Annotated in this window: 182 protein-coding genes and 2 pseudogenes; 97 read left to right on the forward strand and 87 right to left on the reverse strand. The window is 66.9% G+C overall.

Going from position 1 to position 195,916, the window contains the following annotated elements:
• Positions 1-150 precede the first annotated feature (150 nt).
• The 7 genes from acnD (at position 151) to ABIC50_RS28450 (ending at position 7,601) form a co-directional block, all read left to right on the forward strand.
• Positions 151-2,745, forward strand: a complete 2,595-nt coding sequence (acnD, locus tag ABIC50_RS28420) for a Fe/S-dependent 2-methylisocitrate dehydratase AcnD (protein ID WP_354168386.1) — start codon at positions 151-153, stop codon at positions 2,743-2,745.
• A 26-nt stretch (positions 2,746-2,771) separates the two neighbouring features.
• Positions 2,772-3,962 (forward strand): 2-methylaconitate cis-trans isomerase PrpF, encoded by a 1,191-nt coding sequence (gene prpF / locus ABIC50_RS28425; protein WP_354168192.1) that lies wholly within the window; start codon positions 2,772-2,774, stop codon positions 3,960-3,962.
• Between the two features lie 311 nt (positions 3,963-4,273).
• Entirely contained in the window at positions 4,274-5,323 is a 1,050-nt protein-coding gene (locus ABIC50_RS28430; protein ID WP_354168194.1) for a CaiB/BaiF CoA transferase family protein, read from the forward strand.
• A 268-nt stretch (positions 5,324-5,591) separates the two neighbouring features.
• A complete protein-coding gene (locus tag ABIC50_RS28435) occupies positions 5,592-5,732 on the forward strand; it encodes a PAAR domain-containing protein (RefSeq protein WP_354168195.1) in 141 nt (46 codons plus the stop codon).
• The gene (locus tag ABIC50_RS28440; protein WP_354168197.1) at positions 5,729-6,289 is read left to right on the forward strand and encodes a PAAR domain-containing protein; all 561 of its coding nucleotides are present in this window, start codon (positions 5,729-5,731) and stop codon (positions 6,287-6,289) included. Before ABIC50_RS28435 ends, ABIC50_RS28440 begins: the two co-directional genes overlap by 4 nt.
• Complete coding sequence (locus tag ABIC50_RS28445; protein WP_354168199.1) at positions 6,286-6,900, forward strand: hypothetical protein; 615 nt, start codon at positions 6,286-6,288, stop codon at positions 6,898-6,900. Before ABIC50_RS28440 ends, ABIC50_RS28445 begins: the two co-directional genes overlap by 4 nt.
• Positions 6,897-7,601, forward strand: coding sequence for a hypothetical protein (locus tag ABIC50_RS28450; protein ID WP_354168201.1), 705 nt, complete (start codon positions 6,897-6,899; stop codon positions 7,599-7,601). Before ABIC50_RS28445 ends, ABIC50_RS28450 begins: the two co-directional genes overlap by 4 nt.
• Positions 7,602-7,632: 31 nt before the next feature.
• Here the strand turns inward: ABIC50_RS28450 and ABIC50_RS28455 are convergent, their stop codons facing one another.
• The gene (locus ABIC50_RS28455) at positions 7,633-8,076 is read right to left on the reverse strand and encodes a PaaI family thioesterase (protein WP_175740933.1); all 444 of its coding nucleotides are present in this window, start codon (positions 8,074-8,076) and stop codon (positions 7,633-7,635) included.
• A 259-nt stretch (positions 8,077-8,335) separates the two neighbouring features.
• Here ABIC50_RS28455 and ABIC50_RS28460 point away from each other — a divergent pair, with 259 nt between their 5' ends.
• Complete coding sequence (locus tag ABIC50_RS28460) at positions 8,336-9,970, forward strand: methyl-accepting chemotaxis protein (RefSeq protein ID WP_354168203.1); 1,635 nt, start codon at positions 8,336-8,338, stop codon at positions 9,968-9,970.
• On the opposite strand, the gene ABIC50_RS28465 is transcribed toward ABIC50_RS28460, so the two are convergent.
• Complete coding sequence (locus ABIC50_RS28465; protein ID WP_354168205.1) at positions 9,943-11,052, reverse strand: AGE family epimerase/isomerase; 1,110 nt, start codon at positions 11,050-11,052, stop codon at positions 9,943-9,945. The two genes, ABIC50_RS28460 and ABIC50_RS28465, sit on opposite strands and share 28 nt — an antisense overlap.
• Before the next feature lie 111 nt (positions 11,053-11,163).
• Between ABIC50_RS28465 and ABIC50_RS28470 the strand changes: the two genes are divergently transcribed.
• The 4 genes from ABIC50_RS28470 (at position 11,164) to ABIC50_RS28485 (ending at position 14,501) form a co-directional block, all read left to right on the forward strand.
• The gene (locus ABIC50_RS28470) at positions 11,164-11,862 is read left to right on the forward strand and encodes an MgtC/SapB family protein (RefSeq protein ID WP_126226210.1); all 699 of its coding nucleotides are present in this window, start codon (positions 11,164-11,166) and stop codon (positions 11,860-11,862) included.
• 103 nt (positions 11,863-11,965) lie between these two features.
• A complete protein-coding gene (locus ABIC50_RS28475; protein ID WP_354168207.1) occupies positions 11,966-13,522 on the forward strand; it encodes a flagellar hook-length control protein FliK in 1,557 nt (518 codons plus the stop codon).
• A 161-nt stretch (positions 13,523-13,683) separates the two neighbouring features.
• Complete coding sequence (locus tag ABIC50_RS28480) at positions 13,684-13,839, forward strand: hypothetical protein (protein WP_006761860.1); 156 nt, start codon at positions 13,684-13,686, stop codon at positions 13,837-13,839.
• A gap of 182 nt (positions 13,840-14,021) precedes the next feature.
• Positions 14,022-14,501 carry a GNAT family N-acetyltransferase gene (locus tag ABIC50_RS28485; protein WP_354168209.1) on the forward strand — a complete coding sequence of 160 codons (480 nt, stop codon included), beginning with the start codon at positions 14,022-14,024 and terminating at the stop codon, positions 14,499-14,501.
• 180 nt (positions 14,502-14,681) lie between these two features.
• On the opposite strand, the gene ABIC50_RS28490 is transcribed toward ABIC50_RS28485, so the two are convergent.
• Positions 14,682-17,549 (reverse strand): heavy metal translocating P-type ATPase, encoded by a 2,868-nt coding sequence (locus tag ABIC50_RS28490; RefSeq protein ID WP_354168211.1) that lies wholly within the window; start codon positions 17,547-17,549, stop codon positions 14,682-14,684.
• Between the two features lie 382 nt (positions 17,550-17,931).
• On the opposite strand from ABIC50_RS28490, the gene ABIC50_RS28495 reads away from it, so the two are divergent.
• Complete coding sequence (locus ABIC50_RS28495) at positions 17,932-19,371, forward strand: DUF1254 domain-containing protein (RefSeq protein WP_175697787.1); 1,440 nt, start codon at positions 17,932-17,934, stop codon at positions 19,369-19,371.
• 151 nt (positions 19,372-19,522) lie between these two features.
• Positions 19,523-23,326, forward strand: a complete 3,804-nt coding sequence (locus ABIC50_RS28500) for a DUF748 domain-containing protein (RefSeq protein ID WP_354168213.1) — start codon at positions 19,523-19,525, stop codon at positions 23,324-23,326.
• A gap of 68 nt (positions 23,327-23,394) precedes the next feature.
• On the opposite strand, the gene ABIC50_RS28505 is transcribed toward ABIC50_RS28500, so the two are convergent.
• Positions 23,395-23,616, reverse strand: coding sequence for a hypothetical protein (locus tag ABIC50_RS28505; RefSeq protein ID WP_006750658.1), 222 nt, complete (start codon positions 23,614-23,616; stop codon positions 23,395-23,397).
• 250 nt (positions 23,617-23,866) lie between these two features.
• Here ABIC50_RS28505 and ABIC50_RS28510 point away from each other — a divergent pair, with 250 nt between their 5' ends.
• From ABIC50_RS28510 to ABIC50_RS28525, 4 genes are all read left to right on the forward strand, one after another.
• Positions 23,867-25,543 (forward strand): alkaline phosphatase family protein, encoded by a 1,677-nt coding sequence (locus ABIC50_RS28510; protein WP_354168214.1) that lies wholly within the window; start codon positions 23,867-23,869, stop codon positions 25,541-25,543.
• A 157-nt stretch (positions 25,544-25,700) separates the two neighbouring features.
• Positions 25,701-25,895 (forward strand): YqaE/Pmp3 family membrane protein, encoded by a 195-nt coding sequence (locus tag ABIC50_RS28515; protein ID WP_011659768.1) that lies wholly within the window; start codon positions 25,701-25,703, stop codon positions 25,893-25,895.
• Between the two features lie 101 nt (positions 25,896-25,996).
• Complete coding sequence (locus ABIC50_RS28520) at positions 25,997-27,313, forward strand: type II toxin-antitoxin system HipA family toxin (RefSeq protein ID WP_354168216.1); 1,317 nt, start codon at positions 25,997-25,999, stop codon at positions 27,311-27,313.
• A gap of 15 nt (positions 27,314-27,328) precedes the next feature.
• On the forward strand, positions 27,329-27,616 hold the full coding sequence (locus ABIC50_RS28525) for a helix-turn-helix domain-containing protein (RefSeq protein ID WP_041491548.1): 288 nt from the start codon (positions 27,329-27,331) through the stop codon (positions 27,614-27,616).
• 91 nt (positions 27,617-27,707) lie between these two features.
• Here the strand turns inward: ABIC50_RS28525 and ABIC50_RS28530 are convergent, their stop codons facing one another.
• From ABIC50_RS28530 to ABIC50_RS28540, 3 genes are read right to left on the reverse strand one after another with little or no spacing between them, the layout of a single operon-like run.
• Complete coding sequence (locus ABIC50_RS28530; protein WP_105830581.1) at positions 27,708-27,899, reverse strand: hypothetical protein; 192 nt, start codon at positions 27,897-27,899, stop codon at positions 27,708-27,710.
• On the reverse strand, positions 27,871-28,878 hold the full coding sequence (gene cydB, locus ABIC50_RS28535; protein WP_105830580.1) for a cytochrome d ubiquinol oxidase subunit II: 1,008 nt from the start codon (positions 28,876-28,878) through the stop codon (positions 27,871-27,873). The genes ABIC50_RS28530 and cydB overlap by 29 nt, the downstream gene beginning before the upstream one ends.
• Positions 28,879-28,907: 29 nt before the next feature.
• Positions 28,908-30,329, reverse strand: a complete 1,422-nt coding sequence (locus ABIC50_RS28540; protein WP_011659764.1) for a cytochrome ubiquinol oxidase subunit I — start codon at positions 30,327-30,329, stop codon at positions 28,908-28,910.
• Between the two features lie 385 nt (positions 30,330-30,714).
• Between ABIC50_RS28540 and ltaE the strand changes: the two genes are divergently transcribed.
• Positions 30,715-31,728: a low-specificity L-threonine aldolase gene (ltaE, locus tag ABIC50_RS28545; protein WP_354168218.1), complete on the forward strand. Its 1,014-nt coding sequence runs from the start codon at positions 30,715-30,717 to the stop codon at positions 31,726-31,728.
• Positions 31,729-31,829: 101 nt separating this feature from the next.
• Here ltaE and ABIC50_RS28550 read toward each other — a convergent pair whose 3' ends face one another.
• Together ABIC50_RS28550 and ABIC50_RS28555 are read right to left on the reverse strand one after the other, a co-directional pair.
• On the reverse strand, positions 31,830-32,042 hold the full coding sequence (locus ABIC50_RS28550) for a DUF1059 domain-containing protein (RefSeq protein WP_006750651.1): 213 nt from the start codon (positions 32,040-32,042) through the stop codon (positions 31,830-31,832).
• A gap of 159 nt (positions 32,043-32,201) precedes the next feature.
• Positions 32,202-33,107: an HTH-type transcriptional regulator ArgP gene (locus ABIC50_RS28555; protein ID WP_175709543.1), complete on the reverse strand. Its 906-nt coding sequence runs from the start codon at positions 33,105-33,107 to the stop codon at positions 32,202-32,204.
• A 254-nt stretch (positions 33,108-33,361) separates the two neighbouring features.
• On the opposite strand from ABIC50_RS28555, the gene ABIC50_RS28560 reads away from it, so the two are divergent.
• Positions 33,362-34,432, forward strand: coding sequence for an MBL fold metallo-hydrolase (locus ABIC50_RS28560; protein WP_354168220.1), 1,071 nt, complete (start codon positions 33,362-33,364; stop codon positions 34,430-34,432).
• Positions 34,433-34,560: 128 nt separating this feature from the next.
• On the forward strand, positions 34,561-35,220 hold the full coding sequence (locus ABIC50_RS28565) for a glutathione S-transferase family protein (RefSeq protein WP_175791298.1): 660 nt from the start codon (positions 34,561-34,563) through the stop codon (positions 35,218-35,220).
• Positions 35,221-35,356: 136 nt separating this feature from the next.
• Here ABIC50_RS28565 and ABIC50_RS28570 read toward each other — a convergent pair whose 3' ends face one another.
• Positions 35,357-36,052 carry a phosphatase PAP2 family protein gene (locus ABIC50_RS28570; RefSeq protein WP_354168222.1) on the reverse strand — a complete coding sequence of 232 codons (696 nt, stop codon included), beginning with the start codon at positions 36,050-36,052 and terminating at the stop codon, positions 35,357-35,359.
• A gap of 428 nt (positions 36,053-36,480) precedes the next feature.
• A complete protein-coding gene (locus ABIC50_RS28575) occupies positions 36,481-37,713 on the reverse strand; it encodes an MFS transporter (RefSeq protein ID WP_354168224.1) in 1,233 nt (410 codons plus the stop codon).
• A gap of 100 nt (positions 37,714-37,813) precedes the next feature.
• Between ABIC50_RS28575 and ABIC50_RS28580 the strand changes: the two genes are divergently transcribed.
• Entirely contained in the window at positions 37,814-38,797 is a 984-nt protein-coding gene (locus ABIC50_RS28580; protein ID WP_126226197.1) for a LysR family transcriptional regulator, read from the forward strand.
• Positions 38,798-38,815: 18 nt separating this feature from the next.
• On the opposite strand, the gene ABIC50_RS28585 is transcribed toward ABIC50_RS28580, so the two are convergent.
• Positions 38,816-39,454 (reverse strand): 2-hydroxychromene-2-carboxylate isomerase, encoded by a 639-nt coding sequence (locus tag ABIC50_RS28585; protein WP_354168226.1) that lies wholly within the window; start codon positions 39,452-39,454, stop codon positions 38,816-38,818.
• Between the two features lie 164 nt (positions 39,455-39,618).
• Here ABIC50_RS28585 and ABIC50_RS28590 point away from each other — a divergent pair, with 164 nt between their 5' ends.
• On the forward strand, positions 39,619-39,801 hold the full coding sequence (locus ABIC50_RS28590) for a hypothetical protein (RefSeq protein ID WP_354168390.1): 183 nt from the start codon (positions 39,619-39,621) through the stop codon (positions 39,799-39,801).
• Positions 39,802-39,827: 26 nt separating this feature from the next.
• On the opposite strand, the gene ABIC50_RS28595 is transcribed toward ABIC50_RS28590, so the two are convergent.
• Both ABIC50_RS28595 and ABIC50_RS28600 read right to left on the reverse strand, forming a co-directional pair.
• The gene (locus ABIC50_RS28595; protein ID WP_011659750.1) at positions 39,828-40,304 is read right to left on the reverse strand and encodes an SRPBCC family protein; all 477 of its coding nucleotides are present in this window, start codon (positions 40,302-40,304) and stop codon (positions 39,828-39,830) included.
• Between the two features lie 121 nt (positions 40,305-40,425).
• Entirely contained in the window at positions 40,426-40,911 is a 486-nt protein-coding gene (locus tag ABIC50_RS28600) for an SRPBCC family protein (protein WP_354168228.1), read from the reverse strand.
• A 209-nt stretch (positions 40,912-41,120) separates the two neighbouring features.
• On the opposite strand from ABIC50_RS28600, the gene ABIC50_RS28605 reads away from it, so the two are divergent.
• A complete protein-coding gene (locus ABIC50_RS28605) occupies positions 41,121-41,651 on the forward strand; it encodes a GNAT family N-acetyltransferase (protein ID WP_354168230.1) in 531 nt (176 codons plus the stop codon).
• Between the two features lie 152 nt (positions 41,652-41,803).
• Positions 41,804-42,382, forward strand: coding sequence for a hypothetical protein (locus tag ABIC50_RS28610; protein WP_354168232.1), 579 nt, complete (start codon positions 41,804-41,806; stop codon positions 42,380-42,382).
• Between the two features lie 31 nt (positions 42,383-42,413).
• Here the strand turns inward: ABIC50_RS28610 and ABIC50_RS28615 are convergent, their stop codons facing one another.
• Positions 42,414-43,001, reverse strand: coding sequence for a TetR/AcrR family transcriptional regulator (locus tag ABIC50_RS28615; protein WP_175791286.1), 588 nt, complete (start codon positions 42,999-43,001; stop codon positions 42,414-42,416).
• A 300-nt stretch (positions 43,002-43,301) separates the two neighbouring features.
• Here ABIC50_RS28615 and ABIC50_RS28620 point away from each other — a divergent pair, with 300 nt between their 5' ends.
• A complete protein-coding gene (locus ABIC50_RS28620; protein ID WP_175714173.1) occupies positions 43,302-44,006 on the forward strand; it encodes an SDR family oxidoreductase in 705 nt (234 codons plus the stop codon).
• Positions 44,007-44,061: 55 nt separating this feature from the next.
• On the opposite strand, the gene fabV is transcribed toward ABIC50_RS28620, so the two are convergent.
• Positions 44,062-45,264 (reverse strand): enoyl-ACP reductase FabV, encoded by a 1,203-nt coding sequence (gene fabV, locus ABIC50_RS28625; RefSeq protein WP_354168234.1) that lies wholly within the window; start codon positions 45,262-45,264, stop codon positions 44,062-44,064.
• A gap of 205 nt (positions 45,265-45,469) precedes the next feature.
• Here fabV and ABIC50_RS28630 point away from each other — a divergent pair, with 205 nt between their 5' ends.
• The 4 genes from ABIC50_RS28630 to ABIC50_RS28645 all read left to right on the forward strand — a co-directional run bounded on the left by ABIC50_RS28630 (position 45,470) and on the right by ABIC50_RS28645 (position 48,630).
• A complete protein-coding gene (locus ABIC50_RS28630) occupies positions 45,470-46,003 on the forward strand; it encodes a GbsR/MarR family transcriptional regulator (RefSeq protein ID WP_006760784.1) in 534 nt (177 codons plus the stop codon).
• Between the two features lie 142 nt (positions 46,004-46,145).
• Complete coding sequence (locus tag ABIC50_RS28635; RefSeq protein ID WP_354168235.1) at positions 46,146-47,399, forward strand: SDR family oxidoreductase; 1,254 nt, start codon at positions 46,146-46,148, stop codon at positions 47,397-47,399.
• On the forward strand, positions 47,396-47,866 hold the full coding sequence (locus ABIC50_RS28640; RefSeq protein WP_006750625.1) for a DUF2269 family protein: 471 nt from the start codon (positions 47,396-47,398) through the stop codon (positions 47,864-47,866). Before ABIC50_RS28635 ends, ABIC50_RS28640 begins: the two co-directional genes overlap by 4 nt.
• A 140-nt stretch (positions 47,867-48,006) precedes the next feature.
• The gene (locus tag ABIC50_RS28645; protein ID WP_354168237.1) at positions 48,007-48,630 is read left to right on the forward strand and encodes a glutathione S-transferase family protein; all 624 of its coding nucleotides are present in this window, start codon (positions 48,007-48,009) and stop codon (positions 48,628-48,630) included.
• An 84-nt stretch (positions 48,631-48,714) separates the two neighbouring features.
• Here ABIC50_RS28645 and ABIC50_RS28650 read toward each other — a convergent pair whose 3' ends face one another.
• Positions 48,715-50,118 carry a serine hydrolase domain-containing protein gene (locus tag ABIC50_RS28650; RefSeq protein WP_354168239.1) on the reverse strand — a complete coding sequence of 468 codons (1,404 nt, stop codon included), beginning with the start codon at positions 50,116-50,118 and terminating at the stop codon, positions 48,715-48,717.
• Between the two features lie 255 nt (positions 50,119-50,373).
• Between ABIC50_RS28650 and ABIC50_RS28655 the strand changes: the two genes are divergently transcribed.
• The 5 genes from ABIC50_RS28655 to ABIC50_RS28675 all read left to right on the forward strand — a co-directional run bounded on the left by ABIC50_RS28655 (position 50,374) and on the right by ABIC50_RS28675 (position 54,333).
• Positions 50,374-50,793: an HIT family protein gene (locus ABIC50_RS28655; protein ID WP_006760790.1), complete on the forward strand. Its 420-nt coding sequence runs from the start codon at positions 50,374-50,376 to the stop codon at positions 50,791-50,793.
• Positions 50,794-51,026: 233 nt separating this feature from the next.
• Entirely contained in the window at positions 51,027-51,191 is a 165-nt protein-coding gene (locus ABIC50_RS28660; protein ID WP_164714766.1) for a hypothetical protein, read from the forward strand.
• A gap of 174 nt (positions 51,192-51,365) precedes the next feature.
• Entirely contained in the window at positions 51,366-52,025 is a 660-nt protein-coding gene (locus ABIC50_RS28665) for a methyltransferase family protein (protein WP_354168241.1), read from the forward strand.
• 368 nt (positions 52,026-52,393) lie between these two features.
• Positions 52,394-52,831, forward strand: a complete 438-nt coding sequence (locus tag ABIC50_RS28670; RefSeq protein WP_011659738.1) for a hypothetical protein — start codon at positions 52,394-52,396, stop codon at positions 52,829-52,831.
• Positions 52,832-53,496: 665 nt separating this feature from the next.
• The gene (locus ABIC50_RS28675) at positions 53,497-54,333 is read left to right on the forward strand and encodes a bifunctional allantoicase/(S)-ureidoglycine aminohydrolase (protein WP_175660039.1); all 837 of its coding nucleotides are present in this window, start codon (positions 53,497-53,499) and stop codon (positions 54,331-54,333) included.
• A 169-nt stretch (positions 54,334-54,502) separates the two neighbouring features.
• Here the strand turns inward: ABIC50_RS28675 and ABIC50_RS28680 are convergent, their stop codons facing one another.
• Together ABIC50_RS28680 and ABIC50_RS28685 are read right to left on the reverse strand one after the other, a co-directional pair.
• On the reverse strand, positions 54,503-55,114 hold the full coding sequence (locus ABIC50_RS28680) for a GTP pyrophosphokinase (RefSeq protein WP_354168243.1): 612 nt from the start codon (positions 55,112-55,114) through the stop codon (positions 54,503-54,505).
• Entirely contained in the window at positions 55,111-56,121 is a 1,011-nt protein-coding gene (locus tag ABIC50_RS28685) for a hypothetical protein (RefSeq protein WP_354168245.1), read from the reverse strand. The genes ABIC50_RS28680 and ABIC50_RS28685 overlap by 4 nt, the downstream gene beginning before the upstream one ends.
• Before the next feature lie 450 nt (positions 56,122-56,571).
• Between ABIC50_RS28685 and ABIC50_RS28690 the strand changes: the two genes are divergently transcribed.
• On the forward strand, positions 56,572-56,952 hold the full coding sequence (locus ABIC50_RS28690) for a hypothetical protein (RefSeq protein WP_354168247.1): 381 nt from the start codon (positions 56,572-56,574) through the stop codon (positions 56,950-56,952).
• A gap of 533 nt (positions 56,953-57,485) precedes the next feature.
• Here the strand turns inward: ABIC50_RS28690 and ABIC50_RS28695 are convergent.
• The 3 genes from ABIC50_RS28695 to ABIC50_RS28705 form a co-directional block, all read right to left on the reverse strand.
• Entirely contained in the window at positions 57,486-57,719 is a 234-nt protein-coding gene (locus ABIC50_RS28695; RefSeq protein ID WP_175707945.1) for a hypothetical protein, read from the reverse strand.
• Positions 57,720-57,838: 119 nt separating this feature from the next.
• Positions 57,839-58,480, reverse strand: a complete 642-nt coding sequence (locus ABIC50_RS28700) for a hypothetical protein (RefSeq protein ID WP_354168249.1) — start codon at positions 58,478-58,480, stop codon at positions 57,839-57,841.
• A 151-nt stretch (positions 58,481-58,631) separates the two neighbouring features.
• Positions 58,632-59,426, reverse strand: a complete 795-nt coding sequence (locus ABIC50_RS28705; protein ID WP_354168250.1) for an aminoglycoside phosphotransferase family protein — start codon at positions 59,424-59,426, stop codon at positions 58,632-58,634.
• 216 nt (positions 59,427-59,642) lie between these two features.
• Here ABIC50_RS28705 and ABIC50_RS28710 point away from each other — a divergent pair, with 216 nt between their 5' ends.
• Both ABIC50_RS28710 and ABIC50_RS28715 read left to right on the forward strand, forming a co-directional pair.
• On the forward strand, positions 59,643-61,769 hold the full coding sequence (locus ABIC50_RS28710) for a penicillin-binding protein 1A (RefSeq protein ID WP_354168252.1): 2,127 nt from the start codon (positions 59,643-59,645) through the stop codon (positions 61,767-61,769).
• Between the two features lie 8 nt (positions 61,770-61,777).
• A complete protein-coding gene (locus ABIC50_RS28715) occupies positions 61,778-62,389 on the forward strand; it encodes a trimeric intracellular cation channel family protein (RefSeq protein WP_354168254.1) in 612 nt (203 codons plus the stop codon).
• Between the two features lie 39 nt (positions 62,390-62,428).
• On the opposite strand, the gene ABIC50_RS28720 is transcribed toward ABIC50_RS28715, so the two are convergent.
• The 9 genes from ABIC50_RS28720 to ABIC50_RS28760 all read right to left on the reverse strand — a co-directional run bounded on the left by ABIC50_RS28720 (position 62,429) and on the right by ABIC50_RS28760 (position 71,398).
• A complete protein-coding gene (locus ABIC50_RS28720) occupies positions 62,429-63,259 on the reverse strand; it encodes a heme ABC transporter ATP-binding protein (RefSeq protein WP_354168255.1) in 831 nt (276 codons plus the stop codon).
• Between the two features lie 19 nt (positions 63,260-63,278).
• Positions 63,279-64,376, reverse strand: coding sequence for a FecCD family ABC transporter permease (locus ABIC50_RS28725; RefSeq protein WP_354168257.1), 1,098 nt, complete (start codon positions 64,374-64,376; stop codon positions 63,279-63,281).
• A 15-nt stretch (positions 64,377-64,391) separates the two neighbouring features.
• On the reverse strand, positions 64,392-65,300 hold the full coding sequence (locus ABIC50_RS28730) for a heme/hemin ABC transporter substrate-binding protein (protein ID WP_471685681.1): 909 nt from the start codon (positions 65,298-65,300) through the stop codon (positions 64,392-64,394).
• Complete coding sequence (locus tag ABIC50_RS28735) at positions 65,297-66,388, reverse strand: hemin-degrading factor (RefSeq protein WP_354168259.1); 1,092 nt, start codon at positions 66,386-66,388, stop codon at positions 65,297-65,299. The genes ABIC50_RS28730 and ABIC50_RS28735 overlap by 4 nt, the downstream gene beginning before the upstream one ends.
• Positions 66,389-66,437: 49 nt before the next feature.
• A complete protein-coding gene (locus ABIC50_RS28740; protein ID WP_354168261.1) occupies positions 66,438-68,747 on the reverse strand; it encodes a TonB-dependent hemoglobin/transferrin/lactoferrin family receptor in 2,310 nt (769 codons plus the stop codon).
• 234 nt (positions 68,748-68,981) lie between these two features.
• The gene (locus ABIC50_RS28745; RefSeq protein ID WP_006754285.1) at positions 68,982-69,209 is read right to left on the reverse strand and encodes a hypothetical protein; all 228 of its coding nucleotides are present in this window, start codon (positions 69,207-69,209) and stop codon (positions 68,982-68,984) included.
• Positions 69,210-69,280: 71 nt separating this feature from the next.
• Complete coding sequence (locus ABIC50_RS28750; protein WP_166721320.1) at positions 69,281-69,664, reverse strand: DUF6232 family protein; 384 nt, start codon at positions 69,662-69,664, stop codon at positions 69,281-69,283.
• Positions 69,665-69,775: 111 nt separating this feature from the next.
• Positions 69,776-70,036 (reverse strand): DUF2866 domain-containing protein, encoded by a 261-nt coding sequence (locus ABIC50_RS28755; RefSeq protein ID WP_006754283.1) that lies wholly within the window; start codon positions 70,034-70,036, stop codon positions 69,776-69,778.
• A gap of 207 nt (positions 70,037-70,243) precedes the next feature.
• Entirely contained in the window at positions 70,244-71,398 is a 1,155-nt protein-coding gene (locus ABIC50_RS28760) for a porin (RefSeq protein WP_175703228.1), read from the reverse strand.
• A 307-nt stretch (positions 71,399-71,705) separates the two neighbouring features.
• On the opposite strand from ABIC50_RS28760, the gene ABIC50_RS28765 reads away from it, so the two are divergent.
• Complete coding sequence (locus ABIC50_RS28765) at positions 71,706-72,512, forward strand: MetQ/NlpA family ABC transporter substrate-binding protein (RefSeq protein ID WP_011659720.1); 807 nt, start codon at positions 71,706-71,708, stop codon at positions 72,510-72,512.
• A gap of 156 nt (positions 72,513-72,668) precedes the next feature.
• Here the strand turns inward: ABIC50_RS28765 and ABIC50_RS28770 are convergent, their stop codons facing one another.
• From ABIC50_RS28770 to ABIC50_RS28785, 4 genes are all read right to left on the reverse strand, one after another.
• Positions 72,669-73,784 carry a succinylglutamate desuccinylase/aspartoacylase family protein gene (locus ABIC50_RS28770; RefSeq protein WP_175677717.1) on the reverse strand — a complete coding sequence of 372 codons (1,116 nt, stop codon included), beginning with the start codon at positions 73,782-73,784 and terminating at the stop codon, positions 72,669-72,671.
• Between the two features lie 258 nt (positions 73,785-74,042).
• On the reverse strand, positions 74,043-74,825 hold the full coding sequence (locus ABIC50_RS28775) for an ABC transporter substrate-binding protein (RefSeq protein ID WP_138849625.1): 783 nt from the start codon (positions 74,823-74,825) through the stop codon (positions 74,043-74,045).
• 226 nt (positions 74,826-75,051) lie between these two features.
• The gene (locus tag ABIC50_RS28780) at positions 75,052-75,972 is read right to left on the reverse strand and encodes a LysR substrate-binding domain-containing protein (RefSeq protein ID WP_354168263.1); all 921 of its coding nucleotides are present in this window, start codon (positions 75,970-75,972) and stop codon (positions 75,052-75,054) included.
• Positions 75,973-76,029: 57 nt separating this feature from the next.
• Complete coding sequence (locus tag ABIC50_RS28785) at positions 76,030-76,977, reverse strand: GlxA family transcriptional regulator (RefSeq protein ID WP_354168265.1); 948 nt, start codon at positions 76,975-76,977, stop codon at positions 76,030-76,032.
• Positions 76,978-77,085: 108 nt separating this feature from the next.
• On the opposite strand from ABIC50_RS28785, the gene ABIC50_RS28790 reads away from it, so the two are divergent.
• Together ABIC50_RS28790 and ABIC50_RS28795 are read left to right on the forward strand one after the other, a co-directional pair.
• On the forward strand, positions 77,086-77,394 hold the full coding sequence (locus tag ABIC50_RS28790; RefSeq protein WP_354168267.1) for a DUF3817 domain-containing protein: 309 nt from the start codon (positions 77,086-77,088) through the stop codon (positions 77,392-77,394).
• Positions 77,391-77,792 (forward strand): CopD family protein, encoded by a 402-nt coding sequence (locus ABIC50_RS28795; protein ID WP_126226162.1) that lies wholly within the window; start codon positions 77,391-77,393, stop codon positions 77,790-77,792. Before ABIC50_RS28790 ends, ABIC50_RS28795 begins: the two co-directional genes overlap by 4 nt.
• A 10-nt stretch (positions 77,793-77,802) precedes the next feature.
• Here ABIC50_RS28795 and ABIC50_RS28800 read toward each other — a convergent pair whose 3' ends face one another.
• The 3 genes from ABIC50_RS28800 to ABIC50_RS28810 all read right to left on the reverse strand — a co-directional run bounded on the left by ABIC50_RS28800 (position 77,803) and on the right by ABIC50_RS28810 (position 81,202).
• Entirely contained in the window at positions 77,803-78,396 is a 594-nt protein-coding gene (locus ABIC50_RS28800; RefSeq protein WP_212084982.1) for a hypothetical protein, read from the reverse strand.
• A gap of 236 nt (positions 78,397-78,632) precedes the next feature.
• The gene (locus tag ABIC50_RS28805) at positions 78,633-80,021 is read right to left on the reverse strand and encodes an NCS2 family permease (protein ID WP_354168269.1); all 1,389 of its coding nucleotides are present in this window, start codon (positions 80,019-80,021) and stop codon (positions 78,633-78,635) included.
• Positions 80,022-80,524: 503 nt separating this feature from the next.
• Positions 80,525-81,202, reverse strand: coding sequence for a TetR/AcrR family transcriptional regulator (locus tag ABIC50_RS28810; protein ID WP_471685684.1), 678 nt, complete (start codon positions 81,200-81,202; stop codon positions 80,525-80,527).
• 48 nt (positions 81,203-81,250) lie between these two features.
• Here ABIC50_RS28810 and ABIC50_RS28815 point away from each other — a divergent pair, with 48 nt between their 5' ends.
• A complete protein-coding gene (locus ABIC50_RS28815; RefSeq protein ID WP_354168273.1) occupies positions 81,251-81,916 on the forward strand; it encodes an O-methyltransferase in 666 nt (221 codons plus the stop codon).
• Positions 81,917-82,022: 106 nt separating this feature from the next.
• Here the strand turns inward: ABIC50_RS28815 and ABIC50_RS28820 are convergent, their stop codons facing one another.
• The 7 genes from ABIC50_RS28820 to ABIC50_RS28850 form a co-directional block, all read right to left on the reverse strand.
• Entirely contained in the window at positions 82,023-82,559 is a 537-nt protein-coding gene (locus ABIC50_RS28820; protein ID WP_354168274.1) for a DUF3455 domain-containing protein, read from the reverse strand.
• 189 nt (positions 82,560-82,748) lie between these two features.
• Positions 82,749-83,753, reverse strand: a complete 1,005-nt coding sequence (locus tag ABIC50_RS28825; RefSeq protein ID WP_354168276.1) for an aldo/keto reductase — start codon at positions 83,751-83,753, stop codon at positions 82,749-82,751.
• A gap of 31 nt (positions 83,754-83,784) precedes the next feature.
• Positions 83,785-84,900: an alkene reductase gene (locus ABIC50_RS28830; protein ID WP_354168278.1), complete on the reverse strand. Its 1,116-nt coding sequence runs from the start codon at positions 84,898-84,900 to the stop codon at positions 83,785-83,787.
• 65 nt (positions 84,901-84,965) lie between these two features.
• On the reverse strand, positions 84,966-85,772 hold the full coding sequence (dkgB, locus tag ABIC50_RS28835; protein WP_012366975.1) for a 2,5-didehydrogluconate reductase DkgB: 807 nt from the start codon (positions 85,770-85,772) through the stop codon (positions 84,966-84,968).
• Positions 85,773-85,923: 151 nt separating this feature from the next.
• The gene (locus ABIC50_RS28840; protein ID WP_354168280.1) at positions 85,924-86,874 is read right to left on the reverse strand and encodes an LLM class oxidoreductase; all 951 of its coding nucleotides are present in this window, start codon (positions 86,872-86,874) and stop codon (positions 85,924-85,926) included.
• 16 nt (positions 86,875-86,890) lie between these two features.
• Positions 86,891-87,214 carry a MoaF-related domain-containing protein gene (locus ABIC50_RS28845; RefSeq protein ID WP_175708480.1) on the reverse strand — a complete coding sequence of 108 codons (324 nt, stop codon included), beginning with the start codon at positions 87,212-87,214 and terminating at the stop codon, positions 86,891-86,893.
• Between the two features lie 29 nt (positions 87,215-87,243).
• Positions 87,244-88,446, reverse strand: coding sequence for an MFS transporter (locus ABIC50_RS28850; RefSeq protein WP_126226154.1), 1,203 nt, complete (start codon positions 88,444-88,446; stop codon positions 87,244-87,246).
• A 110-nt stretch (positions 88,447-88,556) separates the two neighbouring features.
• Between ABIC50_RS28850 and ABIC50_RS28855 the strand changes: the two genes are divergently transcribed.
• Positions 88,557-89,501, forward strand: a complete 945-nt coding sequence (locus ABIC50_RS28855) for a LysR family transcriptional regulator (RefSeq protein ID WP_229081282.1) — start codon at positions 88,557-88,559, stop codon at positions 89,499-89,501.
• A 121-nt stretch (positions 89,502-89,622) separates the two neighbouring features.
• Here ABIC50_RS28855 and zwf read toward each other — a convergent pair whose 3' ends face one another.
• Positions 89,623-91,098, reverse strand: coding sequence for a glucose-6-phosphate dehydrogenase (gene zwf / locus ABIC50_RS28860; RefSeq protein WP_011659703.1), 1,476 nt, complete (start codon positions 91,096-91,098; stop codon positions 89,623-89,625).
• A gap of 203 nt (positions 91,099-91,301) precedes the next feature.
• On the opposite strand from zwf, the gene ABIC50_RS28865 reads away from it, so the two are divergent.
• Positions 91,302-91,880, forward strand: coding sequence for a TetR/AcrR family transcriptional regulator (locus ABIC50_RS28865; protein WP_011659702.1), 579 nt, complete (start codon positions 91,302-91,304; stop codon positions 91,878-91,880).
• Between the two features lie 174 nt (positions 91,881-92,054).
• A complete protein-coding gene (locus tag ABIC50_RS28870; RefSeq protein WP_354168282.1) occupies positions 92,055-92,936 on the forward strand; it encodes an SDR family NAD(P)-dependent oxidoreductase in 882 nt (293 codons plus the stop codon).
• A gap of 123 nt (positions 92,937-93,059) precedes the next feature.
• On the opposite strand, the gene ABIC50_RS28875 is transcribed toward ABIC50_RS28870, so the two are convergent.
• From ABIC50_RS28875 to ABIC50_RS28900, 6 genes are all read right to left on the reverse strand, one after another.
• Complete coding sequence (locus ABIC50_RS28875; protein ID WP_175746563.1) at positions 93,060-93,638, reverse strand: peroxidase-related enzyme; 579 nt, start codon at positions 93,636-93,638, stop codon at positions 93,060-93,062.
• Positions 93,639-93,717: 79 nt separating this feature from the next.
• Positions 93,718-94,701: an acrylyl-CoA reductase (NADPH) gene (acuI, locus tag ABIC50_RS28880; protein WP_354168284.1), complete on the reverse strand. Its 984-nt coding sequence runs from the start codon at positions 94,699-94,701 to the stop codon at positions 93,718-93,720.
• 45 nt (positions 94,702-94,746) lie between these two features.
• The gene (gene acuR / locus ABIC50_RS28885; protein ID WP_175703216.1) at positions 94,747-95,385 is read right to left on the reverse strand and encodes an acrylate utilization transcriptional regulator AcuR; all 639 of its coding nucleotides are present in this window, start codon (positions 95,383-95,385) and stop codon (positions 94,747-94,749) included.
• Positions 95,386-95,627: 242 nt separating this feature from the next.
• Complete coding sequence (locus tag ABIC50_RS28890) at positions 95,628-96,464, reverse strand: alpha/beta fold hydrolase (protein WP_354168285.1); 837 nt, start codon at positions 96,462-96,464, stop codon at positions 95,628-95,630.
• A 362-nt stretch (positions 96,465-96,826) separates the two neighbouring features.
• Positions 96,827-97,909, reverse strand: a complete 1,083-nt coding sequence (locus tag ABIC50_RS28895) for an alkene reductase (protein ID WP_354168287.1) — start codon at positions 97,907-97,909, stop codon at positions 96,827-96,829.
• A 57-nt stretch (positions 97,910-97,966) separates the two neighbouring features.
• The gene (locus ABIC50_RS28900) at positions 97,967-98,704 is read right to left on the reverse strand and encodes an SDR family oxidoreductase (RefSeq protein WP_166721295.1); all 738 of its coding nucleotides are present in this window, start codon (positions 98,702-98,704) and stop codon (positions 97,967-97,969) included.
• Positions 98,705-98,814: 110 nt separating this feature from the next.
• Here ABIC50_RS28900 and ABIC50_RS28905 point away from each other — a divergent pair, with 110 nt between their 5' ends.
• A complete protein-coding gene (locus ABIC50_RS28905; protein WP_126226143.1) occupies positions 98,815-99,735 on the forward strand; it encodes a LysR family transcriptional regulator in 921 nt (306 codons plus the stop codon).
• A 78-nt stretch (positions 99,736-99,813) separates the two neighbouring features.
• Here ABIC50_RS28905 and ABIC50_RS28910 read toward each other — a convergent pair whose 3' ends face one another.
• Positions 99,814-100,443: a TetR/AcrR family transcriptional regulator gene (locus ABIC50_RS28910; RefSeq protein WP_354168289.1), complete on the reverse strand. Its 630-nt coding sequence runs from the start codon at positions 100,441-100,443 to the stop codon at positions 99,814-99,816.
• A gap of 132 nt (positions 100,444-100,575) precedes the next feature.
• Between ABIC50_RS28910 and ABIC50_RS28915 the strand changes: the two genes are divergently transcribed.
• From ABIC50_RS28915 to ABIC50_RS28945, 7 genes are all read left to right on the forward strand, one after another.
• Positions 100,576-101,658: an alkene reductase gene (locus tag ABIC50_RS28915; protein WP_354168291.1), complete on the forward strand. Its 1,083-nt coding sequence runs from the start codon at positions 100,576-100,578 to the stop codon at positions 101,656-101,658.
• Between the two features lie 57 nt (positions 101,659-101,715).
• Positions 101,716-102,504 (forward strand): SDR family NAD(P)-dependent oxidoreductase, encoded by a 789-nt coding sequence (locus tag ABIC50_RS28920; RefSeq protein ID WP_354168292.1) that lies wholly within the window; start codon positions 101,716-101,718, stop codon positions 102,502-102,504.
• A 40-nt stretch (positions 102,505-102,544) separates the two neighbouring features.
• Entirely contained in the window at positions 102,545-103,390 is an 846-nt protein-coding gene (locus ABIC50_RS28925) for an alpha/beta fold hydrolase (protein ID WP_354168294.1), read from the forward strand.
• A 54-nt stretch (positions 103,391-103,444) separates the two neighbouring features.
• The gene (locus ABIC50_RS28930) at positions 103,445-103,843 is read left to right on the forward strand and encodes a helicase (RefSeq protein WP_354168296.1); all 399 of its coding nucleotides are present in this window, start codon (positions 103,445-103,447) and stop codon (positions 103,841-103,843) included.
• A 6-nt stretch (positions 103,844-103,849) separates the two neighbouring features.
• Positions 103,850-105,100 (forward strand): NADH:flavin oxidoreductase/NADH oxidase family protein, encoded by a 1,251-nt coding sequence (locus tag ABIC50_RS28935; RefSeq protein WP_354168298.1) that lies wholly within the window; start codon positions 103,850-103,852, stop codon positions 105,098-105,100.
• A 247-nt stretch (positions 105,101-105,347) separates the two neighbouring features.
• On the forward strand, positions 105,348-106,211 hold the full coding sequence (locus ABIC50_RS28940; protein WP_354168300.1) for an alpha/beta fold hydrolase: 864 nt from the start codon (positions 105,348-105,350) through the stop codon (positions 106,209-106,211).
• 41 nt (positions 106,212-106,252) lie between these two features.
• The gene (locus ABIC50_RS28945; RefSeq protein WP_354168302.1) at positions 106,253-107,254 is read left to right on the forward strand and encodes an NADP-dependent oxidoreductase; all 1,002 of its coding nucleotides are present in this window, start codon (positions 106,253-106,255) and stop codon (positions 107,252-107,254) included.
• Between the two features lie 51 nt (positions 107,255-107,305).
• On the opposite strand, the gene prnD is transcribed toward ABIC50_RS28945, so the two are convergent.
• The 6 genes from prnD to ABIC50_RS28975 form a co-directional block, all read right to left on the reverse strand.
• Positions 107,306-108,418, reverse strand: a complete 1,113-nt coding sequence (gene prnD, locus ABIC50_RS28950; protein WP_354168304.1) for an aminopyrrolnitrin oxygenase PrnD — start codon at positions 108,416-108,418, stop codon at positions 107,306-107,308.
• Between the two features lie 25 nt (positions 108,419-108,443).
• Positions 108,444-110,144, reverse strand: coding sequence for a monodechloroaminopyrrolnitrin halogenase PrnC (prnC, locus tag ABIC50_RS28955; RefSeq protein ID WP_354168306.1), 1,701 nt, complete (start codon positions 110,142-110,144; stop codon positions 108,444-108,446).
• A 44-nt stretch (positions 110,145-110,188) separates the two neighbouring features.
• Positions 110,189-111,274, reverse strand: coding sequence for a monodechloroaminopyrrolnitrin synthase PrnB (prnB, locus tag ABIC50_RS28960; protein ID WP_354168308.1), 1,086 nt, complete (start codon positions 111,272-111,274; stop codon positions 110,189-110,191).
• The gene (prnA, locus tag ABIC50_RS28965) at positions 111,274-112,890 is read right to left on the reverse strand and encodes a tryptophan 7-halogenase PrnA (RefSeq protein WP_354168310.1); all 1,617 of its coding nucleotides are present in this window, start codon (positions 112,888-112,890) and stop codon (positions 111,274-111,276) included. The genes prnB and prnA overlap by 1 nt, the downstream gene beginning before the upstream one ends.
• Positions 112,887-113,066, reverse strand: a complete 180-nt coding sequence (locus ABIC50_RS28970) for a hypothetical protein (RefSeq protein ID WP_338329127.1) — start codon at positions 113,064-113,066, stop codon at positions 112,887-112,889. The genes prnA and ABIC50_RS28970 overlap by 4 nt, the downstream gene beginning before the upstream one ends.
• 528 nt (positions 113,067-113,594) lie before the next feature.
• Complete coding sequence (locus tag ABIC50_RS28975) at positions 113,595-114,476, reverse strand: LysR family transcriptional regulator (RefSeq protein ID WP_175746521.1); 882 nt, start codon at positions 114,474-114,476, stop codon at positions 113,595-113,597.
• A gap of 100 nt (positions 114,477-114,576) precedes the next feature.
• Here ABIC50_RS28975 and ABIC50_RS28980 point away from each other — a divergent pair, with 100 nt between their 5' ends.
• From ABIC50_RS28980 to ABIC50_RS29000, 5 genes and pseudogenes are all read left to right on the forward strand, one after another.
• Entirely contained in the window at positions 114,577-115,551 is a 975-nt protein-coding gene (locus ABIC50_RS28980; protein WP_354168312.1) for a pirin family protein, read from the forward strand.
• Positions 115,552-115,581: 30 nt separating this feature from the next.
• On the forward strand, positions 115,582-116,157 hold the full coding sequence (locus tag ABIC50_RS28985; RefSeq protein ID WP_354168314.1) for an isochorismatase family protein: 576 nt from the start codon (positions 115,582-115,584) through the stop codon (positions 116,155-116,157).
• 55 nt (positions 116,158-116,212) lie between these two features.
• Entirely contained in the window at positions 116,213-117,283 is a 1,071-nt protein-coding gene (locus ABIC50_RS28990; protein WP_165753882.1) for an alkene reductase, read from the forward strand.
• A gap of 375 nt (positions 117,284-117,658) precedes the next feature.
• A complete protein-coding gene (locus ABIC50_RS28995; protein ID WP_175714115.1) occupies positions 117,659-118,849 on the forward strand; it encodes a M20 aminoacylase family protein in 1,191 nt (396 codons plus the stop codon).
• Between the two features lie 60 nt (positions 118,850-118,909).
• A pseudogene (locus ABIC50_RS29000) lies at positions 118,910-120,240 on the forward strand (MFS transporter).
• 534 nt (positions 120,241-120,774) lie between these two features.
• Here ABIC50_RS29000 and ABIC50_RS29005 read toward each other — a convergent pair.
• A complete protein-coding gene (locus tag ABIC50_RS29005; RefSeq protein ID WP_165753879.1) occupies positions 120,775-121,563 on the reverse strand; it encodes an IclR family transcriptional regulator in 789 nt (262 codons plus the stop codon).
• Positions 121,564-121,790: 227 nt separating this feature from the next.
• On the opposite strand from ABIC50_RS29005, the gene pcaF reads away from it, so the two are divergent.
• Positions 121,791-122,993 (forward strand): 3-oxoadipyl-CoA thiolase, encoded by a 1,203-nt coding sequence (gene pcaF / locus ABIC50_RS29010; protein WP_354168315.1) that lies wholly within the window; start codon positions 121,791-121,793, stop codon positions 122,991-122,993.
• A 98-nt stretch (positions 122,994-123,091) separates the two neighbouring features.
• Here the strand turns inward: pcaF and ABIC50_RS29015 are convergent, their stop codons facing one another.
• Entirely contained in the window at positions 123,092-123,571 is a 480-nt protein-coding gene (locus ABIC50_RS29015; RefSeq protein WP_425102803.1) for a 2-thiouracil desulfurase family protein, read from the reverse strand.
• Between the two features lie 104 nt (positions 123,572-123,675).
• Between ABIC50_RS29015 and ABIC50_RS29020 the strand changes: the two genes are divergently transcribed.
• From ABIC50_RS29020 to ABIC50_RS29030, 3 genes are all read left to right on the forward strand, one after another.
• Positions 123,676-124,002 (forward strand): hypothetical protein, encoded by a 327-nt coding sequence (locus tag ABIC50_RS29020; RefSeq protein WP_354168316.1) that lies wholly within the window; start codon positions 123,676-123,678, stop codon positions 124,000-124,002.
• Entirely contained in the window at positions 123,992-125,536 is a 1,545-nt protein-coding gene (locus ABIC50_RS29025; RefSeq protein ID WP_175669331.1) for a methyl-accepting chemotaxis protein, read from the forward strand. Before ABIC50_RS29020 ends, ABIC50_RS29025 begins: the two co-directional genes overlap by 11 nt.
• 274 nt (positions 125,537-125,810) lie before the next feature.
• The gene (locus ABIC50_RS29030; RefSeq protein WP_354168318.1) at positions 125,811-127,355 is read left to right on the forward strand and encodes a methyl-accepting chemotaxis protein; all 1,545 of its coding nucleotides are present in this window, start codon (positions 125,811-125,813) and stop codon (positions 127,353-127,355) included.
• Between the two features lie 48 nt (positions 127,356-127,403).
• Here ABIC50_RS29030 and ABIC50_RS29035 read toward each other — a convergent pair whose 3' ends face one another.
• From ABIC50_RS29035 to ABIC50_RS29045, 3 genes are all read right to left on the reverse strand, one after another.
• A complete protein-coding gene (locus tag ABIC50_RS29035; RefSeq protein ID WP_175722705.1) occupies positions 127,404-128,336 on the reverse strand; it encodes an LAPAL motif-containing putative phage structural protein in 933 nt (310 codons plus the stop codon).
• 356 nt (positions 128,337-128,692) lie between these two features.
• Positions 128,693-130,162, reverse strand: a complete 1,470-nt coding sequence (gene gabD, locus ABIC50_RS29040; protein ID WP_354168320.1) for an NADP-dependent succinate-semialdehyde dehydrogenase — start codon at positions 130,160-130,162, stop codon at positions 128,693-128,695.
• A gap of 90 nt (positions 130,163-130,252) precedes the next feature.
• Positions 130,253-131,542 (reverse strand): 4-aminobutyrate--2-oxoglutarate transaminase, encoded by a 1,290-nt coding sequence (locus tag ABIC50_RS29045; protein ID WP_354168321.1) that lies wholly within the window; start codon positions 131,540-131,542, stop codon positions 130,253-130,255.
• Between the two features lie 119 nt (positions 131,543-131,661).
• Here ABIC50_RS29045 and pdxR point away from each other — a divergent pair, with 119 nt between their 5' ends.
• Positions 131,662-133,170, forward strand: coding sequence for a MocR-like pyridoxine biosynthesis transcription factor PdxR (pdxR, locus tag ABIC50_RS29050; protein ID WP_354168322.1), 1,509 nt, complete (start codon positions 131,662-131,664; stop codon positions 133,168-133,170).
• 87 nt (positions 133,171-133,257) lie between these two features.
• Here the strand turns inward: pdxR and ABIC50_RS29055 are convergent, their stop codons facing one another.
• Positions 133,258-134,094, reverse strand: coding sequence for an EamA family transporter (locus ABIC50_RS29055; protein WP_354168324.1), 837 nt, complete (start codon positions 134,092-134,094; stop codon positions 133,258-133,260).
• Positions 134,095-134,202: 108 nt separating this feature from the next.
• On the opposite strand from ABIC50_RS29055, the gene selD reads away from it, so the two are divergent.
• Both selD and ABIC50_RS29065 read left to right on the forward strand, forming a co-directional pair.
• Positions 134,203-135,267 (forward strand): selenide, water dikinase SelD, encoded by a 1,065-nt coding sequence (selD, locus tag ABIC50_RS29060; RefSeq protein WP_012366916.1) that lies wholly within the window; start codon positions 134,203-134,205, stop codon positions 135,265-135,267.
• A gap of 396 nt (positions 135,268-135,663) precedes the next feature.
• Positions 135,664-136,743: a purine-nucleoside phosphorylase gene (locus ABIC50_RS29065; RefSeq protein WP_011659661.1), complete on the forward strand. Its 1,080-nt coding sequence runs from the start codon at positions 135,664-135,666 to the stop codon at positions 136,741-136,743.
• 236 nt (positions 136,744-136,979) lie between these two features.
• On the opposite strand, the gene ABIC50_RS29070 is transcribed toward ABIC50_RS29065, so the two are convergent.
• Positions 136,980-137,276, reverse strand: a complete 297-nt coding sequence (locus tag ABIC50_RS29070) for a DUF4148 domain-containing protein (RefSeq protein ID WP_354168326.1) — start codon at positions 137,274-137,276, stop codon at positions 136,980-136,982.
• A gap of 320 nt (positions 137,277-137,596) precedes the next feature.
• Positions 137,597-138,283 carry a response regulator transcription factor gene (locus ABIC50_RS29075; protein WP_138849574.1) on the reverse strand — a complete coding sequence of 229 codons (687 nt, stop codon included), beginning with the start codon at positions 138,281-138,283 and terminating at the stop codon, positions 137,597-137,599.
• 252 nt (positions 138,284-138,535) lie between these two features.
• Here ABIC50_RS29075 and ABIC50_RS29080 point away from each other — a divergent pair, with 252 nt between their 5' ends.
• Together ABIC50_RS29080 and ABIC50_RS29085 are read left to right on the forward strand one after the other, a co-directional pair.
• Positions 138,536-138,853 carry an H-NS histone family protein gene (locus ABIC50_RS29080; RefSeq protein WP_011659658.1) on the forward strand — a complete coding sequence of 106 codons (318 nt, stop codon included), beginning with the start codon at positions 138,536-138,538 and terminating at the stop codon, positions 138,851-138,853.
• Between the two features lie 232 nt (positions 138,854-139,085).
• Positions 139,086-139,766, forward strand: a complete 681-nt coding sequence (locus ABIC50_RS29085) for a hypothetical protein (protein ID WP_354168328.1) — start codon at positions 139,086-139,088, stop codon at positions 139,764-139,766.
• Between the two features lie 53 nt (positions 139,767-139,819).
• On the opposite strand, the gene ceoR is transcribed toward ABIC50_RS29085, so the two are convergent.
• Positions 139,820-140,824 (reverse strand): putative multidrug efflux transcriptional regulator CeoR, encoded by a 1,005-nt coding sequence (gene ceoR, locus ABIC50_RS29090; RefSeq protein ID WP_354168330.1) that lies wholly within the window; start codon positions 140,822-140,824, stop codon positions 139,820-139,822.
• Positions 140,825-140,994: 170 nt separating this feature from the next.
• Here ceoR and ABIC50_RS29095 point away from each other — a divergent pair, with 170 nt between their 5' ends.
• Genes ABIC50_RS29095 through opcM form a run of 4 tightly spaced genes read left to right on the forward strand, consistent with a single transcriptional unit; the run spans position 140,995 to position 147,902 of the window.
• Positions 140,995-141,855: an alpha/beta hydrolase gene (locus tag ABIC50_RS29095; RefSeq protein ID WP_011659656.1), complete on the forward strand. Its 861-nt coding sequence runs from the start codon at positions 140,995-140,997 to the stop codon at positions 141,853-141,855.
• 31 nt (positions 141,856-141,886) lie between these two features.
• Positions 141,887-143,104: a multidrug efflux RND transporter periplasmic adaptor subunit CeoA gene (gene ceoA, locus ABIC50_RS29100; RefSeq protein WP_105830484.1), complete on the forward strand. Its 1,218-nt coding sequence runs from the start codon at positions 141,887-141,889 to the stop codon at positions 143,102-143,104.
• Between the two features lie 45 nt (positions 143,105-143,149).
• Positions 143,150-146,350 (forward strand): multidrug efflux RND transporter permease subunit CeoB, encoded by a 3,201-nt coding sequence (gene ceoB, locus ABIC50_RS29105; protein WP_354168332.1) that lies wholly within the window; start codon positions 143,150-143,152, stop codon positions 146,348-146,350.
• A 10-nt stretch (positions 146,351-146,360) separates the two neighbouring features.
• On the forward strand, positions 146,361-147,902 hold the full coding sequence (opcM, locus tag ABIC50_RS29110; protein ID WP_175714104.1) for a multidrug efflux transporter outer membrane subunit OpcM: 1,542 nt from the start codon (positions 146,361-146,363) through the stop codon (positions 147,900-147,902).
• Positions 147,903-148,084: 182 nt separating this feature from the next.
• On the opposite strand, the gene ABIC50_RS29115 is transcribed toward opcM, so the two are convergent.
• Complete coding sequence (locus ABIC50_RS29115) at positions 148,085-148,975, reverse strand: LysR family transcriptional regulator (RefSeq protein WP_354168334.1); 891 nt, start codon at positions 148,973-148,975, stop codon at positions 148,085-148,087.
• A gap of 98 nt (positions 148,976-149,073) precedes the next feature.
• On the opposite strand from ABIC50_RS29115, the gene ABIC50_RS29120 reads away from it, so the two are divergent.
• A complete protein-coding gene (locus ABIC50_RS29120; protein WP_354168336.1) occupies positions 149,074-149,514 on the forward strand; it encodes a PACE efflux transporter in 441 nt (146 codons plus the stop codon).
• Between the two features lie 92 nt (positions 149,515-149,606).
• Here ABIC50_RS29120 and ABIC50_RS29125 read toward each other — a convergent pair whose 3' ends face one another.
• From ABIC50_RS29125 to ABIC50_RS29145, 5 genes are all read right to left on the reverse strand, one after another.
• Positions 149,607-150,458: an alpha/beta fold hydrolase gene (locus ABIC50_RS29125; protein ID WP_138849567.1), complete on the reverse strand. Its 852-nt coding sequence runs from the start codon at positions 150,456-150,458 to the stop codon at positions 149,607-149,609.
• 268 nt (positions 150,459-150,726) lie between these two features.
• Complete coding sequence (locus tag ABIC50_RS29130; protein WP_354168338.1) at positions 150,727-151,068, reverse strand: DUF3579 domain-containing protein; 342 nt, start codon at positions 151,066-151,068, stop codon at positions 150,727-150,729.
• A gap of 25 nt (positions 151,069-151,093) precedes the next feature.
• Complete coding sequence (locus ABIC50_RS29135; protein WP_354168340.1) at positions 151,094-152,455, reverse strand: sigma-54-dependent transcriptional regulator; 1,362 nt, start codon at positions 152,453-152,455, stop codon at positions 151,094-151,096.
• On the reverse strand, positions 152,445-154,349 hold the full coding sequence (locus tag ABIC50_RS29140) for a sensor histidine kinase (protein ID WP_354168341.1): 1,905 nt from the start codon (positions 154,347-154,349) through the stop codon (positions 152,445-152,447). The genes ABIC50_RS29135 and ABIC50_RS29140 overlap by 11 nt, the downstream gene beginning before the upstream one ends.
• 159 nt (positions 154,350-154,508) lie before the next feature.
• Positions 154,509-155,873: a 2-hydroxycarboxylate transporter family protein gene (locus tag ABIC50_RS29145; RefSeq protein ID WP_105830479.1), complete on the reverse strand. Its 1,365-nt coding sequence runs from the start codon at positions 155,871-155,873 to the stop codon at positions 154,509-154,511.
• A gap of 419 nt (positions 155,874-156,292) precedes the next feature.
• Between ABIC50_RS29145 and ABIC50_RS29150 the strand changes: the two genes are divergently transcribed.
• The 6 genes from ABIC50_RS29150 to ABIC50_RS29175 are packed head-to-tail and all read left to right on the forward strand — an operon-like array spanning position 156,293 to position 162,547.
• Positions 156,293-157,153 carry a MetQ/NlpA family ABC transporter substrate-binding protein gene (locus ABIC50_RS29150; protein WP_175727493.1) on the forward strand — a complete coding sequence of 287 codons (861 nt, stop codon included), beginning with the start codon at positions 156,293-156,295 and terminating at the stop codon, positions 157,151-157,153.
• Positions 157,154-157,163: 10 nt separating this feature from the next.
• Positions 157,164-158,582 (forward strand): LLM class flavin-dependent oxidoreductase, encoded by a 1,419-nt coding sequence (locus tag ABIC50_RS29155; RefSeq protein ID WP_229063158.1) that lies wholly within the window; start codon positions 157,164-157,166, stop codon positions 158,580-158,582.
• A gap of 18 nt (positions 158,583-158,600) precedes the next feature.
• Positions 158,601-159,776: a methionine ABC transporter ATP-binding protein gene (locus tag ABIC50_RS29160; RefSeq protein WP_354168343.1), complete on the forward strand. Its 1,176-nt coding sequence runs from the start codon at positions 158,601-158,603 to the stop codon at positions 159,774-159,776.
• Positions 159,769-160,425: a methionine ABC transporter permease gene (locus tag ABIC50_RS29165; RefSeq protein ID WP_006752338.1), complete on the forward strand. Its 657-nt coding sequence runs from the start codon at positions 159,769-159,771 to the stop codon at positions 160,423-160,425. The genes ABIC50_RS29160 and ABIC50_RS29165 overlap by 8 nt, the downstream gene beginning before the upstream one ends.
• A 56-nt stretch (positions 160,426-160,481) precedes the next feature.
• Entirely contained in the window at positions 160,482-161,339 is an 858-nt protein-coding gene (locus tag ABIC50_RS29170; protein WP_354168345.1) for a hypothetical protein, read from the forward strand.
• Positions 161,336-162,547, forward strand: coding sequence for an acyl-CoA dehydrogenase family protein (locus ABIC50_RS29175; RefSeq protein ID WP_354168347.1), 1,212 nt, complete (start codon positions 161,336-161,338; stop codon positions 162,545-162,547). Before ABIC50_RS29170 ends, ABIC50_RS29175 begins: the two co-directional genes overlap by 4 nt.
• An 87-nt stretch (positions 162,548-162,634) precedes the next feature.
• Here the strand turns inward: ABIC50_RS29175 and ABIC50_RS29180 are convergent.
• From ABIC50_RS29180 to ABIC50_RS29190, 3 genes and pseudogenes are all read right to left on the reverse strand, one after another.
• Positions 162,635-162,856, reverse strand: a pseudogene (locus ABIC50_RS29180) (YadA C-terminal domain-containing protein); the annotation flags it as partial.
• Positions 162,857-162,889: 33 nt separating this feature from the next.
• Positions 162,890-163,990 (reverse strand): hypothetical protein, encoded by a 1,101-nt coding sequence (locus ABIC50_RS29185; protein ID WP_354168349.1) that lies wholly within the window; start codon positions 163,988-163,990, stop codon positions 162,890-162,892.
• A gap of 213 nt (positions 163,991-164,203) precedes the next feature.
• Positions 164,204-165,052 carry a helix-turn-helix domain-containing protein gene (locus tag ABIC50_RS29190; protein ID WP_354168351.1) on the reverse strand — a complete coding sequence of 283 codons (849 nt, stop codon included), beginning with the start codon at positions 165,050-165,052 and terminating at the stop codon, positions 164,204-164,206.
• Between the two features lie 256 nt (positions 165,053-165,308).
• Between ABIC50_RS29190 and ABIC50_RS29195 the strand changes: the two genes are divergently transcribed.
• Positions 165,309-166,262, forward strand: coding sequence for a DUF2167 domain-containing protein (locus tag ABIC50_RS29195; protein ID WP_354168353.1), 954 nt, complete (start codon positions 165,309-165,311; stop codon positions 166,260-166,262).
• Entirely contained in the window at positions 166,259-166,984 is a 726-nt protein-coding gene (locus ABIC50_RS29200) for a site-2 protease family protein (RefSeq protein WP_011659638.1), read from the forward strand. The genes ABIC50_RS29195 and ABIC50_RS29200 overlap by 4 nt, the downstream gene beginning before the upstream one ends.
• A gap of 61 nt (positions 166,985-167,045) precedes the next feature.
• Here ABIC50_RS29200 and ABIC50_RS29205 read toward each other — a convergent pair whose 3' ends face one another.
• The gene (locus ABIC50_RS29205; RefSeq protein ID WP_279607805.1) at positions 167,046-168,449 is read right to left on the reverse strand and encodes an MFS transporter; all 1,404 of its coding nucleotides are present in this window, start codon (positions 168,447-168,449) and stop codon (positions 167,046-167,048) included.
• Positions 168,450-168,697: 248 nt separating this feature from the next.
• Here ABIC50_RS29205 and ABIC50_RS29210 point away from each other — a divergent pair, with 248 nt between their 5' ends.
• The gene (locus ABIC50_RS29210; RefSeq protein ID WP_354168355.1) at positions 168,698-170,275 is read left to right on the forward strand and encodes an aldehyde dehydrogenase (NADP(+)); all 1,578 of its coding nucleotides are present in this window, start codon (positions 168,698-168,700) and stop codon (positions 170,273-170,275) included.
• A gap of 139 nt (positions 170,276-170,414) precedes the next feature.
• Here the strand turns inward: ABIC50_RS29210 and ABIC50_RS29215 are convergent, their stop codons facing one another.
• Together ABIC50_RS29215 and ABIC50_RS29220 are read right to left on the reverse strand one after the other, a co-directional pair.
• Positions 170,415-170,786, reverse strand: a complete 372-nt coding sequence (locus ABIC50_RS29215; protein ID WP_354168357.1) for a type II toxin-antitoxin system VapC family toxin — start codon at positions 170,784-170,786, stop codon at positions 170,415-170,417.
• Complete coding sequence (locus ABIC50_RS29220) at positions 170,783-170,980, reverse strand: type II toxin-antitoxin system VapB family antitoxin (RefSeq protein WP_006752328.1); 198 nt, start codon at positions 170,978-170,980, stop codon at positions 170,783-170,785. Before ABIC50_RS29220 ends, ABIC50_RS29215 begins: the two co-directional genes overlap by 4 nt.
• A 186-nt stretch (positions 170,981-171,166) precedes the next feature.
• Between ABIC50_RS29220 and ABIC50_RS29225 the strand changes: the two genes are divergently transcribed.
• Positions 171,167-171,718, forward strand: coding sequence for a hypothetical protein (locus tag ABIC50_RS29225; RefSeq protein WP_006752327.1), 552 nt, complete (start codon positions 171,167-171,169; stop codon positions 171,716-171,718).
• A 136-nt stretch (positions 171,719-171,854) separates the two neighbouring features.
• Here the strand turns inward: ABIC50_RS29225 and kdgD are convergent, their stop codons facing one another.
• A complete protein-coding gene (kdgD, locus tag ABIC50_RS29230) occupies positions 171,855-172,769 on the reverse strand; it encodes a 5-dehydro-4-deoxyglucarate dehydratase (protein WP_006752326.1) in 915 nt (304 codons plus the stop codon).
• 238 nt (positions 172,770-173,007) lie between these two features.
• On the opposite strand from kdgD, the gene garD reads away from it, so the two are divergent.
• Positions 173,008-174,561: a galactarate dehydratase gene (garD, locus tag ABIC50_RS29235; protein ID WP_354168359.1), complete on the forward strand. Its 1,554-nt coding sequence runs from the start codon at positions 173,008-173,010 to the stop codon at positions 174,559-174,561.
• Positions 174,562-174,629: 68 nt separating this feature from the next.
• Here garD and ABIC50_RS29240 read toward each other — a convergent pair whose 3' ends face one another.
• Complete coding sequence (locus tag ABIC50_RS29240) at positions 174,630-175,115, reverse strand: cysteine hydrolase family protein (protein ID WP_354168361.1); 486 nt, start codon at positions 175,113-175,115, stop codon at positions 174,630-174,632.
• Between the two features lie 172 nt (positions 175,116-175,287).
• Between ABIC50_RS29240 and ABIC50_RS29245 the strand changes: the two genes are divergently transcribed.
• The 3 genes from ABIC50_RS29245 (at position 175,288) to ABIC50_RS29255 (ending at position 176,877) form a co-directional block, all read left to right on the forward strand.
• Positions 175,288-175,680 (forward strand): nuclear transport factor 2 family protein, encoded by a 393-nt coding sequence (locus ABIC50_RS29245; protein WP_354168363.1) that lies wholly within the window; start codon positions 175,288-175,290, stop codon positions 175,678-175,680.
• 79 nt (positions 175,681-175,759) lie between these two features.
• On the forward strand, positions 175,760-176,215 hold the full coding sequence (locus ABIC50_RS29250; protein WP_006752322.1) for an RbsD/FucU family protein: 456 nt from the start codon (positions 175,760-175,762) through the stop codon (positions 176,213-176,215).
• Between the two features lie 224 nt (positions 176,216-176,439).
• Positions 176,440-176,877, forward strand: a complete 438-nt coding sequence (locus tag ABIC50_RS29255) for a DoxX family protein (RefSeq protein WP_011659629.1) — start codon at positions 176,440-176,442, stop codon at positions 176,875-176,877.
• A 120-nt stretch (positions 176,878-176,997) separates the two neighbouring features.
• On the opposite strand, the gene ABIC50_RS29260 is transcribed toward ABIC50_RS29255, so the two are convergent.
• Both ABIC50_RS29260 and ABIC50_RS29265 read right to left on the reverse strand, forming a co-directional pair.
• Positions 176,998-178,308 carry an MFS transporter gene (locus ABIC50_RS29260; RefSeq protein ID WP_354168365.1) on the reverse strand — a complete coding sequence of 437 codons (1,311 nt, stop codon included), beginning with the start codon at positions 178,306-178,308 and terminating at the stop codon, positions 176,998-177,000.
• A gap of 320 nt (positions 178,309-178,628) precedes the next feature.
• The gene (locus ABIC50_RS29265; protein ID WP_354168366.1) at positions 178,629-179,765 is read right to left on the reverse strand and encodes a branched-chain amino acid ABC transporter substrate-binding protein; all 1,137 of its coding nucleotides are present in this window, start codon (positions 179,763-179,765) and stop codon (positions 178,629-178,631) included.
• A gap of 662 nt (positions 179,766-180,427) precedes the next feature.
• On the opposite strand from ABIC50_RS29265, the gene ABIC50_RS29270 reads away from it, so the two are divergent.
• Positions 180,428-181,222: an AraC family transcriptional regulator gene (locus ABIC50_RS29270; protein WP_011659626.1), complete on the forward strand. Its 795-nt coding sequence runs from the start codon at positions 180,428-180,430 to the stop codon at positions 181,220-181,222.
• 70 nt (positions 181,223-181,292) lie between these two features.
• Here the strand turns inward: ABIC50_RS29270 and ABIC50_RS29275 are convergent, their stop codons facing one another.
• Both ABIC50_RS29275 and ABIC50_RS29280 read right to left on the reverse strand, forming a co-directional pair.
• Positions 181,293-181,556, reverse strand: coding sequence for a hypothetical protein (locus ABIC50_RS29275; RefSeq protein WP_354168368.1), 264 nt, complete (start codon positions 181,554-181,556; stop codon positions 181,293-181,295).
• A gap of 285 nt (positions 181,557-181,841) precedes the next feature.
• Entirely contained in the window at positions 181,842-183,734 is a 1,893-nt protein-coding gene (locus ABIC50_RS29280; protein ID WP_354168370.1) for a bifunctional sugar phosphate isomerase/epimerase/4-hydroxyphenylpyruvate dioxygenase family protein, read from the reverse strand.
• Positions 183,735-183,994: 260 nt separating this feature from the next.
• Here ABIC50_RS29280 and aroQ point away from each other — a divergent pair, with 260 nt between their 5' ends.
• Genes aroQ through ABIC50_RS29295 form a run of 3 tightly spaced genes read left to right on the forward strand, consistent with a single transcriptional unit; the run spans position 183,995 to position 186,685 of the window.
• On the forward strand, positions 183,995-184,450 hold the full coding sequence (gene aroQ / locus ABIC50_RS29285; RefSeq protein ID WP_006756352.1) for a type II 3-dehydroquinate dehydratase: 456 nt from the start codon (positions 183,995-183,997) through the stop codon (positions 184,448-184,450).
• On the forward strand, positions 184,447-185,301 hold the full coding sequence (locus ABIC50_RS29290) for a shikimate dehydrogenase (RefSeq protein WP_354168372.1): 855 nt from the start codon (positions 184,447-184,449) through the stop codon (positions 185,299-185,301). The genes aroQ and ABIC50_RS29290 overlap by 4 nt, the downstream gene beginning before the upstream one ends.
• A 34-nt stretch (positions 185,302-185,335) precedes the next feature.
• Positions 185,336-186,685, forward strand: a complete 1,350-nt coding sequence (locus ABIC50_RS29295; protein ID WP_354168374.1) for an MFS transporter — start codon at positions 185,336-185,338, stop codon at positions 186,683-186,685.
• A 102-nt stretch (positions 186,686-186,787) separates the two neighbouring features.
• On the opposite strand, the gene ABIC50_RS29300 is transcribed toward ABIC50_RS29295, so the two are convergent.
• Positions 186,788-187,897, reverse strand: coding sequence for a 2-aminoethylphosphonate--pyruvate transaminase (locus tag ABIC50_RS29300; RefSeq protein WP_354168376.1), 1,110 nt, complete (start codon positions 187,895-187,897; stop codon positions 186,788-186,790).
• A gap of 254 nt (positions 187,898-188,151) precedes the next feature.
• Here ABIC50_RS29300 and phnS point away from each other — a divergent pair, with 254 nt between their 5' ends.
• The 7 genes from phnS to ABIC50_RS29335 are packed head-to-tail and all read left to right on the forward strand — an operon-like array spanning position 188,152 to position 195,440.
• Positions 188,152-189,240 (forward strand): 2-aminoethylphosphonate ABC transporter substrate-binding protein, encoded by a 1,089-nt coding sequence (gene phnS, locus ABIC50_RS29305; RefSeq protein WP_006756348.1) that lies wholly within the window; start codon positions 188,152-188,154, stop codon positions 189,238-189,240.
• Between the two features lie 34 nt (positions 189,241-189,274).
• A complete protein-coding gene (gene phnT, locus ABIC50_RS29310; protein ID WP_354168378.1) occupies positions 189,275-190,378 on the forward strand; it encodes a 2-aminoethylphosphonate ABC transport system ATP-binding subunit PhnT in 1,104 nt (367 codons plus the stop codon).
• A complete protein-coding gene (gene phnU, locus ABIC50_RS29315; protein WP_175741159.1) occupies positions 190,356-191,276 on the forward strand; it encodes a 2-aminoethylphosphonate ABC transporter permease subunit in 921 nt (306 codons plus the stop codon). Before phnT ends, phnU begins: the two co-directional genes overlap by 23 nt.
• Entirely contained in the window at positions 191,266-192,126 is an 861-nt protein-coding gene (gene phnV / locus ABIC50_RS29320) for a 2-aminoethylphosphonate ABC transport system, membrane component PhnV (protein ID WP_105830456.1), read from the forward strand. Before phnU ends, phnV begins: the two co-directional genes overlap by 11 nt.
• Positions 192,123-193,433 (forward strand): phosphonoacetate hydrolase, encoded by a 1,311-nt coding sequence (gene phnA, locus ABIC50_RS29325; protein WP_354168380.1) that lies wholly within the window; start codon positions 192,123-192,125, stop codon positions 193,431-193,433. The genes phnV and phnA overlap by 4 nt, the downstream gene beginning before the upstream one ends.
• Positions 193,430-194,884, forward strand: coding sequence for a phosphonoacetaldehyde dehydrogenase (gene phnY / locus ABIC50_RS29330; protein ID WP_354168382.1), 1,455 nt, complete (start codon positions 193,430-193,432; stop codon positions 194,882-194,884). The genes phnA and phnY overlap by 4 nt, the downstream gene beginning before the upstream one ends.
• 4 nt (positions 194,885-194,888) lie before the next feature.
• Positions 194,889-195,440 carry a phosphonate degradation HD-domain oxygenase gene (locus ABIC50_RS29335; RefSeq protein WP_354168384.1) on the forward strand — a complete coding sequence of 184 codons (552 nt, stop codon included), beginning with the start codon at positions 194,889-194,891 and terminating at the stop codon, positions 195,438-195,440.
• Positions 195,441-195,916 lie beyond the last annotated feature (476 nt).

Here is a 195,916-nt window from a genome sequence, read left to right on the forward strand (position 1 = left end):
AGACCATCCGACCGCGCTCTAACTACTCGGGGCCGTATCCCCGGAGGTGGGGCCCCATCTAGATGCGTGAACCCCCCCGCCGCGCGCCGCCCCCGCGAGCCGGGCGCCGGCGCGCGCCGGACGTCATACCCCGATTTCCCGCCCCACATGATGAATACTGCCTACCGCAAACCCCTGCCCGGCACGTCGCTGGACTATTTCGACGCGCGTGCCGCGGTCGAAGCGATCGCGCCCGGCGCCTACGACACGCTGCCGTATACGTCGCGCGTGCTCGCCGAAAACCTCGTGCGCCGCTGCGATCCGGCGATCCTTGCCGATTCGCTGAAGCAGCTCATCGAGCGCAAGCGCGACCGCGATTTCCCGTGGTTCCCGGCGCGCGTGGTGTGTCACGACATCCTCGGGCAGACGGCGCTCGTCGATCTCGCCGGCCTGCGCGACGCGATCGCCGACGGCGGTGGCGACCCCGCGAAGGTGAACCCGGTCGTGCCCGTGCAGCTGATCGTCGACCACTCGCTCGCCGTCGAGTGCGGCGGCTTCGATCCGGACGCGTTCGCGAAGAACCGCGCGATCGAGGATCGCCGCAACGAGGATCGCTTCCACTTCATCGAGTGGACGAAGAAGGCGTTCGAGAACGTCGACGTGATCCCGCCGGGCAACGGCATCATGCACCAGATCAACCTCGAGAAGATGTCGCCGGTGATCCAGGCGCAGGACGGCGTAGCGTTCCCGGACACCTGCGTCGGCACCGACAGCCACACGCCGCACGTCGATGCGCTGGGCGTGATCGCGATCGGCGTCGGCGGCCTGGAGGCGGAGAACGTGATGCTCGGCCGCGCATCGTGGATGCGCCTGCCCGACATCGTCGGCGTCGAGCTGACCGGCAAGCGCCAGCCCGGCATCACCGCGACCGACGTCGTGCTCGCGCTGACCGAGTTCCTGCGCAAGGAAAAGGTGGTCGGCGCGTATCTGGAATTCCGTGGCGAAGGTGCCGCGAGCCTCACGCTCGGCGACCGCGCGACGATCTCGAACATGGCGCCCGAATATGGCGCGACAGCCGCGATGTTCTTCATCGACGGCCAGACGACCGACTACCTGCGCCTCACCGGCCGCAGCGACGAGCAGGTGAAGCTGGTCGAGACCTACGCGAAGGCGGCGGGCCTGTGGGCCGATACGCTGGGCAACGTGCAATACGAGCGCACGCTGACGTTCGACCTGTCGAGCGTGGTGCGCAACATGGCCGGCCCGTCGAACCCGCACAAGCGGCTGCCGACGTCCGATCTCGCCGCCCGCGGGATCGCCGGCCAGTGGGAAGAAAAGCCGGGCGAGATGCCCGACGGCGCGGTGATCATCGCCGCGATCACGAGCTGCACGAACACCAGCAACCCGCGCAACGTGATTGCCGCGGCGCTGCTCGCGCGCAACGCGAACGCGAAGGGCCTCACGCGCAAGCCGTGGGTGAAGAGCTCGCTCGCGCCGGGCTCGAAGGCGGTCGAGCTGTATCTGGAAGAAGCGAACCTGCTGCCGGAGCTGGAGAAGCTCGGCTTCGGCATCGTCGCGTTCGCGTGCACGACCTGCAATGGGATGTCGGGCGCGCTCGATCCGAAGATCCAGCAGGAAATCGTCGATCGCGACCTGTACGCGACCGCCGTGCTGTCCGGCAACCGCAACTTCGACGGCCGCATCCACCCGTACGCGAAGCAGGCGTTTCTTGCGTCGCCGCCGCTCGTCGTCGCGTATGCGATCGCCGGCACGATCCGCTTCGACATCGAGAAGGACGTGCTGGGCCACGACCAGGACGGCAAGCCCGTCACGCTGAAGGACATCTGGCCGACCGACGAGGAGATCGACGCGATCGTCGCGTCGAGCGTGAAACCCGAGCAGTTCCGCAAGGTCTACGAACCGATGTTCGCGCGCACGGCCGATGCGGGCGAGCGTGCGGCGCCGCTGTACGACTGGCGCGCGCAGAGCACGTATATCCGTCGCCCGCCGTACTGGGAAGGCGCGTTGGCCGGCGAACGCACGCTCAAGGGCATGCGTCCGCTCGCGGTGCTCGGCGACAACATCACGACCGACCACCTGTCGCCGTCGAACGCGATCCTGCTGGACAGCGCGGCTGGCGAATACCTCGCGAAGATGGGCCTGCCGGAAGAGGACTTCAACTCGTACGCGACGCACCGGGGAGACCACCTGACCGCGCAGCGCGCGACCTTCGCGAACCCGACGCTGATCAACGAGATGGCGGTCGTCGACGGCGCGGTGAAGAAGGGCTCGCTCGCGCGCGTCGAGCCGGAAGGCAAGGTCATGCGCATGTGGGAGGCGATCGAGACGTACATGAACCGCAAGCAGCCGCTGATCGTGATCGCCGGCGCCGACTACGGCCAGGGCTCGTCGCGCGACTGGGCCGCGAAGGGCGTGCGGCTCGCGGGCGTCGAGGTGATCGTCGCCGAAGGGTTCGAGCGGATCCACCGCACCAACCTGATCGGGATGGGCGTGCTGCCGCTCGAGTTCAAGCCGGGCACGAACCGGACCACGCTCGGCATCGACGGCACCGAGACCTTCGACGTGATCGGCAAGCGTACGCCGCGCGCCGATCTCACGCTCGTGATTCGCCGCAAGAACGGCGAGCGTGTCGAGGTGCCCGTGACGTGCCGGCTCGATACGGCCGAGGAAGTGTCGATCTATGACGCGGGCGGCGTGCTGCAGCGCTTCGCGCAGGACTTCCTCGAATCGTCGCAGGCGGCTTGACCGGATCACACAGGGATAACGCAAACATGGCTCACATTCCGCAAATCAGGATTCCGGCGACCTACATCCGCGGCGGCACCAGCAAGGGCGTGTTCTTCCGGCTGCAGGACCTGCCGGATGCCGCGCAGACGCCGGGCGCCGCGCGCGACGCGCTGCTGCTGCGCGTGATCGGCAGCCCCGATCCGTACGGCAAGCAGATCGACGGGATGGGCGGCGCGACGTCGTCCACCAGCAAGACGGTGATCGTGTCGAAGAGCACGCGGCCCGGTCACGACGTCGACTATCTGTTCGGGCAGGTCGCGATCGACAAGGCGTTCGTCGACTGGACCGGCAACTGCGGCAACCTGTCGGCGGCGGTCGGGCCGTTCGCGATCAGCGGCGGCCTCGTCGATGCATCGCGCGTGCCGCGCGACGGCGTCGCGACCGTGCGGATCTGGCAGGCGAACATCGGCAAGACGATCGTGGCGCACGTGCCGATCACGAACGGCGCGGTGCAGGAGACGGGCGACTTCGAGCTGGACGGCGTCACGTTCCCGGCTGCCGAAGTGCAGCTCGAGTTCATGAATCCGGCCGCCGAGGAAGAGGGCGCGGGCGGCTCGATGTTCCCGACCGGCAACCTCGTCGACGACCTGGCCGTGCCGGGCATCGGCACGCTGAAGGCGACGATGATCAACGCGGGGATTCCGACCATCTTCGTCGAGGCCGAGGCGATCGGCTATACGGGCACGGAGCTGCAGGACGCGATCAACGGCGATCCGAAGGCGCTCGAGAAGTGCGAGACGATTCGCGCGCACGGCGCGCTGCGCATGGGCCTGATCGACACGCTCGACGAGATCGCGACGCGCCAGCACACGCCGAAGGTCGCGTTCGTCGCGAAGCCGGCCGACTATGTCGCGTCGAGCGGCAAGCGCGTGAATGCGGGCGACGTCGACCTGCTGGTGCGGGCGATGTCGATGGGCAAGCTGCACCACGCGATGATGGGCACGGCGGCGGTCGCGATCGGCACCGCCGCGGCGATTCCCGGCACGCTGGTGAATCTCGCGGCGGGCGGCGGTGCGCGCAACGCGGTGCGCTTCGGGCATCCGTCGGGCACGCTGCGCGTCGGCGCGGAAGCGCAGCTCGAGAACGGCGAGTGGACCGTCACGAAGGCGATCATGAGCCGCAGCGCGCGCGTGCTGATGGAGGGGTGGGTGAGGGTGCCGGGTGACGCGTTCTGACGCATGATGGTTTTCACGTGCAAGCCTGCACGAGCGAACCTTGTCCCGATCCCTGCGAAGCGGAACCGCTGCGTGGGGATTTTTTCATTTGACGCATGTGATTCGGCGGGCGATGCGTCGCGTTGGGGTGCGGGTGGGCCGCTAATGGTGATTGACCGGGAAGCATGGGATGAGCATCGGCGCTAATGCGCTAACGCTGGCCGACCGCGAAGCATGGACCCGTAAGCGCCAAAGCGCTAACGATGGCCGGCCGTGAAGCATGGGACCATCGTAAGCGCTGAAACGCTAACGGGGGCCGACAGGAGAACCGTATGTCGCTTGATGCGCCGCTTTCCGGCGTCCATATCGTCGAATTCGAAGGTCTTGGCCCCGGCCCGCTCGCGGGCTGGATGCTCGCCGGAATGGGCGCGCGCATCACGCTGATCGCGCGTCCGGCCGGCCGCACGAGTGCGCCGGGCGCGTTGCAGGGCCGCGCCGGCGATTTGCTGCGCGAAGGCAAGACGGTCGTCGAGCTCGATCTGAAGACACTGGACGGTCGCGATGCGGCGCTCGCGCTGATCGCGCAGGCCGATGCGCTGATCGAGGGGCTGCGACCGGGCGTGATGGAGCGTCTCGGCCTCGGGCCCGACGCTTGTGCCCGCCGTAATCCGAAGCTCGTGTACGGACGGATGACGGGCTGGGGCCAGGACGGCCCGCTCGCGACGGCCGCTGGGCACGACCTGAACTACGTCGCGCTGACGGGGCTGCTGTCGCTGTCCGCGCCGCGCGACGGCCGCCCCGGCGTGCCGCCGACCGTCGTCGGCGATGCGGGCGGCGCGCTCGGGCTCGCATTCGGGATCGTCTGCGCGCTGTTCGACGTGCGCGGCGGCGGCCCGGGGCGCGTGGTCGACGGCGCGATCGTCGACATCGTATCGATGCTCGGCTCGCTCGCGCTGTGGGCACGCGCGAACGGGCAACTCGACGGCACGCAGCCCAGCCTTTTCCACGACGCGCCGTTCTACGACGTGTATCGCTGCGCGGACGGCGAATGCGTGACGATCGGCGCGCTCGAGCCGCCGTTCTTCGCGCTGCTGGTCGAGCGGCTCGGGCTGGCCGACGTCGATCCGGCGTCGCAGTACGACCGCGCATGCTGGCCGGCGCTGAAGGCGCGTTTTGCCGAGGTATTCGCGCAGCAGCCGTCCGCGCACTGGCGCGCGCTGCTCGAAGGCAGCGACGCGTGCTTTGCGCCGGTGCTGAGCGTGGCCGAAGCGGTGGAGCACCCGCACAATGCGGCGCGCGGGATTTATCGCGTCGACGGGGACGGCAACGTCCGGGCGCGCGTGGCGCCGCGATTTTTGCCGTTGAGGGGCGATGAAGTCTAAGCGCATCCCGAAGTCGGATGTGTCTCCGGAGCATGTGCGGTAGGCTTATCTCGAATCGGCGGCGCGCGGAACCAGACGCGCGCCCAAGCCCGAGCATGCCGTCGATGGACAAGATGACGGATGTCGGCCGAATCGCGATATAAAGACAGAGAAAACTAATTCTCACTATTGATAGTGATTTCGAATTCGTCTGATTGTTTTTCCTTTCTCGGCTACGCACATTATGTGCTGAGCAATCCTTATTCAATTGTCGAGATAGGAAATTCGGATGAAGAACGAGCAGAGCGAGCCGACTGATCTTTTCGCCACTATCGGCGCGCTCACCGAGCGCGGCGGTCGTGTGACCCAAGCGACCAGCGGTCTGGCCGTCGCCGACCTTGCTGTTGCCCGTGTTGGCGATGTCGCATGATCCGTTTTTTTCTTGCGAAGGGCGATCGGGGTGGTAGCGCGACGATCACGGAAGGATTGGAACACGTTACGTGTTCCAATCCTCCACCGCGCGTACATATCGCAACGCTCTACATGAAAACCTATTGCGAGACCTGTAAGCAGGAAGGGTTTATCGCGCCGCAAGGTCCGCGCTGGCCTGGTACCGGTCCGAATGGCAAACCTTGGGCGCTGAGCGGCGACATCAATGTCTGTGGTTGTAATCCGCCACCCGTTTTTTATGCGGAGCGCGGTATGAGCATGTCATTTACGGCGATGGAAGCGGCAACGCTCGTTGCGCCGTACGCTGACACGCGTGGTCCCGCCAATGTAGGTGTAGATGAGGATCTCGAGCGCTACTTCGAAATCTGTGATGCGGTGACCGGTTCTCCGGTCGAGGGCATGATATATACGCTGTCAAGCGACGAGCAATTTCTCGTCCACGGCGCGGCACTAAGAGGAGGGAAGACTCGCGCATTTTCGTTGAAGGAGCATCCGAATCTCGTCTTCGTGACATGGCGTGAGGGAGATATGCGATGAGTCGCGCGATCGATCGAGACATGCGATTGCTTGCCGCAATTGCCTATGGGGAGGCGTCCACGGCGAATGACTCGGAGGAAATCGGCGGGATTGCGTTTGCCGTTGCAAATCGATGCCGCGCGTGGGGGGGAAAGACGGTCTCCGAACTACGTACAGCAGATCCGAATTATTCGTATGCGTGGGACGGCTCCAACGCGAGATTCAACAAACTGATGCGCACCCCCGACAGTGAAATTGCATTGAACCCGGCGATGGTGCTTGCCGTTGACTGGGCCAGAAAAGCATTACTCGATGAGCGCCCCGATCCGTCAAACGGGGCATTCTGGTGGGATGGCCTGGACTTCAAAACCAATTACGGCAATCATCCCAAGGTTCGTGACGGGTTCAAATGGGGCTCTCAATCAGACAACATTTTCGGCGTGCCGGAGAAGCGGCGTGAGGTCATCGTTCGTTGGAGAATCCGTCATAAGAGCACCGGCAAAATCGTTGATGGTGGTGAACGAGGGCGCTACGACTCGGTATGGGTGTCGACGGCCGCGCACGGTAGCACGGTGTTTTGGCAGCACAATCCTGACTACCTGAAAGCGAGCGGGGGAAAGGCATACCGATGAAATCTGCAGTGATGTTGGTGGCAATCCTGACAGCCTTCGCAAGCAGCGCCCGTGGCTCGACCATCTACAGCAGCTATGACGAGTTTTATGCGGGGCAATCGAGCGCAGCCTTTGGCGACCCGATCGAGCACGACGCAAGCGCTCTATATTCCGACCGCGGCGGCGAAGTTTACGGGGATTTCGGCGTCGAGTTGGGTGGGAAGACGGTACACGTCGAAGTAGCGGGGAACCGCCTGACGATTGGCGGCAGAACCTATCGCTTTTCGAAAGCGACGACTTTCCCGGGTGAGCATCCGATTGAAATTTACCCTGGCAGCGCCCGCGTGTTTTTTGCCGAGCGAACGCACCATCAGCCGTCCGCGCTGTGCGTGGAAGGCGATGGCAGCGGGTCAGGCGAAGCCAATCGGCACCGGCAAATTTATCTGCTGATCGATCCGCTTGCGCCGAAAGGAGGCGCGACGTTTCTTCATTTGCCCAGCCTGCTTTCGTCCTGTCGGGCCGTATTGACGACACAGGACGGCAAGCTTGCATTTCCGAAGAACAGCTATCTGCTCGATGGCGCGCAGGCGTCTCGTATTGGTCTGTTAATGTCGTACTACGTGTTTGAAAAGGGACGTTTTGTCCCCGCGCTGAACGACATTCGGCTCCGATTCGTGCGTCCCGCCGTTCCTTTTCAATTTTCGGTTCAGGGCGCGGAATAGTCTTCCGACACAACCCGGCAGCGAACCGGATTCACGCCGTTTCCTCCGGCGAATCCGGCATCTTGCCGTCGCCGACGCGGTTGATCGTCCCTTGCGCGATCGCGACGAGCCGCTCGTGATCGCCGTCGATGACGAACACATGACACTGGCAGGTCGCCTGGTGCCGGCCCGCGTAGACAACCTTCGCGCGCGCGACGAGCGTGCCGTTCACGGCCGGCCGCAGGTAGTTGATCTTGTATTCGGCGGTGATCACACGCGGGCCGAGCACGAGCGCGCCGGCGAACGTCAGCGCGTTGTCGGCGAGATAGCTGATCACGCCGCCGTGCACGAAGCCGTGCTGCTGGCGCAGTTCGTCCCGCACGGGCAGGCACAGCGACACCTCGTTGTCGCCGATATGCATCAGCTCCGTGCGCAGCAGCATGCTGAACGGTTGCGCGCGCAATGCGCCGCGCGCGTGGTCCGTGATGTCCGTCATCGACTTCCTCGCAATCCGTGTCCGCTTGCGCTGAACTCTAGGAAGGGGGCTGCGGATAAGCAAGGAAATTCGTCCACGTTTCTTGCAATTACCGGCGCGATGCGCCGCGATTATTGCGTCGAACGCGCGAGTCATGCTCGTTTGCCGGCGATTCGGCGGGAATGACGGAGATCGCCGGGCCGGGAGCCTAAAGTCCGACGAAGAATTGCCGCTAATGCCGGGGCATTGCTCCATCGTCGGCTCTCCAGGAATCTCCCCCATGTTCGGAAAAATCAAGCTCGCGTCGGGTCTGCTCGGCGTGTTGACCGTGTTTTGCCTCTTTCTCGTCGCCATCGAGGCGCTCGGCTTCTGGGCGCTCGCGTCGACGCGCAGCGGCGTCGACGATCTGTCGAACGTCGCGATCGCGCAGGTCGGCGCGGCCAGTCAGGCGAGCGAGCGCCTGCTCGACGCGCGCGTGAACCTGTCGCGTGCCGGCACGCGAATGGTGCGCGGCGGCCCGAAACCCGACGAGATCATCCGCCATGCGAGCGCTTCGCTCGCGGAAGCGGACAAGGCGTTCGCCGCGCTGACGGCCGCGCAGGCCATCGACGCAACGAACCGCGCGCACGTTGCGGCGCTCGCCGAGCGCTATCGCGCGCTGCGCGGCGCGCTGGGCGAACTCGTGCAGTTCCTCGACGCCGACAACATCCAGGCGTTCCTCGACCAGCCGACGCAACGCTTCCAGGACGCGTATCTCGCCGAATTGCACCGCTTCGTCGACTACGGCGGCGCGTCGAGCCGCGCCGCGCTCGACACGATCGACAGCGGGATGCAATGGTTCAAGTGGGTCGGCATCGTATTGCTGGTGGCGATGCTCGCGGCGAGCGCGGCCATTTACGCGGGCGCGCGGCGCGCGGTGGTCGCTCCGCTGGACGAAGCCGGCCGCCATTTCGAGCGGATCGCGCAGGGCCGGCTCGACGAAGCCGTGCGGCCGGCGGGCGTGTTCGAGATCGACTGGATGCTGCGCGGCCTCGCCGCGATGCAGGCGAGCATCGCGGACACCGTGCGCACCGTGCGTCAAGCGTCCGACGCGATCCACCTCGGCGCGGGCGAGATCGCCGGCGGCAACGCGGACCTGTCCGCGCGCACGGGCACGCAGGCCGCGTCGCTCGAGGAAACCGCCGCGAGCATGGAGGAGCTGACCGCGACCGTCCGCCAGAACACCGACAGCGCGCGTGCGGCCAGCGCGCTGGCCGACGCGGCGCTCGACGCGACGCGCCACGGCGGCGGCGTGGTCGACAGCGTGATCGACCGGATGCGCGGCATCGCGCAGAGCTCGGGCCGGATCGCGGAGATCATTTCGGTGATCGACGGCATCGCGTTCCAGACCAACATCCTCGCGCTGAACGCGGCGGTCGAGGCCGCGCGTGCGGGCGAGCAGGGCCGCGGCTTCGCGGTGGTCGCGGGCGAAGTGCGCTCGCTCGCGCAGCGCAGCGCGCAATCGGCGAAGGAGATCAAGGCGCTGATCGAGGAGTCGGTCGCGCAGATCGACGGCGGCTCGGAACTCGTCGAGCGTGCCGGCGACGCGATGCGGACGGTATCGGCGTCGATCACGCGCGTCGTGCAGACGATGTCGGAGATCACGGCCGCGTCGGTCGAGCAGAGCGTCGGCATCGAGCAGGTGAACCAGGCCGTCACGCAGATGGACCAGTTGACGCAGCAAAACGCGGCACTGGTGGAGGAAGTCGCGGCGGCGGCCGCGTCGCTGAACGAGCAGACCGCGCACCTGATGCAGGCGGTGTCGGTGTTCGAGCTGGGCGACGCGCGCGCGACTCGCGGGGTTCGCGAGGTTCGCGAACAGCGCGCGCCGTCGTTTGCCGACGCTGGTTACGAAGCGGCGGGCAGCGCCGCGTAAGCGGTCGCGAGGTGGTAGGGCGTCGTCGACGGCATGTCGGCGCGCGACACCTGCCCGTCGGCCGTCTTGCACTCGAACCAGCCGCGCGGATGCAGGAAGCGCGCGGCGAAGCGCTCGATCTGCTGCGCGAGCGGCGCGGAGGCCGGCGTGCCGCCGTGCGTCGCGAGCGCGCGCAGGTATTCGGTCTGCGCCCAGATTCGCTGCGTGCCGTCGATGCACGCGCCTTGCGCGTCGACCGCCGCGCACACGGCGCCCGTCTGCGGATCGATTCCGTGCTGCTCGGCGAACGCGAACGCGCGCGCGAGTGCGTCGGGAAGCCCGGTCTGCGCGAGCCGAGCACCGGCCGCATCGACCAGATAGAACCATTCGAATTGGTGGCCGGGCTCGAAGCGGTTGTCGGGCGCCCCGAGCGGCAGCTCGGCGACGCAGCCGGTGGCCGGATCGACGAACGTGCGCTCGACGGCCTGCGCGGTGCGTGCGAGCGCATCGTCGAACGCAGCGTCGCCGAACGCATCGGCGGCCGCGAGCCATGCTTCGGTCAGGTGCATCAGCGGGTTTTGCAGCGCCCCGCCGCCCGACGACGAGAAATCGGCGTGGCGCGCGGCGTCGAGCAGCGCGTCGCCCGGCTGCGGCGCGAAGCGGTCCTGGATCAATGCGGCGGTGTCCTCGGCGACCGTGCGCGCCGCGGCGTCGCCCGACGCCGCATGCCATGCGGCGCACGCGAACACGACGAATGCGTGCGTATAGAGGTCCTTGGCCGTGTCGAGCGGCGCGCCTTGCGCGTCGACGCTGTAGAACCAGCCGCCGTGACGCGGGTCGCGGAAGCGGCTGCACAGCGAGTCGAACAGCGTGGCCGCGTGCGCGGTGTTGCCGGCCTGCGCGAACACGAACAGTTGCCGCGCGCATGCCATTGCGCGATAACGGGTGGCGGGCAGCGGCGCATGGGTGGCCGGATCGACGGCCTCGAACGGCAGCCGCAACGTGTGGTCGAACCCTGAACCCTGCCAGATCGGCAAGATGACGTGCGCAAAATGGTCGCGCAATCGGGCGGTCTGGGCGGAAGCGGAATCGGGAACGGACATGGCGGGATTGAGCGCTTGGATCGAATCGAGTCGGCGCGGCCCGGAGCGGCGCGGCCGGGCCCAAGGATAAACCATTCCGCGCGGCCGCCCCCAAAAAAGGAGATAAATCGGATGCTCGGCAACCTGGAACTCGTGATGCGGCTGGTTCTCGCGGCGGCGCTCGGCAGCGTCATCGGCTTCGAGCGTGAGCGCCTGTCGTGGGCGGCTGGCCTGCGCACGCACATGCTCGTCTGTGTCGGCTCGACGCTCATCATGATCGTGTCGGCGTTCGGTTTCGCCGATGTGCTTGGCACCAGCGACCACATCGTGCTCGACCCGTCGCGGATCGCCGCGCAGGTGGTGTCGGGCATCGGTTTCCTCGGCGCGGGCTCGATCCTGCTGCGCGGCGAGATCGTGCGCGGGCTGACGACGGCCGCGAGCCTGTGGTCGGTCGCCGCGATCGGCCTGGCGGTGGGCGGCGGCCTGTACGTCGCGTCGATCTCCGCGACGATCATCATCCTGATCATCCTGGCCGGCATCAAGCCGCTGGAGCGGCGCTACTTCACGGTGCGGCAGCGCCGCCAGTTCACGGTGACGGTCGTAAGCGGCGCGCTGACGTTCGATTCGCTGCACGCGGCGCTCGGCCCCGACAGCGCGCGCGTGAAGCAATTCATCGTGCAGCGTGCCGACGACACGGGCGAGCACGATGAGGTGCGCATCGCGCTCGGCCGCGTGTCGGATCTCGAATACCGCGCGATTTGCGACAAGCTGCGCGCGCTGTCGTGCGTGACGCGATTCGACGAAGGCAACGGGTTGTCGGGCGACGAATAGACGGCATCCGATCGGCCGGATCGGCGATGGGTCATGCGACAATGGCCGTCGCTGATTCCGTTCGACCTCCGATTCCGCGTTCGCGGGCTTGTAATCCGACTCCATGACCGAATCCGTTTCCCTGCCTCGCTCCCGTTCCCGCTCCGACCGCTCGTCGGCCCGTTCGCGCCCGCGCTCCGTCGCTGCCGCGGCAGACACCGCCGCCAAGGCCACCGCGCGGTCCGGTCACGCGGCGGGCAGCGATGCGCCGCGGGAGGATCGCACGCTCGACCTGTTCGGCGATCCGGTGCTCGAGCCGGCGGCGCGTGCGCCGGTCGCCGCGCGCGATGACGCGATGGCGGATGTCGACACGGACGCTGTTGCGGCCGGCGAGGACGCCGGTCGTCAGGCGATGCTGGACGGATTTGCCGCGCACGGTCACGCTGCGGATGCGGACGGCCACGCTGTCGATGCGGTGGAGCAGGCTGCCGATGTCGTGACGACGGCAGCGTCTGTGGCGACGCGTGGAAAGGGTGATGTGGCTGATGCTGATGCTGGTGCTGGTGCTGGTGCTGGTGCTGGTGCTGGTGCCGGTGCCGATGCCGATGCCGATGCCGATGCCGATGCCGATGCCGCGCGCGCGGCCGATGCCGACGCAACGAAGCGCGCCGATGCGTGGCATGCCGATGGCGTTGCGGTGGCCGCGGCCGGTGAGCCGGTAACCGGCGACGGCCATGTGAAGAAAGGTAGCGTGCCCAAAGCCGGCGACGCGGCCGGGACGAACGCGGATCATGCGACGTCGAATGCCGCGGCGGTAGGTGGTGCGCTCGACGCGATGCTCGCCGACCGTCCCGTGAAAGCGGACGGCGAGGCGGAAGGTGCCGCTGCGCCGGTCACGCACGATGAAGCAGCGCGGACGCCCGGCGAGATCACGAAGGGGCGCCGCGCATCCTCCGGCGGCAGGCGACGTTCGGCCGCCGGCAGACGCGACACTGCAGCGGTGCTCGGCGCGCGCGAAGCGGCGGCGGTCGGCGCGGAGCTGGAATCGATGCCGGCGCACGCCGAGCCTTCTGCTGCTGAACCGCAGGCGGCGGCCGAACTGGCCGAGCCCGCAGTTGCCGCAGTTGCCGCAGTTGCCGCAGTTGCCGCAGTTGCCGCGATTCCCGCGATTCCCGCGAGTCCCGCAAGTCCCCGCGACGCTGCGCGAGCAACCGCAGCGTCGGCCTCGCCGGCCGTACAGCCGGTGGCTTCCGCCGCGTCGTTCGTGACGAAGCCGTCGGCGGATCGTGCGCAACCGGGTGCGTCGGACTTCGATGCAGACACCCATCTGCGCCCGCTGTCGGACCGGCTTGCCACGCTGCAGGCCGAGACGGCCGGCTTGAAGCAGGCGGCTGATCGCGAGATGCGCCGCGTCAACCGGCTGCTGCTGGCGCTGGCGGTCGTCGTGCTTGCCGGGCTCGTCGCGCTGGTGCTGCAAACGCGGCAGATCGCGCACCTGAAGCAGGACCTGGAAGCCCGGCAACAGCGGATCGACCGGCTGGCTGCCGACCTGTCGACACAGCAGGCAACGCTGATGACACTTGCGGAACACCATGAAGCCATGCTGTCGCAGGTCGACCGGCTTCAGCGCAACGCGAACCGTGAGGCGGCGGCCGCGAAGCGGTTGCGTCGAACGCATTAAATCGTCAGACCCTACCTGCAACCCTTGGCCCCACGGGCCGGGGAGGGGAGCGCGTGGCGCGGGTGCGGCAAACTGATGCGGTGAGCTGGCAGAGTTCAGGGAAAACCCTTAGAATGGAGTCCATTTAAGGGAAAACCCTAGAGCTATCTCAGGAGTCTCACATGAGCTTCATTCTTGCCCTGCTGCAAAAGATCGACGATCTGTTCGTCTCCCCGCACCTCCCGCTCGACGCGGAATACTCGTACGCCGCGCGTAGCGCCGAAGCCGATCGCATGCGTCGTGCGAACTTCGCGCCGATCGTCGTGTACCGTCGCTGATTCGCTGATTCGCTGATTCGCTGATTCGCTGATTCGCTGATTCGCCGATCCGCCGATCCGCCGATCCGCCGATCCGCGCGGCGCTCGCCGCCATTGCCTGCCCGTTTTTCACCGCCGCATCGCGCGCCGGTGCGACCGTCCCGCTACACTGGAAGTTCGACTTCCTTCGCGACACTGGGGCCATGCTGCAGATGCGGCCGATGACGGCCGGCGAATTCCACGCATACCGCACGCGCGCCATCGACGGCTACGCGCGCGATCTCGTGTCCTCCGGGCAGAACGCGAGCGAAGACGCGGCGGGTCGCGCCCGCGCCTGCTTCGATACGCTGCTGCCCGACGGCCTGCTCACCTCCGGCCAGACACTCGTCCAGTTGATCGACGCCGCCAGCGGCGACACGGTCGGCGACCTCTGGTACGCGATCGTGCCCGAAGGGCCGAACCGCACGCTGTTCATCTACGACCTCGACATCGTCCCGTCCCGGCGCCGCCAGGGCTGGGCCACGCGCACGCTCGATGCACTCGAGGCCGAGGCACGCCGTCACGGCGTCACCGAAATCGGGCTGTCGGTGTTCAATCACAACGCGGCCGCACGCGCGCTCTATCGGGCGTGCGGTTTCGCGCCGATCACGACGACGCTGATCAAGCCGGTCGTCCCGGGCTAAATCGGTTGGTGTGCGTGCCGGTCACGCGCATTGCCGCTTCCACGGCCTTCTCGCGGTTATCCGCCTCGACGCAGGGCTCGCAACCTGCGGGCCCGCTCGGCAACCGCCGCAACCTTCCCCATTCCATATATGACGAGCGCCGGCCGCCCATCGGACGGCCGGCGCTCGTCGCGGCCCGCATCAGCGCGCCCGGCCTTTCCATCTGCGCAGCAGCAACGCGTTCGTCACGACGCTGACGCTGGAGAACGCCATCGCCGCCCCCGCGATCACCGGGTTCAACCAGCCGAGCGCCGCGAGCGGCACGCCGATCAGATTGTAGACGAACGCCCAGAACAGGTTCTGCTGGATCTTCCGGTACGTCCGCTTCGAGATGTCGATCGCATCGGCGACGAGCGCCGGATCGCCGCGCATCAGCGTGATGCCGGCCGTATGCATCGCGACGTCGGTGCCGGTCGCCATCGCGATGCCGACGTCGGCCGCGGCGAGCGCGGGCGCGTCGTTGATCCCGTCGCCGACCATCGCGACGACCCCGCCGTGCGTGCGCTTCAGTTCGGCCACCACACGCGCCTTGTCGTCGGGCAGCACCTGCGCATGCACTTCGTCGATCCCCAGCGATGCCGCGACGGCCGCCGCGCTGCCGCGGTTGTCGCCCGTCACGAGCACGCTCGCGACGCCGCGAGCCGACAGTGCCGCGATCGCGTCGCGCGCGCCGGGCTTCACGGTGTCGCCGAACGCGATCAGCGCGAGCAACGCGCGCGGCGCATCGGCGCGCATCAGCCACGAAATCGTGTTGCCCGCGCGTTCGAGCTCCGCGGCACGCGCGTCGAGTTCCGGCGGCACGACGATGCCGAGTTCATCGCGCCAGCGGGTGCTGCCGAGGGCGAGAAGCTGCCCGTCGACGTGCGCTTGAACGCCGCGTCCAGCCACCGCGCGCGCATCGGCCGCGACGATATTGGCCGAGCCTGCGTCGCCGCCGCGGGCCACGACGTCCGCGTCGTGCGCGGCGACCACGGCGCGCGCGAGCGGATGATCGCTTTGCCGCTGGACCGCGGCCGCGAGAGCGAGCGCTTGCTCACGCGGGATGCCGACGGCGTCGAACGCCGTCACGGACGGCTTGCCTTCGGTGAGCGTGCCGGTCTTGTCGAACGCGATCACGGTCGTGCGTTGCGCGAGTTCGAGCGCCTGCGCGTCCTTGATCAGCACGCCGTGGCGCGCCGCGACGCCGGTGCCGGCCATGATCGCCGCGGGCGTCGCGAGACCGAGCGCGCACGGGCACGCGATGACGAGCACCGCGACCGCGTTGAGGATCGCCGTTTCGGTGCCGGCGCCGGCGATCAGCCAGCCGATCAGCGTCAGCACGGCGATGCCGAGGATCGCCGGCACGAACACTTCGCTCACGCGATCGACGAGCCGCTGGATCGGCGCTTTTTCCGCCTGCGCGGATTCGACGAGGCGGATGATGCGCGCGAGGGTCGTCTCCGCGCCGATCGCGGTGGTTGCGACGACGAGCGCGCCTTCGCCGTTGATCGAGCCGGCCGTGACCGGATCGCCGTCGTCCTTCGGCACCGGCAGGCTTTCGCCGGTGATCAGCGATTCGTCGACGTGCGAGCGGCCCGACACGATGCGCCCGTCGACGGGCACGCGCTCGCCGGGACGGATGCTGACGGTCGTGCCGACGCGCACCTGCGCGAGCGGCACGTCGCGTTCGACGCCGTGCTCGACGACGCGCGCGCGGTCGGGGCGCAGCGCGTTCAGCGCACGGATCGCCTCGGTCGTCTGGCGTTTCGCGCGGGCTTCGAGCCATTTGCCGAAGCGCACCAGCGTGACGATGACGGCCGATGCCTCGAAATACAGGTGGCCCGGGTCGACGGGGTCGCGCACCAGCATCCACAGGCTCAGGCCGAACGCGGCCGATGTACCGAGCGCAACGAGCAGGTCCATGTTGCCGGTGCGCGCCTTCACCGCGTGCCAGGCGGCGCGGTAGAAGCGCGCGCCGAAGCCGAACTGGACGATCGACGCGAGCACGAGCTGCAGCCAGCCGGGCAGCATCGCGTCGATGCCGAACGGCGCGACGAGCATCGGCACGATGAGCGGTGCGCTCAGCACGGCCGAGCCGATCACCAGATTGCGTTCGCGGATCGATTCGCGGCGCTTGCGGGACTCGGGGGCTTGCGCCGCGTCGCTGGCGGGGACTTCGGCGTCAGCGCCGGCGCCGGCGTCCGGCGCGGCGGCGAGCGATGCGCGGTAGCCGGCCGTCGTGACCGCCGCGATCAGCGCGGCGGCGTCGAGCGCGCCGGCGCCATGCACCGATGCGCGCTCGGTCGCGAGATTGACCGACGCGCGCGCGACGCCCGGCACCGCGGCCAGCGCTTTTTCGACGCGGCCGGCGCAGGATGCGCAGGTCATGCCGCCGATGTCGAATTCGAGATCGAGATCTCGGGAAGCGGCCGGCGGCGGCGTCGCCACAACTGCTGTCGCGCCGTAGCCGGCCTGCTGCACGGCTTCGGCCAGTCGCGACGCGGAAACGTCCGGTGCCGCGTCGATGGTCGCGCGCTCAGTCGCGAGGTTGACCGACGCACGGGTGACGCCCGGCACCTTCGCCAGCGCCTTTTCGACGCGCGACACGCACGACGCGCAGGTCATGCCGTCGATCTCGAGTTCGATCGTGGCCCCGGCCCCGGCCCCGGCCCCGGCCCCACCCCCAGCCCCAGCCCCAGCCCCAGCCGCGGGCAGCGCCGCCGGCGTGGCGGGCAGCGCTTCGACACGTGGCGCGTGCTCCGCCTGCGCGGCAGCGACGGCTTCGAGCGCCGCTTCGCGCACGGTTGCGCGATAACCTGCCGCACTGACCGCATCGACGAGCTGCGCGGGCTCGACCGTATCCTGCGCGGTCACCGTCGCCGCGTGTGCGTCGAGATCGACCGCGGCGTCAACGACGCCCGGCACCGCGGCGAGTGCCCGCTCCACGCGGCCCGTGCAGCCGCCGCAATGCATGCCGTCGACGGCCAGTTCGATCGTTTGCAAGCCCGCGGACGCGAGTGGTTCAGTCATGTCGGATTCCCCAAAAGCGCGGTTCGTGCCGCGAATGACCCCAGTATCAACATTCCCATGATGGGAAGGTCAAGGGGGACGACGATGTAACGCACGGACGTATGTACCGGCCCGGGGCTGCTGATCTGTCACCCTTATATGCCGGAGCCCCGCGGCAGCCAATGCATCGCGTCCGGACGCCGCCTGGGGAATATCGACACCGCAACTACCGCTCCGCCCGTTATTCGGCATATTGGGGGATGCCCTTAGGCGCTATGATACCGGCCTGACATCAGCGCCCGCCTAGCGAAGCGGCGACCGGGCAGGCTGGGGTGCCTTGCTTTCGCCGATCGTGGGTCGAACAAGGCGTTGACTGACAAGAACGATATTCGGCCAGTACACAATGATTGAAAACCTACGAGAATCAATTTCGTTGCGGCGCGCGGCAGGCGCGTCGCTGGTCCTGGCGGCGCTGCTGGCGGGCTGCGCGTCGCAACCGGACGCGATCCAGCGGAAAACCGGCTGGATGCGCGCCGAAGTAGCCGATTCCTATATATATGCGTATCCGCTCGTGCTGATGGACGTCGCGAAGGAAGCCGCGACAGGCGGCGACGGTGCGCAGCCGGGCCAGGCGCCGCTCAACACGCTGCGGCACGCGCAGGCGCTGCCGCCCGTGGGCGCGCTCAACCCGCCGCTGCCGGGCGTCGACACGCTCGACTCGACCGGCTGGCTCGACGTCGGCGCCGAGCCGGTGATCGTCACGCTGCCCGATACCCGCGGCCGCTACTGGGATGCCCGCGCGCTCGACATGTGGACGAACGTGCTGTGGTCGTCGTCGAGCGTCGCGGCGCGGGGCGCGCGTGGCGCCGCGCGATCGCAAACGATTGCCTTTGCCGCGAAGGACTGGCAGGGCACGCTGCCGAAGGGCGCATTGCGTGTCGACGTGCCGTCGGCCAACGCATGGCTCGAAGTGCGGCTGCAGACGAGCGGCGGGCGCGACCTCACGAACGTGAAGAAACTGCAGCGGGCGATCCGCGTGGTGCCGCTGTCCGTCTATACGGGCAGCGCGCGCGGCGCGTCGGTCGCGGTCCATGCGGGCAGCGCGCCGTCGGAAGCGGCGAGCGGCGGCACGCCGGCCGAGCAGGTCGCCGCGCTCGACCCAAAGGCGTTCTTCACGCGTTTCGCGCAGGTGCTGCAGGACAACCCGGCACCCGCCGACGACGCGCACGCGCAGGAACTCCTGAACGACATCGGCGTGTCGGCCGGGTACCCGGTGCTGTGGACCGGCGACCGCCTGAGCGCGGCGACGGCCGGCGTCGCCGAAGCGCGCGCGCGGCTCGCGGCGCCGCCGCCGAACCTGCTGAACGCGAACGGCTGGAGTTGGATCGGTGACGCGGCCGGCAAGTACGGCCAGGACTACGCGCTGCGCGCATACGCGGCCTACACGCAGTTCGGCACCGCGACGCGCGACGACGAGACGCTCGCGCTCGTGCGCGTCGACAGCGACGGCCATCCGCTGAACGGCGCGAACCGCTACGTGCTGCACTTCGCGCCGGGCGCGCTGCCGCCGGTGCGTGGGTTCTGGACGCTGACACCGTACTCCACCAACGGCGCGCTGCCGGACGTCGGCTCGGCGCGCCGCTCGCTGGGCGACCGCGACCGGCTGCGCCGCAATCACGACGGCTCGATCGACGTGGTCGTGTCGGCGTCGTCGGGCGGCGCCCATGCGGCCAACTGGCTGCCGGCGCCGCGCACCGATTTCGCGCTCGCGTTGCGCCTCTACGCGCCGAAGCCGCAAGCGACCGACGGCTCGTGGATGCCGCCCGCCGTGGTCCGGAAATGAACGGATAGGCGCCGCCGCTGTCCGATCCGCGGGCGCGGCGCTCGCACCCGAACGCCGTCCCGTCACCACCTGAGCCTATACTTTCGGGATTGCGTGCGCGGCCGTGCCGGTTTTACGGTGCGGCCGGCATCCATTTCCGAGATATTCAAGCATGGCAAGCGCAGAGAAAGAAACCGTACCCTCGACCCTTCAAACCCTCGGCGGCGTTGCACGCTCGCGCCGGGCTCGGCGTATCGGCCTTGGCGTGCTGATCTTCATCGTTTTGTTCGGACTGCTCGGATTCTTCGCGGCGCCGCCGCTGATCCGCCACATCGCCGAACAGCAACTGAGCCAGCAGCTCGACCGGCCGTCCACGATCCAGCGCATCGCGCTGAACCCGTACACGCTGAATCTCGAAGCCGACGGCGTGCACGTCGGCGAGCGCGGCGGCCAGGGCGGCTTCATCGACATCGACAAGCTCGTCGTGCGGCCGTCGTGGTCGTCGCTGTTTCGCGGCGCGCCGATCGTCAACGAAGTGCGCGTCGACTCGCCGCGCTTCCATATCGTCCGCTACGACGCGCAGCGCTTCAACTTCACCGACCTGATCGAGAAGTTCTCGAAGCCGTCGCCCAAGCCGGAAAGCAAGCCGACGCAGTTCTCGGTGTCGAACATCCAGGTCAACGACGGTCGGATCGACTTCGACGACCGCCTGCTGAACGAAAAGCACGTGGTCGACAACTGGACGCTCGGCATTCCGTTCATCGCGACGCTGGCGTCGAAGACCGACATCTTCGTGCAGCCGAAGCTGCGCGCGCGGTTCGACGGCAGCCCGATCGCGATCGACGGCAAGACGAAGCCGTTCGCGCAGTCGCGCGAGTCGGAAGTCGCGCTGAAGTTCGACCGGCTCGACGTGCCGAAACTGATTACGTACGCGCCGGCGAAGCTGCCGGTGATCGTCACGAGCGGCCTGTTGAGCAGCGACCTCACGCTGAACTTCGTGATGAGCGGCGCCACGCCCACGCTGCGCGTGTCGGGCACCGTCGATCTGAACGACGCGAAGGTTACCGGCCTCGCGTCCGAGCCGCTGTTCGCCGCGCGCGGCGTGCATGTGGCGGCCGCCGGCCTCGAGCCGCTGCGCAACGTGCTGCATTTCGACGAGATCCGGCTCGACCAGCCGGTCGTCGATCTGGCGCGCGACAAGCAGGGCGTGCTGAACGTCGAGAAGCTCGCCGGCCAGCCGGCCGCCGCGCCGAAGACTGCCGCGGGCAAGCCGGCCGCGTCGGGCGCCGCCGAATCGACGGCCACCGCCACCGCCGCTGCAAGCGGCGCGAGCGGTGCGAAGACCGAAACCGCCGCGAAGGAAGCTCCGCCGCTCGACCTGACGATCCGTCATTTCGCGATCGACGGCGGCACGATCAACGTCGACGACCGCGTGCCCGCGACGCCGACCGCGATGTCGCTGACGAAGCTCGCCGCGACGCTCGACGGCTTCACGCTGCAGGGCAAGACGCCGGCGAAGTACACGCTGTCGACGTCACTGTCGCATGGCGGCGACGTGAAGGCCGAGGGCGCGTTCAGCGTCGCGGCGAAGCAGGCCGACACGAAGCTGACGGTCGACGCGCTCGCGCTGCCGGCGCTGCAGCCGTATCTCGGCGAGGCGACCCGTGCGCGCGTGCTCGACGGCACGCTCGGCGCGACCGTCAACGCGAAGGCCGACTGGGGCAAGACGCCGCTCGACGCGCAGATCGCCGACAGCACGGTGAGCCTGAAGTCGCTGAAGCTCGCGACGCCGGACGCGAAGGCGCCCGCGATCGTGCTGCCCGACGCGAGCGCGAAGATCGCGAAGGTCGATGTCGCCACGCGCACCGCGGAAATCGCGAGCGTCGACGCGACCGGGCTCGCGCTCGACGTGAAACGCCTGAAGGACGGCAAGATCGACCTCGCGGCGCTGGCCGAGCCCGCGCAGGCGGCGGTGCCCAAGCGCACGGTCGCGCGCAAGGCCGAGGCGGCCGCGCCGTCGTGGCATTACCGGATCGACGCGCTGAACGTGAAGGACTCTGCCGCGAACTTCACGGACCTGTCGACGCCGCGCCCGGTGAAGCTCGCGATCAAGCCGCTCGACCTGTCGGTGCAGAAGATCAGCGACGACATGACGAAGCCGCTGCCGGTGCAGCTGAAGGCGACGCTGAACCGCAAGGGCACGCTCAACGTGTCGGGCGACGTGACCGCGCAGCCGCTGAAGCTCGGCCTGAAGATCAACGGCAACCGTCTCGACGCCGCCGCGTTCGAGCCGTACTTCGGCAGCGCGCTGAACGCGACCATCGCGAGCGCGCTGCTCAACGCGCAAGGCAACCTGACGTTCGCGCAGGTGAAGGACACGCCGCGCGCGACCTATCGCGGCGATGCCGCGCTGGTCGACGTGCGGATGCTCGACAAGGCGACGTCCGATCCGTTCGCGGGCTGGCGCTCGCTCGCGTTGACGAACCTGAAGGTGAACCACGACGAGAAGGGCACCGACGTCGACGCCGCGCGCGTGACGTTCACGAACTTCTACGGTCGCGTGCTGCTCGATGCGCAGGGGCGGCTGAACCTGAAGGACGTCGTCGCGAAGGAGACGGGTCCCGCGCAGTCGCTCACGCGCGACGCGAGCAAGGGCGAGCCCGTGCCGCTGTCGCCGGGCGCGACGTCGCCGGCCGCCGCATCGGCCGCGGTCGCGCAGCAGGCGTCCGCGCCGGCCGCCGCATCGGCGACGGTCGTCGTGAAGGCCGCGCCGCCGCCGCAGAACCCGGTGCGAATGCATTTCGGCGAGCTGCTGCTGCAGAACGGCCGCGTCACGTACACGGACAACTTCATCAAGCCGAACTACACGGCGCACCTCGTCGCGATCAAGGGCACGGTCGGCGCGTTCGGCACGGATTCGACGACGTCCGCACCGGTCGACGTCGCCGCGAACCTCGAGGGCAACGGGCCGATCTCGATCAAGGGTTCGGTGAATCCGCTGATCGAGAAGCCGGCGCTGGACCTGACGGCGACCGCGCACGACATCGAGCTGACCAACCTGACGCCGTATTCCGCGAAGTACGCGGGCTATCCGATCACGAAGGGCAAGCTCAACGTCGATCTGCACTACCAGCTCGCGAACGACCAGCTGCAGGCGAACAACCACATCTTCATCGATCAGCTCACGTTCGGCGACCACGTCGACAACGACACGGCGACGAAGCTGCCGGTGAAGCTCGCGATCTCGCTGCTGAAGAACACGCGCGGCCAGATCGACGTGAACCTGCCGGTGTCGGGTTCGCTGTCGAATCCGGAATTCAGCGTCGGCGGGCTGATCTGGCGCGCGGTGCTGAACCTGATCGCGAAGGCCGTCACGTCGCCGTTCTCGCTGCTCGCGAATGCGTTCGGCGGCAGCGGCGAGGATCTCGGCTACGTCGAGTTCGCGCCGGGCTCGTACCAGCTGACCGACGCGCAGCAGAAGAAGCTCGACACCGTCGTGAAGATGCTGACCGAGAAGCCGTCGATCCGCCTCGACCTGATCGGCCGCGTCGATCCGGCGAAGGACACGCCGGGGCTGCGCGACGCGTACGTCGACCGGCTGGTGCGCCAGCAGAAGCTGAAGGACGTGATCGGCCAGGGCGAGAGCGTCGATCCGATGTCGGTGAGGGTCGATCAGACCGAGTACGAGAAGTACCTGACGCGTGCGTACAAGGCCGCCGACTTCAAGAAGCCGCGCAACCTGGTCGGCCTGCAGAAGACGCTGCCCGAGGCGGACATGAAGCAGGCGCTGGCCGATCATGCGCCGGCCGACGACAACGCGCTGCGTGCGCTCGCGCAGCAGCGCGCGCAGGCCGTGCGCCAGTATCTCGACGGCAAGATCGATTCGAGCCGGATGTTCGTCGTGGCGTCGAAGCTCGATGCGAAGGGCATCGAGGACAAGGGCGCGACGACGCGCGTCGACTTCGGCCTGCAGTAACCCGCGTTATTCCCTCATCCGCCGCCGCCGCGTCCGACCGGCAATCGGGCGCGGCGGCGCGCTTCCCGTCAGCGCGCGGCGATCGCCGGTTCGCGCTTGTCCAGTTCCTTCTTCGCGGCCAGCGGCAGGCGGGCATCGTCCCATTGCGTGAGCCATTCGATTTCCTTCGCGGTGAACACCTGTCCGTAGTTGCGCAGCGCGTACTGCAGCGCGTCGACGACGTGGTGGCGAATGATTTCGGGGGTACGTGCATCGTCCAGCACGAACCGGAGAGCTTCCAGGGTCGACATACGCGTGCTCCGGGCTAGGGGAAAACCCTTTATCGCACGCCAATAGTCGTGCGCCAACCGGGAAAAAAATACGGTCCACGCGGCCGCGCCGGGCACGCACCGCATTGCGACTGCGCGATGTCAATTGCGATTGGTTACGTTTGATAGAAAACAGAAAGCCCCGCTTCATGCGACCGCCGCACGACGCGCCGATATTTGGCGCGCTTGTTGGCAAGTCATGCGGTTCAACGTCAATCGATGAGGTGGGGTGATGATTTCCAGGTTCGCTAAACAACGAAACATGGCGGTGATGGTGGCGGGCGCGCTGGCGCTCGCAAGCGCGGGCGCCTACGCGGCGCAGCAGGACGGCAACAGCCAGGGCGAGAACGGCGGCCACGCGCGCCGGGTCGTGAAGCACGTGCTGCTGATCAGCGTCGACGGCCTGCACGAGCAGGATCTCGCGCGCTGCGTCGGCGCGAATACGTGCCCGAACATCGCGGTGCTCGCGCAAAGCGGCGTCACGTACACGAACGCGTATACGCCGGGCCTGTCGGACTCGTTCCCGGGTCTCGCAGCGCTCGTGACGGGCGGCTCGCCGAAGACGGCCGGCCTGTTCTACGACGTGTCGTACGACCGCAACCTGTACGCGCCGGGCGACACGACCTGCTCGGGCAAGCAGGGCTGGAACGTCGTGTTCGACGAGACGACCGGCATCGATGCATTCAACGGCGGCGCGCTCGTGCACCTCGACGGCGGCGGCGCGTTCAACCCGCAGGCGATCCCGAACGCGAAGGTCGACGGCAAGTGCGTGCCGGTGTACCCGCACAACTACGTGAAGACCAACACGGTGTTCGAAGCCGTGAAGGCCGGCGTGCCGAATGCGTACACCGCGTGGGCCGACAAGCATGCGTGGGGCTACGACTGGGTGAACGGCCCGTCGGGCAAGGGCGTCGACGACCTGATGCGCACCGAGATCAACTCGATCGATCCGGCGACGCAAACGGCCTATACGGACGTCTATTCGCATACCGCGCAATTCGACAACCTGCACGTGCAGGCGCTGATCAACCAGATCAACGGCCGTGACTCGACGGGCACGAAAAGCGCGCCGGTGCCGACGCTGTTCGGCGCCGACTTCCAGACGCTGAGCGTCGCGCAGAAGGCGCCGGTGACGAAGGGCGGCGGCTACCTCGATGCGAACTTCACGCCGAACGGGCAGGTCGCGAACGCGATCACGTACGTCGACAACTCGATCGGCCATATCGTCGCGGCGTTGAAGCAGGCCAACCTGTATTCGTCGACGGCGGTGATCGTCACGGCGAAGCACGGCCAGTCGCCGACCGATCACACGAAGCTCGTGAAGAACGGTGACACGCTGACGAAGCTGCTCGAAGCGAACGACTACCTCGACCCGAACGGTAACTTCGGCCAGAACAACACGACGACGGGCAACCCGAACGACGGTTCGGGCCTGGTCGGCACGGGGCTGGTGCAGACCGACGACGTCGGCCTGATCTGGTTGCGCGACCGCGGCCAGCGCACGGCCGTGGTGCAGACGCTGAAGGCGAACCTGGGCTGCAACGCGCCGGGGATCTGCGCCGACGGTGCCCAGGCGACCATCCTGTACGGCGCGGCGCTGGCCGACCGGTTCGGCGATCCGGCCAACGGCCGTACGCCGGACATCATCGTCCAGCCGAATCCGGGCGTGATCTACACGTCGAGCACGAAGAAGGACGAGGAGCATGGCGGCAACGCGCCGGACGACAGCCACCTCGGCCTGCTCGTGTCGTATCCGGGCCTCCATCGCGCGCGCATGGTGAGCGATCTGGTCGGCACGAAGCAGGTCGCGCCGACGATCCTCGGGCTGCTCGGCGCCGAACCGCGTCTGCTGAACGCGGTTGTGGCGGAGAACACGCACGTATTGCCGGGGCTGGGTATCGGGCGTTGATGCGGCATGCCGGATGCCGCCGGCGGGCGGCGTCCGGCGCTACACCGATCGCCCGCTGCGTCGGCAGGCGAGTGCCGCTTCGGACTTGAAATGGGGCGCGCGGCCCGTCATATTGTTTGCGCCTGAATTTTCAACGACGTCCCTCGGAGGATTCCCGATGCGCCTTTTGCTTGCCCTGCTGTTGCCGTGGTTCCAGTTCTTCACGATCGGCCGCCCGATCGCCGGGATCATCTGTCTGCTGCTGCAGATCACGATCATCGGCTGGCTGCCCGCCGCGATTTGGTCGGTGTATGCGTTGAGCCAGTACAAGACCGACCGCAAGATTGAGGCGGCGTTGGGCGGGCGGCGGTAGGCGACACACCACGCCAGCGGAGCAGCGCGGTTTTCATTTCAGCAGAAATCTATATAATTCATTATGAACTGGCATGATGTTTTGTCTAGATTTCTACTTAAATGACGGCTTCCTGCACGATCCAACTTCACGCCGACGGAGTCTGGCATGACGTCGGCGGCGTCACTTTGTTCGGCCAACCCGACGAAGGATGGCGCGGGCGCGCCTATACGGGCTATGACGTCGAATGGATCGTCCTTCATCAGTCCGCCCGCGACGCGCGCGCGATGTCGTGCACCTTTCCCGTCGACCTCGAGCCACGGGTAACTTCCCATTGGCCGGCTTTCCTGATCGATTTGCTGCCGCAAGGTTTCGGCCGCCAGGAACTGCTGCGTCGACTCGATCTCCCCGAAACGGCGGAGGAGCGTGCCGATTGGCCGTTGCTGCTCGCCGGCGCCGGCAACTCGATCGGTAACTTGCGGGTAAAGGAAGCCGCGCAGTGGCTTGCCGAGCGGGGAGGGCCGCAGCAAGGGTTTACTAACGAAGAGGTCGCCGCACGCGGCGACGCGTTCAGCGAATATCTCGCCGAACACGGGTTCTTCGTTGCAGGCTCGTCAGGCGTGCAGGGCGAATGGCCGAAGCTGTTGCTGACGCGCGCCGACGACGGGCTGCTCTATCTCGATCACACGCTGCCTGACGAGCGCGCGGTCGAGCATTACATCGTCAAGTTCGGGCGTGGCAGGAACGAACGTCTTGCCCAGATCCTGCGGCACGAGGCGCCATACATGGCATTGGCTCAGCGTCTGGGCTTGCGCGTGCATGCGTCACTGATGCTGCGGGATCGGTCGTTGTTCATCCCGCGGTTCGATCGCGCGCGCCGCGGCGGGAGCGTCATTCGGTTCGGGCAGGAAAGCATCGCTTCGTTGACCGGCAAGGCAGGCTTCGGCGTCGTGCCGAGTCACGATGAGGTATGCCATCATCTCGTGCGTCAATGCACGGATCCGCAGACCGAGGTGGCCGAGTATTTGTGTCGCGACGTTGCGAACCTTGCGCTTGGCAACAAGGACAATCATGCGCGAAACACGGCACTGCAACGAGATTTCGACGGATGCATCATGCTGACGCCGCTGTACGATTTTGCGCCGATGTATCTTCATCCGGACGGCATTGCGCGCCGCATTCGTTGGGAAGGAAATGACGATGGCCGGCCGGACTGGGCGCGAGTACTCGACGCTGTTGTCCGGTCAAGCGAACCGCAGGCGGGGGACACGCATGTTGCGCTGGACCGTGACGCGTTGCAGACGCGTCTGCGTGCAATGGCGCCGCATTTGCAGGAGATCGCCGATCACGGTGTCGATCTCGGTCTGGAACACGACGTGCACGCCTTTCTGAAACCGGGTCTCGTGCGGCTCGCTCGCGAGCTGGACATTCTGCGCTAGCGCGGACGCCACACCATGGACCAACGCTACAACGCGATGTCGCTTCCCGAACAGCTTGCGCTGCGGCGCCAGGCGATCGACGACGTCCTCGCGCATCCCGAATGGCCGTTGCGCGAATCGGTGCGTCATCTGAAGAAGACGATGCGGCTGACGAGCGCCGAAATGGCGAAGCTCGCCGGCGTATCGACGAAGACGATTCAGGATATCGAACAGGGTCGCAGCGACGGAACCGTCCAGACAATGAACCGCATATTCGGCATGCTGGGGTTGAAACTCGGCGTCGTGCGCCGCGCGCCGCAATAACCCGTACCGTGGCGGTGGGGTGGCGCATCCGTCGGGTAATCGACAGATGCGCGATGCGTCCGGAGGGTGGAATGCCGGTGAGCCGCCCGGCCTACTTCACCGCAAACAGCGTCAGGTTCATGAAGATCTTGAACGCATAGCCGAGCGTGACGGCGCCGATCACGCCGCCCGCCCACAGAACCACGAACCACATCCAGCCGCGCATCCGCGGACGCGGCGCGTCGGGCTGCCGCGCGGCGGAATCAGCGGCGGAATCAGTGGTGGTAGTAATGCTGGTCTTCATGGCGCACCTTGCCTCGGAATACCCAATAACCCATCGTCGTGTAGGCGATGATGATCGGGAGGATAACCGCTGCGCCGACCAACGTGAAGGTCTGGCTCGAACGCGGCGCCGCCGCTTCCCAGATCGTCATCGTCTGCGGAATCGCATACGGGAACATCGTGACGAGCAGGCCGACATAACCGAGCAGCACGAGCGCCAGCGCGAGCATGAACGGCGTCATGTCGTGCCGCGCGCGCACCGCGCGACGCATCCACACCGCGCACCCGGCGACCAGGAACGGCACCGGCAGCAGGCGCCAGAACAGGCCCGAATCGAACCAGCGCTGCGCGATGGCCGGATCCTGCAGCGGCGTCCACAGGCTGATGACGGCGATGAAGCCGAGCAGCACGACGGTCAGCGGCCACACGACGCGATGCAGGCGCCGTTGCAGATCGCCCTCCGTTTTCGCGACGAGCCAGCAGCAGCCGAGCAGCGCATACGTCACGATCAGGCCGAGGCCCGTCAGCAGGCTGAACGGCGTGAGCCAGTCGAACGCGTCGCCCGCGAACACGCCGTCCTTCACGTTGATGCCCTGCAGGAACGCGCCGAGCGCGATGCCCTGGAACAGCGTCGCGCCGGCCGAGCCGCCGATGAACGCGAGATCCCACAGCTGCTTCGTGCGCCGCGCCTTCGCGCGGATCTCGAACGACACGCCGCGGAAGATCAGGCACACCAGCATGAAGATCAGCGGCAGGTACAGCGCCGACAGCACCGTCGAATAGACGATCGGAAACACCGCGAACAGCCCGGCGCCGCCGAGCACGAGCCACGTCTCGTTGCCGTCCCATACGGGCGCGACGGTGTTCATCATCAGGTCGCGTTCCTTCTCGTCCGGGAAGAACGGGAAGACGATGCCGATGCCGAGGTCGAAGCCGTCGAGCACGACGTACATGAAGAGCCCCAACGCGATGATCGCGGCCCAGATTACGGTGACGTCCATAGGTTTTCTCGTTTGCGAAATGGGTGGGCTCAGACGGTCTCGATCAGCTCGTCGACGGCCGACATCGGGCGGCGTGCGGTGTGATCGAGGCGCGTGTCGGGCCTGTCGTGATCCGCGTCGTGCGGGGCGTCCGGGAGCGCGGGGCCGGCCTTCATCAGCTTCAGCATGTAGTACACGCCGGTGCCGAACACGAGGAAGTACACGATCACGAACGTCATCATCGACAGGCTGACCTGCTGCACCGACAGCGGCGACACGGCCTTCGCGGTGCGCATCACGCCATACACGACCCACGGCTGGCGGCCCGCTTCGGTCGTCACCCAGCCCGCGAGCAGCGACACGAAACCGGTCGGGCCCATCACGAGCGCGAAGCGCTGGAACCACTTCGATTCATACAGGGTGCCGCGGCGGCGCAGCAGCCACGCGAGCGCGGCGAGGCCGATCATCGCGAAGCCGAGGCCGACCATGATCCGGAAGCTCCAGAACACGACCGTCGAATTCGGGCGGTCTTCAGGCGGGAAATCCTTCAACCCGCGGATCTCGCCGTCCCAGCTGTGCGTGAGGATCAGGCTGCCGAGGTGCGGCACTTTCACCGCGTAGCGGGTCGTTTCGGCCTTCATGTCCGGAATGCCGAACAGGTTGAGCGCGGTGCCGCCCTTTTCGGTTTCCCACAGCCCTTCGATCGCGGCGATCTTCGCGGGCTGGTGCTTCAGCGTGTTGATGCCGTGCTGGTCGCCGATCACGGCCTGCAGCGGCGCGAGCACCAGCAGCAGCCACAGCGCCATCGAGAACATCTTCTTCACGCCCTTGTCGCGGCGGCCCTTCAGCAGGTGCCATGCGCCCGTCGCGGCGACAACCAATGCGGCGACGATGAACGCGGCGATCGCCATGTGGAACAGGCGGTACGGGAACGACGGGTTGAAGATGATCGCGAACCAGTCGGTCGGCACGACGCGGCCGTCGACGATCTCGAAGCCCTGCGGCGTCTGCATCCAGCTGTTCGACGCCAGGATCCAGAACGTCGAGATCAGCGTGCCGATCGCGACCATCAGCGTCGCGCCGAAGTGCGCGCGCGGGCTCACGCGATTCCAGCCGAACAGCATGATGCCGAGGAAGCCGGCTTCGAGGAAGAACGCGGTCATCACCTCGTACATCAGCAGCGGGCCGGTGACGGCGCCGGCGAAGCTCGAGAAGCCCGACCAGTTGGTGCCGAACTGATAGCTCATGACGACGCCGGAGACGACGCCCATCCCGAACGCGACCGCGAAGATCTTCGACCAGAACAGGCAGAGTGTCTTGTAGTACTGCTTGCCGGTCCTGAGCCAGCGATATTCGAGCACGGCGATGAAGCTGGCGAGGCCGATGCTCAGCGCCGGAAAGACGATGTGAAAGGAGACGGTGAACGCGAATTGCAGGCGGGCCAGATCGAGGGCCGAAAGAGCGGAGTCCATACCAGTTGACCGAGGCTGACGATACCCGCCGGCGGGTGCCGGCGGACCCCGGCCGAACCGGCGTCGGGGTTGGCTGGAGTATGGATCGCGATGTTGCGCCGCGAAATGCGCCAACTCGTCGCAGATGTCCAGCCCGCCGCGCGCGAATCCGGCATAAATCGTTGATTCGTATCAAGAAGGTCGTTCGCCCGGCGGGCGGCCGCGGCGTGGCGGTCTGCCGCACGTGCGTCAATATGGCGCGTCGCATCATCGGAACGACTGCATGCATGCAGGATCGCGGTGCGCTTGCCGTCGGCAGCCGCTGGGTGAATTGCGTACACTCTGAGTCTCGTTTCGGCAGGGCCGGGCGCATCGGTTCCGGTCCGCGTTCACTCAGGGCACGACAATGATCGATTTACGCAGCGATACCGTGACACGTCCGAGCCAGGCGATGCTGGCCGCGATGACTGCCGCCGAAGTGGGCGACGACGTATGGGGCGACGACCCGACCGTGCTGCGCCTGCAGGCGGTCACGGCCGAGCGGGCCGGCAAGGAAGCCGGCCTGTTCTTCCCGAGCGGCACGCAGAGCAACCTTGCCGCGCTGATGGCCCATTGCGAACGCGGCGACGAATACATCGTCGGCCAGCTCGCACACACCTACAAGTACGAAGGCGGCGGCGCGGCCGTGCTCGGCAGCATCCAGCCACAGCCGATCGAGAACGCACCGGACGGCACGCTGCCGCTCGCGAAGATCGCCGCGGCGATCAAGCCGATCGACAACCACTTCGCCCGCACGCGCCTGCTCGCTCTCGAAAACACGATCGGCGGCCTCGTGTTGCCGGAAGGCTATGTCCAGGAAGCCGTCGCGTTCGCGCGCAGCCGCGGGCTGGCCGCGCACCTCGACGGTGCGCGCGTGTGCAATGCCGCCGTCGCATCGGGTCGTCCGATCGCCGAACTGTGCGCACCGTTCGATACCGTGTCGATCTGCTTCTCGAAAGGGCTCGGCGCGCCGGTCGGTTCGGTGCTGGTCGGCAATCGCGCGCTGATCGAGCGCGCGCAGCGCTGGCGCAAGGTGCTGGGTGGCGGGATGCGGCAGTCGGGCATCCTCGCGGCGGCCTGCCTGTATGCGCTCGAGCACAACGTCGAACGGCTGGCCGACGATCACGCGAACGCCGCGCATCTCGCGGCGGGGCTCGCGCGCATCGAGCAAGTGAAGGTGCTGTCGCATGCGACGAACATGGTGTTCGCGCAATTTCCGGAAGCCGATTGCGCGCCGCTCGAGGCGTGGCTCAAGGCGCGAGGGATCCTCACGCAGATGCTGTACGCGTCGCGTTTCGTCACGCACTGCGATGTGTCGCGCGCGGACATCGACACCTTCATCGACGCGGTCGGCGCGTATTTCGCGCAGCGTCGCGCGTAAAGCGGAATGCGCCGGCCGGCGGGGAGCGCCGGCGCGATGTGGCGCGAAGCAGGGGGAGGGTGACGCTGCAACCCGTCTGTCGAATGTGTCGTGCCGGCGGATTACGCTTGCCGGGGCGCATCGACGGGCGGCGTGCCGTCGCGGAACAGCGCTTTCAACTGCGTGCGCAGTTCGGGGCTGTCGGCGTGCTGGTGCACCGAGACCGCATGTTGGACGGCGGCCTCCAGCAGTTCGTTGTCGGAGTCGGCGGAAATCGCGACCGAGCAGTTCATCGCGCTGGGAAAGTCGCGGCAATCGATATAGCGGCGGGACATGATGTTCTCCTCACGGGAAAGCGGGCGGCCGGATTGGCCTGACCGGCCGGGCGGCGCGTTCGCGAGGCCGATGCAAAAAGTATAGGCGGCGGCGCGCGGTTCCTCGCCGCCGTGTATACCGCACCACGTGCCGCGCCGACGGCGTCGATTACCCGCTCGTCACGGCAGCGGCGCGAGCAGCCGGCGCGCCGCTTCGACCACCCGTGCGGACAGCGACGCCATCGTCGGCGACTGCACCGTCCACGCGTGCCAGTACAGCGTCACGTCGGTCGGATGCATGGGCGCGAGATCGACGAGCCCCTGTGCATCGAGTGGTGCGCCGCCGAGCAGCGGCTCCGGCACCATCGCGTAGCCGAGCCCGTGCCGCACCGCCGCGAAATGCGCGTGCGTGCCCGGCACGTAATGGCACGGATACGCGCCTTCGGGCAACCCGAACTTCTCCTTCAGGAACGTGGACTGCAGCGTATCGCGCCGCGAATACGCGACGACCGGCGCATCGCGCGCGCTCGTGCGGTTCAGGCCGCGCGGAAACCACCGCCCCGCGAACGCGGCGGCTGCGAGCAGCCGGTAGCGCATCGTGCCGAGCGGCGTCGCGACGCAGCCGCGCATCGGTTTCGGCTCGGTCGTCACGCAGCCGACGGCCATCCCGCTTTCGAGCAGCGCGAACGTGTGGTCCTGGTCCTCGACGATCAGCTCGAACAGGATGCGCTCGCCCGCGAGCACCGAAGTCAGCGCGGGCAGGAACCAGGTGCCGAGGCTGTCGGAGTTCAGCGCGATCGTGACCGAGATCGGCGATTCGCGCTCGGCCGCGAGCGTGCTTTGCAGGTCGGCCTGCAGCAGCGCGACGCGGCGCAGGTGCTGCAGCACGCGCTGCCCGGCCACTGTCGGGCGGCACGGCCGCGTGCGCAGCACGAGCGGCGTGCCGAGACTCGCCTCCAGCGCGCGGACCCGCTGCGTGACGGCGGAAGCGGTCACGTGCAGGCGCACGGCGGCCTGCTCGAAGCTGCCGGTGTCGGCGACGGCGAGCAGCGCGGCGGCTTGCTTCGGATCGATCGTCAGAGACATATCGACGCAATTCCTGTGAACGTAAGACGAGAACAGGCGGTAGTGTAAGGCAGTGCCCGCGACGATCCGGGCGCGGCGTAAAGTCCCGCCGTGTGCAACGATGGCGGCGCCGCGTGCGTTTTGAACTACGCTGTAGAAACGCGCGCCCCGCGCGCCGGTGACCCATGCGAGCCGGCTTGCACCATCCGTACGATCCGCACCATCCAAGCCACCCGCACAACCGACACACCCCCAGCCGACGGAGCAACTTCCCAATGATCTTCCGGCAACTTTTCGACCCGCAATCGTCGACCTACACCTATCTGCTCGCCGATCCCGCGTCGCGCGAAGCGCTGCTGATCGATCCCGTGTTCGAGCAGGTGCGCCGCGACGCGGCGCTGCTCGACGAGCTCGGGTTGCGGCTCGTCGCGACCGTCGACACCCACGTGCACGCCGATCACGTGACGGGCGCGTGGCTCTTGAAGCAGCGCACCGGCAGCACGATCGCGATTTCGGCCGAGAGCGGCGCGCAGGGCGCCGACCGCTACCTGAACGACGGCGACCGCTGCGCATTCGGCACGCGCTACCTGACCGTGCGCGCGACGCCGGGCCATACGAGCGGCTGCATCAGCCTCGTGCTCGACGACGAATCGATGGCGTTCACCGGCGACTGCCTGCTGATTCGCGGCACCGGCCGCACCGACTTCCAGCAAGGCGACCCGCGCGCGCTGTATCGCGCAGTGCACGGCCGGCTCTTCACGCTGCCGGCCGCATGCCTGCTGTATCCCGCGCACGACTATCGCGGGCTGACGGTGACGAGTGTCGGCGAGGAGCGGCGCTTCAATCCGCGCCTCGGCGGCGATCTCAGCGAAGACGATTTCGCAGGCTACATGCGCAACCTCGGGCTCGCCCATCCGCGCCAGATCGACATCGCGGTGCCCGCGAACCTGCAATGCGGCGTCGCCGCGAACGCGCCCGATACGCATGCGGCACCCGACTGGGCGCCGCTCGTCTACACGTTCGCCGGTTTCTGGGAAATCGATCCGCAGTGGCTCGAGGATCACCTGCCGGCGGTGCAGGTCGTCGACGTGCGCGAGCCCGACGAATTCACCGGCCCGCTCGGCCACCTGCCCGGCGCGACACCGATCCCGCTTGGCGAACTGGCCGCGCGCACCGGCGAACTCGCGCGCGACCGGCCGATCGTGACCGTGTGCCGCGCGGGCGGCCGCTCCGCGCAGGCGACGGTGATTCTGTTGAAGGCCGGCTTCGACGCCGTCGCGAACCTCGGCGGCGGGATGCTGCGCTGGCGGGGCGAAGGCCGCGTCGTGATGGACGGCCGGTCGTAGCGGCGCGAAGCCGCGCAACGAAAAAAATGTTCGGGTCGATGTCGAATCGGCGTGGCGCCGTTCGTCGTCCAGTTATCCGATCCCGTGGCGCCGCATCACGCGGCGCCGACACCCTGAGAGACCCCGCGATGACACCGACGCTTTACGCCCATCCGTTTTCGTCCTACTGCCAGAAGGTGCTGACCGCGCTGTACGAGAACGGCACGCCGTTCGACTATCGCGTGCTCGCGCACGACGATCCGAAGCCGATGCAGGAACTGGCTGCGCTGTGGCCGCTGAAGCGGTTCCCCGTGCTCGTTGACGCGGGCCGCCCCGTGATCGAGGCGACGATCATCATCGAGTACCTCGACCTCTACCATCCGGGCCCCGTACGGCTGGTGCCCGACGACCGGCGCGCGGCGCTGGAAGTGCGGACGATGGATCGTTTCTTCGACAACTATGTATCGACGCCGCAGCAGAAGGTCGTGCACGATGCGCTGCGGCCGGAGCACGAGCGCGATGCGCGGGGTGTCGCCGATGCGCGTGCGATGCTCGACACGTCGTACGCGTGGCTGGATCGAACGATGGCCGATCGCGAATGGGCGGCCGGCGACCGCTTCAGCCTCGCCGACTGCGGCGCGGCGCCGTTCCTGTTCTACGCGGACTGGACGCACCGGATCGATCCGTCATTCGCGAACGTGATCGCGTATCGCAAGCGGCTGCTGGCGCGGCCGTCGTTCGCGCGTGCGGTCGACGAAGCGCGGCCGTACCGCGCGTTCTTCCCGCTCGGCGCGCCCGATCGCGACTGACGTTCGCGGCGGCGATCGCTGCGGCGAAGGCGATGCGGGCGACGGCATGCGCACGACGCGATGCCGCCGCGCAGGGCCGGCAACGTGTGCCCGGGCGTCGTGACGACAGCAGCGGATGCATCGCGGCGCCGTCCCGTTACATCGTCGTGTGCTTGACCGACTGCGCGAGCGTCAGCAGTTCGTCGAACTGCGTGATGAGCTCGAAGCACAGCAGGAACGCGAGCGTATAGGCCGGCGCGGGGAAGCGTCGGATCGCCTCCAGCACCTGCGGCGCGAAGCGCGATCGAATCGCATCGCGCGTCAGCAGCCACGCGATCGCGATGCCGATTGCCGCGCCGGCGAGCAGGTCGGTCGGGTAGTGAAAGCCGAGATACGCACGCGGCACGCAGATGAACACGACCGCATACAGCAGCGCGAGCACGCCGACGCGGCGCGCGATGATGAAGATCCCCGTCGCGATCGCCATCCACAGCATCGCGTGGTCGCTCGGAAACGAGCTCCATGCCTGCAGCGTGGCCGCGCGCAGTTCCTCGGACGGGAAGTGCAGGTGCAGGTCGGGGTTGTAGATCGGCCGCACGCGGAACGGCAGCGCTTTCGCGAGCAAGCGGCCGAACGCGAGTGCGGCGAGCCCGCTCGTGACGGTCGCGATGACCAGCTCGCGTTGCCGTTCGCGCTCGGGGCCCGGCTGGAACCATAGCCAGCACAGCACGGGGATGAGCACGAAGCCCTTGAACGTATAGAGGCCGGCGATCACGCGGATCGCGTGGTTCATCAGCGGTCCGAACGTAATGTGGGTGAGGAAGGTCTGGATCGTGGTGTCGAAATTGTTCATGTTCTGCGACCCCGGCGGACGCACGACACATGACGCGCGGCCAACAGGATCAGGAAGCGCGCTCGCACCGGAGCGCAACGGGGGGCAAGTATGTCATCGGTAATTTCGAAGAAAATGGGAAAAAATACCGGGAAGCCCCTGAGAAAACGCGAATTCCGCGTGGGGCCGGATTGGAGCGGGCCGTGCGGCGCGGTGATGCAGAATCATCTGACGGTTGCGCACGGATCGCTGCACACCGGGCGAAAAATAATCGGTTGAACTGGATAATTTGGTGAGCCGTCGCGGACCTTGCGCCGGATGACCGAAAGCGTTCCGCGTCCCGCACAGATCTGCCGCGCCGCGCCCGGCCGCGCAGCACCGAAAGAAAATAAAAGAAAAGGCGGGCAAGCCCTGTGGCCTGTCCGCCCCGCATTCGCGACGTTGGCGAATTACCGGCGCCACACCCGCACGGCCAGCGCAGCCAGCGACGTCGCCACGGCCAGCACGATCACCGCATTCCAGCCCAGTTGCGCGAGCAACGAACTGCCGAGCGCGGCACCGGTCGCCATCCCGATGAACATGCCGACGAACAGCACCGCGTTGAGACGGCTGCGCGACGCCGGGTCGATTCGGTAGACGATTGCCTGGTGCGCGATCAGCGTGGCCTGCACGCCGAGATCGAAGCCGATCGTCGCGGCGGCGAGCAGCGCGAGTTGCGCATCCGGCGTCATCAGCGGCGCGGCGGCCATCGCGGCGAACGACACGGTCGCGATCCCGATGCCGAGCCGCGTGACACGCTCGGGACCATGGTGATCGGCCAGGCGTCCGGCCACGGGCGCGGCCAGCGCGCCGGCGGCACCCGCGAGGCCGAATGCGCCGGCGGCTGCGCTGCCGAGATGGAACGGCGCGCCGTGCAGCATCACCGCGAGCGTCGACCAGAACGCGCTGAACCCGACGGCCAGCAGCCCTTGCGCGAGCGCGGCGCGGCGCAGCGCGGGATGACGGCGCCACAGTTCGCCGAGCGACCCGATCAGCGCGCGGTACGACAGCTGCGTGGTGGGCTCGAAGCGCGGCAGCCCGCGTGCGGCCACGATGCCGATGGCGGCGACGCTGGCGGCCGCGAGCGCGAACATCGCGCGCCAGCCGGCCGTTTCCGCGACGAAGCCGGCGACGACGCGCGACAGCAGGATGCCGAGCAGCAACCCGGTCATCACCGTGCCGACGATGCGGCCGCGATGCGCGTCGTGCGCGAGCGTCGCGGCGGCCGGCACGACGTCCTGCGCCATCGTCGCGGTCAGGCCGATCGCGAAGCTTGCGGCCAGCAGCAGCCCGAGCGACGGCGCGACTGCCGCGAGCAGCAGCGCGACGACCAGCGCGGCGGCTTTCGTGACGATCACGCGGCGGCGGTCGAATCGGTCGCCGAGCGGCGCGAGCAGCAGGATGCCGAGCGCATAGCCGAGCTGCGTGAGCGTCGGCACGAAGCCGATCGCGCGCGCCGACGCGCCGAGATCAGGCCCCAGCGCGGCGAGCATCGGCTGCGCATAGTAGAGCGGTGCGACGCCGAGACCGGCGGCCGCGGCCAGCAGCAGCACGAGCCGGCGATCGAGCATCGAGGAGGCGGCCGCGGGGGCCGGTGCATGCGCCGCGCGGGGCACGGCGTCGAGACGGGTCGGAGTGGACATCGCGTACATCCTTGTTCGGGTATCGAATGGACGCGAGTGTGCCGGCCGGCGGCCAGTCCCGGTAGTGCCGTCGCGCGCAGATTTGTTATACGCTTGACGAATGACCGAGAAAATCCCCGATTTGCCCGCCACAGGCGGGTCTGTGCGCGTTCAGGCCGTGCCTGTCGACGGCGCCGGCTATCGTTTCGAGCTGATGGAAACCTTCGTGCGCATAGTCGAGGCCGGCAGCCTGTCGGCCGCCGCCGCGCAGCTTCACACGACGCAGCCGACCATCAGTCGGCGGCTGCAGGCGCTCGAACGCTCGCTCGGGATGCGGCTGCTGCAGCGGACGACCCATGCGATGCGGCTGACCGTCGACGGCGAGCGCTGCTTCACGCGCGCGAAGGAGCTGCTGACGAACTGGGCGGCGTTCGAGGCCGACCTGCGCGGCGCGCAGGAGGAGCCCGACGGCCTGCTGCGGGTCGCGGTCCCGCATGCGTTCGGGCAGGAGCGCTTCGTCGAGCCGCTCGCGCGGTTCCTGCGTGACTACCCGCGCGTCTCGGTGGAATGGCTGCTGCAGGACGAGGTGCGCGATTTTGTCGGCAGCGGGATCGACTGCGCGATCCAGGTCGGCGAGCCGACCGATCCGTCCGTCGTCGCGATCCGGCTGAGCAAGGTGCCGCGCTTCGTGGTGGCGGCGCCGTCCGTGCTGAACGGCGCCGACGTGCCCGCGGATCCCGACGCGCTCGCCGCGTTGCCGTGGCTCGCGCTGCGCACGTATTACCGGACCGAGCTGACGCTGACGCACACCGTCACGGGCGACACGCGCCGCATCGCGATGCGCCCGCGCATCACGACCGCGAACCTCTACGCGCTACGCAGCGCGGCGCTGCTCGGTGTCGGCGCGTGCGTCGGTTCGTCCTGGATGCTGGCGGACCATCTCGCGCGCGGCGAGCTCGTGCATCTCGCGCCCGACTGGTACGCCGCGCCGTTGCCGGTCTACATGACCTATCCGCACGCGCAGTTCTATCCGTCGCGGCTCGTGCGCTTCGTCGCGATGATGCGCGAGGCCGTGCCGCTGCTCGTCGAAGGGCGCGACGGGTAGGCGCCGTCGCGCGTGCCGTCAGCCGCGCCGGATGCCTACGGGCAGCGCGCTGATGCGGCGCACTTCGGGCGAGTCGAGCCATGCGCGGGACGTCGCGCAGTCGACGAACATGTCGGTCGCATCCTCGCCCCAGAACAGGTCGCCGCCGAGTTCGAAGGTCGGCACGCCGAACACGCCATGTGCGATCGCTTGGTCGGTGTTCGCGCGCAGCGCGTCCTTCACCGGTTGCGCGTCGACGGCCGTCCCGCCTTCGGGAAAGCCGACCGCGTCGCACAGCGCGGCGAAGCCCTCCGGCGTCGACACGTCTTGGCCGTCGCGCCAGATGTGCCGGAAGATCCGCTGAATCGCATCGGGCGAGTTGCCCATCGCGATCGCGAGCCGCAGCGGCCGGATCGGGTTGAACGGATGCGCGGGCGGCATCCGGAACGGGATGCCGAGCTTGTCCGCGCGGTATTGCGCGTGGCGATAGGTGAAGATGCGCTTCGCCGCGATCTCGGCCGGCGCTTTCTGGCCCCAGTGCGCGAGCAGCGCGCCGAGCACGATCGGCTTCGGCTCGTATGCGGCGGCAGGCGGCAGTTGGTCGAACCGTTCCTGCTGCAGATACGCGAACGGCGAAACGAAATCGAAATACCAGGTGGCGGTGCGCGCGGCGTTCATGGCGGGGGCCCTTGTACGTGTCCGGACGGCGGTTGCGTGCATCGCGCCGACGGGCGACGCGGGGCATGCGTGGGCGGCCAGTGTCGCATGCGGCCGCCGTTTGCGCAGTCGCGGCGCCGCACGCGGGTGGCCCGCTACGGCTTCGGCTACGGCTGCGCGGTGTCGTGCGCCGCCGCCGCGAACCGCGCGAGACTGTCGCGCACGGACGCTTTCGCGGCGTTCGATACCTGGGCACATGGGATGCCGATCCGTCGTTCGCGTTCGAGCGCCTGACCGCGCACGCGAGCCCGACCGAGTGCGACGCGCTGTTCCGCGGGACCGTTTCGCACGTCTATCGGCTCGGCTGACGCGTATCGCGCGCGCCGCGTTGCGCTCAGCCCGTCTCGACCAGCGCCGCGAGCCGGGCGAGCGCCATGCGCCAGCCGGCTTCGTTGTCGGTGACCGGCACACCGGGCGGCACACCGTCGTGCACCGCCTCGACGCGCGTGCCGCCTGCCTCGTCGGACAGCGTGATCGTGATCGTCATGGCGCCGCGCAGCATCGGATCGTCGGTTTCGAACACATCGATTTCGACGATCCGCTCGTCGGGCACGAGCGTCACGAAGCGGCCGTGATAGGTGTCGGTGTGCGCGGTGGTCTTGCCGGGGCTGTCCGACGGTTCGTCGTAGCTCAGCGACACGCGCAGCGCGCCGCCTTCGCGTGCGTCATAGGCGTGGACGCGGCATGTCATGCCGTCGGGCACCTTCCATTGTTCGACCGCGTGCGGGTCGAGCAGCGCGCGGTAGACGCGCCCACGCGGTGCGTTCAGGTGCCGGCTGACCCGGGTCGAATGCGTGTGCATGTGCAGCATGTCGCCTCCCGCGGAATGCGCGCGACGGTGCACGCCGGATGCCGGCGTGTCGTCATGCTTCCTTCAGGAATCCTAGGCGCGCGCGCGACGGCATGCAATCGGACCGTACGCTCACCCGCATTCAGCGCAGCGCGGCCGCGAATTCGTCGAGCTGCGTGATGCAGATGTTCCAGCCTTCGAAGAACCCGAGTGCCTCGTGGCGCTCGCGCGTCGCCGCGTCGGGATGCATCACGCGCGCGTCGTAGCGGCAGCCGGCGTCGTCGTCGGCCATCGTGATGATGGCCGTGAAGCCCAGCCACGGCACCTGCGGCCTCCAGCCGCCGGCGAGCATCGACGTGAACGCGATCCGCGCTTGAGGCACGATTTCGAGGAAGCAGCCGGGGTTGTCGCTCGTGCCGCCGTCGGGGCCGCGCATGAACGTGTGGAAGGCGCCGCCCGGGTGCAGGTCGAACGCGCGCACTTCGGTGGTCCACGGCTTCGGGCACCACCATTCCTTCAGCAGTTCGGGGTCGGTCCACGCGCGCCAGAGCGCCTGGCGCGGCGCGCGCAGCGTGCGGGTGATGACGAGGTCATGGGTTTCGGCGGGGTCGACGGGGCTGGTTGACATGCGCTTGCTCCTCCTGGTGGCGGCTAAGCATAGGCGATGCAACGGGAATTTGCATCGCTTAGCATGATGGGGCGGTAACACGCGCCCACCCGCGCCGTGTTGCCGGGCACCGGCCGCCTTTGCACACGCATCGGGCGTATGCCGGCGTTCCTTTGGATCCGGGCGCAAGCCGCCGAATGCGTGCCGCGCGCCCGATTGCCGGAGAGGGTATGACCGAATCCGTTACCGTCCGCCGCGTCGATGCGAGCGAAGCGCGTGCCTGCGTCGACGCGCTCGCCGACGTGCTGATCGATTGCGTCGAAGGCGGCGCGTCCGTCAGCTTCATGTTGCCTATCGAGCGTGCGACGGCCGTCGCGTTCTGGACGCGCGTCGCCGACGGCGTCGCGAACGGCGAGCGCATCCTGCTCGTCGCCGAGGACGCCGCCGGCCGGATCATCGGCACCGTGCAGCTGGTGACCGCGCAGCCGGAGAACCAGCCGCATCGCGCGGACGTCGCGAAGATGCTGGTGTCTCCGCATGCACGCCGGCAGGGTATCGCCGCGCGGTTGATGGCGGCCGCCGACGAAGCCGCGCGCGACGCCGGCAAGACCGTGCTCGTGCTCGACACCGTGACGGGCGGCGATGCCGAGCGCTTGTACGAGCGGGCCGGCTGGCTGCGCGTCGGCGTCGTGCCGAACTATGCGCTGATGCCCCACGGCGCGTTGTGTGCAACGACGTATTTTCACAAGCAGCTCGTGTAACGGCGCGGGAGGCGATCGCGGCGAGGGTCGCGATCGACGCGCGACCATGGGCTGGACGCCGTGCGGAACGGAAAAGCCGCCCGGCGGCATCGCGGCTCCGATATATTCGTGCCGGAAACACCCAGCAGCACACCCAAGGAATCGTCGCCTCGATGAAACGCTCATACGTCGCCTTCACCCTCACGGGCCTGCTCGTCGCGCTGCCGATCGCCGCCTACGCGCTCGTCAAGCCGCTGCGCGTCGTCGCGCCCGCGCTGCTTCCCGGCGTGTCATGCCCGAGCGCGGACATCTGCACGGACGATGCCGCGCAATTCGACGCAGCGAAGCAGCTCTATCGCGACGGCTACGCGCGCGCGGCGGCGGCCGTGGGCCCGTTTCGCGACGCACCGCGCGTCGTGTTCTGCTCGACGCGCGAATGTGCGGACAAGTTCGGCCTCGGCGAACGCGCGGCGCTCACTCTTGGAGATTTCGGCGTGGTCATTGCGCCGCGCGGCTGGCAGACCTACTTTCTCGCGCACGAACTGATCCACCACCGCCAGGCCGAAGTGCTCGGCAACCTCGCGGTCGCGACCAAGCCGCGCTGGCTGATTGAAGGGATGGCGTATGCGCTCAGCGACGATCCGCGTCATCCGCTGACGGAGCCGTTCGAGTCGTGGCGCACGCGCTTCGCTGCGTGGCATGCGGCGCTCGGCCGGCAGCCGCTGTGGGACGCCGCAAGGGCCGTGGAATAGCGATCGCGCGCGGCTTGCGCCCGTCGTGCTGCTACGCGGCCGGCACGGCCGGATCGTCGGGCTGGCCGGCGAGCGCCCGCCGCCCCGCGTCGAGGATTTCATCGGCCAGCGCCGGATCGGTGCCGGCGACCGCGCGCGACAGCACGAGCGCGCCGACCATCTGGCTGAACACCGCGATCGCGTCGCGGCGCGTGTCCGCCGCAGCCGCGCCTTCGGCTGCCACCATCCGCTCCAGCCGGTCGAGATAGCCGGCGACGCCGTGCGCGTAGCAGGCGCGTGCCGCGTCGGTCAGGCGTGGCGCGTCGCCCGCGAAGCCGGACAGCGGGCAGCCGGCTTCGACGTTGTCGCGATGCGCGGTCGACAGGTACGACGTCACCTGTTGCGCGACGCTGCCGGCGCGCGGCGAATCCGCGCCGTCCTGCATGGCCTTTTCCATCACCGCGGCGACCAGCGCATCCTTCGATTTGAAGTGGTTGTAGAAGCCGCCCTGCGTGAAACCGGCTTCCTTCATCAGTTCCGTCAAGCCGACCGCGTCGACACCGCGCACCCGGAACAGCCGCTCGGCGGCCGCGACGATCGCGTTGCGGTTGTCGGCGGCCTGTTGTCTCGAGACGCCCATCGATCCCTCCCTCATTCCGGCCATTACGTCGATTGAAAAACACAATGGTGATCACCATTGACGCGGTCAATTCGCGCTGACACAATGCATCGCAAAGACAATGGTGATCGACATTGACATCCAGTGTAGCCGACTTCGCTCACGAAACGAAGCGACTCGCGCGGCACGGATGGAGGTCGGTCCGGGTCTGGGTGCAGCGGAGCGCGGGCAGCGGGACGAGCCTGCGATCCGGTACCGGCCGTGCAACGGCTCGGTACGCGATGGCGGCATGGTTTCATTCACACGATGAAAGGAAGGATCATGAAGATCGAAGGTGCAGTCGTTTTCGTCACGGGCGCGAACCGCGGGCTTGGGCTCGAATTCGCGAAGCAGGCGCTCGAACGCGGGGCGCGGAAGGTCTATGCGGGTGCGCGCGATCCGGCCAGCGTGACGCTGCCGGGCGTGGTGCCCGTGCAGCTCGACGTGACCGATCCGGCGGCGGTCGCCGCGGCAGCCGACGCCGCGCGCGACGTCACGCTGCTGATCAACAACGCGGGCATCGCGCGGCTCGGCAGCCTGACCGACGACGGCGCCGTCGACGCGCTGCGCGATCATCTCGAAACCAACGTGTTCGGGATGCTGGCGATGTCGCGCGCATTCGCGGCCACGCTCGCCGGCCACGGCGGCGGCGCGATCCTGAACGTGCTGTCCGTCGCGAGCTGGGTGAACCGGCCGATCCTGTCGGGCTACGGCGTGTCGAAGTCGGCCGCGTGGGCGCTGACCAACGGGCTGCGGCATTCGCTGCGCGAACAGCGCACGCAGGTGGTGGGGCTGCACGCCGGCTTCATCGATACGGACCTGACGCGCGGCCTCGACGTGCCGAAGGCGACGCCGGCCGACGTCGTGCGCCAGGCATACGACGCGATCGAATCCGGAGCGGAGGAGGTGGCCACCGACGACTTCACGCGGCAGGTGAAGGCCACGCTGTCGGCCGGCGTTTATCTGGACGAGGCGGCGCCGGTCTGACGTCGCCTGTAAAAGACAGCCCGCCGTGCGCCCATGCGCGCGGCGGGCGCGGTCGTCAGACCGTGGTGTCGATGATGCCGGGGATCTTCACGTCCGGGTTCACGTCCGCGTCGTAGTCGACGCCGGCGATCTCGAAGCCGAACAGACGCAGGAATTCGGTCTTGTAGCCGGCGAAGTCGGTCATCTCGTACAGGTTCTCGTTCGTGACCTTGTCCCACATCGCGACGACCTTGCCCTGCACTTGCGGATCGAGTTCCTTGTAGTCCGCGCGCAGACGGCCTTCTTCGTCGACGTGCGGCGTCGCGCCGTACAGGCTGTCCTTCAGGAGCCCGTACACCTGCTCGATGCAGCCTTCGTGCGTGCCCTGTTCCTTCATCACCTTGAACAGCAGCGACAGGTAGAGCGGCATCATCGGAATCGCCGAGCTCGCCTGGGTGACGACGGCCTTCAGCACCGACACGCGTGCATCGCCGCCGTGCGCGGCCAGCTTGTCGCGGATCGACAGCACCTTCTTGTCGAGATCCTTCTTCGCTTCGCCGATCGAGCCGTTCCAGTAGATGTCGTGCGTGATCTGTTCGCCGAGATACGTGAACGCGGTGGTCTTCGCGCCGTCGGCCAGCACGCCGGCCTCATCGAGCGCGTCGATCCACATCTGCCAGTCCTCGCCGCCCATCACGGCGACGGTGCCGTCGATCTCTTCCTGCGTCGCCGGCTCGAGCGAGACTTCGCGGATCACTTCCTTGTCGGTGTCGAGGCCGCGGAACGTGACCGCCTTGCCGACCGGCTTCAGCGTCGAGCTGATCGTTTCGCCCGTCTTCGGATGCGTGCGGCGCGGCGCCGCGAGGCTGTAGACGACCAGGTCGACCTTGCCGAGATCCTGCTTGATGGTGTCGATCGTGACCTGCTTCACCTTGTCGGAGAATGCGTCGCCGTTGATGCTGCGCGCATACAGCCCCTTTTCGGCGGCGAATTTCTCGAACGCGGCGCTGTTGTACCAGCCGGCGGTGCCCGGCTTCGCTTCGCTGCCGGCGCGCTCGAAGAACACGCCCAGCGTGTCCGCGCCCGAGCCGAATGCGGCCGAGATCCGGGCGGCGAGGCCGTAGCCGGTCGACGCGCCGATCACGAGCACCTTCTTCGGGCCGTTGGCGATCGGGCCATGCGAAGTCACGTAGTCGATCTGTTCCTTGACGTTGGCTTCGCAGCCGACCGGATGAGTCGTCACGCAGATGAAGCCACGCACGCGCGGTTTGATGATCATGGGAACCTCTAGTCAGAAAGGCGCGGACGGCCTGAAATCGGAAAAATCCCGCGCATTGTAATGGAAGCGGGCGGGCGCGGCGGGAAAGGCGGGCGGTGACCGCAGTCGCAATCGCCTAGCGGTCGACGCACCAGCATGGCGGCTCGCGTCGCCGACAGTTATTTCTCTCTTGACAGAAATAACTGAAAAAACTAAATTTCCCGACATGGAACTCACACCGATTGCCGAACGATTCATTCTCCACTGGGGCGAAATGGGCTCGCGATGGGGCGTCAACCGCACCGTTTCGCAGATTCACGCGCTGCTGTACCTGGCCGGGCGGCCGGTCGCCGCCGACGAGATCGCCGAGACGCTCAACGTCGCGCGCTCCAACGTCAGCACGAGCCTGAAGGAACTGCAGGCGTGGCGGCTCGCGAAGGTCGTGCACGTGCTGGGCGATCGCCGCGACCATTTCGAGACGTCGACCGACATCTGGGAACTGTTCAAGCTGATCGTCGAAGGGCGGCGGCAGCGCGAGATCGAACCGACGCTCACGGTGCTGCGCGATTGCCTGACGAGTCCCGAGATCGCCGATGAAAGCCGCGAGACCGAACAGCGCATCCGCGACACGCTGCAGTTCGTCGAGACGCTCACGACCTGGTCGGACGAGATGCTGCGGCTCAAGCCCGACACGCTGATGAAGGCGCTCGGGATCGGCGCGAAGATCAGCCAGACGGTCAGGCGCAAGTCGTCGAAGTAAGCGGAAATCGTAAGTGCGGGCGCGCAGCCCGCTTTTTTTGAAGTCTTTATTTCTGTCGTTACAGAAATAACAGTAAGTAGAGGATGAAAATGAACGAGGCCCTGCTGTCGATCCGCCGGCATGCCGCACCACGGAGTGCGACATGAACATCCTCGTCTGCGGCGCGAACGGGTTCATCGGGCGGGCGTTGTGCGCGCGGCTGGAAGCCGGCGGCCATCGCGTGCTGCGCGGCGTGCGGCATGCGGTCGGCCCGCGCGATGTCGCGATCGACTTCGCGACGGACGTCGACCCCGACGCGTGGCTGGCCCGGCTGGCGGGCGTGGACGTCGTGATCAATGCGGTCGGGATCCTCACCGACCGGCGCGGCGCGACGCTCGACACCGTGCATCGCGCGGCGCCCTGCGCGCTCTTCACGGCATGCAGCCGCGCCCGCGTGCGGCGCGTGATCCAGGTCTCGGCGTTGGGCGTGGAGCGCGGCGACACGCCGTATTTCGCCAGCAAGTACGCAGCGGACACCTTCCTGCAGACGCTGCCGCTCGATTACCGGATCGTGCGGCCCGCGCTCGTCTACGGCGCGGCCGGCACGTCGGCACGGTTCTTCCGGATGCTCGCGAGCCTGCCCGTGCACGCATTGCCGGCGGGCGGCCATCAACGGCTGCGCCCCGTGCACGTCGACGATCTCGCCGAACTCGTCGCGCGGCTCGTCGTTTCGCCGGCGGCCGGCCATTCGGTCATCGACGCGGTCGGCGCTGATGAAGTCGAGTACCGCGAGATGCTGAGCGGCTATCGCGCCGCGTTGGGCTTCCCGCCGGCAGCCCGCATTGCGCTGCCGGGCCCGCTGGTCGGTGCGGCGGCCGCGCTGGTCGGCACGCTGCCGGGCGCGATGCTGACCCGCGATACGTGGACGATGCTGCGCGGCGGCAACACCGGCGATCCCGCGGCATTGGCAGCCGTGCTCGGCCGGCCGCCGCGCGGCCTGCGCAGCTTCATCGGCGCGGACGCGCTCGCGCTGCGCCGCGATGCGCTCGCGATGTGGCGGCGGCCGCTGCTGCTCGGCGCGCTTGCGATCGTCTGGATCTGGACGGCCATCGTGAGCGCGTTCGTCCACCCGCAGAGCGACAGCCTTGCGATGCTCGCCCGCGCGCACCTCACCGGGCTGCCCGCGCTGATCGCCCTCTACGCCGCCTGCGCGCTGGACTTCGCGTTCGGGGTGGCGACCGTCGCTGCACCCACCCGCCGCCTGTGGATGGCGCAAGCCGCGCTGATCGTCGCGTATTCGGCCGTCATCGCGGTCACGATGCCCGGCCTGCTGGCCGAACCGTTCGGCCCGGTGATCAAGAACGTGCCGATTCTCGCGATCCTGTTGATCCTGTTTTCAGAAGAAGAACAGCCATGAATACCTATCTCGTCATCAAGGCGCTTCACATCCTGTCCTCCGTGCTGATGGTCGGCACGGGCTTCGGCACCGCGTTTTACCTGTTCTTCGCGAACCGCACGCGGTCGGTGCCCGCGATCGCCGCCGTGTCGCGGCTCGTGGTGCGCGCGGACTGGTGGTTCACGACACCGGCCGTGATCTTCCAGCCGGCGTCCGGGCTGTGGCTCGCGCATACGGCCGGCTGGCCGTGGCATACGCCGTGGCTCGTCGCGTCGATCGTGCTGTATGCGATCGCGGGCGCGTGCTGGCTGCCGGTCGTGTGGCTGCAGATCGAGCTGGCCGCGTTGGCGAACCTCGCGCATGCGAACGGCGAAGCCACGCTGCCGGCGCGCTACTGGCGCTATGCGAAGCGCTGGGAGCTGCTCGGCTACCCGGCGTTCTTCGCGATGCTGACGGTCTATTTCCTGATGGTGCTCAAGCCGATGTAAGCGGGGCGGCGGGCCGCGAACGCCGATTTCGCGTGCGGCCCTGTCGATTTACGCGCGCTCGTGTATAAATTCGACGGGAGCGCGTTCGGGCCGTTTCGGGCATCCCGAACGCTTTGCATTCGACCTCACAAGGAGCCTGCATGCTGCACATCCTCGGCAAGATTCCGTCCATCAACGTGCGCAAGGTGCTGTGGCTGTGCACCGAACTCAACCTGCCGTTCGAGCAGGAAGACTGGGGCGCGGGCTTTCGCACGACCAACGACCCGGCCTATCTCGCGCTGAATCCGAACGGCCTCGTCCCCGTCATCAAGGACGACGGCTTCGTGCTGTGGGAGTCGAACACGATCATCCGCTATCTCGCGAACCGCTACGGCGGCGACGCGCTCTATCCGGCCGAGCCGCAGGCGCGCGCGCGGGTCGATCAGTGGATCGACTGGCAGGGCTCGGACCTGAACCGTTCGTGGGTCGGCGCGTTCCTCGGCCTCGTGCGCAAGTCGCCCGATCACCAGGACCCGGCGGCGATCGCGCAGTCGATCGCGGGCTGGACGAAGCATATGCAGGTGCTGAACGCGCAGCTCGAAGCGACCGGCGCCTTCGTGGCCGGCGATCACTTCACGCTCGCGGACATTCCGATCGGCCTGTCGGTGAACCGCTGGTTCGGCACGCCGTTCGAGCACCCGGACTTCCCGGCGGCGACGCGCTACATCGAGCGTCTGGCGACGCGCGAAGGCTTCAAGCAGTACGCGGGCAGCGCGAACCCGTAACGCATCGCAAGTCGCGCGCGGGGCGGGCGGGGTGGTGCGACTGCCGCCGCCGCGGCACGGCACGTCACGTCACGTCACGTCACGTCACGTGCCGGATGCCGGTACGGCGTCGAGCACGCGCGCGAGAAACGCCTCGTGGTTCCACGCCGATTCCGGCCGCGACAACCCGAGCCGCACGACCACCAGCTCGCGGCTCGGCACCACGCTCACGAACTGGCCTTCATGACCGACCGCATGAAACGCGTCGGCGGGCATCGCGCTCGCATGCGGCTCGCGATCGTTGAACGGCTCCGGCACCTTCACCCAAAGATGCGCGCCGAATTCCTGGTGCGTCGATTGCGGCGTCGCGCGCGTCAGGTAGCGCACCCAGCCTTCCGGCAGCAGCCGCTGCCCGTTCCACACGCCGTCCTGCAGCAGAAACTGCCCGAAGCGCGCCCAGTCGTGCGCACTCGCATACAAATAAGACGGGCTGCCGAGCGTGCCGGCCGCATCGGGCTCGAACACGGCGCTGTGCATCCCGAGCGGCTCAAACAGCGCACGGCGCGGAAAGGCGAGGTAGTCGGCCTCGGTGCCGCCCAGCGCTTCGCGCATCACGCGCGCGACGATCGCGCTCGTGCCGCTCGAGTAGTACCACTGCGTGCCGGGCTGCGCGGCGAGCGGCTTGGCCGACGCGAAGCGCGCGGTGTCGGGCTGCGTGAACAGCATCACGGCGACGTCGGACAGCGGGTCGTCGTAGTCTTCGTTGAATTCCAGGCCGCTCGTCATCCGCAGCAGCTCGTCGAGCGTGATCGCCGCGCGCGCATCGCCGCTGCCGCGCCATTCGGGCAGCAGCGCCGACGCATCCGGCGACAGCTTGTGCTGCGCGACCAGCACGCCGGCCAGCGCGGCCGTCACGGTCTTCGTCATCGACCAGCCGGGCAGCGGCGTGTCGGCCGTGAAGCCGGGTGCATAGCGTTCGGCGATCACGTGGCCGCGCCACATCACGACGACCGCACGGGTGCGCCGCGGCCGCGCCGGATCGGGTTCGTCGAACGCGCGGTCGAGCGCGATGTGCAGCTTGCGTGCGTCGATGCCGGCGGGCGGTGCGGGCGGCGCCGCATCGTTCGCGGATGGTGGATCGGCGACGGGCGGCAGCGCGGCCGGCAGCACGCCGGGCGACGTCCCGAGCGCGAGCGTGCAGCCGAGCCCGGGCCGGAACTCCGCCTCGCGTCGCGCGAAACCGGCGAACGTCGCGACTGCGCGATGATGCTCGGGATCGAGCGACGGGTGCACCAGTTTCAGCAGCGGGTGCACGCCGGCCATGATGTCGACGTCGATCACCGACGCGGCCGGACGGCCTGACACGAACACGCCGGAACACAGCGCCTTCGCGGCATAGCCCGTCGCGATCGGGGCGAGCCGCGACAGCATGTAGCCGGTGTAGCCGAGCGCGGCGACGAGCGCGACCGCGACGCCGCGCAGGACCAGCGATTTGAAGGGGATCGTCATGCGCGAGCGTCCTCGGTGGCGTGCCGGCCGGCAACGATCCGGCAGTGTCGCAGGTTCGGGCAAGCGGTGGCAATCGCGGGGGAGTGACGACGCCGGGGGCGGCGTCGCTCGGGCGATATGCTGGCCGGCGTGTGCGAATCGCGTGTGTCGATCGCGCGGGTTCGTACCGGCAAGTTGAAATCCGACCGGCCGTCGGCCGATAATCGTCCGGCATCGTTCCCAGTCAAACCGCCCATCGAACAATCGGAAAACGCCATGTCCTACGACAACAACAACCCGTTCGCCAGAATCCTGCGCGGCGAACTGCCGTGCGTGAAGGTCGCCGAAGACGACGCAACCCTCGCGATCATGGATCTCATGCCGCAGGCCGACGGTCACGTGCTCGTGATCCCGAAGGAGCCGGCCGCGCAGATCTTCGAGCTGTCCGGCGATGCGGCCGCGGCCGGCATCCGGATGACGCAGCGCGTCGCGGCGGCCGTGCGCGCGGCGCTCGGGCCGGACGGCGTGTTCATCGGCCAGTTCAACGGCGCGGCGGCGGGCCAGACGGTCCCGCATGTGCATTTCCACGTGATCCCGCGCTGGGAAGGCGTCGAGCTGCGGCTGCACGCGCGCGACATCGCCGACGCGGCCGCGCTCGAATCGGTCGCGCAGCGCATCCGCGAACGTTTCGTGTAACGCGTGTCGGGCTCGTCATGCGGGGCGGCGCCAGTGCCCGTGGGCTATCGCGCCGCACGCACCTGTTTCAGCGGTCACGCGACGTAACACGTGTAACCGGTCGCGAAACTCGTTCCCCCGGCCCCGGCGCTAGACTCCCGCGCATTACCGCATCGAGCGACAGGAAGGCTGGACCGCCCCGTCGTGCCGGCCGTCGCGAGATGCAATGTGTCCTCTTCGCCGGGAATCGAGCCATGTACAAAGTTCTCATCACGTTTGCGCTGATCGCCGGCCTGTCCGGCTGCTACGTCGCGCCGCCTTACGGCTACGCACCCGCGCCGGTCTACTACGGCTATGCGCCCGCGTATTACGCACCGCCCGTCAGCGTCGGGATCGGCGGCCACTTCCGCATTCGCTGACCAGCCGACGGGCGCGGGCTGCCCCGCGCGTCGATCACGTCGATCGGCCGCGTCGGTCGACGCCGCGCCGCCGCTTCTCGCAACAACACTTCGCGCGCCGCATGACGGCGCGCGTGCGCATCGGCCGCCCGGGTTCCTATACTTCACAGGAAAACCCACCCCGGCGAGGCAGCCATGGCCGTTACGCGCAAGGTCGCAATCGTGTCGAGCGTGTCCGCGCTCGTCTACCTCGGGCTCGCCGTGCTCGGCATCGGCGGGTTCGCCGCCTTCTTTTCTCATCTGCAACTGACCGTCATCGCCGTCGCGACGCTCGCGCTGGCCGCCGCCGCGTTGTTGACCGAAGGCAACCTGAACGCCGGCGAACGCGAGGACCGCGACAACCGCTGGGTGCTTCCGGCCTTCGCGGCCAGCGGGTTCCTGCTCGCCTATCTGCCCGCGCTGACCGACCGGCTCGACGTATGGACCTTCGGCGGCGACACGGTGCGCTGGATCGGCGTCGTGCTGTATGTCGCCGGCGGCGTGCTGCGCATCTGGCCCGTGTTCGTGCTCGGCAAGCGCTTCAGCGGGCTGGTGGCGATCCAGCCGGGCCACACGCTGGTCACGGACGGCATCTATCGCAGGATCCGAAATCCGAGCTATCTCGGCCTGATCGTGAATGCGCTCGGCTGGGCATTCGCGTTCCGATCGGGCGTCGGGCTGCTGCTCGTCGCGCTGACCATGGTGCCGCTCGTCGCGCGCATCCGTTCCGAGGAAGCGCTGCTGCGCGCGCAATTCGGCGCCGAATACGATGCGTACTGCGCGCATACCTGGCGGCTGCTTCCGGGCGTGTATTGACCCTCGTTCACCATCGGAAAACCGACTGGCGCCCCGCGGCGCTCGCCGATGTGTTGCCACCTGTGTCCGAACGCGCGCCGTCGACGCTCCCCGTACCGTCCCCGCGACCGGTCGCCCGTTGCCGGAGCCTTTACCGGCGGGCCTTGGCGGTGATTTCGGCAAGCCTTTCCGAGTCCCGTTTCGGTAAACAACTTGTTACGAGAATGTCGACTGCAACGGGGCTCGACCGGTGCTATTCTTCGCCGCAAGCTCATTGAAATGAATTGGTCCGGGATTCGGCACAATGCTGGTCTCCACCTCGATCGATTCAGATCGTCGTATCGAGCGGACCTTCAATAACCAGATTGCGAACAAGGAAGAATACGGGAATGTGGAAGAAAATTGCCCCCACTCTCGTCGTCGCCGTGCTGACCGGCGCGACCGCATTGCCGGCAATGGCCGGTGACCTGAACAATGCCCTTGGCGGCGCGCTCGGCGGGGTTGCCGGCGCAGCGGTCGGCGGCGCGGTCGGTGGCAGCACCGGCTCCGTCATCGGCGGCGCGATCGGCGGCGGCGCAGGCGGCGCAGTGACGTCGAACCGTCGCGAGCGCACCGGCGCAATCATCGGCGGCGCCCTCGGCGGCGGCGCGGGTACCGCAGCCGGTAACGCAATGGGCGGCCGCACGGGCGGCCTGCTGGGCGCGGCCGTCGGCGGTGGCGCAGGCGCGGCGCTGGGCGGCAACATGTCGCGCAGCTCGTACGAGCGCGATCACGGCGATCGCGGCTATCGGCACCGCAAGCATCGCCACCACCGCGACTGGGACTGATCGCCGCGGGCGCGGCACGGTGCGCGACTTGCGCACCGGCACGCCCGACGCGTCGGCACTTGATCCGACAGCCGGCCCGGCGGCCTCAGCCGGGCCGCCGTCGCCGGCAAGACCGGCGGCTTCATTCCCTTCCGCAGTTCATGCCCGGCCCCGCTCGACGGGTTGGCACATTCCCTCCCGCTGTACCTTTCCCGCTGATAGACGACATCGCCAGTTGCATTGACATGCAATCGCTCGGGCTCGGCTCGTCCGTGATCAGGATTTCCCTGACGCACCGAACGCGCGCGACACGCGTGCACCGGCCCTCGCGGGCGCTACCGGGTAGTGCGAAATCGAATGGATGTCATCGCAACATTTAATTGGTCGATCGAAATCGACTTCGCTATCGTCAACGCTGCCCGCGTACGGAATCGAACCGTGCCGTCCCCCGTGCCCCGCCGCATGACCGCGAGTGTCCGAGGCCCGGCCGCCGGACCCACAAGCATGGGTCGCCCCGCCCGCTGAACCGGGCGGACCCGTCGCGAAGCCTGGCCGACCGAACGAAGGCGCCCGCGCTTTCAAGCCACCCCGGCAACGATGTCCCGCCGCCGCATGCGTGCCCCACGCGCGTGCCGCGCTTGGCCGTTGCGACCCGGGGCCGGACCAACCCATTGCCTGGATGCTTTATGTCTAAGACAACGTATTACGCGCCGCATGGCGGCCACCCGCCGCAGACCGATCTGCTGACCGATCGCGCGATGTTCACCGAGGCGTACGCTGTCATTCCGAAGGGAGTGATGCGCGACATCGTCACGAGCTGGCTGCCGTTCTGGACCAACACGCGCCTGTGGGTGATCGCGCGTCCGCTGTCGGGTTTCGCCGAAACCTTTTCGCAGTACATCGTCGAAGTGAACCCGGGCGGCGGCAGCGACAAGCCCGAGCAGGACAAGAACGCCGAAGCCGTGCTGTTCGTCGTCGAAGGCGAGGCGGAGCTGACGTTGCAGGGCACCAAGCACACGCTGAAGCCGGGCGGCTACGCGTTCATTCCGCCGGGCGCGGACTGGACGCTGCACAACGTCAGCGATGCCGCCGTGCGTTTCCACTGGGTGCGCAAGCACTACCAGGCCGTCGACGGCATCGCGCTGCCCGACGCGTTCGTGACCAACGAGCAGGACGTCGAGCCGATCCCGATGCCGGGCACCAACGGCGCATGGGTGACGACGCGCTTCGTCGACATGAGCGACATGCGTCACGACATGCATGTGAACATCGTGACGTTCGAGCCGGGCGGCGTGATTCCGTTCGCCGAGACGCACGTGATGGAGCACGGGCTGTACGTGCTCGAAGGGAAGGCCGTTTATCGCCTGAACCAGGACTGGGTGGAGGTGGAAGCGGGCGACTTCATGTGGCTGCGCGCGTTCTGCCCGCAGGCATGCTATTCGGGGGGGCCTGGGCGCTTCCGATATCTGCTGTACAAGGATGTGAACCGTCACATGAACCTGACGCTGAATCCGGCGCGCTGAAAGTCGCGCAAAGTCGGATAGGAAAGCCCGCCGGTGGAAGTCGGCGGGTTTTTTTCATTTCGGGTGTTCGTTGATTTCTGGAGAGGTGTGTCCGCCGAATGGCGGGTTGCAGATTACTGCAGTCGTCACCGTCTAGTTGGATCCCGGTCGTCACCGAAAGATAAAAGAGTTATCTAGCGGTTAGTTCTTTAGCGAGCTTGGCAAACATTTGATCTGCCCCCCAAGCCTGCGCTGCAGTGAACGCAATCTCCCGCGCTTGAAGTTCTGTTAGCGGCGACGTCGGTTTATAGGATAGGTCGTGCTCGGCTTCTCCCCAGGCATGTTGAAAAAGGGTCTTAATTTGCAACTCAAAGAAATCCGGGGCGCCGTGCTGCTCTTCGTCCTCGAATAGTTCTTCAGGAATCGCCAACACAAGGTGCCTACCTTCGTAGCCAAATTGCTTTGGCGAATCTGGTATGACTGAGTTTGCTTCGATGCGATTGAAGTATTTCATGATTGCTATCTCGACCACTTCGACGTCAGACAGATAGAAGACAGTGATACGAGCGGCGACTTGATCCTGTATTTCACTAAAAGGATCGGAATATTTGCGCTTCCCGCCATTTTCTTTGACTGCCTTTGCGAGGAACCGCGCAGGATCTTTGGCGCGTGTGCTGACTCGATCAATGTGTTTTATGCCGTCGAGACGCTGATTTAGGAAGGACATCAGGCCCGTAGCCAAGGGGGAAAGAATATTCGCATACCGGCGCGAATACTCAGCGAAAAGTTCTTCGTTGCTCATCGACTTGACCTCAGCTTTTCGTCCACAATCATCCCTTGAGTGGAATAGGCGTGGGCATCACCTATTTTCTCCGAATGGAAGACGTCCTCAAATCTATCTGTCGGCGCGGATAAAGTTGCACCGTTATCAAGTTCTATCTGTTTGTATGGGACATGCCTAATGAACTCGTCCGCATCGAACCGAAACGATTCAGTGATGAGACGCGCTGGCTTGACAGCGGCTTTTACTGCGTCTTTGGCCCTTTGGGACATCGCGAACTGATCGCAAAACTGTTCAATAGTCATGGCGTTCGATGTCAAATTGCCCGCGAGTCGCGCGGCTGCGACGATCTCTCCACGCACTTGAGGGTCGCTGGTAGACCTGCTTGCATCCTTCATGGCAATGGCGAGCCGGCGAGTCCCCTCCGCCGCGGTGGTTGTGAGTTCTGAGCACAGGAAGTCCACAATCCAATAATCGGCGATTGCTTTCGACCCGTGATTTAATTGCCGATCTGTGGCGATGCCTTTCCATGCGTCGCTTTTGCCCGCCTCGTGCCGATATGTCGCAGCTTTGTACGTGTGTGCGTTCTTTAAGAAAACTTGCTCAACAAACTCCACACTTAGCGCGCTGCCGTTCTTACTAGCTACAACTCCTTCGTCCGCAGCGAAGCGAGAAAGCACGATGCGCTTACCTGCCTTGCCCTCGTCAGCACCCAGACAGACGAAGAATAACCCCATACCTGCGGTGCCGGGCGTTGCGGCCTGCAATGACTGTGCCAACGGGAGCGCACTCGCTAGCCTCGGCTTCGTAAAGAAGGCAAGCAACTGCTCCCGGATCGGATTGATTTGATTGTCGGAAACGAAAGTGATCGGAACGTCGCGCCTGGACGTGGCACTATCAAATACTTCCGAAAGCATCTTGGAAAGCTTGCCCTTGTCTGGTTTGATGTGGATGCCATCGATGGCATCGGCAGCCCGCTTATGATTCTTTGGATAGGTCAGAAAACTGTAGATGCTTTCGATTGACATACTCAAATTCCCCCGACGCCTAGAGTAGATCGAACTCTGTCGACCTTTTTTCTTGGCGTATTGATTAGCGTAGCAGATCGGCTTCGATCGATGCTTCTTTCTTTGCGTATATAGGGGAAAGAACTAACGTGCGTTCTGATAATTTGGGGGCGAGTCAATTTGTCCTCAAGCGACGTGTTTTGGTCGAGCCAGTCTGATGACGAAAGTATGCCGTGGAGCAGCCCGCCCCCTGAATCTCAGGACACAGAGCACGCGAGGCGGAACCGACATTCGAACGTCCGAATGCAAGTATGGATTAGCGCCCGTAGATGGCCGAACGCGGCCGGCGGCCGGCCGCCGCCCTGCAACGTGCGACCGGCGCCGATCGACCCGGGGAGACCTTCGATCTTCACCGAAGCGGCCATTCGCAATGAGCTAAGCTACCGGTGGCCAGTCTGCTCAGAAAAGAACATGAACAAAGGACCGGTTGGTTTGTGCAATATCCCGGCGGAGGCGGCTACTACATTTGTACGGGAGGCAGACGTCGTGACAGGTGAACTGGTTCTATCTGCAAAGCGTGTTTGGTACTACTCGGAGTGTGATGAATCCGCATTCTTCGAGTGGCTCGATAAGCTGCCTTGTGTGAAGCGCTATGAAGGCGAGCTAGACGTATTGAGCATCTATGTCGATGAAACAAAGATCGATGAGAGTGCTTTGCGCGAGTTGCTCGCTCTGTTCCGGCGTTATGCGGTGGAAATGAAGCAGCTTCGTGTCTTTGACCGGAATGAATTCGCGCCCTGGTTCCGCGATCCACGGGCCTATTGGCATGTCGCGGTGTTTCAAACGCAGTGACGGGTCTCATCGCATCCGTGCGGTGCTGCGACTACGAGCGCATGCTGGCCCGCGACCAGATTTCAACATTATGCAGTATGGATGCTCCTAATACTGCTTATGACAGTAGCGACACTTAGAACCAACCCAAGGAGTCCATGTGCCGCATGGAGTACGGATGCCGAGCGATTTGCAGTGCGGGCAGACCAGAACAACCGACTTAGCCACACAAAAACAGAGTTCACACATGAAACCAGCTATGCCCGCCAAGGCTTTGGCTGACTCCAGTAAGGCCATCGACGATGCGCCGGCTCGCGCCTGCAACATGGCAAACACCTTCGGCAGATATCCTTGATACTCATCGCGTGCCGCCGGGCTGTGCGCAACCCCGATAGGGGCCCAGACGTAATACAAGACTTCATCCACCCTTCGGCACAGTTCCAGTTCGATTTTGGTCCACTTCCGCCCCATAGGTACCTCACGCGTTTCGCCATTGTTGTGGGTTGCGGATATAACGCTGCTGCTCGATGTCGGCAACAACATCGCGAACGGCATCAGTTGCCGTATTCTGCAATCAGGGCGTAGGCTAGATCTTCAAATCCTTCGACACTTTCATCGCCGCGAAAGCAGGAAACATTCATTTTCCCGTCATCAAAAACGTCGACCTCAACGCGCATCCCGACGAACGTCACCGATACCAGTATCGTGTCGCTTCGATGTCGCGAGAGGGAGTAGTACAGTTTCTTTTCGTCTAATTTTTCGAGAAGTTTGTAGAGCGGGTGGATCATAATTTTCTGGCGCTCCTAAATTTCGGTGTTCAGATGCCGCTCTGAAAGACCTCTTTTCGATCCAGCCGGTATAACTCTGGCTCGGCGTCGACCAGAATTCGCCTTATAGGTAGGTATCGTCATCTGGCTTTAACCGATTTGCGTGTGTACATTCGTGCTTGTGCCGCGCGAATGTATGCGTCCGTCTGCCACTCCTCATAACCGAGGAGGAAACCCTCCATGCGTTCAAGCGATTCGTTCCACCCGGTCACCTGTCCGGTATGCCAAAGAAGTATATAGGCATCAATTCGCCAAGCTTCGTAAGATCGTGCATACAAAACCCGCCTTGCACGGTGGCCCTCCAAAATTCTTGTTTCGACGTACTCTCTCTTTACGAATCGTCCTTCTGCCACATAACGGTCGAATAGTCGCTCTGGAATTGCACTATCATCTGTCGACAACGGATATTCTTCGCTGAAGGCAGCAAACGGTTTCGTTCCTTCTAGCATCAGCGCAAGCTCCCGATCTGTGTGGACCTGGTAAGGAAGATCGTCAACCCAATGACGAGGTCTCAGAATCGCCAAGGTCGATTCTCCAACCGAGAAACCGAAATACGCTGAGATTCTAGCCGTCTCGGACGCATCTAACTCATAGCAACAGTCTGCTTCAAATTTCTCGTCTCCCAACAAGGCGGAAATGACAGACGAATGCGGTACTTCAATCGAAAAGCGCGCACCGGGACAGGCCGTGTCCAAATCGATGATTTCGAAGATGAATTTCACGACCATATCGAAACCTCGAGGTTTGGTGCTTAAGATTGTCGTCAATCTAGCACCATCGGTCCAATGCCCCTTCCTGGCCGGGAGCCGCCAGTCTTCGCCGCGTTCGCCCGAAATTCCCGCCGAACCCATTCTCATGGCCGATGCGATATCGCTATCGATCGAGCACGCCCGCCGCCAGCCTCGCAACCTCCAGCCGCGTATCCGGCGGCAGTGCATCTTCCATCATCCAGACTGCCGACAACCCGGCCCATGCGAGTATCCATTGCAGCAGCCGGCGCCGGTCGATCCGCGTCACTTCAGCGACGAGCATGACGCGCCGCGCGAAGCGCGCCGGATCGACCGCAATGTCGTGCGTGGGATTGCAGAACAGGTTCGCGTAGTCGAACGCGCGGTCGCCGCGCAAACCCTTCGGGTCGATCGCGAGCCAGCCGCGATCGCCGAAGTGCAGCACGTTACCGTGATGGATGTCACCGTGCAGCACGACTTCGTCGGTGGATTGCACGGCCAGCAGCCGATGCGCGGTCGCGGCCGAACGGCGCAGCACGTCGTCGTCCGTGTCGTGCGACAGCAGCGCGTAGAACCAGTCGTGCAGCGGCACGACCGCGGGCGGCGCCGGTGCGCGATGCGCATGCAGCCGCGCGACGGCAGCACACGCGATCCGGATCGCATCGTCGTCGTGGCCCGCGGCGGACAAGCCGGCAAGCGTCGGCGCCGGCTGCGCGCGCTCGAGCAGCACCGCGTCGCTGTCGTGCAGCCACACGCGTGCGGCGCCGTCCCCGTTCCACCAGGTCATCAGCGCATTGCCGCGGCGCTCTTCGTCGCAGGTGGCGACTTTCAGCATCGCGGGCCGCGCGTGCCACACGACGGGCAGCACGCCGCCACTTGCGGTCAGGATCGGGCCGCCGTCGGGAACGAGGTCCCACAGGCGCAGGTACGTGTCGAACATGCAGATGATGGTACAAGCGAACCGGCTCGTGCGCAGCGCGGTTCGACTGGCGTCGCCGCGGGGCCACGAGCATCCTTTCCTGAATAAAATTTAGCCAGCCAAACTTTGGCTAAAGAATGTTCCGGTATTCCGGTATCCCTTCGACAATGCGCGCCTTCCGTGACCGACTGGCGCCACTCGAGCGCCCGCGGTCGCCGCATCGAAGAAGGAGCCCGCATGACCGACCACACCGCCAACCCTCCGCCGCCATCGGCGCAGCCTCCCGGATCGCCGCGCCGTCGTGCATGGCGCATCCTCGCAGGCGCGCTGCTCGGCCTGACGCTCGCGTGCGCGGGCATCGGCGCATGGACCATCGACCGCATCTGGACGCAACTGCCGTCCGTCGAACATCTGGCCGCCTATCGTCCCGCGCTGCCCCTGCGGATTTTCTCGCGTGACGGCGAGCTGCTGGCCGAGTACGGCGTCGAGCGCCGCGAGTTCGTGCCGCTCGAACGCATTCCGCCGCTGATGCGGCACGCGCTGCTCGCGGCCGAGGACGCGAAGTTCTATCAGCACGGCGCGATCGATGTCGGCGGCCTCGCGCGCGCGACCTTCGCGAACCTCGTGACGGGGCAGCCGGGGCAGGGCGGCAGCACGATCACGATGCAGGTCGCGCGCAACTTCTACCTGACACGCGACAAGGTGCTGAGCCGCAAGCTCGCCGAGATCCTGATGGCGATCAAGCTCGAGCGCGAATACGGCAAGGACAAGCTGCTCGAGCTGTACATGAACCAGATCTATCTCGGCGAGCGCGCGTACGGTTTCGCGGCGGCCGCGAACGTCTATTTCGGCAAGCCGCTCGACGCGCTGAGCGCGGGCGAGGCGGCCGTGCTCGCCGGGCTGCCGAAGGCGCCGTCCGCGTTCAATCCGGTCGTCAACCCGGCACGCGCGACCACGCGGCGCAACTACGTGCTCGGCCGCATGCATGCGCTCGGCGAACTCGACGATGCGGCGTATCGCGCGGCCATCGACGCGCCGATCGCGCTCGCGACCACGCCGCCGCCCGGCATCATCGCGGCGCCGTACGTCGCCGAGCGCGCGCGTCGGATGATGGTCGAGCGATTCCATGACGACGCCTACACGCTGGGCCTCGACGTGACGACGACGATTTCGATGCGCGACCAGCGCGCGGCCGAAGCCGCGCTCGACCGCACGCTGCGCCGGCAGCCACGCGCGAAGCGCGATGCGCGCAACGGGCTCGAAGGTGCGCTCGTGTCGCTCGATGCGGCCACCGGCGACATGCTGGCGCTCGTCGGCGGCGCGGATTTCAACGGCAACGTGTTCGACCACGCATTGCAGGCGTATCGGCAGCCGGGGTCGAGCTTCAAGCCGTTCGTCTATTCGGCGGCGCTGGAGAAGGGCTATTTCCCGGGCGTGCTGGTCGACGATACGCAGCGCACGCTCACGCATGCGGAAACCGGCGCGCGGCCGTGGCGTCCGCGCAATTACGGCAACCGGTACGAGGGTTTCATCCCGGTGCGGCGCGGGCTCGTGCGCTCGAAGAACCTCGTCGCGGTCAACCTGATGCAGGCCGCCGACGCGCGCTATGTGCAGCAGCACGCGGTGGGCTTCGGTTTCGACGCGCAGCGCAATCCGGCGTCGCTGCCGCTCGCGCTCGGCGCGGGCGCCGTGACGCCGCTCGAACTCGCGAGCGCGTACGGCGTGTTCGCGAACGGCGGGAGGCGGATGGTGCCGCGGCTGATCCTGTCGGTGAAGCCGCGTCACGGCGGCGCGCTGTACGACGCGCCGGCGCCGGACGGCACGCGCGTCGTGTCGGCGCGCAATGCGTTCGTGATGGACAGCATGCTGCGCGACGTCGTGCGGGCCGGCACCGCGCGCGGCGCGCTCGCGCTGCGCCGCGACGACGCGGCGGGCAAGACCGGCACGTCGAACGGCTCGAAGGACGTGTGGTTCGCGGGCTATTCGTCGGGCATCGTCGCGGTCGCGTGGCTCGGCTACGACACGCCGCGATCGATGGGGCGCGCGACCGGCGCGACGCTCGCGCTGCCGGTCTGGCTCGACTACATGAAGACGGCGGTTGCCGGACGTACGCCGGTCGACGCAACGCCGCCGCAGGACCTCGCGCTCGTCGACGGCGATTTCGTGTACGCCGAATACACGCGCGGCACCTGCACCGCCGACGTGCCGCCGTACATCCGCAGCCGCTTCGCGTGCGGCGGTGCGCCGGCATCCGATGGGCCGGACGCGCCGGACGCGCACGGCAAGCGCGACGAGCCGATGCCCGCGGCCGTCGATGCGCCCGAGCGCGAACGCGTGCTCGACCTGTTCCGTACCGAGGACTGAGGCGCGCGATGCATACGCTCTATCTGATTGCGATCGTCGCGGAAGCGATGTCGGGCGCGCTGATGGGAATGCGGCGCGGGATGGATCGCTTCGGGCTCGCGCTCGTCGGCGCGGTGACCGCGCTCGGCGGCGGCACCGTGCGCGACGTGCTGCTCGGCCACTATCCGCTCGGCTGGATCGCGCGTCCCGAGTACCTCGTGATCACGCTCGCCGCGGCGACCGTCGCGTCGTGGGCCGCGCGGCACGTCGCGCGCATGAAAGCGCTGTTCGTCACCGTCGATGCGATCGGCCTCGCGGCGTTCACGATCATCGGCTGCGACATCGGCGCGTCGACGGGCAACGCGCCGATCATCGTCGTGCTGGCCGGCGTGATCACCGGCGTGTGCGGCGGGATGCTGCGCGACCTGCTGTGCAACGAGATGCCGCTGATTTTGCGCGAGGAGCTGTATGCGAGCGTCGCGTTCTTCACGGGGACGCTGTATGTCGGGATGCAGTATTTCGGCATCGACGCCGGGTTCGCGACGGGGGGCGCGCTGGCGGCCGGATTCACGATGCGGATGCTTGCCGTGCGGCTCGGATGGAAGATGCGGACGTTCGGCGCGGCGGATGTCGGGCATTGAGCGACAGGACGGCCAGCGATCGCACGGCACGCAGCGGCTTTACGCCGGCACCATGACGGGCGGCGACCCGTCTCCGGTTTCCACCATCTTCACCGCGAAGCCGTAGCACCGCGCGATATGGGCGGGTGTCATCACGTCGCGCGGCGTGCCGTGCGCGACGATCGTGCCGTCCGCGAGCAGTGCGATCGAATCCGCGTGCCGCGCGGCGAGATTCGGATCGTGCACGATCGCGAGCACGCCGAGCTGCCATTCGCGCGCGACGGCGCGCACGGTATCGAGCAGCCGGTGCTGATGCGCGAGATCGAGCGCAGCGGTCGGTTCGTCGAGCAGCAGGTAGCGCGGGCCTTGTTCCATCGCATCGTCGTCCGGCCACAGCTGCGCGAGCACGCGGGCGAATTGCACGCGGGCAATCTCGCCTCCGGACAAGGTCGTCACGTCGCGACCGACGAGCGCATCGGCGCCCGCGCGTTCGAGCGCCTGCCACGCGATGTCGCGATCGCGGTGTGCGATCACATGCCGCGCACCGCCCCGCCGCGCATGCGGATACCGGCCGAGCAGCACGATCTCCTCGACGCTGAACGGAAACGCCGGCTGCGCGGCCTGCGGCAGCACCGCGCGCAGGCACGCGAGACGCGGTGTGTCGATGCGCGCAAGCGGTTCGCCGTTCAGCGTGATGTCGCCGGTCACGCGCACGCCGTTCGGCGCGACGCTGCCGGTCAGTTCGCCGGCGAAAGTTTTCAGCAGCGTGCTCTTGCCCGCGCCGTTGCGGCCGAGTAGCGCGGTCACGCGGCCTGGTTCGATCGACAGCGACAGGTCGCGCAGAATGACGTTGTGTCGGCGGGCGACGTCGAGGTGGTGGGCGGTCAGCATGATCGTCGTGAAGAAAGGATTACCCGCCGAGCGCACCGCGGTTCTTCCACAGCAGCACGAGGAAGAACGGCGCGCCGAGCAGCGCGGTCAGCACGCCGAGCGGAATTTCGGCGGGCGCGGCAATCGTGCGTGCGGCGAGATCGGCGGCGAGCGTCAGCAGTGCGCCGAGCAACGCGGCGCCGGGCAGCACGACGCGCTGGTCGGGGCCGCACGCGAGGCGCACGCAGTGCGGCGCGACGAGCCCAATGAAGCCGATGATGCCCGCGCACGACACGAGTGCGCCGACCGCGAGCGCGACCGCGACGAGCACGCGCCGCTTGAGCCGTTGCACGGGCACGCCGAGATGCAGCGCTTCGGTTTCGCCGAGCTGCAGCGCATTCAGTGCATCGCGTTCGCGCGCGAGCAGCACGCAGCCGATCGCGACGCACGGCGCGACGGCCGCCAGCGCGGACCATTGCGCGCCGCCGAGGCTGCCGAGGCTCCAGAACGTCAGCGAGCGCAACTGCGCATCGTCGGCGACGAACGTGAGCAGCCCGATCGCTGCGCCGACCAGCGCGTTGATCGCGATGCCCGCGAGCAGCAGCAGCGGCAGCGCAAGCCGGCCGCGCGACGCGGCGAGCCGGTAGACGAGCCCCGCGACGGCAAGCGCGCCCGCGAACGCGGCGACGGGCAGCACGGCGGCGCTCGCGTGCGCGGCGAACAGCGCGGGGCCCAGGACGATCATCGTCGTCGCGCCGAGTGCCGCGCCGCTCGACACGCCGACGAGGCCCGGATCGGCGAGCGGATTGCGGAACAGCGCCTGCATCGCGGCGCCGGCTGCACCGAAGCCGCCGCCGACCAGCAGCGCGAGCACGACGCGCGGCGCGCGGATGTCGAACAGCACCGCGCGCGCCTGCTGCGCGGCTGCATCGCCGGTCAGCGCGGCCCATGCTTGCGCGATCGGAATGCGATAGGCGCCGACGCACAGCGCGACGACGGACATCGCGCACACCAGACAAGCGAGCGCGGCCAGCGCGAACGGCGCGAAGCGGCGCGACGTGCCGACGCGCGCGGCGCCGGAACGTGAGGCGGACGATGCGCGCGACGGTGCGGGGAAGGGCGAAGCAGGAACGGGCATCGGGTCAATCCGGAATCAGGCGAGCGCATCCGACAGCCGTCGGTGCAGGGTCGTGACGGCGAGCGGCAGGCGCGGGCCGAAGCCGAGCAGGAACAGCGCATCGAGCGACACGACGCGCTGCGCGCGGCCGGCCGGCGTCGCGCCGAAGCCGGGCGCGGCAAGCAGCGCCGCGCGGCCGCCGACCGCCGCGAGCCCTTCGTCTGAGATCAGCACGACGTCGGGTGCGGCGGCGGCGAGCGCTTCGCTCGTCAGCGGCTTGTAGTGATCGAAGCCCTGCATCGCATTGCGCGCGCCCGCATAGCGGATCATTGCGTCGGCGGCGGTGCGCTGGCCGGCGGCGAGTGCCTGGTTGCCGGTATGGTTCAGCACGAACAGCACGCGCGGCGGCTGCGCGCCGCCGGGCACGCGCGCGGCGACTGCGTCGCGCGCGGCCTGCCAGTCGCGGTCGAAGCGTTGCAGCAGCGCGCTGCCGGCATCGCGCACGTCGAGCGCCCGCGCGACGCCGGTGATCTTCGCGCGTACCGAGTCGACGTCGTGGCGCTCGTCGAACGTCGTCACCGCGACGCCGGCGCTTTTCACCTGCGCGATCGCGGTGGGCGGGCCGGCTTCCGCCGACGCGAGCACGAGATCGGGGCGCAGCGACAGCAGCCCCTCGGCCGACAGCGCGCGCTGGTAGCCGACCTTCGGCAGGCGCTTCGCGGCGTCCGGGTACGTGCAGGTCGTGTCGGCGCCGACGAGCCGGTAGCCGCGCGCGTCGGCGCCGCCGAGCGCGAATGCGGTTTCCGCGAGCGCGCCGCCGATCACGACGACGCGCTTCTGCGCGGCCTGCGGCAGCGCGCGGCCGGGCAGCGCGCCCGCGAGCACGCCGGCAACCGCGCTCGCGAGCACGCCGCGACGTCGCGGCGAGAAGGCTCGCGCGCTCACCGCGCGTCCCCGTGCGCCGCCGACGGCAGCGTCGCGACGAGCGTGCGCCAGTCGCCGCGTTCGACCTTGCCGGGCTTGCGCTCGCCGAACAGCAGCGCGACGTGGTCGCCTTGTCGGTCGAACAGCTCAAGCGACGTGACGATGCCGTCGCTCGTCGGCTTCTTCACGACCCAGGCGGCGGCGATCAGCCGCTCGCGCACGTGCAGGTTGAAGCTTGGGTCGAGCACGTTGATCCATGCGCCGACCTCGCGCACGTTCGCGATGGGTCCTGTGTGGATCTGGATCATTCCCGCGTTGCCGACGAACACCATGATCGGCTGACCGCTCAGCGCGGCCCGTTCGAGCACGTGACGCAGCGCGCGCGCCGTTTCGACCGGATACGCATAGTGCGGATCGGCGAGACGCAGCGCCTGCATGCGGCTCACGCCGAAGCGCTGCGTGATGCCGAAGAACTGGTGCGTGTCGGTCATCGCGTCCCACGCCGCGCGAAAACCCGCGACGTCGATCTCGGTGTCGGCGCGCTCGGGCGTTTTCGGCGCGGCGGGCACGACCTCGAGCCCCGGCTCCTGCGTTGCCGCACGCCAGCGTTCGACGAACGCGTCGTACGCCGCGTGATCGCTGTGCGCGCGCAGGTAGACCTTGTGGATCGCATGACCTTGCGCGTCGAAGAACTGCAGGCTCTTCAGCGGACCGTGCGCGGTCTGGTCGCGCACCGCGAACGCCGACGCCCAGTGTCGGTAGAAGATGCGCAGGTCGATGTCGCCGAGCGCGAGTCCGACCGGGCCGTCGTGGCTCATCTGCGCATATTCGCCGTCCTTCTCGTGGACGGCCGTGTCGTTGCGCGTGAGCGCCATCACGCGACCGAGGCGCGGCATTTCCTCGAACATCGCCGGAAAGCGTGCGTCGAGCCGCACCACGTGCTCGCCGACGAACGCGGCGAGCGCCTCGCCTTCGCTGATGCCGAGCGCCTGTGCGACGTCGCGGTTGCGCAGTTGGCGCTCGGTCTTGAGCTTGATGAACGCGTCGCGCAATGCGGCGACCGCGCGGGCCGGCGTGGCCGGTTGACCGGGAAGGGCGGAATGCATCATGTCGGACTCCTTCAAGTAACGGTTGGGCAGGAACGCGCGGTGGCGCGCTTCAAAAATCCACCTTCATGCTGACGGCGACGGTGCGCCCGGACGACGTGTACGCGTCGAGCACCTGCGAATCGGCCGCGAGGCCGCGCACGTCCGACCAGTTCCAGTACTTGCGGTCGAACAGGTTGCGGATGCCGATCGTCGCGCTCACGTGCTTGTTGAAGCGGTAGCCGCCGCGCAGGTCGACGACGAACGACGACGGCGGCGCGAAGCATGACGTTCTGGCTCCCGGGCACGCATCTGCCGGGATGTCCTTGTCGCGCTTCGCGGCCTGGAACAGCAGGTCGGTCTGCACGAACCAGCGCTCGCCCGGTTCGTAGCGCACACCGAACACGGCCGAGAACGGGCTGACCGTATCGAGCGGCTGACTGGCCGCGCCGTTGTTCTGCGTCGAGCCCTTCGTGAACGCCATCGCCGTCTTCAGCGTGAGGCCGTTGGGCATCACCCATTCGGCGCGGCCCTCGAAGCCGTGGATGCGCGCGTCGGCGAAGTTCACGTACTGGAACACGAACGGGTCGACCGGCCGGCCGCTGCCCGCGATCGTCGTGCGCGAGATGAAGTCGCGGTAGTGGCCGGTGAACGCGGCCGCGCTGTAGCGCACGATGCCGTAACCGGTGCCGGCCTTGCCGCGCAGGCCCGCTTCGAACGTGTCGCTGGTCTCCGGCTTCAGGTTCGGATTGCCGATCGACGTGTAGCCGTACACCGGGTTCGAGAAGCTGCTGTTCACCTGGTCGGGTGTCGGCGCGCGGAAGCCGTGCGCGTATTGCGCATACGGAATCAGCGCGGGCGTGATCTCGTAGAGCACCGCGACGCGTGGCGACACTTCGTTCGCGCTCGTCGACACCGCGGTGCCGGTGAACAACGGATCGTTCTGCGACGCGCTCAGCCGGTACGTATCGAAGCGCAGCCCCGGCGTGACGAGCAGGCGGCCGTAACCGATCTGGTCCTGCACGAACGCGCCGAACAGCGTGTAGTCGGTGTCGGGAAACGCCTTGTTCGGGAACGCCTCGCCGACGCCCGGCACCGTGCCGTCGCGCAGGTTCGTCACGCGCGACAGGCTGCCGTCGACGCCGTACAGCAGCTTGTGCGCGAGCGGGCCGGTCGCGAAGCCGCTTTCGGCGAACGCGGAGCCGCCGAACGTGCGCTCCTGGTACTCGTTGTCGCGGGAGCGCGAAGGCTGCTTGCCGCGCGTCTCGAATGCGTATTGGTCCTGCTTCGCGTCCTGGTAGTAGAACTGCACGTGCGCGGTCTGGAACCAGCGCAATGCATCGTCGCGGAAGTCGTAATCGACGCTGAAGCGGTTGCGCTCGAGCCGGTCGTGGGTCGTGAGGCCGAGCGTGGTCGGCGGGTTGATCGCGGACAGCACGTCGGTGCTCACGCGCCGCTGCACGGTTTCGGCTGTGAACTTGATCGTGTCGCGCGTGGTGGGCGTCAGCGTCAGCTTGCCGAGCAGCGATTCCGAATAGACGTCCTGCGGGTTCGACGTCGTGCGCAGCGTGTTCGCCGAATTGTTGCTGCCGCGCGTGTCGACTTCGTGGCCGCGCCGGCCGTCGGCGATGATCATCCCCTGCACGCGGTCGTTGCCGCCCGCGGCCGATACCGTCGCGCCGACGCTGCGGTCGGCCGAGTCGTAGCTCGGCCGGAACGAGAAATACGTGGGCTTGCCATAGATCGACAGCAGGTCGCGCGGATCCTTCGTGATGAAGTTCACCGCGCCGGTCAGCCCGTCGCTGCCGTACAGCGCCGATGCCGGGCCGCGCAGGATCTCGATGCGCTTGAGCGTGTCGAGATCGGAGTAGTCGCCGCGCCCGGCTTCGAGCGGCCCGAACGAGAACGCGTTCGGCAGGCGGATGCCGTCTTCCATCAGCAGCACGCGATTGCCTTCGAGGCCGCGGATGTTGATGCTCGAATCGCCGTCGCGGCCGCCGCCGAGCGCGGCGCTGCCGGGGCGATACGCGGTGCGGCGCACCGTGACGCCCGGCTCGTAGCGCAGCGCGTCCTTGATGTTGGTGGCCTGCTGTTCCTCGAGATCGTCGTCGGTGATCACCGACACGGACGCGGCCGTGCGGCTCGCAGCGGTGGCGGTACGGGTTGCCGTGACGGTGACGGGGTCGAGCAGCGCCGCATCGCCGCGCGTGGATGCGGCAACGAGGACGGCAGACGGCGGGTTGGCGCCTTTCGACGACGAATCGACATAAGTGGCGTCAGCGGCGTTAGCGGTGGAATCGGCGTAAGCGGGGGCGGCGGACAGGCCGAACACGCCGAACAGCGCGGCACAGATCGGCCGCCGCGCCAGCGAATAGCAATGCACAGGTGGTCTCCCATTGACGATAACGAGCCCGAAGGCTGGCTGGGTGACGGGTTCACCTGGCTGGCCCGTTCGCGCGCGACAGGCGGCGAACGGCGAATTGAAAGGAAACTAATGGTTCTTCAAGTGTAAATGAGAATCATTATCAGTACAAGAACGGAAAACGGCGAGTGCGGACACGCGCCGTCGGCGCGGGTCGGGCGAGCCGCGCGGGGATGAATTCGGGAAAGACGGGCGCTAGGCCAGCGCTTCGATGCGAATCAGCAGGTTGCGCGCATGCGCAATGAACGCATCGTGTGTCGCGCGATCGCCGTGGCCTTCGAAGCCGGTTTGTTCGGCGAACGCGAGCTGTTCGGCGTAGAGATCGACGAGCGCGCGGCGTGTGTCGGGCGGCAGCGTGCGAATCATCGAGACGAGCAGCAGTTCCTGCGCGCGCAGCATGCCGGACAGCGATTGGGGGTTCATGCCCACCTCCTCGAACGATGCGGCGGCGTGCCGCTCATTTCATAGTAGGTGGTGGGCGCGCGCAGCGGAAATCAGCCGGCGGCCGTCGCGGCGCGTGCATCGCGCACGATCTGCGCGACGCGCTCGACGAATTCGGCGTCGACGCTCGACAGCGCTTCGCGCTTGCCGTCGGGCATCTCGACCATCAGCCGGTACGTGATGTCCTGCGTGGTCCAGGCGAGATAGCCGACGACGGCGAGCATCACGCCGACGACCAGCGCGCCGCTCGATCCGCCGATGCCGCCGGCAATGGCGGCGGCCACGCCGATCAGCGAGATCAGCCACGGCACGAGGCGATTCTTCGGGATCTTGACGACGTCGACGTTGCGGATGTCACGCAGCGGAAAGACTTGGCCCGCCGCCGACAGGCCGTTGCGCGTGATTGTCACGCCGCGTTCGTTGAATGCGTTTTCCATCGTGTGTTGCGTGGACGAAAACGCGCAGCGTAGCAGACTTCGTTGCCGCGTCAAACGAGACCGAGTGCCGCACGATGCGTGCGGGCCGGTGGCGACGCGCTCAGGAGGGAATCAGAACTGCAGCCGGCCGTCGCCGTACAGGCGGCCCGGCACGTGCGACGCGACGACCTCGGCGATCTCTTCGTCGGTCGATTCGGCCGGCACGATCTGGCGCCGCGCGGGGGCGTCGAGATGCATCGTCCATTCGACGAGCCGGTACGGGCGGCCCCACGGGCGCTGCATTTCCACCGACACGCGGCAGCTCTGGACCGGTAGCGAATGCTGGCGCGTCAGAAGCGCGTGCAGATGGCTGTAAACGGTATCTTCGATCATCTTGGCCTCCGATCCTGTCTTGTGGGCAGTTGATGGCGGTGCCGTAGCGGTTCTCAAAAAAAAAGCCGCCGATGCTCAGGCGGCCAACAGGGGGGGTGGAAGCATCCTCTCAGCCCAGAATTAAGCGAAACTTAAAAGCCCATAAAAAAGCGCCCCGCCGGAGCGGGGCGCTTCTTGCCGTCGTGATCCGCGAGTTAAGCGGATGCTTTAGAACTTGTGACGGATACCGACGCGAGCGGCCAGCTGGTTCGACGAACCCGTGCCCGACGTGTTGAAGTAGCTCGTGCTCGAGCCGATCTGCGCTTGCACGTTGTTGCCCGACGCCTTCTGGTAGACGACCAGGCCGTACACGTCCGTACGCTTGCTGAGCGCGTAGTCCAGACCCAGGTTGCCCTGGTTCCAGTGTGCCGAGCCGCCGTTTTGCGTGGCGTTCGTGTACGTGTAGCCCGCCGCTGCCGACAGGGCCGGCGTGAACGCGTACTTCAGGCCAGCTTCGTATGCGTTGTAGAACGTGCCCGATGCGCCGGCTGCGACCGGGGTGAACTGCGTGCGCGTCCACAGGGCCCATGCCGTTGCCGGGCCGAAGATGTAGCGGCCGCCGACGCCGTACGTGCGCAGGTCGCGGATGTTGCCCGTGCTGATGTTCGCGATCGTCGTCGAGAATGCCGGCGACGACTGGCTCGGGAAGCGGATGTCCGTGTAGGCCGCGCCGAGGGCGAACGGGCCGTTCGCGTAGTTCACGCCGAAGCTGTATGCACGCGACGAGCCGCCCGTGTTCGTGGTGCCCGTGCCCGCTGCGCCGGCGAAGTCGGTCGAGTTCGAGAAGCCGTACAACGCGCCGAACGTGAAGCCGGCGTAGTTCGCGCTCTGGAACTTCACCGAGTTGTTGATGCGGCTCGACGTGAGCTGGTCGACGTCGTTCACGTGGTACGCGTAGTTGCCCGCGACCGTGTTGCCGCCCGTCGAGTAGTTCGAACCGAGGATGTCGGTCGAGAACGAGTACTGACGGCCGAGCGTGACCGTACCGAATTGCGACTGGCTCAGGCCAACGTAAGCCTGGCGGCCGAAGATCGCGCCGCCCTGGCCGATCGTGCCGTTGCCGCTGTTGAAGCCGTTTTCGAGCACGAAGATCGCCTTCAGGCCGCCACCGAGGTCTTCGGTGCCGCGCAGGCCCCAACGGCTGCCCTGGGCCACGCCGTCGTCGTACTTGAACAACTTGCCGCTGCCGCCGTTTGCGGTCTTGCTGTGGTTCACGTAGCTGATACCGGCGTCGATCACGCCGTACAGGGTCACGCTGCTTTGCGCGTGTGCCGTGCCGGCCGTTGCTGCGAGGATGGCGATGGTCAACAGTTTCTTGTTCAAAGGATTCTCCGAGCGAATGAATGGCGTGTCCAGTTGCGGTTCCGGCGCTCTCTGCGGGCGCTTTCACGGACCGGCGGCAACTTTATCGGCGGGCCACGTAATGAATATGACAGCGACTGTCATATGACCAATGTGTGGTGCCGATGCGACACTGGATTCTGCCCGGTTGTACAGCAGGGAGTTATACCGATTCCGCCTGAGATTCCATCGGGATCCGGAATATGCACATGAAATAAGCTTGGTTGGTGCTGTTCCGGCCCCGTGCCACGATGCGCGCTTGAACAACCACACGGGACAAGAGGACACCATGCGACGTTCGATCCTGACCGGCCTCGGCGCGCTTGCCGCGGCGCTGGCCTTTGCCGCGCCCGGCGCGCACGCCGACCCGCAAACGCTGAAGATCGGCACGATGAGCGGCCCCGACGCGCAGATCTGGACCGAGGTGACGAAAGTCGCCGCACGCGAGGGCCTCGCGATCAAGGTCATCGAATTCAACGATTACGTGCAGCCGAACGCGGCGCTCGACGCGGGCGACCTCGATGCGAACGGCTTCCAGCACCAGCCGTTTCTCGACAGCCAGATCAAGCAGCGCGGCTACCGGATCGTCAATGTCGGGCTGACCTACACGGCGCCGATGGGCTTCTATTCGAAGAAGCTCAAGTCGCTGAAGGACTTGCCGGCCGGCGCGAAGGTCGGGATCCAGAACGATCCGTCGAACGGCAACCGCGCGCTGCTGCTGCTGCAGAAATACGGGGTGATCAAGCTGAAGGCGGGCGCCGGTACGAACGGCGTGAACGCGACGCCGCTCGACGTCGCGGAGAATCCGAAGAAGATCAGGATCGTCGAGCTCGACGCCGCGCAACTGCCGCGCGCGCTGCCCGACCTCGACGCCGCGTCGATCAACACCGACTACGCGGTGAAGGCCGGGCTCACGCCGGCGAAGGATGCGATCGCGATCGAGGATCTGCGCGGGCCGTACGCGAACCTGATCGCGGTGCGCGCGCAGGACAAGGACAAGCCGTGGGTGAAGAAGCTCGTCGCGGCCTACGAGTCGGACGACGTGCGCAAGTTCATCGACCAGAAGTTCGGCGGCGCGATCGTGCCGGCGTTCTGAACGCCGACGCGAGCAAGCCACGGCCCGGCTGCCGCGCCGGGCCTCCCGCCCACGCCCAAAAAGCACATCGCCCGCGCAAGCGGGCGATGTCGTTGGCGCGTACTGCGAGGCGGCGCGCGGGCTCGCGGCCCAGGCCGCCTAGGCTGTTCAGGACGCTCAGGCCGACAGCAGCGACCCGGTGCGGATCGGCGTCGCGCCGGCGATGCGCGCGACTTCCATCCCGGCCGTCGCGAAGCGCACGATCTGGCGCGCGTACAGCACGCCCGACACGCTGCTCTTCAGCGTGACCACGCGATCGGTCAGCGGATCGACGATGTCGGCCACTTCCTGGCCGGCCTCGATCCATGCGCCCACCGGCGTGCGGAACACGATCACGCCCGACACCGGCGCCACGAGCGGATCGGTGCCCGCGAGCGGCGTGGCCGGGTGCGACAGCGGCGGCAGCGGCGCGGGCGTGCCGTCGATGACGCCGCGTTCCGTCAGGTATTCGACGATCGCCTGCGCGTCCTTCTCGGCGAATTCGTACGACACGTCGCGCTCGCTGCGCAGTTCGACCGTGACGGAAATCGCGCCGTTCGGAATCGGGAAACGATCGCCGAAACGGTTGCGCAGATCCGACCAGCAGAAGCTGTGGATCTCGTCGAACGGATTGCCGACCGAATTCAGCGCGAGCAGCGACGCCTGCGCATCCAGGTAGCGCGCCAGCGGCTCGACGTCTTCCCACAGATCGGGGTTCGTGTAGAGGTGCAGCACCGCGTCGCTGTCGCAATGCAGGTCGAGCACGATGTCGGCGTCGAACGACAGCTTCTGCAGCGCGAGGCGCTGCGAGTCCAGCTCGGTGCGCGGCTTCTGCTCGTCGAGCGCCTCGCGCATCGCGGCGCGTACCGCGGCGAGGTTGCGCTGCGCGTCGTTCGTCAGACGGCCTTCGATGCGCGGCAGCACGAGCGCCGCGAGATCGTAGAAATTGCGGTTGAAGTTCTGCATCGAGCCGAGCTCGAAGCGGCCGAGGTGATCGCCGAACACGTGCTGCGACAGGCCGATCGGGTTCGGCACCGGGACGATGACCACTTCGCCGCGCAGCTTGCCGGCCGTCTCGAGCGCGGCGATCTTGCGGCGCAGCAGCGCGGCGACCAGCATGCCGGGCAGTTCGTCCGCGTGCAGCGACGACTGGATGTAGACCTTCTTGCCGCCGCGCGGGCCGTAGTGGAAGCTCGTGATCTGGCGTTCGGTGCCGACGGCGGGGGAAATGAGCGGATGGGTCTGCGTTTGCATGATGAGGGGAGGGCGGCGCAGCCGCGAGTGATCCGTATGCGTGGAAGATCGATTGTACGTTGCCTTCCGCGAACCTATCAAACCACGCGAGCGGCGCGTCGTTTCCCTTTGCGAATCATCGGGTTGGCGCGTAAAAAATAACGGTCCGGCGGGCCTGCGCGCATGCGTCGTCCGCAGCGTTTGGTCGCACGCGCGCAAAAAAAACGGGCTCCTTGCGGAGCCCGTCTGCGCGGATGAGAAGCGCGCTGTTACGCGGTATTACTTGCCGTACACGTCGAAATCGAAGTACTTCTTCGCGATCTTCTGGTACGTGCCGTCCTTGCGCATGCCCGTGATCGCGCTGTCGATCTTCGCCTTCAGGTCGGTGTCTTCCTTGCGCAGGCCGATGCCCGCGCCGTTGCCGAGCGTCTTCGGATCGTCGATGTCCTTGCCGGCGAAATCGAAGTTCGCGCCGCGCGGCGTCTTCAGGAAGCCGATCTCGGCCTGCACCGCATCCTGCAGCGCGCCGTCCAGACGGCCCGCGATCAGGTCGGCGTAGACCTGGTCCTGGTTCTGGTAAGGCACGACCTTCACGCCCTTCGCGGCCCAGTACGTCTTCGCATAGGTTTCCTGGATCGTGCCCTGCTCGACACCGACCGACTTGCCCTTCAGCGATTCGGCGGTCGGCATCAGGCCCGAGCCCTTCTTCGCGACGAGGCGCGTCGGCGTGTTGAACAGCTTCTCGGAGAACGCGATCTGTTCCTGGCGCGCCGGCGTCATCGACATCGACGACAGGACGCCGTCGAACTTGCGTGCCTTCAGTGCCGGGATCATCCCGTCGAAGTCGTTTTCGATCCACACGCACTTCGCGTTCATGCGGCGGCAGATCTCGTTGCCGAGATCGACGTCGAAACCGACCACCTTGCCGCTCGCGTCTTTCGATTCGAAAGGCGGGTAGCTTGCGTCGACGCCGAAGCGCACGGTCGTCCAGTCCTTCGCGTACGCGGTGCCGGCCGAAACGGCGAGCACGGCCACGGTCACAGCCGCAAGAATCTTTTTCACTCGGTCACTCCTCGTTTTGTTCGATGGGTGCGCGGTTGTGCCGCGCCGTAAGCCTTCGGTCCGGCGCGGTTTCGCATCGGACTGTCCGTTTCGCCTGCCCGATGCGGGCGCGCGACGTGCGCAAGATTATCAAGACAAAATACCCGGAGGGCGCCTAGGACAAGCCCCGATACCGGACCCGACGCCCGCGCATGCGGCGCGCGACCGTTTCAGACCTAGGAACGGTTCAGCCGAGCGTTTCGTTGACCGCGCGCTGCAGGCAACTGACGAATTCCGAGACGGCGGGCGTCGGCAGCAGGTCGCGGCGCGCGATGATCGACAGGTCGAAGCGCGGCATGCTTTCGTCGAGTTCGGCCGTGCGGATGCCGAGCGGCGCCACCATCGCGGCCAGCGGGCGCGTGAAACAGCCGATCACGTCGGAGCGCGCGACCAGCCCGAGCGTCACCGCGAACGACATCGGCGAGCGCAGCAGGCGCTTGGGCAGCGGCAGCCCGCGCGCATCGAACATCGCGCTCATCACGCTGTGCGGGAGCTGCTCGGCGCCGACCGTGACGATCCACTCGGCGTCGAGCAATTCCTCTAACCCGCGCGCGTGCGCGAGCGGGTGGCCTTCGCGCATCACGACGGTGAATTCGGTCGACAGCAGCGGCACCTGCGTGAAATCCCGGTCGAGCGCGGGCACATGGTGCATCGCAGCGATATCGAGCGTGCCGTTGCGCAGTTGCGCGAGCGCGTCGGGCACCGTCACTTCCTCGAGATGCAGGCTGACGTTCGGCATCGACCGGCGGAACGCGGTGACCGCGTGCGGCAGCGCGGTCAGCGCGATCGACGGCATCGTGCCGACCGCCACGCGCCCGGACATTTCTCCTTTCACCTGCTCGACGGCTTCGACGGTGCGGCGCATGTCGCCGAGCAATTGCTCGGCGCGCGGCAGCAGCGCATGGCCGCACGCGGTCAGCTCGACGCCGCGCACGCTGCGCACGAGCAGTTCCGCGTTCAGCGCCGTTTCGAGTTCGCGGATCGTATGGGTGATCGCGGGCTGCGTGACGCCGAGCTCGCGCGCGGCGGCGCGCAGGCTCTTGTGATGCGCGGCGGAGACGAACGCGTGGAGCTGCGCGGTGTTCAGGTGGTTGCGGATGCGGGTCATCGAGCGGGTCCGGTTGGCGCGAAAGGGGGCGGCGTCAGGTCGCGATCCTGATCAACGTCACGCGCCGGCGCGCGCGCGGAACGCCTGCCGATAGCGCTGCGGCGACGTGCCGACGATGCGGGCGAAGCGCTCGCGAAACGCGGTGACCGAACCGAACCCGGCTTCCGTCGCCACATGCTCGATCGACAGCTCCGTCATCTCCAGCAACTGCTGCGCATGCCTGACGCGGGCGGTCTGCAGCCATTGCCGCGGCGACGTGCCCGTGTGCGCCTGAAAGCGCCGCGTCAGCGTGCGCACGCTCGTCGATGCGTGGCGGGCCATCGCGTCGAGCGTCAGCGGCTTGCGCAGGTTCGCCTGCAGCCAGTCCATCAGGCTCTGCAGCCCGTCGCTGCCGGCCGGCCATTCGGGCGCGATGAACTGCGCCTGCCCGCCTTCGCGCACGCGCGGCGCCACCGCGCAGCGCGCGGCATCGACGGCGACCGCCGCGCCGTAGTCGGCCTGGATCATGTGCAGGCACAGATCGAGGCCGGCCGCGGCGCCTGCCGACGTCAGGATCTGCCCGTTGTCGACGAACAGCACGTTCGGGTCGACCTCGACATTCGGGTAGCGGCGCGCGAGTTCGGCGGCCGCGAGCCAGTGCGTCGTCGCGCGCAGGCCGTCGAGCAGCCCGGCTTCCGCGAGCACGAACGCGCCGCTGCAGATCGACGCGATCCGGCAACCGCGCGCGGCGGCCGCGCGCAGTGCCGCGATCGCGCGGCGCGACGTGGGCGCGAGCGGCACGGACGTGCCGGGGACGACGATCGTGTCGGCATCGGCAAGCGCGTCGAGACGAAACGGCGGGCGCAGTTCGAACAGATCGCCCGCGACGCGCGGATGCTCGCTGCACACGCGCACGCGGTATGCCTGCGCGACGTCGGGCGAGCGCACGCGCGCGAACGTGTCGCACGCCACGCCCAGATCGAACGGGACGACATCGGGCAAAGCGAGCACGGCGAGCGTATGCATGGCGTTCGCGGCCCGTGGCCAGAATCCGTTGAAAGATGTCATTCTAGCCAATGGCTCGAACCCGCGCCACGCGCGACAATCGCGGCGGACCCACCTGGAGGCCTGTCCATGAAACAAGACGATCGCAACGCGTTGCGCAACCTGCAATACCTGTCGTTGCTGGAAGCGACCACGCTCGTCGTGCTGGTGTGCGTGGCCGTGCCGCTCAAGCATCTGGCCGGGTATCCGGTCGCGGTATCGGTCATGGGCCCGGTTCACGGCATCGCGTTCGCGATGTACGTGTGGGCGGTCGTCGGCACCGCGTCGAGCGGGCTGTGGAGCAAGGGCGAGGTCACGCGGCTCGTGCTGTCGGCCGTCGTGCCGTTTGCGGGGCTGGCGAGCGCCGGATGGATCGCGCGCAGGCGGCATGCGCAATGATCTACCTGGTGCTGAAGGCCGTACATGTCGCCGCCGTCGTCACGTTCGTCGGCGGGCTGCTGATGCTGTCCGTCGGCGTTCGTATCGCCAACCTGGCCGTGCATCGTGCGGTGCGGCGCTGGGATCGTACGGTGACGGCGCCCGCGCTCGCGCTCGTCTGGATCACGGGGATCGCGATCGCGCTGAACGGTCACTGGTTCGGCGCCGCGTGGCTGTCGGTGAAACTGGTCGTCGTCACCGCGCTGTCGGCGCTGCACGGGATTCTGGCCGGCACGCTGCGGCGCATGGAGCGCGACGATCTCGTCGTCGTGCCCGCGCGATGGCTCGGGCAGGCGGCGGGCGCGGTCGTGGCGGCCGCCGGGATCGTCGTCGGGCTGGTCGTGATCAAGCCGTTCTGACGCGGCGGGTCTACGCGAGCGCCGTCTCGACCGCTGCCAGCGTGCGCCGCCGGATCCAGCCGCTCCCCAGCCGGATCGCGAGCCAGTACGGCAGGAACAGCAGCCGCGTGCGCGCGCTCGGACAATGCACGAAGGTTTCGGTGCGCAGCAGGCGCATGCCGGAGCGCAGTCCGATCACCTCGAAGCGCAGCACCAGCTTCGCGTCGTGCGGATCGTCGTGTCGCACGAAGGCCGCGGCGTCGGCGATCGTCCGCACGTCGGGCGTCGGGTGCCAGAAGCGCCCGACGAGGCCGAGCGACAGCGACGTGTCGTCGCGATGCAGCACTGTGAAGGTGTCGAAGCCGAAGCGCTCGCGCGCGGCTTGGGGCGGACGATTGCGCAGCACGCGGGCGACGGCCGCCGGGGTTTCGCGCACGGCCAGCAGCGCGTCGATGACCGGATCCGCACGCATGTCGAGCGTGGCCACGGCGTCGATGATGCGCGACGGCGGCGCGTCGATCGGCCGCGATTCATGAACCTCGACGAAGCCGAACGACGGGATGAACGGCGGCTTGTGCGCCGCGGTCCGCGTGTCTGATTCGGAGACGATGCCGAACGGATTCATGCCGGTTCCGGAGGACAAAGCGCGATCGTAGCACCGCGTGCGGATTCGTGAACGGACACGACGCATGCCGCTCCGTGCCGGCCGAGCGAGGCGCCGGAGCTCCGTGGCGCACCCGCAAAAAAAGCCCGGAAACTTGCGCTTCCAGGCAGGGAGACCATCAACGACGATGGTGGGAGGAGACGGTGTCGTTCCGCTGCGCCGCCGTTTTCGCAAGCGACGTCGCGCATGAGCCGCGCTCAGATCGCCCAGCCGCCGAGGTAGAACGTGACGAGCACGGCCGCGATGAGCACGGTGCCGACGTTGAGCTTGCGGAATTCGCCGCTGGCGATGCGGCCGATCACGAGCGTCGAGAAGCCGAGCATGATGCCCGTCACGATGTTCGCGGTCAGCACGATGAACACCGCGCACACGAGGCCCGACATCGCGTCGACCATGTCGTCCATGTGCAGCTTGCTCACGCTGCCGAGCATCAGCAGGCCGACGTACATCAGCGCGGGTGCGGTGGCGTACGACGGCACGAGGCCCGCGAGCGGCGAGAAGAACATCACGACCAGGAACAGCAGGCCGACCACCGCGGCCGCGAGGCCCGTCTTCGCGCCGGCGGCCACGCCGACGCTCGACTCGATGTAGGCCGCGGCCGGCGCACCGCCGAGGAAGCCCGAGAAGATCGAGCTGACCGAATCGGCGGTCAGCGCGCGGCCGCCGTTGATGATGCGGCCGTTCTCGTCGAGCTGGCCCGCCTGCCCGGCGACCGCGCGGATCGTGCCGGTCGCGTCGAACACGGCGGTCATCACCAGCGCCAGCACGCTCGGCAGCACGGCCATCGACAGCGCGCCCTTGATGTCCATCGCGCCGATCAGCGATGCGTGGCCCGGCGCGCTCAGCGACGGCAGCGCGAAGATGCCGCGGTATTTCACGGCCGGGTCGAACATGAGGCCGATCAGCGAGATCGCGACCACGACGAGCAGGATGCCGCCCGGCACGCGGCGCTTCTCGAGCCCGAAGATCGCGGCGAGGCCGACGACCGACATGATGACCGGGAACGCGGTGATCTGGCCGAGGGAGACCGGCAGGCCGGCGCCCGGGTTCTTGATCACGAGGCCGACGTCGTTCGACGCGATCAGCAGCAGGAACAGGCCGATGCCGATCCCGGTGCCGTGCGCGACGCCCGCGGGCAGGTTGCGCAGGATCCACGAACGCACGCCGGTGACCGAGATGCCGGTGAACACGAGGCCCATCAGGAACACGGCGCCGAGCGCGACGGTGGGGGGCAGGCCCTTGCCGAGCACGAGACCGAACGCGGTGAACGCCGTCAGCGAAATCGCGCAGCCGATCGCGATCGGCAGCTTTGCCCACAGGCCCATCAGCAGCGAACCGAAGGCGGTGGTGAGACAGACCGCGACGAATACCGCGCTCGTGTCGAAGCCGGCATTGCCGAACATCCCGGGCACGACGAACACGGAATAGACCATCGCGAGGAAGGTGGTCACGCCCGCGACGATTTCGCGACGCTGCGTGCTGCCGCGCGACGAAATGTCGAAGTACCGGTCGATGGCTCCCTTGGTGCCGAAGTCGGGTTGTTCCGCACCGACGCCGACCGTCGGCTGCACCGGGGTATCACTCATGAGCTTGCTCCTTTATCAGCATGCTGAAACGGCCTGTAGCGGACCGTCGTCAGGGTGTCTCGTATCTGGTTGAAATTGTCGGCAACGTCGTGGGGACGCATGACGCATGACGCGTGAGCCGTGTCGTCGTTCGCGCTTCGAAGCGGGCGCGAGTGGGTCGCGTCGTACGACGCGTGGTGGGGTCGCCCCCGTCACGTGCGCTTTGCCGTAGCGAAGGTTAGGCGAACGGCCCATCACGTCCCATTGGGGGAAGAGCATGCAGCGCATGTCGCAGCGCTTATATCGGCGTGCAACGGGGCTTCGTCGTCGCGGAACGCGTGTATACGCCTAGTTCGAATCCGTTAAGGCGATTATTTGAAGGCGGGGGCGGCGGGCAGGGTGATGCGTCGAGGCTTACGGATGTCTTTCGTCGAGGCCGGGAAGGCGCTTAAAAGCGGCCACGCGCAACCCAAATCCGGATGATATCGGCGCCGCGCTGGCGGGTGGTCCCGGCTCCTTGTCCGTCAACGCTGCGCGAGATGCGCGAGGTACACGCAGAACATGTCGGCCATCGCATTCGAATAGGCGTCGATTTCCGCGGGCGTGCGCGCGGTTTCGGAGAACGCCTTGCCGCCCGTCGTGAGCGTCGTCATGACCAGCTCGCAGGCGAGCGCATGCGTGGCGTCGGGCACGTCGGGCAGCATTTCGCGCATGAACGCGCTGAAGACGCGGTTGCACTCGGCCTTCACTTCCCGCGCCTCGGGGGCGTCGCGATAGAGGGGCGCGGCGTCGTCGAGTGCGATGCGCATCGACGCCTCGTCGCATTCCGAACGGATGAACGCGTGGACGGCAGTGCGCAGCCGCTCGGGCGGCGTCTTGCGCGTGTCCTGCAGCATCCCGCACAGCATCTCGGACGTCTGCCGCCATTCGTCGTGCTGGAGCCGGAACAGCACGGCCGCCTTGTTCGGGAAGTACTGGTACAGCGAGCCGACACTCACGCCGGCGCGCTCGGCCACGCGCGCCATCGTGAAGCGCTGCGCGCCTTCAGTCGCCAAAACCTGAATAGCGGCCTGCAGCACGTCGTCGACGAGACGGGTCGAGCGGGCCTGCTTAGGCTGCTTGCGCGAGGCGATCGGGGCGTTGCGGCGGTCGGTCATGACGGGTCTGCCAATGCGAATAGTAAAACCTGAATGATTCGTCATATTCTAGTCGGGCGTACTGACGCACTCAACCTGACTTCGGAGATTTGCATGACCACCCTGATTCACGACCCGTTGGCGTCGCTGCTCGCGCGCCTGTTCGACGAAGCCGAAGCCTCGTCTCCCGCATCGAACCCGGATTTCGCCAACGTGTCGCACGACGAGCAAATGCGGCTGCTGCGCAGCAAGACCGATTACGCCGATTTCTATGCACGCCTGAAGGACTATCCGCTCGCGGTGTCGCGCGAGACGGGCACGCTGCTGTACATGCTCGCGCGCGGCTGTGGCGCACGTTCGATCGTCGAGTTCGGCACGTCGTTCGGCATCTCGACGCTGCACCTCGCGGCCGCGCTGCGCGACAACGGCGGCGGCTGGGTGATCACGAGCGAGTTCGAAGCGTCGAAGATCGCGCGGGCGCGTGCCAATCTGGCGGCGGCCGGGCTGGACGATCTGGTGGAAATTCGGGAAGGCGATGCGTTGCGCACGCTCGCCAGCGATCTGCCGGATACGGTCGACCTGCTGCTGCTCGACGGCGCGAAGGCGTTGTATCCGGAGATTCTCGAACGGGTCGAGCCGCGGCTGCGGGCCGGCGCATTCGTCGTCGCGGACAATGCCGAATACAGCCCCGACTATCTCGGCTACGTGCGTGCGCCGCAGAATGGCTATCTGTCGGTGCCGTTCGGCGGCGATGTCGAACTGTCGATGCGGATTCGCTGAGGCTGAGTCATCGCGTGGCAGCCGCAGCGATAGCGTAAAAATGCAGGATAACTGATCAAGTGGATGTAGCGGCGGCGCCCCGGCTTCGGGCGGCCGCCGTCGTGCGTTACTTCAGGAACACGTAGCGCGCGAAATACGGAAAGCGGCCGATCGCATGCTCGGTCGAACACGCGGGCTCCGGCGGCGTGCCGCCCGCGGTGTCGAGCCGCTGCACGAAGCGCACTCCGGCGAGCGTGCCGGTCGCGGCCTTCGCGTCCGTTGCGGCCGGCGTCGCGGCGAGCAGCAATTGAGGAACGCTGCCGGCGCGCGCGCTCGGCGCTTCCGCGAGCTTCTTGCCGGTAATGCGGCTGCCATCGAGCGCTTCCCACGACGGCCCCGCGCCGTGCCGCACGACGAGCGTGCCGCCGGCATCGAACAGCACCGCTTCCGGGCGCTGGAATGCCCACGCGAGCCGGTGGTCGGCATCGTATTCGCATGTGTAGATCTGCACGCCGGTCGCGGTCGTCGACAGCACGGGCGTCGTGGGGCCGGGCGGCGCGAGGCCGGCGGCATCGTCGGCGTAGGCCGGCGCGGCGCAGGCTGCGAATGAAAGACCGGCCGCGAAGGCCAGCAACATGTCGCGTGTCGGGGAGGGGCTCGGCATGGCGGCGCGTCCTTTCAGGTCGGGTGACGATCGTGCGGAGTCGAACCCGTAAACGCTAGACGCCGATTGCGCAGGCCGCAATTCGGAAATGGCAATCGCGACGATAGCCGCCGCGAGTGCCGGCGCGCGACCGCCACGGCCGCACGCCGCAGCGGCCGCGTCCGCCGCTTCAGACCGCTTCAGTCCGCTTCAGTCCGCGCCGGCCGGCGTCGGTGCGTGCTCGGCGATCAGGTGCTCGGCCTTCAGCGCCGCCCACAGTGCGGCCGGGATCGGCGCCGCCGCGAGACGCAGGTTCTCGTCAATGCGCTCGGGCCGGCTCGCCCCGGGGATCGCTGCCGCGACGGCCGGATGGGCGAGCGAGAACTGCAGCGCCACCGCGCGAACGTCGACACCGAACCGCTCGCAGAGCCCGCGGATCCGCGCGACGCGATCGAGCATCGCCTGCGTGGCCGGCTGGTACTCGAAATGCGTGCCGCCCGCCAGTACACCCGAGTTGTACGGGCCGCCGACGATGATCCCGAGCCCGCGCGCGGCGCTTTCCGGCATCAGCCGTTCGAGCGCGCCCGCATGATCGAGCAGCGTATAGCGTCCGGCGAGCAGGAAGCCGTCCGGATCCGAACGCTCGAGTGCGAGTTCGCACGGCTCGACGCGGTTCACGCCGAGCCCCCAGCCCTTGATGACCTTCTCGTCGCGCAGCCGCGTGAGCGCCTTCGCCGCGCCCGACATCGCGACGTCGAACACGTCGCGCCACGCGTCGCCGTGAAAATCGACGGCCGGATCGTGAATCCACACGGTGTCGAGCCGGTCGGTGCGCAGCCGTGCGAGGCTGGCTTCGATCGAGCGCAGCGTGCCGTCGGCGGTGTAGTCGTAGACGATCCGGTTCGGCAGGCCGTGACGGAACAGCCCGCCTTTTTCGCCGAGATCGCGTTGCGACGCGTCCTCGTGTTCGTCGAGGACGAGCCGGCCGACCTTGGTGCCGAGCGAATACTCGTCGCGCGGACGTCCGGCGAGCGCTTCACCGAGACGCAGCTCGGCGAGGCCGGCGCCATACAGCGGTGCGGCGTCGAAGTAGCGGATGCCGCCACGCCACGCCGCATCGACGGTGGCCAGCGCTTCTTCGTGCGGGATGTCCCGGTACATGTTGCCCAGCGGCGCGGTGCCGAAACCCAGGCGGGAAGGGAGCGTGATTCTCATGAGCGGTCTCGGAGTCGTTGCGCCCGCCCGCTCAGGCCGCGGCCTGCGCGAGCGTCGGATAATCGGTCAGGCCTTTCGCCCCGCCGCCGAACAGCGTGTTGCGATCGTGCTGCGCGAGCGCGGCGCCGGTGCGCAGGCGCTCGGGCAGGTCGGGGTTCGCGACGAACGGGCGGCCGAATGCGATCAGGTCGGCCCAGCCGGCGGCGATCGCTTCGCGCGCGCGTTCGGCCGTGTATGCGCCGGCGTAGATCAGCACGCCCGGGAACGCCGCGCGCAGTTGGCGCTTGAATTCGACCGGCATCAGCGGCGCGTCGTCCCAGTCGGCTTCCGCGATGTGCAGGTAGCCGATGCCGAGTTCGCCGAGCAGCTTCGCGGCGGCGAGGTAGGTCGTTTCCGGATCGTCGTCGACGCAGCCGTTCAGCGTGGTCAGCGGCGCGAGGCGGACGCCGACGCGCGACGCGTCGCCGGTGCCTTCGATCAGCGCCTGCACGACTTCGCGCAGGAAGCGCAGCCGGTTTTCCAGCGAGCCGCCGTACGCGTCGGTGCGCGTGTTCGCGTTCGAGTCGATGAACTGGTTTACGAGATAGCCGTTTGCGCCGTGCAGCTCGACGCCGTCGAAGCCGGCCTCGATCGCGTTGCGGGCGGCGGCGCGGTATTGATCGACGATCTCGCGGATCTCGTCGACGGACAGCGCGCGCGGCTCGGACGCCTGCACGAAGCCCGGCGTGCTGCCGTCCTCGCCGGCGATGAACACGTTCACGCCTTTCGCCTGGATCGGCGACGACGACACCGGTTGCGCGCCACCGAGCAGGCTCGTGTGGCTCAACCGGCCGACGTGCCACAGCTGCGCGAAGATGCGGCCGTGCGCGGCGTGCACGGCGTCCGTCACCCGGCGCCAGCCGGCGACCTGCGACGGCGTGTGGATGCCGGGCGTCCACGCGTAGCCCTTGCCGAGCGGCGCGATGTAGGTGCCTTCGCTGACGATCAGGCCGGCGCTTGCGCGCTGCGCGTAATACGCGGCCATCAGTTCGTTGGCTTCGTCGCCGGGCTGGCTGGCGCGCGAACGCGTCATCGGCGGCATCACGATACGGTTCGGAAGCGTCAGCGCGCCGAATTGCAGCGGTTGAAAAAGCGGGTCGTGGGTCATGGTGAGGTCCTGTCGGGTGCCGCGGCCGGCTGGCCGCGAACGAATCGATTACGGGGGCGGCGCGTTCAGTCCCACTTCGGCGCGAGGCCGGCCGGGTCGACTTCGCGGCCGTTGCGCTCGAGCGCGGCGATCTGCGCCATGTCTTCGTCGGTCAGGCGCAGCGTCTGCGCGAGCAGGTTGCTCGCGAGGTTCTCGCGCTTCGTCGACGACGGAATCACCGAGTAGCCGAGCTGCAGCGCCCACGCGAGCGCGACTTGCGCCGGCGTCGCGTCGTGACGTTGCGCGATCGCGCCGATCACCGGGTCGCCGAGCACCTTGCCGTAGGCGAGCGTCATGTACGACGTCACGTGGATGCCTTCGCCGTTCAGGAACTCGACCAGCTTGCGGTTCTGCAGGTACGGGCTCAGTTCGATCTGGTTCGTCGCGATCGCATCCTTGCCGACGGCCGCGATCGCTTCCTTCGTCAGTTCGATGTTGAAGTTCGAGATGCCGATCTGGCGCGTGAGGCCCTTTGCCTTCGCGTCGGCGAGCGCGGTCATGAACGCCTGGATCGACACGCCGTTGCCCGGCGCCGGCCAGTGGATCAGCGTCAGGTCGACGATGTCGGTGCGCAGCTTGCGCAGGCTTTCCTCGAGGCTGGCCGCCAGTTTTTCCGGCGCGTAGTTGTCGACCCAGATCTTGGTCGTGAGGAACAGGTCCTCGCGGCGCACGCCCGATGCGGCGATCGCTTCGCCGATTTCGGCTTCGTTGCCGTAGATCTGCGCGGTGTCGATCGCGCGGTAGCCGACGTCGAGGCCATTGCGGACCGAGTCGATGACGACCTGGCCCTGCAGGCGGAAGGTGCCGAGGCCGAATGCGGGAACGTTGCTCATCGTGGGCTCCTGGGAAAGTGGAACGGGTTCGGTATGGAAGTCATTCTGGCGTTCGGGACTGATGAGATAAACGCCTTCAGAGGTCAAAAATATTTGATTCAAATTCAAGGATCGGTTGCCCGCCGTGGCGCGCGGCGGGCCGTGGCCGGCCTCATGCGACGCACGTGTGCGGGTTGCTAGCCGGATGGAACGCCGGCAGCACGTCCGCGGCAATCTCGGCCATCGTCTCGTCGAGCGGCCGGCGATTGCGGCGCAAATGCAGGCCGATGTGCTGCACGCCCGCGTCGCGCATCGCCGCGAGCTCTTCCGTCAGCGCGACGCGCCCGGCGCGCGCGCCGAAGCGGTGTCGCTGAAGCGGTTCGTGCGGATCTTCCGCGAGGTCGAGGTGGATGAAGCTCACGTACGGCTTGTCGCCGGCCACCGCGCGCCAGTTCGCGGCGCGCTGCAGGTGATCGTCCGGCGTGCCCGGATAGGCGAGGCAGCCGTCCATGTGTTCGCCGATCCATGCGGGCGTCTGCTGCGCGAGGCCCGCGACGAGCAGCGGCACCGGCGAACGCGCGGCCGGCAACACGTCCAGGCCCGGCGGCAGGTGCCCGCGCGCGCTGTCGCGCAGCAGCGCGATCTGGTCGCGGAAATTCGCGCCGCGTGACGCGAAGTCGCGGCCGAACAGCGGATATTCGACCGGCCGGTCGCCGCTCGCGACGCCGAGCAGCAGGCGTCCGTCGCTCAGCTCCTGGATCGTCGCGGCCGATTTCAACGTCAGCAGCGGTTCGCGCAGCGGCAGCACGACGGCTGCCGTGCCGAGCAGGATGTCGCGGGTGATGCCGGCGAGGTAGCCGAGATACGAGAAGGTCTCGAACACTTGCGCGGCATCGCCGAACGACGGGTCGTACACCGGCACGTCGCGCACCCAGAGCGCGCGGAAGCCGAGCGTGTCGGCCAGTCGCGCGAGCGTCGCATGAAGTGTCAGGTCGGGCACGCCGGGACGGCGGCCGTCGTGCTGGCGCTTCGCGGCGCCAGCCAGCGACCAGTCGTTGTCGAGCGGCAGTTCGATGCCGATGCTGAAGCCGCCGCGGGCGAGCTTGTCGAGTGAAGTGGACATGGTCGGGTTGCTCCGTTCAGCGCGCGCGCAGGCTGCCTTCGAGCCGGTGGAAATCGAGCGAAGCCGCGGTGAAGAACGCGCGCGACGTGCCGGCGGCGAAATCGTCGAGGTGCACGACGGTTGCGCGGTCGGCTTCCTGCCACGAGATCGCGTAGGTCTCGCCGGCGACGTGCCGCCACGTGTACGCGACTTCGCCCTTCGCGCCGGCGTACGGGCCTTCGGTGATCTCGTAGCGCATGTGGAGGCCGTCCTCGTCATACGCGTTCAGCGCTGTGAGGCCGTCGTAACGGACTTCGAAAGTCCTGCCGGCGAACGGCGGACGTTGGGTCGATGCGTTCATGCTGATGCGCTCCTGCGGGAAAGTGACGTTCAATGGGCGAGTTCGACGGGTTCGGCCGTGCGCTCGGGCAGGCCCTGGCCGCGGTCGAGGCGGCCGCTCAACGCGGTCAGTGCGAAGGCGCCGAGCGTGACGGCGGCGGCGATCCACGGCGTGTGGCCGAGGCCGACGTTCGCGACGATCAGGCCGCCGAGCGACGAGCCGCCCGCGACGCCGAGGTTGAACGCGGCGATGTTGAAGCCCGACGCGACGTCGGTGGCGTCCGGCGCGAAGTGGCGCGCCTGCTTGACGACGTACACCTGCAGGCCCGGCACGTTGCCGAATGCGACGGCGCCCCATGCGAGCATCGTCAGCACCGCCAGCCACTTCACGTGCACCGTGAAGGTCAGCGCGAGCAGCACGATCGCGAGCAACAGGAAGATCCGCTTGAGCGCCTTGACCGGGCCGACGGCGTCCGCGAGCTTGCCGCCCCACACGTTGCCGAACGCGACCGACACGCCATAGCCGACCAGCACGAGACTGACCTGCGACGGCGTGAAGCCGGCGATCTGTTCGAGCAGCGGCGCCATGTAGGTGAACGCGATCAGCGAGCCGCCGTAGCCGACCGCCGTCATCGCATAGACGAGCAGCAGGCGCGGCTGGGCGAGCACGCGGAACTGGCGGGCGAGCGGCGCCGGCGGCGTGCGCGGCAGGCCGCGCGGCACGAACGCGACCGCGCCGACGAACGCGACGAGGCCGAACAGCGCGACGACCAGGAACGTCGCGCGCCAGCCGAAGTGCTGACCGATGAAGGTGCCGAGCGGAATGCCGGCGACGAACGCGACGGTCATCCCGCTGAACATCGTGGCGATCGCGCTGGCGGCCTTGTCCTTCGGCACGAGCGTGGTCGCGATGATCGAGCCGACCGAGAAGAACACGCCGTGGGCGAGGCCGGTGAGCACGCGTGCGACGATCAGCGATTCGTAGCCGGGCGCCTGCCAGGCCACGAGGTTGCCGACGGTGAACAGCGCCATCAGCGCGGCGAGCAGCGTCTTGCGCGGCACGCGGCCGGTGAGCGCGGTGAGGAGCGGCGCGCCGATCGCGACGCTCAGCGCATAGAGGCTGACGAGCAGGCCGGCCGACGGCAGGCTGACGCCGAGGTCGGCGCCGATCGTCGGGATCAGCCCGACGATCACGAATTCGGTGGTGCCGATGGCAAATGCGCTGATGGTCAGCGCAAGCAGGGCAAGTGGCATGACGGGGCTCCAGGGTCCGGTGACAATGGAGCGCAGTGTGCCGTCTTTACTTTTGCGGAAAAATGGGTCTATAAACCAAATTGTTTTGATTTTGAATCAAGAATCCAGCAATGAAGATCACGCTCGACGAACTCCAGGCCTTTGCCGCCGTGGTCGACTCCGGTTCGATCACCGCTGCCGCGCAGCAGCTCGACCTCACCGTGTCGGCCACGAGCCGCACGCTCGCGCGGCTCGAGGAGAAGCTCAAGACCACGCTGCTGCGCCGGACCACGCGCCGGCTCGAATTGACCGAGGAAGGGCGCGCGTTCCTGCAGGATGCGCGGGCAATCATCGAATCGGTCGAGAACGCCGAGGAGCAGATGCTCGCGCGGCGCGAGATGCCGTCGGGGCGATTGCGCGTCGATGCCGCGACGCCGTTCATGCTGCACGTGATCGTGCCGCTCGTGCACGGCTACCGCGAACGGTTCCCGAAGGTCGAACTGGAGCTGAACAGCAACGAGGGGATCATCGACCTACTGGAGCGGCGCACCGACGTCGCGATCCGCATCGGCCGGCTCAAGGATTCGACGCTGCACAGCCGGCGCATCGGCAACAGCCGGCTGCGCATCCTCGCGAGCCCCGCATACATCGAAGCGCATGGCCAGCCGCGCAAGGTCGAGGATCTCGCCAGGCACACGCTGCTCGGTTTCACGCAGCCCGAATCGCTGAACGTCTGGCCGATCCTCGGCGCGGACGGCGAGCCGTGCCGCATCGAGCCCGGCATCTGGTCGTCGAGCGGCGAGACGCTGCGGCAGCTCGCGCTGGAGGGTGCGGGCGTCGTGTGCCTGTCGGATTTCATGACCGCGCAGGATCGCGAGGCCGGCCGGCTCGTGCAGGTGCTCGCGCGGCAGACGCTCGACGTCGAACAGCCGATCAACGCGGTGTATTACCGGAACACCGCGATTTCGTCGCGGATCGCGTCGTTCGTCGATTACATGATCGAGGTGCTGGGCGGCGGCAGCGGCGGCAGCGGGGCGCCGGCGCGGCGCAAGGCTGCGTGGCTGGAGCCGCTGTAACGGCGGCGCGCTGGCAGGGTGGAAGGCGGCGGGGGCTGGGGGCGGGCACCCGATCGGGCGCCCGGTGTGATCCGGCATGCCGCACGGCGCTTTGCGCCGCGGGCCTGCCGTCATGCCATGGTCAGGCTTCCTCGGACCACGACATGTTGTCGCGCGCGAGCAGCGCCGACGATGCCGCCGGCCCGAACGTGCCTGCCGTGTAGAGGCGCGGACGGTCGCCCAGCTGCTTCCAGCCGTTGAGGATCGGCTCGACCCACGACCACGCGGCCTCGAGCTCGTCGCGGCGCATGAAGTGCGTGAGACGCCCGCGGATCACGTCGATCAGCAGCCGCTCGTAGGCTTCCGCGCGCCGTTCCGGAATCGCCTGCTGCAGGTCGAGGTTCAGGCTCACGGGCACCATCTTCATCCCGCTGCCCGGCTCCTTCGCGAGCATCTGCAGCTGGATCGATTCTTCCGGCTGCAGCTGGATCACGAGACGGTTGCTGTAGTGGCGCGGGCCGGTCGGGATGATCGAGAACGGCATGTCCGCGAACTCGATCACGATTTCCGACTGGCGGCGCTGCAGCCGCTTGCCGGTGCGCAGGAAGAACGGCACGTTCGCCCAGCGCCAGTTGTTGATGTGTGCGCGCAGCGCGACGAAGGTTTCCGCGTGGCTGTCCGCCGGCACGTTGTCTTCCTCGAGATAGCCCTTGACCGGCTGGCCGTCGACCGCGCCGGCCGTGTATTGGCCGCGCACCGTATCGCGCGCGACATCCGACAGCGCCATCGGCCGCAGCGAGCGCAGCACCTTCAGCTTCTCGTCGCGCACCGCGTCCGGGTCGAGCGACACCGGCGGCTCCATCGCGACGATGCACAGCAGTTGCAGCAGGTGGTTCTGCACCATGTCGCGCAGCGCGCCGGTATGGTCGTAGAAGCCCGCGCGGCTGCCGACGCCGACCGTCTCCGCGACCGTGATCTGCACGCTGCGGATGCTCGGCGCCTGCCACAGCGGCCCGAAGATCGGGTTGCCGAAGCGCAGCACCATCAGGTTCTGCACGGTTTCCTTGCCGAGGTAATGGTCGATCCGGTAGATCTGCGATTCCGCGAAATGCCTGCCGACCGCATCGTTGATCGCCTGCGCCGACGCGAGATCGTGGCCGAGCGGCTTTTCGAGCACGACGCGCGAGCGCGCATCGACGAGGTGCGCGGCCGACAGGTTGTCGCAGATCGTCGTGAACAGCTCCGGCGACGTCGACAGATAGAACACGTGGATCGCGTCGGGGCGCGCCGCTTCGGCGAGCCGCGCGTAGTCTTCCGGCGCGTTCACGTCGATCAGCACGTACTTGAACAGGTCGAGGAAACGGGCCCACGCGTCGGCGTCGAACGCCTTCTCGTCGATGAACGGGCGCGACTGCTCGTCCATGAACTTGCGGTAGCCGTCGATGCCCCAGTCGCGCCGGCCGACCGCGATGATGCGCGTCTGCGGCGGCAGGTTGCAGTGCAGGTGCGCCATGTAGAGCGCGGGCAACAGCTTGCGGGCGGCCAGGTCGCCGCCGCCGCCGAAGATGATCATGTCGACGGGCTGGTCGGCTTCGGTCTGGTTGGGCTGATTCGTCATGAGTGGATCGCGGTCTGAAACGGGTGAGCGTGGAACGAACATCGAAGCGCCGGCCGCCGGTGCGTTGGCGCGCCAGTACGTGGAAACGCTAATAGTGCACGCTTTTGACCGATTGCGGATGGGTTCCCCCGTATGTAACAGGGCTTGCCGTCCCGTGGTCGGCGCGATTATGATTGAGCGCTCACTCATTAAAGGAATCGAACGTGGCCCGACCGCGGAGTCCCGACAAGCACGACGCCATCCTCGCCGCGGCTGCCCGCGCGCTGGCGGAGGACGGCGCGAGTGCGACCACCGCGCGCATCGCGCGGCTCGCCGGCGTCGCGGAAGGCACGGTGTTCACCTATTTCGAGACCAAGGATGCGCTGCTGAACGCGCTGTACCTGAGCCTGAAGGCCGACCTGCGCGACGCGATGATCACCGGGTTTCCGGAGCACGCGCCGGCCGAGCAGGCCATGCGGCATGTGTGGAACAGCTATGTGTCGTGGGGCGTCGCGGATCCGCACGGGCAGCGCGCGCTGCGGCAGCTCGACGTGAGCGGCCGCATCGACGACGCGCATCGCGCGGCCGGCACCGAAGGCTTCGGCGCGATCACCGCGCTGCTGCGCGCGCAGAGTGCCGCCGCGGGCGGGCTCGATGCCGACAACGCGCATGCGTTCTGCACGGCGCTGTTCACGTCGATCGCGGAAACGGCGATGGAGTCGATCGCACGCGATCCCGCGCGGGCCGATGCGTACCGGGAAGCCGGGTTTCGCGCGCTGTGGGCCGTGTTGCACGCGGTGTGATAGCGGCAAGTTGTAGAGAGAGAAGCGGCGGCGCGTTTGGTTCGGGCGTCGCCGCGACGAGGGAAGGCGGTTTCAGGCAGGGCGATGCACGGTCAAAACGACCGTTTCAGCGCCCATATTAATGAGTGAGTAATCATTCATTTTTTGTGGTTTCAACTTTACGGAGAAATGGAAATGTCGAAAGTCTGGCTGGTGACAGGGGCCGCACGCGGCCTGGGGCGTGCAATCTCGGAAGCGGTGCTGGCGGCGGGCGACCGGCTGGTGGCCGGTGCGCGCGATCCGGCGCGGCTCGCGGATCTGGAAGCGCGGTACGGCGACCGGCTGCTGCCGATCGAGCTCGACGTGACCGACGCAGCGGCGGCCGCGCATGCGGTGGCCGCCGCCCGCGACGCGTTCGGACGCATCGACGTGCTGGTGAACAACGCGGGCTACGGTCATACGGCGCCGTTCGAGCAGATGGGCGCCGACGACTTCCGCGACCAGATCGAAACGAACCTGTTCGGCGTGGTCAACCTGACGCGTGCGGTGCTGCCGACGATGCGGGCGCAGCGCGCGGGCCACATCTTCCAGGTGTCGTCGGTCGGCGGGCGCACGGCGACGGCCGGGCTGTCCGCGTATCAGGCCGCGAAGTGGGCGGTCGGCGGGTTCAGCGACGTGGTGTCGAAGGAAGTCGCGCCGTTCGGCGTGCGCGTGTGCACGCTCGAGCCGGGCGGGATGCGCACCGAATGGGCCGCGCAGGCGAAGCGCCACGTCGACGGCCTGCTGCCCGACTATCAGCCGTCGGTCGGGAAGATTCTCGAACTGCTCGGTTCGTATGGCGGCCACGAGGTCGGCGATCCGGCACGGATCGCGGCGCTGATCGTCGAGCTGTCGCGTCGCGACGACGTGCCGATGCGGCTGCTGCTCGGCAGCGATGCGCTGTTCGTGTGCGAGCAGGCGGAAACGCAGCGCGCGGAGGAGGCGGCACGGTGGCGGGACGCGACGCTGTCGACGGTGTTCCCGGACGCGACGCTGCCGGCGGGGTTGGAGGCGTTGAAGGAGTGGAGCGAGCGCTGACGCGCTCTCGCTCCTGCTTGCCGTGAGCCGGCACGTCGGAACCGCGACATCCGTCTCCGTGTCGCGCTGTTCCAGCGTCCGGCTCGCCGAATCGTGCTGCGCTGATTGAGCCGCGCCGCGCGCTCAGCGCCCCAGCGCGTAAAACTCCGCGTTGGGCCGCATGTTCGTCACGTTCGCGATGCGATTCGACATGCCGAAGAACGCCGAGATCGCCGCGATGTCCCAGACATCCTCGTCGGTAAAGCCATGCGACTTCAGCGTGTCGAAGTCCGCTTCTCCTACCAGGTGCGCGGTCTGCGACACCTTCATCGCGAAGTCGAGCATCGCCTTCTGCCGGACGGTGATGTCGGCCTTGCGGTAGTTGGTCGCGACCTGGTCGGCGATCAGCGGATCCTTCGCGCGAATGCGCAGGATCGCGCCGTGCGCGATGACGCAGTACTGGCACTGGTTCACGGCGCTGGTGGCCACGACGATCATTTCCCGTTCGGCCTTGGTGAGGTTGCCCGGCTTGTCCATCAGCGCGTCGTGGTACGCCATGAACGCGCGAAACTCGTCCGGGCGATGCGCGAGCGTGAGGAATACGTTCGGGATGAAGCCCGACTTTTCCTGGACGGCAGCGATCCGTGCGCGAATGTCGTCGGGCAGGTCGTCGAGCGCCGGCACCGGAAAGCGGCTGACGGGCGCGGGGTTGGCAGCGGTCATGAGGTCTCCTGGATAAAGTGGCACGGGCGAACGCGACGCGCGAGCCGCCGGCCGGACATGAAACGACGGGTTGCCGGCGTCATGCGTTGACGTCCACGACGATGCGGCCGCGTATCTTGCCGGCGATCAGTTCCTCGGCAAGCGCTATGACATTGCCCAGGCCGACCTGATGACCGATCGCGCCCAGCTTCTCGACATCGAGATCGGACGCGAGCCGGCGCCATGCCTCCAGCCGCTCGGCGCGCGGGCACATCACGCTGTCGATGCCGACGAGCGTCACGCCGCGCAGGATGAACGGCGCGACGGTGGCGGGAAAGTCCATGCCGGCGGCGAGGCCGCAGGCCGTCACCACGCCACGATAGCGCGTGGTCGCGCACACGTTGGCGAGCACGTGACTGCCCGCGACGTCGACCGCGCCGGCCCAGCGTTCCTTGCCGAGCGGCTTGCCCGGTGCGCCGAATTGCGACCGGTCGACGATCTCCGCCGCGCCGAGCTGCCGCAGGTAGTCGGCATCGGCCGGGCGGCCGGTCACGGCGACGACGCGATAGCCGAGCCGCGCGAGCAGGGCGATGGCGACGCTGCCGACGCCACCTGCCGCGCCGGTCACCACGATCTCGCCGTCGTCCGGGCGCACGCCATGCCGTTCCAGCGCCATCACGCACAGCATCGCGGTGTAGCCCGCCGTGCCGATGGCCATCGCCTGTTGCGGCGAAAACGCGGACGGCAGCGGCACCAGCCAGTCGCCGTCGACGCGTGCCTTCTGCGCCAGGCCGCCCCAGTGTGTTTCGCCGACGCCCCAGCCGTTGAGCACGACGCGGTCTCCCGCGCGGTAATCCGGATGCGTGCTGTGCTCGACCTCGCCGACCAGATCGATGCCCGGCACCATCGGGAACTTGCGGACCACCGGGCTCTTGCCGGTGATCGCCAGCCCGTCCTTGTAGTTCAACGTCGAATAACCGACCCGGATCGTCACGTTGCCCGCGGGCAACTGCGCGTCGTCCAGCGTCTGCAGCCGCGCGTGCTGGCCGGTGTCGTCCTTGTCTATCACGATGCCCTGGAACATCCGTCCTCCTTTTTAGACCGATCGTCTAGTTAATGGCAAAAAAATTCAGCGGCGAGGTAATCCATTGAAGAAAAACTGCGCGAACAGCGCAAGCGGCACGTCGCTGCGTTCGAGCTTCGCGCGCAGCACGGCGCCTTCCCAGCCGATCCAGAAGCATGCGGCCAGCTCGGCGGGGTCTGCCGACTCGGCGAGCTCGCCGGCTTGCTGGGCGGCGGTGAGGCACGCGGCCAGCCGGCGTTGCCAGTCCTCGAACGTCGCGCGCAGACGCGCACGGAAACTCTCCGGCAGTGCGCCCATTTCCTGGCCGAGGTTGCCGATCAGGCAGCCGCGGTTGTATTCATGGCGCGCCATGCCGTCGCGTGCATCGTCGACGAACGCGCGCACGCGTGCCAGCGGCGATGGCTCGGGCTGGCTGAAATGACGGTCCAGCTTGCGGGCGAAGAAGTCCGCGTAGCGATCGATCAGTTCGAGGCCGAACGCCTCCTTGCTGTCGAAGTAGTGATAGAACGAGCCCTTGGGCACGCCGGCGCGCCCGAGGATCTCGTCGAGCCCGGTGGCCGAAAAGCCCTTCTCGGTGAGCACTTCCAGCCCGGTGCGCAACAGCATGTCGCGCGTCGCGACGAGGTCTTCGTGCTGCTTCGGTGGCCTGCCGCGGCGGCGAGGCGGATCAGTTCGAACGTCCATGGGCGAATAATAGACCGTTCGTCTCAAAAATCAATAGCTCGGTCGACGACACGGCCGACGACGTGCTGGATCGTCGATGGGATGTCACCAGGCCAGGGCCGTCCCACTAGCCGACCGCTTTCACGAACGCGTGGCTGTCGGTGATCGTTGACCGGGAAGCGACCCGTCATCGCGAATGCGCTTCCCCCGCCTCGTCACGATCGTCACGTAAAACATCGGATAACGAATCGATACGAAAATCTTCAAGCCTTCACGAAGGTCAGGAGATCCGCATTGAGCACATCGGCATTGACCGTCAGCATGCCGTGGCCGTAGCCCGGATAGGTCTTCAATGTGCCGTTCTCGAGCAGTTTGATTGCCTTCAGCGCAGCATTCTCATAGGGGACGATCTGGTCGTCTTCGCCATGCAGTACAAGAGTCGGCACGCTGATCGCCTTGAGATCGTCGGTCTGGTCCGTCTCGGAGAACGCCTTGATGCCCTCGTAATGCGCGTTGGCGCTGCCCATCATGGCCTGGCGCCACCAGTTCCGAATCACGCCTTGATCGATCTTCGCGCCGGCTCGATTGAATCCGTAAAACGGGCCGGTCGGCACATCGAGAAAGAACTGAGCGCGATTGGCCGCCGTGCCGGCACGCAACCCGTCGAATACCTCGATCGGCACGCCGTCGGGGTTGGCCTCCGTCTTCAGCATCAGCGGGGTCACCGCGCTGACCAGTATCACTTTGGCGACACGCCCGGCCGGCTCGCCGTGTTTTGCGACATAGCGGGCGACTTCACCGCCGCCGGTGGAGTGACCGATATGCACTGCATGCCGGAGATCCAGCGCTTCGACCACGGCGAACGCGTCCGCCGCGTAATGGTCCATGTCGTGACCTTCGGCGACTTGCGCGGAGCGCCCATGTCCGCGCCGGTCGTGGGCAATGACGCGATACCCGTTCGACAGGAAAAACAACATCTGGGCATCCCAGTCATCCGACGAGAGCGGCCAGCCGTGATGGAAGACGATCGGCTGAGCGTCCTTCGGGCCCCAGTCCTTGTAAAAAATCTGGACGCCGTCTTGCGTGGTAACGAATGACATGATGGTTTTCCTTTCGTACGGTTGCAGGGAAGTAACGGTTGCCGCGAATGGAGCCGTCGCAACCCAGAGCGGTCGTTGTGTCGGCAATGCGGGATGCAGACGAAAAGAAGCTCGCGTGATGGGCGCGCACGGCAGCTCGGCTTCGCGATGGGTGGCGTCAAAAAAATGCGACCAAGGCCACGGCTTCCGCACAGAGATACCGACGAGGTGAATGTCGACATGCGCGGCACGATCGCCGCGGATACCACCGTGAGCATGAGATTCCGCGTCCGCGAGTGACCGTCAACGAACGCGGCCGGATCGACAAGTGCGTCGTTTCCGATGGCGCCGTTCGCTCTTGAGCCCCGTCACGCAGCGTGTCGTCAAGCCGACGTCGCGCCCGGGTAATCGACGTAACCGTCCGCACCTTGCGTGAACCACGTGGTCGGGTCGTCCGACGCAAGCGGAATCGCGTCGGCCAGACGGCGCGGGTAGTCCGGATTCGAGATGAAAGGGCGCCCGAACGCAACGGCATCGCCAATCCCGGCATCGAGTTCCGCCTGGGCTCGGGCCGCGTCGAAATCCGAATTGAGCACCAGCGGTCCTTTGAAAGCAGGGCGAATCCGTGCCGCGAGCGGATCGAGATAGCCGACGCCGAAACTGCCGTTCAGCGGCGGTTCGCGCAGTTCCAGGAACGCGATCCCGACCGTGGATAGCGCCTCGGCGGCTGCGATGAACAGCGGCACCGGATCGCTATCACGCACGCCCAGGGTTTCGCCGTTGGGAGACAGGCGAACGCTGGTACGATCGGCGCCCACGACATCCGCGACAGCCTCGGTTACCTCGATCAGAAGCCGGAGCCGATTGGAGATCGAGCCGCCATACGCGTCGTCGCGGAAGTTGGCGCTATCTCGCAGGAATTGATCGATCAGATAGCCGTTCGAAGCATGCAACTGCACGCCGTCGAAGCCGGCCTGCAGTGCGTTACGTGCAGCGGCGGCGAACTGTTCGATCACGGCGGGAATTTCGTGCGTCGCCAGTGCGCGCGCCGGCGCGTAGGACTGCTTTCCTTCATAAGTATGGGCATGGCCCGGTGCCGTCGTCATGGACGACGACACAGGCTGCGCGCCATCGAGAAAGCTCGGATGCACCACGCGGCCCATGTGCCACAGCTGGGCAATGATGCGGCCGCCCGCTTCATGCACGGCGTCGGTCACTTTTCGCCAGCCGGCAACCTGGGCAGGCGTCCACAGGCCGGTCGCGTAGGGCCAGCCCAGCCCCTGCCGGGAAATGCCAATGGCCTCCGAGATGATGAGACCCGCGGATGCGCGCTGACTGTAATAGTCGGCCATCATCGCGGTGGGTACGTGCTCGCGTGTTCCCCGGGCACGTGTCATGGGCGCCATCAGGATACGGTTGGGCGCTTCGATCGCGCCCAGTCGAATGGGATCAAACAGCGTAGGCACCAAACCTCCTTCTTGTTCCTTGTCAGCGTGGAAATACCGGGAGCCCTTCAGCCCACATCACACGAGACGGGCACCGCCGTCGATGTGGATCGTCTCGCCGTTCATGAAACCGTTGCTCATGAGGAACACCACCGCGGCGCCCACTTCGTCGGCGGTTCCCAAACGATGCAGCGGCAATTTTTCTTTCAATGCGTTCACGTACGCGTCGCGACCGTCGCCGAGCGTGCGGGCAAGCAGCGGCGTGTCGGTGGTGCCGGGCGAAACGGTGTTGACGCGGCGCGGCGCCAGTTCAAGCACCAAGCCCCGGGCCAGCGCTTCCATCGCGGCGGACGCCGACGCAAGAATGGCCGTGCCGTACGCGTTGGGCCGGTCGGCCAGCACACCCGAAATGAACGTGATGGAGCCATCGGCGGCCAGGCGGTCACCCAGCGTGCGCAACGTGTGCACGGCTGCCCACACACGTTCGTCGAACGCCCGACGCAGATAGTCGACATCCGCTTCCAGCACCTTGCCTGCCACGAAGGTCCCGGCGAGGAGGACGAGATGGTCGACGTGCGCGATGTCGGCCAGCGCCGCGGTGAGGGTCTCCGGCTTGGTCACGTCGGCGGCGCGCCACCCCGCGAAACCATGCTCGGCGGCGACGCGTTCGGCGCCCTCCGCGTTGAAGCCGATCACGGTGACGTTCGCCCCGGCGGCCTTCGCTTGTTTGGCCGCGGAAAGGCCAATGCCGGAGGTTCCGCCAATGATGAGGACGGACTTGTTATCGAGTGAACGGGCGGCGAAATCGGTAGTCATGAAAGTAGGTCCTGTCGGCTGACGCAACCCAGTGCGGCGTCTTGGACAGCACTCTATACTTGCCAATTGATATTGATAATCAGCGCCAAACTCTCTTCAATCATTCCGCCATGGAACAAATCAGCCTGGACCGCCTGACGGGCCTCATTGCATTCAGCCGCGCGGCATCGTTAGGGAGTTATTCGGCCGCCGCTCGGGCGCTCGGCGTCACACCGTCGGCCGTGAGCAAGAGCATCCAGCGTCTCGAGCAGCACTTCGAGCTGAAACTGTTCAACCGGACCACGCGATCATTGACGCTGACCCAGGAGGGGCGCGAGCTGCATGAACGCACGTTGCGCTTGCTTGCGGAAATGGAGGCGATCGAGCAGGCCGCGGTCTCGGCGCGATCCGAGCCGGCCGGCATCCTGAAGGTGACCGCACCGCTCCCGATCGGGATTCATCTGATCGCGCCTGCGCTACCTGCGTTTCGGAAGCGTTTCCCCAAGCTGTCCATCGACCTGCGCCTGGGCGACCATTTCGTCGATCTGGTCGGTGAAGGCGTCGATGTGGCCATTCGCGTAGGAGATCTAACCGGTTCTCGTCTGATCTCGCGCCAGCTTTCCCCTCACCATATCGGCGCGTACGCGTCCCCGGACTATCTGGCCCGGCGCGGTGTTCCCAAACACCCCGACGACCTCGTGGATCACGATTGCGTGAATTTCCGCTTTCAGAGTTCAGGACAGGTCTTCCGCTGGAATTTTGTCACCGGTGACGGATCGCTCGACCTGATACCGGACGCCGGCATCGTCGTCGATACCAGCGATGCCGTCGCCGCCGTGATGGTCGCCGGCGGAGGCGTCGGCATCACACCGGCCTATGTGGCCGATTCCTACGTCAAGCGCGGGGAGCTGGTGCAGGTCCTCACCGAGTTCGTCGAACCGCGCTCGACGATCACGGCGCTGTGGCCGGAGAGCAGGCGCAGCAGCCCGAATGTCAAAGCATTCGTCGCACACCTGACGAAGGTGTTTGCTTCGTATGCGGCCGACAAGTGACGCTTGTCCGATGGTGTTCGGGTGGTTCGCTGCGGTAAACAATGTAAAGCCCTTCCACACAGCCACCGCCGCCCGGCGTCACTTCGACTGGGCGGAGCTGTCGTTCCCCTGATTGCGGCCCGGTTTGCGCGCTGTCTTCGACGGGCCCAGTGTCGCGAGAATCTTGTCACGGCATACCGTCAGGATTTCGTCGGCCAGTGGCGAATCATCCGGGCATGCGCGCGACAACACAATCGCGCCGACCGCATGCGCCATGATGTCGAGGCAGTCGGCTCGCGCCTCCGCCGCGTCTGCACCGCCTGACGAATCACGTTCCTGGACCAACGCCGCCAGCAGTCTTTCGATGCCGTCCGCGAAGGTGGCGCGGACCGCTTCGGGTTGACGCGCGGCATCCCCACCCAGCGCGGCCATCGTGCAGCCGGTCGCGCGCGCGTCGCGGTGCTCGCGCGCGAGATACTGTCGCACGAACTCCGCTGCGTCCACCCCGGCCGACAGCGCAACGGTCTGCGCCATGCCGCAGGCCGCCGATTCCGCCATCAGATCGGCCTTTGAACGGAAGTGCTTGTAGAAGCCGCCGTGGGTGAACCCGGCTGCGCTCATCAGATCAGCAACTCCGACCCCATCAAAACCGCGCTCCCTGAACAGCGTCGACGCTGTCTCAACAACGTGGGCCCGGTTGGCCTGGGCCTGTGCCTTGGTGACTTTCACTTTTCCTCTCCGTGGGCGCGTTCCTGTCTGATGGCTTGACTATACATTGATGTTGATCGTCATCAAAGTATTGACACGTTAGATTATGGTCGTCATCATTAAGCCATTCCCAACACCCGACGCTGGAACGACATGTCAGAGAAAACGCTTTTCGAGCCGTACGCCCTCGGTGACCTGACGCTCACCAATCGCATCGTCATGGCCCCGCTGACCCGAAACCGTGCAGGCGCCGGGCTGGTGCCCAGCGAGCTTGCCGCGACCTACTACGCGCAGCGCGCGTCGGCCGGCCTGATCATCACCGAGGCCACTCAGGTTTCGGCCCAGGCCCAGGGCTATCAGGACACGCCCGGCCTGTACACGGCCGAGCAGATCGCTGGCTGGCGGAAGGTCACGGAGGCAGTACATGCGAAGGGCGGACGCATCTTCGTGCAGCTCTGGCATGTGGGCCGCGTCTCGCACACCGACCTGCAACCTGGCGGTACGGCGCCGGTCGCGCCTTCCGCCATCCGCGCCGAGACGAAAACCTTCGTCAACAACGGATTTGCCGACGTGTCCGAGCCGCGCGCGCTGGAACTCGCCGAGCTGCCGGGCATCGTGAACGACTTTCGACAGGCTGCGGCCAACGCGATTGCCGCAGGTTTCGACGGCGTGGAAATTCACGGCGCGAACGGTTATCTGCTGGAGCAGTTCATCAAGGACGGTGCCAACCAGCGCACCGACGACTACGGCGGCTCGATCGAGAACCGTGCGCGCCTGTTGCTGGAAGTCGTCGCCGCAGTGGTCAAGGAAATCGGCGCAGAGCGCACCGGCGTGCGCATCTCGCCGGTTTCGCCGGCAAACGGCATTTCCTGCAGCGATCCGCAAGCGCAGTACGACTACATCGCCGAACAGCTCAACGCGCAGCGCATCGTCTATCTGCACGTGGTCGAAGGTGCGACTGGCGGCCCACGCGATGTCGCCGCGTTCGACTACGACGCGCTGCGCCGCCGTTTCAAGCAGACCTATCTGGCCAACAACGGCTACGACGTGGAATTCGCCACCACTCAACTCAATGAGGGCAGAGCCGACTTGTTCGCGTTCGGCCGTCCGTTCATCAGCAACCCGGACCTGGTCGAACGCCTGAAGCATGGCGCGCCCCTGACGCAACTCAACCCGGCGACGCTCTATGGCGGCGGCGCTGCGGGCTACATCGATTACCCGACGATTTCCGGCTAAGGCTTCGTGTCCTTGATTGAGTCTCCGCCAGAAGAACCCTTGCAAAGGAAAGTACCCATGACCTCGCTTCCGACCGTCCTCATCACCGGCGCCTCCAGCGGCATCGGTGCCACCTACGCCGAGCGCTTCGCGCGGCGTGGCCATGACCTCGTCCTTGTCGCCCGTGACAAGGCGCGACTCGATGCCCTGGCAGCGCGCCTGCGTGAGGAAAGCGGCGTGGCCGTGGAAGTGCTGCAGGCCGACCTGACCCAGTCCACCGATCTGTCCGCGCTCGAGGCTCGTCTGCGCGATGACAATCGAATAGGAATTCTGATCAACAATGCCGGCGTGGCTCAGTCGGGCGGCTTCCTGCAGCAAACCCCTGAAAGCATCGAACGCCTGATCACGCTCAACACGACGGCGCTGACGAGGCTTGCAGCCGCCGTCGCGCCACGCTTCGTGCAGTCCGGTAACGGCTCGATCGTCAACATTGGCTCGGTGGTGGGTTTCGCGCCCGAGTTCGGCATGTCGATCTACGGCGCGACCAAGGCGTTCGTGCTGTTCCTGTCGCAGGGCCTGAACCTCGAGCTGTCGCCCAAGGGCGTCTACGTGCAAGCCGTCCTGCCGGCGGCGACGCGCACGGAGATCTGGGAGCGCGCCGGGGTCGACGTGAACACGCTGCCCGAGGTGATGGAAGTGGGCGAGTTGGTTGATGCCGCACTGATCGGGTTCGACCGTCGCGAACTGGTCACGATCCCGCCGCTGCACGTAGCCGGGCGGTGGGACGCGCTGGATGGCGCTCGCCAGGGACTGTTGTCGGACATTCGACAAGCACACGCGGCCGAGCGTTATCAGCTCCGCGCCTGACCATTCAATTGCAGCAAACGGCGGAACGATGGATACCACGATGACCGACACCCATATCACTACGCCCACGCGCTTCGTGGATGTCAACGGTACTCGATTCGCGTACCGCCGCTGGGGTAGCGCGGATTCCTCGCAGCCGCCGTTACTGTTCCTGCAGCACTTCCGCGGCGGGATGGACAACTGGGATCCGCTGATGACGGATGGGCTTGCCCAAAGCCGCGAAGTCATTCTCTACAACGGTCGCGGCGTCGCTTCCTCCGGCGGGCAACCACGAACGCGCATCGAGGACATGGCCGATGACGCAGCGGCCTTCGTTCGCGCACTCGGCTTGCGGCAAATCGACGTTCTGGGTTTTTCGCTGGGCGGGTTTCAGGCGCTCGACCTGACCTGGTGCCATCCCGAGCTCGTGCGCAAGCTGATGCTGCTGGGCACCGGGCCGCGCGGAGGGAATCCGGAAATGGAGCAGCGCGTGTTGACCACCGCGGTCAATCCGGTCCCGGTGTTCGAAGACTTTCTCTACCTGTTCTTCGGACGATCAGCAGAAGCCGAGCAGGCGGCAAGGGCGTTCTGGGAGCGGCGCCATATGCGAGCCGACCAGGATCCGCCATCCTCGCCGGAGGTCTCGATCGCACAGATCGAGGCCAACGTGCTGTATATGCCGAGGCTCTCGGAAGACGATCCTTTCGCGTATCTGCGCGGTATCCGGCAGCCTACGTTCATCTTGAATGGCGTGAACGACGTGATGGTCCCCACGGTTAACTCCTTCTACATGGTGCGCAACCTGCCAAATGCGCAGTTGTTCATTTACCCGGATGCCGGCCACGCCGCGCAGTTTCAGTACCCGCAACGCTTCCTGGGTCACGCAGTTCAGTTCCTGAGCGAGTGACGCGACGCTCGTCATGGTCCGAACGCACTTTTCTCAGGTCAAAAGGATGCCGAAATGCTTAAGTTCAAGTTCCTGTTGTGGGCATCCGCCCAGCTGCTGACACGCAAGATCAGGCGCGACGCCAACGCCGCGCGCTACGTTGCGTCCAAGAACCTGGTATGCCAGATTCGTACGGTTTCGGGTGCCGGGCGCTACTTTGTGATCAAAGATGGCACCGTCCGATCGTATGCGGGACTGGCAGCGACGCCTCGATTCACGCTCACCTTTACGAGTGCCGCGAAAGGCTTCGAGATTCTGTCGGCCAAGGATGCCCAGGCGGCCTTCCTCAGGGGAGTGGGCAGTAAAGACCTGATCATCAGTGGCGACTTCCGGGAAGTGTTGTGGTTCCAGGGCCTGACGGCGTTCCTGCAGCCTCCGAAAATCGTCTCGCCTTACGACCGCACCGTCTTCTGAGTTGCCATGAAACCCGATCTGCTGAACCAGCCACTGCACCTGCCCAATGGCAGCGCTCTGCGTAACCGGCTCGCCAAGGCCGCCATGAGCGAGACCCTGGGCACCTACGATAATCGCCCGACACCGGACCTGGTGCAGTTGTACCGACGCTGGGCTGCGTCGGGGCTCGGACTGATCATGACAGGGAACGTGATGATCGACCGCCGCGCGTTGGGCGAGCCCGGGAATGTCGTGATCGAAGACGACGCAGACCTGCCCGTGCTGCGCCAGTGGGCGGAGGCTGCAACCGCGCAAGGGGCGTCGATCTGGGTGCAGCTCAACCATCCTGGCAAGCAATCGACCAAGGGTTTGAACGCCTTCAACCTGGCGCCCTCCGCGGTTCCTTTCCGCGAGGACATGGCGGCATTCTTCGAGACACCGCGCGAAGCGACCCCGTCCGAGATCCAAGACATCATCGAGCGCTTCGGGCGCAGCGCGGCCATTTGCAAGAAGGCCGGGTTCAGTGGCGTCGAGATCCATGGCGCACATGGTTATCTGATCAGCCAATTTCTTTCTCCGCACCACAACCGCCGCAGCGACGAATGGGGCGGCAGTCCCGAGAAGCGGCGCCGCTTCGTACTGGCCGTCTATGCGGAAATCCGCCGGCAAGTCGGCCCGGACTTCCCGGTGGGAATCAAGCTCAATTCGGCCGACTTCCAGCGCGGTGGTTTTACGGAAGAAGAATCGATCGAGACAATCCGCGCGCTGAGCGATGCGGGGATCGACCTGATCGAGATTTCCGGCGGTACCTATGAGGCACCTGCCATGAGCGGGGCGATGCAAGAACCGAAGAAGGCATCCACCGCGGCCCGGGAAGCCTACTTCCTTGATTTTGCCCACAAGGTGCGCGCGGCAGTCAAAGTGCCGCTCATGGTGACCGGTGGTTTTCGCACCGCCGCCGGCATGAACGCGGCGCTGCACTCCAGCGCGCTGGATGTGGTGGGCCTGGCGCGGCTGCTCGCGATCGATCCCGATGCACCCGCTGCTTTGCTTCAAGGGCGCGACAGCTCGCAGCAGGTGCAACCAATCAGCACCGGCCTCAAGGCTGTCGATCGCCTCGGAATCATGGAGGTGCTGTGGTACACGCGCCAGCTCAAGCGCATTGCGAGGGGGAGAGAACCGCGCCCCGACGAGGGCGGACTTGCAGCATTCCTGAAGTCTGCTTTCAGCAGCGGCTGGGGAACGTTTCGCACGCGGCGTCTGCGGGCGCGCATTTGAGCGCCGCGCGCTTGCGATCAGAAACTGATCGCTGATGAACGTCAGATGAAACGGTCCACTACCCGATCCACGGAAGCCACGCACGAGCGCATCGTCGACGCTGGCGCGCGCAGTCGACGAAGAGTCGTTGTCCGAATCGATGGTTGAGGCCACACTTGAGCATCGGTTTGCGGCGCGGATTGAAGTCCCACCTTTTTCCCGGTCAGCATGATGCTCGACACATGAAAGCAGCACCCAGGAGTGAATGATGCAGAGCATCAACCCAGACACCCAATCGACGACGTCGTATGCACGGGCACCGAACAAGTTCGTCAACGCGGCTGGAACCCGCTTCGCCTACCGTGAACTGGGGCCGCACGGCGGCATTCCTTTGGTTTTGCTGAACCATTGGGGCGCCGTGCTGGACAACTTCGACCCGCGCATCGTCGACGGCTTGGCGCAAAAACATCGCGTCATCGCGATCGACTATCGAGGCATTGGCTTGTCCGGTGGCATCGCGCCCGTGATCGTCGACGAGATGGCGCGCGACACCATTGCGCTGATTCATGCGATGGGTTTCGATCAAGTGGATCTGCTCGGCTTCTCGCTTGGCGGCTTCGTCGCGCAGGACGTGGCGCTCAAGGCGCCCGGCCTGGTGCGCAAGCTCATCCTCACTGGCACGGGCCCTGCCGGCGGTCACGGTATCGATCGTGTGGGTGCCGTGTCGTGGCCACTCATGCTCAAAGGCGTGCTCACGCTGCGCGATCCGAAGGCGTCTCTGTTCTTCACGTCCACAACCAACGGCCAGCAGGCGGCAAGCGCCTTCTTGAAACGGTTGAAGGAACGTAAGGCCGGCCGCGACAAGGGGCCGACGCCTCGCGCCTTTCTTCATCAACTCAAGGCGATCAGGGCGTGGGGCCAGCAGGCGCCGCAGGACCTCGCGAGTCTGCCGATGCCTGTCCTGATCGCCAATGGGGATAACGACATCATGGTGCCCACCGCGCTCAGCCACGATATGGCCCGCCGCATCCCGCAGGCGCAACTCGTCATTTATCAGGACGCTGGCCACGGTGGAATCTTCCAGCATTACGCCAACTTCGTACCCCGGGCACTGGAATTTCTGTCGCAATGAAGTTTCTCGCGAATACAACGCAGCATCGGAGCAAGCGCAACATGAAAGCACTCACATTCAAACGCTATGGCAAATCACCCGAGATCGGGTTCGCCGAAGTGCCGCGCCCCACGCTCGAGCCCGACGAACTGCTGGTTGAGGTTCACGCCGCGGGGGTGAACCCGATCGACAACATGATTCCAACGGGCATGTTCAAACCCGTCGTGAAGTTCCAGTTGCCCGCGATCATGGGTAGCGATCTGGCCGGTATCGTGATCGATGTCGGCAGCCGCGTCACTCGCTTCAAGAAAGGCGACGCCGTCTTTGCAAGCCTGTTCGACCTTGGAAGAGGATCCATCGCCGAATTTGCCGTGGTGCCGGAGAGCGCTGCAGCCCCGAAACCGGTCAATCTGGACTTCGTGCAGGCCGCCTCGGTCCCAATGGTCGGGCTCACTTCATGGCAAGCACTGAAGGAGCGTGCCAATCTTCAGCCGGGTCAGAAGGTGTTCATTCCCGCGGGGTCCGGCGGCATTGGAACATTCGCGATCCAGCTGGCCAAATATTTCGGCGCCAAGGTGGGAACCAATACCAGCACGGGCAATATCACGTTGGTGACAAGCCTCGGCGCGGACGAAGTAATCGACTACAAGAAGCAAGCGTTCGAGAAGGTGCTGCACGACTACGATGTGGTGCTTGGCACGATCAGGGGCGATGCGGTTGAAAAATCGGTAGGAATCCTGAAGCCGGGCGGAAAGATCGTCTCTCTTATCGGGCCGCTGGACGCAGCGTTCGCCCGTGCTCGCGGGCTGAACTTCATCCTGCAGTTCGTATTCAGCCTGATGAGCCGCAAGATCATGCGGCTTGCGAAAAAGCGAGGCGTTACCTACTCGTTTCTCTTCGTACGCCCCGACGGTGCTCAACTCGCCGAGATCGGAAAATTGCTCGAATCCGAACGTATCCATCCTGTGATCGACAAGGTATTTCCGTTTGAACAAGCAAAGGATGCACTGGAATACCTGGCCCAAGGACGCGCCAAGGGCAAGGTCGTCGTCAGGATCAAGTGAAGGATTGCGAGGAACGCCGCCCGAGGCTTCGAACGGCGCATATCTCGCCGCTCACTCGCGGCGGCCCGGTCGTGTGGCTGGCTCCGCGACACGGTCGACCCACCCCCGGTAGAACGCGCGGTACTTGAGCACGAGCTTGTCGTACTTGCTGTACGCCCCACCGCCGTCCGGCTTCATCCCGTTCCATATCTTGACGTCGTACCCCGCGGCCTGCTTGGTCTGCAGCCCGAACAGCACGAAGTCGGTCGCGCGGCGCAGGATCCCGCCCACCTTCTTGATCGAGATGAGCATGTGCATGACGTTCTTGCCGTCGCTCACCGGCGTCACGCACTGGAGCAGCTTGTATTTGACGTTGCCGTCCAGCGCGACCGTCATGACGCACCCGCCGGGGTAGCCGTCGAAGTGCAGGTTCATCTGCGACATGTCCATGCCGAGCGCGCGCGACAGCATGCCGAGGGGCCCGAAGTACCGGTTCACGGTGAAGTCGATCCCGGCGCCGAACCACGCGCCCGCCCGGGCCAGCGACTCGACCTCCGGCCACGGGCGCCAATCGTCGAAGAGCTTGAGCTCGAAGGCCGAGATCGGCAGCGCATGCACGGGAGTCGCGTGCTGCGCGTCGTAGAAGTTCTCGACGATCCGCAACACCGCCGTCGTCGTCTCGAACGCGAAGTGCACGTGCATGAAGTCGCCGTTGTCGACGTCGGCCGCGGCGATTTCGGGCAGCGGGTGCAGCGGCTGCGGCGAACCGTACCAGACCCACACGTAACCGTATCGCTCGGCGGTGACCAGCGTCGGCTGGCGCGCCCCGCGCGGCACGGGCTCCAGCCGGCTCACCGCCTCGCTGTGGCCGGGGATGTGAACGCACTGGCCCTGCTCGTCGTAGCGCCAGTGGTGAAACGGGCACTGGATGCACCCGTCCTTGATCTGCCCGTCGGCCAGGTTCGCGCCGAGGTGCGCGCAGTGGCGGTCCATCACCACGGCCCGCCCCGTCGTGCCGCGCCACGCCACGCACGGACGGCCGAACAGCGTCAACTCCGTCGGCTTGTCCTTGAGGGCGTCCGAGCGCATCGCGACGTACCAGCTCGCCGCCACGCGCGTGGTCGCGTCGTACGCTGCCTGGGGAGGCTCCTTGACGCTCGGTTGATCGAATTGAATGTCGTCCATCGTTTTTTGTGAGGTCGTCGGTCGATTACTTCAGCGCCAGGCCGATGCGGGTCGTGATGTACGCCCTGAGCAACGCGAACATCGGGTTGTAGTCGAAGTACTTTTTCACCTCTGCCGGTGCGCTGGTTTGCGTCCAGTACATCAGCTTCATCGCCGGCAGCAGGCTGTACTTCGAGTTGTTGAGCTGCGGCTTGTCCCCGGTGATGCAGTACCCGAAGCCGAACATCGGCTTGGCGAACTCGCGTTCGTCGATGAGCGCATGAATCCGCGCCGCCGCTTCCTCGGCCGGCTTTAGCCCGGCGCTCACGGCCTCGACCTCGGCCTTGGCGTCGTTGAACAACTGGTAGTACTCCTCCATGTCCGCGCACAGGTAGCCGAGGTACGGCGGGTCGTTGTCGAGGTGATCGAGGTCGCCCTCGTCGCGCGACGCGCGGAACCTCGCGTGGGCTTGCACGAGCCGGAACTGTCCGAGGATCGTGCCGACCGCCCACAGCCTGTGGAACGCGTCCCACAGCCGGAAGTCCTTGAACGCCGTGTAGCAGCAGCTGACGAAGTCGTCGTTGTGGTCCAGCAGCTTCTGCTGCAGGCGCTCGATGTACTCGAAGCGCTCGGGGGAGAAGTCGTCGTCGCGCAGCGCCTTGATGAGGCGTGCCGCGAGCGCGTGGATCGTCACCGCGGTGTTCTCGAGCCCGCGGGAGAACAGCGGATCGATGAACCCGTTCGCGTGCAGCATCAGGCAGTAGCGGTCGCCGACGCAGGCGCTCGACGAGAACTGCAGGCGGTCGGTCCTGACCCAGTCGCGCACCGGCACGGCGTCGCGGAACTGCGCGCCGATGCTCGGGAACCGCGCGAGGAACTCGTCGAATTCCTGCTGCGCGGGGATATCCGTTTTCGGGTAGACGCGCGGGTCGAGCTGCAGGCCGACGCTCACCAGGTTGTTGGTCGACCGCGGGTGGTTGTTGAACGGAATCACCCAGAGCCAGCCGCCGTCGAACATGTGGTGCAGGGTTCCTTCGTGCCAGCGCCAGCGCTGCCCCTTGACCTTGAAGATGTCGTCGAACGGCTTGACGCCGAGCATGTGCGTGTAGAGGCTGCGCGAGTGCGTCTTGAAGCGACACGGTTCTTCGCGGAGCCCGAACTTGGTCGCGAGCGGCGCGCGCGGCCCGCCGCAGTCGATCATGTACCGGCCGGTGAACCGGTCGCCCTGGGCGGTGGTCACCGCGACGCCGTCCTTGTCCGCGTGATATTCGGTCACGCTCGTCCTCTGGCGGACCGTGCAGCCGTATTTGATGGCGGCTTGCAACAGGTAGGCGTCCACGTCTTGCCGGTAATAATGGCTTTCCGGACCCCACGGCAGCTCGGGAATCACGCACTGCGTGAACTCCTTCGGGTCGTGCTCCTGGCCGGGCTTGTGGAACACGAAGCCGAAGTTGCGCTTGATGCCCGTGCTCGACGCGACGTAACGCTGCGTCGAGTAGAACGACGTGATGTGGTCGAGCTCCGGAATGCCGTAGCGATCGGCGATGATGCGGTTCATCAGAGACGTCTCGGGGATCGACGATTCGCCGATCGTGAACCGCGGGTGCGACGACTCCTCGATGATCAGTACCCGAAACTGTTGTTTGGCCAGGATGGCGCCCATCTGGGTGCCGGACATGCCCGAGCCGAGGATGATCACGTCGAAGTGGTTGCTATCGCGCCCGTTCGCGGGGCTCATCTGAGTCATGGGGGCAAACTCTCCTTGTGAGATGGAACACATGGCCGCGTGTGTCAGGATGCGTCGAGCGCGGCGCGGATGCGGGACCGCGCGGCGCGCGTGAGCGTGAGCAGATCGCCGAGCATGCTGGGCGCGTACCCGCCGCTGCCGATGCTGGGGCCGCTTCGCCCGACTTCATACGCCCGCTCAGCCAATTTGACGTGAGGCGCCCGGAAGCGCAGCAGAACCTCGAAGACCCGGTCGAGGGCCGCCAGCCCGGCCCGCACGGGCTCGCTCCGCGTGCCGATCGCATGCGCCTCGCCGAGCGCGCGGTCGAGGAGCGCCGGCTCGCCGGCGAATCGCGCGTAGACCGCACGGAACGCGGGAAGCACGTAGGGCAGGTACGTCTCCTTGAATTCTCGATAAGCCTGGTGGTCCGATTGCGAGCCCCACAGCACGTGCTCCAGTACGAAGAGGGGCATCTCCACGGCACCGGGGCCGAGGTAGCTCTGGCCTCCGATGCGAATCGGTTCGTAGTAGGGGCGCAGCTCGTCGTAGAAAACCTGCAGCGAGATGAAGCGGTACGCGTACACGATCGACTCGACCATTTTCTGCAGATAGGCTGCCAGCTCGTCGCAACCCTGCGCGAACGCGGGCGAGCGCAGCGACACGTCGGACAGCTCGACGGTCACCGCGATGGCCGCCTCGAGCGCCGCCATCGAGATGCGCACGCTCTCGAGCAGGTGCGCTTCGTCGGGGAGCCCGGTGTAGCTGCGCTGCGCGTCGGCCGCCGCGGGGTTCCAGACCGTCACATGCAGGAGCGTCTCGCGCGGCGGCAGGTCGGTCGCGCGCGCCAGGTCGAGCAGCACCGGCTCGAGCCCGGGTACCGCGTCCGCGGGCTCGTGTCCGTGCCGCTTGAGCGACCCGAGGAAGAACCCGATGTCCCGCATCGCGGCGGCGGCTTCGACGAAGCCCCAGCCGGCGGGCGCGCCGCGCGCCGGGAGGAACTCGCGCAACAGGCCGACGATGCCGGGCACGTCCTTTTTACGGTTCAGGCCCGGCAGCCGCAGAACGAGCGCGCGCGCCTGCAACGGATCGCAGGCCGCCACCGCGGCGTGCGTGGCCGCGAATGCGCCTACCCGGTCCAGGGTGCGCTCCACTACAGGATTTCCTGCGTCGCGAGCGTCGACCCGCGCTGGCTGCGAGATAGCCCCGCGTCGCCGTCACGCAACGAGCGCAGGTAGTCGTAGTTCGTCGGCAGGCTCGTGCGCAGACGCTCGGCCTCGCGCCGGATGCTGGCGAACATCGCCTCGGCCTTCTCGATCGACTTCGGTCGGTGCTGCAACAGCGGCAGCGACCGGTCGGGCAGTAGCCCCAAGCCGGCAAAGATGCAGTAGTAGTTGCCGTTCAACCAGAAGTTCTTGAATTCGTAGTCGAAGGTTTCGTAGTACATCGAATCGTCGAACGACGTGGTGGTCAGCGGCAGTCCCGCCTTGTAGCGCTGAACCTTCTCCTTGATCGCGTCCGAAAGCCGCAGGTCGTGCCGGTTCGCGAGCCAGAACGGCGTGTCTTCGCGCGACGTGGTGAAGTAGTGCGCCTGCACGAAATCCCGGCAGTCGTCGAACATGTAGACGATCTCGGCGTTGAAGGCGTCGCTCAGCCGCGGGTCGAACGACGTGTCGGGGAAGTGCTTGACGAGCTGGTAAAGCGCCGCGTAGATGAAGTAGATGCCCGTCGATTCCAGCGGCTCCAGAAAGCACGACGACAGCCCGATCGACACGCAGTTGTTGACCCATGCGCGCCTGTTGCGCCCGACCCGGAACTTGATCTGGTTGAGCGGCTGATTGTCCGAGAGGCCCCAGAGGTTGAGGAAGTCGGCGGTAGCCTGGTCGCGTGAGGTGAACTTGCTCGAGAAGACGTAGCCGCTGCCGAACCGGCCGAGCATCGGAATCTTCCAGGTCCACCCCGAGTTCATGGCGATTGCCGAGGTGTACGGCTCGATCCCGTCCCGCACGTCGTCGTTGGGCACGGCGCTGGCCACCGCGCTATCGCACAGCAGGTGGTCGGACATGTCGATGAAGGGTTCCTTCAGGGCCTGATTGATCAGGAGCCCGCGCATGCCGGAGCAGTCGATGAACAGGTCCGCCTCCAGCGTGCGCCCCTCCTTGGTGGACAGGCTGGAGATGTAGCCGCGCTCGTCGAGGTGAACGTCCACGACCTCGTCGACCACGCGCTTCACCCCGCGTTCGACGGCCCAGCGCTTCAGGAAGTCGGCCACCAGATGCGCGTCGAAGTGCCACGCGTGGGACATCTGACGCGTGCCGTCGGCCAGGCACGGTGCCAGCTTGCCGTCGAGCGCGCCGGGCTGCGGATAGCACGCGTACTCCATCGGCTGCTGGAAGCCCTGCTCGCGCTTGCGCAGCCAGTAGTGGGTAAGCGGCACGCCGTCGCAGTTCGGCACGTTGCCGAACAGATGGTAGAAATGATCGTCGCGCGAAGGGTCGGGAGACTTCCTCCAGTTCACGAACTTGATGGCGGCCTTGAAGGCGCCGTTCACCTGGGGCATCCACTCCCGCTCGGGTATTCCGAGGAAGTCGAAGAACACCTTCTGCAAACTCGGGATGGTTGCCTCGCCCACGCCGATGCGGGGGATCGCCGCGGACTCGATGAGCGTGATGTTCGCCTGCTGCTGGAGCGCACGGACGAGGTACGAGGCGGTCATCCACCCCGCGGTGCCGCCGCCGACGATAACGATATTCTTGATCGGATTGCTCATGCCACCTTTCCCATAGGATTTAAAACCTCAATGGATAGTGACGCCTTGTCGAGTTGAACGCGCAACTCGTCCGGTAACGCGTCATAACGTGTCTGATTCATCGCGATAAATGACACCGGGAAGGCGTGGTGAAATCGCGGCAAGGGACGCCCCTCCGCGCAAAATCCGGACATCATTGGCCGCAGTCCCAGATTTTCGTCTGAGGCTGTTCCGCTATCAATGAAAATAGAGAAGCACAATCGAATGATGCAAGGCGCCCATTGCAGCGGCGGCACACCGCGCAAGGGCTTGTCGAGGCTCGCCGGACCATGCGCGCAGCCGCACCGACGCACCTTAGCAGTGTTCGCGATGGCACGTATCGCAAAATTTCATATCAATCTCGGTTAATCCAGAGAAATACTCAATATCGGCGGAGTATCCGATAACAAACGATTTAATTTTTTAAAAACGAGAAATTTACTTTTTCGTTGTGGGTGTGTGCGTCAACGAATTTATTGTATAAAAATGCGAAATGAACGACTTGATTGACGGAGGAATAATGGCGTCTCTATTTGCGAAACAAAGGTGCCAATTGGCCCTGACCCAAGAAATAGTCCGGGTTCTAAAGGTAGAAAAACCCGGAGGGCCCGGAAATGCCGACGCTTGGGCGCGCACCTGAGCGATTCAGTCATCGTCCGACCGTCACACTGATCAATGTGGATGCGTCAGATGCTCGAGAGATGCTCTCGCAGGAAGTCGATGAACCGCTGGGTCTTCGCCGGCAACAGACGGGTTTCGGTCAATGCATAGACGGGTACCGGGGTGGCCTCCCACTGTGGCAACACACGACGTAACCGCCCCTGGGCTACGTCATCGGTAACGATGCTCTCCGCCAATATGGCAATCCCCATGTCCAGGGCTGCCAGGCGTTGGATCATGCCGACGCTGTTGAGCAGAAACCGTCCTCCAACTGCGACGTCCAGCGTTTCATCTCTGTTTTGCACGGTCCAGATATCGGACTTTGATCCGCGCAGTCGCAAACATTCATGCTGGACAAGCTCGTCGGGATGCCGAGGTTCGCCCAACATATCGAGATAGCGAGGTGAGGCGTAGAGATGTCGCGGCAATCGCGCAAGCTGGCGCGCGATCAGGTTGGAGTTGGCGGGCTCACCCATGCGAATGGCGACATCAACCGGGTCGCTCACCAGATCTGCCAGGCGCGGGGATAAATCAAACTCGAAGCGTATGCCGGGATAGCGTCGGGCAAACTCGGCCACCAACGGAGCCAGGAAGATATTGGCGAAGCCTTCAGGGAACGACGCGCGCAACAGCCCGCTGGGCTGCGCAAGCATTTCTCCGAGCTGCTCGTGAACGAGCCTGGCCTCCTCGACGATGCGCTTGCTGCGTTCGTAGTACAGCAGCCCGGCTTCCGTCGGTTCAACCTTGCGCGTCGTGCGATGCAGCAGCCGCAGTCCGATCGCCTTTTCCAAGGCGCCTATACGGCGGGACAAGGTTGAATTGGGCATGCCCAACGCATCGGCCGCGCCCCGAAACCCTTTGGCCTTCACGACTTCCACGAACAGCGCCATATCATCCAGATGGGTCATACCATTGCTCCAATATTGGAGCAATGAATTCTACGGGAGGTAGTTTATCCCGTATACGCGCCGGTTCATGATGGGGCCTTGTGATTCAGCGGACCTGACCATGAGCCAATCAATTACCCCCGATGCGATTCGACCCCCGGCCGATGGCCGGCCAGGCGACTTGCTCGACGAGCGCGGTGTGACGGCGTCGGCGCGAGCAAAACCAGTTGTCGTCTCTCCGGTGATATCCCGCCTGCGACCGATGAATCTGAGCAGCCACTTCCGCGCCTATTCGTTGCGCGCGGAGGGCGGCAACGGCGAGCCGATCGACCCGATTCTGGGCGTGGACCACGCATGGATCAGCGCCCCTCAGTTTCCCGCCCATCCGCATGCCGGATTTTCTGCGGTGTCCTATCTGTTCCTCGATTCGGAAACCGGCATCGACAATCGTGATTCACTCGGCAATCACAATGTGATCCAGCCTGGTGGGCTGCACTGGACAGCCGCCGGGCGGGGCGTGGTGCACGAAGAGTTCCCCGTCGAGACAGGCAAGACCGTCCATACCCTGCAGATCTTCGTGAACCTTCCCGAGGCGCGGCAGAACGGCGCGCCGTTCGCGTTGAGCCTGGCGCCTTCCGACGTGCCGGTGGTCCATGCGTCTGGCGCCAAGGTGCGGGTGCCTCTGGGAACCTTCAGTAGTGCAAAGTCGCCATTGGAAACCCCGACCGAGCTGACCTTGCTCGATATCGCGCTGCACGATGGCGCTGAACTCTGCGTGCCTGTTCCGGCGGGACATGCTGCATTCGTGATGCCGATCCACGGAGACCTGGCGATCAACGGGCAGCTTTTCGAGCGCGAGCAATTCGCCGTGCCGGCGTTTCCTGCGCAGAAGACGGGACACGAACTCGTCCTTTCGGCGACACGAGGTAACGCAAAAGCCGTGCTCTTCAGCGGACCGCCGTTACGCCAGCCGGTGCATTGGCAAGGCCCGATGGCCATGGCTTCGAGTGCAGCGCTGGCATCCGCGATAGCCGCCTACCAGCGCGGTGAATTCGGCACGTTGGATTCCCCCATCGTGCCTGCACACCACCTTTAATCCGCACGTCAATTTCTCCAGGAGAACATCGTGACTTTCCAACGACTCACCGGTGCGAGCGCAGCGTTGCTCCTCATCGACCACCAGGTCGGTACCATGGGCTGGGTGACTTCCACATCCTTCGATGAAATGAAGAGGAATGCCATCATTCTTGCCAAGGCTGCCAAGATCCTCAATATTCCGACGGTGCTGACTTCCAGCATGGAAGAGGCGGCCCAAGGCCCGCTGCTGAGCGAGATCGAAGCCATCCTTCCCGACGAATTCGCTGCTCGCATCAAGCGCGCGGGCATCGTCAATGCTATGGATGACGAAGCGTTCGCTGCTGCCGTCAAGGCGACCGGCCGTACGAAGTTCATCCTGGCAGGCGTCACCAACGACGTGTGCACGGTGTACCCGGCGCTGACCCTGGTTGGACAAGGCCACGAGGTGCAGGTGGTCGCCGACGCAGGTGGCTCGCCCAGCAAGATCGCCGACGACATTGCATTGCGCCGCATGGAGCGTGCAGGCGTCACCTTGACGAGCACCAACCAGCTCATCGCCGAACTGGCCGGCAGTTGGAGCACGCCTGAAGGTGGCCAGCTGGTTCAGGCATTGAATATCGGCTAATGCATGCGCTCCGGCACCCGGAGTGCTCGATTCGGAACATATAGAGGAACGAAAAATGACACATATCTGGCAGCCTGTTGAACTGGGCGCAATCGAACTATCCAACCGCTTCGCGATGGCGCCCATGACGCGCAGTCGCGCCAAGCCGGACGGCACGCCCGGCGACCTGGCGGCCGAGTACTATGCCCAGCGCGCCAGCGTCGGTCTGTTGATCAGCGAAGGTACGCAGCCGTCGGATGATGGTCAGGGTTATCTGGCCACCCCCGGCATCTACACCGATGCGCATGTAGCGGGCTGGCGCGGCGTTGCTTCTGCCGTGCACGCCAAAGGTAGCCGTCTGTTCATTCAGTTGATGCACGTCGGGCGTGTTTCGCACCCTGACAACACCCCCCACCATCGCCAGCCGGTCGCGCCGTCGCGAATTGCCCCGGGCGCCCAGATGTTCACGCTGAATGGCATGGTCGACATCCCGGAGCCACGTGCATTGAGCGTTGACGAGATCGCCGCGACCGTCAACGACTTCCGCATCGCCGCACGCCGCGCCGTCGAGGCTGGGGCCGATGGCGTCGAGATCCATGGTGCCAATGGCTATCTGATCCACCAGTTCATCGCACCGAGCGCGAACACCCGGACGGATGCCTACGGTGGATCGATCGAGAACCGTGCCCGATTCGCGATCGAAGTCGCCAAGGCCATCGCCGAGGAAATCGGACCGGGTCGCACCGGTATCCGCCTGTCGCCGGGCGTTCCCATGAATGGCATTGACGAGGGTACTGAAGGTCCTGACCTGTACCGCTATCTGGTGCGCGAGCTGGACAAACTGGGTTTGGCCTATCTCCACCTTCTGCACGTGGGAAACGAGCCGCTCCTGGCCGATATCCGTGCGCTGTGGAAGACGGTGCTGATCGTCAACCGCCCCAGCCGGCCGCGCGAGCAGATCGGCTCGGACGTCAAGGCCGGTCTGGCGGACATCGAGGCCTATGGTCAGGCCATTCTGGCTAACCCGGACTTCCTGGAGCGCCTCAAGACGAACGCGCCGCTGAACACGGGTGACCGTAATACCTTCTACGCTGGCGGCGCCGAAGGCTACATCGATTACCCGTCGATGCAAGGCGCGCAGATGTAATAGCCGCCCAGGCGGATTTCCGAGTTGCTGGCCCATCCAGTTCTACCAGCGTCCTGCTGGCAGAACTGGATACTTCCAAGGGTGGGTCAGCTCAGGGCGCTTGACTAGGTCGAGAGTTCGCTCATGGCCGCGTCGCGATACACCTTCGCCGCGAACGTCCCGGTCTTTCGACGGCTCGCGCGGCCGCCGCTTCCTCAATGCAATGCAACACATCAAGCGGGCTGTCACCGCGGACATCGGCGTGTCGCCGCGCGCATGAACGCCCCCGTATTAACCCTGATTAAAAAAACTTATCGCGGTGAAAAATTCCGCATCTTATTGAGCCGATATCGGCTCGATATAGTGGCTCGCTTTCCCCTCAGCAGGAGCCGCTCGATGACCACCGACGTCCGATTCACCGAAATCGAGGATCTCATGCCCGCCGCCGGCGGGCTGCGTGAGATCCGCCATCACATTCACCACCACCCGGAACTCGCGTACGAGGAGCATGAAACGGCCGCGCTCGTCGCGGACAAGCTCGAGCAATGGGGCTGGCAGGTGACGCGCGGGGTCGGGCAGACGGGTGTGGTCGGCACGCTGCGGGTCGGCGACGGCACGCGCAGCATCGGCATCCGCGCGGACATGGATGCGCTGCCGATCCTCGAGGCAACCGGCCTGCCTTATGCAAGCGGCACGCACGGCAAGATGCACGCGTGCGGCCACGACGGCCACACGACGATGCTGCTCGGCGCCGCGCAGCACCTCGCGAAGACGCGCAACTTCTCCGGCACCGTGCACCTGTATTTCCAGCCGGCCGAAGAGCACGGCGTCGACAGTGGCGCGAAGAAGATGATCGACGACGGCCTGTTCGAGCGCTTTCCGTGCGACGCGGTGTTCGGCATGCACAATCATCCGGGCGCGGCGCCCGGCGTGTTCCTCACGCGGCGCGGCCCGTTCATGTCAGCCGGCGACAAGGCGATCATCTCGATCGAGGGTGTCGGCGGCCACGCGGCGCGGCCGCACCTGACGGTCGACCCGGTGGTCGTCGCGGCCAGCATCGTGATGGCGCTGCAGACGATCGTCGCGCGCAACGTCGACCCGTCGCAGCCGGCGGTCGTCACGGTCGGCTCGATGCACGCGGGCACCGCGAACAACGTGATTCCGAACGGCGCGCGCCTCGAGCTCAGCGTGCGTTCGTTCAGCCCGGAAGTGCGCGCGCTGCTGAAGCGCCGCATCGTCGCGCTCGCCGAATCGCAGGCCGCGAGCTACGGCGCGACCGCACACGTCGAGTACATCGAAGGCTACCCGGTCGTCGTCAATTCGGATGCCGAAACGGATTTCGCCGCGCAGGTCGCGCGCGAGCTGGTCGGCGACGCGCACGTCGTCGAGCAGGCCGACCTGCTGATGGGCAGCGAGGATTTCGCGTTCATGCTGCAGCAGCGGCCCGGCTCGTTCGTGCGGCTCGGCAACGGCGAAGGGGAAGACGGCTGCATGGTGCACAACCCGAAGTACGACTTCAACGATCGCAATCTGCCGATCGGCGCGGCGTTCTGGACGCGCCTCGTGGAGCGTTACCTCGGGCAGTAATCCCGGCGGCGGGCGACGACCGGCCGGCGCTTCCGGCCGCATTGAGAGGAGAGACGAACGATGCAGAAAGACCATCTCGCGCTGCACCCCGCGTCGACGGGCGCCGCCGGAACCGATACGCGCGGCGCACCGGCCGTCACGAAGCGCGGCGCGATCGCGGCGGCCGTGATCGGCAACTGGCTGGAGTTCTTCGATTTCACCGTGTACGGCTTTTTCGCAGTACTGATCGGCAAGCTGTTCTTCCCGTCGAGCGACCCGACCACGTCGCTGCTGCTGTCGGTCGCGACGTTTGCCGCCGGCTTCTTCACGCGGCCGCTCGGCAGCGTCGTGCTCGGCGTCTATGCGGACCGCCGCGGCCGCAAGGCCGCGCTGAACCTGACGATCATGCTGATGGCGCTCGGCACCGGCCTGATCGCGATCGCGCCGACCTACGCACAGGCCGGCGTGGCCGCGCCGCTGCTGGTCGTCTGCGCGCGGCTGATGCAGGGCTTCTCGCAGGGCGGCGAATTCGGCGCCGCGACGTCCACGCTGATCGAGCAGGGCGGGACGTCGCACCGTGCGTTCCGCGCGAGCTGGCAGCTCGCGACGCAGGGTGGCGCCGCGCTGATGGGTTCGGGCTTCGCGGCGCTGCTGTCGAACACGCTGACGAAGGACGCGCTCGAGGGCTGGGGCTGGCGCCTGCCGTTCTTCGTGGGCGTGCTGATCGCACCGGTAGGCATGTACCTGCGCCGCCGGCTCGCGGACGATGCGCCCGGCGACAGCCATCACGGCATCGAACGCGGCGTGCTGCGCGAGCTGTTCTCGCGGCACACGCGCACGGTGCTGCTGTTGATGCTGACGGTGATGGGCGGCACGGTGTCGACCTACATCCTGACCTCTACATGCCGACCTACGCGATCCATACGCTCGGGCTGCCGATGAAGCTGTCGATGTTCGTCGGCGTCGCGTCGGGCTGCGTGATGCTGGTGACGTGTCCGCTGTTCGGCTGGCTGTCGGACCGCCTCGGCAGCCGGCGCATGCCGATCTTCGTCGGGCGCGGCGTGCTCGTCCTGCTGCTGTTCCCGGCGTTCTGGCTGATGAACCATCATCCGACGCTGTCCGTGATCCTGCCGCTGACCGCGCTGATGCTGCTGTTCTATTCGCTCGGGTCGGCATCCGAAATGGCGCTGATGTGCGAATCGCTGCCGCGCCATGTGCGCGCGACGGGGATCTCTATCGCGTATGCGCTCGCGGTGACGATTTTCGGCGGCACCGCGCAGCTGGTCGCGACCTGGCTCGTGAAGACGACCGGCAGCAAGCTCGCGCCGGCCGGCTATGTGGCCGCCTGCGTGGTGCTGTCGCTGATCGCGGTGGCGATGCTGCGCGAGACCGCGCGCGAGTCGATGGACTGACGTGCCGCGCCGCGGGCGGTGATCCGCGCCGGCTGGCGGGCGAGGGGGGGCGCGTCCGTCGGTCGGCGATCGGCGCGACGATTCGCGCGGGCGATCCGCTGTTCGACATCGTCGATCCGCTGACCGACGCGATCACGACGGTATCGAGCAGCATCGACGGCGTGTTCTACATGCGGCGCGCGATCCGCTTCGTGACGGCCGGCGCGCCGCTCGGCCGCGTGACGGGGGCGGTGCCGGTGCGCAAGGGGATGTTGCTGGGCCCGTGAGCGGCCGGGCGGCACGCTGACCGAAAAGCGCCGCGCAATTTCGTTCTAGTCAAATTGACCACGCTTTGCCGCGTCACTAAATTGGTGGGTGCGGGGTTCGCTCCGCCCTCCGTGAGAAGGACGTTGCAATAGAGTCAGAGAGTTGAGCGGGCGGCGCATGCCGCCCGTCTTTTTATGCATGAATCGTCGTATCGCCGACACGACAATCGAGGCAGCACACCGCGGGCGCCCCTGCCGCGGTGGACCGTCCCGCACGCGCCAGGCCGCCTCACCCGCGCCGTGCCACCAGCTCCGACACCGTCTGCGCGGCCTGCTGCAGCGGCCCGAGAAACTCCTTCACCATCTGCTTCGCGGTATGCCGCTGCGCGTTGCCGCTGATGTTCATCGCGGCGATCACCTGCCCGCGCCGGTTGCGGATCGGCGCGGAAATCGACATCAGGCCCACTTCCAGTTCCTGGTCGACCACGGCCCAACCTTGCTGGCGCGCCTGCGCGATCGTCGCCTTCAGCTCGCCGATGTCGGTGATCGTGCGGGGCGTGTGCGCGCGGATGTTGCTCTGCGCGAGCGTTTCGTCGAGCGCAGCGTCGTCGAGCGCGGACAGCAGCACGCGGCCCATCGACGTGCAGTACGCGGGCAGGCGGCTGCCGATCGACAGGTTGATCGTCATGATCTTGCGGGTCGGCACGCGCAGCACGTAGACGATCTCGGTGCGGTCGAGCACGGCGGCCGAGCAGCTTTCGTGGATCTGCGCGGACAATTGCTCCATCACCGGATCGGCGAGATTCCAGAACGGCATCGACGTGAGATACGCGAAGCCGAGCTCGAGGATCTTCGGCGTGAGCCGGAACAGCCGGCCGTCCGCTTCGACGTAGCCGAGCGTCTGCAGCGTCAGCAGGATCCGGCGCGCGCCCGCGCGGGTCAGCCCGGTGGCCGAGGCGACCTCGGTGAGCGTCTGCTCCGGGCGCTGGGCGTCGAACGCGCGGATCACCGCGAGGCCGCGCGCGAACGACTGCACATAGGAGTCGCCGGGTTTCGTCTGGATGTCTTCGGTTGTCATGAACGGTCGGATTGTCGTGCAGCCGAGAAGATAGCGCATGGGGCCTGACACGCCAACCGCCCCGCCGACCGGGCGCTTGACAGGTCGTCCCCGCACTCCATATGATGCGTTGGACGTTCGATACACGATCTTATGTTCGTATATAGAACATTTAAGCGCATCCCGGCGGGCAATGCAAGGGGCGCGTTTCATTCACTTCCCTGCTTTGCATGAGACCGGAGACACTGATGACCGAAGCTTTTCTGTGTGATGCGATTCGTACCCCGATCGGCCGTTACGGCGGCGCGCTGTCCGGCGTGCGCGCCGACGACCTCGGCGCGGTGCCGCTCAAGGCGCTCGTCGAGCGCAACCGCGACGTCGACTGGATGGCGATCGACGACGTGATCTACGGCTGCGCGAACCAGGCCGGCGAGGACAACCGCAACGTCGCGCGCATGTCCGCGCTGCTCGCGGGCCTGCCGGAGGGCGTGCCGGGTTCGACGATCAACCGCCTGTGCGGTTCCGGGATGGACGCGGTCGGCGTGGCCGCGCGGGCGATCAAGTCGGGCGAGGCCGCGCTGATGGTGGCCGGCGGCGTCGAAAGCATGACGCGTGCGCCGTTCGTGATGGGCAAGGCCGCCAGCGCGTTCGCCCGGCAGGCCGACATCTACGACACGACGATCGGCTGGCGTTTCGTCAATCCGCTGATGAAACAGCTGCATGGCGTGGATTCGATGCCGGAGACGGGCGAGAACGTCGCGGTCGACTACAACATCAGCCGCGCCGATCAGGATCTGTTCGCGCTGCGCAGCCAGCAGAAGGCCGCGCGTGCGCAACAGGACGGCACGCTCGCCGAGGAAATCGTGTCGGTCACGATTCCGCAGAAGAAGGGCGATCCGGTCGTCTTTTCGCGTGACGAGCATCCGCGCGAAACGTCGCTCGAAGCGCTCGCGAAACTGAAGGGCGTCGTGCGTCCGGACGGCTCGGTGACGGCCGGCAACGCGTCGGGCGTCAACGACGGCGCCGCTGCGCTGCTGCTCGCGAACGAGGCTACCGCGAAGCGCTTCGGCCTGACGCCGCGCGCCCGCGTGCTCGGCATCGCGACAGCCGGCGTCGCGCCGCGCGTGATGGGCATCGGCCCCGCGCCGGCCACGCAGAAGTTGCTCGCGCGGCTCGGGATGACGATCGACCAGTTCGACTTGATCGAGCTGAACGAAGCGTTCGCGTCGCAGGGTCTCGCGGTGCTGCGCATGCTCGGCGTCGCCGACGACGACCCTCGCGTGAACCCGAACGGCGGCGCGATCGCGCTCGGCCATCCGCTCGGCGCGTCGGGCGCGCGTCTGGTCACGACTGCGATGTACCAGCTGCATCGCACCAACGGCCGCTTCGCGCTGTGCACGATGTGCATCGGCGTCGGCCAAGGCATCGCGATCGCGATCGAGCGCGTGTGATCGCGTGATGCGGTGAAGCGGCGCGGCATGCGCGCCGCTTCACCGTGTTTCCTTTTCGAACGATGTGGCCGCGCGCGATCTTCGTGCCGGCCACATCGTCATTCAGCGGACGATGGTTGCGCGAGGCGCGCGGCGAGCGCGTCGATCTCGGTGTCCGCGAATACCTCGACGCCATGCTGGCGCAGCAGCGCCGCCGTCACGCCGGCGCCGGCAAGCCGCCGGCCCGCAAAACTCCCGTCGTAAATGAAACGGCTTCCGCACGACGGACTTCCGTCCGCCAGGATCGCGAAGCGGCAATCGTGCGCGCGTGCCAGCGCGAGCGCGGTCTGCGCGCCGTCAACGAACTGCGCCGTCACGTCGGTACCGTGCACGTCGACGATGCGCGCGGCACCTGCCAGAACGCGTTGCCCCGATTCGCCGTTCGCGATTTCGGCGGGCGGACGCGGCACGCTCATGCCCCCTGCGAGTTCCGGACACACGGGCACCAAGCGCCCTTCACGCTGCCACCGTGCGAGCGTTTCGTGCGCGGCGGTCTTCGCCGAGCCGTTGTATCGGACGGGGTGACCGAGCACGCACATGCTGACGAGGATCTTCGGCGCGGCTGGCGGCTGCGGCGCGTTCTGCAAGGTCGTTCTCCGTGTGGGTCGTGTTGGGCGAACGGAAATACGTTCGCGAATGCAGGTTGAATGAAGCCGATCAGGTTGAATCGTTTCGTTGCACGCAACGATTGCCGGAATTGGTGCGTCGTTTGACGCTATCCCATAACGCAATCGGATTGCATCCCGCAAAGCGCCGGGCGTGTTTATCACGGGATTATTTGATCGAAATCATCCTGAAGGCCAAATTCGATATTTTACGCGTGTCCGGATTAAGGTTTTTCCGGAAATTGCCGACAGTTAGAGGAGACCGTCGTGAAGCGATAAACCGTTTTTCGGCTACTGAGCGTGATTTTCGCGCCGCGCGGATCCTGTGCCCGGATCCGCCTTTCGGAGCCCTGCATGCGCAATAACCAGCCTGTCACCCAACAAGAATTCGAATTCCCCGACGACGTCACGCTGATGTCGACCACCGATGCCGACAGCATCATCACGTACGCGAACACGACGTTCGCGCACGTGAGCGGCTTCTCGACCGACGAACTCGTCGGCCAGCCGCACAACGTCGTGCGGCACCCGGACATGCCGAAGGAGGCGTTCGCCGACATGTGGGCGACGCTGAAGAACGGCGAACCGTGGACCGCGCTCGTGAAGAATCGCCGCAAGAACGGCGACCATTACTGGGTGCGCGCGAACGCGGTGCCCGTGATGCGCAACGGCGCGCCGCACGGCTATATGTCGGTGCGCACCCGCGCGCCGCGCGACGAGGTCGCGGCCGTCGACCCGCTGTATCGCGCGTTCAGCGAGGGCAAGGCCGGCCAGCGCCGCTTCCACAAGGGCTTGATCGTCCGGACCGGGCTGCTGCGCATCGCGTCGCTGCCGCAAACGATGTCGGTGCGCGCGCGCGTTCATGCGGCGCTGTGCGTGCTAGCGCCGGCCGTCGTCGGCGCGGGCTGGGCCTGCGGGCTGACCGGTGGTGGGCTCGCGGCGTTTGCGGCGGCGACGGTCGGCGTGTCGGTGGCGGCCGGTCTGTGGCTCGATGCGCAGATCGTGCGTCCGCTGAAGCAGCTGCACGACCAGGCGCTGAACGTCGCGACCGGCGAAAGCCGGCGCGGCGTGCGGATGAACCGCGTCGACGAGATCGGCATGACGCTGCGCACGATCAATCAGCTCGGGCTGATGTTCCGTTGGCTCGTCGATGACGTCAGCGAGCAGGTGCACAACGTGCAGCGCGCGAGCAACGAGATCGCGCAGGGCAACAACGATCTGAGCGCGCGGACCGAACAGGCCGCGTCGAGCGTGCAGCAGACGGCCGCGTCGATGGCCGAGATGACGGCCACCGTCGACAGCAATGCGGAGACCGCGCTGCAGGCGAACCGCTTCGCGGTGTCCGCGAGCGACGCGGCCGAGCGCGGCGGGCAGGCAGTGAGCGAGGTCGTCACGACGATGCGCGACATCACCGAGAGCTCGCGCAAGATCGCCGACATCATCGGCGTGATCGACGGGATCGCGTTCCAGACCAACATCCTCGCGCTGAACGCGGCGGTCGAAGCCGCGCGCGCGGGCGAACAGGGGCGCGGTTTCGCGGTGGTTGCCGGCGAGGTGCGGGCGCTCGCGCAGCGCAGCGCGAACGCAGCGAAGGAAATCAAGACGCTGATCGGCGCGAGCGTCGACCGGGTCGAGTCGGGTGCCCGGCGGGTCGACGATGCGGGCAGGACGATGGAGGACATCGTCACGCAGGTGAAGCGCGTGTCGGACCTGATCGCGGAAATCAGCTCGTCGACGGCCGAGCAGAGCACCGGCGTCGCGCAGGTCGACCAGGCGGTCGTGCATCTGGACAACATCACGCAGCAGAACGCGGCGCTCGTCGAGCAAAGCGCGGCGGCGTCGGAAAGCCTCAAGCAGCAGGCGACACGGCTCGTCGATGCTGTGAACGTGTTTCGGTAATCGTCGGCGGCGAATCTCCGGGTTTCCGATTTGACGAGATTCGAATGGGTATCGGATAAAAAATGGATTTTTTGATTCACGTATAAACAAAATGTTCGGCTGAATCAAGATGATGCAAATCTAATGCATATTTACCCGTGCCCGGCATAAGGTTTTCGTCAGATTTGCCGAAAGCGCAGGAGTGTGACCGAACGCATGCGGGCCGACCGCGCTGCGTCCGGTCTCGATCCCATCCCCAAGCGGACGCAAGATCCGCAACCCGGAACTCCACACCATGCGCAATAACCAGCCTGTCACGCAACGCGAATTCGAATTTCCCGACGACGCGACGCTGATGTCGACCACCGACGCGGATAGTTACATCAAGTACGCGAACGCCGCGTTCATCCAGGTCAGCGGATTTTCTCCCGAAGAGATCGAAGGTCAGCCGCACAACGTCGTGCGGCATCCGGACATGCCGAAAGAGGCGTTCGCCGACATGTGGGCGACGCTGAAGAACGGCGAACCGTGGACCGCACTCGTGAAGAACCGCCGCAAGAACGGCGATCACTACTGGGTGCGCTCGAATACGGTGCCGGTGATGCGCAACGGGCAGCCGACGGGCTACATGTCGGTGCGCACGAAGGCGTCGCGCGACGAGATCGCGGCGGCCGACGCGCTGTATCGCGCGTTCCGCGAAGGCAAGGCCGGCAACCGTCGTTTCCACAAGGGGCTGATCGTCCGGACCGGGCTGATGCGCGTCGCGTCGCTGTTCCAGACGATATCGGTACGGGCGCGGCTGCATTCGACGCTGTGCGTGCTCGCGCCGGCCGTCGTCGGCGCAGGCTGGGCCTGCGGGCTGACCGGCGGCGGGCTGGCCGTGTTTGCGGCCGCGACGGCCGGCGTGTCGGTGGCCGCCGGGCTGTGGCTCGACGCACAGATCGCGCGGCCGCTGATGCAGTTGCGCGATCAGGCGTTGCGCGTCGCGACCGGCGAAAGCCGGCGCGGCGTCGCGATGAACCGCGTCGACGAGATCGGCATGACGCTGCGCACGATCAACCAGCTCGGGCTGATGTTCCGCTGGCTCGTCGACGACGTCAGCGAGCAGGTGCACAACGTGCAGCGCGCGAGCAACGAGATCGCGCAGGGCAACAACGATCTGAGCGCGCGCACCGAACAGGCGTCGACCAGCGTGCAGCAGACGGCCGCGTCGATGGCCGAGATGACGGCCACGGTGTCGAGCAATGCGGAGACGGCGCTGCAGGCGAACCAGTTGTCGGTGTCCGCGAGCGACGCGGCCGAGCGTGGCGGGCAGGCGGTGAGCGAAGTCGTCGCGACGATGAACGACATCACGGCGAGTTCGCGCAAGATTGCCGACATCATCGGCGTGATCGACGGGATCGCGTTCCAGACCAACATCCTCGCGCTGAACGCGGCGGTCGAAGCGGCGCGCGCGGGCGATCAGGGGCGTGGTTTCGCGGTGGTCGCGGGCGAGGTGAGGGCACTCGCGCAGCGCAGCGCGAACGCGGCGAAGGAAATCAAGACGTTGATCGGCGCGAGTGTCGACCGCGTCGAATCCGGCGCACGCATCGTTGACGGCGCCGGCAAGACGATGGAGGACATCGTCACGCAGGTGAAACGCGTGTCGGATCTGATCGCGGAGATCAGTTCGTCGACGGCCGAGCAGAGTACCGGGGTCGCGCAGGTCGATCAGGCGGTCGTGCATCTGGACAACATCACGCAGCAGAACGCGGCACTCGTCGAGCAAAGCACGGCGGCGTCGGAAAGCCTCAAGCAGCAGGCGACGCGGCTGGTGGACGCGGTGAACGTGTTTCGGTGAAAGCGGGGCGCGGGCGCACCCCGCGCATACCTCAGCCCACGGCAGGAATCAAATCAGCGCCGGTTGCAGCGGCGCACGGTGCTCGCGAACCTTGACGATCCGGTATTCGTTGCGAAGCCCTTCGTCGGTGATGATCTGCGTTTGACGCAGATCGACGATCAGCACGTCGCCCTTTCCGAAGCGCTCGCCGGCATCGACCTTCGCGATGAACTGCTCGTCGTCCAGTGCGGCAAAGAACGCTGACGTGCCGTCGTGCACGCGCCATTTGTTGCCATCCTTGAACACGACGGATTCGAGCTTCAGCATCTTGAGCGCGATCGTGTCGGTGACCACTTCGCCGGGATCGTCGCTGCTCGCGAACGTATCGAGTTCGTCGCACTCGATCGAGAGTTCGACGGTGTCGTCGCGCACGATGCCGAAGCGGTCGATGCCGTCGCGTTCGAGCGGTGACAGCATTTTCTGCAGGTTCACGCGAATGGCCCGGTTCCGATACAGCCGGACGATCGGTTCATCGACGACGAAGCATTCGTGCTCCGAGATCCAGATCCTGACGTTCGTTCCGTCCGGCTCGCTGCGATGCGGTTTGCGTCCGCGCAGCGTGCGGATGAGGCCGATCAGGCCGCCGCCTCCGACGATCCCCAATGCGGCGAGGATCGCCAGCGCGTTGCTGAACGCATTGGCGCTCGGCCCCGCGAACAGATCGCGGATCTGGCTCGCGAGCGACTGCACGAAGATCAGTTCGGCGTGGAACGAGCCGGCCTTGAAGCTGCCCCTGACCTCGAGACGCACCTCGGAGTGCTCGCCGTTGAGCTCCTTGTTAGCGCACGAGAACAGGTCGGCGATCGCGAGCAGCACCGGTGCGAGGTCGCGTACGTCCATCCGGTGCTCGCCGAGCGCGGGCCCGTCGTAGACGATGTTGAACGGCTGATGATTGCTCGCGCCGCCGGGCTTTCCCGCCGGACCGGACGTTCTCGCGATCATGCGCGGGCTCCTTGCGTGCAAGTCACGACGACGCCCGGGCGGGCGGTAGGACGCAGAGCGGAGAGCACGCGGATCGGGCGGACGGAAGAAGTGTTCATGCGCAGGCAACCGGAGCGGGGTGGAACGCTCAATCTAGCGGGTGGCGGCGCAACGAGAAATCGGACTTGGACGAAATTGCCGAACGGTATGACGTTCGGCCGACGCTGGATCGACATCGCGCACATGAAGCATGGCGACATCGCACGCGGGAAGGAGGCGACGCGGACACGGCGGAGAGGGGTACCGGCCCGCGTCGTGACCGCCCGGTTCCGGCCGGGCGGTCAGGGCCTGTCACGAACGCGACAGGCCACGAACCATCAAACAGCCAGGCACAGGTACTTGATCACGACGTAGTCGTCGATGCCGTAGTGCGAGCCTTCGCGGCCGAGGCCCGACTGCTTGACGCCGCCGAACGGCGCGACTTCGTTCGAGATCAGGCCCGTGTTCACGCCGACCATCCCGTATTCGAGCGCTTCGGCGACCTTCCACACGCGGCCGATGTCGCGACTGAAGAAGTAGGCGGCCAGGCCGAACTCGGTGTCGTTCGCGAGGCGGATCACCTCGTCGTCGCTGCTGAACTTGAACAGCGGCGCGAGCGGCCCGAACGTCTCTTCCTTCGCGACCTTCATCGCCGGCGTGACGCCCGTCAGCACGGTCGGCTCGAAGAAGCCGTGGCCGAGCGCATGGCGCTTGCCGCCCGTCACGACGGTCGCGCCCTTCGCGAGCGCGTCCTCGATGTGCGCCTCGACCTTCAACACGGCCGCTTCGTTGATCAGCGGACCCTGCGTGACGCCCGGCTCCGTGCCGCGACCGACCTTCAGCTCGCCGACCGCCGCCGCGAGCTTCTGCGCGAACTGGTCGTACACGGCTTCGTGCACGTAGAAGCGGTTCGTGCACACGCACGTCTGGCCGCTGTTGCGGTATTTCGACGCGATCGCGCCCTGCACGGCCGCATCGAGATCGGCGTCGTCGAACACGATGAACGGCGCGTTGCCGCCGAGCTCCAGCGACACCTTCTTGACCGTCGCCGCGCATTGCGCCATCAGCAGGCGGCCGACCGGCGTCGAGCCGGTGAACGACAGCTTGCGCACGATCGGGTTCGACGTCAGCTCGCCGCCGATTGCCTTCGGGTCGCCCGTGACGACGCTGAACACGCCGGCCGGCACGCCCGCGCGCTCGGCCAGCACGGCCATCGCGAGCGCGGAGAACGGCGTCGCCTCGGCCGGCTTCACGACGATCGGGCAGCCTGCCGCGAGCGCCGGGCCGACCTTGCGGGTGATCATCGCCGCCGGGAAGTTCCACGGGGTGATCGCCGCGCACACGCCGATCGCTTCCTTCGTCACGACGATGCGCTTGTCGCTCGCCGGCGTCGGAATCGTGTCGCCGTACACGCGCTTGCCTTCTTCCGCGAACCACTCGAGGAACGATGCCGCGTAGCCGATCTCGCCCTTCGCCTCGGCCAGCGACTTGCCCTGCTCGGTGGTGAGGATCAGCGCGAGGTCGTCGGCGCTTTCCATCATCAGGTCGTGCCACTTGCGCAGGATCGCCGCGCGCTCCTTCGCGGTCTTCTTGCGCCACGCCGGCCATGCGGCGTTCGCGGCGTCGATCGCGTGACGCGTCTCGGCCGTGCCCATCGCCGGCACGGTGCCGAGCAGGCCGCCGGTCGCCGGGTTGCGGACTTCGAACGACTCGCCGTTCGCCGCGCCTTGCCATTCGCCGTTGACGTACGCCTGCTGGCGGAACAGCGACGGGTCTTTCAGTGCCAGGGTTTCCTGAACCGTGCTCATATGAATAGCCTGCTTTGAAAAAGGACGGATGAAACGGCCGCCGCCGTCATGAAGACGGCGGCGGCGCAATCAATTGAAGACGGCGGGAACTCAGGCCGGCACGCCGACCGTCTCCTTCAGCACTTCCTCGAGGATCACGAGCGCTTCGTCGAACACGGCCTGGGGAATCGTCAGCGGGAACAGGAAGCGCACGACGTTCGAGTACACGCCGCACACGAGCAGCAGCAGCCCGCGCTCGAGTGCACGCGCCTGCACGCGCTTCGTGAAGTCGGCGTCCGGCTCGCCCGAACCCGGCTTCAGGAACTCGACCGCGACCATCGCGCCCGGGCCGCGCACGTCGGCGATCTGCGGCACGTCGGCCTGCAGCGAATTCAGCTTCGCCTTCAGCACGTCGCCGAGTTGCGTCGCGCGCTCGCACAGTTTCTCTTCGTCGATGATCTCGAGCACCGCGTGCGCCGATGCGACCGCCAGCGGGTTGCCCGCGTAGGTGCCGCCGAGGCCGCCGGGAGCCGCCGCGTCCATCACGTCGGCACGGCCGACGACGCCCGACAGCGGCATGCCGCCCGCGAGGCTCTTCGCCATCGTGATCAGATCGGCCAGCACGTCGTAGTGCTGCATCGCGAACAGCTTGCCGGTGCGGGCGAAGCCGGTTTGCACTTCGTCGGCGATCAGCAGGATGCCGTGTTCGTTACAGATCTTGCGCAGCGCGCGCACGAACTCGGCCGGCGCCGCGTAGAAGCCGCCTTCGCCCTGCACCGGTTCGAAGATGATCGCGGCGACGCGCTTCGGATCGATGTCGGCCTTGAACAGCATCTCGATCGCCTTGATCGAGTCGGCCGTGCTCACGCCGTGCAGCGCGTTCGGGTACGGGGCGTGGAACACGTCGCCCGGGAACGGGCCGAAGTTCAGCTTGTACGGGGCGACCTTGCCGGTCAGCGCCATGCCCATCATTGTGCGGCCGTGGAAGCCGCCCGAGAACGCGATGACACCCGGACGGCCGGTCGCGGCGCGTGCGATCTTGATCGCGTTTTCGACGGCTTCGACGCCGGTCGTGAAGAAGGCCGTCTTTTTCGGGAAGTCGCCCGGCGCGCGTTCGTTGATCTTCTCGGCCAGCTCGACGTACGACGCGTACGGGACGATCTGGTAAGCGGTGTGCGTGAAGCTGTTCAGTTGCTCCGTGATCGCCTTGACGATCTTCGGGTGGCGATGGCCCGTGTTCAGCACCGCGATGCCGGCGGCGAAATCGATGAAGCGGCGGCCTTCGACATCCCACAGCTCCGCATTCTCGGCGCGGGCTGCGTAGAAATCACACATCACGCCGACGCCGCGCGGGGTGGCGGCGTTCTTGCGGGCCTGCAGGTCGGCATTCTTCACGGTCATCTCCTTGATGTCTGTCCGGTGGGATAAAAATCGGCCGCGTTGGCAGCCCATGGAGGCGACTATAATCACATTTGGCTCTGACAATCAGAGCCATTTCAATAAATAATCAGGAGCCAATCATGCGCGCAAGCGTGTTGTCGGACTGGCTGGCGCAGCGCCTCGTGCGCGGCGGCGAACAGCCGATCTACCGACAGCTGCATCGGCTGCTGCAGCAGGCGATCCTGTCGCGCGAACTGCCGGCCGGCACGCGCGTGCCGTCGTCGCGGCTGCTCGCGGCCGAGCTCGGGATCGCCCGCAACACGGTCACGCAGGTTTACGAACAGCTTGCGCTCGAAGGCTATGTGAACTCGGCTACCGGGCGCGGCACGTTCGTCGCCGACAGCGCGCCGGACGAGATCGTCGGCGCACCGCCCGATCCGGCCGCGGGCCCGGCGGTGGTGCCATCGTCGGCGCGGCGGCTGTCCGTGCGCGGCACGCGGCTCGTTGAAGGCGCGGGCGTGTCGAAGCGCCAGGGCGGCGCGTTCATGCCGGGCGTGCCGGACGTGTCGCGCTTTCCGGCGCGCGTGTGGACGCGGCTGCACAACAAGTACTGGCGGCGCTTGCGCCCGGATCTGCTGACCTACGCGCCGGGCGGCGGGCTCGCGCTGTTGCGCGAGGCGCTGGCCGACTACCTGCGCACGTCGCGCTCGGTGCGCTGCACGCCCGAGCAGATCGTGATCACGACCGGCATCCACCAGTCGATCGACCTCGCGGTGCGGCTGCTGACCGATCCGGGCGACGCCATCTGGACCGAGGATCCGTGCTATTGGGGCGTGCGCAGCGTGCTGAACGTGTCGGGGCTGACCACGCGGCCGATTCCGGTCGACGACGAGGGGATCGCGCCATCGGCCGCCGATCTGGCCGAGCCGCCGAAGCTGATGCTCGTCACGCCGTCGCACCAGTATCCGCTCGGGATGGTGATGAGCCTCGCGCGGCGGCGGATGCTGCTCGAATACGCGCGCCAGCACGGCTGCTGGATCATCGAGGACGACTACGACAGCGAATTCCGCTACGGCAGCCGGCCGCTCGCGTCGCTGCAGGGGCTCGATACGGCCGGGCAGGTGATCTACGTCGGCAGTTTCGGCAAGACGCTGTTCCCGGGGCTGCGGGTCGGCTATCTGGTCGCGCCGGAGCCGCTCGCGGAAAGCTTCGCGACCGCGAGCGCCGAGCTGTACCGCGAGGGTCAGCTGCTGCAGCAGGCCGTGCTCGCCGAGTTCATCGCGGAAGGGCACTTCGTGTCGCATATCCGCAAGATGCGCACGCTGTACGGGCAGCGCCGCGAGGTGCTGCTCGATGCGGTCGCGCGCCGCTACGGCGAGACGCTGCACGCACTCGGCAGCGACGCCGGGCTGCATCTCGTCACGCAATTGCCCGATGGCGTCGACGATCGCGCGGTCGCGCAGGCCGCGCTCGAACGCAATATCGTCGTGCGGCCGCTGTCCGGCTATTACGCGGAACGCGAACGCGCGGCGTCGGGGTTGCTGCTCGGCTATGCGTGCGTGCCGGAAGACGAGATCGCGACGGCGTTCGCGACGCTCGCCGAGGCGATCGACGAGCGGGCGTTCGGCGAGGTCGTTGCGCCGGCTTGACGGGGCGTTGCGACGGCGCTGTTGCGGCGTGGTGCGGGATGTCGAGACGCGGCCGGCGCATGCGTTGCGCGGCGCGCCTGCGCTCGCTCAAAGCCGGATCAGCGCCGCGCCCGCGACCACCAGCGCGCATGCGGCGAGCCGCTGCGCGCCGGGCCGCTCGCGCATCACGAACCAGCCGATCGCGACCGCGAAGATCGAGCTCGTCTCGCGCAGCGCCGAAACCGTCGCGACCGGCAGATGCCGGTACGCGAGGATCACGATTCCGTACGCGGCGAGGGAGATCGTGCCGGCGATCGCGCCCTGCGTGAGCGCGGCGCGCGAACCGAGCACCGCGCGTGGGCCGCCGCGCAGCGCGCAGACCAGCACGAGCTGCGGCACGCTCCACAGCAGGTACACCCACGCGATGTAGCCGAGCGCGCTGCCGGACACGCGCGAGCCGACGCCGTCGCAGATCGAATACACGGCAATGAACACGCCGGTGAGCAGCGCATACGGCACGCCTTCCCCGGAGAACCTGAAGCCGCGCCGCAGCGCGAGCGACATGATGCCGAACGACACCAGCGCGATACCTGCGAAGCCGAACGGGGTCGGCTGCTCGTGCAGCGCCGCCAGCGCGAGCACCGACACGAGCAGCGGCGAGATCCCGCGCGCGATCGGATAGATCTGGCCGAACTCGCCGTTGCGGTACGCACGCGCGAGCGTGAAACAGTAGGCGACCTCGAGCGCGGCCGACGCGGCGATGTACGGCCACGCGGCCGGCGCCGGCGCGGGCAGTAGCGCGGCGCCGGCCGCGCCGAATGCGAGATACGGCAGCGACATCGTGCCGAGCTGCACGAGCCGATCCTCGCTGACATGCAGGAATGCATTCCAGATCGCGTGCAGCAGCGCGGAGCACAGCACGAGGCCGATGAAGAGGTGATCCATGAACGAAGATGGGGGCGGGAGCGGCGGGCGCCGTCAATTATGTGGGTATCGGGCGCGCTCGCGCGGAATTGTCGATAATGGAACGTTGTTATTCACCGGATGCCGACGATGACCGAAGCCACCCTTACCCCGCCCGCCGTTCCGCGCCTCACGAGCCTGTCGCACGGGGGCGGCTGCGGCTGCAAGATCGCGCCGGGCGTGCTGTCCGAGCTGCTGAAGCGCGCGACGCCGCCGGCGTTGTTCCCGGATCTGCTGGTCGGCACCGAGACCTCCGACGACGCGGCCGTCTACCGGCTGAACGACGAGCAGGCGATCGTCGCGACGACCGACTTCTTCATGCCGATCGTCGACGATCCGTTCGACTTCGGCCGCATCGCGGCGACCAACGCGCTGTCGGACGTCTACGCGATGGGCGGCAAGCCGATTCTCGCGCTCGCGCTGGTCGGGATGCCGATCAACGTGCTGCCGCACGAGACGATCGCGGCGATCCTGCGCGGCGGTGAATCGGTGTGCGCGGAGGCCGGCATTCCGGTCGCGGGCGGCCATTCGATCGATTCGGTCGAGCCGATCTACGGACTCGCGGCGATCGGCGTCGTGCACCCGTCGCGCGTGAAGCGCAACGCGGCCGCGCGCGCGGGCGACGTGCTCGTGCTCGGCAAGCCGCTCGGCGTTGGGGTGCTGTCGGCCGCGCTGAAGAAGAACCAGCTCGATGCCGCGGGCTACGCGCAGATGGTCGCCACCACCACCAAGCTGAACCGACCGGGCGCCGAGCTCGCCGCGCTGCCGGGCGTGCATGCGCTGACCGACGTCACGGGCTTCGGGCTGCTTGGCCACACGCTCGAGCTCGCCCGCGGCGCGAACCTCACTGCCCGCGTGCATTACGCGTCGCTGCCGTGGCTCGCGGGTGTCGAGGCGTTCGTCGCCGACGGCGTGTTCACCGGTGCGTCGGGGCGCAACTGGGCCGCGTACGGCACCGATGTCCGGCTCGCCGACGGGCTGCCGCCCGTCGCGCAGGCGCTGCTGACCGATCCGCAGACGTCGGGCGGGCTGCTGGTCGCGTGTGCGCCGGAAGCGGTGGACGACGTGCTCGCCTGCTTCCGCGCCGACGGTTTCGACCGCGCGGCCGTGATCGGCGAGATGGTGGACGGGCCGTCGCGCGTCGACGTTGCCTGACGCCGCATTCATACCGCGGATCATTTTGACGTGGTTAGAATCGATGCCTTCCGTCGAAGGCATCGAGGACCGGTGAACGATTTCCTGTTCGGGCTGACGATCGCGTTGTCGGTCGGGCCCGTTGCGCTGCTTGGCGTGGCGGTTGTGCGAGCACGGCCGGCGTGTCGATAGATCGCATAGTATTCCTGATGTTCTTTCGTGCAGCGGACGTCGATTGCAGCGCAATTGCGCGCGAATTCCGACGCATGCCGTCATGCGTTGCACGCGCATCGCACCAGCACCGCAGCACCGCCCGCCGTTTCGTAGTCGGGTTCCGCATCACGCAGGCGCGTTCTATACTCCTCGCGCAGTCTCCGACAGCCGTTCTCACCCAACATCCCGAAACAAGGAACGCCGATGCTGACTCGCTCCATCCTTTCCGCCGCCGCCTTCTCGCTCGCGGCCTGTGCGACCGCGCCGTCGATCGCGCAGGACAACCCCGGCAACAACGCGGGCAACGCCGCATTCGCCGAGACCGGTGCACAGGGCCGCCCGGTCAAGGTCATGATCATCACGATGTTCGGTCCGGAGGGTCAGGCGTGGCTCGACCGTATCGGCCCGTGGCGCGACATCGCCGTGCCGGGCCTGTCGCCCGACTACCCGAATGTCCACTGCAACAAGCAGGACGTGTGCGTGGTCACGACCGGCATGGGCTATGCGAACGCGTCGGCGACGATCATGGCGCTCACGTTCTCGCAGCGCTTCGACCTGCGCCGCACGTATTTCCTGATCTCGGGCATCGCGGGCGTCGACCCCGCGCAAGGCACGGTCGGCTCCGCGGCATGGTCGAAATACCTGGTCGATTTCAGCCTGCAGTGGGAGCTCGATGCGCGCGAGATTCCGGCCGGCTGGAACACGGGCTTTCTCGGCATCAACACGAAGAGTCCGAACGACAAGCCGCCGCTCGACTATCGCACCGAAGTGTTCCAGCTCAATCCGCAGCTGACCGACGCCGCGTATGCGCTGTCGCGCAACGTCGTGCTCGCCGACAGCGCGCAGGCCCAGGCCGCGCGCGCGAAGTTCACGTACGCGCCGGCGAACCGGCCGCCGACGGTGATCCAGTGCGACACGTCATCGGGCAACACGTGGTTCTCGGGCACGCTGATCGGCGAGCGCGCGCGTCAGTGGACGAAGATTCTGACCGACGGCAAGGGCACCTACTGCATGACCGCGCAGGAAGACAACGCGACGTTTGAAGCGCTCAAGCGCGCGGCGAGCGTGAAGCGCGTCGACCTGTCGCGCGTCGCGGTGCTGCGCACCGGGTCCGACTTCGACCGGCCGTATGCGGGGCAGACGAGCGCGGACAACCTGCTGAACTACGCGGACCAGGGCGGCTTCGCGCCGGCGACCGAGAACCTCTACCGCGCGGGTAATCCGCTCGTCCAGGACATCGTCACGCACTGGGGCGAGTGGCGTGACGGCGTGCCGCGCCGTTGACGGCAGCACGACGGCATCAGCGGTACGTCGACGTGGCGATCAGTGCGACGACCGCGGCGCCGAACGGAACGGCGTCCAGACCGGCGTGGTGTCGTCCCAATGATCGAGCGGCGAAGGAAGTTGATCGTTCATCACAGGCTCCTGCAACTGACTAACTAATTGACTCACTCATCGCGTGTTCGACAGCGATGTCACGACGCCGCGCACCGGATCATCCGCTGCGCGGCGTTGCACGTTTACCGGCCCCCGCCAGCGAGCTGGTTGCTTTCCGGCATCGAGCGATACGGGCCTTGCGCGAGTTCGAGCCCTTGCGGATACGAATTCGCCTTGCGCAGCCAGGCCAGCGTGCCGTCGCGGCGTGCCTGCACGACTTCCGCGCTGACTTCGGCGCGGGTGCGCGGACCATTGTTGTGTTGCGTGTACGACGACGCGTTGCCGTAGTCGCCGGCTTGCGGGTTGTTCGTATCGGCGAAGGCCGGTGCGGACACGGCGAGTGCGAGGGCGAGCGCGGAGAGAAGGTGGCGGCGGTTCATGACGTAACTCCTGTGTTGGTCGGAGTTGGCGCGCGGGCGCTGGCTCCGGTCCCGTCAAACGGGGCTGTTCGATGCGCAACGAGGTGCGCGACAGGGTTTACTCTAGGTGTCCGCCCGGTTGCGATAAATGGCACTGCCGCGAATTGAATTGTCGTCAGCGCGGAACAATCGCATTCCACACGGCCATCAGGGCGACGAACCGCGCCGCACCCCCATGCCGCAAGGGCGACAGCGGTGCGACGCGTATCGCGCGTTGGGTGATGCGATTGTCCTTGCCGGCGCAAAGGTCTCTTCTGTGCCGCGCATCGAATGCTCGCGCGTCAGACCGCTTCGATCCGGTAGCCGAGCGTGTAGACCGCGCTGAGACGCACGCCGTTCGACGGCTGAAGCGCGAGTTTCGTGCGCAATCGGTAGATGTGCGTGTCGAGGCTGCGGGACGCGCCGGCCATGTCGCGTCCCCATAGCGAACGGATCAGCGCTTCGCGCGGCATGATGCGGCCGAAATGGCGAAACAGCAGGACCGCGAGTTCGAATTCGCGCGGCGTCAGCTTCACCGGGGTGCCGTTCACCCATATCTCGCGCGCCTTCGTATCGATCCGGTAGATGCCGATGTCCAGCACGTCCTGCTGGATATCGCCGCCCTGATAGGCGCGGCGCAGCAATGCGTTGATGCGCGCCAGCAATTCGAAATGATTGATCGGCTTGATCATATAGTCGTCGGCGCCCGCCGTGATCGCGGAAAAAACCTCGTTTTCGTGCGCGCGGATCGTCAGGAACAGGATCGGCAGCGTGCCGCCGATCCGTTCGCGTGCCCATTTGAGCACTTCGAAGCCGGACAGGCCCGGTACCTCCCAGTCCAGGATCAGCAGATCGACGACCGTGCGTTCGAGATGGCGGATCGCCTCATGGCCGTTGGCGACGGAATGCACGCTGTGTCCCGCCTCTCCGAGTATCGAATTGATGAGTTCGACATACGTCGTGTCGTCCTCGAGATATAGAACGTGCATGGTGGGTGCACCTATTTGTCGCGTGTGGTGATATCGAGCCGGACGCAACGCGGATAGCGCGGATTCGCGCCCGGCTTGGCGCCGGATGTCGGCCGGCGATCCGCGGCGCATGTTCGCATGGGTCCGATTCGGGAAATTGTCAACAATTCTGAACGCGGCAGCCATGAACATGGAAGCTTCGGATCGAGTGTCGTAGCATTTTAGTAATCCAAATCAATGGGATTCTGGAGGAGTTGCTCGGGGAGGATGGTCATGCTGGTGTACAAGTCGTTCATGGAAAAGAAGGCGCTGCTCGAGGAGCAACTGGTTCGGGAGCGACTCGCGATTGCGACGATGGTGTTGCTCGAAATCCGGCAGTGCATCGAGGAATTCGGATTTGGCGTCAAGGACGTGTTTCCCGCCCAGAGCGGTGCGCCGGGGAAGCGGCGACGGGTGAAATACTTCAACCCGGAAACGGGGCAGGCCTGGTCGGGAGTGGGGCGGGAACCGGTATGGTTGCGCGGTCAGGATCGAGACCGGTTTCTGATCGACTCGGAATCGCATGAGCAACCTGAAGATGAGGAATCCTGATCGTGAAGTCGATAAAAAAACGTCGAATGGCCATCGAGGGTGTCCGTGCCGCTTGCCGGGTCGATGTGGCCGCGAATCGTTGGCAATCCAACGCACGGGGGCGGAGAACGGCCGCACGATCGACGGAACCTCGTCGAAAATGGAACCGGTTCCAGAGATTACAGTTTGATTATATCAGTTCTCGCAATGGTCACCCCGGTTGCTGCTCCCGGCGCACGGGAAGGGGGCGTCGATGATCGCGGACGTGAACCAGCCGGACGGCGGGGACCTCATGCCCGAGCGCATTTGCGTCGGCGTCGGCGTGACGCGCGAGATCATCGAAGTGTGCGCTTCGTCGATGCGACTCGTGTTCGGCTATCGGAACGAGACGTTCGGCATCGAATCGTTGACCGATGCGATTGCCGAGTGGTCACCGGCGCTCGTGGTGGTGGAATCGGCCGGCGGCTACGAGTGCGAAGCGGCGTGCGCGCTGCAGGCGGCACGCTTGCCGGTGGCGGTCGTTCATCTGCATCAGGCCCGTGCGTTCATCGCGCGCTCGCTCGACTTGCCGCTCGAGGGGAAAGGGGCCCATGCGCGCATGATGACGGAACTGGCGTGCATGCTCGATGACGCGCCGTCGAGCCCCCGGTTTGCCGAGCCGCTTGCCGACCCGCAACTGCAGCATGTCCAGGCGCTGGTGCAACGCCGGCGGCAACTCGCGCGCACGCTGATGGCGGAATACCAGCTTCTGGCTCGATGCCACCCGAGCGTACGCGGCGGGATCGAGCAGACCATCGCGTTCCTCAGCAACCAGATCGGCGTGGTCGAACGTCACTGTGGACGGCAGGTTCGCGCGCAGCGCGTCGGCGCGGCGAGGGCGCTCGCGCGGGTGGTGAGGCGGTCCGGCCGCGCCGCGCGCTCGTCAGGCCGGTGAGCGCGCGGATGAAGCGTAGAGGGCAAGCGGAGCGCTTGCCCCACCGTCGCTCTTTACGCGACCCACTCGTTGATGACCGGCGTGTCGAGCACCGGCGCGCGCTCGGCTTCCTCGAACGTGCGCTTGCTGCACGTCGCGTCGAGGCTGCCCTTGCCGCTCAGCAGCGGGCAGCGGTCGAACACTTCGGCGATCCAGTCGACGAACACGCGCACCTTCGGCGACAGGTGTCGGCTGTGCGGATACACGACCGAGATCGGCATCGGCAGCGGCTTCAGGCCGGGCAGCACTTCCTTGAGCCGGCCGTCGCGCAGGTGCGGCAGCACCATGAACAGCGGCGGCTGGATCAGCCCGAAGCCTTCGAGCCCGCACGTCACGTACGCGTCGGCGTCGTTGACCGACACGATCGCGTTCATCTTGACCTCGACTTCCTTGCCATCGGTCAGGAACGTCCAGTCGATCGTGCGGCCCGTGCGGCTCGAGAAGTAATTGACGGCCTTGTGATCGCCCAGGTCCTCGATCGTCTGCGGTTCGCCGTACTTCTCCAGATACGCGGGCGCCGCGACCGAAACGCATTCGAACAGGCCGACGCGGCGCGCGACGAGCGACGAGTCCTGCAGCGCACCGACGCGGATCACGCAGTCGACGCCTTCCTGCAGCAGGTCGACCGGCCGGTCGGACAGGCCGAGCTGCAGATCGATGTCCGGATAGCGCGTATGGAATTCGCATAGGGACGGGATCACGAGCAGCCGCCCGATCGAGCCCGGCATGTCGATACGCAACTTTCCGTGCGGCTTCCGGTTGTTCGCCTGGAAGCTCGCTTCGGTTTCCTCGACATCGGCGAGGATCCGCACGCACCTTTCGTAGTACGCGGCGCCGTCCGGCGTGAGCGACAGCCGGCGCGTGGTCCGGTGCATCAGGCGCACGCCGAGGAAAGCTTCCAGATTCTGGATGATCGTCGTGACGGACGCCCGCGGCAGCCCGAGCGTTTCTGCTGCCTTGGTGAAGCTGCTTGTATCGACGACGCGAGTAAACACCTGCATGGCCTGAAGCCGGTCCATCACAACCTCCGCAATCTTATGACCGGAACAACAAGGCTGCGCTACCTCATGGGTAAACGCAGCCTGGGATTGTTCGGGGGTGTTGAATTGTGTTGCCGGATTATAGGCATTTATCCCGATGTCTGCCGGACCCAGAATTCGTTCCATCTCGAAATGGATCCTGCATCGTCATGGACGCTTCTGAATTCAGCAAATTCCTGAAAGCCGCATTGCCCGCCGAAGCCAGAGCCGGCGCGGCACTGACGGTCGCGGAGGTGGAAATCCCCGGCTACGCGCAGGACATCTCGCTGCGCCTCTATCGGCGCGCGGACAAGACCGGACTGCCGGTAGTGCTTTACTTCCACGGCGGCGGTTTCGTGCGCGGCTCGCTCGACGACGCCGACTTCGCCGCGCGCTTTTTAGCAGAACGCTTACCAGCTCTCGTAGTGTCGGTCGATTATTCGCTCGCGCCGGCCTTTCCTTTTCCGGCCGCGCCGGAGGATGCGTATCGCGCCGCCGTGTGGGCCGCGACCCGCGCCCGCGCGTTCGGCGGCAATCCGAAGAAGATCGGCGTCGCGGGCCACGACGCGGGCGGCCAGCTCGCGAACTGTCTCGCGTTCATCGCGCGCGATCGCGGCGAAGTGTCGATCGCCGCGCAGGCGCTGTTCGGGCCGATGCTCGACCCGAGCATGACGCGCATCGGCGATGCCGAGCGCCTGTCATCCGACATCACCGCGCGCGAATGCGCGGCCTGTTATCGCGCCTATCTGCCGCAGGCGGCGCAGCGCATGCACCCGTATGCGGCGCCGCTCGAATCGGTGCGCCTCGCGGGCCTGCCGCCGACGCTCGTCGTCACCGCGCAGAACGACGTGCTGCACGTCGAAGCGGAGAAATATGCGGGCTGCCTGATTTCATCGGGCGTGCTCACGCAGGTGATCCGCTACCCGGACGTCACGCACGCGGCGCTCGCGACGCACGAAGCCGCGCTCGAGGAAGCCGTGCGCTTCTTCCAGTGCCGCTTCCAGGCGCGCCAGCCGAACCGTTCCGAATAACCAGACCAATCCACGCTTACTGGAGATCCACATGGCCATCCTACGCACCTCCCGTTCCCGAATCGCCACCGCGGCGATCGTGACGCTCGCCGTCGTCGGCCTCGGCACGTTCGGCGCGATGCGCGTGAGCGCGAACGCGCCCGAAAAGGCGGCGGCGCCGCTGCCCGAAGTCGACGTCGCGACCGTCGTGCCGCAGACCGTCACCGATTGGCAAAGCTATTCGGGCCGCCTCGAGGCGGTCGAGAAAGTCGACGTGCGCCCACAGGTGTCGGGCACGATCGTCGCGGTGAACTTCAAGGACGGCGCGCTCGTGAAGAAAGGCGACGTGCTGTTCGTGATCGATCCGCGCCCGTACCAGGCGGAAGTCGACCGTGCCGCGGCACAGCTCGCCGGCGCGCAGGCACGCAACGGCTACGCGCAGAGCGACTGGCAGCGCGCGCAGCGGCTGATCGGCGACAACGCGATCGCCAAGCGCGACTACGACGAGAAGCAGAACGCCGCACGCGAGGCGAGCGCGAACCTGAAGGCCGCCGAAGCCGCGCTGGAGACGGCACGCATCAACCTCGGCTATACGCGGATCACGGCACCGGTCGCGGGCCGCGTGTCGCGCGCGGAAATCACGCTCGGCAACGTCGTGTCGGCCGGTGCGTCGGCCGCGCCGCTGACGACGCTGGTGTCGGTGTCGCCGATCTACGCATCGTTCGACGCGGACGAGCAGACCTACCTGCAATACATCAACGGCGCGCGCAACGGCCGCAAGGTGCCGGTCGAGCTCGGTCTCGCGAACGAAACCGGCTACTCGCGCAGCGGCGAGATCGACTCGGTCGACAACCGGCTCGACACGTCGTCCGGGACGATCCGCGTGCGCGCACGCTTCGACAATGCGGACGGTGCGCTCGTGCCCGGCCTTTACGCGCGCGTGAAGGTGGGCGGCAGCGCGCCGCACCAGGCACTGCTCGTGGACGACGCGGCGATCAACACGGACCAGGACAAGAAGTTCGTGTTCGTCGTCGACCAGCAGGGCCGCGTGTCGTATCGCGAAGTGCAGCAGGGGATGCAGCACGGCAACCGGCGCGTCATCGTGAGCGGGCTTTCCGCCGGCGACCGCGTGATCGTGAACGGCACGCAGCGCGTACGACCCGGCGAGCAGGTGAAGCCGCACATGGTCCCGATGACGGGCGGCGATGCGCCGTCCGCGCCGCTCGCGAGCACCGCGAAGCCGGCCGCACCGGCGAAGGCGGATTCGTAAGCGGCCCGCCGCTTCGCTTCCGCGTTCAACCAGACAGAGCAACTCATGAATATTTCCAAATTCTTTATCGACCGGCCGATCTTTGCAGGAGTCCTATCGGTGATCATCCTGCTCGGCGGGGTGATCGCGATGTTCCTGTTGCCGATTTCGGAGTATCCGGAAGTCGTGCCGCCTTCCGTGATCGTGAAGGCGCAATACCCGGGCGCGAACCCGAAAGTGATCGCCGAGACGGTCGCGTCGCCGCTTGAAGAGCAGATCAACGGCGTCGAGGACATGCTCTACATGCAGTCGCAGGCGAACAGCGACGGCAACATGACGATCACCGTCACGTTCAAGCTCGGCACCGATCCGGACAAGGCCACGCAGCTCGTGCAGAACCGCGTGAACCAGGCGCTGCCGCGCCTGCCGGAAGACGTGCAGCGGCTCGGCATCACCACGGTGAAGAGCTCGCCGACGCTGACGATGGTGGTCCACCTGATCTCGCCGGACAACCGCTACGACATGACCTACCTGCGCAACTACGCGCTGATCAACGTGAAGGATCGCCTGTCGCGGATCCAGGGCGTCGGCCAGGTGCAGCTGTGGGGTTCGGGCGACTACGCGATGCGCGTGTGGCTCGATCCGCAGAAGGTTGCGCAGCGCGGGCTGGCTGCCGAGGACGTCGTGCGGTCGATCCGCGAGCAGAACGTGCAGGTCGCGGCCGGCGTGATCGGCGCGTCGCCGTCGTTGCCGGGCACGCCGCTGCAGCTGTCGGTGAACGCGCGCGGCCGTCTGCAGACGGAAGACGAGTTCGGCGACATCGTCGTGAAGACGACGCCGGACGGCGGCGTCACGCACCTGCGCGACATCGCGCGCATCGAGCTCGACGCGTCCGAGTACGGGCTGCGCTCGCTGCTCGACAACAAGCCGGCCGTCGCGATGGCGATCAACCAGTCGCCGGGCGCGAACTCGCTGCAGATCTCCGACGAAGTGCGCAAGACGATGGCCGAGCTCAAGCAGGACATGCCGGCCGGTATCGACTACAAGATCGTCTATGACCCGACGCAGTTCGTGCGTTCGTCGATCAAGGCCGTCGTGCATACGCTGCTCGAGGCGATCGCGCTGGTCGTGATCGTCGTGATCGTGTTCCTTCAGACCTGGCGCGCGTCGCTGATTCCGCTGATCGCGGTGCCGGTGTCGATCATCGGCACGTTCTCGCTGCTGCTCGGCTTCGGCTATTCGATCAACGCGTTGTCGTTGTTCGGGATGGTGCTCGCGATCGGTATCGTGGTCGACGATGCGATCGTGGTGGTCGAGAACGTCGAGCGCAACATCGAAAGCGGGATGAACGCGCGACAGGCGACCTACAAGGCGATGCAGGAAGTGAGCGGGCCGATCATCGCGATCGCGCTGACGCTCGTCGCCGTGTTCGTGCCGCTCGCGTTCATGTCGGGCCTGACCGGCCAGTTCTACAAGCAGTTCGCGATGACGATCGCGATCTCGACGGTGATCTCGGCGTTCAACTCGCTGACGCTGTCGCCGGCGCTGTCGGCGATCCTGCTGAAGGGGCATGGCGACAAGGAGGACTGGCTCACGCGCGTGATGAACCGCGTGCTCGGCGGTTTCTTCAAGCGCTTCAACAAGGTGTTCCATCGCGGCGCGGAGAATTACGGCCGCGGCGTGCGCGGCGTGCTGTCGCGCAAGACGCTGATGCTCGGCGTGTACCTCGTGCTGGTGGGCGCGACCGTGCTGGTGTCGAAGGTCGTGCCGGGCGGTTTCGTGCCCGCGCAGGACAAGGAATACCTGATCGCGTTCGCGCAGCTGCCGAACGGCGCGTCGCTCGACCGCACCGAGAAGGTGATCCGCGACATGGGCTCGATCGCGCTGAAGCAGCCGGGCGTCGAGAGCGCGGTCGCGTTCCCGGGGCTGTCGGTGAACGGCTTCACGAACAGCTCGAGCGCGGGCATCGTGTTCGTCACGCTCAAGCCGTTCTCGGAACGGCACGGCAAGGCGCTGTCGGCCGGTGCGATCGCCGGTGCGCTGAACCAGCAGTACGGCGCGATCAAGGACTCGTTCGTCGCGGTGTTCCCGCCGCCGCCGGTGCTCGGCCTCGGCACGCTCGGCGGGTTCAAGATGCAGATCGAGGATCGCGGGGCAGTGGGCTACGCGAAACTGTCGGACGCGACCAACGACTTCATCAAGCGCGCGCAGCAGGCGCCGGAACTGGGCCCGTTGTTTACGAGCTACCAGATCAACGTGCCGCAGCTCAACGTCGATCTCGACCGCGTGAAGGCGAAGCAGCTCGGCGTGCCGGTCACCGACGTGTTCAACACGATGCAGGTGTATCTCGGCTCGCTGTACGTGAACGACTTCAACCGCTTCGGGCGCGTGTACCAGGTGCGCGTGCAGGCCGATGCGCCGTTCCGCCAGCGCGCGGACGACATCCTGCAGCTGAAGACGCGCAACGACAAGGGCGAGATGGTGCCGCTGTCGTCGCTCGTCACGGTGACGCCGACGTTCGGCCCGGAAATGGTCGTGCGCTACAACGGCTACACGGCGGCCGACATCAACGGCGGCCCGGCGCCGGGCTTCTCGTCGGGGCAGGCGCAGGCCGCGGTCGAGCGCATCGCGCATGAAACGCTGCCGCGCGGCGTGCGGTTCGAATGGACCGACCTCACGTACCAGCAGATCCTGGCGGGCGATTCGGCGATGTGGGTGTTCCCGATCAGCGTGCTGCTCGTGTTCCTGGTGCTCGCCGCGCTGTACGAAAGCCTGACGCTGCCGCTCGCGGTGATCCTGATCGTGCCGATGAGCATTCTGTCGGCGCTCACGGGCGTGTGGCTCACGCAGGGCGACAACAACATCTTCACGCAGATCGGCTTGATGGTGCTGGTGGGGCTGTCGGCGAAGAACGCGATCCTGATCGTCGAATTCGCACGGGAACTGGAGCATGACGGCAGGACGCCGCTCGAGGCCGCGATCGAGGCGAGCCGGCTGCGGCTGCGCCCGATCCTGATGACGTCGATCGCATTCATCATGGGCGTCGTGCCGCTCGTCACGTCGACGGGTGCGGGCTCGGAGATGCGGCATGCGATGGGTATCGCGGTGTTCTTCGGGATGCTCGGCGTGACGCTGTTCGGGCTGATGCTGACGCCGGTGTTCTACGTGGTGCTGCGCACGCTCGCGGGCGGCAAGATCCACGTCGCCGGGAAGGACTCCGCCGGCTATGGCGTGTCGCCGTCGGGCGCGTCGGCTTCGGATGCTTGAGGACAACAAGATGGACAACATGTACAACTCGAATGGCCTGATGCGCTTCGCGAAGGTGGCGGCCGCGAGCACCCTGCTCGCGACGCTGCTCGCCGCGTGCGCGGTGGGCCCGGACTACAAGCGCCCGGACGTGTCGACGCCCGCGGCGTTCAAGGAAGCGCCGACGCTCGCGGCCGGGGAACAGGCCGGCACGTGGAAGACCGCCGAACCGGCGGACGGCGAGCATCGCGGCGAATGGTGGAAGGTGTTCGGCGATCCGGTGCTCGACTCGCTCGAGGCGCAGGCGCTCGCCGCGAACCAGAACCTGAAGGCCGCGGCGGCGCGCGTCGAGGAAGCGCGTGCGGCGACCCGCACCGCGCGCTCGCAGTGGTTCCCGCAGGTCGGCGCCGGGTTCGGGCCGACGCGCCAGGGGCTGTCGTCGGCGTCGCAGCTCCAGCCGCAGGGCACGGGGCCGACCAACGCGACGCTGTGGCGCGCACAGGGCACCGTGTCTTACGAGGCCGACCTGTTCGGCCGCGTGAGCCGCAACGTCGAGGCGTCGCGCGCCGACCAGGCGCAGAGCGAAGCGCTGTTCCGCTCGGTGCAGCTCGCGCTGCAGGCGGACGTCGCGCAGAACTACTTCGAACTGCGCCAGCTCGATTCCGACCAGGACCTGTACCGCCGCACGGTCGAGCTGCGCGACCAGGCGCTGAAGCTCGTGCAGCGTCGCTTCAACGAAGGCGACATCAGCGAGCTCGACGTGTCGCGCGCGAAGAACGAACTGGCGACCGCGCAGGCCGATGCGGTCGGCGTCGCGCGCCGGCGCGCGGCATCCGAGCATGCGCTCGCGATCCTGCTCGGCAAGGCGCCCGCGGACTTCGCGTTCAAGGAAACGCCGATCGTGCCGGTCGCGGTGAAGGTTCCGGCGGGACTGCCGTCCGCGCTGCTCGAACGGCGCCCGGACGTGTCGGCGGCCGAGCGCGCGATGGCGGCGGCGAACGCGCGGATCGGCCTCGCGAAGTCGGCGTATTTCCCGAAGCTCGATATCACGGGCGCGTTCGGGTATGAGGCGTCGACGCTCGGCAACCTGTTCCTGTGGTCGAGCCGCACGTTCCTGCTCGGACCGTTCGCCGGCACCGCGCTGACGCTGCCGCTGTTCGACGGCGGGCGGCGTGCAGCCGGTGTGCAGCAGGCGCGCGCGCAGTACGACGAGCAGGTCGCGAACTACCGGCAGCAGGTGCTCGTCGCGTTCCGCGAGGTCGAGGACAACCTCGCCGATCTGCGTCTGCTCGACGACCAGATTCGCGCGCAGGATGCGGCCGTCAACGCGTCGCGCCGTGCGGCGACGCTGTCGCGGACGCAGTATCAGGAAGGCGAAGTGGCCTATCTGGACGTGATCGACAGCGAGCGGTCGGTGCTGCAGTCGCAATTGCAGGCGAACCAGCTGACCGGTGCGCAGGCCGTGTCGACCGTGAACCTGATTCGCGCGCTGGGTGGTGGCTGGGGGAATGCACCGGCACCGACGGCGGTTGGCGATGCGGCGACGGGCAAGGCGGACGTGGCGGCGCGCTGAGCGTGAACGGCGGGCGATTCGTCGCCCGTCAGCCGCGAATCGAAGAACCCCGGCATGCAGGCTCAGGCCTGCATGACCGGGGTTTTTTCATGGTGCGCTGGCTTATACCGCAACTAACGGTCAGGCTCATCCTGCGCCTGCGGACCGGGCGTGCGGCGGCGGTGTGCCTCCGCACGCCCCAATCAGGCTGCGTGGCCTTCAGCCCGCAGGGCCCGCACCAGTTCGCTCGCCGCCTTGCCGAGCCCCGTATGCTTCGGCCGCCGCAGATACACCGGCAGCAGCAGCCCGTTGCGGATGTTCGCGAACACGAGCGGCGCGAGCTCGCCGGCATAGACGTATCGGCCGATCGTCGATTCGGGCAGGTTGGCCCAGCCGTGGCCGGCCTTGACCAACGCGATCGCGGTCGCCATGTCGGTCACTTTCCACGTGCGATTTCCGATCACCGGTCGCACGTCGGTGAGCGGCCGTTCCGGATCGGCGATCACGATCTGCCGGAACCCCGACAACCGCTCGATCGCCTCCGGCTGCGCGGCTTCGGCGATCGCCGGATGTCCCGGCGCGGCAACGGCAATCAACGTCTCGGTCCACAGCGCGTGGATCTGTTCCTGCGGATGAAGATCGAGCCCGCCGTACGCGACGCACAGATCGACGGCGCCGCGATGCAGCGCGTCGACGATCGCGTCCTGCGGCGCGGTGACGATGTTGATCGCGAGCGCCGGATACTTCGCGGCGACGGCGTTCAGCGCGCGCGCAACGGGCGCGCCGTCGAGCTCCGCCGCGAGCCCGAGCCGCAGCGTGTCCTCGACGCCTTCCGACAGATGCTGCGCATGCGCGCGCAGCGCCTGCAGCCGTTCGGCGATCGACCGCGCATCGGGCAGCAGCGCGGCCATCGCGGCGGTCGGCGTCGGCTCGCGCGTGCCGCGATCGAACAGCACGAGGTCCAGCTCGGCCTCGAGATTCGCGATCGCCATGCTGACGGCCGACGGCGTGCGACCGAGCGCACGCGCGGCGGCCGAGAACGAGCCCTTGTCGATGACGGTCAGCAGCATGTCGATGTGGTCGCTGGTCAGCACGTGCGGCCTCCTGTCAGAAAAATTGAAAGCACCTGACTTTTGCGGGCGAAGTGCGCGCTGTAGTCTCGCCACCTGGTTCGATACGAAGGTGATGGGTCATGCAAGGATGGAAGAGACGCATAGTCTACGTCGTGATGTTCGAGGTGCTCGGCATCCTCGTCGCGTCGTCGGTACTCGGCATGCTGAGCGGCGCGAGCGCGACGACGAGCGGCCTGCTCGGCGTGATGATCTCGACGACGGGCGTCACCGTCAATTTCCTCTACAACTTCGGCTTCGAGGCGTGGGAGCGGCGGCGTGCGGAAACCACGCGCACCGTCGGGCGGCGCATCGTGCATGCGATCGGATTCCAGATCGCGCTCGTGACGTTCCTGATCCCGCTGATCGCGTGGTGGCTCGACGTGTCGCTGCTGCAAGCGTTCCTGTACGACGCGGTGCTGATCGTGTTCTTCCCGATCTTCACGTTCGTGTACAACTGGTCGTTCGACAGCGTGTTCGGATTGCCGGATGCGGTGACGCGCAAGGCCGAGCCGGTCGCGTAACGCATGGGAGCGCGAAGCAATGCGGGAGCCCGCGTCGTTTCGCGTCGAAAGAGAAGGGGGGTAGCGGGCGGATCGAATGCCGCCCGAGCGCGTTACGCGGCGACGAACTCGTGCACGAAACGGTTGAACACCGCGGGGCTTGCCGCGTTCATCCCATGCGACGCACCGGCGACGGTCTGCCGTTGCGCATCGCCGATCCACTGCGACAGCGTGTCGACGTTGTTGCGGAACATCTTCGGGCTGCGCTGGCCGTCGATCAGCAGCGTGCGGCACGCGATATCCGACGCCGCGTGCTGCGAATACGCAGGCAGCGGATCGCGCAGCTGCTTCGGCAGCGTGCTCGCGTTGTCGATCGCCATCGTGCGAAAGCGCGACGTGCTCTTCTTCCATGCGCCCGGCAGGCTCACCGAGTCGACGAACATCTCGAGGCCGGCTTCCACGTCACCTTGACCGATCAGGTTCACGGCCTTCGTGCGCAGCGCGATCGCGGCGGCCGGCAGCGCGGCTTCGCGCACGCCCGGCTGTTGCAGCGGACCGCCCGGATCGGCGAGCGTCAGCGACTCGACGAGGTGCGGATGCTGGCGCGCGACGTTGAACGCGACGCTGCCGCCACGCGAATGGCCGACCAGATGCACGGGGCCGAGATCGAGTGCGTCGATGAATTCGGCGAGCTCGTCGACGTGGTTCTGCCAGCTGAACTCGTCCTGGATGCCCGCTTCGACGGCCGGCCAGTAGTGGCTCAGGCTCGGCGCGATGCAGCGGTAATGTGCCGACAGCGATGCGAGTTGCGGATCCCAGTAGCGGTAGTCGCACAACGATCCGTGCACGAACACCATCGGCGCGCCGCTGCCCCGCTCGACATACGGCAGGCTGATGCCCGACGAAAGCGTCGCAAATTGCAGGTCCGGGTTCGCGAGCACCGACGGCTCGATTCGCATGTTCATGGCTGAAAGACTCAAAGGTGCGTCAACACGACGCAACTATGCATCACGGCGACCTGCAAGGAAAACGCATAATTTTCATCGCGACGATCAATTTTATTGATGGCTCGGCTGAAAACCCTTGTCGCAGCGTGGGGATGTATCGAAGCCTTCAATCATCTGACGATTCGTTTCGCCGCCGAACGCGCGTGCGAACGCCTGCGCACACGCGCATCGGAGGGGCAGAAGGAAAAAGGAAAAAGGGGAAAGGCCGCCGAACGCGGCCCCAGGATCACCGCACCGCCAGCGCGGGGGCTGTCTGAAGCTCGACGGGCAGATCGTTGTCGGCGGCGAACTGCATCGCGAAGTCGAATGCATCGGCACAGACGATGCGCAATTCGTCGGACACGAACAGGCATTTGGCGCCGCCGTCAACGACCGGCATCGCGAGCCGCGACAACGCGCACGGATAGCCGGGCCGCCGTTCGCCGACGAACAGCGTGATGACGCCCGCGAGCCGTTCGGGCCAGTCGCTCGGGCGGAAGGTTTTCTGCGCGCGGGTGATGCCGCGGATCAGGTGGCCGCGGGGTTGGCCAATGAGGCGGCCGCGTTCGGAGATGTCGATGCAATCCATGCCGTTGTGCGTATCCTCGTTCGCGTCATTCGCCGCCGTCGGCCGCCGCGTCGCCGCGCGCGGGAATCCGCAGGTTGCGCAGCTTGTGATAAAGCGTCTTCTTCGGCATGCCGAGTGCAACGCTTGCGTCCGCAACGTTGCCGTTGTGACGCCGCAGCATGTCCTCGATCAGCATCCGCTCGAAATACGCGAGCTGCTCCGCGAGCGTGCCGCCCGCCGTGGGCGCGCCGCCGGACGACAGCAGGCTGTCGCCGGTCAGGCCGAGCACGAAGCGGTCGGCCACGTTCTGCAGTTCGCGCACGTTGCCGGGCCACGCATGCGTCATCAGTTCGGACACCTGCGCAGCCGTGACGACGGGCGCCGGCTGCCCGAAGCGACGCGCGGCCGCGAGCACGAAATGCTCGAACAGCAGCGGCACGTCCTCGCGCCGTTCGCGCAGCGGCGGCAGCTCGATCTGCGCGACGTTGAGCCGATACAGCAAGTCCGCGCGGAAGCGTCCGTCGGCCGCGAGCTCGGCGAGATCGGCCTTCGACGCGGCGACGACGCGGCAGTCGACCGGAATCAGCTCGTTCGCGCCGAGCCGTTCGACCACGCGCTCCTGCAGCACGCGCAGCATCTTGATTTGCAGCGGAATCGGCATCGTCTCGATCTCGTCGAGGAACAGCGTGCCGCCGTGCGCCCATTCGATCTTGCCGATGCGTTTCTTGATCGCGCCCGTGAATGCGCCGGCCTCGTGGCCGAACAGCTCGCTCTCGAAGATCTGCTCGGGCAGGCCGCCGCAGTTCAGCGCGACGAAATGCGCGTCGCGCCGGCTGCCGAAGTCGTGCAGGCTGCGCGCGATCAGTTCCTTGCCGGTGCCCGTCTCGCCGGTGATCAGCACCGACACCGACGTATCGGCGAGGCGCAGGATCTTCTTGCGCACGTCGGCCATCGCGGGCGACTTGCCGAGCACGAGCGCCTCGATGCCCTGCCAGTTGTTGAGCGCCGCGCGCAGCCCCTGCACCTCCAGCGTGAGCCGGCGCTTCTCGACCGCGCGCGCGACGCGGCCGGCGATCACGTCCGACGAGAACGGCTTCTCGATGAAGTCGTACGCGCCGTCGTGCATCGCGCCGACGGCCGTCGAAATGTCGGCGTGGCCGCTGATCAGCACGACCGGGATCTGCGCATCGACGGCCATCACGCGTTCGAGCAGTTGCAGCCCGTCGATGCCGGGCATCCGCACGTCCGACACGATCACGATGGGCGCGCCGGGTGCGACGTGCGCGAGCGCGTCGGCGGCCGACGCGAACGCGTCGACCGGGAACCCGGCGAGCGCGACGGCCTGCTCGACGCCGATCCGGACGTTTTCATCGTCCTCGACGACCAGCACGCGAATCTCATCTTCCATGCTCTGTCCTTTGTTGCGGCGTCGCCGCCGCGAATTCGATGGTGAACTGCGCGCCGCCCGCGTCGCGGTTCGTCGCGGCGATCTTCGCGCCGAACGCCTCGACGATGCGCGACGTGATCGCGAGGCCGAGCCCGAGGCCCTGGCCGCGCGGCTTGGTGGTGACGAACGGCTCGAACAGGTGCGGCAGCACGTCGGGTGCGATGCCGGCACCGCTGTCGGCGACGGTGAAGCGCACGCGGCCGGGTTCGTCCTCATCGTTCGCATCGTCCACTTTGGCGGCTTCGATGACGATGCGCCGCACCGGCGCGTCGTGCACCGCATCGAGCGCGTTGCCGAGCAGGTTCACGATCACCTGCTGCAACTGGCTCGATTCGGCGGACACCGTCGTGCCCGGCGCGATGTTCACGTCGAGCTGCACGCCTTCGTCGCGAATCCGCGCATCGTAGATGAACCGCGCATGCGCGACGGCCTCGGTCAGCGACACGGCGACGCGCTCGACGTCGGGCTTGCGCGCGAAGGTCTTCAGCTCGCCGGTGAGCACCGCCATGCTGTCGACCAGCTTGCCGATCCGTTCGAGGTTGGCATATGCGGGCGCCGGCTGGCCGCGCTCGAAGAACGTGCGCGCGTTGTCGCACAGCGTGCGGATCGCGACGAGCGGCTGGTTCAGCTCGTGCGTGAGGCCGGCGGCCATCTGCCCGAGCACCGCGAGCTTGCCCGCGTGCACGACTTCCTGCTGCGAATCGCGCAGCCGCTGTTCGGTGCGCTCGCGTTCGACGATCTCGCGCTGCATTCGCTCGTTCGCGGCCGTCAGCGCGGCGGTGCGCTGCGCGACGGTCAGCTCGAGCCGGTCGTTCGCGCGGCGCAGCGCGTCCTGCGCGTTCAGCCGCGCGACGATCGCCCGACGGCGCTGGATCGCGTAGCCGGCCAGCAGCGCGGCGATCAGGAACGCGCCGGTGACGAACACGAACGCGGTCTCCTGCTGGCGCCGCGCGCTCGCGATGTCCAGCAGCACCATCAGCGAATCGCCGGCTTGCGGCGCGGGGCGCGACATCACGAGATAGCGCGTGTTGCGGCCGGCGTGACGCGGATCGGGAAACGTGCCGAACCACGCGGCGGCGCTGCGGTCGCCGATGTGGCGGTACGGCAGCACGTCGACCGTGCGGCCCGCGTATTGCCGCGACGCCTGGATGTCGCGCTGCTGCTGCGCGGTGATCGGGCGCAGCGCGGTGAATTTCCACGCCGGCTCGGTCGAGATCACGATCACGCCGTTGCCGTCGACCACCAGCGCCGCGACGCCCGGCGCGCGCCACGCGGATTCGAGCGGGTCGACGCTGATCTTCACGGCCGCCGCGCCGATCGGCGCGCCGTCGTCGCGCACCGCGCTCGCGAAGTAGACGCCCGGCACGCCGGTATTGGTGCCGATCCCGAAGAAGCGGCCGCTGCCGTGCGCGAGGGCGTCCTTGAAGTACGGCCGGTACGACACGTTCGTGCCGACGAAGCTGATCGTCTCGTTCCAGTTGCTGGCGGCGATCACTTCGCCGCGCAGGTCGATCACGTCGACCGCGCCGCTGCCCGCGTCGCGGTTCACGGCTTCGAGGTACGTGTCCACCGTGTGGGCGAGCGCGGGCCGGTCTTGCGGCGCGGCCTTCAGCAGCGCACGCACGCCGTCCTGGCGGGCGACCAGGCCGGGCAGGATCTCGAAGCGGCCGAGCTCGCTCTTCAGGCTCGACGCATACAGGTCGAGCCGGTGCGCGCCGGTTTCCTCCAGCGCGTCGATCGCACGTTCCCACGCGAAATCGACGGCCGCGCCCGCCACGCCGACATACAGTACGACGGCGGACGCCCAGCCCCACCACGGGATTCCCTTGAAGCTCTTCTGCACGTTCGCCCTCATCGAAGCCTGCAACCGGTCACCTGCAACCGATCGTCCGCTATCGGCCCTCCGCAACCGGCCGTCCGCAACCGGCCCTCCGCAATGACGCGCGCCGCACGCCGGCAGAGCCGGCGGCGGCGCGTGCGAAGCAGCCTGCGCGACGGTGCGCGCGGCCGTGCATTATCCGAAGTGCGCGACCAGGATCAGCGTCACCGTGACGACGATTGCGCCGCCGATGCGCGTCGCGATCTGCGCGAACGGCATCAGTTGCATCCGGTTCGCGGCGGTCAGGATCGCGACGTCGCCGGTGCCGCCTTGTCCGCTGTGGCAGGCGTTCACGATTGCGGTGTCGATAGGGTACATCTTCAGCAGGCGGCCGACCACGAAACCGGTGCCCATCAGCGTCGCGACGGTCGACACGATCGTGACGACGTTGACGATCGTGAAGGCGGCGGTCAGCTTGTCCCACGGCGTCATCGCGACGCCGATCGCGAACAGCAGCGGATACGTGACGGCGGTCGAGAAGAACTTGTAGACGACGAACGCGCCTTCCTGCAGCGGCGGCGACACCGCGCGCGCCAGCTTCACCAGCACCGCGAGGAACAGCATCGCGACCGGCGCGGGCAGGCCGAACAGCTTGTGCGCCATCAGGCCCACGAGATACAGCGTGATCGCCGTGATGCCGGCGCCCGCGATGTGCGTGACGTCGACGTGACCGCGGATCTCTTCGTTTTGCGGCGCCAGGTCGTCGCTTTCGCCGACCTGCAGACGACCGTTGCCGGTCAGGTGCGGCAGGCGCTTGCCGAGCATGTCGAGCGCGCCCGACAGGATGATCGCGGTCAGGCTGCCGAGCATCACCGGCGGCAGCACCATCGCGAACATCTCGCCCTGCGGCAGGTGCATCAGTTCCGAATAGCCGATCGACAGCGGAATCGCGCCTTCGCCGACACCGCCCGCCATGATCGGCACGACGATATACAGCAGCGTGTGGCGCGCGCCGAGGCCGAGCGCGGTGCCGACCGCCGTGCCGACGATCGCGGCCGCGACCGAACCGGCGGCGAGCGGGATGAAGATCTTCACGAAGCCCTGGATCAGCACGCGCCGGTCCATGCTCAGAATGCTGCCGACGATGATCGACGCGATGAACAGGTACAGGAAGTTGGTCGACTTCGTGAACTCGACCGTCAGGTTCAGCACCGGCTTCGGCAGCACGTGATAGTAGGTGAGCGCCGACGGCACGAAGGTCGCGAAGATCGCGGCCGCGCCGATGTTGCGCAGGAGCGGCAGGCGCTTGCCGAGTTCCGCGCACGTGAAGCCGAAGAACGCGAGCACGGCGATCGCCATCGAGATCTCGCCCGGCACCTTGCCCGTAACCGAGAAACCGACGATCAGCGCGAACAGGATCACGTACACCGGCAGCGGGATGATGCCGATGCGGATTTCCATCAGCTTCCACCAGCCTTCCGGCCAGAAGCGTGCGCGCGTGGCGGCGCCGGCTTCGGCAATCGGTTCCGGGTGGGACGGGGTATGGATAGAGGTCTGCAAGACGTGTCTCCTGATTGTGGGATGCCTGCATCGCTTCGCGGCATCGTGTGCCGTCTATTACGCAACCCCCGTGCCAGAAATCCGGCCTGCCTGATTATTTTTAATTCATTGATTCATAAGGGATTTGTTTCGTCTGCGGAAAGGGTGGCCGCCTTGGCCGGCCGAGATTTCGGAATTCGCCCGGCGGGGAAGGCCGAGATTTCGGCCAGTCGGCCGGCCGGGCGCCAGGCTGACTCCGATCGCGCGCCATATCGCCGCGCGCGATTTTCTTCGCACAATCGCTTCGTAGACCGCCTTCCTGCCCCTCTCTATCATCGGCTGATCCTTTTCCGATGCGACGACTGTCCGGAGAACGCCCGCGCGTTCGCCGCGGCGTCGCGCATCCGTCGATACCGTCCTTGGACAGGAGAGTGGTTCCCATGCCGCATGCCGTTTTTTCCGCCCGCTCGTGCGCCGTCCGCCTCGCACGGCTCGTCCTGCCGGCCCGCCTGACCGCGGCCGCGCTGCTCGCCGCGTGGTTCGCGGTCGCGCTGCCGGGTGGCGCGCGCGCCGATACCGCGCCGCTGAAGGTCGGCATCTCGACGAGCCCGCAGATCGAAGCGCTGAAGATCGCCGCGAAGGAGGCGAAGGAGCAGGGCCTCGACGTGCGGATCGTCGAGTTCACCGACTGGAATACGCCGAACGCGGCGCTCGCGAACAAGGACATCGACGTCAACTACTTCCAGCACATCCCGTTTCTCGAGAACGCGAAGAAGCAGGGCGGCTACAACTTCGTGTCGATCGCGCCGGGCACGATCATGAAGATCGGCCTCTATTCGAAGAAGGTGAAAAGCTTTGCCGAGCTGAAGGACGGCGCGCGCGTCGCGATCGCGAACGATCCGGTCAACGGCGGGCGCGGGCTGTTGCTGCTGCAGCGCGCGGGCCTCATCACGCTGAAGCCGGGCAGCGACTACCGGGCGACGACGCACGACATCGTGTCCAACCCGAAGCACCTGAAGATCATCGCGCTCGAGGCGTCGCAGCTCGCGCGCTCGCTCGACGACGTCGACCTCGCGCAGGGCTACCCGAGCTTCATCAAGCTCGCCGGCACGACCGACCCGAACAGCGCGCTGCTGTTCGACGGCACCGAGAACAAGAACTTCGCGATCCAGTGGGTCGTGCGGCCCGAGAGCGTGAACGATCCGCGCATCCGCAAGTTCATCGCGATCTACCAGCACTCGCCGGCGGTGCGCCGTGCGCTCGACAACGCATTCGGCTCGCTTTACGCGATCGCGTGGTGACGGAGGGAACATGACGACGCCGAACCGCAAGAAAATCCTGCTCAACGCGTTCAACATGAACTGTGTCGGGCACATCAACCACGGGCTGTGGACGCATCCGCGCGACCGCTCCGCGCACTACACCGATCTCGACTACTGGGCCGATCTCGCGAGGACGCTCGAGCGCGGCAAGTTCGACGGCATCTTTCTCGCGGACATCGTCGGCGTGTACGACGTGTTCGGCGGCGGCCCGGACGCCGCGCTGCGCGAATCGGTGCAGGTGCCCGTCAACGATCCGCTGCTGCTCGTGCCCGCGATGGCGCAGGTCACGCGGCATCTCGGCTTCGGCGTGACCGCGAACCTGACCTACGAGCCGCCGTACCTGTTCGCGCGCCGCATGTCGACGCTCGACCACCTGACGAAGGGGCGCATCGGCTGGAACATCGTGACCGGCTATCTCGACAGCGCCGCGCGCGGAATGGGCCTCGCGCAGCAGATCGGCCACGACGACCGCTACGAACGCGCGGACGACTACATGGACGTCGTCTACAAGCTGTGGGAACAAAGCTGGGACGACGATGCGGTGATCCGCGACGCGCACGCGCGCGTGTTCGCGCAGCCGGGCAAGGTGCGGCGCGTCAAGCACGACGGGCCGTTCTATTCGGTCGACGCGATCCATCTGAGCGAGCCGTCGCTGCAGCGCACGCCGGTGCTGTACCAGGCCGGTTCGTCCGCCCGTGGCGTCGAGTTCGCGGGGCGGCACGCGGAGTGCGTGTTCGTGAACGGGCAGAGCAAGGCCGCCGCGCGCGCGGCGGCGCTCGATATTCGCGCGGCCGCCGCGCGGCAGGGCCGCGACCCGGCCTCGATCAGGATTTTCGCCGGCGTGAGCGTCGTGACCGCCGAGACCGAACTGCTCGCACGAGAGAAGTTCGACGAATACCGGCGCTACGCGAGCCCGGAAGCCGGCCTCGCGCATTTCGCGAGTTCGACCGGCATCGACTTCGCGAAGTACGGGCTCGACGAGCCGATCTCGTACGTGAAGACCGATTCGATCCAGTCGGCCGTGGACGCGATCTCGCGCAAGAGCACCACCGGCACGTGGACCGTGCGCCGGATGCTCGAACAGATGTCGCTCGGCGGCCGCTATGCGCCGATCGTCGGTTCGCCGTCGCAGGTCGCGGACGAGCTGCAGTCGTGGATCGACGAGACGGGCATCGACGGTTTCAACCTGACGCGCACCGTGATGCCCGAGTCGTTCGAGGATTTCGTCGACTGGGTCGTGCCTGAACTGCAGAACCGCGGCATCTACAAGGAAGACTACGATCCCGCGCCGACGCTGCGCGAGAAGCTGTTCGGCGCCGGCCCGCGGCTGCCCGCGTGGCATACGGGCGCGCAGCACCGGCCGGCCGCCGCGCCGGCCTCGGAACCCGCGCATCCCGCGCATGCTTGAACGTGACGGAGCGAAGCGATGACGCAACTGTTCGATACGCTGGGTTTCATCGACGCATCGGCCGTGCGGGCCGGCGCGGCGGCACGCGACGCGCATGGCGCGCATCGGGAAGCCGCCACGCGGGCTGAGGTCGCCGCCGTGTCGCTTGTCCACGTCGGCAAGGTGTTCGCGACGCCGCGCGGCCACGCCGCGGCGCTGCGCGACGTGACGCTCGACGTGCGGCGCGGCGAAGTGTTCGGGATCATCGGCCGCAGCGGCGCCGGCAAGTCGACGCTGCTGCGGCTCGTGAACGGCCTCGAACGTCCGAGTTCGGGCAGCGTGCGCGTGCAGGGCGTCGACGTCGGCGCGCTCGACGAGGACGGGCTCGTCGCGCTGCGCCGCCGCACCGGGATGGTGTTCCAGCATTTCAACCTGCTGTCGGCGAAGACGGTGTTCGAGAACGTCGCGCTGCCGCTGAAGATCGCCGGCGTGCCGAAGGCCGAGCGCACGCGCAAGGTCGATGCATTGCTCGATCTCGTCGGGCTCGCCGCGAAGCGCGACGCGTATCCGGCGAGCCTGTCGGGCGGCCAGAAGCAGCGCGTCGGCATCGCGCGGGCGCTGGTGCACGATCCGGAGGTGCTGCTGTGCGACGAGGCGACGTCGGCGCTCGATCCCGAGACGACGCAGTCGATCCTCGCACTGCTCGCCGACATCAATCGCCGCCTCGGGCTGACGATCGTGCTGATCACGCACGAGATGGAAGTGATCCGCGCGGTGTGCGACACGGTCGCGGTGATCGAGCAAGGCGAGGTCGTCGAAACGGGCCCGGTATGGCGCGTGTTCGGCGATCCGCGCCACGGCGCGACGCGCGCGCTGCTCAGCACGCTCGTGCACGATCTGCCGGCCGAACTGGCCGCGCGCGTGCGGCCGTTGCCCGAGCAGGCTGCGCTGCCGGACGGCGCGCAGGTCGTGCTCGACGTCCGCTATACGGGCGAAAGCGGCGGCGAGCCGGACGTCGGCGCGCTCGCGGCGGCGCTCGGCGGCTCGGTGCGTTTCCTGCATGGCGGGATCGAGCGGATCCAGGGGCATGCGCAGGGGCGCCTCGTGATCGCCGCGTCGCCCGGGCAGTCGCTGGCACACGGCGGCGCGGTCGCCGCGTTGCTGGAGCGCGCGCGCCGCCATGCGAACCACGCGGAGGTGCTCGGCTATGTTTGAACTCTGGTGGCCCGAACTGCTCGACGCGATCCGTGACACGCTGTCGATGGTCGCCGCGTCGGCCGCCGTCGCCGCGCTGATCGGCATCCCGCTCGCGGTGATCCTCGTGACGACCGCGCCCGGCGGCATCTACGAGCGGCGCGGCGTGAACGCCGTGCTCGGCGCGCTCGTCAACGTGTTCCGCTCGACGCCGTTCATCATCCTGCTCGTCGCGCTGCTGCCGTTCACGCGTGTGCTGATCGGCACGACGATCGGCGTGTGGGCGGCCGTCGTGCCGTTGTCGATCGCCGCGATTCCGTTCTTCGCGCGCATTGCCGAAGTGAGCCTGCGCGAAGTCGATCGCGGGCTGATCGAGGCCGCGCTCGCGATGGGCGCGAAACGCCGCCACATCGTGTGGCACGTGCTGTTGCCCGAGGCGCTGCCCGGCATGCTCGGCGGCTTCACCATCACCGTCGTCGCGCTGATCGGCTCGACCGCGATGGCGGGCGCGGTGGGCGCGGGCGGGCTCGGCGACCTCGCGATCCGCTACGGTTACCAGCGTTTCGACACTACCGTGATGGCGACCGTGATCGTGATCCTGATCGCACTCGTATCGGCCGTGCAAATCACGGGCGACCGCCTGGTCCGACACGTGACCCGGCGTACCTGAGCGGCGCCACGAGCGCGGCTCATTTCATTTTTCCAGACCCTGAGAGAACGATACCCATGACCTTGCCCATCGGCGCACCGCGCGAATGGAACGGACAATTCGAGGAAGCGCTGTTCCTGAACGTCGCGCGACGCCATCGCCCCGGCTTTCCCGACAAGCTCGCGACGCCGCCGCGCGAGCCGCGCAGCGAAGACGAGCTGGCCGCCGTCGCCGACTACTACACGAAGATGGCGTCGCACGACCTGTTCATCGTGCAGGTCGTCGCGAAGGCGATCGACACGCTGTTCCGCGACGACCCGCATTTCCAGCTGATCCTGTCGCGCCAGCTCGGCGACGACGGCGCGCATGCGGTGATCGGCCGCGAGCGCGTGACCGAACTGACGGGCCGCGATCCGCTGCCGGAAGTCGAGCGGCTCGTCGCCGCGCACTGGGCGCGCATCGGCGATATCGCGGTGCGCGACGTCGCGGGCTTCCTCGCGTTCGAATGGCATTACGAGCTGCACATCCTCGCGAAGCTGTGGATCCAGCGCAAGACCGGCCGCATCGCGGATGGCGCGATGCGCGAGCACGGCGAAAACCGGATTCGTCCGGACGAGGAGTGGCATCGCGTGCAGATCGTCCAGTGGTGGTTCGACACGTTGAAGGCGCTGCCGGCCGCCGAGCGCGAGGCGCTGATCGACCGCGTGATCGCGGCCGACGAGGAAACGCAGGCGCGGCTCGACGGGTATCTGCATGACGAGTACGCGCATACCGCGCATGTGTTCGGGGCGGATATCGCCGAGTACCGCGCGATCTACGACGACTGGCGGCGCGAGATCCTGTCGCGGCTGACCGGCCGCCCGCTCGGCGCGCTGGTGCCGCTGTCCGGCCAAGTCGTGGCGCACGAACCCGTTGCACCGGAAGCCGTCGCATGAACGATCGCCGCAGCCCGGCGACGTTTGCGCCGGATTCCGATGCACGCGCGATCGACGCCGATGCGCTGGCGCGCGTGATCGACTCGCTGCGTGCGACGGCGGCCGCGCGCGACCGCGCGGGCGGTCATGCGGCCGACGAGAAGCAGTGGCTCGCCGACGCCGGCCTGCTGACGCTCGCGGTGCCGCGCGAATTCGGCGGACAGGAAGCCGCGTGGCCGGCGATCTACGACACGATCCGGCAGATCGCGCGCGTCGACAGCGCGCTCGCGCATCTGGTCGGATTCCAGATCCTGCAGATCGTGAGCGTCGACGTGTGGGGTAGCGCGGCCCAGCGCGAACGCTATCTGCGCGGCACGGTCGAGCATCGCTGGTGGTGGGGCAATGCGGTCAACCCGCTCGACACGCGGCTGGTGGCGACCGCGACGCCGGACGGCGGCTACCGGCTCGACGGCGTGAAGGGCTTCTGCTCGGGCACGCGCGGCTCGCAGCGGATGACCGTGTCCGCGCACGATCCGGAAACGGGCCGCACCGTGTTCGGCGTGGTGCCGACCGATCGCGACGGGATCACGGTCAACGACGACTGGGATCCGATCGGCCAGCGCCAGACCGACAGCGGCAGTGTGCGCTTCGACGGCGTGACGCTCGCGCCGGACGACGTGCTGCACCGGTCCGAAACGCCGCCGACACCGCGCGCGACGCTGCGCACGCTGGTGTCGCAGCTGGTGCTGACGAATCTGTTCGTCGGGCTTGCCGAAGGCGCGCTCGCCGAGGCGCGCGACTATGTGCTGAAGGATGGCCGGCCGTGGATACATTCGGGCGTCGCGCAGGCGAGTGACGATCCTTATACGCTGCAGCGCTTTGGCGACATGCGCGTGCGGGCGGTGGCGGCCGCATCGCTGGCCGACCGCGCGGCGCGCGAGTTGGAGCGCGCATGGTCGCGGCGCGATGCGCTGACGGCCGACGAACGTGCCGAAGTGGCGCTCGCCGTGTCGGAAGCGAAGATCGTCGCGCAGCGCGCGGCGCTCGACAATGGCGAGGCGCTGTTCGATGCGTGCGGCGCACGCGCGACGGCCGCGTCGCTCGGCCTCGACCGCTTCTGGCGCAACGCGCGCACGCATACGCTGCACGATCCGCTCGACTATCGGCTGCGCGATGTCGGGCGGTTTGCGCTGACGGGGGAGTTGCCGCAGGCGTCGCTCTATACGTGACGGTGGTCAGCCATCTGCGCCGTGGCGCCAATGGCTGACCGCACCGCGTCAGGTACAGCGTCCTCACGCGTCGCTGCCGCAGGCCGATTACCAGCGGTAGCCGACGCCCGCGCCCGTGCTGAACGAGCCGTGACTCGAGACCGCCATCGTGACCGAGCCTTTGACGAGCCATTGCGTCGTCGCGACGGACAAGCCGACCGCCATTGCGCTTTGATCGCAATACGTGCCGCCGCCGAGCGCGACGACCTTCTCGCCAGGCAGCACGGCTTGCGGCAGGTTCGCCATGGCGATCGCGCTCGCCGTGCCCGAATGTCGCTGTCGGCAGGTCACTCCATCGTGCAGTCAATCCGCGCGGTGCGGAATGATTGCGTAAACCTTCCCCGAAGGCGCCTGCACGATGGACGCGCCATCGGCGATCGGCCCCGTGGTTTTGCTGACGGCATGCCCGCCCCGGACGGTCTTGAACAGCCATGAACCGGGATAGTCATCGCGCAGTCCGCGCACGCCGGACACGACCTCGGTGCCGGCCGGGTAGGTGATGTCGCCGACACTCGCAGCGCGCGCCAGCGTCGCGTCCTCGACGGCCAGAATGATGTGTTGTCGGTCGAGGTCCAGTGTCGGCCGGAGCAGCGGTAGTGCCGCCAGTTCGAACACGGCGCCATCGGCGACATCGATCTGCCAGTAGTCGTTGTCGCGCAGCCCGTCGCCGTAGGTGGTCGTGTTTCTGCGCAAGTCCGAACCGGCTGGCACGACGGAGTCGGCCACGCGATTGCCGTCGGCCAGACCGCACGACCGAAGCGTCTTGATCCGCGCATCGTTGCGCAGCACGATTTCCAGCGGCGCGTTTGCGCCGCATTTCCATCCGTCGATCGTCGAAGTGCCGGTTACGGTGAGCGCCAGTGCAGTGAGCGTGACGGGGGACCGGTAGTTCCAAAGGGTATCTTCGTCATATCCGCCCGTGACTCGCACCGCCACGGCGGGTATTCCGTAGACGCTGACCGCGTGTGGAAACCTGGCTTCCTCGATGAATTTCATGTCGCCGGCGGTATTGAGCGACAGTTTGGTACCGGGCGGCATGTCGATACCCAGCAGATGCTGGCCCATCTCCAGCACAGGATGCAGTGCAGCCTGCTCCTTTCTGATGTCCAGGTCGACCTTGAGAAAGATCACCGCTGCGAAGACGAAGAAACTGCTCGTCACGCACAGTGCGGCCAGAACGGCGGCGTTGCGTCCTCGGTTCGCAACAAACGATTGCCGTGCACGCGGAGACAGCGCCAGCGCGACGGCCCAAAGCAGCACGGAGACGGCCGCCAGAAACGAAATGCCGAGAATGACGAAGAAGGTGCCGGAGAAAATCGGAGCGGGAATCATGAGCCAGGCGAACGACCGATCGGAATCATTGTTGGAATTGCCCGGTGGACCGGGGCGTGTCGGCATCGACAAGTGAAGGTTGCTGCCGCCAGCGTGGCCCGGATGGCGGTCGGCATTTCAGGTTCTTGTACGAACGGGCGTCATTGTAGTGTCCAACCGCAATGGCCCGGAGAGAAGGCCGTGAACCGTCGGGACCGCCCGTACCGGTGGAGCCGGGGCGTTTCGTCGATTCGATGCAGGGTGTAACCGGGCACCGCGCCCTTGATGCGCGAAATCACGGTGCGCTCACTCCGCCGGCAACTTTTCCGCCAGTGCCCGCATCGCATCCACCGTCTCCGGATTCGCCGGAAAAAATGCCTCGATCGCGAGTTCCGACAGCGTGACGTCGACCGGCGTGCCGAACACCGTCGTCGTGCTGAAGAACGTCAGCTCGCCGGCCGCCGTGCGCAGCCGCAGCGGCACCGCGATGTCCGCGTAGTCGGTGCGTGCATGCGTGTCATCGGCCTGGCCGGCCGGTGCCGGATATTCAGCCAGTTCATCGCGCAGCGCATGCAGCGCGCGGTCGCCGCTCGCGTCGATCTGCCGTTGCAGCCGGTGCAGGATATGCGCGCGCCACTCGTGCCAGTTGACGATCTGCGACGCGAGGCCGTCCGGATGCAGGCTCAGGCGCAGCACGTTGACGGGCGGCTGCAGCAGCGCCGGATCGGCCTGCGCGACCAGCGCGCCGAGCATCCGGTTTGCGGCGAGCAGCGTCCAGTGGCGATCCACCGCGAGCGCCGGGTAGGGCTCGTGGCCGCGCAGCACGGCCTCGACCGCGTGGCGCGCGGCATCGAGCTGCGGATCGGAGAACGGCCGCTCGCGAAACAGCGGCGCATAGCCGGCGGCGACCAGCAGCGCATTGCGCTCGCGCAGCGGCACGTCGAGGCGCTCCGCGAGATGCAGCACCATGTCGCGGCTCGGCTGCGCGCGGCCCGATTCGACGAAGCTCAGGTGTCGCGCGGACACCTCCGCCTCGAGCGCGAGCGCCATCTGGCTCAGGCGCCGGCGTTGACGCCAGGTGCGCAGCAGCGGGCCGATGCCGGACGCACGGCCGGCGGACGGAGGGAGCGAATGGACGGTGGCGGTCGAGTTCATGGTGCAGATGATAGGCAATCCTGCACGCGCCGGGCATTACCTGACAGGTAAGCATTCCCGACCGGCGTGCGCAACCGACTCCACCGGCTGCCGCCCGGGACTCCCTTCCGCCCCCGCATTTCGTCCCCTGACGCGCGGCGACGCTGCGTTACCATAGCCGCCGTGCCACCTGAGAGGCGGCGCCGGACCCGCGACCACAACGCTCGGGCCGGACGCCGTGCACATTCACAACAAGGCAGTCCAGGGGAATCCAACAATGAAAAAACTCGCCGTCCGTGTCGCCTGCGTGGCGATGCTCGCATTCGCCGCGACCCGCGGCCACGCGCAAACCGAAGCCGCGCAGGTCGAAATGAGGGCCGCCGCCGCGGCCGCCAACAAGGCCGTCGTCAGCGGGCCGGCCGATATCGACATTAAGCACGACGCCGTGCTGAAGCTGAAAGCGGGCGAATCGTTCGTGCCGGCCGCCGAAGCCGGCCGCTACCTGCGCTCGATGGGCAACTCGATCGACGAATCGAAGCTGGTCGGGCTCGTGCTGCCGGAGGATCCGGACGCCGACTGGATCTCGGTCGTGTCGTTCGAGCCGAGCGGCTACATCCGCGACGACGACGCGAAGGACTGGAAGCCCGACGAATTGCTGAAGAGCCTGCAGGCCGGCACCGAGGAAGGCAACCCCGCGCGCAAGGAGCGCGGCCTGCCGGAAACCGAGGTGGTCGGCTGGGCGAAGGCGCCGGCATACGACGCGGCCACGCACCGGCTCGTGTGGTCCGCGATCATCCGCGACAAGGGCGCGGCCGCGAACGCCGAGAACGACGGTGTGAACTACCGCACGCTCGTGCTCGGCCGCGACGGCTACCTGTCGCTGACGATGGCGTCGACGCTCGCCGATCTGCCGAAGTACAAGCCCTCGGCCGACGACCTGCTCGCGAACATCCGCTTCAACGACGGGAAGCGCTACGCCGATTTCAACAAGTCGACCGACCACGTCGCCGAGTACGGTCTCGCGGCGCTGATCGTCGGCGTCGGCGCGAAGAAGCTCGGCCTGCTCGCGCTGATCGGCGCGTTCGCGCTGAAGTTCTTCAAGATCGGCGCGATCGCGCTGCTGGGGGGCGCGGCGGCGCTGAAGCGCTTTTTCGGCCGCAAGCCGAAGGCCGCCTCGGTACCGGTCATCGCCGATGCGTCCGGCGCGCCGCAGACGGAGCGCAAGGAATGACGAAACTGCTGCTGCTGATCTTCGGCGGCCTGAAGCTCGGCAAGGTGCTCATGTCCGCGGGCACCATGCTCGCGTCGATCGCGGTCTACGCGCTGTTCTACGGCTGGCGCTTCGCGGCCGGCTTCGTCGCGCTGCTGTTCGTGCACGAGGCCGGCCACTACCTGGCCGCGCAGCGGCGCGGGCTCGACGTGGGGCTGCCGACGTTCATTCCGTTCGTCGGCGCGTGGATCCAGTTGAAGGAGATGCCGCACGATGCCGAAACCGAGGCGTACGTCGGGCTGGCCGGGCCGTTCGTCGGCACGCTCGGCGCGCTGGCCTGCTACGCGGCCGCGCGCCACTACGACAGCAACCTGCTGCTCGCGGTGTCGTACACGGGCTTCTTCCTGAACCTGTTCAACATGATTCCGCTGTCGCCGTTCGACGGCGGGCGCATCACCGCGGTGCTGTCGCCGCGCATCTGGTTCGCGGGCGTGCCCGTGCTGATCGCACTGTTCGTGTACCGGCCGAGCCCGCTGCTGATCGTGATGGCGATCCTCGCGCTGCCGCAGCTCAAGCGCGCGTGGCGCTACGATCCCGCCGCGCCGGAGAACCGCGCGTACTACGCGACGTCGATCGAGACGAAGACGACCTACGCGCTCTGCTACATCGGTCTGGTCGCGTTTCTCGCGCTGATGACGTCCGGCGTGCACGACATGCTGCGCGTCGCGCATTCGGCGGCCTGACGCAAAAACGGCGGCCGCTTGCACGCGGCCACCGTCGTCTTCCTTCCATTCCCGCCGCAGCTCACGCGTCGCGATGACGCAGCTCGACGCGCTTGATGTCCTTCACGATCACCAGATAGCTGAACACCGTGACGAGCGCGTTCAGCCCGACGAACACCAAGGCGCCGTTGAACGAGCCGCTCGCGCCGACCAGGTAGCCGATCGCGATCGGCGCGACGATGCCGGCCGTGTTGCCGAACATGTTGAACAGGCTGCCCGACAGGCCGATCGCTTCCTTCGGCGCGGTATCCGCGACAACGGCCCAGCCGAGCGAGCCGATTCCCTTGCCGAAGAACGACACGGCCATCAGCACGATCACCAGCACTTCGCTGTCGACGTAGTTGCAGCCGATGATGACCATCGACAGCAGCATCCCGCTGACGATCGGGATCTTGCGCGCGAGCGTCAGCGACACGCCGCGACGGATCAGCAGGTCCGACAGCATCCCGCCGAGCACACCGCCGAGGAAGCCGCAGATCGCCGGCAGCGACGTCATGAAGCCGGCCTTCAGCAGCGACATCCCGCGCGCCTGCACGAGGTAGATCGGGAACCACGTGAGGAAGAAGTACGTGAGCACGTTCACGCAGTACTGGCCGAGATAGACGCCGAGCAGCATCCGGTTCGACAGCAGCTGGCGCACGTAGTACCAGCCCGCGACGCGGCTGCCTTCGGATGCCTTGGACGCCGCGCCGCTACCGCGCGCCGCGCTCGGCCGGGCCGTCGAGCGCACGAGGCCGCCGCCCTGCTCGATATGCTCGAGTTCCGCGCGGTTCACCGCCGGATGGTCGACCGGGTCCTTCATCACGCGCAGCCACAGGAACGCGAGCGCGATGCCGGCGAGGCCGAGCCACAGGTACACGTGGTGCCAGCCGTACGCATGCGTGAGCCAGGCCATCAGCGGCGAGAACACCACCGCCGCGAAATACTGCGCGGCGTTGAAGATCGCCGACGCCGTGCCGCGCTCGGCGGTCGGGAACCAGCTCGCGACGACCTTCGCGTTCGCGGGAAACGCGGGCGCCTCGGCGATGCCGACCGCGAAGCGCATCACGAACAGCGCGGTCACCGCGAACGCGGCGCTGCCGCCGAGGCCGATCGTGCTTTGCAGCAGCGTGAATGCCGACCACAGGAAGATGCTCGCCGCATACACGCGGCGAGCGCCGAAGCGGTCGAGCAGCCAGCCGCTCGGCAACTGCGCGAGCACGTACGCCCAACTGAACGCCGAGAAGATGTAGCCCATCGTCACCGGATCGATGCCGAAGGCCTTGCGGATCGGCGTGCCGGTGATCGACAGCGTCGCGCGGTCCGCATAATTGAGCGTCGTGACGACGAACAGCATCGCCAGAATCCAGTAGCGCACGGCGGTCCGGCGCGCGCTGCCGGCGAGTTCGATCGGAAGATCGCGGGAGGTGGTCTGATTGTTGGGCACGTTAAGGTACGTCGTCGTATGACATGACCGCGAGTTTATGAGCAACGCCGCCACGCAGAAACCTCGGGTTTTCCCTTTGCCGGGTGACGCGAAAGGGTCAGAAAATCGTGCTTAGGCCGGATGGATAAGGATTTGACGCACGCGGCCGCGCTGCCGACGCTCGGCGCAAATATCGAAATGTCGTCGGCAGACATCATATCTGTTGAGCTACAATGAGCGAATCATTCCCGAACCACGGAGCACACCCCATGCAATTGACTGGAGAGATGCTGATCGGCGCCGACGCGGTGGCCGGCTCGGCCGGTACCTTGCACGCGTTCGACCCGTCGAAGGGCGCGCCGATCGACGCGCCGGCCTTCGGCGTCGCGACGCAGGCCGACGTCGAGCGCGCGTGCGAACTCGCGCGCGACGCCTTCGACGCGTACCGCGCCCAGCCGCTCGCGGCGCGCGCGGCGTTTCTCGAAGCGATCGCCGACGAAATCGTCGCGCTGGGCGACGCGCTGATCGAACGCGCGCACGCCGAAACGGGCCTGCCCGTCGCACGGCTGCAGGGCGAGCGCGGCCGCACCGTCGGCCAGCTCCGCTTGTTCGCGCGCGTCGTGCGCGACGGGCGTTTCCTCGCCGCGTCGATCGATCCCGCGCAGCCCGAGCGCACGCCGCTGCCGCGTTCGGACCTGCGGCTGCAGAAGGTCGGGCTCGGGCCCGTCGTCGTGTTCGGCGCGAGCAACTTCCCGCTCGCGTTCTCCGTGGCCGGCGGCGATACCGCGTCGGCGCTGGCGGCCGGCTGCCCGGTGATCGTGAAGGCCCATGAGGCGCACCTCGGCACGTCCGAGCTGGTCGGTCGCGCGATCCGCGCGGCGGTGGCGAAATGCGGGATGCCGGCCGGTGTGTTCTCGCTGATGATCGGCCCGGGCCGCGTGACCGGCGCGGCGCTCGTCAGTCATCCGGCGATCCAGGCCGTCGGCTTCACCGGGTCGCGGCAGGGCGGCATGGCGCTCGTGCAGCTCGCGAACGCGCGTCCGCAGCCGATTCCCGTCTATGCGGAAATGAGCAGCATCAACCCAGTCGTGCTGTTCCCGGCCGCGCTGGCCGCGCGCGGCGACGCGATCGCGACCGGCTTCGTCGATTCGCTGACGCTCGGGGTCGGCCAGTTCTGTACGAACCCGGGCCTCGTGCTGGCGATCGACGGTCCCGATCTCGACCGCTTCGAGTCGGTCGCCGCGCAGGCGCTCGCGAAGAAGCCGGCCGGCGTGATGCTCACGCGCGGCATCGCGGACGCGTATCGCAACGGTCGCGGCAAGCTGGCCGAACTGCCGGGCGTGCGTGAAATCGGCGCGGGCGAGACGGCGCAGACCGAATGTCAGGCAGGCGGCGCGGTGTACGAAGTCGCCGCGCAGGCGTTCCTCGCGGAGCCGGCATTCAGCCACGAGGTGTTCGGGCCGGCCTCGCTGATCGTGCGCTGCCGCGATCTCGACGAAGTCGCGCACGTGCTCGACGCGCTGGAGGGCCAGCTGACGGCCACGCTGCAGATGGACGCCGACGACAAGCCGCTCGCGCGCCGCCTGCTGCCGATCCTCGAACGCAAGGCCGGGCGTCTGCTCGTCAACGGCTATCCGACCGGCGTCGAGGTGTGCGACGCGATGGTGCACGGCGGGCCGTTCCCGGCGACGTCGAATCCGTCCGTCACGTCGGTCGGCGCGACCGCGATCGAGCGTTTCCTGCGGCCCGTGTGCTACCAGGACTTCCCGGACGATCTGCTGCCCGAGGGGCTGCAGGAAAGCAATCCGCTCGCGATTCCGCGGCTGCGGGACGGCAAGGCAGAGTGAGGGTGCTGAACGTGACCGGCTGAAGGCCGCGTCCCGAGTGGGGCGCGATTCGGTACGTTGATGGATGGCGGCGGACGATGCCCACGGGCGCGTCCGCCGTTTTCATTTGTGGCGGGTTTCGTGCCGCGGGGTTGCGCGATCAATGACCGGGGTGGGCCACGAGTTGCAGGCGCTCGGCCGCGGCCAGCAGGCGCCGGTCGCGCGTCCACAGCTTGCTGCCGCCGGTCAGTCTGACCGAGGCAAGCAGATGGGCGTCGACGTAACCGATGCCGAGCCCGTGAAGCGGTACGACATCGATCATGCGCTGGACTTCGTCGTCGGTCGCCGGGGTGGCGGCGGGAAGGTCGCGCAGCGCATCCAGTACGGTCTGGCGATCGCGCATGCTACCGAGCGCAAGCTCACCAATGATGAACGGATGGATCAACACGCGTTCCGCTTCCAGCAATGTGGTGAGCGTTGCGTCACCGGCCCGCAGATGGTCGATCCACACTGAAGTGTCGACAAGAATCATGCGGGCTCCGATGGGCGGCGTGGAACGGATTCAAGATCGGGCTCGGTGCCGCCGAGGCGGGCAAGTCGTCGTGCGCTTTCGCGCGCGATCAAAGCGCGCAGCGCTTCTCTCACCAGCGCCGATTTTTCGGTGACGCCGGTTAATTGCTGCGCTTTGGCGAGCAATGCGTCGTCGAGGGACAAGGTGGTGCGCATGAACGGCTCCCGAATAAGTCGATGCATCAATTATCGCATCAAATGATGCTCACGATGATGTGTCGCCGCACAAGCCGCCCCCACCTTCCGCGCCGCCTGAATTTCTCCTACAGTAGCGAGGCTGCGGGCCGTTCGGCCCGCTGGCGAGCCTGAGAGACCGACACAAGACCAACAAGGAACCATCCGATGAACATCAGCAAGCGTGGCGACCACCTGTTCGCCGCCGGACTATGGAAGGCGATCGGCGACGTCGCGCATTCCGTGCGCAGCCGCATCGGCCAGTACAGCGAAGGGCGCGTGCTCGCGAATGCGCTGCTGGAATTCCAGCGCGACCTCGGCGGCAGCGAATTCGACGTGACCATCAACCAGGGGCGGCCCGTGACGGGCTCCGATGCGCATTCGCTCATGTTCGGCCTCGCCGTGCGCCGTTTCAGGCAGGACATGGAAGCGCTGGTGTTCGCGCTCGAGCAGCGCCGCGGCATCGACGAACGCGACCAGAACCTGCGTACCGACGCGCTGACGCAGGCCAATAGCGCGCTGCTGACCGCGAAGCAGTCGGCGACGATCACGGTCGGCCGGTTCTTCGATGCGGTCGTCGACCGCGACGTGCTGGGGCAGATTCTTGGCGGCGAGTCGAATGCACGCGTGCGTTCGGGCGCGCAGGAGCAGATCGAGACGACCCGGATCAAGCTCGGCAATGTGCGTCACCGGATCATCGGCGTCATCGCGCAGATGTGACCGCACGCCTTCGCGGCGGGGTGCAGCGCACTGTCGCCGCTGCAAACGACCGCGGCCGGCAAGAGCCGGCCGCGACGCATCACTGACGACAAGCCGGCCGCGGTGCCGCTGAGCGCACCGCGCCGGCCGTCCCCGCTTACTGCGGGCCCATCTTCTTGATCAGCACGTCCAGTTCGGCGACTTCGGCGTCGTTGAGGTCGACGAGCGGCGCGCGCACCGGGCCCGCGTCGTGGCCGACGAGCTTCGCGCCCGCCTTCACGATGCTGACCGCGTAGCCCGCGCGACGGTTGCGGATCTGCAGGTACGGCAGGAAGAACTCGTCGATCAGGCGGCCGACCGTTGCGTGGTCGTCCTTCGCGATCGCTTCGTAGAATTCCATCGCCGTCTTCGGGATGAAGTTGAACACGGCCGACGAGTACACCGGCACGCCGAGCGCCTTGTACGCGGCTGCGTAGACTTCGGCCGTCGGCAGGCCGCCGAGGTACGCGAAGCGGTCGCCGAGGCGGCGGCGGATCGTGACCATGCTCTCGATTTCGCCGACGCCGTCCTTGAAGCCGATCAGGTTCGGGCAACGATCGGCGAGGCGCTCGAGCATGTCGGCGTTCAGCTTCGAATTCGCGCGGTTGTACACCACGACGCCGATCTTCAGCGCGCGGCACACCTGCTCGACGTGTTCGGCGATCCCTTCCTGGCTGGCTTCGGTCAGGTAGTGCGGCATCAGCAGCACGCCGCTCGCGCCGAGGCGCTCGGCTTCCTGCGCATATTCGATCGCGACGCGCGTCGCGCCGCCGGCGCCGGCCAGGATCGGCACCTTGCCCTTGCAGGTTTCCGTCGCGACGCGGATCACGTCCGAATACTCGCGCTGCGTGAGCGAGAAGAATTCACCGGTGCCGCCGGCCGCGAACAGCGCGGTCGCGCCGTACGGTGCCAGCCATTCCAGGCGCTCCGCATAGGTGGTCGGCCGGAAGCTGCCGTCTGCGTCGAAGTCCGTCAGCGGAAACGACAGCAGGCCGTGGGAGATGATTTGTTTGAGTTCTTGCGGTGAAGTCATGGTTGGGTCGTCCGTCTAGCGCGAGCGCAGCGCGAGTGCAGGTTTGTCGGGCACGGCATCCGAGCCGTATTGGCGATGTCGTTGTATGTCATCGTACAACGAGGGAAGAGGTGACGCAAGCGGTTTGCTGGCGGGCGCAGGTTAGGGTCTTTCCGGATAAGGGTTTACTCAGCATCCCGGTTCGTGTTGAATGTCGTATGATGACTAACGATTTGACCGGTAGCCTCCAGGAATTCCGATGACTGCTTCCCCTCTCTACATCCGCGTGCACCCGGACGACAACGTCGCGATCGTCGTCAACGACGGCGGCCTGCCCGAGGGCGCGACGTTCGCCGACGGCCTGACGCTGCGCGAAGGCGTGCCGCAAGGGCACAAGGTCGCGCTGGCCGACCTCGCGGCCGGCGACCCGATCGTCCGCTACAACGTCGTGATCGGCTACGCGCTCACGGAGCTGCGCCGCGGCAGCTGGGTCAACGAGCGCACGATGCGCATGCCCGAGCCGCCGGGGCTCGACAACCTGCCGCTCGCCACGCGTGCCGCGCCGCCGCTGGCGCCGCTCGAAGGCTATACGTTCGAGGGCTTCCGCAATGCCGACGGCTCGGTCGGCACGCGCAACATCCTCGCGATCACGACGACCGTGCAGTGCGTGTCCGGCGTCGTCGAGCATGCGGTGAAGCGGATCAAGGAAGAGCTGCTGCCGCGTTACCCGAACGTCGATGACGTGGTCGGGCTCGAGCATACGTACGGCTGCGGCGTCGCGATCGACGCGCCCGACGCCGACATTCCGATCCGCACACTGCGCAACATCAGCCTGAACCCGAACTTCGGCGGCGAGGTGATGACGGTGAGCCTCGGCTGCGAGAAGCTGCAGCCCGACCGCCTGCTGCCGCCCGGCGCGATTCCGCTGACGGCCGACGGCGCAGCCGACAACGGCGGCGTCGTGTGCCTGCAGGATGCCGCGCACGTCGGCTTCAACTCGATGATCGACTCGATCATGAAGATGGCCGAATCGCACCTCGAGCGGCTGAACCGCCGTCGCCGCGAAACCTGTCCGGCGTCGGATCTCGTCGTCGGCGTGCAGTGCGGCGGCAGCGACGCGTTCTCGGGGCTGACCGCGAACCCGGCGGTCGGTTTCGCGGCCGACCTGCTGGTGCGCGCCGGCGCGACGATCATGTTCTCGGAAGTGACCGAAGTGCGCGACGGCGTCGCGCAACTCACGTCGCGCGCCGCGAACGAGGACGTCGCCCGCGAGATCATCCGCGAGATGGACTGGTACGACCGTTACCTGGAGCGCGGCCGCGTCGACCGCAGCGCGAACACGACACCCGGCAACAAGAAGGGCGGCCTGTCGAACATCGTCGAGAAGGCGATGGGCTCGATCGTGAAGTCGGGCAGCGCGCCGATCGCCGGCGTCGTGCGTCCCGGCGATCGTGCCCGGCAAAAGGGGCTGCTGTATGCGGCGACGCCCGCGAGCGACTTCATCTGCGGCACGCTGCAGCTCGCGGCGGGCATGAACCTGCATATTTTCACGACCGGCCGCGGCACGCCGTACGGCCTCGCGCAGGTGCCGGTGATCAAGGTCGCGACGCGCAGCGATCTCGCGCGCCGCTGGCACGACCTGATGGATCTCGACGCGGGGCAGATCGCGACCGGCGCGGCGTCGATCGAGGACGTGGGCTGGGAGCTGTTCCGGCTGATGCTCGACGTCGCGAGCGGCAAGCGCCGCACGTGGGCCGAGCAATGGAAGCTCGCGAATGCGCTGACGCTGTTCAATCCGGCGCCGGTGACCTGACGCACGGTCGCGACGGCAGACGATGCGGGCGCCTTCGGGCGCCCGTTTTCATTGCCGCGGCGGGTGGGCTACGCGTTGTCGTTCGGCAGGTCGAACAACGCATGCGCGTACTCGACGCAGCCGAAATGATGCTTCCACAGCCGCACGCCAAGTTCGCCGCTGCGATCGAGCGACGAACCGGCCGTGAGATCCGCGAGCAGCGTCGGGTGCAGGCCCGCGTCGAACAGCGCGAAGCCGGCCGCGAGCACGCACGTGTCGGTCTGGATGCCGCAGACGAGCACGCGTTCCGGCGCGAGCGAGCGCAAGTGGTCGACGGCTTCGACGGGCGGCCCGTAGCCGTGCTTGACGAATACGCGATCGGCGGCGATCAGGCTGTCGTCGTCGCGGGACGGGCGCCAGCCGAGCTGCCGCTCGAACGGCACGCGCGCTTCGTCGTGACGCTCGACCGTCGCGACAGTCGGCAGGCGCCCGACGAGCGCGCGCACGCGGGTGACGAGCCATTCGGGCGGCGCGAACGTCGGCTGGATGTCGACGATCAGGAGGGCTTGCTGCATGGCGGATGACGTCCGGAGGACCAGGCACGCCGATTCTAGCGCGTGCGCCGGCGGCGCGATTTCCTTACCTCGAACGTAATCGACCGCCCGCGCGGGGCCGGCGACGATAGCGGCACGCGAACCCGACAGGTTCGCGGCGCTGTCCTCCCTTCATCCAGACCAGGAGCCTCGCATGAACACCGCCCAAATCGTCCAGTCCGCTCACGCCGACCTGATCGACCGCTATTTCGATGCATGGAACGAACCCGACGCCGCGCGCCGGCGCGCGCTGATCGATGCGACCTACGCGAGCGACGCGGCTTATCGCGATCCGCTGATGGCCGGCGACGGCCACGCGGGCATCGACACGATGATCGCGGCGGTGCAGGAACGCTTCCCCGCGTTCCGTTTCCGCCGCACGACCGACGTCGACGGGTTCGGCCAGCACCTGCGCTTCTCGTGGGCGCTCGTGTCGCCCGACGGCGCGGCGATCGTGAAGGGTTCCGATTTCGGCACCGTCGACGCATCGGGCCGCCTGAAGTCGGTCACCGGTTTCATCGACGAAATGCCGGCCGCGGCGTCGTGACGCGAACCGCGCATGCGCGGCGGCGTCCGGGATCGGGTAACGTTATGCGGTTCGTTCCTGATCCCGGAGACTAGCCGACATGCTGAAGAATCTCGATCCGCTGCTGCACGCCGACATCCTGCACGCGCTGCGCGCAATGGGCCACGGAGATGAAGTGGCGATCTGCGATGCGAATTTCCCGGCGGAATCCGTCGCCGAGCACACGGTGGTCGGCCGCGCGCTGCGCATCGACGGCGCCGATTCGGCGCGCGTCGCGCGCGCGGTGCTGTCCGTGCTGCCGCTCGACACGTTCGTCGACACGCCCGCATGGCGGATGGAAGTCGTCGGCGATCCGGCTGCGGTGCCGCCGGTGCAGCGCGAGGTGCAGGCCGAGATCGATCGCGCGGAAGGTCGCGCGGTGCCGCTCGCGGGCATCGATCGTTTCGCGTTCTACGAGCGCGCGCAGCAGGCCTACGCGGTGATCGTCACCGGCGAGCTGCGCGGCTACGGCTGCTTTCTGTTCAAGAAGGGCGTGCTGCTGAGCGACGCGGCTTAGGGCCGGTTCCCTTTATTTGCGGCACGGGCGAACCCCGCTTTTCATAGCGCCGCCGTGCCTACGCCCCCGCCGCAGTGTAAAGATTTGCTACAACCTTTTTCTTGGACAGCGCGGAAAGACCCTCTATGCTGGCCCATTTGCCGCGGGCCCCGCAGGGCCACGCGGCCCCGAACCGCATGGGTGTGCCCCGTGCGGACGGCCGAATTGCATACGAGGAGAGAGGCATGACGCGTTCCGTCGATTCCGGCGTCATTTTTTTCGCGCGCCTGGCGCTGGCGGCGTTGTTCTTGTGGGGTGGCGTGATGAAGCTGCTCGGCTACAGCGATTTCATCGGCTATCTGCACGCGCTGAACGTGCCCTATCCGCAGGTGATGGGCCCGGTCGTCGTCACGATCGAAGCGCTCGGCGGCTTGCTGCTGATCGTCGGCTACAAGGTCAGGCCGCTCGCGTTGCTGCTGGCGTTCTATACGATCGCGACCGCGATGGTCGGACACAATTTCTGGGACGCGACCGACGCCGCGGTCCAGCACGACATGGTGATCCACTTCTGGAAGAACGTCGCGATCGCCGGCGGCTTCCTGCTGCTGTTCGTGACCGGCGCGGGCGGCGCGAGCATCGACGCGCTGCGCCGGCCGAGTTCGTCGTATGGCGCGCTGCGCTGATTCGAGCTGAACCGGGCAACGCACGCACGTCGTCGCACTGAAGCAAAACAGAAGGGCCGAATTCCGCACGCCGCGGGATTCGGCCCTTCGTTCATGCGGCCGGCGCGTGCGCGCCGACGTTCAGCGTGCGTCGTTCAACTCCGGCGCATCCTTCGAGAACTGCACGGCGATCGCGCCGAGCACGCAGATCGCCGCGACGTACACGACCGGCGCGAGCGGATTCGACTTCATCATCAGCGACACGATCACCGGCGTCAGGCCGCCGAAGATCGCATACGCGACGTTGTACGAGAACGAGATGCCCGAGAAGCGCACGACGGCCGGGAAGCTGCGGACCATCACGAACGGCACCGCGCCGATCGTGCCGACCGCGAAACCGGCGATCCCGTAGTACAGCGGCAGCGTCGACGCGTCGGCCGCGACCTGCACGAACAGCAGGTAGTAGCACGCGGCCAGCACCAAGCCGCCGATGCCGAGCACGCGCTTCGCGCCGATCCAGCCCGCGAGCGAGCCGGCGGTGATGCAGCCGGCCGTCAGGCACAGCGTCGCGACGCTGTTCGCGAACAGCGTGGTCGCCGGCGTCAGGTGGAACTGCTTCTGCAGCAGCGCGGGCGTCATCAGGATCACGACGACGATCGCCGCCGACAGCATCCACGTGAGCAGCATCGACACGATCACCGCGCGGCCGTGGTCGCGCAGCACGGCCTTCAGCGGAATCTCGGCCGCGAGCGCCTTCTTCGCCTTCATCTCGGCGAACACCGGCGTCTCGTGCAGCCAGCGCCGCAGGTACACGGAGAACAGGCCGAACACGCCGCCGAGCAGGAACGGAATGCGCCACGCGAACGCGGTGACTTCGGCGCCCGAGTAACGGCTGTTGATGCCGGCGGCGACCAGCGAGCCGAGCAGGATGCCGGCCGTGAGGCCCGCGGTCAGCGTGCCGCACGCATAGCCGATGTGGCGCGACGGCACGTGCTCCGACACGAACACCCATGCGCCCGGCACTTCGCCGCCGACCGCCGCGCCTTGCAGCACGCGGAACAGCAGCAGCAACACCGGCGCGAGGATGCCGACCGAGTCGTAAGTCGGCAGCAGGCCCATCAGCAGCGTCGGCACCGACATCATCAGCACGCTGAGCGTAAACATCCGCTTGCGGCCGAACAGGTCGCCGAAGTGCGCCATGATCACGCCGCCGAGCGGGCGCGCGAGATAGCCGGCCGCGAAGATGCCGAACGTCTGCAACTGGCGCAGCCAGTCGGGAATGTCGTGCGGGAAGAACAGCTGCCCGATCGCCGGCGCGAAGAACACGAAGATGATGAAGTCGTAGAACTCGAGGGCGCCGCCGAGTGCGGCAAGGCCAAGGGTTTTGTAGTCGCTGCGCGTGAGCGCGCGTTCGGCGGCGCGAGGCACGCCGCTCAATTCGGAAGCTTGCATGGTCAGGACGATCGGTTTTCGAATGTAGTTGTCGGTGCTGCGTCTCCAGGGCCCGCTATCGGCATGGACTGACAAGGCGCGGCTTGCATCGTCGAAGCGTGCCGGGTGCCGGATGGGGCACGAAACACGCGCCGTCGCACCGGGATGGGGCACAACGCGGACGAGGCGTCAAAGCGGGTGGGGGGATTCTACAGGAGCGCGAAATGCGCGGGCGCGGCGGTGCGCCGAGGGATGTTCCGGACTTCGTCGAGCCGAAATGCAAGCGGCGCGGCAGGCGGGGTGAACCGCTTGCCGCGCCGCGCGGGGCACGGGCCCCGCGATCAGTTGCCGGCGATCGTGTCGACCGGCTTGAACGCGCCGTGCGCGACCTTGTAGATCGTCACCGGCGCATCCTTCAGGTCGCCCTTCGCGTCGTACGCGATGCTCGGCGCCGACACGCCCTTGACCGACACCTTGCCGAGGTACGGCGTATAGACTTTCGGGTCGGTCGAGTTCGCGTCCTTCATCGCGGTGAGCAGCGCGATCGTGCCGTCGTACGCGTAGGGCGAGTAGGTGATCACGTCTTCATTGAAGCGGGACTTGTAGCGCGATGCGTAGCCGGCGAAGCCCGGCATCTTTTCCTTCGGCAGCCCGCCCATGTAGACGATCGCGCCTTCGGCCGCTTCGCCGCCGACCTTCAGGAACGTCGGCGAGCGCGACATCTCGCCGGTCACGAATGCCGACTTCATGCCGAGCTGGCGCATCTTGCGGATCATCGGCGAAGACTGCGCATCGCCGCCGCCGTAGAAGATCGCGTCGGGGTTGACGCCCTTCAGATTGGTCAGGATCGCGGAGAAGTCGAGCGCCTTGTCGTTCGTGAAGTCACGCTTGACGATCGTGCCGCCCGCGGCCTGCACGGCCTTCGCGAATTCGTCGGCGATGCCCTGGCCGTACGCCGTGCGGTCGTCGATGATCGCGATGCGCTTGAAGTGCAGCGACTTCACCGCATAGGTGCCGACGATGCGGCCGGCCTGCGCGTCGCTCGTCAGCAGCCGGTAGGTCGTCTTGTAGCCGCGCGCCGTGTATTGCGGCGACGTCGCCATCGAGATCTGCGGCAGCCCCGCGCGATCGTACAGGTCGGACGCCGGAATGCTCGTGCCCGAGTTGAAGTGGCCGATCACCCCGCGGACGTTGTCGTCGATCAGCCGCTGCGCGACGGTCGTGCCGGTGCGCGGGTCGGCCTGGTCGTCCTGCGAGTCGAGCTGGAACGTGACGGGCTTGCCGCCGATCGTCGGATGCGTTGCGTTGAAATCGGCGATCGCGAGTTGCACGCCCTTCTGCATGTCCGCGCCGTAGTTCGACTGCGGCCCCGTCAGCGGTGCGGCGAAACCGATCTTGACGACGTCGGCGGCGATGGCGTGTGCGCCCGACAGTGCGCAGGCAGCAGCCAGCGCGACGTGCGATACCTTCAGCTTCACTTTCACTTCCCCTTGATGGCGTGGTTGGGCCGTCGCCGGCCAGCGGGCCGGTGCGGTAAGCCGGGCGAGACGTATCGGTTTGCACGCCGATGCGACGGCGGTGCGGCTCGCCGTGCGCCGCGCGGGTTGTGCCGGAATCGGCGTGCGCGGCGGCGGCGGGATGTCGTCTCGTAACCGTTGAGCGAAGTCTAGGTAGCGAAAATGCCCGCGTCTTGCGCGTTCGGTGCGCGGGCGGCGACGATTTCGGCATATCGTCGATAACCCTGATATATGCTGAAATCGTCATGCGGAGTGCGCAAACGCGCCAAGACGCGACACGCCGGCATTTCTAGGATGGCGGGTCGGGCGTGTGTGGGTCGCGACGTCGGCGGAGTGCGTTGGATGTCGCCGCCGGCGCCGGCCGACGCGCGATGACATGCAGCGGCCGACGCGAAATCGTCGCCGCCGGACACGCGAGTGGCGCGTTGGTTGTGCGCACAACCTCACGGCGCACGATGCGCCAACGTATGCGCTCGCTGAATCACCACCGAGCGGCGGCGCATTGCGCGTCCCACCGTTCGCCGCGCCGAGCCGCCCCGCTCGCCTGCCCGCGATCGCCAAGACGCGTTCGAGAGGGCACTCCTATAATCGACGCCATCAGCCACCCCTTCGCAGATGCCGGGATGACGACCTTCCTTGCCGCACCGCCCATGAGCCTGTCCGATACGTTGCGCTACCAGCCCGACAACGCCGATCTCGGCGCGATGCTCGCGCACTTCCGCCTGCTCGAGCCGGTGTTCGACGCGCTGCCCGACGTCGCGTTCTTCGTGAAGGACGCGAACGGCCGCTACGCGCTCGTCAACCGCACGCTGGCCATGCGCTGCGGCTACAAGGACAAGCGCGACCTGCTCGGCAAGACGACCGACGAAGTGTTTCCGCGCCGCTTCGGCCGCACCTATTTCGAGCAGGACATGGCGACGATCACCGCCGGCCAGCAACTGATGGACCAGCTCGAGCTGCATCTGTATCCGGGCCGTCAGCCGGGCTGGTGCCTGACCTGCAAGGAGCCGCTGCGCGACGCGGCCGGCAAGGTGGTCGGCCTCGCGGGCATTTCGCGCGACCTGAAGGCGCAAGAGGGCTCGCATCCGGCCTACAGCAAGCTCGCCGATGTGGTCCAGCACATCCAGGATCACTACGTGCAGCCGCTGAACCTCAAGCAGCTCGCGCAGATGGCCGGGATGTCGGTCGCGCAGTTGGAGCGCTACTTTCACAAGGTGTTTCACCTGACGCCGCGCCAGGTGCTGCTGAAGACGCGCCTCGACGCGGCCACGGCGCTGCTCGTCACGCACGACAAGGTGACCGACGTGGCGGCGCTATGCGGTTATACGGATCACAGCGCGTTCACGCGCCAGTTCAAGGCGACGGTCGGCGTGACGCCGACCGAATACCGGCTGATGCTGCAGGATCGGGCGGGGTGAAGCGACGCGCCGGCCGGGCCGGCGGTTCGGGATGATCGGGGTGAGGCGGGAACGGGGGGGAAGCGTCGGCTCAGCGGTAGCCGAGCCCTTTCAGGACGGCCGTGCCGTCTTCGGTCAGCCGGAAGCGCGGTGACGTGTCGGCGTCGAGCTTGATCATCTCGACGAGACCGGCTTCCTGCAGCGCGGGCAATTCGGGTTTGGCATTCGCGCCGATCGGCGCGTGCAGCAGCACGAGCAGCGTCGCGATTTCGTGATGGCTGAGCAAACGGCGCAGCATCGTCTTTTTAGCAGAGGGGGCGGGCTGGCGGCCCGCGGGTGCATCTACGGCGCTCATCGCTGTCCTCCTTTTTCGGGATATCCGTCGGGTACTGGTTGCGGATGGTGCCGAGAAAGACTTAAGCGATTCTTAAAATTGCGGCCACCGCGCCGAGGTTGCGGCGCGGCAAGCATTACCGGATGTAACTCGCGCCCGCCGGTCGTGTCGGATGCGCAAGCGCCAACCTTGCCGGGCGGGCGTCGCGGCCACATTCCCCACGATGGTGCGCCCGAGCGGCGGGCGCGACGGAGGCCCGTGGTTTCCCCTGCCGCGCCGACCCGGAACGACCTTCCCGTTGCTTCCTTATTTCCTGCGCTGGGCCTGCGCGGCGAGCCGCACGGCCGCGTTTGCCGCACCGTAGCCGTCGTAGCCGCCGCGCCGCTCGACGATCTCGAGCGAGAAGCGGTTGTCGACCAGTTCCGTATACGCATGCAGGAATTCGCCGCCGTTTTCGTCGCGGTCGTACAGCAGATGGTGGGCGCTCAGCGTGTCGATCAGCTCGTCCGGCAGCGCATAGCGCGCGGCGAGATCGTCGTAGTAGTTCGGCGGGATCCGCAGGAACGGCACGCCGTCGGCTGCAAACGCGGCAACCGTCTTCACGATGTCGTCGGTCCGGAACGCGACGTGATTCAGCCCCGTGCCGTGATAGCGGTCCAGCGATTCGGCGACGGCCGTATGGCGATCGACCGACGCATTCAGCGCGATCCGCACCGAGCCGTCCGCGCTGCGCACCGCCCGGCTGCGCATCAGGCCGTATGGGTCGGGCACGAGCCAGCTGCGCTCGGCCTCGAAGCCGAATGCGGTCTTGAAGAACAGGATCCACGTATCGAGTGCGTCGGCCGGCAGCGCGAGGCACACGTGATCGATGCCCGTCAGCGGGCCGACCTCGGTGGGGCCGTCGATGTCGGTCAGCACGAAATCCGATTCATACAGCGTCGGCGCGTTCGGCGTCTCGTCGACGAAGTATTCGAGGCTGCCGTCCGGCGCCTGCACGCTCGGCAGCACGCGCTCGTTCGGGCCGACGCGCCCGGAAAACGGCGCGTAGCCGAAGCCGGCCGCGCGTTCGAACGCCACTTTCGCATCGTCTACGCGAAACGCCGACGCACAGAGCGACAAGCCGTGCTGCTGGAAGAACGCATCGGCGAACGAGTCGCGCTCGGCGTTCAGCACGATCGACGCGGCGCCGTGCTGGAACAGCGTCACGTCCTTCGACCGATGGCGGCCCGCGAGCCGGAACCGCATCTTGCCGAGCCATGCGCCGACGGTAGCCGCCGCCTGCGCGTCGACCGCGAATTCGATGAACTGGAACCCGACGTGCGCGGGCGGCGCCGGCGGCGCGAACAGCGGCTGGCCGGCGGCCGGCGCGCGGCCGTCCTGCGCGAGCCGCGCGCGCGTCAGTTCTTCCAGATAGAGCAGCGAGCGGTGGCCGTCGGCGGCCGTGATCGCGGTGGGCGCGGCGCGGAAGCCGTCGTTGAAGATCTCGAGCGACAGCGGCCCCGTATAGCCGGACTCGATCACGCGAGCCGTGAAGCGCGCGAGGTCGAAGTCGCCCTGGCCGGGGAACGAGCGGAAGTGGCGGCTCCATTCGAGCACGTCCATCGCGAGCTTCGGCGCATCGGCGATCTGCACGAACGCGATCCGGTCGCCGGGGATGTCGGCGATCGCGTCCGGCGAATCGTCGAGCGACAGCGTATGGAAGCTGTCGAGCGCGAGGCCGAGGTGCGGGCTGTTCACCGCGTTCACGAGCTGCCACGCATGGCCGTACCGCTTCACGACGCGGCCCCACGCGAGCGCCTCGTACGCGGCGACCACGCCGGCCTGCCGCGCGGCTTCGGCGAGCGCGCCGAGCTGGTCGACCAGCAGCGCGTCGTCCGCGATCGTGTCGGGCGACACGTTGCTGCACACCAGGATGCGGTCGGTGCCGAGCGCGTGCATCACGTCGAACTTGCGCCGGATGCGGTCGAGATTGCGGGCGAGCTGGGCCGGGCTCACGCCCTCGAAGTCGCGAAACGGCTGGAACAGCACGATGTCGAGGCCGAGATCGGCGGCCATGCGCCGCACGTCGGCGGGCGATCCGTCGAAGTAGACGAGGTCGTTCTCGAAAATTTCGACACCGTCGAAGCCGGCGGCCTGGACGGCGGCGAGCTTCTCGGCGAGGGTGCCGGACAGTGACACGGTGGCGATCGAGCGCTGCATGGGGCGAATCCTGCGGATGAGCGGGGTGGCGTCGGCCGATCGGACCCGAATGAACCAGTCGTTGAATTCCCGACGGACGCCATATCCCGAATTTACTAGGGAAGTGAGAGGAATTATACAAACTAACTAGTTGGTACAAATTAGCGAAAACCCGAAAAGACAGCGCTTGCATGCCGGCGCACACTAGCGCCAACTTCCTGATGTCACGGGGCGCAGCGGGCAACGTTCCGCCCCCTTTTTTTTAAAGAGCAGAAATCGTCATGAGCAAGCACAAGGTGCTGGTACTGAACGGCCCGAACCTGAATCTCCTGGGTACCCGCGAGCCCCATATCTACGGTGCGGAAACCCTCGCCGATCTCGAGCAGCGTTGCCGCACGGCGGCCGACGGGCTCGGGCTGGAGATCGACTTCCGCCAGTCGAACGCCGAGCACCAGCTGATCGACTGGCTGCATGCCGCGCGTCACGACACGCACGGCATCGTCATCAACCCGGCCGCCTATACGCACACGTCGGTCGCGCTGGCCGACGCGCTTTCCGCGATCGCGAAGCCGGTGATCGAGGTGCATATCTCCAACGTGCATCGCCGCGAGGCGTTCCGTCACCACTCGTATGTGTCGGCGGTGGCCGAGGCCGTGATCTGCGGCTGCGGCACCGAAGGCTACGTATTCGCGCTGCAGCGCCTGTCGACCCTTTTTGCCCAGGGAGCCGCACGATGAGCCGCCCGTCTTTTCTGATCGGCCTGATCGGCCAGGGCATCGGCGGTTCGCTGTCGCCCGCGATGCATGAGGAAGAAGGATTCCGCCAGGGATTCGGCTACGTGTATCGGCGCATCGATCTCGACGCGCTCGGCCTGACCGCCGACGCGCTGCCGCAACTGCTCGAAGCCGCGCAGCGGATGGGCTTCAACGGGCTGAACATCACGCACCCGTGCAAGCAGCGCGTGATCGAGCACCTCGACGCGCTGTCGGACGACGCGCGCGCGCTCGGCGCGGTGAACACCGTGCTGTTCAAGGACGGCAAGCGGATCGGCCACAACACCGACTGGTCGGGTTTCGCGAAGTCGTTCCGCCGCGGGCTTCCCGGCGCGTCGCTCGAGCGCGTCGTCCAGCTCGGCGCGGGTGGCGCGGGCGCGGCCGTCGCGCATGCGGCGCTGCAGATGGGCGCCGCCGAATTGACGATTTTCGACGTCGACGGCACGCGTGCCGACACGCTCGCGAGCGAGCTGCAGCAGCGCTTCCCGGCCGCCCGGGTCACGCCGGGCAGCGATCTCGCGGCCGCGATGCGCGCCGCGACGGGCCTGATCCATGCCACGCCGACCGGCATGACCAAGCATCCGGGCCTGCCGCTGCCGGCCGAACTGCTCCACGCGGGAATGTGGGTGGCCGACATCGTGTATTTCCCGCTCGAAACCGAACTGATCCGAGCGGCGCGCGCGGCCGGCTGCGCGACGCTGCCGGGCGGCGGGATGGCCGTGTACCAGGCCGTCGATGCGTTCGAGATCTTCACCGGACGTACGCCGGACGACGAGCGAATGTTCGAGCACTTTCAGTCGCTCGTCGCGCGCTGACCCTTCGATCCAAAAGAGAAACCAGGAGACAACCATGCAGCACACCACCCACACGAACGCCGCGCCAGCGCAGGCGGCCGGCACGGTCCGGCGCACGTCGGCGCGCTACAAGATTCTCGCGCTGCTCGCGATCGGCACGATGATCAACTATCTCGACCGTACCGTGCTGGGGGTGGCTGCGCCGCAGCTCACCAAGGAGCTCGGCATCAACGCGGCGGTGATGGGCATCATGTTCTCCGCGTTCTCGTGGACGTACGTCGCGATGCAGGTGCCCGGCGGCCTGTTCCTCGACCGCTTCGGCAGCAAGGTCACCTATTACTGGTCGATGACGCTGTGGTCGCTGTGCACGTTCCTGCAGGGCTTCGTGCCGGGCATCGCGACGCTGCTCGCGTGCCGGCTCGGCCTCGGCGTGACGGAGGCGCCGTGCTTCCCGACCAACAGCCGCGTCGTCGCGACCTGGTTCCCGCAGAGCGAGCGCGCGATGGCGACCGGTACGTATACCGTCGGCGAATACATCGGCCTCGCGTTCTTCAGCCCGGTGCTGTTCGCGCTGATGGGCGCGTTCGGCTGGCGTTCGCTGTTCTGGGTCGTCGGCGCGGTCGGTATCGCCTTCGGCCTGATCTGGTGGAAGTTCTATCACGAGCCGCGTGATCATCCGGCCGCGAACTCGGAGGAACTTGCGTACATCGAGGCGGGCGGCGGGCTCGTGCACGCTGCGCGCAAGGGCGACAACGGCGGCAAGGGCGGCAAGGGCGAGCAGAAGAAGTTCAGCTGGTCGATGGCCGGCCAGCTGCTGAAGAAGCGCCAGCTCGCGGGTATCTGCCTCGGCCAGTTCGCCGGCAACTCGACGCTCGTGTTCTTCCTGACCTGGTTCCCGACCTATCTCGCGACCGAGCGCCACATGGGCTGGCTGAAGATCGGCTTCTTCGCGGTGATGCCGTTCATCGCCGCGTCGGTTGGCGTGATGTTCGGCGGGATCTTCTCCGACTGGCTGCTGCGTCGCGGCAAGTCGGCGAACCTCGCGCGCAAGCTGCCGATCATCGCGGGCCTGCTGCTCGCGTCGACGATCATTCTCGCGAACTACGTGAAGAGCAACGAAGCCGTGATCGCGATCATGTCGATCGCCTTCTTCGCGCAGGGGATGGCCGCGCTCGGCTGGACGCTCGTCTCCGACATCGCGCCGGACGGCCTGCTCGGCGTGACGGGCGGCATCTTCAACTTCGCGGCGAACCTCGCGGGGATCGTCACGCCGCTCGTCGTCGGCTTCATCGTCGCGTCGACCGGATCGTTCGTCGGCGCGCTGGTGTTCATCGGCGTGATCGCGCTGATCGGTGCGCTGTCGTACATCTTCGTCGTCGGCGATATCAAGCGGATCGAATTGTAAGTACCAGCTCCACGCACGCTCGGTGCATTCGCCCGGCGACCTTGAGTCGCCGGGCGTTTTTATTTCCGCCGCCGGATTGCGGGCCGGCTCACGCGTCCGCGCTCACGCGCGCTGCATGGCAATCCCGAGCGATTCCAGCGCCTGCGCGATCGCCGCGACCGCGCGGCGGATATCGCCGGCATCGATCGCGCCGATGCAGCCGACGCGAAACGTCTCCACTTTCGTCAGCTTGCCCGGATACAGGATGAAGCCCGCGTCGCGCACCGCGTCGTAAAAGCGGCGGAAATCGTAGGCCGGATGGTCGGGCGCATGGAACGTGACGATCACGGGCGCCTGCACGCTGGCGTCGAGGAACGGCGCGAAGCCGAGCGCGCGCATCGATTCGACCAGCGTCCGGCAATTCTCCACATAGCGCGCGCCACGCGCGGGCTGGCCGCCTTCGGCGAGATACTGGTCGAGCGCGGCGCGCAGCGCGGCGATCACGTGGGTCGCCGGCGTGAAGCGCCACTGGCCCGTCTTGCGCAGGTACGCGTGCTGATCCTGGAGGTCGAGCGCGAGCGACGGCGAGTTGCCTTCGCATGCGTCGAGCGCGTCGCGCCGCACGATCGCGAACCCCATCCCCGGCACGCCTTCCAGGCATTTGCCGCTCGCCGACACCAGTGCGTCGATCCCGCTGTCCGCCAGCGTAATCGGCAGCGCGCCGAACGAACTCATCGCGTCGACGATCAGCCGCTTGCCGTGCCGCCGGCACACGGCCGCGATCGCGTCGAGCGGATTCAGGATGCCGGCGCTCGTTTCCAGGTGCACCAGCGCGACATGCGTGATGCGCGGCTCGCGCGCGAACGCGGCTTCCACCGCCGCCGGGTCGGCTGCTGCGTCCTCGCCGAACGGCAACGCGATCGCTTCGATGCCGAGCCGGCCGAGGATCTTCAGGATGCGCGCGCAATACGCGCCGTTGTCGGGTACCAGCACGACGCCGTCGCGCGGCACCAGCGTGCCGAGCGCGGCCTCGACCGAAAAGGTGCCGCTGCCTTGCATCGGCACGCACACGTACTCGTCGCCGCCGCGCGCGATCGCGACGAGGTCCGCGCAGACGCTGGCCGTCAACTGGTTGAAAGCGGCGTCCCACGAGCCCCAGTCATGTTGCATTGCGTGGCGTGTTGTGGCGGACGTGGTGAGCGGGCCGGGCGTGAGCAGAATCGGATCGGGCATGGTTTTCTCCAGCAAAGGTCGGGCGAAACGTGGGAAGCGGCAGTTCTGAACGACTTGCATGATATTGGCAAAATGTGTCATTTTGTGGAAATTGTGGCGCGCGTCACGGCTTTGTCATCGAACGCTGTGATCCTTCGGTTGCCGCGCGAAACCACCTGCAGCGCGGCAGCGAGGCCGGCCGGTTGTCGGTCTGCCCGACTGAAACGAGCCGGATCGTGCCCCGGCCGCTGGTGTTCCGCCTACGGAGAAGTGAGATGACACTGCAGAATTCCTCGCGCGCCGCTGCCGGCGCGTTCCGCAAGCTCGCGCTGGCTGCCGGCGTCGCCGGCCTGATGGGCGTCGCATTGCCCGCGCATGCGGCGAACGCGGTCGTGCTGTATACGGCGGACGGCCTCGAGAACCTCTATCGCGATGTGCTCCCGGCCTTCGAGAAGAAGGAAGGCGTCAAGGTCAACATCGTGACGGCGGGCAGCGGCGAGGTCGTCAACCGCGCGAACATCGAGAAGAACTCGCCGAAGGCGGACGTGATCGTCACGCTGCCGCCGTTCATCCAGCAAGCCGGCCAGATGGGCCTGCTGCAGCCGTACCAGAGCGTGAACTACAAGAACGTGCCGGCGATCGCGAAGGCGGAAGACGGTACGTGGGCGACGTTCGTGAACAACTACTTCTCGTTCGCGATCAACCCGGACGTCGTGAAGAACCAGCCGAAGACGTTCGCCGACCTGCTGTCGCCGAGCTATGCCGGCAAGGTGGCGTACTCGAACCCGGCGACCGCCGGCGACGGGATGGCCGTGCTGATCCTGACGACCTCGCTGATGGGCGAGGACAAGGCGTTCGACTACCTCGCGAAACTGTCGCAGAGCGTGAAGTTCCACACGAAGGGCACCGGCTACCTGAACGTGCTGCTGTCGCGCAACGAGATCAGCGTCGCGAACGGCGACCTGCAGATGGACCTCGACGACGCCGAGCACGGCGCGCTGTCCGTCAAGCCGATCTTCCTGGCCGCGAAGGACGGCGACCAGCCGACCACGTTCCAGCTGCCGTACGGCATCGGTCTGATCAAGAGCGGCCCGAATCAGGACGTCGGCAAGAAGTTGATCGACTACCTGATGTCGACGGAAGTGCAGTCGAAGGTGCCGGACATGTACGGCATCCCGGGCCGCACCGACGTTCCGCTGGCCGGCAAGAACGGCGAGGCGGTCAAGAAGGCGATCGCGGGCGTGAAGCTGATCCCGGTCGACTGGAGCCAGGTGATGGCGAAGAAGCCGGTGTGGATCGAACGCTGGAAGAAGGACGTGATCGGCAGCTCGGGCAAGCAGCTCGACGTCGTCAAGCCGAAGTGATCGGCGCGCGCCGCCTGTATTAGTGAGCAAGAGGATGAACCCGGTGGAAACCACCCTGACCCATCCCGGCGCATTCGGCGCCGCCGAACCGCAAGCGACGCTGCGGTCCGGCGCGCCGGGCGGCGTGCGGATCGAGCACCTGAGCGTGCGCTACGGCGCACGCACGGTGCTGGAAGATCTGTCGCTGTCGATCGGCGCCGGTGAATTTCTGACCGTGCTCGGCAAGAGCGGCTGCGGCAAGACCACGCTGCTGCGCTTCATCGCCGGGTTCGTGAAGGCCGACGGCCTGACCGGCACGCTGACCGTGGCCGGACGCGACCTGACCTATGCGCCGCCGCACAAGCGCAATCTCGGTCTGCTGTTCCAGAATTACGCACTGTTCCCGCACCTGTCGGTGTTCGAGAACGTCGCATTCGGGCTGCGCGCCCGCGGCATGGCCTCGTCGGAAGTGACGCGCCGCGTCGCCGACGCGCTGAAGCTCGTGCAGCTCGGCGACGCGGGCCATCATCTGCCCGCGCAACTGTCGGGAGGGATGCAGCAGCGCGTCGCACTGGCGCGTGCGCTCGTGATCGAACCGGACGTGCTGCTGCTCGACGAGCCGCTGTCGGCGCTCGATGCCAACCTGCGCGCATCGGTGCGCAGCGAACTGAAGGCGCTGCACGAGCGCCTGCCGAACCTGACCGTCGTCTGCGTGACGCACGACCGCGACGACGCGCTGGTGCTGTCCGACCGCGCACTGCTGATGCGCGACGGCCACATCGCGCAGCTCGGCACGCCGCAGCAGCTGTACGACACGCCGCGGGACGGCTACGTCGCGCGCTATCTCGGCCCCGCCAACCTGCTGCCCCCGCACGTGATCTTCCCGCTCGGCGATCCGCGTCACGACGTGCGCGGCAAGGTCGCCTGCGTGCGCCCCGAGCGCCTGACCGTGATGCCGCTCGCGGCGGGCGGCCTGCACGGCACGGTGTCGTCCGTCGAATGGCAGGGCGCGGACCTGTCGATCGCGGTCGTGATCGACGCGGCGCCCGACGAGCCCGTGCGCGTCACGATGCAACGCGGCCGCGGCGCGGCTCCCGAGCGCGGTGCGCGCGTTTCCCTGCATTGCGAGGCAGACGATGTCGTCCTTATCGAGCCCTGAAGCCGGCCTGCCGCCGCAGGCGCTCGCGTCGGCCGCCGCGCATGCCGCCGCCGCGCGGCGCCGCAAGCGCGCGGGCGACCTGCATCTCGCCGCGCTCGCGCTCGTCGTGCTCGGCCCGCTCGTCATCTATCCGCTGGTGCGGCTCGTGCTGCTGAGCGTGTCCGGCGATCACGGGCTGAGCTTCGCCGCGTACCGGACGTTCTTCGGCAACCCCGATACGCGCGGCGTGCTGCTGACGAGCGTGGGCGTGCTGTTCGCGAGCGCCGGCACCGCGTCGGTGCTCGGCGTGCTGCTGGCCGCGCTGCTGTTCTTCAGGCCGTTCCCGGGCGCATCGCTCGTCACGCGCTTCCTGGAGCTGTACGTCGCGTTCCCGTCGTTCCTCGTCGCGTTCACGCTGATCTTCCTGTACGGCTCGCAAGGCTCGATCAGCATCGCGCTGCAGCACCTGTTCCATCTCGAGAACCCGCCGCTCGACTTCCTGTTCGGCATCGGCGGCGTGATTCTCGCGCAGACCGTGTTCTATACGCCGTTCGTCGTGCGGCCGACGCTCGCGTCGTTCGCGACGCTCGACCTGCGCCTGATCGAAGCGGCGCGCAGTCTCGGCGCGTCCGGCTGGATGCTCGCGCGCCGCGTCGTGCTGCCGATCGCGTGGCCGGGCATCGCCGCCGGCACCGTGCTGTGTTTCCTGCTGACGCTGAACGAGTTCGGGATCCTGCTCGTGCTCGGCAGTGCGCGGCTCGTGACGCTGCCGGTCGCGATCTACAGCAGCGCGACCGTCGACCTAGACCTGCCGACCGCCTCGGCCGGAGCGGTCGTGATGCTCGCGCTGTCGCTGGCGCTCTATGCGGTTTATCGCCGGGTGAACCGGCGTGCGACGGGAGGAAACGATGTCCGCTGAGTTCCGTATCGGGGCAGCCGTGCCGCGCCACCAGATCGGCTGGGGCGACACGCTGCTCAAGCATGCGTCGCGCGCCGCGCTCGCGCTGGCCGCATTCGCCTGCTTCTGGCTGTTCGTGCTGCCGGTCGTGGTCGTCGCGCTGTCGAGCGTGTCGACGCAGTGGTCGGGCACGATTCTGCCGGCCGGCTACAGCCTGCGCTGGTTCGAGCGGCTCGCGTCGCCGGAATACGACGCGCTGCTGACGAGCCTCGAAATCGGCTTCGGCGTGTCGGCGCTCGGCACGATCCTCGGGCTGTGGCTCGCGCTCGCGCTCGAAGGGCGCGACCGGCGCGGCCTCGGCGCGCTCGTCGATGCGCTCGTGATGGTGCCGAACGGCGTGCCGAGCGTCGTGCTCGGGCTCGCGGTGCTGATCGCGTATCACCAGAAGCCGCTCGACCTGTCGAGCTCCGCGGCGATCGTCGTGCTCGTGCAGCTCGCGCTGATTCTGCCGTTCTGCTATCGCTGCGCGGCCGCCGCGCTGCGGCCGGAACTGACCGTGCTGCGCGAAGCGGCGGCGAGCCTCGGTGCGCCGCCCGCGATGGTGCTGCGCCGCGTGCTGCTGCCGCAGCTCGTGCCGGCGCTGCGTGCGAGTCTCGCGCTCGGCTTCGCGCTGTCGCTCGGCGAACTCGGCGCGACGCTGACCGTCTACCCGCCGGGTTTCGCGACCGTGCCGATCGTCGTGATCGGCCAGGTGGAGCGGGGTTACTACCTGCCGGCATCGGCGCTGTCGCTGTTGATGCTCGGGGCGTCGCTCGCGGCGCTGCTGCTGATCGCCGCGCGCGTGCCGCGCGGCACGCGGGCGGCATCATGAACGCCGCGTTCGCGTTGCGGCTGCCCGGCGAGCAAGCGGCCGCGGGCAAGATGTCGACGGATCTCGCGGGACGTTCCGTCGACGTGAACGGCCGGCGCTACCGGCTGCCGGTCGAACCGACCGTCGTGGTCTGCGTCGACGGCTGCGAGTACGACTATCTCGAGCGTGCGGTGGAGGCGGGCGTCGCGCCGTTCATCGGCCGGATGATCGCGGCAGGCACCGCGTGGCGCGCCGACTGCGTGGTGCCGACCTTCACCAACCCGAACAACCTGTCGATCGTCTGCGGCGTGCCGCCGTCGGTCCACGGGATCTGCGGCAACTACTTCTGGGATCCGGCCGCCGACGGCGGGCGCGGCGCCGAAGTGATGATGAACGACCCGGCCTACCTGCGGGCCGGCACGTTGCTCGCGGCGGCGTCCGACGCCGGCGCGCGGGTGGCCGTCGTCACGGCGAAGGACAAGCTGCGCCGGCTGCTCGGCTGGCAGATGAACGGCATCTGTTTTTCCGCGGAAAAGGCCGCGCAGGCGAATCTCGCGGAAAACGGGATCGCCGACGTGCTCGACTGGGTTGGCCTCCCATCGCCCGACGTTTATAGCGCGGCGCTGTCCGAATTCGTGTTCGCGGCCGGCGTGCGGCTCGCGCAGACGCGCCAGGTCGACCTGATGTACCTGTCGACCACCGACTACGTGCAGCACAAGTGCGAGCCGGGGAGTGCGGGCGCGAACGCGTTCTACGCAATGATGGACGGCTATCTCGCGCTGCTCGACGCGCTCGGCTGGGCGATCGGGCTCACGGCCGACCACGGGATGAACGCGAAGCACGATCCGGCAACGGGCCGCTCGAACGTGATCTATCTGCAGGACGCGTTCGACGGCTGGTTCGGTGCGCGGGCCGCGCGCGTGATCCTGCCGATCACCGATCCGTACGTCGTGCACCACGGCGCACTCGGCTCGTTCGCGACCGTGTACCTGGCGCCGGATGTCGACCGCACCGATGCGATGTGGCGCGTCGGCGGGATCGACGGCGTCGAGCTCGTGCTCGACAACGCGGAAGCGGCCGCCCGCTTCGAACTGCCGGCCGACCGGATCGGCGATCTCGTCGTGATCGCGCGACGCGACATGACGCTCGGCACGCGCGAGCGCGAACACGACCTGTCCGGCCTGACCGTGCCGCTGCGTTCGCATGGCGGCGTGTCCGAGCAGGAAGTGCCGTTGCTGTTCAACCGTCGGATCGAGCGGGACGACCCCGCACGTCGGCCGCGCAACTTCGACGTGTTCGATTTCGTGCTGAACCGGGTCGCGTCATGATGGCTCATCCCCGCCAGGATCACCCCGCGTTTCGCGCCGAGGCGCTGCGCTGGTGCGGCACGCGTGCGACGCGCGATCGTGTGTTCGACGTCACCGATCCGTACACCGGCACGCGTGTCGGGACGGCGCCGCTGGCGAGCGTCGACGACGTGCGTGCCGCGTTCGACTACGCGATGGCGTACCGGCCCGCGCTCACGCGTTACGAGCGTTCGCAGATTCTCGAACGTGCGGCCGCGCTGCTGCGCGAGCGTACCGAGGCGGCATCCGACCTGATCACGCTCGAATCGGGATTGTCGAAACGGGATTCCCGCTACGAGATCGGCCGCGTCGCCGACGTGCTGAAGTTCGCGTCGGTCGAGGCGCTGCGCGACGACGCGCAGAGCTTCTCGTGCGACCTGACACCGCACGGCAAGGCGCGACGCGTGTTCTCGCAGCGGCAGCCGCTCGACGGCGTGATCGTCGCGATCACGCCGTTCAATCACCCGATGAATCAGGTCGCGCACAAGATCGCGCCGGCGATCGCGACCAACAACCGCGTGATCGTGAAGCCGTCGGAGAAGGTGCCGCTGTCGGCGTTCTATCTGGCGGACCTGCTCTACGAGGCCGGCTTGCCCGAGCCGATGCTGCAGGTGCTGACCGGCGACCCGCGCGAGATCGCGGACGAACTCGTCACGCATCCGCATGCGTCGCTGATTACCTTCACGGGCGGCGTGTCGATCGGCAAGGCGATCGCCGCGCGGGCCGGCTACCGGCGCATCGTGCTGGAGCTGGGCGGCAACGATCCGCTGATCGTGCTCGACGACGCCGATCTGGAACGTGCGGCATCGCTGGCCGTGCTCGGTTCGTACCGGAATTCGGGGCAGCGCTGCACGGCCGTCAAGCGGATCCTGGTGCAGCGCTCGATCGCGCCGGCGTTCAGCGAGCTGCTCGTCGAGAAGACGCGCGCATGGAATTACGGCGATCCGTTCGATCCCGCGAACGAAATGGGCACGGTGATCGACGACGCGGCGGCGCGGCTGTTCGAGGCGCGGGTCGGCGAGGCGCTCGCGCAGGGTGCGCGCCTGCTGACCGGCAACGTGCGGCGCGGTGCGCTGTATTCGCCGACCGTGCTCGACAACGTCGATCCGTCGATGACGATCGTGCGCGAGGAGACTTTCGGCCCCGTATCGCCCGTCATGACGTTCGACACGATCGACGATGCGATCCGGATCAGCAACGGCACGGCATTCGGGTTGTCGTCGGGGGTGTGCACGGACAGTACGGCCGCGGTCGTGCGGTTCGTGAACGAGCTGAATGTCGGGACGGTGAACGTCTGGGAAGTGCCGGGGTATCGGATCGAGCTGTCGCCGTTCGGCGGCGTCAAGGATTCGGGGCTTGGCTATAAGGAAGGCGTTCAGGAAGCGATGAAGAGCTTCACGAACCTGAAGACGTTTTCGCTGCCTTGGGAGTAAGCGGATGGCACTGACGGTGGAAGAGATCCACGGGCTGTATCGCGAACATGGCCATGTCGCCTATAGCGGCGAACCGGTCACGCAGCTGGAGCATGCGTTGCAAAGCGGCTTGCTGGCGGAGGAGGCGGGCGCCGACGACGCGCTGGTCGCGGCGGCATTCCTGCACGACCTCGGGCATCTGCTGAATCGCCAGGGCGAGACGCCGAGCGCACGCGGAATCGACGATCTTCATCAGTATTACGTGCTGCCGTTCCTGCGGCCGCTGTTCGACGACGCGGTGCTGGAGCCGATCCGGCTGCACGTCGACGCGAAGCGTTGCCTGTGCCGGACGGACGCCGGCTACCTCGAGAGCCTGTCGCCGGATTCGGTGCGCAGTCTCGCACTGCAGGGCGGCGTCTTCAGCGAGAAGGAGACGGCGGCGTTCCTGCAACGCCCGTTCGCGGAGGATGCGCTGCGTCTGCGCCGCTGGGACGATACGGCGAAGGAAGAACGCAAGGTGACGCCGAACCTCGATCACTATATGGAGATAGTGGCGCGTCAGGTGCGTGTGGTCTGACTGCCCGGTTGCGTCCATATAAGGCCCCGCACGCGGTAGCGTGCGGGGCCTTATATTTTTTTCGAGAAACCCCTTGCGCGGTTCGAGGAGGGTGCCTACAATCACGCCTCTTTCGCGCTAACGGAAACACGGCGCGGGAGGAAAGGGAAGCGGTGCTGTCGAGGGAGGTTGCAGGAGCCCCGGCGCACACGAAGTTGAACCCCCGCCGTCGCAACGAAGCAGTTCAGAAAGTTGTTGACGAGCGAAGAAAGACGGTTCATAATCTCGCTTCTCTGCTGCTGAAAACGCGGCGCTGCTGAGAAACAGAAGGTTTCTCGCAGAAATGCTCTTTAAAAATTAACAGCCGATAAGTGTGGGCGCTTGATGGAAGCGAGCTGATCCTCGGATCAGATAGCGAAAGTATCAAGAGTCTCACACTAAAGTAAGTCAGGTTTATGAAGTGATTCATATTCCTGTCAGCTTTGAGTGAGCGACCG

Origin of the sequence: Burkholderia sp. 567, assembly GCF_040545115.1 — a bacterium.
Lineage (GTDB): Bacteria > Pseudomonadota > Gammaproteobacteria > Burkholderiales > Burkholderiaceae > Burkholderia > Burkholderia ambifaria.

Excerpts from the sequence above, each read along its gene's own strand:
- acnD (WP_354168386.1), top strand. The coding sequence starts at position 151 with ATGAATACTGCCTACCGCAAACCCCTGCCCGGCACGTCGCTGGACTAT.
- prpF (WP_354168192.1), top strand. The coding sequence starts at position 2,772 with ATGGCTCACATTCCGCAAATCAGGATTCCGGCGACCTACATCCGCGGC.
- ABIC50_RS28430 (WP_354168194.1), top strand. The coding sequence starts at position 4,274 with ATGTCGCTTGATGCGCCGCTTTCCGGCGTCCATATCGTCGAATTCGAA.
- ABIC50_RS28435 (WP_354168195.1), top strand. The coding sequence starts at position 5,592 with ATGAAGAACGAGCAGAGCGAGCCGACTGATCTTTTCGCCACTATCGGC.
- ABIC50_RS28440 (WP_354168197.1), top strand. The coding sequence starts at position 5,729 with ATGATCCGTTTTTTTCTTGCGAAGGGCGATCGGGGTGGTAGCGCGACG.
- ABIC50_RS28445 (WP_354168199.1), top strand. The coding sequence starts at position 6,286 with ATGAGTCGCGCGATCGATCGAGACATGCGATTGCTTGCCGCAATTGCC.
- ABIC50_RS28450 (WP_354168201.1), top strand. The coding sequence starts at position 6,897 with ATGAAATCTGCAGTGATGTTGGTGGCAATCCTGACAGCCTTCGCAAGC.
- ABIC50_RS28455 (WP_175740933.1), bottom strand. The coding sequence starts at position 8,076 with ATGACGGACATCACGGACCACGCGCGCGGCGCATTGCGCGCGCAACCG.
- ABIC50_RS28460 (WP_354168203.1), top strand. The coding sequence starts at position 8,336 with ATGTTCGGAAAAATCAAGCTCGCGTCGGGTCTGCTCGGCGTGTTGACC.
- ABIC50_RS28465 (WP_354168205.1), bottom strand. The coding sequence starts at position 11,052 with ATGTCCGTTCCCGATTCCGCTTCCGCCCAGACCGCCCGATTGCGCGAC.
- ABIC50_RS28470 (WP_126226210.1), top strand. The coding sequence starts at position 11,164 with ATGCTCGGCAACCTGGAACTCGTGATGCGGCTGGTTCTCGCGGCGGCG.
- ABIC50_RS28475 (WP_354168207.1), top strand. The coding sequence starts at position 11,966 with ATGACCGAATCCGTTTCCCTGCCTCGCTCCCGTTCCCGCTCCGACCGC.
- ABIC50_RS28480 (WP_006761860.1), top strand. The coding sequence starts at position 13,684 with ATGAGCTTCATTCTTGCCCTGCTGCAAAAGATCGACGATCTGTTCGTC.
- ABIC50_RS28485 (WP_354168209.1), top strand. The coding sequence starts at position 14,022 with ATGCTGCAGATGCGGCCGATGACGGCCGGCGAATTCCACGCATACCGC.
- ABIC50_RS28490 (WP_354168211.1), bottom strand. The coding sequence starts at position 17,549 with ATGACTGAACCACTCGCGTCCGCGGGCTTGCAAACGATCGAACTGGCC.
- ABIC50_RS28495 (WP_175697787.1), top strand. The coding sequence starts at position 17,932 with ATGATTGAAAACCTACGAGAATCAATTTCGTTGCGGCGCGCGGCAGGC.
- ABIC50_RS28500 (WP_354168213.1), top strand. The coding sequence starts at position 19,523 with ATGGCAAGCGCAGAGAAAGAAACCGTACCCTCGACCCTTCAAACCCTC.
- ABIC50_RS28505 (WP_006750658.1), bottom strand. The coding sequence starts at position 23,616 with ATGTCGACCCTGGAAGCTCTCCGGTTCGTGCTGGACGATGCACGTACC.
- ABIC50_RS28510 (WP_354168214.1), top strand. The coding sequence starts at position 23,867 with ATGATTTCCAGGTTCGCTAAACAACGAAACATGGCGGTGATGGTGGCG.
- ABIC50_RS28515 (WP_011659768.1), top strand. The coding sequence starts at position 25,701 with ATGCGCCTTTTGCTTGCCCTGCTGTTGCCGTGGTTCCAGTTCTTCACG.
- ABIC50_RS28520 (WP_354168216.1), top strand. The coding sequence starts at position 25,997 with ATGACGGCTTCCTGCACGATCCAACTTCACGCCGACGGAGTCTGGCAT.
- ABIC50_RS28525 (WP_041491548.1), top strand. The coding sequence starts at position 27,329 with ATGGACCAACGCTACAACGCGATGTCGCTTCCCGAACAGCTTGCGCTG.
- ABIC50_RS28530 (WP_105830581.1), bottom strand. The coding sequence starts at position 27,899 with ATGAAGACCAGCATTACTACCACCACTGATTCCGCCGCTGATTCCGCC.
- cydB (WP_105830580.1), bottom strand. The coding sequence starts at position 28,878 with ATGGACGTCACCGTAATCTGGGCCGCGATCATCGCGTTGGGGCTCTTC.
- ABIC50_RS28540 (WP_011659764.1), bottom strand. The coding sequence starts at position 30,329 with ATGGACTCCGCTCTTTCGGCCCTCGATCTGGCCCGCCTGCAATTCGCG.
- ltaE (WP_354168218.1), top strand. The coding sequence starts at position 30,715 with ATGATCGATTTACGCAGCGATACCGTGACACGTCCGAGCCAGGCGATG.
- ABIC50_RS28550 (WP_006750651.1), bottom strand. The coding sequence starts at position 32,042 with ATGTCCCGCCGCTATATCGATTGCCGCGACTTTCCCAGCGCGATGAAC.
- ABIC50_RS28555 (WP_175709543.1), bottom strand. The coding sequence starts at position 33,107 with ATGTCTCTGACGATCGATCCGAAGCAAGCCGCCGCGCTGCTCGCCGTC.
- ABIC50_RS28560 (WP_354168220.1), top strand. The coding sequence starts at position 33,362 with ATGATCTTCCGGCAACTTTTCGACCCGCAATCGTCGACCTACACCTAT.
- ABIC50_RS28565 (WP_175791298.1), top strand. The coding sequence starts at position 34,561 with ATGACACCGACGCTTTACGCCCATCCGTTTTCGTCCTACTGCCAGAAG.
- ABIC50_RS28570 (WP_354168222.1), bottom strand. The coding sequence starts at position 36,052 with ATGAACAATTTCGACACCACGATCCAGACCTTCCTCACCCACATTACG.
- ABIC50_RS28575 (WP_354168224.1), bottom strand. The coding sequence starts at position 37,713 with ATGTCCACTCCGACCCGTCTCGACGCCGTGCCCCGCGCGGCGCATGCA.
- ABIC50_RS28580 (WP_126226197.1), top strand. The coding sequence starts at position 37,814 with ATGACCGAGAAAATCCCCGATTTGCCCGCCACAGGCGGGTCTGTGCGC.
- ABIC50_RS28585 (WP_354168226.1), bottom strand. The coding sequence starts at position 39,454 with ATGAACGCCGCGCGCACCGCCACCTGGTATTTCGATTTCGTTTCGCCG.
- ABIC50_RS28595 (WP_011659750.1), bottom strand. The coding sequence starts at position 40,304 with ATGCTGCACATGCACACGCATTCGACCCGGGTCAGCCGGCACCTGAAC.
- ABIC50_RS28600 (WP_354168228.1), bottom strand. The coding sequence starts at position 40,911 with ATGTCAACCAGCCCCGTCGACCCCGCCGAAACCCATGACCTCGTCATC.
- ABIC50_RS28605 (WP_354168230.1), top strand. The coding sequence starts at position 41,121 with ATGACCGAATCCGTTACCGTCCGCCGCGTCGATGCGAGCGAAGCGCGT.
- ABIC50_RS28610 (WP_354168232.1), top strand. The coding sequence starts at position 41,804 with ATGAAACGCTCATACGTCGCCTTCACCCTCACGGGCCTGCTCGTCGCG.
- ABIC50_RS28615 (WP_175791286.1), bottom strand. The coding sequence starts at position 43,001 with ATGGGCGTCTCGAGACAACAGGCCGCCGACAACCGCAACGCGATCGTC.
- ABIC50_RS28620 (WP_175714173.1), top strand. The coding sequence starts at position 43,302 with ATGAAGATCGAAGGTGCAGTCGTTTTCGTCACGGGCGCGAACCGCGGG.
- fabV (WP_354168234.1), bottom strand. The coding sequence starts at position 45,264 with ATGATCATCAAACCGCGCGTGCGTGGCTTCATCTGCGTGACGACTCAT.
- ABIC50_RS28630 (WP_006760784.1), top strand. The coding sequence starts at position 45,470 with ATGGAACTCACACCGATTGCCGAACGATTCATTCTCCACTGGGGCGAA.
- ABIC50_RS28635 (WP_354168235.1), top strand. The coding sequence starts at position 46,146 with ATGAACATCCTCGTCTGCGGCGCGAACGGGTTCATCGGGCGGGCGTTG.
- ABIC50_RS28640 (WP_006750625.1), top strand. The coding sequence starts at position 47,396 with ATGAATACCTATCTCGTCATCAAGGCGCTTCACATCCTGTCCTCCGTG.
- ABIC50_RS28645 (WP_354168237.1), top strand. The coding sequence starts at position 48,007 with ATGCTGCACATCCTCGGCAAGATTCCGTCCATCAACGTGCGCAAGGTG.
- ABIC50_RS28650 (WP_354168239.1), bottom strand. The coding sequence starts at position 50,118 with ATGACGATCCCCTTCAAATCGCTGGTCCTGCGCGGCGTCGCGGTCGCG.
- ABIC50_RS28655 (WP_006760790.1), top strand. The coding sequence starts at position 50,374 with ATGTCCTACGACAACAACAACCCGTTCGCCAGAATCCTGCGCGGCGAA.
- ABIC50_RS28660 (WP_164714766.1), top strand. The coding sequence starts at position 51,027 with ATGTACAAAGTTCTCATCACGTTTGCGCTGATCGCCGGCCTGTCCGGC.
- ABIC50_RS28665 (WP_354168241.1), top strand. The coding sequence starts at position 51,366 with ATGGCCGTTACGCGCAAGGTCGCAATCGTGTCGAGCGTGTCCGCGCTC.
- ABIC50_RS28670 (WP_011659738.1), top strand. The coding sequence starts at position 52,394 with ATGTGGAAGAAAATTGCCCCCACTCTCGTCGTCGCCGTGCTGACCGGC.
- ABIC50_RS28675 (WP_175660039.1), top strand. The coding sequence starts at position 53,497 with ATGTCTAAGACAACGTATTACGCGCCGCATGGCGGCCACCCGCCGCAG.
- ABIC50_RS28680 (WP_354168243.1), bottom strand. The coding sequence starts at position 55,114 with ATGAGCAACGAAGAACTTTTCGCTGAGTATTCGCGCCGGTATGCGAAT.
- ABIC50_RS28685 (WP_354168245.1), bottom strand. The coding sequence starts at position 56,121 with ATGTCAATCGAAAGCATCTACAGTTTTCTGACCTATCCAAAGAATCAT.
- ABIC50_RS28690 (WP_354168247.1), top strand. The coding sequence starts at position 56,572 with ATGAACAAAGGACCGGTTGGTTTGTGCAATATCCCGGCGGAGGCGGCT.
- ABIC50_RS28695 (WP_175707945.1), bottom strand. The coding sequence starts at position 57,719 with ATGATCCACCCGCTCTACAAACTTCTCGAAAAATTAGACGAAAAGAAA.
- ABIC50_RS28705 (WP_354168250.1), bottom strand. The coding sequence starts at position 59,426 with ATGTTCGACACGTACCTGCGCCTGTGGGACCTCGTTCCCGACGGCGGC.
- ABIC50_RS28710 (WP_354168252.1), top strand. The coding sequence starts at position 59,643 with ATGACCGACCACACCGCCAACCCTCCGCCGCCATCGGCGCAGCCTCCC.
- ABIC50_RS28715 (WP_354168254.1), top strand. The coding sequence starts at position 61,778 with ATGCATACGCTCTATCTGATTGCGATCGTCGCGGAAGCGATGTCGGGC.
- ABIC50_RS28720 (WP_354168255.1), bottom strand. The coding sequence starts at position 63,259 with ATGCTGACCGCCCACCACCTCGACGTCGCCCGCCGACACAACGTCATT.
- ABIC50_RS28725 (WP_354168257.1), bottom strand. The coding sequence starts at position 64,376 with ATGCCCGTTCCTGCTTCGCCCTTCCCCGCACCGTCGCGCGCATCGTCC.
- ABIC50_RS28735 (WP_354168259.1), bottom strand. The coding sequence starts at position 66,388 with ATGATGCATTCCGCCCTTCCCGGTCAACCGGCCACGCCGGCCCGCGCG.
- ABIC50_RS28745 (WP_006754285.1), bottom strand. The coding sequence starts at position 69,209 with ATGAACCCCCAATCGCTGTCCGGCATGCTGCGCGCGCAGGAACTGCTG.
- ABIC50_RS28750 (WP_166721320.1), bottom strand. The coding sequence starts at position 69,664 with ATGGAAAACGCATTCAACGAACGCGGCGTGACAATCACGCGCAACGGC.
- ABIC50_RS28755 (WP_006754283.1), bottom strand. The coding sequence starts at position 70,036 with ATGATCGAAGATACCGTTTACAGCCATCTGCACGCGCTTCTGACGCGC.
- ABIC50_RS28765 (WP_011659720.1), top strand. The coding sequence starts at position 71,706 with ATGCGACGTTCGATCCTGACCGGCCTCGGCGCGCTTGCCGCGGCGCTG.
- ABIC50_RS28770 (WP_175677717.1), bottom strand. The coding sequence starts at position 73,784 with ATGCAAACGCAGACCCATCCGCTCATTTCCCCCGCCGTCGGCACCGAA.
- ABIC50_RS28780 (WP_354168263.1), bottom strand. The coding sequence starts at position 75,972 with ATGACCCGCATCCGCAACCACCTGAACACCGCGCAGCTCCACGCGTTC.
- ABIC50_RS28785 (WP_354168265.1), bottom strand. The coding sequence starts at position 76,977 with ATGCATACGCTCGCCGTGCTCGCTTTGCCCGATGTCGTCCCGTTCGAT.
- ABIC50_RS28790 (WP_354168267.1), top strand. The coding sequence starts at position 77,086 with ATGAAACAAGACGATCGCAACGCGTTGCGCAACCTGCAATACCTGTCG.
- ABIC50_RS28795 (WP_126226162.1), top strand. The coding sequence starts at position 77,391 with ATGATCTACCTGGTGCTGAAGGCCGTACATGTCGCCGCCGTCGTCACG.
- ABIC50_RS28800 (WP_212084982.1), bottom strand. The coding sequence starts at position 78,396 with ATGAATCCGTTCGGCATCGTCTCCGAATCAGACACGCGGACCGCGGCG.
- ABIC50_RS28805 (WP_354168269.1), bottom strand. The coding sequence starts at position 80,021 with ATGAGTGATACCCCGGTGCAGCCGACGGTCGGCGTCGGTGCGGAACAA.
- ABIC50_RS28810 (WP_471685684.1), bottom strand. The coding sequence starts at position 81,202 with ATGACGAATCATTCAGGTTTTACTATTCGCATTGGCAGACCCGTCATG.
- ABIC50_RS28815 (WP_354168273.1), top strand. The coding sequence starts at position 81,251 with ATGACCACCCTGATTCACGACCCGTTGGCGTCGCTGCTCGCGCGCCTG.
- ABIC50_RS28820 (WP_354168274.1), bottom strand. The coding sequence starts at position 82,559 with ATGCCGAGCCCCTCCCCGACACGCGACATGTTGCTGGCCTTCGCGGCC.
- ABIC50_RS28825 (WP_354168276.1), bottom strand. The coding sequence starts at position 83,753 with ATGAGAATCACGCTCCCTTCCCGCCTGGGTTTCGGCACCGCGCCGCTG.
- ABIC50_RS28830 (WP_354168278.1), bottom strand. The coding sequence starts at position 84,900 with ATGACCCACGACCCGCTTTTTCAACCGCTGCAATTCGGCGCGCTGACG.
- dkgB (WP_012366975.1), bottom strand. The coding sequence starts at position 85,772 with ATGAGCAACGTTCCCGCATTCGGCCTCGGCACCTTCCGCCTGCAGGGC.
- ABIC50_RS28840 (WP_354168280.1), bottom strand. The coding sequence starts at position 86,874 with ATGTCCACTTCACTCGACAAGCTCGCCCGCGGCGGCTTCAGCATCGGC.
- ABIC50_RS28845 (WP_175708480.1), bottom strand. The coding sequence starts at position 87,214 with ATGAACGCATCGACCCAACGTCCGCCGTTCGCCGGCAGGACTTTCGAA.
- ABIC50_RS28850 (WP_126226154.1), bottom strand. The coding sequence starts at position 88,446 with ATGCCACTTGCCCTGCTTGCGCTGACCATCAGCGCATTTGCCATCGGC.
- ABIC50_RS28855 (WP_229081282.1), top strand. The coding sequence starts at position 88,557 with ATGAAGATCACGCTCGACGAACTCCAGGCCTTTGCCGCCGTGGTCGAC.
- zwf (WP_011659703.1), bottom strand. The coding sequence starts at position 91,098 with ATGACGAATCAGCCCAACCAGACCGAAGCCGACCAGCCCGTCGACATG.
- ABIC50_RS28870 (WP_354168282.1), top strand. The coding sequence starts at position 92,055 with ATGTCGAAAGTCTGGCTGGTGACAGGGGCCGCACGCGGCCTGGGGCGT.
- ABIC50_RS28875 (WP_175746563.1), bottom strand. The coding sequence starts at position 93,638 with ATGACCGCTGCCAACCCCGCGCCCGTCAGCCGCTTTCCGGTGCCGGCG.
- acuI (WP_354168284.1), bottom strand. The coding sequence starts at position 94,701 with ATGTTCCAGGGCATCGTGATAGACAAGGACGACACCGGCCAGCACGCG.
- acuR (WP_175703216.1), bottom strand. The coding sequence starts at position 95,385 with ATGGACGTTCGAACTGATCCGCCTCGCCGCCGCGGCAGGCCACCGAAG.
- ABIC50_RS28890 (WP_354168285.1), bottom strand. The coding sequence starts at position 96,464 with ATGTCATTCGTTACCACGCAAGACGGCGTCCAGATTTTTTACAAGGAC.
- ABIC50_RS28900 (WP_166721295.1), bottom strand. The coding sequence starts at position 98,704 with ATGACTACCGATTTCGCCGCCCGTTCACTCGATAACAAGTCCGTCCTC.
- ABIC50_RS28905 (WP_126226143.1), top strand. The coding sequence starts at position 98,815 with ATGGAACAAATCAGCCTGGACCGCCTGACGGGCCTCATTGCATTCAGC.
- ABIC50_RS28915 (WP_354168291.1), top strand. The coding sequence starts at position 100,576 with ATGTCAGAGAAAACGCTTTTCGAGCCGTACGCCCTCGGTGACCTGACG.
- ABIC50_RS28920 (WP_354168292.1), top strand. The coding sequence starts at position 101,716 with ATGACCTCGCTTCCGACCGTCCTCATCACCGGCGCCTCCAGCGGCATC.
- ABIC50_RS28925 (WP_354168294.1), top strand. The coding sequence starts at position 102,545 with ATGACCGACACCCATATCACTACGCCCACGCGCTTCGTGGATGTCAAC.
- ABIC50_RS28930 (WP_354168296.1), top strand. The coding sequence starts at position 103,445 with ATGCTTAAGTTCAAGTTCCTGTTGTGGGCATCCGCCCAGCTGCTGACA.
- ABIC50_RS28935 (WP_354168298.1), top strand. The coding sequence starts at position 103,850 with ATGAAACCCGATCTGCTGAACCAGCCACTGCACCTGCCCAATGGCAGC.
- ABIC50_RS28940 (WP_354168300.1), top strand. The coding sequence starts at position 105,348 with ATGCAGAGCATCAACCCAGACACCCAATCGACGACGTCGTATGCACGG.
- ABIC50_RS28945 (WP_354168302.1), top strand. The coding sequence starts at position 106,253 with ATGAAAGCACTCACATTCAAACGCTATGGCAAATCACCCGAGATCGGG.
- prnD (WP_354168304.1), bottom strand. The coding sequence starts at position 108,418 with ATGGACGACATTCAATTCGATCAACCGAGCGTCAAGGAGCCTCCCCAG.
- prnC (WP_354168306.1), bottom strand. The coding sequence starts at position 110,144 with ATGACTCAGATGAGCCCCGCGAACGGGCGCGATAGCAACCACTTCGAC.
- prnA (WP_354168310.1), bottom strand. The coding sequence starts at position 112,890 with ATGAGCAATCCGATCAAGAATATCGTTATCGTCGGCGGCGGCACCGCG.
- ABIC50_RS28970 (WP_338329127.1), bottom strand. The coding sequence starts at position 113,066 with ATGATGTCCGGATTTTGCGCGGAGGGGCGTCCCTTGCCGCGATTTCAC.
- ABIC50_RS28975 (WP_175746521.1), bottom strand. The coding sequence starts at position 114,476 with ATGACCCATCTGGATGATATGGCGCTGTTCGTGGAAGTCGTGAAGGCC.
- ABIC50_RS28980 (WP_354168312.1), top strand. The coding sequence starts at position 114,577 with ATGAGCCAATCAATTACCCCCGATGCGATTCGACCCCCGGCCGATGGC.
- ABIC50_RS28990 (WP_165753882.1), top strand. The coding sequence starts at position 116,213 with ATGACACATATCTGGCAGCCTGTTGAACTGGGCGCAATCGAACTATCC.
- ABIC50_RS28995 (WP_175714115.1), top strand. The coding sequence starts at position 117,659 with ATGACCACCGACGTCCGATTCACCGAAATCGAGGATCTCATGCCCGCC.
- ABIC50_RS29005 (WP_165753879.1), bottom strand. The coding sequence starts at position 121,563 with ATGACAACCGAAGACATCCAGACGAAACCCGGCGACTCCTATGTGCAG.
- pcaF (WP_354168315.1), top strand. The coding sequence starts at position 121,791 with ATGACCGAAGCTTTTCTGTGTGATGCGATTCGTACCCCGATCGGCCGT.
- ABIC50_RS29015 (WP_425102803.1), bottom strand. The coding sequence starts at position 123,571 with ATGTGCGTGCTCGGTCACCCCGTCCGATACAACGGCTCGGCGAAGACC.
- ABIC50_RS29025 (WP_175669331.1), top strand. The coding sequence starts at position 123,992 with ATGCGCAATAACCAGCCTGTCACCCAACAAGAATTCGAATTCCCCGAC.
- ABIC50_RS29030 (WP_354168318.1), top strand. The coding sequence starts at position 125,811 with ATGCGCAATAACCAGCCTGTCACGCAACGCGAATTCGAATTTCCCGAC.
- ABIC50_RS29035 (WP_175722705.1), bottom strand. The coding sequence starts at position 128,336 with ATGATCGCGAGAACGTCCGGTCCGGCGGGAAAGCCCGGCGGCGCGAGC.
- gabD (WP_354168320.1), bottom strand. The coding sequence starts at position 130,162 with ATGAGCACGGTTCAGGAAACCCTGGCACTGAAAGACCCGTCGCTGTTC.
- ABIC50_RS29045 (WP_354168321.1), bottom strand. The coding sequence starts at position 131,542 with ATGACCGTGAAGAATGCCGACCTGCAGGCCCGCAAGAACGCCGCCACC.
- pdxR (WP_354168322.1), top strand. The coding sequence starts at position 131,662 with ATGCGCGCAAGCGTGTTGTCGGACTGGCTGGCGCAGCGCCTCGTGCGC.
- ABIC50_RS29055 (WP_354168324.1), bottom strand. The coding sequence starts at position 134,094 with ATGGATCACCTCTTCATCGGCCTCGTGCTGTGCTCCGCGCTGCTGCAC.
- selD (WP_012366916.1), top strand. The coding sequence starts at position 134,203 with ATGACCGAAGCCACCCTTACCCCGCCCGCCGTTCCGCGCCTCACGAGC.
- ABIC50_RS29065 (WP_011659661.1), top strand. The coding sequence starts at position 135,664 with ATGCTGACTCGCTCCATCCTTTCCGCCGCCGCCTTCTCGCTCGCGGCC.
- ABIC50_RS29070 (WP_354168326.1), bottom strand. The coding sequence starts at position 137,276 with ATGAACCGCCGCCACCTTCTCTCCGCGCTCGCCCTCGCACTCGCCGTG.
- ABIC50_RS29075 (WP_138849574.1), bottom strand. The coding sequence starts at position 138,283 with ATGCACGTTCTATATCTCGAGGACGACACGACGTATGTCGAACTCATC.
- ABIC50_RS29080 (WP_011659658.1), top strand. The coding sequence starts at position 138,536 with ATGCTGGTGTACAAGTCGTTCATGGAAAAGAAGGCGCTGCTCGAGGAG.
- ABIC50_RS29085 (WP_354168328.1), top strand. The coding sequence starts at position 139,086 with ATGATCGCGGACGTGAACCAGCCGGACGGCGGGGACCTCATGCCCGAG.
- ceoR (WP_354168330.1), bottom strand. The coding sequence starts at position 140,824 with ATGGACCGGCTTCAGGCCATGCAGGTGTTTACTCGCGTCGTCGATACA.
- ABIC50_RS29095 (WP_011659656.1), top strand. The coding sequence starts at position 140,995 with ATGGACGCTTCTGAATTCAGCAAATTCCTGAAAGCCGCATTGCCCGCC.
- ceoA (WP_105830484.1), top strand. The coding sequence starts at position 141,887 with ATGGCCATCCTACGCACCTCCCGTTCCCGAATCGCCACCGCGGCGATC.
- ceoB (WP_354168332.1), top strand. The coding sequence starts at position 143,150 with ATGAATATTTCCAAATTCTTTATCGACCGGCCGATCTTTGCAGGAGTC.
- opcM (WP_175714104.1), top strand. The coding sequence starts at position 146,361 with ATGGACAACATGTACAACTCGAATGGCCTGATGCGCTTCGCGAAGGTG.
- ABIC50_RS29120 (WP_354168336.1), top strand. The coding sequence starts at position 149,074 with ATGCAAGGATGGAAGAGACGCATAGTCTACGTCGTGATGTTCGAGGTG.
- ABIC50_RS29125 (WP_138849567.1), bottom strand. The coding sequence starts at position 150,458 with ATGAACATGCGAATCGAGCCGTCGGTGCTCGCGAACCCGGACCTGCAA.
- ABIC50_RS29130 (WP_354168338.1), bottom strand. The coding sequence starts at position 151,068 with ATGGATTGCATCGACATCTCCGAACGCGGCCGCCTCATTGGCCAACCC.
- ABIC50_RS29135 (WP_354168340.1), bottom strand. The coding sequence starts at position 152,455 with ATGGAAGATGAGATTCGCGTGCTGGTCGTCGAGGACGATGAAAACGTC.
- ABIC50_RS29140 (WP_354168341.1), bottom strand. The coding sequence starts at position 154,349 with ATGAGGGCGAACGTGCAGAAGAGCTTCAAGGGAATCCCGTGGTGGGGC.
- ABIC50_RS29150 (WP_175727493.1), top strand. The coding sequence starts at position 156,293 with ATGCCGCATGCCGTTTTTTCCGCCCGCTCGTGCGCCGTCCGCCTCGCA.
- ABIC50_RS29155 (WP_229063158.1), top strand. The coding sequence starts at position 157,164 with ATGACGACGCCGAACCGCAAGAAAATCCTGCTCAACGCGTTCAACATG.
- ABIC50_RS29160 (WP_354168343.1), top strand. The coding sequence starts at position 158,601 with ATGACGCAACTGTTCGATACGCTGGGTTTCATCGACGCATCGGCCGTG.
- ABIC50_RS29165 (WP_006752338.1), top strand. The coding sequence starts at position 159,769 with ATGTTTGAACTCTGGTGGCCCGAACTGCTCGACGCGATCCGTGACACG.
- ABIC50_RS29170 (WP_354168345.1), top strand. The coding sequence starts at position 160,482 with ATGACCTTGCCCATCGGCGCACCGCGCGAATGGAACGGACAATTCGAG.
- ABIC50_RS29175 (WP_354168347.1), top strand. The coding sequence starts at position 161,336 with ATGAACGATCGCCGCAGCCCGGCGACGTTTGCGCCGGATTCCGATGCA.
- ABIC50_RS29190 (WP_354168351.1), bottom strand. The coding sequence starts at position 165,052 with ATGAACTCGACCGCCACCGTCCATTCGCTCCCTCCGTCCGCCGGCCGT.
- ABIC50_RS29195 (WP_354168353.1), top strand. The coding sequence starts at position 165,309 with ATGAAAAAACTCGCCGTCCGTGTCGCCTGCGTGGCGATGCTCGCATTC.
- ABIC50_RS29200 (WP_011659638.1), top strand. The coding sequence starts at position 166,259 with ATGACGAAACTGCTGCTGCTGATCTTCGGCGGCCTGAAGCTCGGCAAG.
- ABIC50_RS29210 (WP_354168355.1), top strand. The coding sequence starts at position 168,698 with ATGCAATTGACTGGAGAGATGCTGATCGGCGCCGACGCGGTGGCCGGC.
- ABIC50_RS29215 (WP_354168357.1), bottom strand. The coding sequence starts at position 170,786 with ATGATTCTTGTCGACACTTCAGTGTGGATCGACCATCTGCGGGCCGGT.
- ABIC50_RS29220 (WP_006752328.1), bottom strand. The coding sequence starts at position 170,980 with ATGCGCACCACCTTGTCCCTCGACGACGCATTGCTCGCCAAAGCGCAG.
- ABIC50_RS29225 (WP_006752327.1), top strand. The coding sequence starts at position 171,167 with ATGAACATCAGCAAGCGTGGCGACCACCTGTTCGCCGCCGGACTATGG.
- kdgD (WP_006752326.1), bottom strand. The coding sequence starts at position 172,769 with ATGACTTCACCGCAAGAACTCAAACAAATCATCTCCCACGGCCTGCTG.
- garD (WP_354168359.1), top strand. The coding sequence starts at position 173,008 with ATGACTGCTTCCCCTCTCTACATCCGCGTGCACCCGGACGACAACGTC.
- ABIC50_RS29240 (WP_354168361.1), bottom strand. The coding sequence starts at position 175,115 with ATGCAGCAAGCCCTCCTGATCGTCGACATCCAGCCGACGTTCGCGCCG.
- ABIC50_RS29245 (WP_354168363.1), top strand. The coding sequence starts at position 175,288 with ATGAACACCGCCCAAATCGTCCAGTCCGCTCACGCCGACCTGATCGAC.
- ABIC50_RS29250 (WP_006752322.1), top strand. The coding sequence starts at position 175,760 with ATGCTGAAGAATCTCGATCCGCTGCTGCACGCCGACATCCTGCACGCG.
- ABIC50_RS29255 (WP_011659629.1), top strand. The coding sequence starts at position 176,440 with ATGACGCGTTCCGTCGATTCCGGCGTCATTTTTTTCGCGCGCCTGGCG.
- ABIC50_RS29260 (WP_354168365.1), bottom strand. The coding sequence starts at position 178,308 with ATGCAAGCTTCCGAATTGAGCGGCGTGCCTCGCGCCGCCGAACGCGCG.
- ABIC50_RS29270 (WP_011659626.1), top strand. The coding sequence starts at position 180,428 with ATGACGACCTTCCTTGCCGCACCGCCCATGAGCCTGTCCGATACGTTG.
- ABIC50_RS29275 (WP_354168368.1), bottom strand. The coding sequence starts at position 181,556 with ATGAGCGCCGTAGATGCACCCGCGGGCCGCCAGCCCGCCCCCTCTGCT.
- ABIC50_RS29280 (WP_354168370.1), bottom strand. The coding sequence starts at position 183,734 with ATGCAGCGCTCGATCGCCACCGTGTCACTGTCCGGCACCCTCGCCGAG.
- aroQ (WP_006756352.1), top strand. The coding sequence starts at position 183,995 with ATGAGCAAGCACAAGGTGCTGGTACTGAACGGCCCGAACCTGAATCTC.
- ABIC50_RS29290 (WP_354168372.1), top strand. The coding sequence starts at position 184,447 with ATGAGCCGCCCGTCTTTTCTGATCGGCCTGATCGGCCAGGGCATCGGC.
- ABIC50_RS29295 (WP_354168374.1), top strand. The coding sequence starts at position 185,336 with ATGCAGCACACCACCCACACGAACGCCGCGCCAGCGCAGGCGGCCGGC.
- ABIC50_RS29300 (WP_354168376.1), bottom strand. The coding sequence starts at position 187,897 with ATGCCCGATCCGATTCTGCTCACGCCCGGCCCGCTCACCACGTCCGCC.
- phnS (WP_006756348.1), top strand. The coding sequence starts at position 188,152 with ATGACACTGCAGAATTCCTCGCGCGCCGCTGCCGGCGCGTTCCGCAAG.
- phnT (WP_354168378.1), top strand. The coding sequence starts at position 189,275 with ATGAACCCGGTGGAAACCACCCTGACCCATCCCGGCGCATTCGGCGCC.
- phnU (WP_175741159.1), top strand. The coding sequence starts at position 190,356 with ATGTCGTCCTTATCGAGCCCTGAAGCCGGCCTGCCGCCGCAGGCGCTC.
- phnV (WP_105830456.1), top strand. The coding sequence starts at position 191,266 with ATGTCCGCTGAGTTCCGTATCGGGGCAGCCGTGCCGCGCCACCAGATC.
- phnA (WP_354168380.1), top strand. The coding sequence starts at position 192,123 with ATGAACGCCGCGTTCGCGTTGCGGCTGCCCGGCGAGCAAGCGGCCGCG.
- phnY (WP_354168382.1), top strand. The coding sequence starts at position 193,430 with ATGATGGCTCATCCCCGCCAGGATCACCCCGCGTTTCGCGCCGAGGCG.
- ABIC50_RS29335 (WP_354168384.1), top strand. The coding sequence starts at position 194,889 with ATGGCACTGACGGTGGAAGAGATCCACGGGCTGTATCGCGAACATGGC.